203 protein-coding genes, 2 tRNA genes, 1 pseudogene and 1 riboswitch (1 of these 207 cut by a window edge) are annotated in these 227374 nt (G+C 70.8%); of the genes and pseudogenes, 122 read left to right on the top strand and 84 right to left on the bottom strand.

Translation table 11 applies throughout. From position 1 onward, the window contains the following. A protein-coding gene (aspS, locus tag ACIRHA_RS19325) for an aspartate--tRNA ligase (RefSeq protein WP_403846996.1) crosses the window boundary here: on the top strand, window positions 1-628 show its 3' end. The gene continues 1139 nt to the left of window position 1, outside the view; 628 of the gene's 1767 nt are visible here — the last part of the coding sequence; its start codon lies off the left edge, out of view; it ends in the stop codon at window positions 626-628. 270 nt (window positions 629-898) lie between these two features. Here aspS and ACIRHA_RS19320 read toward each other — a convergent pair whose 3' ends face one another. Next, window positions 899-1567: a response regulator gene (locus ACIRHA_RS19320; protein WP_403846994.1), complete on the bottom strand. Its 669-nt coding sequence runs from the start codon at window positions 1565-1567 to the stop codon at window positions 899-901. After that, on the bottom strand, window positions 1564-2724 hold the full coding sequence (locus ACIRHA_RS19315; protein WP_403846992.1) for a sensor histidine kinase: 1161 nt from the start codon (window positions 2722-2724) through the stop codon (window positions 1564-1566). Before ACIRHA_RS19315 ends, ACIRHA_RS19320 begins: the two co-directional genes overlap by 4 nt. Before the next feature lie 121 nt (window positions 2725-2845). Here ACIRHA_RS19315 and ACIRHA_RS19310 point away from each other — a divergent pair, with 121 nt between their 5' ends. The 4 genes from ACIRHA_RS19310 to ACIRHA_RS19295 all read left to right on the top strand — a co-directional run bounded on the left by ACIRHA_RS19310 (window position 2846) and on the right by ACIRHA_RS19295 (window position 6674). Continuing rightward, window positions 2846-3772: an ABC transporter ATP-binding protein gene (locus ACIRHA_RS19310; RefSeq protein ID WP_403846990.1), complete on the top strand. Its 927-nt coding sequence runs from the start codon at window positions 2846-2848 to the stop codon at window positions 3770-3772. After that, the gene (locus ACIRHA_RS19305; RefSeq protein ID WP_403846987.1) at window positions 3769-5205 is read left to right on the top strand and encodes a hypothetical protein; all 1437 of its coding nucleotides are present in this window, start codon (window positions 3769-3771) and stop codon (window positions 5203-5205) included. Before ACIRHA_RS19310 ends, ACIRHA_RS19305 begins: the two co-directional genes overlap by 4 nt. Continuing rightward, window positions 5202-6002, top strand: a complete 801-nt coding sequence (locus ACIRHA_RS19300) for a hypothetical protein (protein WP_403846985.1) — start codon at window positions 5202-5204, stop codon at window positions 6000-6002. The genes ACIRHA_RS19305 and ACIRHA_RS19300 overlap by 4 nt, the downstream gene beginning before the upstream one ends. Before the next feature lie 78 nt (window positions 6003-6080). After that, window positions 6081-6674: a Uma2 family endonuclease gene (locus tag ACIRHA_RS19295; protein WP_403846983.1), complete on the top strand. Its 594-nt coding sequence runs from the start codon at window positions 6081-6083 to the stop codon at window positions 6672-6674. 57 nt (window positions 6675-6731) lie between these two features. On the opposite strand, the gene metG is transcribed toward ACIRHA_RS19295, so the two are convergent. The 3 genes from metG to ACIRHA_RS19280 form a co-directional block, all read right to left on the bottom strand. Next, window positions 6732-8462 carry a methionine--tRNA ligase gene (gene metG, locus ACIRHA_RS19290; protein WP_403846980.1) on the bottom strand — a complete coding sequence of 577 codons (1731 nt, stop codon included), beginning with the start codon at window positions 8460-8462 and terminating at the stop codon, window positions 6732-6734. Window positions 8463-8612: 150 nt separating this feature from the next. Further along, complete coding sequence (locus tag ACIRHA_RS19285; RefSeq protein ID WP_403846978.1) at window positions 8613-10232, bottom strand: VWA domain-containing protein; 1620 nt, start codon at window positions 10230-10232, stop codon at window positions 8613-8615. A gap of 147 nt (window positions 10233-10379) precedes the next feature. Then, on the bottom strand, window positions 10380-11312 hold the full coding sequence (locus tag ACIRHA_RS19280; RefSeq protein ID WP_403846976.1) for a LysR family transcriptional regulator: 933 nt from the start codon (window positions 11310-11312) through the stop codon (window positions 10380-10382). A 125-nt stretch (window positions 11313-11437) separates the two neighbouring features. Between ACIRHA_RS19280 and snpA the strand changes: the two genes are divergently transcribed. Further along, complete coding sequence (gene snpA / locus ACIRHA_RS19275; RefSeq protein ID WP_403847673.1) at window positions 11438-12100, top strand: snapalysin; 663 nt, start codon at window positions 11438-11440, stop codon at window positions 12098-12100. Between the two features lie 174 nt (window positions 12101-12274). Here snpA and ACIRHA_RS19270 read toward each other — a convergent pair whose 3' ends face one another. From ACIRHA_RS19270 to ACIRHA_RS19260, 3 genes are read right to left on the bottom strand one after another with little or no spacing between them, the layout of a single operon-like run. Continuing rightward, on the bottom strand, window positions 12275-13294 hold the full coding sequence (locus ACIRHA_RS19270) for an endonuclease/exonuclease/phosphatase family protein (RefSeq protein WP_403846974.1): 1020 nt from the start codon (window positions 13292-13294) through the stop codon (window positions 12275-12277). 56 nt (window positions 13295-13350) lie between these two features. Further along, on the bottom strand, window positions 13351-13854 hold the full coding sequence (locus ACIRHA_RS19265; RefSeq protein WP_403846971.1) for a hypothetical protein: 504 nt from the start codon (window positions 13852-13854) through the stop codon (window positions 13351-13353). Then, window positions 13784-14755: a hypothetical protein gene (locus ACIRHA_RS19260; protein ID WP_403846969.1), complete on the bottom strand. Its 972-nt coding sequence runs from the start codon at window positions 14753-14755 to the stop codon at window positions 13784-13786. The genes ACIRHA_RS19265 and ACIRHA_RS19260 overlap by 71 nt, the downstream gene beginning before the upstream one ends. A 129-nt stretch (window positions 14756-14884) precedes the next feature. Here ACIRHA_RS19260 and ACIRHA_RS19255 point away from each other — a divergent pair, with 129 nt between their 5' ends. Then, window positions 14885-15337: an SH3 domain-containing protein gene (locus ACIRHA_RS19255; RefSeq protein ID WP_403846966.1), complete on the top strand. Its 453-nt coding sequence runs from the start codon at window positions 14885-14887 to the stop codon at window positions 15335-15337. Here the strand turns inward: ACIRHA_RS19255 and ACIRHA_RS19250 are convergent. Beyond that, a complete protein-coding gene (locus ACIRHA_RS19250) occupies window positions 15327-15788 on the bottom strand; it encodes a hypothetical protein (RefSeq protein WP_403846964.1) in 462 nt (153 codons plus the stop codon). The genes ACIRHA_RS19255 and ACIRHA_RS19250 overlap by 11 nt on opposite strands. Window positions 15789-15911: 123 nt before the next feature. On the opposite strand from ACIRHA_RS19250, the gene ACIRHA_RS19245 reads away from it, so the two are divergent. Beyond that, complete coding sequence (locus tag ACIRHA_RS19245) at window positions 15912-16547, top strand: NAD(P)-dependent oxidoreductase (protein WP_403846962.1); 636 nt, start codon at window positions 15912-15914, stop codon at window positions 16545-16547. Here ACIRHA_RS19245 and ACIRHA_RS19240 read toward each other — a convergent pair. The 5 genes from ACIRHA_RS19240 to ACIRHA_RS19220 all read right to left on the bottom strand — a co-directional run bounded on the left by ACIRHA_RS19240 (window position 16475) and on the right by ACIRHA_RS19220 (window position 22265). Then, on the bottom strand, window positions 16475-17809 hold the full coding sequence (locus ACIRHA_RS19240; protein ID WP_403846960.1) for a PP2C family protein-serine/threonine phosphatase: 1335 nt from the start codon (window positions 17807-17809) through the stop codon (window positions 16475-16477). The two genes, ACIRHA_RS19245 and ACIRHA_RS19240, sit on opposite strands and share 73 nt — an antisense overlap. A gap of 72 nt (window positions 17810-17881) precedes the next feature. After that, on the bottom strand, window positions 17882-19297 hold the full coding sequence (locus ACIRHA_RS19235) for a helix-turn-helix domain-containing protein (RefSeq protein ID WP_403846958.1): 1416 nt from the start codon (window positions 19295-19297) through the stop codon (window positions 17882-17884). 47 nt (window positions 19298-19344) lie between these two features. Beyond that, a complete protein-coding gene (locus tag ACIRHA_RS19230) occupies window positions 19345-20169 on the bottom strand; it encodes a ParB/RepB/Spo0J family partition protein (RefSeq protein ID WP_403846956.1) in 825 nt (274 codons plus the stop codon). Next, window positions 20169-20966, bottom strand: a complete 798-nt coding sequence (locus tag ACIRHA_RS19225; protein ID WP_403846954.1) for a ParA family protein — start codon at window positions 20964-20966, stop codon at window positions 20169-20171. Before ACIRHA_RS19225 ends, ACIRHA_RS19230 begins: the two co-directional genes overlap by 1 nt. Before the next feature lie 60 nt (window positions 20967-21026). Beyond that, entirely contained in the window at window positions 21027-22265 is a 1239-nt protein-coding gene (locus tag ACIRHA_RS19220; RefSeq protein WP_403846952.1) for an MFS transporter, read from the bottom strand. 109 nt (window positions 22266-22374) lie between these two features. Here ACIRHA_RS19220 and ACIRHA_RS19215 point away from each other — a divergent pair, with 109 nt between their 5' ends. Both ACIRHA_RS19215 and ACIRHA_RS19210 read left to right on the top strand, forming a co-directional pair. Further along, window positions 22375-23307: a LysR family transcriptional regulator gene (locus ACIRHA_RS19215; protein WP_403847670.1), complete on the top strand. Its 933-nt coding sequence runs from the start codon at window positions 22375-22377 to the stop codon at window positions 23305-23307. Window positions 23308-23362: 55 nt separating this feature from the next. Further along, window positions 23363-24328: a S8 family serine peptidase gene (locus ACIRHA_RS19210; protein WP_403846950.1), complete on the top strand. Its 966-nt coding sequence runs from the start codon at window positions 23363-23365 to the stop codon at window positions 24326-24328. 11 nt (window positions 24329-24339) lie between these two features. Here ACIRHA_RS19210 and ACIRHA_RS19205 read toward each other — a convergent pair whose 3' ends face one another. Continuing rightward, window positions 24340-26133, bottom strand: coding sequence for a DUF6049 family protein (locus tag ACIRHA_RS19205; protein ID WP_403846948.1), 1794 nt, complete (start codon window positions 26131-26133; stop codon window positions 24340-24342). A gap of 430 nt (window positions 26134-26563) precedes the next feature. On the opposite strand from ACIRHA_RS19205, the gene cbiE reads away from it, so the two are divergent. The 9 genes from cbiE to ACIRHA_RS19160 all read left to right on the top strand — a co-directional run bounded on the left by cbiE (window position 26564) and on the right by ACIRHA_RS19160 (window position 35745). Beyond that, complete coding sequence (cbiE, locus tag ACIRHA_RS19200; protein WP_403846946.1) at window positions 26564-27808, top strand: precorrin-6y C5,15-methyltransferase (decarboxylating) subunit CbiE; 1245 nt, start codon at window positions 26564-26566, stop codon at window positions 27806-27808. Beyond that, a complete protein-coding gene (gene cobM / locus ACIRHA_RS19195) occupies window positions 27805-28560 on the top strand; it encodes a precorrin-4 C(11)-methyltransferase (protein WP_403846944.1) in 756 nt (251 codons plus the stop codon). The genes cbiE and cobM overlap by 4 nt, the downstream gene beginning before the upstream one ends. Window positions 28561-28938: 378 nt before the next feature. Continuing rightward, window positions 28939-29337 carry a hypothetical protein gene (locus ACIRHA_RS19190; RefSeq protein ID WP_403846942.1) on the top strand — a complete coding sequence of 133 codons (399 nt, stop codon included), beginning with the start codon at window positions 28939-28941 and terminating at the stop codon, window positions 29335-29337. A gap of 184 nt (window positions 29338-29521) precedes the next feature. Further along, window positions 29522-30478 carry a hypothetical protein gene (locus ACIRHA_RS19185; RefSeq protein WP_403846940.1) on the top strand — a complete coding sequence of 319 codons (957 nt, stop codon included), beginning with the start codon at window positions 29522-29524 and terminating at the stop codon, window positions 30476-30478. 60 nt (window positions 30479-30538) lie between these two features. Continuing rightward, a complete protein-coding gene (locus ACIRHA_RS19180) occupies window positions 30539-32017 on the top strand; it encodes a peptidoglycan-binding protein (RefSeq protein WP_403846938.1) in 1479 nt (492 codons plus the stop codon). Continuing rightward, window positions 32014-32748: an ABC transporter ATP-binding protein gene (locus ACIRHA_RS19175; RefSeq protein WP_403846935.1), complete on the top strand. Its 735-nt coding sequence runs from the start codon at window positions 32014-32016 to the stop codon at window positions 32746-32748. Before ACIRHA_RS19180 ends, ACIRHA_RS19175 begins: the two co-directional genes overlap by 4 nt. A gap of 20 nt (window positions 32749-32768) precedes the next feature. Further along, window positions 32769-34037, top strand: a complete 1269-nt coding sequence (locus ACIRHA_RS19170; RefSeq protein ID WP_403847667.1) for an ABC transporter permease — start codon at window positions 32769-32771, stop codon at window positions 34035-34037. Between the two features lie 98 nt (window positions 34038-34135). Further along, a complete protein-coding gene (locus ACIRHA_RS19165) occupies window positions 34136-34645 on the top strand; it encodes a SigE family RNA polymerase sigma factor (RefSeq protein WP_403846933.1) in 510 nt (169 codons plus the stop codon). A 20-nt stretch (window positions 34646-34665) separates the two neighbouring features. Next, a complete protein-coding gene (locus ACIRHA_RS19160) occupies window positions 34666-35745 on the top strand; it encodes a hypothetical protein (RefSeq protein ID WP_403846931.1) in 1080 nt (359 codons plus the stop codon). A gap of 16 nt (window positions 35746-35761) precedes the next feature. Here the strand turns inward: ACIRHA_RS19160 and ACIRHA_RS19155 are convergent, their stop codons facing one another. Further along, the gene (locus tag ACIRHA_RS19155; protein WP_403846929.1) at window positions 35762-36964 is read right to left on the bottom strand and encodes a cobalt-precorrin-5B (C(1))-methyltransferase; all 1203 of its coding nucleotides are present in this window, start codon (window positions 36962-36964) and stop codon (window positions 35762-35764) included. Between the two features lie 11 nt (window positions 36965-36975). Here ACIRHA_RS19155 and ACIRHA_RS19150 point away from each other — a divergent pair, with 11 nt between their 5' ends. After that, window positions 36976-37713 carry a cobalt-precorrin-6A reductase gene (locus tag ACIRHA_RS19150; RefSeq protein ID WP_403846927.1) on the top strand — a complete coding sequence of 246 codons (738 nt, stop codon included), beginning with the start codon at window positions 36976-36978 and terminating at the stop codon, window positions 37711-37713. Window positions 37714-37762: 49 nt separating this feature from the next. Here the strand turns inward: ACIRHA_RS19150 and cobJ are convergent, their stop codons facing one another. The 3 genes from cobJ to cobG are packed head-to-tail and all read right to left on the bottom strand — an operon-like array spanning window position 37763 to window position 41246. Then, on the bottom strand, window positions 37763-39298 hold the full coding sequence (gene cobJ, locus ACIRHA_RS19145; RefSeq protein WP_403846925.1) for a precorrin-3B C(17)-methyltransferase: 1536 nt from the start codon (window positions 39296-39298) through the stop codon (window positions 37763-37765). Then, entirely contained in the window at window positions 39295-39945 is a 651-nt protein-coding gene (locus ACIRHA_RS19140; RefSeq protein WP_403846923.1) for a precorrin-8X methylmutase, read from the bottom strand. Before ACIRHA_RS19140 ends, cobJ begins: the two co-directional genes overlap by 4 nt. 8 nt (window positions 39946-39953) lie before the next feature. Beyond that, on the bottom strand, window positions 39954-41246 hold the full coding sequence (gene cobG / locus ACIRHA_RS19135; protein ID WP_403846921.1) for a precorrin-3B synthase: 1293 nt from the start codon (window positions 41244-41246) through the stop codon (window positions 39954-39956). Window positions 41247-41364: 118 nt separating this feature from the next. Beyond that, window positions 41365-41437, top strand: a riboswitch (cobalamin riboswitch). Between the two features lie 53 nt (window positions 41438-41490). On the opposite strand from cobG, the gene cobN reads away from it, so the two are divergent. After that, complete coding sequence (gene cobN, locus ACIRHA_RS19130; protein ID WP_403846919.1) at window positions 41491-45177, top strand: cobaltochelatase subunit CobN; 3687 nt, start codon at window positions 41491-41493, stop codon at window positions 45175-45177. 13 nt (window positions 45178-45190) lie between these two features. Here cobN and ACIRHA_RS19125 read toward each other — a convergent pair whose 3' ends face one another. The 3 genes from ACIRHA_RS19125 to ACIRHA_RS19115 all read right to left on the bottom strand — a co-directional run bounded on the left by ACIRHA_RS19125 (window position 45191) and on the right by ACIRHA_RS19115 (window position 48788). Further along, window positions 45191-47662, bottom strand: a complete 2472-nt coding sequence (locus tag ACIRHA_RS19125) for a polysaccharide lyase family 8 super-sandwich domain-containing protein (RefSeq protein ID WP_403846917.1) — start codon at window positions 47660-47662, stop codon at window positions 45191-45193. 88 nt (window positions 47663-47750) lie between these two features. Then, window positions 47751-48413 (bottom strand): Uma2 family endonuclease, encoded by a 663-nt coding sequence (locus ACIRHA_RS19120; protein ID WP_403846914.1) that lies wholly within the window; start codon window positions 48411-48413, stop codon window positions 47751-47753. 225 nt (window positions 48414-48638) lie between these two features. Beyond that, window positions 48639-48788, bottom strand: a complete 150-nt coding sequence (locus tag ACIRHA_RS19115) for a hypothetical protein (protein ID WP_403846912.1) — start codon at window positions 48786-48788, stop codon at window positions 48639-48641. Window positions 48789-48956: 168 nt separating this feature from the next. Between ACIRHA_RS19115 and ACIRHA_RS19110 the strand changes: the two genes are divergently transcribed. After that, window positions 48957-49208, top strand: a complete 252-nt coding sequence (locus ACIRHA_RS19110; RefSeq protein WP_403846910.1) for a GntR family transcriptional regulator — start codon at window positions 48957-48959, stop codon at window positions 49206-49208. Window positions 49209-49374: 166 nt separating this feature from the next. Beyond that, entirely contained in the window at window positions 49375-54522 is a 5148-nt protein-coding gene (locus tag ACIRHA_RS19105; protein ID WP_403846908.1) for a DUF5979 domain-containing protein, read from the top strand. A 145-nt stretch (window positions 54523-54667) separates the two neighbouring features. On the opposite strand, the gene ACIRHA_RS19100 is transcribed toward ACIRHA_RS19105, so the two are convergent. Both ACIRHA_RS19100 and ACIRHA_RS19095 read right to left on the bottom strand, forming a co-directional pair. Next, a complete protein-coding gene (locus ACIRHA_RS19100; protein ID WP_403846905.1) occupies window positions 54668-54937 on the bottom strand; it encodes a hypothetical protein in 270 nt (89 codons plus the stop codon). Window positions 54938-55329: 392 nt separating this feature from the next. Continuing rightward, window positions 55330-55403 (bottom strand) — tRNA-Gly (locus ACIRHA_RS19095). A 511-nt stretch (window positions 55404-55914) separates the two neighbouring features. Here ACIRHA_RS19095 and dcd point away from each other — a divergent pair. Further along, window positions 55915-56490: a dCTP deaminase gene (gene dcd, locus ACIRHA_RS19090; RefSeq protein WP_267069955.1), complete on the top strand. Its 576-nt coding sequence runs from the start codon at window positions 55915-55917 to the stop codon at window positions 56488-56490. Window positions 56491-56501: 11 nt separating this feature from the next. Next, window positions 56502-57011: a phosphoribosyltransferase gene (locus tag ACIRHA_RS19085; RefSeq protein WP_403846903.1), complete on the top strand. Its 510-nt coding sequence runs from the start codon at window positions 56502-56504 to the stop codon at window positions 57009-57011. Between the two features lie 81 nt (window positions 57012-57092). Here ACIRHA_RS19085 and ACIRHA_RS19080 read toward each other — a convergent pair whose 3' ends face one another. The 7 genes from ACIRHA_RS19080 to ACIRHA_RS19050 form a co-directional block, all read right to left on the bottom strand. Then, window positions 57093-57950 carry a Yip1 family protein gene (locus tag ACIRHA_RS19080; RefSeq protein ID WP_403846900.1) on the bottom strand — a complete coding sequence of 286 codons (858 nt, stop codon included), beginning with the start codon at window positions 57948-57950 and terminating at the stop codon, window positions 57093-57095. A gap of 127 nt (window positions 57951-58077) precedes the next feature. After that, a complete protein-coding gene (locus ACIRHA_RS19075) occupies window positions 58078-59448 on the bottom strand; it encodes an FG-GAP-like repeat-containing protein (protein WP_403846898.1) in 1371 nt (456 codons plus the stop codon). A 119-nt stretch (window positions 59449-59567) separates the two neighbouring features. After that, window positions 59568-61076: an FG-GAP repeat protein gene (locus ACIRHA_RS19070; protein WP_403846896.1), complete on the bottom strand. Its 1509-nt coding sequence runs from the start codon at window positions 61074-61076 to the stop codon at window positions 59568-59570. A 279-nt stretch (window positions 61077-61355) separates the two neighbouring features. Further along, entirely contained in the window at window positions 61356-62588 is a 1233-nt protein-coding gene (locus ACIRHA_RS19065; protein WP_403846893.1) for an FG-GAP repeat domain-containing protein, read from the bottom strand. 97 nt (window positions 62589-62685) lie between these two features. Further along, window positions 62686-64080 carry an FG-GAP repeat protein gene (locus tag ACIRHA_RS19060; protein ID WP_403846891.1) on the bottom strand — a complete coding sequence of 465 codons (1395 nt, stop codon included), beginning with the start codon at window positions 64078-64080 and terminating at the stop codon, window positions 62686-62688. 72 nt (window positions 64081-64152) lie between these two features. Continuing rightward, complete coding sequence (locus tag ACIRHA_RS19055; protein WP_403846889.1) at window positions 64153-65721, bottom strand: esterase; 1569 nt, start codon at window positions 65719-65721, stop codon at window positions 64153-64155. Between the two features lie 191 nt (window positions 65722-65912). After that, the gene (locus ACIRHA_RS19050; RefSeq protein ID WP_403846887.1) at window positions 65913-68204 is read right to left on the bottom strand and encodes a (Fe-S)-binding protein; all 2292 of its coding nucleotides are present in this window, start codon (window positions 68202-68204) and stop codon (window positions 65913-65915) included. Between the two features lie 236 nt (window positions 68205-68440). Here ACIRHA_RS19050 and ACIRHA_RS19045 point away from each other — a divergent pair, with 236 nt between their 5' ends. From ACIRHA_RS19045 to ACIRHA_RS19020, 6 genes are all read left to right on the top strand, one after another. Further along, on the top strand, window positions 68441-69292 hold the full coding sequence (locus ACIRHA_RS19045) for an NAD-dependent epimerase/dehydratase family protein (RefSeq protein ID WP_403846884.1): 852 nt from the start codon (window positions 68441-68443) through the stop codon (window positions 69290-69292). A gap of 2 nt (window positions 69293-69294) precedes the next feature. Beyond that, window positions 69295-70311 carry a glycosyltransferase family 4 protein gene (locus ACIRHA_RS19040; RefSeq protein WP_403846881.1) on the top strand — a complete coding sequence of 339 codons (1017 nt, stop codon included), beginning with the start codon at window positions 69295-69297 and terminating at the stop codon, window positions 70309-70311. Window positions 70312-70492: 181 nt separating this feature from the next. Then, a complete protein-coding gene (gene dnaK / locus ACIRHA_RS19035) occupies window positions 70493-72349 on the top strand; it encodes a molecular chaperone DnaK (RefSeq protein WP_389282150.1) in 1857 nt (618 codons plus the stop codon). Beyond that, on the top strand, window positions 72346-73002 hold the full coding sequence (gene grpE / locus ACIRHA_RS19030; protein WP_403846878.1) for a nucleotide exchange factor GrpE: 657 nt from the start codon (window positions 72346-72348) through the stop codon (window positions 73000-73002). Before dnaK ends, grpE begins: the two co-directional genes overlap by 4 nt. A gap of 36 nt (window positions 73003-73038) precedes the next feature. Further along, window positions 73039-74226: a molecular chaperone DnaJ gene (gene dnaJ, locus ACIRHA_RS19025; protein ID WP_403846875.1), complete on the top strand. Its 1188-nt coding sequence runs from the start codon at window positions 73039-73041 to the stop codon at window positions 74224-74226. 5 nt (window positions 74227-74231) lie between these two features. After that, complete coding sequence (locus ACIRHA_RS19020) at window positions 74232-74699, top strand: heat shock protein transcriptional repressor HspR (protein ID WP_403846872.1); 468 nt, start codon at window positions 74232-74234, stop codon at window positions 74697-74699. Window positions 74700-74764: 65 nt separating this feature from the next. On the opposite strand, the gene ACIRHA_RS19015 is transcribed toward ACIRHA_RS19020, so the two are convergent. Together ACIRHA_RS19015 and ACIRHA_RS19010 are read right to left on the bottom strand one after the other, a co-directional pair. After that, entirely contained in the window at window positions 74765-75013 is a 249-nt protein-coding gene (locus tag ACIRHA_RS19015; RefSeq protein WP_403846870.1) for a hypothetical protein, read from the bottom strand. A gap of 1 nt (window position 75014) precedes the next feature. Beyond that, window positions 75015-76010 (bottom strand): peptidoglycan-binding protein, encoded by a 996-nt coding sequence (locus ACIRHA_RS19010; RefSeq protein WP_403846867.1) that lies wholly within the window; start codon window positions 76008-76010, stop codon window positions 75015-75017. A 790-nt stretch (window positions 76011-76800) separates the two neighbouring features. Between ACIRHA_RS19010 and ACIRHA_RS19005 the strand changes: the two genes are divergently transcribed. Further along, window positions 76801-77040 (top strand): hypothetical protein, encoded by a 240-nt coding sequence (locus tag ACIRHA_RS19005; RefSeq protein WP_403846865.1) that lies wholly within the window; start codon window positions 76801-76803, stop codon window positions 77038-77040. 37 nt (window positions 77041-77077) lie between these two features. Here ACIRHA_RS19005 and ACIRHA_RS19000 read toward each other — a convergent pair whose 3' ends face one another. Then, the gene (locus tag ACIRHA_RS19000; RefSeq protein WP_403846862.1) at window positions 77078-77383 is read right to left on the bottom strand and encodes a hypothetical protein; all 306 of its coding nucleotides are present in this window, start codon (window positions 77381-77383) and stop codon (window positions 77078-77080) included. Window positions 77384-77478: 95 nt separating this feature from the next. Beyond that, window positions 77479-77697: pseudogene (locus ACIRHA_RS18995) on the bottom strand (hypothetical protein); the annotation flags it as partial. Window positions 77698-77786: 89 nt separating this feature from the next. Here ACIRHA_RS18995 and ACIRHA_RS18990 point away from each other — a divergent pair. From ACIRHA_RS18990 to ACIRHA_RS18980, 3 genes are all read left to right on the top strand, one after another. Then, window positions 77787-78149: a hypothetical protein gene (locus tag ACIRHA_RS18990; RefSeq protein ID WP_403847722.1), complete on the top strand. Its 363-nt coding sequence runs from the start codon at window positions 77787-77789 to the stop codon at window positions 78147-78149. Window positions 78150-78200: 51 nt separating this feature from the next. Next, window positions 78201-78722 carry a GNAT family N-acetyltransferase gene (locus tag ACIRHA_RS18985; RefSeq protein ID WP_403846860.1) on the top strand — a complete coding sequence of 174 codons (522 nt, stop codon included), beginning with the start codon at window positions 78201-78203 and terminating at the stop codon, window positions 78720-78722. A 263-nt stretch (window positions 78723-78985) separates the two neighbouring features. After that, entirely contained in the window at window positions 78986-80110 is a 1125-nt protein-coding gene (locus tag ACIRHA_RS18980; RefSeq protein ID WP_403846858.1) for a sugar ABC transporter substrate-binding protein, read from the top strand. A gap of 64 nt (window positions 80111-80174) precedes the next feature. Here ACIRHA_RS18980 and ACIRHA_RS18975 read toward each other — a convergent pair whose 3' ends face one another. After that, complete coding sequence (locus ACIRHA_RS18975; RefSeq protein WP_403847664.1) at window positions 80175-81101, bottom strand: LuxR C-terminal-related transcriptional regulator; 927 nt, start codon at window positions 81099-81101, stop codon at window positions 80175-80177. Window positions 81102-81148: 47 nt separating this feature from the next. Further along, window positions 81149-82120: a helix-turn-helix transcriptional regulator gene (locus ACIRHA_RS18970; RefSeq protein ID WP_403846856.1), complete on the bottom strand. Its 972-nt coding sequence runs from the start codon at window positions 82118-82120 to the stop codon at window positions 81149-81151. Between the two features lie 170 nt (window positions 82121-82290). Here ACIRHA_RS18970 and ACIRHA_RS18965 point away from each other — a divergent pair, with 170 nt between their 5' ends. Together ACIRHA_RS18965 and ACIRHA_RS18960 are read left to right on the top strand one after the other, a co-directional pair. Next, window positions 82291-82497: a 5'-nucleotidase gene (locus ACIRHA_RS18965; protein WP_403846853.1), complete on the top strand. Its 207-nt coding sequence runs from the start codon at window positions 82291-82293 to the stop codon at window positions 82495-82497. Beyond that, window positions 82494-82838, top strand: coding sequence for a hypothetical protein (locus ACIRHA_RS18960; protein WP_403846850.1), 345 nt, complete (start codon window positions 82494-82496; stop codon window positions 82836-82838). The genes ACIRHA_RS18965 and ACIRHA_RS18960 overlap by 4 nt, the downstream gene beginning before the upstream one ends. A gap of 121 nt (window positions 82839-82959) precedes the next feature. Here ACIRHA_RS18960 and ACIRHA_RS18955 read toward each other — a convergent pair whose 3' ends face one another. Next, entirely contained in the window at window positions 82960-83373 is a 414-nt protein-coding gene (locus ACIRHA_RS18955; protein ID WP_403846849.1) for a pyridoxamine 5'-phosphate oxidase family protein, read from the bottom strand. A 128-nt stretch (window positions 83374-83501) separates the two neighbouring features. On the opposite strand from ACIRHA_RS18955, the gene clpB reads away from it, so the two are divergent. Further along, window positions 83502-86099, top strand: a complete 2598-nt coding sequence (clpB, locus tag ACIRHA_RS18950; protein ID WP_403846847.1) for an ATP-dependent chaperone ClpB — start codon at window positions 83502-83504, stop codon at window positions 86097-86099. Window positions 86100-86206: 107 nt separating this feature from the next. Further along, a complete protein-coding gene (locus tag ACIRHA_RS18945; RefSeq protein ID WP_403846845.1) occupies window positions 86207-86743 on the top strand; it encodes a YbjN domain-containing protein in 537 nt (178 codons plus the stop codon). A gap of 69 nt (window positions 86744-86812) precedes the next feature. Here ACIRHA_RS18945 and ACIRHA_RS18940 read toward each other — a convergent pair whose 3' ends face one another. From ACIRHA_RS18940 to ACIRHA_RS18930, 3 genes are read right to left on the bottom strand one after another with little or no spacing between them, the layout of a single operon-like run. Beyond that, complete coding sequence (locus tag ACIRHA_RS18940) at window positions 86813-88189, bottom strand: PQQ-binding-like beta-propeller repeat protein (protein ID WP_403846842.1); 1377 nt, start codon at window positions 88187-88189, stop codon at window positions 86813-86815. Next, a complete protein-coding gene (locus ACIRHA_RS18935; RefSeq protein ID WP_403846839.1) occupies window positions 88186-88758 on the bottom strand; it encodes a SigE family RNA polymerase sigma factor in 573 nt (190 codons plus the stop codon). The genes ACIRHA_RS18940 and ACIRHA_RS18935 overlap by 4 nt, the downstream gene beginning before the upstream one ends. A gap of 59 nt (window positions 88759-88817) precedes the next feature. Beyond that, window positions 88818-90011 (bottom strand): pyridoxal phosphate-dependent aminotransferase, encoded by a 1194-nt coding sequence (locus ACIRHA_RS18930; protein WP_403846837.1) that lies wholly within the window; start codon window positions 90009-90011, stop codon window positions 88818-88820. Between the two features lie 125 nt (window positions 90012-90136). Here ACIRHA_RS18930 and ACIRHA_RS18925 point away from each other — a divergent pair, with 125 nt between their 5' ends. From ACIRHA_RS18925 to fbaA, 7 genes are all read left to right on the top strand, one after another. After that, the gene (locus ACIRHA_RS18925; RefSeq protein ID WP_403846835.1) at window positions 90137-90436 is read left to right on the top strand and encodes a hypothetical protein; all 300 of its coding nucleotides are present in this window, start codon (window positions 90137-90139) and stop codon (window positions 90434-90436) included. 336 nt (window positions 90437-90772) lie between these two features. Beyond that, entirely contained in the window at window positions 90773-91297 is a 525-nt protein-coding gene (locus ACIRHA_RS18920; protein WP_403846832.1) for a DUF2617 family protein, read from the top strand. Window positions 91298-91410: 113 nt separating this feature from the next. Beyond that, complete coding sequence (locus ACIRHA_RS18915) at window positions 91411-92934, top strand: polyamine aminopropyltransferase (protein ID WP_403846830.1); 1524 nt, start codon at window positions 91411-91413, stop codon at window positions 92932-92934. A gap of 651 nt (window positions 92935-93585) precedes the next feature. Continuing rightward, on the top strand, window positions 93586-94524 hold the full coding sequence (locus ACIRHA_RS18910; protein ID WP_403846827.1) for an SRPBCC family protein: 939 nt from the start codon (window positions 93586-93588) through the stop codon (window positions 94522-94524). A 26-nt stretch (window positions 94525-94550) separates the two neighbouring features. Continuing rightward, complete coding sequence (locus ACIRHA_RS18905; protein ID WP_403846824.1) at window positions 94551-95345, top strand: aldose 1-epimerase; 795 nt, start codon at window positions 94551-94553, stop codon at window positions 95343-95345. 36 nt (window positions 95346-95381) lie between these two features. Then, window positions 95382-95942, top strand: a complete 561-nt coding sequence (gene pyrE / locus ACIRHA_RS18900) for an orotate phosphoribosyltransferase (protein ID WP_403846822.1) — start codon at window positions 95382-95384, stop codon at window positions 95940-95942. Window positions 95943-96063: 121 nt separating this feature from the next. Further along, window positions 96064-97095 carry a class II fructose-bisphosphate aldolase gene (fbaA, locus tag ACIRHA_RS18895; RefSeq protein WP_389282181.1) on the top strand — a complete coding sequence of 344 codons (1032 nt, stop codon included), beginning with the start codon at window positions 96064-96066 and terminating at the stop codon, window positions 97093-97095. A gap of 179 nt (window positions 97096-97274) precedes the next feature. Here fbaA and ACIRHA_RS18890 read toward each other — a convergent pair whose 3' ends face one another. Further along, entirely contained in the window at window positions 97275-97694 is a 420-nt protein-coding gene (locus ACIRHA_RS18890; RefSeq protein WP_403846819.1) for a DUF3151 domain-containing protein, read from the bottom strand. Between the two features lie 122 nt (window positions 97695-97816). Here ACIRHA_RS18890 and ACIRHA_RS18885 point away from each other — a divergent pair, with 122 nt between their 5' ends. The 4 genes from ACIRHA_RS18885 (at window position 97817) to ACIRHA_RS18870 (ending at window position 100828) form a co-directional block, all read left to right on the top strand. Further along, a complete protein-coding gene (locus ACIRHA_RS18885; protein WP_403846817.1) occupies window positions 97817-99265 on the top strand; it encodes a recombinase family protein in 1449 nt (482 codons plus the stop codon). A gap of 177 nt (window positions 99266-99442) precedes the next feature. Further along, window positions 99443-99988: a DUF5994 family protein gene (locus ACIRHA_RS18880; RefSeq protein ID WP_403846814.1), complete on the top strand. Its 546-nt coding sequence runs from the start codon at window positions 99443-99445 to the stop codon at window positions 99986-99988. A gap of 5 nt (window positions 99989-99993) precedes the next feature. Further along, the gene (locus ACIRHA_RS18875) at window positions 99994-100275 is read left to right on the top strand and encodes a hypothetical protein (RefSeq protein WP_403847661.1); all 282 of its coding nucleotides are present in this window, start codon (window positions 99994-99996) and stop codon (window positions 100273-100275) included. A gap of 37 nt (window positions 100276-100312) precedes the next feature. Continuing rightward, the gene (locus ACIRHA_RS18870) at window positions 100313-100828 is read left to right on the top strand and encodes a GNAT family N-acetyltransferase (RefSeq protein ID WP_403846812.1); all 516 of its coding nucleotides are present in this window, start codon (window positions 100313-100315) and stop codon (window positions 100826-100828) included. 99 nt (window positions 100829-100927) lie between these two features. Here ACIRHA_RS18870 and ACIRHA_RS18865 read toward each other — a convergent pair whose 3' ends face one another. Then, complete coding sequence (locus tag ACIRHA_RS18865) at window positions 100928-101560, bottom strand: DUF5994 family protein (RefSeq protein ID WP_403846810.1); 633 nt, start codon at window positions 101558-101560, stop codon at window positions 100928-100930. 657 nt (window positions 101561-102217) lie between these two features. Between ACIRHA_RS18865 and ACIRHA_RS18860 the strand changes: the two genes are divergently transcribed. Together ACIRHA_RS18860 and kynU are read left to right on the top strand one after the other, a co-directional pair. Further along, entirely contained in the window at window positions 102218-103060 is an 843-nt protein-coding gene (locus ACIRHA_RS18860; protein ID WP_403846808.1) for a tryptophan 2,3-dioxygenase family protein, read from the top strand. After that, window positions 103053-104252, top strand: a complete 1200-nt coding sequence (gene kynU / locus ACIRHA_RS18855; RefSeq protein WP_403846805.1) for a kynureninase — start codon at window positions 103053-103055, stop codon at window positions 104250-104252. The genes ACIRHA_RS18860 and kynU overlap by 8 nt, the downstream gene beginning before the upstream one ends. Window positions 104253-104432: 180 nt before the next feature. Here kynU and ACIRHA_RS18850 read toward each other — a convergent pair whose 3' ends face one another. Then, a complete protein-coding gene (locus ACIRHA_RS18850; protein WP_403846803.1) occupies window positions 104433-105053 on the bottom strand; it encodes a TetR/AcrR family transcriptional regulator in 621 nt (206 codons plus the stop codon). Between the two features lie 159 nt (window positions 105054-105212). On the opposite strand from ACIRHA_RS18850, the gene ACIRHA_RS18845 reads away from it, so the two are divergent. From ACIRHA_RS18845 to ACIRHA_RS18830, 4 genes are all read left to right on the top strand, one after another. Next, a complete protein-coding gene (locus tag ACIRHA_RS18845; protein ID WP_403846800.1) occupies window positions 105213-106097 on the top strand; it encodes an alpha/beta hydrolase in 885 nt (294 codons plus the stop codon). Window positions 106098-106194: 97 nt separating this feature from the next. Next, window positions 106195-107532, top strand: coding sequence for a sensor histidine kinase (locus tag ACIRHA_RS18840; RefSeq protein WP_403846797.1), 1338 nt, complete (start codon window positions 106195-106197; stop codon window positions 107530-107532). Beyond that, window positions 107529-108194, top strand: a complete 666-nt coding sequence (locus tag ACIRHA_RS18835; RefSeq protein WP_403846795.1) for a response regulator — start codon at window positions 107529-107531, stop codon at window positions 108192-108194. Before ACIRHA_RS18840 ends, ACIRHA_RS18835 begins: the two co-directional genes overlap by 4 nt. Before the next feature lie 19 nt (window positions 108195-108213). Beyond that, window positions 108214-109443: a cytochrome P450 gene (locus tag ACIRHA_RS18830; protein ID WP_403846793.1), complete on the top strand. Its 1230-nt coding sequence runs from the start codon at window positions 108214-108216 to the stop codon at window positions 109441-109443. Between the two features lie 8 nt (window positions 109444-109451). Here the strand turns inward: ACIRHA_RS18830 and ACIRHA_RS18825 are convergent, their stop codons facing one another. Both ACIRHA_RS18825 and ACIRHA_RS18820 read right to left on the bottom strand, forming a co-directional pair. Next, complete coding sequence (locus tag ACIRHA_RS18825; RefSeq protein ID WP_403846790.1) at window positions 109452-111068, bottom strand: ABC transporter permease; 1617 nt, start codon at window positions 111066-111068, stop codon at window positions 109452-109454. Beyond that, a complete protein-coding gene (locus tag ACIRHA_RS18820; RefSeq protein WP_403846787.1) occupies window positions 111065-111985 on the bottom strand; it encodes an ATP-binding cassette domain-containing protein in 921 nt (306 codons plus the stop codon). The genes ACIRHA_RS18825 and ACIRHA_RS18820 overlap by 4 nt, the downstream gene beginning before the upstream one ends. Window positions 111986-112077: 92 nt before the next feature. Here ACIRHA_RS18820 and ACIRHA_RS18815 point away from each other — a divergent pair, with 92 nt between their 5' ends. Further along, window positions 112078-112584 (top strand): GbsR/MarR family transcriptional regulator, encoded by a 507-nt coding sequence (locus tag ACIRHA_RS18815; RefSeq protein WP_403846784.1) that lies wholly within the window; start codon window positions 112078-112080, stop codon window positions 112582-112584. 112 nt (window positions 112585-112696) lie between these two features. Here ACIRHA_RS18815 and ACIRHA_RS18810 read toward each other — a convergent pair whose 3' ends face one another. Next, window positions 112697-113467, bottom strand: a complete 771-nt coding sequence (locus tag ACIRHA_RS18810) for a diacylglycerol kinase (protein ID WP_403847658.1) — start codon at window positions 113465-113467, stop codon at window positions 112697-112699. A 262-nt stretch (window positions 113468-113729) separates the two neighbouring features. On the opposite strand from ACIRHA_RS18810, the gene ACIRHA_RS18805 reads away from it, so the two are divergent. Both ACIRHA_RS18805 and ACIRHA_RS18800 read left to right on the top strand, forming a co-directional pair. Beyond that, complete coding sequence (locus tag ACIRHA_RS18805; protein WP_266711597.1) at window positions 113730-115013, top strand: adenylosuccinate synthase; 1284 nt, start codon at window positions 113730-113732, stop codon at window positions 115011-115013. A 163-nt stretch (window positions 115014-115176) separates the two neighbouring features. After that, a complete protein-coding gene (locus tag ACIRHA_RS18800) occupies window positions 115177-117996 on the top strand; it encodes a hypothetical protein (RefSeq protein ID WP_403846781.1) in 2820 nt (939 codons plus the stop codon). Here ACIRHA_RS18800 and ACIRHA_RS18795 read toward each other — a convergent pair. From ACIRHA_RS18795 to ACIRHA_RS18785, 3 genes are all read right to left on the bottom strand, one after another. Next, entirely contained in the window at window positions 117932-118636 is a 705-nt protein-coding gene (locus ACIRHA_RS18795; protein WP_403846779.1) for a TetR/AcrR family transcriptional regulator, read from the bottom strand. The genes ACIRHA_RS18800 and ACIRHA_RS18795 overlap by 65 nt on opposite strands. Before the next feature lie 111 nt (window positions 118637-118747). Further along, window positions 118748-118960, bottom strand: a complete 213-nt coding sequence (locus tag ACIRHA_RS18790; RefSeq protein ID WP_403846777.1) for a DUF397 domain-containing protein — start codon at window positions 118958-118960, stop codon at window positions 118748-118750. Continuing rightward, entirely contained in the window at window positions 118957-119793 is an 837-nt protein-coding gene (locus tag ACIRHA_RS18785; protein ID WP_403846775.1) for a helix-turn-helix domain-containing protein, read from the bottom strand. Before ACIRHA_RS18785 ends, ACIRHA_RS18790 begins: the two co-directional genes overlap by 4 nt. Window positions 119794-120004: 211 nt before the next feature. On the opposite strand from ACIRHA_RS18785, the gene ACIRHA_RS18780 reads away from it, so the two are divergent. Further along, window positions 120005-120355 (top strand): hypothetical protein, encoded by a 351-nt coding sequence (locus ACIRHA_RS18780; RefSeq protein ID WP_403846773.1) that lies wholly within the window; start codon window positions 120005-120007, stop codon window positions 120353-120355. A gap of 51 nt (window positions 120356-120406) precedes the next feature. On the opposite strand, the gene ACIRHA_RS18775 is transcribed toward ACIRHA_RS18780, so the two are convergent. Continuing rightward, the gene (locus tag ACIRHA_RS18775; protein WP_403846770.1) at window positions 120407-122191 is read right to left on the bottom strand and encodes a serine/threonine-protein kinase; all 1785 of its coding nucleotides are present in this window, start codon (window positions 122189-122191) and stop codon (window positions 120407-120409) included. Between the two features lie 182 nt (window positions 122192-122373). On the opposite strand from ACIRHA_RS18775, the gene ACIRHA_RS18770 reads away from it, so the two are divergent. Continuing rightward, entirely contained in the window at window positions 122374-123069 is a 696-nt protein-coding gene (locus ACIRHA_RS18770) for a DUF4956 domain-containing protein (RefSeq protein ID WP_403846767.1), read from the top strand. After that, window positions 123066-123884: a polyphosphate polymerase domain-containing protein gene (locus tag ACIRHA_RS18765; protein ID WP_403846764.1), complete on the top strand. Its 819-nt coding sequence runs from the start codon at window positions 123066-123068 to the stop codon at window positions 123882-123884. Before ACIRHA_RS18770 ends, ACIRHA_RS18765 begins: the two co-directional genes overlap by 4 nt. Before the next feature lie 175 nt (window positions 123885-124059). On the opposite strand, the gene ACIRHA_RS18760 is transcribed toward ACIRHA_RS18765, so the two are convergent. From ACIRHA_RS18760 to ACIRHA_RS18750, 3 genes are all read right to left on the bottom strand, one after another. Beyond that, window positions 124060-125352: a sensor histidine kinase gene (locus ACIRHA_RS18760; protein ID WP_403846761.1), complete on the bottom strand. Its 1293-nt coding sequence runs from the start codon at window positions 125350-125352 to the stop codon at window positions 124060-124062. After that, the gene (locus ACIRHA_RS18755; RefSeq protein WP_403846758.1) at window positions 125352-126050 is read right to left on the bottom strand and encodes a response regulator transcription factor; all 699 of its coding nucleotides are present in this window, start codon (window positions 126048-126050) and stop codon (window positions 125352-125354) included. Before ACIRHA_RS18755 ends, ACIRHA_RS18760 begins: the two co-directional genes overlap by 1 nt. A gap of 89 nt (window positions 126051-126139) precedes the next feature. Next, entirely contained in the window at window positions 126140-126637 is a 498-nt protein-coding gene (locus ACIRHA_RS18750) for a hypothetical protein (protein WP_403846755.1), read from the bottom strand. Between the two features lie 155 nt (window positions 126638-126792). On the opposite strand from ACIRHA_RS18750, the gene ACIRHA_RS18745 reads away from it, so the two are divergent. The 3 genes from ACIRHA_RS18745 to ACIRHA_RS18735 all read left to right on the top strand — a co-directional run bounded on the left by ACIRHA_RS18745 (window position 126793) and on the right by ACIRHA_RS18735 (window position 129854). Continuing rightward, a complete protein-coding gene (locus tag ACIRHA_RS18745; RefSeq protein WP_403846753.1) occupies window positions 126793-128148 on the top strand; it encodes an aspartate aminotransferase family protein in 1356 nt (451 codons plus the stop codon). Between the two features lie 246 nt (window positions 128149-128394). Continuing rightward, window positions 128395-129078: a GntR family transcriptional regulator gene (locus ACIRHA_RS18740; protein ID WP_403846751.1), complete on the top strand. Its 684-nt coding sequence runs from the start codon at window positions 128395-128397 to the stop codon at window positions 129076-129078. Between the two features lie 125 nt (window positions 129079-129203). Further along, on the top strand, window positions 129204-129854 hold the full coding sequence (locus ACIRHA_RS18735; protein WP_403846748.1) for a hypothetical protein: 651 nt from the start codon (window positions 129204-129206) through the stop codon (window positions 129852-129854). Window positions 129855-130136: 282 nt separating this feature from the next. Here ACIRHA_RS18735 and ACIRHA_RS18730 read toward each other — a convergent pair whose 3' ends face one another. After that, window positions 130137-130895 carry an SLATT domain-containing protein gene (locus tag ACIRHA_RS18730; RefSeq protein WP_403846745.1) on the bottom strand — a complete coding sequence of 253 codons (759 nt, stop codon included), beginning with the start codon at window positions 130893-130895 and terminating at the stop codon, window positions 130137-130139. Between the two features lie 352 nt (window positions 130896-131247). On the opposite strand from ACIRHA_RS18730, the gene ACIRHA_RS18725 reads away from it, so the two are divergent. From ACIRHA_RS18725 to ACIRHA_RS18695, 7 genes are all read left to right on the top strand, one after another. Further along, window positions 131248-131592: a YbaB/EbfC family nucleoid-associated protein gene (locus ACIRHA_RS18725; protein WP_351343780.1), complete on the top strand. Its 345-nt coding sequence runs from the start codon at window positions 131248-131250 to the stop codon at window positions 131590-131592. Window positions 131593-131652: 60 nt separating this feature from the next. After that, window positions 131653-132252 (top strand): recombination mediator RecR, encoded by a 600-nt coding sequence (recR, locus tag ACIRHA_RS18720; protein ID WP_403846742.1) that lies wholly within the window; start codon window positions 131653-131655, stop codon window positions 132250-132252. Then, on the top strand, window positions 132245-133003 hold the full coding sequence (locus ACIRHA_RS18715; protein WP_403846740.1) for a DUF5063 domain-containing protein: 759 nt from the start codon (window positions 132245-132247) through the stop codon (window positions 133001-133003). The genes recR and ACIRHA_RS18715 overlap by 8 nt, the downstream gene beginning before the upstream one ends. A 291-nt stretch (window positions 133004-133294) precedes the next feature. After that, window positions 133295-134584, top strand: a complete 1290-nt coding sequence (locus tag ACIRHA_RS18710) for an aspartate kinase (protein ID WP_403846737.1) — start codon at window positions 133295-133297, stop codon at window positions 134582-134584. After that, the gene (locus tag ACIRHA_RS18705; protein WP_403846735.1) at window positions 134584-135654 is read left to right on the top strand and encodes an aspartate-semialdehyde dehydrogenase; all 1071 of its coding nucleotides are present in this window, start codon (window positions 134584-134586) and stop codon (window positions 135652-135654) included. The genes ACIRHA_RS18710 and ACIRHA_RS18705 overlap by 1 nt, the downstream gene beginning before the upstream one ends. Window positions 135655-135985: 331 nt before the next feature. After that, window positions 135986-136666 (top strand): SigE family RNA polymerase sigma factor, encoded by a 681-nt coding sequence (locus ACIRHA_RS18700; RefSeq protein WP_403846732.1) that lies wholly within the window; start codon window positions 135986-135988, stop codon window positions 136664-136666. Next, on the top strand, window positions 136663-137754 hold the full coding sequence (locus ACIRHA_RS18695) for a hypothetical protein (protein ID WP_403846730.1): 1092 nt from the start codon (window positions 136663-136665) through the stop codon (window positions 137752-137754). Before ACIRHA_RS18700 ends, ACIRHA_RS18695 begins: the two co-directional genes overlap by 4 nt. A gap of 205 nt (window positions 137755-137959) precedes the next feature. Here the strand turns inward: ACIRHA_RS18695 and ACIRHA_RS18690 are convergent, their stop codons facing one another. From ACIRHA_RS18690 to ACIRHA_RS18665, 6 genes are all read right to left on the bottom strand, one after another. Next, window positions 137960-138754: an SURF1 family protein gene (locus ACIRHA_RS18690; RefSeq protein WP_403846727.1), complete on the bottom strand. Its 795-nt coding sequence runs from the start codon at window positions 138752-138754 to the stop codon at window positions 137960-137962. Between the two features lie 106 nt (window positions 138755-138860). Then, window positions 138861-140693, bottom strand: coding sequence for a prolyl oligopeptidase family serine peptidase (locus tag ACIRHA_RS18685; RefSeq protein WP_403846724.1), 1833 nt, complete (start codon window positions 140691-140693; stop codon window positions 138861-138863). 496 nt (window positions 140694-141189) lie between these two features. Continuing rightward, window positions 141190-141990 (bottom strand): SDR family oxidoreductase, encoded by an 801-nt coding sequence (locus ACIRHA_RS18680; RefSeq protein WP_403846721.1) that lies wholly within the window; start codon window positions 141988-141990, stop codon window positions 141190-141192. Further along, the gene (locus tag ACIRHA_RS18675) at window positions 141987-143660 is read right to left on the bottom strand and encodes an FAD-binding dehydrogenase (protein WP_403846719.1); all 1674 of its coding nucleotides are present in this window, start codon (window positions 143658-143660) and stop codon (window positions 141987-141989) included. The genes ACIRHA_RS18680 and ACIRHA_RS18675 overlap by 4 nt, the downstream gene beginning before the upstream one ends. After that, a complete protein-coding gene (locus ACIRHA_RS18670; RefSeq protein WP_403846717.1) occupies window positions 143657-144259 on the bottom strand; it encodes a TetR/AcrR family transcriptional regulator in 603 nt (200 codons plus the stop codon). The genes ACIRHA_RS18675 and ACIRHA_RS18670 overlap by 4 nt, the downstream gene beginning before the upstream one ends. Before the next feature lie 97 nt (window positions 144260-144356). Further along, window positions 144357-144941, bottom strand: coding sequence for a TMEM165/GDT1 family protein (locus tag ACIRHA_RS18665; RefSeq protein ID WP_403846714.1), 585 nt, complete (start codon window positions 144939-144941; stop codon window positions 144357-144359). A 390-nt stretch (window positions 144942-145331) separates the two neighbouring features. Here ACIRHA_RS18665 and ACIRHA_RS18660 point away from each other — a divergent pair, with 390 nt between their 5' ends. The 6 genes from ACIRHA_RS18660 (at window position 145332) to ACIRHA_RS18635 (ending at window position 160143) form a co-directional block, all read left to right on the top strand. Then, on the top strand, window positions 145332-149138 hold the full coding sequence (locus ACIRHA_RS18660; protein ID WP_403846712.1) for a GEVED domain-containing protein: 3807 nt from the start codon (window positions 145332-145334) through the stop codon (window positions 149136-149138). Between the two features lie 266 nt (window positions 149139-149404). After that, a complete protein-coding gene (locus tag ACIRHA_RS18655; RefSeq protein WP_403846710.1) occupies window positions 149405-150457 on the top strand; it encodes a peptidoglycan DD-metalloendopeptidase family protein in 1053 nt (350 codons plus the stop codon). A gap of 161 nt (window positions 150458-150618) precedes the next feature. Continuing rightward, window positions 150619-153198 (top strand): S8 family serine peptidase, encoded by a 2580-nt coding sequence (locus ACIRHA_RS18650; RefSeq protein WP_403846708.1) that lies wholly within the window; start codon window positions 150619-150621, stop codon window positions 153196-153198. Then, complete coding sequence (locus ACIRHA_RS18645) at window positions 153198-156143, top strand: hypothetical protein (protein ID WP_403846706.1); 2946 nt, start codon at window positions 153198-153200, stop codon at window positions 156141-156143. Before ACIRHA_RS18650 ends, ACIRHA_RS18645 begins: the two co-directional genes overlap by 1 nt. 83 nt (window positions 156144-156226) lie before the next feature. After that, window positions 156227-159667, top strand: coding sequence for an ATP-binding protein (locus ACIRHA_RS18640; protein ID WP_403846703.1), 3441 nt, complete (start codon window positions 156227-156229; stop codon window positions 159665-159667). 203 nt (window positions 159668-159870) lie between these two features. Continuing rightward, window positions 159871-160143, top strand: a complete 273-nt coding sequence (locus ACIRHA_RS18635) for a hypothetical protein (RefSeq protein ID WP_403846700.1) — start codon at window positions 159871-159873, stop codon at window positions 160141-160143. 117 nt (window positions 160144-160260) lie between these two features. On the opposite strand, the gene ACIRHA_RS18630 is transcribed toward ACIRHA_RS18635, so the two are convergent. Both ACIRHA_RS18630 and ACIRHA_RS18625 read right to left on the bottom strand, forming a co-directional pair. Then, window positions 160261-160668 carry a rodlin gene (locus ACIRHA_RS18630; RefSeq protein WP_403846698.1) on the bottom strand — a complete coding sequence of 136 codons (408 nt, stop codon included), beginning with the start codon at window positions 160666-160668 and terminating at the stop codon, window positions 160261-160263. A 262-nt stretch (window positions 160669-160930) separates the two neighbouring features. After that, window positions 160931-161341 (bottom strand): rodlin, encoded by a 411-nt coding sequence (locus ACIRHA_RS18625; RefSeq protein ID WP_403846695.1) that lies wholly within the window; start codon window positions 161339-161341, stop codon window positions 160931-160933. Window positions 161342-161621: 280 nt separating this feature from the next. Here ACIRHA_RS18625 and ACIRHA_RS18620 point away from each other — a divergent pair, with 280 nt between their 5' ends. From ACIRHA_RS18620 to ACIRHA_RS18595, 6 genes are all read left to right on the top strand, one after another. Continuing rightward, entirely contained in the window at window positions 161622-162032 is a 411-nt protein-coding gene (locus ACIRHA_RS18620) for a rodlin (protein ID WP_403846692.1), read from the top strand. Window positions 162033-162399: 367 nt separating this feature from the next. Beyond that, entirely contained in the window at window positions 162400-162639 is a 240-nt protein-coding gene (locus ACIRHA_RS18615; RefSeq protein WP_327662713.1) for a chaplin, read from the top strand. Window positions 162640-162790: 151 nt separating this feature from the next. Then, window positions 162791-163078, top strand: coding sequence for a hypothetical protein (locus ACIRHA_RS18610; protein ID WP_403846690.1), 288 nt, complete (start codon window positions 162791-162793; stop codon window positions 163076-163078). 144 nt (window positions 163079-163222) lie between these two features. Beyond that, window positions 163223-163726: a DUF5949 family protein gene (locus ACIRHA_RS18605; RefSeq protein ID WP_403846688.1), complete on the top strand. Its 504-nt coding sequence runs from the start codon at window positions 163223-163225 to the stop codon at window positions 163724-163726. A gap of 172 nt (window positions 163727-163898) precedes the next feature. Continuing rightward, entirely contained in the window at window positions 163899-164150 is a 252-nt protein-coding gene (locus ACIRHA_RS18600) for a chaplin (protein WP_403846686.1), read from the top strand. A 241-nt stretch (window positions 164151-164391) separates the two neighbouring features. After that, window positions 164392-165210, top strand: coding sequence for a hypothetical protein (locus ACIRHA_RS18595; RefSeq protein ID WP_403846684.1), 819 nt, complete (start codon window positions 164392-164394; stop codon window positions 165208-165210). A gap of 161 nt (window positions 165211-165371) precedes the next feature. On the opposite strand, the gene ACIRHA_RS18590 is transcribed toward ACIRHA_RS18595, so the two are convergent. Then, entirely contained in the window at window positions 165372-166193 is an 822-nt protein-coding gene (locus ACIRHA_RS18590; protein ID WP_403846682.1) for a DUF4239 domain-containing protein, read from the bottom strand. Between the two features lie 511 nt (window positions 166194-166704). Here ACIRHA_RS18590 and ACIRHA_RS18585 point away from each other — a divergent pair. From ACIRHA_RS18585 to ACIRHA_RS18565, 5 genes are all read left to right on the top strand, one after another. Further along, window positions 166705-167244, top strand: a complete 540-nt coding sequence (locus ACIRHA_RS18585) for a GNAT family N-acetyltransferase (protein ID WP_403846679.1) — start codon at window positions 166705-166707, stop codon at window positions 167242-167244. A 457-nt stretch (window positions 167245-167701) separates the two neighbouring features. Then, entirely contained in the window at window positions 167702-168604 is a 903-nt protein-coding gene (locus ACIRHA_RS18580) for an Ig-like domain-containing protein (protein WP_403846677.1), read from the top strand. Between the two features lie 254 nt (window positions 168605-168858). Further along, the gene (locus ACIRHA_RS18575) at window positions 168859-169290 is read left to right on the top strand and encodes a GntR family transcriptional regulator (RefSeq protein WP_403846674.1); all 432 of its coding nucleotides are present in this window, start codon (window positions 168859-168861) and stop codon (window positions 169288-169290) included. A 14-nt stretch (window positions 169291-169304) separates the two neighbouring features. Beyond that, window positions 169305-169955 carry a phosphotransferase gene (locus ACIRHA_RS18570; RefSeq protein ID WP_403846671.1) on the top strand — a complete coding sequence of 217 codons (651 nt, stop codon included), beginning with the start codon at window positions 169305-169307 and terminating at the stop codon, window positions 169953-169955. Beyond that, on the top strand, window positions 169841-170206 hold the full coding sequence (locus ACIRHA_RS18565; protein ID WP_403846668.1) for a phosphotransferase: 366 nt from the start codon (window positions 169841-169843) through the stop codon (window positions 170204-170206). The genes ACIRHA_RS18570 and ACIRHA_RS18565 overlap by 115 nt, the downstream gene beginning before the upstream one ends. 78 nt (window positions 170207-170284) lie before the next feature. Here the strand turns inward: ACIRHA_RS18565 and ACIRHA_RS18560 are convergent, their stop codons facing one another. Then, entirely contained in the window at window positions 170285-170602 is a 318-nt protein-coding gene (locus ACIRHA_RS18560) for a hypothetical protein (RefSeq protein ID WP_403846665.1), read from the bottom strand. A 347-nt stretch (window positions 170603-170949) separates the two neighbouring features. Further along, window positions 170950-171885 (bottom strand): regulator, encoded by a 936-nt coding sequence (locus tag ACIRHA_RS18555; RefSeq protein ID WP_403846662.1) that lies wholly within the window; start codon window positions 171883-171885, stop codon window positions 170950-170952. A gap of 95 nt (window positions 171886-171980) precedes the next feature. Here ACIRHA_RS18555 and ACIRHA_RS18550 point away from each other — a divergent pair, with 95 nt between their 5' ends. The 5 genes from ACIRHA_RS18550 (at window position 171981) to ACIRHA_RS18530 (ending at window position 175024) form a co-directional block, all read left to right on the top strand. Further along, window positions 171981-172400 (top strand): hypothetical protein, encoded by a 420-nt coding sequence (locus ACIRHA_RS18550; RefSeq protein ID WP_403846660.1) that lies wholly within the window; start codon window positions 171981-171983, stop codon window positions 172398-172400. Continuing rightward, window positions 172397-172612 carry a helix-turn-helix domain-containing protein gene (locus ACIRHA_RS18545; protein WP_403846657.1) on the top strand — a complete coding sequence of 72 codons (216 nt, stop codon included), beginning with the start codon at window positions 172397-172399 and terminating at the stop codon, window positions 172610-172612. The genes ACIRHA_RS18550 and ACIRHA_RS18545 overlap by 4 nt, the downstream gene beginning before the upstream one ends. Next, on the top strand, window positions 172609-173769 hold the full coding sequence (gene xerC / locus ACIRHA_RS18540; protein WP_403846654.1) for a tyrosine recombinase XerC: 1161 nt from the start codon (window positions 172609-172611) through the stop codon (window positions 173767-173769). Before ACIRHA_RS18545 ends, xerC begins: the two co-directional genes overlap by 4 nt. Window positions 173770-173866: 97 nt before the next feature. Then, window positions 173867-174214 carry a hypothetical protein gene (locus tag ACIRHA_RS18535; RefSeq protein WP_403846652.1) on the top strand — a complete coding sequence of 116 codons (348 nt, stop codon included), beginning with the start codon at window positions 173867-173869 and terminating at the stop codon, window positions 174212-174214. 114 nt (window positions 174215-174328) lie between these two features. Beyond that, window positions 174329-175024 carry an HAD family hydrolase gene (locus tag ACIRHA_RS18530; protein ID WP_403846650.1) on the top strand — a complete coding sequence of 232 codons (696 nt, stop codon included), beginning with the start codon at window positions 174329-174331 and terminating at the stop codon, window positions 175022-175024. 340 nt (window positions 175025-175364) lie between these two features. Here the strand turns inward: ACIRHA_RS18530 and ACIRHA_RS18525 are convergent. Together ACIRHA_RS18525 and ACIRHA_RS18520 are read right to left on the bottom strand one after the other, a co-directional pair. Continuing rightward, a tRNA-Pro gene (locus tag ACIRHA_RS18525) sits at window positions 175365-175438 on the bottom strand. A gap of 100 nt (window positions 175439-175538) precedes the next feature. Next, entirely contained in the window at window positions 175539-176492 is a 954-nt protein-coding gene (locus tag ACIRHA_RS18520) for a metallophosphoesterase (protein WP_403846647.1), read from the bottom strand. Between the two features lie 77 nt (window positions 176493-176569). Between ACIRHA_RS18520 and ACIRHA_RS18515 the strand changes: the two genes are divergently transcribed. Continuing rightward, entirely contained in the window at window positions 176570-177034 is a 465-nt protein-coding gene (locus ACIRHA_RS18515) for a GatB/YqeY domain-containing protein (RefSeq protein ID WP_403846644.1), read from the top strand. A 91-nt stretch (window positions 177035-177125) separates the two neighbouring features. Here the strand turns inward: ACIRHA_RS18515 and ACIRHA_RS18510 are convergent, their stop codons facing one another. Next, window positions 177126-179366 (bottom strand): transglycosylase domain-containing protein, encoded by a 2241-nt coding sequence (locus ACIRHA_RS18510; protein WP_403846641.1) that lies wholly within the window; start codon window positions 179364-179366, stop codon window positions 177126-177128. A gap of 450 nt (window positions 179367-179816) precedes the next feature. Between ACIRHA_RS18510 and ACIRHA_RS18505 the strand changes: the two genes are divergently transcribed. Continuing rightward, complete coding sequence (locus tag ACIRHA_RS18505) at window positions 179817-180161, top strand: WhiB family transcriptional regulator (RefSeq protein ID WP_351334469.1); 345 nt, start codon at window positions 179817-179819, stop codon at window positions 180159-180161. 27 nt (window positions 180162-180188) lie between these two features. Here ACIRHA_RS18505 and ACIRHA_RS18500 read toward each other — a convergent pair whose 3' ends face one another. Together ACIRHA_RS18500 and ACIRHA_RS18495 are read right to left on the bottom strand one after the other, a co-directional pair. After that, window positions 180189-181508: an ArsA family ATPase gene (locus ACIRHA_RS18500; RefSeq protein WP_403846637.1), complete on the bottom strand. Its 1320-nt coding sequence runs from the start codon at window positions 181506-181508 to the stop codon at window positions 180189-180191. After that, the gene (locus tag ACIRHA_RS18495; RefSeq protein ID WP_403846635.1) at window positions 181505-182467 is read right to left on the bottom strand and encodes an ArsA family ATPase; all 963 of its coding nucleotides are present in this window, start codon (window positions 182465-182467) and stop codon (window positions 181505-181507) included. Before ACIRHA_RS18495 ends, ACIRHA_RS18500 begins: the two co-directional genes overlap by 4 nt. Window positions 182468-182552: 85 nt before the next feature. Here ACIRHA_RS18495 and ACIRHA_RS18490 point away from each other — a divergent pair, with 85 nt between their 5' ends. The 4 genes from ACIRHA_RS18490 to ACIRHA_RS18475 all read left to right on the top strand — a co-directional run bounded on the left by ACIRHA_RS18490 (window position 182553) and on the right by ACIRHA_RS18475 (window position 185040). Continuing rightward, a complete protein-coding gene (locus ACIRHA_RS18490; protein WP_073494871.1) occupies window positions 182553-182717 on the top strand; it encodes a DUF4177 domain-containing protein in 165 nt (54 codons plus the stop codon). Then, window positions 182714-183184, top strand: a complete 471-nt coding sequence (locus ACIRHA_RS18485) for a RidA family protein (RefSeq protein WP_403846631.1) — start codon at window positions 182714-182716, stop codon at window positions 183182-183184. The genes ACIRHA_RS18490 and ACIRHA_RS18485 overlap by 4 nt, the downstream gene beginning before the upstream one ends. Window positions 183185-183322: 138 nt before the next feature. Further along, window positions 183323-184213, top strand: a complete 891-nt coding sequence (locus ACIRHA_RS18480) for an NUDIX hydrolase (protein ID WP_403846629.1) — start codon at window positions 183323-183325, stop codon at window positions 184211-184213. Further along, window positions 184210-185040: an MBL fold metallo-hydrolase gene (locus ACIRHA_RS18475; protein WP_403846627.1), complete on the top strand. Its 831-nt coding sequence runs from the start codon at window positions 184210-184212 to the stop codon at window positions 185038-185040. Before ACIRHA_RS18480 ends, ACIRHA_RS18475 begins: the two co-directional genes overlap by 4 nt. A gap of 22 nt (window positions 185041-185062) precedes the next feature. Here the strand turns inward: ACIRHA_RS18475 and ACIRHA_RS18470 are convergent, their stop codons facing one another. Together ACIRHA_RS18470 and ACIRHA_RS18465 are read right to left on the bottom strand one after the other, a co-directional pair. Next, the gene (locus ACIRHA_RS18470; protein WP_403846624.1) at window positions 185063-185989 is read right to left on the bottom strand and encodes a sigma-70 family RNA polymerase sigma factor; all 927 of its coding nucleotides are present in this window, start codon (window positions 185987-185989) and stop codon (window positions 185063-185065) included. Between the two features lie 120 nt (window positions 185990-186109). Next, window positions 186110-186784, bottom strand: a complete 675-nt coding sequence (locus ACIRHA_RS18465; protein WP_164258843.1) for a Crp/Fnr family transcriptional regulator — start codon at window positions 186782-186784, stop codon at window positions 186110-186112. Window positions 186785-187215: 431 nt separating this feature from the next. Here ACIRHA_RS18465 and nth point away from each other — a divergent pair, with 431 nt between their 5' ends. The 3 genes from nth to ACIRHA_RS18450 all read left to right on the top strand — a co-directional run bounded on the left by nth (window position 187216) and on the right by ACIRHA_RS18450 (window position 190175). Then, window positions 187216-188076 (top strand): endonuclease III, encoded by an 861-nt coding sequence (gene nth / locus ACIRHA_RS18460; protein ID WP_403846621.1) that lies wholly within the window; start codon window positions 187216-187218, stop codon window positions 188074-188076. A 113-nt stretch (window positions 188077-188189) separates the two neighbouring features. After that, on the top strand, window positions 188190-188903 hold the full coding sequence (locus ACIRHA_RS18455; RefSeq protein WP_403847654.1) for an NUDIX hydrolase: 714 nt from the start codon (window positions 188190-188192) through the stop codon (window positions 188901-188903). Window positions 188904-188975: 72 nt separating this feature from the next. Next, window positions 188976-190175 (top strand): MarP family serine protease, encoded by a 1200-nt coding sequence (locus ACIRHA_RS18450; protein ID WP_403846618.1) that lies wholly within the window; start codon window positions 188976-188978, stop codon window positions 190173-190175. 33 nt (window positions 190176-190208) lie between these two features. On the opposite strand, the gene ACIRHA_RS18445 is transcribed toward ACIRHA_RS18450, so the two are convergent. From ACIRHA_RS18445 to ACIRHA_RS18420, 6 genes are all read right to left on the bottom strand, one after another. Beyond that, a complete protein-coding gene (locus ACIRHA_RS18445) occupies window positions 190209-190394 on the bottom strand; it encodes a hypothetical protein (RefSeq protein ID WP_403846615.1) in 186 nt (61 codons plus the stop codon). A gap of 127 nt (window positions 190395-190521) precedes the next feature. Then, window positions 190522-191475 carry an alpha/beta fold hydrolase gene (locus tag ACIRHA_RS18440; RefSeq protein WP_403846613.1) on the bottom strand — a complete coding sequence of 318 codons (954 nt, stop codon included), beginning with the start codon at window positions 191473-191475 and terminating at the stop codon, window positions 190522-190524. After that, window positions 191472-191981, bottom strand: coding sequence for a phage holin family protein (locus ACIRHA_RS18435; RefSeq protein WP_403846610.1), 510 nt, complete (start codon window positions 191979-191981; stop codon window positions 191472-191474). Before ACIRHA_RS18435 ends, ACIRHA_RS18440 begins: the two co-directional genes overlap by 4 nt. An 88-nt stretch (window positions 191982-192069) precedes the next feature. Beyond that, on the bottom strand, window positions 192070-193473 hold the full coding sequence (nhaA, locus tag ACIRHA_RS18430) for a Na+/H+ antiporter NhaA (protein WP_403846608.1): 1404 nt from the start codon (window positions 193471-193473) through the stop codon (window positions 192070-192072). Between the two features lie 214 nt (window positions 193474-193687). Beyond that, the gene (acs, locus tag ACIRHA_RS18425) at window positions 193688-195658 is read right to left on the bottom strand and encodes an acetate--CoA ligase (protein ID WP_403846606.1); all 1971 of its coding nucleotides are present in this window, start codon (window positions 195656-195658) and stop codon (window positions 193688-193690) included. Between the two features lie 172 nt (window positions 195659-195830). Continuing rightward, entirely contained in the window at window positions 195831-198209 is a 2379-nt protein-coding gene (locus tag ACIRHA_RS18420) for a bifunctional SulP family inorganic anion transporter/carbonic anhydrase (protein WP_403846603.1), read from the bottom strand. A gap of 338 nt (window positions 198210-198547) precedes the next feature. On the opposite strand from ACIRHA_RS18420, the gene ACIRHA_RS18415 reads away from it, so the two are divergent. Continuing rightward, window positions 198548-199855 (top strand): hypothetical protein, encoded by a 1308-nt coding sequence (locus tag ACIRHA_RS18415; protein ID WP_403846600.1) that lies wholly within the window; start codon window positions 198548-198550, stop codon window positions 199853-199855. A gap of 18 nt (window positions 199856-199873) precedes the next feature. Here ACIRHA_RS18415 and ACIRHA_RS18410 read toward each other — a convergent pair whose 3' ends face one another. Further along, a complete protein-coding gene (locus ACIRHA_RS18410; RefSeq protein ID WP_403846598.1) occupies window positions 199874-200854 on the bottom strand; it encodes an ATP-binding protein in 981 nt (326 codons plus the stop codon). 101 nt (window positions 200855-200955) lie between these two features. Here ACIRHA_RS18410 and ACIRHA_RS18405 point away from each other — a divergent pair, with 101 nt between their 5' ends. Next, window positions 200956-201780 (top strand): oxidoreductase, encoded by an 825-nt coding sequence (locus tag ACIRHA_RS18405; RefSeq protein WP_403846596.1) that lies wholly within the window; start codon window positions 200956-200958, stop codon window positions 201778-201780. Between the two features lie 360 nt (window positions 201781-202140). Here the strand turns inward: ACIRHA_RS18405 and ACIRHA_RS18400 are convergent, their stop codons facing one another. Continuing rightward, window positions 202141-202992 carry an HAD family hydrolase gene (locus tag ACIRHA_RS18400; protein ID WP_403846593.1) on the bottom strand — a complete coding sequence of 284 codons (852 nt, stop codon included), beginning with the start codon at window positions 202990-202992 and terminating at the stop codon, window positions 202141-202143. 570 nt (window positions 202993-203562) lie between these two features. Here ACIRHA_RS18400 and ssd point away from each other — a divergent pair. From ssd to ACIRHA_RS18360, 8 genes are all read left to right on the top strand, one after another. Next, entirely contained in the window at window positions 203563-204639 is a 1077-nt protein-coding gene (gene ssd, locus ACIRHA_RS18395) for a septum site-determining protein Ssd (RefSeq protein WP_403846591.1), read from the top strand. Between the two features lie 50 nt (window positions 204640-204689). Continuing rightward, window positions 204690-204899 carry a hypothetical protein gene (locus ACIRHA_RS18390; RefSeq protein WP_403846589.1) on the top strand — a complete coding sequence of 70 codons (210 nt, stop codon included), beginning with the start codon at window positions 204690-204692 and terminating at the stop codon, window positions 204897-204899. Continuing rightward, the gene (locus ACIRHA_RS18385) at window positions 204896-206059 is read left to right on the top strand and encodes a TadA family conjugal transfer-associated ATPase (RefSeq protein ID WP_403846587.1); all 1164 of its coding nucleotides are present in this window, start codon (window positions 204896-204898) and stop codon (window positions 206057-206059) included. The genes ACIRHA_RS18390 and ACIRHA_RS18385 overlap by 4 nt, the downstream gene beginning before the upstream one ends. Window positions 206060-206489: 430 nt before the next feature. Beyond that, window positions 206490-207347, top strand: a complete 858-nt coding sequence (locus ACIRHA_RS18380) for a type II secretion system F family protein (protein WP_403846584.1) — start codon at window positions 206490-206492, stop codon at window positions 207345-207347. 6 nt (window positions 207348-207353) lie between these two features. Then, window positions 207354-208136, top strand: a complete 783-nt coding sequence (locus ACIRHA_RS18375; RefSeq protein ID WP_403846582.1) for a type II secretion system F family protein — start codon at window positions 207354-207356, stop codon at window positions 208134-208136. 73 nt (window positions 208137-208209) lie between these two features. After that, window positions 208210-208452, top strand: a complete 243-nt coding sequence (locus ACIRHA_RS18370) for a DUF4244 domain-containing protein (protein WP_403846580.1) — start codon at window positions 208210-208212, stop codon at window positions 208450-208452. After that, a complete protein-coding gene (locus ACIRHA_RS18365) occupies window positions 208439-208795 on the top strand; it encodes a TadE family type IV pilus minor pilin (protein WP_403846578.1) in 357 nt (118 codons plus the stop codon). Before ACIRHA_RS18370 ends, ACIRHA_RS18365 begins: the two co-directional genes overlap by 14 nt. Continuing rightward, window positions 208792-209139, top strand: coding sequence for an Rv3654c family TadE-like protein (locus tag ACIRHA_RS18360; protein WP_403846575.1), 348 nt, complete (start codon window positions 208792-208794; stop codon window positions 209137-209139). Before ACIRHA_RS18365 ends, ACIRHA_RS18360 begins: the two co-directional genes overlap by 4 nt. A gap of 176 nt (window positions 209140-209315) precedes the next feature. Here the strand turns inward: ACIRHA_RS18360 and ACIRHA_RS18355 are convergent, their stop codons facing one another. Continuing rightward, window positions 209316-211772 (bottom strand): DEAD/DEAH box helicase, encoded by a 2457-nt coding sequence (locus ACIRHA_RS18355; RefSeq protein WP_403846573.1) that lies wholly within the window; start codon window positions 211770-211772, stop codon window positions 209316-209318. Window positions 211773-211856: 84 nt separating this feature from the next. Between ACIRHA_RS18355 and bldG the strand changes: the two genes are divergently transcribed. From bldG to ACIRHA_RS18325, 6 genes are all read left to right on the top strand, one after another. Next, window positions 211857-212198: an anti-sigma factor antagonist BldG gene (bldG, locus tag ACIRHA_RS18350; RefSeq protein ID WP_125514212.1), complete on the top strand. Its 342-nt coding sequence runs from the start codon at window positions 211857-211859 to the stop codon at window positions 212196-212198. Window positions 212199-212313: 115 nt separating this feature from the next. After that, window positions 212314-212745, top strand: a complete 432-nt coding sequence (locus ACIRHA_RS18345; RefSeq protein ID WP_403846571.1) for an ATP-binding protein — start codon at window positions 212314-212316, stop codon at window positions 212743-212745. Between the two features lie 291 nt (window positions 212746-213036). After that, window positions 213037-215448: a sodium-translocating pyrophosphatase gene (locus ACIRHA_RS18340; protein WP_403846569.1), complete on the top strand. Its 2412-nt coding sequence runs from the start codon at window positions 213037-213039 to the stop codon at window positions 215446-215448. Between the two features lie 261 nt (window positions 215449-215709). Further along, window positions 215710-216291 (top strand): small secreted protein, encoded by a 582-nt coding sequence (locus ACIRHA_RS18335; protein ID WP_403846566.1) that lies wholly within the window; start codon window positions 215710-215712, stop codon window positions 216289-216291. Between the two features lie 193 nt (window positions 216292-216484). Next, window positions 216485-218023, top strand: a complete 1539-nt coding sequence (locus tag ACIRHA_RS18330) for a methyltransferase (RefSeq protein WP_403846563.1) — start codon at window positions 216485-216487, stop codon at window positions 218021-218023. 144 nt (window positions 218024-218167) lie between these two features. After that, window positions 218168-218365 carry a hypothetical protein gene (locus tag ACIRHA_RS18325; RefSeq protein ID WP_403846561.1) on the top strand — a complete coding sequence of 66 codons (198 nt, stop codon included), beginning with the start codon at window positions 218168-218170 and terminating at the stop codon, window positions 218363-218365. Window positions 218366-218421: 56 nt separating this feature from the next. Here the strand turns inward: ACIRHA_RS18325 and ACIRHA_RS18320 are convergent, their stop codons facing one another. Together ACIRHA_RS18320 and ACIRHA_RS18315 are read right to left on the bottom strand one after the other, a co-directional pair. Beyond that, window positions 218422-218838 carry a DUF2752 domain-containing protein gene (locus ACIRHA_RS18320; RefSeq protein ID WP_403846558.1) on the bottom strand — a complete coding sequence of 139 codons (417 nt, stop codon included), beginning with the start codon at window positions 218836-218838 and terminating at the stop codon, window positions 218422-218424. A gap of 4 nt (window positions 218839-218842) precedes the next feature. Further along, the gene (locus ACIRHA_RS18315) at window positions 218843-219460 is read right to left on the bottom strand and encodes a TM2 domain-containing protein (protein WP_403846556.1); all 618 of its coding nucleotides are present in this window, start codon (window positions 219458-219460) and stop codon (window positions 218843-218845) included. Window positions 219461-219847: 387 nt separating this feature from the next. On the opposite strand from ACIRHA_RS18315, the gene topA reads away from it, so the two are divergent. The 3 genes from topA (at window position 219848) to ACIRHA_RS18300 (ending at window position 227271) form a co-directional block, all read left to right on the top strand. After that, window positions 219848-222688, top strand: a complete 2841-nt coding sequence (gene topA / locus ACIRHA_RS18310) for a type I DNA topoisomerase (RefSeq protein ID WP_403846553.1) — start codon at window positions 219848-219850, stop codon at window positions 222686-222688. A gap of 115 nt (window positions 222689-222803) precedes the next feature. Then, window positions 222804-225926 carry a dTMP kinase gene (tmk, locus tag ACIRHA_RS18305; protein WP_403846551.1) on the top strand — a complete coding sequence of 1041 codons (3123 nt, stop codon included), beginning with the start codon at window positions 222804-222806 and terminating at the stop codon, window positions 225924-225926. 139 nt (window positions 225927-226065) lie between these two features. Then, entirely contained in the window at window positions 226066-227271 is a 1206-nt protein-coding gene (locus ACIRHA_RS18300) for a DNA polymerase III subunit delta' (RefSeq protein WP_403846548.1), read from the top strand. The last annotated feature ends 103 nt before the right edge of the window (window positions 227272-227374 follow it).

The following is a 227374-nucleotide window of genomic DNA, read 5'->3' as shown; positions in this document are numbered from 1 at the left end:
CCTCGGCCTCAAGGCCGGCCACGCCGTGTTCTTCGGCGCGGGCGAGTTCGACGAGGTCTCGAAGATCATGGGCGCGGTCCGCGTCGAGGCCGCCAAGCGCGCGGGCCACTTCGAGGAGGGCGTCTTCCGCTTCTGCTGGATCGTCGACTTCCCGATGTACGAGAAGGACGAGGAGACCGGCAAGATCGACTTCTCCCACAACCCGTTCTCCATGCCGCAGGGCGGTATGCAGGACCTGGAGGAGAAGGACCCGCTGGACATCCTGGCGTGGCAGTACGACATCGTCTGCAACGGCATCGAGCTGTCCTCCGGCGCCATCCGTAACCACGAGCCCGACATCATGATCAAGGCGTTCGAGATCGCGGGCTACGACGCGGAGACCGTGGAGGCCGAGTTCGCGGGCATGCTCCGCGCGTTCCGCTTCGGCGCTCCGCCGCACGGCGGGATCGCCCCGGGCGTCGACCGCATCGTCATGCTCCTCGCCGACGAGCCGAACATCCGGGAGACCATCTCGTTCCCGCTGAACGGCAACGCGCAGGACCTGATGATGGGCGCGCCCACCGAGCTGGACGAGACGCGCCTGCGCGAGCTCAACATCCAGCTGCGCAAGCCGGTCGAGAAGAAGTAACCAAGTCACCGGCGCCGTACGGCAGTTCACGTCAGGGCCCCCGCTCCGCACACCGGAGCGGGGGCCCTGACGTTTCTCGGCGTTTCACAGCCCACACCCATACCCCTGACAGCTTCGGGCCCTAGGGCGGACAGGCCCTAGCGTCCACGCCCATGACCGATCCCACTGAGCGTCGTGGCGTCACTGACGATGGGGGTGGCACCGGACGAGACGCACGACTCGACGGACACGATGCCGTCGGCATCGGCGTCGTCCTCCGCCTCGTAGACCTCAGCCCGAGCGCGGTACGACGAGTCCCGACTCGTACGCCGCCACCACCGCCTGCGCCCGGTCGCGGACTCCGAGCTTGGCGAGGACCCGGCTGACGTGGGTCTTCACGGTCTCGCCGCCGACCACGAGGCGCCCGGCGATCTCCTGGTTGGACAGGCCCTCGGCGATCAGCCGCAGCACCTCGCGCTCGCGCGGGGTCAACGCGTCGACGGCGAGGGACTGTTCGGGCACAGCGCGCGGGCGCAGCCGGGTGAACTCGGCGATCAGTCGGCGGGTGACGGTCGGCGCGAGCAGCGCCTCGCCCGCGGCCACCACCCGCACCGCCTCGAAGAGCCGTTCGGCCTGCATGTCCTTGAGGAGGAAGCCGCTGGCCCCTGCGGCGAGCGCGTCGTACACGTACTCGTCGAGGTCGAAGGTCGTCAGCATCACGACGCGGGTCGCGGGCAGGTCGCGCGCGATGCGGCGGGTGGCCTCGATGCCGTCCATGCCGGGCATGCGGACGTCCATCAGGGCCAGATCGGGGCGGACCTCGCGGCAGACGCGGACCGCTTCGACGCCGCCGGGCGCGCTGCCCACGACCATGAAGTCGTCCTGGCTGTCGAGGAGGGCGCCGAAACCGGCCCGTACGACGTCCTGGTCGTCGGCGACGACGATGCGGATGGCGTTCATGCGGCGGGGCCCTTGACCGGCAGGGACGCCTCCACCAGGAAGCCGCCGGCCGGGCCCTGCCCCGCGTGCAGGGTGCCGCCCGCCATCGCGGTGCGTTCGCGCATGCCGAGCAGTCCGTGGCCCGGCTCGCCGGGGCCCGTGCCCGGGCCGCAGTCCCGTACGCGTATCGCCAACTGTCGCTCCCCGTAGTGCAGTTCGACGTCCACGGCGACGCCGGGCGCGTGCCGGCGGGCGTTGGTCAGGGCTTCCTGGACGATGCGGTACGCCGTGAGTTCCAGGCCGGGGTCGAGGGCGCTGACCCGGCCGCGGACGATGAGGCGCACGGCGGTGCCGGTCGCCGCGCGCGCCTCGTCGACGAGGGTGACGAGCTGGTCGAGGCCCGGCTGGGGCGAGCGCGGCGCGGTGGCCGCGGGCTCGGCGGGGGCGTCCTCGCGCAGGACGCCGAGCAGTCGGCGCATCTCGGTGAGGGCGAGGCGGGCCGTGTCGCCGATCGCGAGGAACTTCTCGGCGCCCTGTGACGGCAGGCCGGGGGTCGTGTACCTGGCCGTCTCCGCCTGCACCGAGATCGTCGAGATGTGGTGCGCCACGATGTCGTGCAACTCCCTTGCTATGCGCGCCCGTTCGCCGAGCGCAGCATGGGCGAGGGCCGTGTCCGCGTACGCCCAGTCGGCGGCGGAACGGCGAGCCTCCTCGGCCTTCGCGCGCCGGGCCCCGCCCGCGGTGAGCGCCGCCGCCGCGCCCGCGAGGAGGGCGACGCCGTAGGGCCCGCTGTCGTCCGTGAGCGCGTACGCGGTGAAGGGCACGGCGAACAGGACGGCGGTGCGGCCCGGTTGGCGCCGCCCCACCAGGTACAGGGCGGCGGCGAGCGCCGGGAGGCCCGCGTACAGGGTCTGGCCGTACGCGAGAGGCGCGAGCAGCGCGGCCGCGGCGAGGGCCGTGGCGGTGAGGAGGAGCTGGGAGCGGACGAACGCGAGGGGGGCGCTCGCGCCCAGCGCCAGGGCGAGCAGCCCGGGGAGTTCGGGCTGCGGGTCGTGGCCCTGCCCGGTGACCTCGGAGAGGGCCGCGAGGGCCAGGACCGTGGCGGCGAGCAGCGGCAGGTCACGTGCGGTCGCCGCGCGCTGCGCCCGTGCCCGTGCCGTCGTCCAGGTCCCGGTCATGGCGGTCATTATCGGCTTCTCCCCGCGCGGGCGGCGTCCCCCTGCGGGGGGAGCGGGTCCCCCGGGAGACCACGCCCGGGCGGGACGCCGCCCCGCCGCCCCGTCTCTAACGTCAACAGGCATGACAGACATGACGATCGAGGCCCGCGGGCTGTGCAAGCGGTACGGGGCCACCACGGCCGTGGACGAGCTCAGCTTCACCGTCGAGGCCGGGCGGGTGACCGGGTTCGTCGGGCCCAACGGGGCCGGGAAGTCGACGACGCTGCGGATGATGCTCGGGCTCGACCGGCCCGACAGCGGGGCCGCGCTCATCGGCGGGCAGGACTACACGCGGCTCGCCGACCCGCTGTCCACCGTCGGCGCGCTGCTCGACTGCGAGGCGCTGCACCCGGGCCGCCGGGCCCGCGACCACCTGCTGTGGCTCGCCCACTACAACGGGCTGCCGAGCCGCCGCGTCGACCTCGTCCTGGACCAGGTCGGCCTCGCCTCCGCCGCGAAGAAGCGCGCGGGCGGCTTCTCCCTCGGGATGCGCCAGCGGCTCGGCATAGCCGCCGCCCTGCTCGGCGACCCGCCCGTGCTGATCCTCGACGAGCCGGTCAACGGACTCGACCCCGAGGGCATCCAGTGGATCCGCGGCTTCCTCAAGTCCCTTGCCGCCGAAGGGCGTACGGTCCTCGTCTCGTCGCACCTGATGAGCGAGCTGCAGGACACCGCGGACCACGTCATCGTGATCGGCCGGGGGCGGCTGCTCGCCGACACCGACGTCGCGGCCCTGCTCGACGAGGCGTCCGGCGAACGCGTCGCCCTGCGCACCAGCAGGCGCGCCGAGGCCCTGGCGGTCCTCGCGGGCGCCGACGCCACCGTCGCCGTGACCGGGCCCGACTCGCTCACCGTCACCGGTCTGGACGCCGAGGAGGTCGTCGCCCGGCTCGGCGCGCACCGCATCCCGTTCTCCGAACTGGCCCGGCACCGGGCCACGTTGGAGGAGGCGTACATGGAACTCACCGGTGCCACAACGGAGTTCACCGCACAGGAGGCGTCGTCATGAGGGCGCCGATGGTCCGTGCCGTGCGCGCCGAGTGGACCAAGCTGCGCAGCGTGCGCAGCACCCCTCTCGCGCTGCTTGCGCTGCTCGTCCTCAGCCTGCTGCTGACCGTCGCGTCGGCGAACGGCAGCCAGTTCGGTTACGGCGGCCCGAAGAAGTACGACTCCTTGTCCTTCGTGCACCGCACAGCCGCGGGCGACGGCACCTTCACCGTGCGCGTCGCCGCGCAGAAGAACAGCGCCGACTGGGCGAAGGCGGGCCTACTCCTCAAGGACGGCACCGCGAGCGGATCCTCGTACGCCGCCTTGATGGTGACGCCCGGGCACGGCGTGCGGATGATGGCCGACGGGACCCACGAACTGACCGGGTCCGGCGGCGCGGACGCCCCGCGCTGGCTGCGGCTCGTGCGGGCCGGGGACCGGGTCACCGGCTACGAGTCCGCCGACGGCCGCGCCTGGCACAAGGTCGGCACGCTCACCGTCGCCGGGCTGCCCAAGACCGCCGAGGCGGGCCTCTTCGTCACGTCGCCGATGGACGGCACGGAGGAGCGCACCGGGCCCGGCGATCTGCGCATGCACCCCGTGGCCACGCGCGGCAGGGCCGTCTTCGACCACGTCGCCTTCCCCGCAGCGGTCGGTACCGGCGGCTGGCGGCAGGCCGACATCGCGCAGACCGTGAAGAAGGGGGAGATGGCCGACCCCACCGCCGAACCGAGGCCCTACCGCGAGCACGACGGCACCTTCACGCTCACCGGCAGCGGTGACCTGGGCGGCCTCGGCATGGGCGGCGTCGGACAGCTCGGCGGGCAGCCCGACCTGGTCAAGATGGCGCTCGACGACGGCATCCAGATCGCGACGATCGCGGTCATCGCCCTCGGAGTCCTGTTCATCACGTCCGAGTACAAGACCGGGACCGTGCGCACCACGTTCACCGCGAGTCCGCGGCGCGGCCGGGTGCTCGCCGCGAAGGCGCTCGTCCTCGGCGCGACGGTGTTCGCCGTCGGCCTGGTCGCGAGCGTGGCCGAGTTCCTCGTCGCCCGCCCCGTGCTGCGCGACAACGGCTTCGCCCCGCCGCTCTTCCCCGCACTCTCCCTCACCGACCCGGCCACCGTGCGGGCGATCGTCGGCAGCGCGGCGTTCCTCGCCCTGGCCGCCGTGCTGAGCCTGGGGGTCGGGGCGCTGCTGCGGCGCGCCGTGCCGGCCGTGGTCCTGATGATCGTGACGTTCGTGGTGCTGCCGATCGTCGCGCAGAGCACGTCCATCGGGTTCAGCGACTTCGTCGGCCGGGCCACGCCCACGGCCGGCCTCGCGGTCCAGCAGACCCGCCGGCTCCTCGACACGGTCATGACGCCGTGGGCGGGCTTCGGAGTGCTCTGCCTCTACGTGGCCGTGGTGCTCGGGGCGGCGCGGTGGCGGCTGGCCGGGCGGGACGCATGACGGCCGCGGAAGCGGGGCGCGCGATGCGCGGGGAGTGGACCAAACTCCGTACCGTACCGGGGCAGTTGTGGACGGTGGTGTCCCTCACCGGGGCGATGGTCGCGTTCACCGCGCTGATCGCGGCGAGCGCCGGGAAGGGCCAGTCGGGCGTCCTCGCGCCGACCGCGCTGTCCCTGTCCGGGGTGTATTTGGCGCAGACGGCGGCCGCGCTCGTCGCGGTCGCCGTGGTCTCCTGCGAGTACCCGCGCATGATCCGCACGACCCTCGCGGCGAACCCGCGGCGCACCACGGTGTTCCTGGCGAAGGCGGCGGTGACCGCGGGCGCGGTCCTGGCCGCCGCGCTCCCCGCGGTCCTCGGCTCCTTGGCAGCGGGCCGCACCGTCCTGTCGGGACAGTCGGGACAGTCGGGACAGTCGGGACAGTCGGGCTTCCCCCAACTCCCGCTGTCCTCCCCCACGTTGTGGCGGGCGGCGCTCGGCACGGTCGTCTATCTGCTGCTGGTCGCGCTGCTGAGCGCGGGGGTGGCGCTGGTGGTGCGGCACGCGGCGGCGGCCGTCGGGGCGGTGATGGCCCTGCTGTACGGGCCCTACCTGGCCACGCTGATCATCACGATGCCGGAGCACGTGCTGCACCGGGTCCAGAAGTTCTCCCCGATGACCGCGGGCCTCGCCGTCCAGACGACGACGGGCACGGGCACCGCGCCGCTCGCGCCCTGGACGGGCACCGGAGTGCTCGCGGCGTACGCCGGGGGCGCGCTGATCCTGGGGTGGGCGGCGCTGCGGTGGCGGGACGCGTGATCCGGATATCACTGTCAGTGGCTGTCCGTACTGTGGAACACGTACCTGATCCGCGATGATGGGCAAGGGGAGGCCGTCATGAGTCTCGTAGCAGAGGAGCGGTCCGCTGTGGTGCTGAGCCAGGAGGACTTCGAGGAGCTGGCCCGCCATGCCATACGAACCAACGAGGCGCTTCGGATGGAGTTCATCGGCGGCAAAATGGGGGTCAAGGCTGTGCCGGACGGGGATCACGGACGGATCATCGCGTGGCTGTCGATGCGGTGCATCCAGGCCGACAGCGGCTGGTGGCTCTACACGGACCAGGGCCTGCGTGTCGAGACGTACCGGAACGGCAATGCCCGGCCGGACGGCACGCTGGTCCCCGTCGACAGGTTCGTCGGTGACGGCGAATGGGCCTCCACTGACGGCGTACTCATGGTCGCCGAGGTGACCTCTCGTGACAGCGACACCAATCGGCGTGACCGGGTCGAGAAGCCCCGGGCCTACGCCGAGTCCAAGATTCCCGTGTACCTGCTGATCGACCGGGACACGTGCGAGGTCAAGGTCCATTCGCAGCCGGACGGGGTGCGCTACGAGCAGGTGGTGACGGTGCCGTTCGGGAAGACGGTGACGCTCCCGGAACCGGTCGGCGTCGAGCTGGACACCGAGCCGCTCAAGGACTGGGCGCGCTGAGCAGTGCGAAGGGCCCGGAACCGGGGGATCGGTCTCGGGCCCTTCGTGCTGTCTGCGTTACGCGGCCGGTTCGCCGCCGAAGCGCTCCTTGTAGGAGGCCAGGTCCTCGTCGGTGATCTTGGCGAAGAGGACCGGCGGGACGGTGAACGGGGTGCCGGCCGGGACCGTGGTCAGCGACGTGGCCTCCTCGGCGGTGACCCAGTCGGCGTCGTCGCCCGGCAGGTCGAACGCGGCGCGCATGGCGGCCGCCGATGCCGGGATGAAGGGCTCGGAGACCACCGCGTAGAGGCGGATGAGGTTCATCGCCGTGCGGAGGGTCAGCGCGGCCGCGTCCTTGTCGGTCTTGATCTCCAGCCAGGGGGCCTTCTCCTCCAGGTAGGAGTTGCCCGCCGACCACAGGGCGCGCAGCGCCGCCGCGGCCTTGCGGAACTGGAGGGCCTCCATCTGGTTCTCGTACTCGGCGAGGAGGGTGGAGATTTCCTGGCCGAGCTTCGTCTCCGCCTCGCCCGGCTCGCCGCCCGCCGGGACGTCGTCGCCGAAGCGCTTGCGGGAGAAGGACAGGACGCGGTTGACGAAGTTGCCGAGGGTGTCGGCCAGGTCCTTGTTCACCGTCGCCGTGAAGTGCTCCCAGGTGAACGACGAGTCGTCCGACTCCGGCGCGTTCGCGATGAGGAAGTAGCGCCAGTAGTCGGCCGGGAGGATCTCCAGGGCCTGGTCGGTGAAGACACCGCGCTTCTGCGACGTGGAGAACTTGCCGCCGTAGTACGTCAGCCAGTTGAAGGCCTTGAGGTAGTCGACCTTCTTCCACGGCTCACGGATGCCCATCTCCGTCGCCGGGAACATGACGCTGTGGAACGGGACGTTGTCCTTCGCCATGAACTCCGTGTACCGGACGTCGGAGGCGCCGGCGGGCTCGTACCACCACGACTTCCAGTCGCGCGTCTCACCGTCGGGGGCCTGGTCCGCCCACTCCTTCGTCGCGCCGATGTACTCGATCGGGGCGTCGAACCATACGTAGAAGACCTTGCCGTCGGCCGCCAGCTCCGGCCACGTGTCCGCCGGGACCGGGACGCCCCAGTCCAGGTCGCGGGTGATCGAGCGGTCGTTGAGACCCTCGGTCAGCCACTTGCGGGCGATGGAGGACGCGAGCTGCGGCCACTCGTCGGCGACCTCGTCGATCCACGCCTCGACCTCGACCTGGAGCTTCGACTGGAGGAGGAAGAGGTGCTTGGTCTCGCGGACCTCCAGCTCGGTGGAGCCGGAGATCGCGGAGCGCGGGTCGATGAGGTCGGTGGGGTCGAGCACGCGCGTGCAGTTCTCGCACTGGTCGCCGCGGGCCTTGTCGTAGCCGCAGTGCGGGCAGGTGCCCTCGACGTAACGGTCGGGCAGGAAGCGGCCGTCGGCGGGCGAGTACACCTGCCGGATGGAGCGCTCCTCGATGAACCCGTTCTCGTTCAGCTTGCGGGCGAAGTGCTGGGTGATCTCCGCGTTCTGCTGCGACGAGCTGCGGCCGAAGTGGTCGAACGCGAGACCGAACCCGTCGTAGACCGCCTTCTGCGCGTCGTGCGCCTGCGCGCAGAACTCGGCGACCGGGATACCGCGCTCCTTGGCCGCCAGCTCGGCGGGGGTGCCGTGCTCGTCCGTCGCGCAGATGTAGAGCACGTCGTGGCCGCGCTTGCGCAGGTAACGGGCGTACACATCCGCCGGGAGCATGGACCCCACCATGTTGCCCAGGTGCTTGATCCCGTTGATGTACGGAAGGGCGCTGGTGATGAGGTGTCGAGCCATCGGGGGCTGCTCCCAGGTCGTGACGTGCGTGCGGTTCGGTTGCGGAATCTAGAAATCGTAGCCGACATGGGGCGGCCGCCCGCGCGGTGTTTTGGTGCGCGGACGGCCGTGGGGTGTCGGGGCCCTGCTGAGCGGGGTTACGGGGTGGGGTTACGGGCGCCAGGCCTCCAGGAGGCCCTTGTAGAGCTCCGCGTCCGTGAGTTCCAGCGGGGTCTCGCCCGCGTGGAAGACGGCGGCGTTCTCCGCCTTCAACTTGCGGAGGTAGTCGAAGTTCTTCGAGTCCGGGTCGCCGAACGTCACAAACTGGAAGAAGAGGGGGCGGGCGGCGGCCTTGGCGAGCGCCTCGTTCGCCGGGCGTTGGACGTCTGGGGGGCCGTCCGTCTGGAAGATCACCAGGGCCGGGGCTGTGGGGTCGTCCGACTTCTCGTGGTGCGCCACGATCTCCTCGATGGCGCGGTGGTAGCTGGTGCGGCCCATGCGGCCCGCCTCCGCGTGCCAGGCGTCGACCTTGCCCTCGTACGCGTCCAGGGTGAGGTCGCCGGCGGCGTCGATGTCCGTCGAGAAGATCACCGTGTGGACGGTGGGGGTCTCGCGGGTGTCGAGGTGGGCGGCGAGCGCGACGGTCTGCTCCGCGAGGGCGCTGGTGGAGCCGTTCTTGTAGTACGAGCGCATGGAGCCCGAGCGGTCCAGGACGAGGTAGACCGTGGCGCGGGTGCCGGTGAGGTTCCGCTTGCGGAGTTCGGCGCCGGCGGCTTTGTGCGCGGCCGCGAGGCCGGGTGCGCGGGTCTTGACCTTGGCCGGGGTGTGGGCGGGCTTCCCGGTCTTGTCGGCCTGCGCCGGGGTCTTTGCCGGGGCGGGGTCGACGTCCTCGGTCTTGTTGGCCTGCGCCGGGGTGCTTGCCGCGACGGGGTCGACGTCCTCGATCTCTTCGGCCTGCGCCGGAGTGGGCTCATCCGCCGGGGCGGGGTCGGCCCCCTTGTCCTCTTCGGCCTGCACCGGGGGCTGTGCCCACCCGTCCCGCCCTGCGGGACGCTTGCCCACAGCGGGGGCGGGAGCCGGGAGTTCGGGGTCGTCCTGGGTCTCGGCCGCAGCGGGGGCGGGAGCCGGGAGTTCGGGGTTGTCCTGGGCCTTGGCCGCAGCGGGGGCCGGGGGGTTGTCCTTGGTCTCGGGCTCGGCCGGAGTGGAGGCCTCTGTCTCGGGTTTCTTCTCGGCCGGTGCCGAAGCCGGGTCCGCTGCCTCGGTTGTCTTCGCGGCCGGAGCGGCAGGCTCGGGCTCGGTCTTCGCCTCGGCGGGAGCGGGAGCGGGAGCGGGCGCCTCGGTCGTCTCCTGCGCCGGAGCGGCGAGCTCGGGCTCGGTCTTCGCCCCGGTGGGAGCGGGAGCCTCTGCCTCGGCCGGAGCGGCAGGCTCGGTCGTCTCCTCGACCGGAGTGGCAGCGGCCTCAGCCTCCGCCTCCGCGGGCTGCTCGTCCGAAGCCGAAGCCGAAGTCTCCGCCTCCGTGGGCTGCTCGTCCGAAGCCGCAGCCGAAGCCTCCGCCGACCGGCCCCCCGGATCCCCCGGAGCCCCCGCCCCCGTGCTCAGGCGGTCGCCCGCCACCGGGCTCGACGGCTTGGGGACCGAGATGTTGTCGAAGGCTGCCGAGACCAGGTCGTCGGCCTCGCCCTTGGAGGGGGCGGGGACCGTTGGTGCCTGATCGGTAGCGGCAGCGTCGGCGGGTTGGTCTTTTTTGCCCGAACGCCCGAACGCGTTCCGCAGCCGATCCAGAATGCCCATGTGCGCAACCTTCCGCATGAGTTGTCCCCGACGTCCCTGGAACCCCTGGCCAGGGCGGACACGTAAGGTTAGCCGCCGCGGGCCGTGATCTTGGGCAGGGTCGGGCCGTTCGACCGAGCGGACAACTGCCGCCCTTTCTGTGTGGATTCACTCGATCACGCCCGACTCCGTGAGACGTGTCCGATACGCCGGTGACTGGTCTGCCGACTCCCAATAGGCCTCCCGCAGGGCCGGCAGCACCGCGTCCAGGACGGGTGCGGAGCGGGCCGCGAGGAGGAGGCGTACGGCCACCGGGTCGCCCTCCAGGGGGCGGATCGCCATGTCGGGTCGGGCCAGGGACGTCGGCTGGCAGAGCGTCACCACTTCACCCGTGGCGACGAGGTTGGACGCGGTCAGGTAATCGCCGTGCAGGACACGGGGCTTGAGGCCCGCCGAGCGGAACGCCCTGAGCAGGCCGTCCCATTCGCCGTCCACCGTCGGGTCGATCATCCAGCGGTCCTCCGCCAGGTCCGTCAGGCGTACGACGGGGCTCCCCGCCGCCGGGTGGTCCGCCGGCAGGGAGACGTACTGGGGTTCGCGGGCCAGGAGGACCTTGCAGGTCAGGGACTCCGGTATGTGGAGTGGGCTGCCTTCCACCTCGTGGACGAACGCCACGTCGAGGCCGCCCTCGGCCACCAGGCGGAGCAGCGCGTGCGCCGAGACGTCCATGCGCAGCGACGGTTCGTGCGGTGAACTCGCGCGCAGGCGGCGCAGCCAGCCCGGTATCGCGCGGCTGGCCGTGGAGCCGATGCGCAGGCGGTCACCGGCCGCCTCCTGGGCCATCGAACGCGTCTCGTCGACCAGCGCGCGCAGGTCGTCCACCAGCGGGCGGGCCCGTGTGAGCAGCGTGCGGCCGAGCGGGGTCGCGCGGCAGCCGGTGCGTTCGCGGGTGAACAGGCGGCCGCCGAGGTGGTCCTCGATGCGGCGCAGCTGGGTGCTGAGGGCGGGCTGGGTCATGCCGAGGTGGCGGGCGGCCTTGTGCAGGCTGCCGGTGTCCTCGATCGCACACAGGACGCGCAGGTGCCGCACTTCCAGCTCCATGGGCGTCGAGCGTAGGCCGGTCCCGTGCGCCGCACCAGAGTCAACTGTGTGGTGATAGCGCGGAGTTATCGCGCAGTGGCATCTTTCCCGTGCGTCCCGCCCGCCCCACACTCTCACGCATGGACATGACACCACCCCCCACGGTCATCCGTCTTCTCGCCTGCGCCTTCGGTGCCGGCCTCACTGTCACGGCCCTCGCCGCGAGCCCGGCGGCCGCCCACCCGGCGCCCGTGTCCTCGTACGCGCGTTACGCCGGTTCCGCCGAGGAGGCCGCCGCCAACAAGGCCTTCTTCCAGGCGGTCATGAAGTCCGTCGCCGAGAAGCGGGCCGCCCATCCCGGCGCCGAGTCCGTCACCGTGTCGTACGACGCCTCGCAAGCCCCCACCTTCCAGCAGCAGATAGCCGGCAGCGCGTCGATATGGAACGCGTCGGTGTCGAACGTGAAGCTCCAGGCCTCCTCCGGCGGCGGTGACTTCTCGTACCGGGAAGGCAATGACTCGCGCGGGTCGTACGCGTCCACGGACGGGCACGGCAGCGGCTACGTCTTCCTGGACTACACGCAGAACCAGGAGTACGACTCCACGCGCGTGACCACGCACGAGACGGGCCATGTCCTCGGCCTCCCCGATCACTACGAGGGGCCGTGCAGCGAGCTGATGTCGGGCGGCGGCCCCGGCCCCTCGTGCACCAACGCGAACCCGGACGCGAACGAGAAGGCCCAGGTCGATTCCCTGTGGGCCAACGGGTTCGCCAAGGCCCTGCACAAGGCTGAGGCCGCGCTGCGCTAGGGCCCAGCCTGATCCGTCAGAAGGACCCTAGGCCCGTAGCGGACCCGACGGACGAGGCGTGCGGTCCGGCCCCCCACCTGCGACCTGACCGCAGCGGGCCGCCGCCTCTCGCACGCACCCGGCCGCCGCCCGTCTCTCCACGGGCGGCGGCCCGGTGCGTTCCGGAGCGCGCGCTCAGCCGTGCAGCGTCAGGTCCACAAGGAGTGCACGGTGGTCCGTGTCCGCGAGGTCGATGAAGCGGGACGTGTCCGCCGAGAAGTCGTCGGTCACCAGTACGTGGTCGATCTGCGTGCCCAGCGGTCCCGGCGCCGCCGACGGCCAGCTCGGGGTGCGGGCGTGGCCGGTGCGGCGGGCCGCGTCGTGCAGCGCCCCCGAGTCGAGGATCCGGCGGAACGCCGCGTGGTCCTGCGTCGCGTTGAAGTCCCCCGCCATGATCCCGGGCCCCTCGGCGGCCCGTGCCGCGTCGGCGAGGCGGCCCAGCTCCGTCTCCCACACGCCGACCTGGTCGGGCAACGGCGGCATGGGATGGGCGAGTTGGAGGCGCACCGCGTGCCCCCGTACGTCCGCGACGGCGGCCGGCATGCCCATCGTCCCGGCCACCGTCGGCGCCGCCTTCAGCGGGAACGTACTCAGGATCATCGAGCCCTCCGAACCGTCCGCGGCCACGGCCCGCCGGTGCGGGTAGCGGGTCCGCAGCGACTCCCGGTCCAGCGCGTCCCGGCAGGGTCGGCCGCACTCCTCGACGAACACGATGTCGGGGCGGTGCCGGGCGACCGTGTCGATCAGCGCGTTCGTACCGCGGCTGAACTGCACGTTGGACGCGAGCACCCGGACGCCGGAGACGGGAGCGCCGTCCGGCTCGCCGTCCTTCCCGTACGGCTCCATGTACCAGGCGAGCGCGCCGAGCACGACGACGCCCCAGACCATCCCCGTACGCCAGCGGGACAGCAGCGCGAGGAGCAGGGCGGCGGCCGTGGGGGCGAGCAACCAGGGGAGGAACGCGAGGAGTTGGGGGACGGGCGTGGGTCCGTCACGGCCGGCGGCCCGGAAGCCGACCACCACGCTGACCCCCGCGAGCAGCAGCGCCGCCGTCCACGCCCCCGTCCTGCTGACGCGGCGGCGCCCGGCGTCCCGCGGCTCGTACCGCGGGGCGCCGGGCGCCTCGTCCGTGATGTGCTGCTGCCGCTGGTCCAAGGCCGGCCCCCGTGTCCCCTGTTCGCAGTCCTCCAGGTTAGCCGGGCGCGCGACCGTCAGGCCGGTTTGGCGGCCCCGGGGTTGGAGGTGTTGGGGGCGCGACCGTGGTCCGTGGCGAGGGCCCAGATGACGAAGACGCCGATGCCGATGGAGATCAGCGACCACACGGGCGCGTACGGCAGGAACAGGAAGTACTCGACGACGTAGAGCGCGCCGAAGCCGATGCCCGCGCCGCGTGCCCAGTCCTTGCCCTTGAGCACGCCCCAGCCGGTGACCGCGACGAGCGCGCCGATGACCAGGTGGATCCAGCCCCACGTGGTGAGGTCGAAGGCGTAGACGTAGTCGCCGATCCGGCTGTAGACGTCGTCCTTGGCGATGGCCGCGATCCCGTTGAGGACGCCGAGGCAGCCGCTGACCAGCATCAGGACGCCGGCGAACAGGGTGCCGCCTGCCGCCCAGTCACCGCGCGGGCCCTCGCCGCGCGTGGGGTCAGGGTCGGGCCTGCGGTGGTCCTGGGACCAGGCGGTCGTCGGCTCGGTTTCCGGTGATGTGTGTGTCATGCGGGGGCCTCCTCGTGTCACCGGAATGCTCGCGCCGGAGCGGGGAGGCGGCATTCCGTGCGCGGCTGAACGGGTGTCCGCCGAGCCACACCGCGAGCGCCACCACCGCGCCCACCGCGACGAGCACCCACGAAGCGGTCCGCATGGGCGAGGTCAGGGCGTCGTAGACCGCGGCGGTCGCCGCCTTGTTCGAGGCGTCGGAGATGTCGGAGAGCGTCAGCGCGCGGGCCAGCGGCAGCGCGACGAGCAGCGCCGCCGCGCCCAGGGCGACGCCGAGGGCCGTCCAAGTGAGCGCGCGGCGGCGGCGCGCGGCGAGCGCGAGGCCCGCGACGGCGCACACCACGGCCGCCAACGGCAGCCACAGACCCGCGAGTTGGAACGTGTGGAAGCCCTTCCGCAGCGCCGCCAGGTCGCCGGCGGGCAGCAGCGTGACCTCGGTGTGGGCGACCGGGATCCGCCCGGCGAACGGCACACCGTCCGCCTCCAGCTGCTGCTTGACCTGGCGGGTGACGGGGGCGAGGTCGAGCGTGACGGGCCCCGTGGTGCCCTCGTCGAGGGCCTGCTGCACGGCGTCGTGGGCGGCGCGGTTCGCGGTGTTCCAGGCGCCGCGGAAGGCGTCGGTGTCCGTGAACGAGACGACCGCGTCGTGCAGATAGTCCTGGACGACCGACTCGAGCGCGCCCACGTCGAGGTTCTTCATGACCCCGGTGGTCACCGCGTCGGCGACCGCGTTCTGCACATCCGCGTCGCCGGCCAGCGGCGCCATCGCGGACACGTACCGGTCGCTGTCGCCGATCTCGTACTTCGCCCAGGTGGAGAGCGTGCCGAGCGGGACGAGGAGGCAGGCGACGACGAGCAGCACCGAGGAGAGGGTTGCCTTCACGGGCGCTTTTCGGGTCACGTCTGCCAGGCAAGGCCCAAGCCGCACGGGGCGCGAGCGCTCCGGTGGAGCACTGGGCCGAACGGGTGTTTCCTGGACGTGGGGGCGTGGAGATCGTGGGGATCCAGGGTTCACCCTAGGAGGCCGATCATGCGCCGAACCATGCGCCGAACCACTCCGGCCCTGGCTGCCGCCGGGCTCCTGGCGGGCGGTCTGCTCGCCGTGACAGCCGCGGCACCGGCCAGCGCGAACAGCGCGAACAGCGGGGATGTGGTCTGGGGGACGGTCGTCTCACAGTCCGACCTCAACCTGCGCTCGGGGCCGAGCACCTCGGCATCCGTCGTGTACCGGCTCGCGCCGGGCAGCCAGGACCGCATCGAGTGCGCCACCGACGGCTCGTCCGTGCACGGGACCTCGACCTGGTACTGGTTCACGGGCGCCCGCGGCTGGGCCAGCGCCGCGTACGTCGACACCGGTGGCCGTGGCGTGCCGAGCTGCACGTCCGGGGCGCCGTCCGACGGGCCGCGGCACCATCACGATCAGGACCACGGCCCGAGCAGCTTCTACTACCGCGAGTACCGGGAGTTCGGCGTCACGTTCTAGAGCGCCATGCACTAGAACGTACGTTCTGTACGGGCGCGTACTCGCTCGCCGAGTAGTACCGGTAGTACGTGCCCAGGAACGTGGACGCCCCGATCACCAGGCCGAGCATGATCGACCACAGGATCGCGGGGTCCGAGAGGCTGTGCAGGAAACCGATCGCGATGCCGGCGAACGCGCCCCAGGCCGAGGCCCGCGCGAGGAAGTGCCGGCCCGCCAGCTGCTTGGACCAGTGATGGATACCGAAGCAGAGCGCCGCCACGACGATGCCCGTGACGAAGCCGAGCGCGATGTTGCCTCCGGTGACCTCGCCGCCGAAGCGGTCGATGCTCGCCGCCCAGAAGCCGTACGCGATGCCGGTCACGACGGGGATGACGACGGCCGCGCTCGTCGGGGAGATCGCTGCGCCACCGGTGCTGCCGCGTCCCGGTGCGGGTGCCGCGTGCTGAGCCATGACGGGCTCCTTTCTGCCAGGCCCCCTCGGACGCCCCGAGCTTCGTCCTTCGCTTTCCATTGACCTCTCGTGGCACGCCCTTCGCAACATGCGCGTGGTGGCACACCGTGTTTCGCTGAGCGCATGAACATCCTGCTCCTGGGCGCCACCGGCATGGTCGGCAGCCGCATCGCCGCCGAGGCCCTGGGCCGCGGCCACAGTGTGACCGCCGTCAGCCGCTCGGGCGACGTGCCCGTCGCCGGTGTCACGGCCGCCGCCGCGGACGTCTCCGACGTGCAGCGGCTGTCGGAACTCGCGGGCGGGCACGACGCCGTGGCCTCCGCCCTCGCGCCGCCCCGCGACGGCTCGGACCCGGTTCTGCCGTTCCTGGCACTCAATGAGGCGCTGGTCGCCGGGGTGCGCGGGTCAGGGGTCGCACGGCTCGTGGTGGTCGGCGGGGCGGGCAGCCTGGAGGTCGCGCCGGGCGAGGCGCTGGCGGACCAGCCGGACTTCCCCGACGCGTACCGCGGCGAGGCGCTCGCGCACCGGGACGTGCTCGCGTTTCTGCGCACGGTCGACGACCTGGACTGGACGTACATCTCGCCGGCCGCGGAGATCGGGCCGGGGGAGCGCACCGAGGAGTTCCGGATCGGCGGCGACCGGCTGATGAAGGACGCCGACGGCGAGAGCCGGATCAGCGCCGAGGACTACGCGCTGGCCTTCGTCGACGAGATCGAGCGCGACGCGCACTCCAGGAAGCGCATGTCGGTGGCGTACTGAGTCATGGCTCCCTGAACGGCCGTGTCGGCCGTGTCATCGGGCTCCTTCGGCCGGTACTCGTACAGCTCGCCGTCCGCCTCGTTCTGGTACGGCGCGCGCTCCGCGGTCCTGCGGATCACGGTGATCGCGGCGTCGTCGCTCGGCGGGCCGTACCGGTGTGCGCGCAGGTCCTCCGCCAGGCGGCGCAGCAGCGCCTCGGGCGACTCCTTCGCGCCGCGCGCGGACAGCAGGCGCGGCAGCCGCTCGCGTACGGGGTAGAAGGTGCCGCCCTCGTCGCGGCACTCGGTCACGCCGTCGGTGAAGAGGATCAGGGTGTCCCCGACCCCGAAGGGCAGCCGGGCCACGGTGGGCCCCGCGGCGCCCAGCGTCCCCATGCCGAGGGGGAGTCCGGCCGGGAGCTCGGGGGTGCGCACGCGGCCGTCCGCGGTGACGACCAGCGGCGGCTCGTGCCCGAAGTTGACGATGTCGACGGACTCGGGGGACGTCGGCGGGAAGTGCAGCAGCAGACCGGTGGAGAACGCGTCCGTGAGGCCCTCGTCATTGGTGATCCGGGTCCAGGCGCTGTAGCGCTGCATGGCGATCTCCAGGCGCCGGGCCACCTCCTCGATCCGCTCCTCGTGGTACGCCGCCTCCCGGAACGCGCCGAGCAGCCACGCCGAGGCCGACACCGCGGGCAGACCCTTGCCGCTGACGTCGCCGAGCACGGCGCGCACCCCGTGCGGCGAGGGCTGGAAGTCGTACCAGTCGCCGCCGACGCGGGCCGCGCGGGCGGCGGGCTGGTAGAAGTCGGCGATGCGCAGGTCCTCGAAGCGCTCCGGCAGGCCGCGCATCACCGCGCGCTGCGTGGCCTCGGCGATGTCCGTGAGGGCCTGGACGCGGGCCCGCTGCTCCTCCCTGCGGCGCGCGATCAGCACGCCGAGCAGGCCGCCGATGCCGATCATCAGCGGCCCGAGCACGGCCCAGCTGCCGCCGGTCGGCAGCGGTGACACGGCCTGCAGCCCGATGTAGACGCACATCAGCAGCCCGGTGACGACGGCCGTGACGGTCACGGGCGCGAGCAGCGCCACCATGATCGGCACGAGGCCGAGCAGGGCGCGCGCCCGGAAGTCGTCGGGGGTCGACACGTCGAGGGTGACGATGATGAGCGCCATCACCGCGACGAGCAGCACCACGGCACGCCAGCCGCCCGTGGGGCGGGAGGGCGAAGGCGCCGCGCCACGGACCGAGGACTGGTAGAAGCTGCTGGAGCTGCGGGATGTCATCACTTATGAGAATGCGGGGCATTCGTCGCGAGCAGTAGGGACGAAGGTCCGTACGCCGGTGAGATCCGGGTCTCAGTGCACGGGGACGTTCACGAAGCGTGACGTCACGTGCAGGTCCGCCGCGATCAGCGCCGCGGTGTCCCGCAGCGCTTGCGCCCACGCGTCGTCGTCCCCGCGTCCCTGGTGGGCGGTGACGTCGAGCGCGGAGACGGGCACGCCCGCCCGGTCCCGCACCGGTACGGCCACCGACCGCAGTCCGGCCTCGGGCCCGTCGGCCACGGCCAGCTCGCCCCCGTCGCGCAGCAGCCGCCCGGCGGCCGTGTCCTGCGCGGGCAGCCGGGAGCCGACGCCGATGTCGACGCTCATGACCCGGCGCGGCGCCACGCGCGCGGTGCAGCGTACGGACGTGTCCTCCGGCACGGAGAGCCCTACGGATTCGGCCAGCCGTTCCGACAGGGCCGCCAGGTGTGGCGCGGCGATGCGCGGGAGCGTGGTGCGGGAGAGGGGCGCGCAGCCCAGGGCGAGGACGCGGGGGGTGAGGCGGTACGTGTGGTCTTCGCGGGTGACGTAGCCGAGGTGGTCGTACGTGATGAGGGCGCGGCGGGCCGTCGCGCGGGCCAGGCCCGTGCGGGCGGCGACCTGGGTGAGGGTCAGTTCGGGGTGGGCGGCGTCGAAGGCCGTTAGGACGGCTAGTCCTCGTGCGAGGGACTGGATCGGTGCGGGAGTTGGTTCCCCGGTCGCGGGGCTCCGCCCCGGGCCCCGCTGGCTCTCGTCCACAGGCGGGGCTTGAATGTGATGCTCCAGTGCCGCTTCCATCTTGCGTACGGAACTCTCCAATGCCCCCCGAACCGCCCCCGGCAGCTCCTTCGCCGTGTGGCGGCTCGTGTGGCTGACCACGCTCACCGCGCACACCACCGAACCGTCCGGCCCCCGCACGGGAACCGCCACCGCGACGAGGCCCGGTTCCACCAGTTGGTCGTCCACCGCGACGGGGAGGTCGTCCCGGAACACCAGCCCCGGCGCGCACCCGTCCCCCGGCAGCGCGTCGCCCACCCGGAAGCTGATGGACAGGGCGCGCCTGCGCAGCACTTGGTGGACGAAGCGGATGTCGGTGCCGTCGGGGACCGCGAGGGAGACGGACTCGTCGAGTTCTGCGGCCAGCTCGTCGGCGAGCGGGCCCAGCAACCCCGGCAACCGCAGCGCGTCCAGGCAGGCGTTCGCGACGGCCATCAGGGGCGGGGCGAGCGCGGCGTCGCGCCCGTCGAGGCGTACGAAGCCCAGGTGGGCGAGGGTCGCGCAGATCCGGTCGACCGTGGAGCGGGCCAGGCCCGTGGCCCGGGCGAGGTCGGCGAGGGCCAGCGTGCCGGCCCCGCTCTCGGCGTCTGTGAGGATCCGCAGCACGTCCAGGCCGCGCATCAGCGGGGCGACGGCCTCGGCGGGCGGCTGCGGGGTCACGGGCGGGGACGGCACGGTCGGCACTTCGAGCACGGGGCCACGGTAAGCGACCACGGCGGCCGCATCGACGACACGGGCGACTATCGGCCCAGCAGTTCGATGATCCGGTCGAGGGTGGCCGGGGCGAGATGCCGGCGGAGCGCCTCGACCACATCGTCCGGGGTGCCCCGGCTGTCGATCTTGATTACGCCGTAATCGCGGCCCCGCTTCTCCTTGCGGGCGGCCGGGACGGTCGCGGCGTCCTCCGGCTCGCCGGGGAGCACCTGTTCCTCCTTCGGGAGCCGGGCGATGCGGCGGGCGTCCTCGATGGAGACGCGGCCGTCCGCAAGGGCCTCCTGGATGTCCTCGCGGAGCTTCATCAGTGACAGGCGCTGCGAGATGAAGCCCTGCGTCTTGCCGATCCGGGCCGCGACCTGGCGCTGCGAGTAGCCGTAGGAGGTGATCAGGCCCTGGATGGCCTGGGCCTGCTCCAGTTCCGTGAGGTCGTCGCGCTGCACGTTCTCGATGAGCGCGTCCTCGTCGGAACGCGTCGCATCGTCCCTGACCAGGACCGGAACCTCGTCCAGGCCCGCCATCCTGGCCGCCGCGAGCCGCCGGTGGCCGTGCAGGACGACGTACGGGGCGTTGCCCACGGCCTCCTTGTGGTGCGGGCGGGCGGCGAGGAAGACGGCGGCGGAGACGACGCCGAGGGCCTGCAGGACGCCGCGCTCGCGCACCGTCTCCGCGAGCCCGTCGAGGTCGCGCAGCTCGTGGCGCGGGTTGTCCGGGTTCTCGGTGAGGTCGCCGATCGGGACGGTGAGCGGCTTGGTGTCGGGGCGTCTGCGCTGCGCGGGCGCCGCGGTCTGCTCCTCGGCGGCCGCCTTCTCGGAGGACAGGAGCGAGGACAGGTCGGTACGGCGCCCCATCAGCTGGTCACCTTCTTCTTCGTGGCCTTTGCGGCCTTCGTCGTGCGGGAGGACTGACGGGACTTCTTGCTCCGGGCCGGGGCCGGGATCGCCGCGAGGCCGACCTCGAGGGCGAGCCGGAAGAAGTCCTCGCGGGCCTGGAGTGCGACCCGGTTGGCGCCGTACTGCGTGACGACGAGGCCGTCCGCGCTGGCCCGGGTGTGCAGCTTGTAGTGGCGTACGACGGTGCGCGCGAGCGGCCAGTCCTGCGCCTCGATGAACTTGCGGGTCTGCGCCAGGTCGGCCTTGCCGTCGCGCGGGTCCCAGTTGTTGATGACCACGCGGAAGGGCAGCCCGCGCGGCTTCACGACCCGCTCGACCGTGCGCTGCGTGGGCTGGAAGCCGAGCGGCTCCGGCTCGATGGGGACGATGACGTCGGTGGCGTTGGAGAGCACCGCGCGCAGGGCGTCGGCGGCCGCGCCCTTGCCGAGGGGGTCGTCACCGTCGTCGTCGGCGAGGTCGAGCCAGCCCGGGGTGTCGACGAAGACGTGCTCGGCGGACGGGATCCGGGAGAGCGCGGCGAGCCCCGACAGGTCGTCGTGGGCCTGCACGAAGTCGAAGGGGAGGTCGTCGCCGACCCGCTCCGACCACCACACGGCCGAGCCCTGCGGGTCGATGGAGACGGCGACGACGGGCGGGCGTTCGGCGTCGGGGGCGCCCGCGCCGAGCACATCGGCGGTGACGGCCGCGAGGTTCACGGCGAGCGTGGACTTTCCCACGCCGCCCTTCTGATTGAGGATCACGTGTACGTGTGCCACGAAAACTCCCTTAACCGGGCTGTCTTGGACATCCGGCATATATGGGGCGGTTGTTCGTGGTCACTCTGGCAGCGTGGGCGCCGCGGGGCGGGGTGTACACGCCGGGGAGCGCAGGCCGCGCAGCAGCAGGGGGGTCGCGAGCAGTAGCACTCCGGCGAGCGCGATCGCCCCGCGCGTGCCGATCAGCGCGGCGAAGCCACCCCACACCAGCGTCAGCGCGGCGGTGACGGCCCGCTGGGTGACGTTCCAGGCGGACAGCACCCGCGCCACCCGGTCGTCGTCCGTGAGCCGCAGCCGCTCGACCGCCATGACCGGGGCGAAGACGGCGCTGCACGTGATGAGGCCGAACTCCACGAGGACCACCACGAGCATCCCCGCGACACCGGGCCCCACGAACGCGAGCCCGACCGGCCAGCACGCCCTGGCCGCTCCGCTCACGAGGAGCACCCGACGCTCCCCGTACCGCCGCACCAGCGGCCCGGTGAGCCGGGAGCCTGCGAGCCCGCCCAGGCACGGGATCCCGAAGACCAGGCCGTACTGCCAGGGGGCAAGCCCCAGATCGTCGAGGAGCAGCACCGCCATGAGCGGCGCGCCCACCATGATCAGGGCGTTCACCAGGCTGTTGTTGAGGAACAGGGCGCGCAGCCGGGGCTGCCGCCACAAGTGGCGCCAGCCCTCCGCGATGTCGGCGGCGCTGAACCGGCCGCCGTCCGCGCCACGCGCGGGCTCCGGCTCGGGTGCGCGGATGGCGCGCACGCCCACCGCCGACAGGGCGTAGCTCACGGCGTCCAGGAGGACCGTCGTCAACGGACCGAAGGCGCCGATCAGCGCGCCGCCGAGCGGCGGTCCGACGGCCGTGGCGGCCCACTGCGTCGACTCGAACCGGGCGTTGGCGGTCAGCAGGCCCTCGTCCGGGACGAGCGCCTTGAGGTGGGCGCCGCTCGCCGCGCGGAAAACGATGTCCGCGGCGGCCACGACCACCGAGACCAGGACGAGCTGGATGAAGGTGAGCGCGTCGAGGACGTACGCGAGGGGGAGTGTCAGCAGGGCGCCGCAGCGCACCAGGTCCGCGAGGATCAGCACGGGCCGCTTGCGCCGGAACTCCACCCACGGCCCGAGCGGCACCGCGAGCAGCGCGCCGACCGCGAGCCCGGCCGCCGCCAGGAACGACACCTGCGCGGCGCCGCTGTGCAGCACCAGGACGGCGATCAGCTGGAACGCGTCGAGCGCGAGCCGGGAACCGGCGGTGCTCACCGCGAAGGCGGCCCACAGCCACCCGAAATCCCGCCCGAGCCGCACCGAACCGCCTCCCGTCTCCTGTTGTGACCAGGCGATCCAAGCGGCCGGGGGCGCGCCGCGGCAAACAACCGGCACCCGTATCCGTACAACCAATGGTTGTATGGGTGCTGTGGACCAGGAAACCGTACGCACCTTCGTCGCCGTCGCCGACGAGGGGCAGATCCAGATCGCCGCCGCCGAGCTCGGCATCACGCAGCAGGCCGCCTCCAAGCGCGTCGCCGCCCTGGAACGCGAGCTCGGCGTGCGCCTGTTCACCCGGACCCCGCGCGGGGCGCGGCTCACCCTCGACGGCGAGACCTTCCTGCCGCACGCGCGGGAACTGCTCGCGGCCGCCGAGCGGGCCGCCGACTCCGTGCGCGGCGGCCGGCGCCCGCTGCGCGTGGACGTGCTCGGCGCCAACGTGATCACCAACGGGGTCGTGCAGGACTTCCACCAGGCCCACCAGCACCTCCCGCTCGACGTCGTCGCCCTCGGCCACGGCGGGCGTGCCGCGCTCGCGTCCGTACGGGAAGGGGGCGTCGACGCCGCGTTCTGGACGCGCGCGGTGCCCGAGGACCGACTGCCGCGCGAGGTGCGCAGCGCCCGCGTCATCGACGAGCCGGCCATCCTCGTCACCGGAGCGGCACACCCCCTGGCGGACCGGACCGAGGTCACGCCCGCCGAGCTCGCCGGGCACCGGATCTGGATGCCCGGCATGGTCAAGGGCAGCGAATGGGCCACGTATTACGAGGAGTTGGAGCGCGCCTTCGGCCTCACCATCGACGTCGGCGGCACGACCTTCGGCGGCGGCCACCTGCTGCGGACGGTCGCGGCGGCGGACGACGTGGCCACCATCATGGGCACCCGCACGCCCCTCACTCGGCCCGCCGACATCGAGCTCCGGTTCATCCCCGTACGCCGTCCGACCCCGCTCTACCCGCTGTCGCTGCTGTGGCGGGCCGACAACCGGCACCCCGGACTCGCGGCGCTCCTGACGTATCTGACGGACCGGTACGAGCCGCCGGAGAGCGCTGACTTCTGGAGCCCGGACTGGGCCCGGTAGCCCACACGGCTGGCCACCACATGCGTGCGGCGGCGGGGGCCCGCAGGCTCGGATCATGCGTATCCGTACACCGCTCGTCGCCGCGACCGTCGCCAGTCTCCTGCTCCTGACCGCCGCCTGCGGGGACGACAGCGAGCCGGACCCCATGCGGAAGGACCAGTGGGCCCTCGACGCGATGAAACTGCCGGCCGCCTGGGACACGTCGAAGGGCGACGACACGACCATCGCCGTCGTCGACTCCGGCGTCGCCCTCGACCACCCCGACCTCAAGGGCCGGCTCGTCGACGGATACGACTTCGTCGACGGCGACGACGAGCCCAAGGACCTCAACGGCCACGGCACGCACGTCTCCGGTATCGCCGCCGCCCACACCGACAACGGCGTCGGCGTCGCGGGCGGCGCTCCCGGCGCCAAGATCATGCCGGTGCGGGTGCTCGGTGCGAACGGCAGCGGGTCCAACGGCAACATCACCAAGGGCATCGTCTGGGCCGCCGACCACGGCGCCGACGTCATCAACCTCTCGCTCGGCGAGGGCATCCTGATGACGAAGCTGCTCCAGGGCGGCATCCTCAACCGGGCCATCCAGCACGCCCATGACAAGGGCGCGGTGGTTGTCGCCGCGGCGGGCAACGACGGCGCGGACACCCAGCCGTACAAGGTGGAGACGCCGGTCCTGGTCGTCGGCGCCAGCACCGAGAAGGGCACCGCGGCGAGCTACTCCAACTTCGGTGCGGAGCAGGCGGTGTCGGCGCCCGGCGACAAGATCCTCTCCACGCTCCCGACGTACACGACGAAGGAGACCCTGAAGGACACGTCCGGCTACGGGGAACTCTCCGGTACGTCGATGGCGGCGCCCTACGTCTCCGCGCTCGCGGCGCTCCTGCACCACCAGGGGCTCGACCCCGACGAGATCATCTCCACGATCCGGGAGACGGCCGCCAACCCGAAGAAGAACGCCAAGCTCGGGCTCGGCATCGTGGACGCGCAGGCGGCGGTGAAGAAGGCGGACAAGGACTCGTAATCAGGCGGTGGTCAGTCCTTGCTCGTGCTCTCGTCCTGGCCGTCCCCGTTCCCGTTGCGCCTGCGGACGCGGCGCATGCGGAACACGGCGGCCAGGACGATGAGCCCGACGCCCGTCGTCACCACGGCGATCGACCCGGAGGACACCGACGTCACGTCGACCTCGAAGGTCATCTCGTCGCCCCACGGCTTGCCGTCGCTCGTCGTGTAGAGCTGCGCCGTCAGATGCGCCTTGCCGTTGGCCTTCGCGGTGACGTCGATCTGGGAGGTGTGGCTCGCCGAACCCTCGGCCGACACGGAGATCTTGTCGTCGTTGACCCTGAGGCGCTCGGAGTCGCTGGACGTGAGGCGCAGTTCGAGTCCGGAGACCTCCTGCTGAAGCGCGTTGTCGACCGTGACCGGGATCGAGGCGTCGCCCGACGTGACGGTGACGGTGGTCTTCGGCACCAGGCGCAGCGACGTCACCGACGTCGACAGGAAGGCCGTCGTACGGTCCTGGAACGTCTCCTGCGCGGAATCCTCCTCCACGCGCCAGGCGGTGGCCAGGGCGCGGGCCATCGCCGCGTGCACGGACTCCGTGGTGTCCTTCGGGTCGGCGAGCACCTTGCTGAGGGTCGCGAGCCCGTCCAGGTTGCCCGCGGCGTCGGTCAACCGGTCCTTGCCGAGCTCGCTGTCGCGCAGCCGCGGGGGGTACGCGGACGGGGACCCGGCCTTTCCTTCCACCGGGTCGTCGTCGGCCGCGCGGAGGTCCTGGAGGTCCAGCCAGCCGTCCTTGGTGCCGGAGTCGACGGCGGCGCCGAGCGCGTCCGCCGCCGTGCCCGACAGATTGCGGGGCGGTACGAGGACCGGGCGGGCGTTCGCCTTGAGGAGCGCGGTGATGTGGTCGACGGTGGCCTTGCCCGCGGTGTCGGGGCTCGCGGAGGCCTCCGGGCCGGGGGACGACGCGGAGCCGTCGGGCGACGGTGACATCGACGGCGAGGCGGTCGGAGTGGGCTCGGGCGCCTGGTCCTTGACGCGGCCGAGCGCGGCCGTCAGGTCGGCCTCGTAGGGCAGCGCCGTCATCGCGTCGTCGCCGCTGCCCACGGTCACCGGGTCGGTGTCCGCGGGCGTGAGCCCCTGGCCCGAGGCGAGGACGCGGGTCACGCCGAGCTTGGCGCCGAGCGCGGTCACATCGGAGTCGAGCGCGCCGTCGGCGGGCCAGCCGAGCCCGGAGCGGGTGGAGGTGTCGAGGGCCCGGTCGACCCGCTTCTTCGCGTCGGCCGCGAGCCCGGACACGACCTCCGTGAGGTCCTCGGTGTCGGTGCCGGGGTGGTGGGCCAGCGAGGCGAGGTCCGTGTCGGCGTACGGCAGGAGCCAGACCTCGCGGCCCTTCACGGCCTCCCGCAGCGCCGTGAGCCAGGCGCGGGCCGCGCCCTGGCCCGTGCCCTCGGTGGTGTCCTGCGGGGAGGCGGAGTCGGCGTCCTTCGCGACGCGGTAGCCGGTGGACATCGCTTGTGCGGCGATCACCACGTCCGGGTCGAGCACCCAGCTGACGTCGCGGCCCTTGCCCGCGTCGACGACCTCGCGCAGGCGGCCGCCGGGGGCGAACAGGCCGGCGAGCGAGTCGTCGTCGAAGACGGGCTTCGCGTCCGAACCGGAGCCGAGGGCTGCCGCCGTCATGTGGGGGGTCGCGGTGACCGGCCAGACGACGGTGGTGGGTGCGGGGTCGTCCGCGGCGTTCGCCTCCGGCGTGGTGGCGGGCAGGGCGGAGGCCCCGACCACCATGGCGGTCACGGCCCACGCCCGTGCCGTTCCGTATCCCGCCATGTTCTTCCTGCCTCCCGCCGGTGCCGACCGCTCTGAGGTAACACGGTGCCCGCGACGCTACGGGGGACCGGCACCGCACGCGGCGCGTCGCCCACGCCTCGGGGCTCCGCCCCGCACCCCGCGCCTCAATCGCCGGCGGGGCTTGATATTTCACGCCCTTGCGGCGCTCGAGCCATTCAAGCCCCTGCGGCGCTCGAGCCCTTCAAGCCCCTGCGGTGACCGAGCCATTCAAGCCCCTGCGGCGTTTGAGCAGCGGGGTGCGGGGCGGAGCCCCGATCTTTTGAGCCTCGCACTTTCGACGAGAGCCCGCGGGGGCCGGGGCGGGGCCCCGAGGCGTTACGCACGGTGCCCGCGGTCGAGGCGGATCCGGTGTCGCCCGATAGAGTGCGGCTCCCACGTGTACGTTCTTGACGCCCCGAGGTACCTGTCAGTGACCCCCGCGAACCCGGCCCCACCAAAGGTCACCGTCGTCGGAATCGGCGCGGACGGCTGGCCGGGCCTGCCGGAGACCTCCCGCGAGGCCCTCCGCACCGCGGACGCGGTCATCGGCGGCCCCCGCCAACTCGCCCTGCTCCCACCGGAATGCGCCGGCGAACGCATCCCCTGGCCCTCGCCGCTGCGCCCCGCCGTGCCCGGCCTCCTGGCGCGCCACGAGGGACGCCGTGTCGCCGTCCTGGCGAGCGGCGACCCGATGTTCTACGGCATCGGCCGCACGCTCACCGAAACCGTCGGCCCCGACGCGCTGCGCGTCCTGCCGCACCCGTCCTCCACGTCCTACGCCTGCGCCCGCCTCGGCTGGCCCGTCGAGGAGACCGAGGTGGTCACCCTGGTGGGCCGCCCGGCCGACCGGCTCGCCGCCGCACTGCACCACGGCCGCCGCGTGCTCGTCCTCTCCGCGGGCGCGGACACCCCCGCCGAGGTCGCGGAGCTGCTCACCGAAAGGGGCTTCGGACCGAGCCGCCTGACCGTCCTGGAACGCCTCGGCGCCGTGGAAGAGACGTCGTACGAGGAAGTGGCCGAGGCCTGGACGCACGCGCCCGGCGACCCGCTGAACGTGATCGCCGTCGACTGCCGCCGCGCCCCCGACACCCTGCGCCTCGGCGCCGCACCCGGCCTGCCCGACACCGCGTACGAACACGACGGCCAGCTGACCAAGCGCCACGTCCGCGCCGCGACGCTCGCCGCGCTCGCGCCCGCCCCCGGGGAACTGTTGTGGGACATCGGCGCCGGCTCGGGCTCCATCGGCATCGAGTGGATGCGCACCCACCCGTCCTGCCGCGCGTACGCCGTGGAGCGCGATGCGGAACGCGCGTCCCGCATCGAGCGGAACGCGGCGCGGCTCGGGGTGCCGGGCCTGACCGTCGTCACCGGCCCCGCACCCAAGGCGCTGGCCGAACTCCCGGCCCCCGACGCCGTGTTCATCGGCGGCGGCCTCACCGCCCCCGGCCTGCTCGACGCCTGCTGGGAAGCGCTCGCACCGGGCGGCCGCCTGGTGGCCAACACGGTCACCCTCGAATCCGAGGCGCTGCTCGCCACCTGGTACCGGAGCCACGGCGGCGAACTGGTGAAGCTGTCCGTCGCGCACGCGGTGCCGGTCGGCGGCTTCACGGGCTGGCGGCAGGCGATGCCGGTCACGCAATGGTCCGTAACGAAAACAGGGGTTGAGCAGCAGTGACCGTCTACTTCATCGGGGCGGGCCCCGGCGCCGCCGACCTGATCACGGTCCGCGGCGCGCGCACGCTCGCGAACTGCCAGGTGTGCCTGTACGCGGGTTCGCTGGTCCCGGCCGAACTCCTCGCCGAATGCCCGCGGGACGCGAAGCTGATCGACACGGCGAACCTCGATCTCGACGCCATCGAGCGGGAGTTCGCGGCGGCGCACGAGGCCGGCCACGACGTGGCCCGCCTGCACTCCGGCGACCCGTCGGTGTTCTCCGCGGTGGCGGAGCAGATGCGCCGCCTGGACGCGCTCGGCATCCCGTACGAGATGGTGCCCGGGGTCCCGGCGTTCGCGGCGGCGGCAGCGGCCCTGAAGCGCGAACTGACGGTGCCGACGGTCGGCCAGACGGTGATCCTGACCCGTATCGCCCAGCAGGCCACTCCGATGCCTCCCGGCGAGGACCTGGCGACGCTCGGCGCAAGCGGCGCGCTCCTCGTCCTGCACCTGGGCGCGCGCTACGTGGACCGGATCGTCGCCGAACTGCTTCCGCACTACGGCGCGGACTGCCCCACCGCGGTCGTCGCCTACGCCAGCCGCGAGAACGAACTGGTCCTGCGCGGCACCCTCGCCGACATCGCGGACCAGGTGAAGGCGTCGGGCGTGCTGCGGACCGCCGTGATCATCGTGGGCCGCACGCTGGGCGCCTCCCAGTTCCGGGACAGCCACCTGTACTCCACGGACCGCGACCGCGACTGTTCAGAGGCGTAACTCAGAGGCGTAACTCAGAGGCGTGATTTCAAAGGCACAGCGGGCGTTCAAAACCGGTCAAGATTGCTAAGCGGCCGTTTGGTGGAGGAATTCCCTCCGCTGTGCGATACATGATTATTTAGTCCGCTTCGCGCACATGGGATGTGCGTTCGGCGGCCTTCCAGAATTGGTCTGGACCGAGGCCGTTGACGTGCCCTTTCGTATGCGCGCCGGCCTCGCGGAGTTGCTCAACGCGCGTCCTACAGCCGGTTTCTGGCCACGCGAAAAGTGGATCTCGCTCCCGGGGTGCCGGTGGAGCTAGGTTTCGGGCCGAGCCGCGGCGGGCGACCGCTGTCGGCTGCTCGTTTCGTGCTTTCCAGACACCCTGAAAGGAAGTCCATGCGCCTCAGAAATCTGGCCGTCGCCTCGGCGGTCGCCCTGGCCGGCGTCGGTACCGCCCTCAGCACGTCCGGTACGGCCATGGCGGCGGAGTCCTGCACCAGCGGCTACGCCTGCCTGTACTACAACAGCAACTACTCCGGCGCCTTCTACCGGCAGTACTTCAACATCCCCAACTACTCGGGCTACTACTTCAGCGCGAGTTCCTCGGGCAGCGCCGGCGCCGGACTGCCGGTCAAGAACAACGTCGCCTCCGTCGACAACTGGGACTTCAACAACGGTTTCCGCATGTACTACAACAGCAACTACGCGGGCACGTCCCAGTCGATCGCGGCCGGTGGGGCAGCGAACCTGAACACCTCGCTGAAGAACGAGAACGCGTCGGGCAAGTTCTACTAGGCCGACCCGACGTAGGCCGACCCGACGGCCGGGTCCCTGACCTCGGCCGACCGCTCCTCGCAAGTTGAGCAGGTTGAGCAAGAGGTGCGCTGCCCAATGCAGCTGGGCAGCGCACCTCCGCGGCCGGAATTCTAGCGATACGCCTCTTCGCCGAACACCAATCAGGTCAAGGACGTTCATCATCATGCGCACCAGCAACTTCCGCCTTCCCCTGGCCTTGCTCGGCGCCACGGTCGCCGTCGCGGTGCTGGCCGGATGCAGTGACGAAGCGGACGGGGCGGCGCACGCGTCGTCCGGGGGCGGCGCGGGCACCCCCAAGGTCTCCTCCGTACCGAAACTGACGTCGGTCACGGACAAGTCGCTGCCCATCGACGCGTACCTGATGAGCGACGACCAGCTCGACAAGATGCAGAAGGCCGAGTTCACGCTGCGCGAGAGGTGCATGGAGCGCTTCGGTATCGCGTACCGGGTGCCCGCCGCGGAGCAGGCGTTCCGCCCGAAGAGCCGTACGCAGTTCAGGTACGGCGTGACGGACGCCGACGCCGTCGCCACCCACGGGTACAAGCCGGCCGGTTCGGAGAAGACGGCACAGCGGACCAAGCCGCAGGAGCTGAGCCGGACGGCCAACATGGTGCTGACCGGCACCGACGACCCGAACGTGAAGCCCGGATCCACCGCCGCGAAGGGTGGTCAGGACTACCAGGGCAAGAAGGTCCCGGCCGGTGGCTGCATCGGGGAGGCGCGGGCGAAGCTCGGGGCCTCCGGGGCGCAGTCCTACGGCGGTGACGTGACCGCCAACAAGGTCAACACGGACAGCTGGGCCAAGTCCTACGACGACGAACGCGTCCGCGCCGCCTTCGCGAAGTGGTCGTCCTGCATGAAGAAGCAGGGCTATGTCTACGCCGACCCGATGAAGGCCGGGGACGACCCCGCGTGGCAGAAGGCCACCGTCGCCACCGCCAAGGAGCGCCGGGTCGCGTCGGCGGACGTCGACTGCAAGGTCAAGTACAACGTCGTCGGAACCTGGTACACCGTCGAGGTCGCCTACCAGAACCAGATGATCGAGCAGGACGCGCAGGCCCTCGCCGAGGCGAAGAAGGCCAAGGAGAAGCAGCTCAAGCTGATGGCCGAGGTCTCGTAACGCCGGGGCGCTCCCGAAGCGTCAAGCAGTCGAAGAGCTCGCCCGGCCTGGAGAGGTGCCGTGTCCCAACCAGCACAACACGTACGCCAGTTGACACCCGAGGAACCCCTCGCCGCCGCGGACCGTGGCCTGTCGCGGAAGCGGAAGTGGGTGGCGGTCGTGGCCGCGGCGGCGGTGCTGCTGACCGGGGCGGGGATCGCGGCCTCGTTCGTCGTGAAGTCCCCCGCGCAGGCCGCGGCGGACGCGAAGGCGCCGCCCGAGGCCGTACTGACCGCTCCCGTGGAGAAGCGGGTGCTGAAGGACTCCGTGATCCTGCGGGGCACGGTGGTGGCCGGGCAGACCGTCGACGTGGCGCCGGCCGGCGGCGGCACGGAGGGCACGACCGGCTCCGTGGTCACCAAGGCGCCCAAGCCGGTGGGCACGCGGGTCCAGGCCGGGCAGGTCCTGACCGAGATATCCGGCCGCCCGGTGTTCGCGCTCAAGGGCAAGGTGCCCGTCTACCGCGACCTCAAGCCGGGCTCCACGGGCGCCGATGTGGCCCAACTCCAGCGTGCCCTGGCGGGGTTGGGACACACGACCGGGAGCGACGGCTCGGGCACGTTCGGGGCGGGGACCAAGAGCGCCCTGGCCGCGTTCTACGCGTCGATCGGCTACAGCCCGGTGTCCGCGCAGAGCGACGGCGCCGCGACGGTGCAGTCCGCGCAGGATGCCGTCACCGCGGCCGACCGCGCGTGGGAGGACGCCAAGGACGCACGGGACAAGCACGCCGACGACGAGACGCGCAAGGCCGTGGACCGGGCCGCGGAGGATCTTGAGCGGGCGCGGAGCCGGCTGGACCGCGCGCAGGTGGCGGCCGGGCCCATGCTGCCCGCATCGGAGGTCGTGTACCTGTCCGGCTTCCCCGCCCGGGTCGACAGCGTGAACGCGGTGCTCGGTTCGGCGGCCACCGGCAAGGTGATGACGGTCTCCGCGGGCCGGCTCGCCGTCGACGGTTACCTCCAGGAGTCCCAGAAGGGCCTGGTCAGAGCCGGGCAGAAGGTGCAGATCCGCTCGGAGGCGACGGGGTTCACGACGGCCGCCTCGGTCCGCTCGGTGGCGGACATCATGGCCGCCGCGCAGGACGGTGCGGCGGCGCAGGGGGCCGCGGGGGCCGACGCGGGTTCCGGTGAAGGCGCCGGTTCGGGCTCCGGGGCCGGGTCCGGCGGCGACGGCGCCGCGCAGGGCTATCTGATGGTGGTCACCCCGGACAAGGCGCTGCCCGGCGACACGGTGGGGCAGGACGTCAGGCTGACCGTCGAAGCGGCGTCCACGAAGGGCGAGGCGCTGGTGGTGCCGGTGACGGCGATCTCCTCGGCCGGGGACGGCAGCACGGTGGTGACGGTTCGTCAAAAAGGTGGCACACAGCGCCGGGTGGAGGTACGGACGGGCACGTCGGGAGACGGGTTCGTGGCCGTGACCCCGGCCGCCGGAGCACGGCTCGCCGAGGGCGAAGAGGTCGTCACCGGAGTGAAGTCGGCCGCCACGGGGGCCGGGCGATGACGCCCGCCGAGTGGGCCGACGCCCCTGTCACCGAGTTTAGTGAGGCCGACGCTCCTGTCATCGAGTTCCGTCAGGTGGGTCTCACCTACCCCGGCCCGCCACCGGTTCCGGCCTTCCGGCCCTGCGACATCCGTATCGACGAGGGCGAGTTCGTCACCGTGATCGGCCCGTCCGGATCCGGGAAGTCGACCTTCCTGAACATCGTCGGACTGCTCGACGCCCCCACCGAGGGCACGTACCTGCTGGACGGCATCGACATCGGCACGCTCAGGGACGGCGACCGCACCGCGCTGCGCGGCCGCCGCATCGGGTTCGTCTTCCAGTCCTTCCACCTGCTGCCGCACCGCAGCGCGTCCGAGAACGTGCTGCTCGCCATGGTCTACAACGGCACACCGCGCGCCGAACGCGCGGACCGCGCCCGGCAGGCACTGGAGCGGGTCGGCCTCGGCCACCGCGTCGACTCCCTGCCCACCCGGCTGTCCGGCGGGGAACGCCAGCGTGTCGCGATCGCCCGCGCCCTGGTCTCCCGCCCCTCGCTGCTGCTCTGCGACGAGCCGACCGGCAACCTGGACAGCAAGAACGCGGAATCGGTCCTCGGCCTCCTCGAAGAACTGCACGGAGCGGGGATGACGGTCCTGGTCATCACCCACGACCCCACCGTCGCCGCACGGGGCGCACGCACGGTCGCCATCCGCGACGGGGTCCTCCACGAGCAGGTGGCCGCCACGTGAACCACCGCAGACGACGCGGACTGCCCGCACGGTGGCCGTGGCGGCGCCGATCCGGCGGACGCCGCGAGGGACCCGTCGCCCCCTCCGTCCTCGCCCCGCGCGATCTGCTGGGCGAGTCCGTGGCCGGCATGCTGCAGCGGCCCGCGCGCTCGGCGCTCACCGCGCTCGGCACGGTCCTCGGGGTGGGCACCTTCGTGGCGATCCTCGGGCTGACCGCCACCACGTCCTCCCAGATCGACGCGCGCTTCAACATCCTGACCGCCACCGAGGTCGACATCGAGGACATCGGCATCGAGCAGAACGAGTTCGTGCACCTCGCGTTCCCGCGCGACTCCGACGCCCGCGTCGAGCGGCTGCCCGGTGTCGAACACGCCGGTGTCTACTGGACGGTGGACACCCGCAGCACCGACGCGACGATCCGCGCCTCACCCGTCGGCGACACCGCGTCGGGCGAACGCGCGGACATCGTCGCCGCGTCCCCCGGAGTCCTCAAGGCGGCGGTCCCGCACGTGGCGCAGGGCCGGGTGTACGACGCGTACGCGGAGCGCACGGCGCAGCCCGTCGTCATGATCGGTGCGGGGATGGCCTCGCGGCTCGGCATCACGACCCTCGAGACGCACCCCGCGGTCTTCATCGGGGACCAGCCGTTCACCGTGGTCGGCATCATCGACGACGTGAAACGCAAGGCGGACCTGCTGCTGTCGGTCGTCGTCCCCCGTTCCACCGCGGTGAAACTGTGGGGCGAACCCGGAGCGGGCGGCGCGAAGATGCTCATCGCCACGAAGATCGGCGCGGCGCAGCAGGTGGCGAAGGTGGTGCCGACGGCGCTGCGCCCCGACCACCCCGAGTACTTCAAGGCCGAGCCGCCACCGGACCCCAAGACACTGCGCTCCCATGTCACCTCGGACCTTCAGCAGCTCTTCCTCCTGCTCGCCGCGATCTGTCTGGTCATCGGGGCGGTCGGCATCGCCAACACCACCCTGGTCGCCGTCCTCGAACGGACCGGTGAGATCGGGCTGCGGCGGGCCCTCGGCGCGCGGGGCGGCCACATCACGCTTCAATTCCTCGCGGAATCGGGGGCGTTGGGCGCGCTCGGCGGGCTGATCGGCACCAGCCTCGGCACCCTGACGGTGGTCGGCGTCGCCGTCGCGCGCGACTGGACGCCCGTGGTCCATCCGACGACGGTTGCGGCGGCCCCCGTCATCGGCCTGGTCACCGGCCTCGTGGCCGGGCTCTATCCGGCGTGGCGGGCCTCCCGCATCCAGCCGGCGGAGGCGTTGCGCCGGTAGTTCGGGTACTTCGGCCGGGCGCGTAACGCGACGGCAGGCCCAAGGCGTCATGACGGGTGTGGGAGCGGACACGAGGCCAGGCCGGGAGAGGAAGACCCATGGGTGGATCAGCTCGTAGGGATGCGGAGATCGAGTCCTTCATGCGCGCCGTGAGCCCGCGTCTCTTCCGTGCCGCCCTTCTCGTCTGTGGCGACTGGCATCTGGCAGAGGACCTGGTGCAGACCACATTGGGCAAGGTCTTCGTGTCCTGGGGGAGAGTCCGCAAGGCGGACAGTCCGCAGGCGTACGTGCGCACCATGCTGATGCGCACCTACCTCTCGCATGTCCGGCTGCATCGGACGTACGAGAAGCCTGTGGACCGTCTGCCGGACAACCCCTCGGCGTCCCACGATCCCGCCCTGCGAGTCGCCCTGTCCCGGGCCCTGGCGCAGCTGACGCCGAAGGACCGGGCCGTGGTCGTGCTGCGCTACTGGGAGGACCGGAGCGTCGCCCAGGCCGCCGCGGACCTGGGCATGAGCGCGGGCAGCGTGCGGATCCGCAGCATGCGCGCGCTGGCGCAGCTGCGCGCATCGCTGGGCGGCGAGTACGACGCTCTCGTCAGTCACTGAGGAGAAGGAACCCATCAGTCATGAACTCGTCGACGAACTCGCCCATGGATTCGCCCATGCACGGGGAGGACCAGGAATTCGCGCCCCGTGTGCGGCAGCTCCTCGAGGCATACGGCGGTGAACTCACCCCCTTTGAGGCCGACTTGGTGGCAGGCGGCCTTGCCAGGGGCCGACGGATGAGGCGGCGCAGGCGGGCCCTGTGGGGCTCCGCGGGCTTCACCCTCGCGGCGGGGCTCACCGCGGGCGCGCTGGCAGGCGGGGTCCTGCCGGGTGGCGGAGGTGGCGACGAAACGTCCGTGGCCCGGGGCGCCGACACGGTCGTCACCGTCCCCGACTTCTCACCGGCCGCCGCGCGGATCGCCGCGCCCGCCGGAAAGGAGGCCCTCACGGGGAAGGCGTCCGTGGCCGCACTCAAGTCGCTGCTCCCCGGCGCCCCGGCCACCGGCGGCTACCAGTGGTGGGACGGCCCGGCGGGCAAGGAGCGAGCCGCGAACGCGGGCGGGCGGCTGCTCGTCACCACCGGCGGCGGCCGGGCGGAGGCGACGGTGAGCGTGGAGGGGAACTTCCAGCTCGCCACGGTCGACGCACTGAGCAAGGACGCCGCGCGCAAGAACGCGGAAGGCGGCAAAGCGGAAGGCGGGAAGCAGGACAAGAGCGGCACCACCGCTCCGGACAAGTCGGCGGCGGAGGAAACAGCGGGCGAATCGGGGGAGGGCGCGAAAGACGGCGCCGGAGGAAAGGGCAAGGCACTCCGCCCGGTCACCAAGGCGCAGCTCCAGACCTTCTACTCCTGTGAGGCCCGCCGCGAGAGCGGGGTGCGGCAGACCTCCTGCGACGCGCGCAACCTCGCGGACGGCTCGGTGCGCATCAGCTACGAGGAGAGGTCGGGGAAGCTGGTCCGGCGCACCAGCGACATACTCCGCAAGGACGGCACCCGTGTCGTCGTGACCGTCTCCAACAGCACGGACGGCAAGCACGGCCCGGCGACCCTGGCGGCCCCGCCGCTGAGCGAGGCGCAGGTGGCGGCCGTCGCCACGAGTGCGAAGTGGCAGCCGTGGGTGGACCCGTCCGTGAACGAGAACGCCGAGAGCTTGTCGTGACCCGTGCCCTGGCGGGTCACGCGATGTCGCTGCGCCCCACCACGTTCCCCGCACGGTCGATGCAGATGACGTCGACTGCGACAGGGGCGCCGCGCAGTACCGCGAGGGCCTCGTCGCGGGCCGTCCTCGCCACCAGGTCACCGAGCGGGACACCTGCGGCCGTGCACAGTTGGAGGGCGGCGAGACCCGTGTTGGCCTCGGCGATCTCCTGGGCGAGGGCATCCGACGCCCCGCCCCCGCGCGCCAGTTCCGCCAGGAACCCCTTGTCGACCTGTGACCGCCCCGAGTGCAGATCCAGGTGGCCCGCCGCCAGCTTGGACAGCTTGGCGAAGCCGCCGCAGATGGTCAGGCGGCCGACCGGGTGGCGGCGGATGTACTTCAGGACCGCGCCCGCGAAGTCGCCCATGTCGAGCAACGCGTCCTCGGGCAGGGCGTGTTCACGGACAACCGTCTTCTCGGACGTCGATCCTGTGCAGCCCGCGACATGCGTACGGCCCGCGGCGCGCGCCACGTCGACGCCGCGCCGGATCGAGTCGATCCACGCCGAGCACGAGTAGGGCACGACGATCCCCGTCGTGCCGAGCACCGACAGACCGCCGAGGATCCCGAGCCGGGGGTTCCAGGTCGAGCGGGCGATCTCCTCGCCGTGATCGATGGAGACCGTGACCTCTACGTCTAGGTCTCCGTCTCCGTCTCCGTCTACGGCGCCGGGGGCGCGGTGCGCGGCCGCGACCTCCGCGAGGTGCGTGCGGATCATCTCGCGCGGCACCGGGTTGATGGCGGGCTCGCCGACCGGCAGCGGAAGCCCTGGCCGGGTGATGGTGCCGACGCCGGGCCCCGCCTTGAACACCACTCCCGAACCGGGCGGGAGGCGTCGCACCGTGGACCGGACGAGCGCGCCGTGTGTGACGTCCGGGTCGTCGCCGGCGTCCTTGACCACGCCTGCCGTCGCCGAATCCCCGTCGTGGGACTCGACCGCGAGGGCGAACGACGGTGTCTGCCCCTTCGGCAGCGTGATCGTCACCGGGTCGGGGAACTCGCCGGTCAGCAGCGCCGTGTACGCGGCCGTGGTCGCGGCGGTCGCGCAGGCACCGGTCGTCCAGCCGGGCCGCAGACCGGTGTGCTTGAGTTGGGCGCTGCGCCCCCCTTTCGCCTCTGCCCCTGCCTCTGCCCCCGCCCCTGACTCGGTCCCTGGCTCTGTCCCTGTCTCACTACTCATGGAGTTCCCCGATGCCGCACGTGCTGATTCTCGGCGGGACGACCGAGGCCCGGCACCTGGCCGAGGCCCTGCACCCGCGGGTCCGCGTGACCAGCTCGCTCGCGGGCCGCGTCGCGGCGCCTCGGCTGCCGGCCGGTGAGGTGCGGATCGGCGGGTTCGGCGGGGCGGAGGGCATGGCGGAGTGGATCCGCGAGCAGTCCGTGTCCGCGGTCATCGATGCCACCCATCCCTTCGCCGAGACGATCAGTTTCAACGCGGCGCGGGCCGCCGCCACCGCCCATGTTCCCCTGCTCGCGCTGCGACGGCCCGGCTGGGTGCCGGGTCCGGGGGACGACTGGCGGGAGGTCGGGTCCCTGACGGAGGCGGCCGAGGCGGTACGGGGGGCGGGGCGGGTCTTCCTCACGACCGGGCGGATGGGTTTGGCCGCGTTCGCCCACGTCGACGACGTCGACTTCCTCGTACGGTCCGTGGATGCGCCGGAGCCGCCGTTTCCGCCGCGGATGGAGGTGCTCCTGGACCGGGGCCCGTTCACGCTGCCCGGCGAACGCGCGGTCCTCGCGGACCACGCCATCGACGTCCTGGTGACGAAGGACAGCGGCGGCGCCGCGACGTCCCCGAAGCTGGTCGCCGCGCGCGAGGCGGGCGTGCCGGTGGTGGTGATCCGCCGCCCCCCGGTGCCGACCGGGATCCCGGTGGCCACCACCGTGGAGGAAGCCACGAAGTGGCTTCACGCCGCACCGATCTTTTGAGCCCCGCCGGCGATTGAGGCGCGGGGTCCGGGGCAGCGCCCCGTGGCCGTTACACGGTGCCGGGTTCGGGGTATCGGCGCGGGGTCCACGTCACCGTTCGGCCGTCCGCACGGACGACCGCCCGGGTCTGCGACGACCCGACGATCAGCAACGTACGCATGTCGACGACCTCGGGGTCCAGGTCGGCGAGGCGGACGACCCGCACACTCTCCTCGGCCCCGCCGACGTCCCGTGCCAAAACCACAGGCGTATCCGGCAGCCGCAGCTCAAGGAGCAACTCCCGCGCCTTTCCCACCTGCCAGGTCCGGCTCCGCGACCCGGGGTTGTACAGCGCCAGCACCAGATCCGCCGCGGCAGCCGTCCGCAACCGCTCCGCGATGACCTCCCACGGCTTGAGCCGGTCGGACAGCGAGATCGTCGCGTAGTCGTGCCCGAGCGGCGCCCCCGCCTTCGCCGCCGCCGCGTTGGCCGCGGTCACCCCCGGCAGAACGCGCACGGGAATCCCCGCGTACCGCTCCTCCGAGGCGACTTCGAGCACCGCCGTCGCCATCGCGAAGACACCGGGATCGCCCCCGGAGACGACCGCGACGCGATGCCCGCGCCGCGCCAGGTCGAGGGCGAACTCGGCGCGCTCGGACTCGACCTTGTTGTCCGAGCCGTGCCGCACCTGCCCCGGCCGTCCGGGGACGCGCGCGAGGTACGTGGTGTATCCGACCAGGTCGTCGGCGTTGGCCAGCGCGCCGCGCGACTCCGGCGTCAGCCAGGGCGCACCCGCGGGACCGGTACCGACGACCACGACCTCACCACGAGCCGGATCCAGGCCCAGACCCGAATCCGCCACCGGCTCCGCGTCGACCCGGGAGGGCAGCACGGCGACGGAGAAGTACGGCACGGACTCCGGGTCGATGTCGGCCAGCGCCCCCGTCCGCTCACCGTCCATGAAGGCCCGCTCGACATAACGCGCGTCGTCGAGCCGGCCCGAACCCTCGATCGCCGCCCGCACCTTGGTGAACGTACGCCCCAGCTTCATGACGACAGCGGAGTCCGCGGCGGCGATCCGCGCGGACAACTCGTCCTCCGGGAGCGTGCCGGGGATGACGGTCAGCGTCTCCTTGTCCTCGCACAGCGGCTGCCCGAGCCGCGCGGCGGCGGCGCTGATGGACGTGACACCCGGAATGACGGTCGCCTCGTACCGGTTGGCGAGCCGCTTGTGCATGTGCTGGTACGAGCCGTAGAACATCGGGTCGCCCTCGGCGAGCACGGCGACGGTACGCCCGGCGTCGAGGTGGCCGGCGAGCAGCGCCGCGGCTTCCTCGTAGAAGTCGTCGAGCGCCCCCCGGTACCCGCCGGGATGATCCGTCGTCTCGACCGTGAGCGGATACATCAGCCGCTCCTCGATCTGCTCCGCGCGGATGTGCTCCGCGGCGATCGAGCGGGCGATGGAACGCCCGTGGCGCGCGCAGTGGTACGCGATGACGTCGGCGGAGGCGATCGCCTTCACGGCGGCGACGGTCATCAACTCCGGGTCGCCGGGCCCGAGTCCGACGCCGTACAGCTTTCCCCGCTGGGAAGGGATGGTGCTCATGCCCGGTCCTCCATGATCTCCGCCTCGGTCGCGATGGCGTTCAGTGCGGCGGCGGTGATGGCGCTGCCGCCCCTGCGTCCTCGTACGACGAGGTGGTCGAGGCCCAGTTCGTTCGCGGCGAGCGCGTCCTTCGACTCGGCGGCGCCGACGAAGCCGACGGGTATGCCGATGATCGCGGCGGGCTTCGGCGCGCCCTTCGCGATCATCTCCAGGAGGTGGAAGAGCGCGGTGGGCGCGTTGCCGATCGCGACGACGGCGCCGTCGAGCCGGTCACGCCACAGTTCGAGCGCGGCGGCACTGCGTGTGGTCCCCAACTCGGCTGCCAGCTCCGGCACTTGAGGATCCCTCAGCGTGCAGATCACCTCATTCTCGGCCGGCAGCCGCTTGCGGGTGACGCCGCTGGCGACCATGTGGGCGTCGCACAGGATGGGCGCGCCTGCGCGCAGCGCGGCGCGGGCGTTCGCCACGACGCCGGTCGAGTAGCCGATGTCCTGTACGAGATCCACCTGGCCGCAGGCGTGGATCATGCGGACCGCCACCTGGGCGAGGTCGGCGGGCAGCGCCGCGAGTCCGTCCGCGGCTTCCGCGCGGATCGTGGCAAAGGACTCGCGGTAGATCGCCGCGCCGTCCTTCTCGTAGTCGAACACGGTGGGTCTCAGCTCTCGGTGTGATGGGGGACGGTGGGGACGGTGATGGTGTGGCCGCCGCCGGGCTGCGCGACGACGTCGACGTACGGCTCGGCGGGGTGCCCGCAGCGACGCTCGCAGCCGGACCAGTAGGTGGGGAGTTCGGGGTGCGCGTCCGCGATGCGGGCGGTGGCCTCGGCCCGCACGTCGGCGTGCGACTTGGCGCATCCGGGGCGCCCGATACATGCGGCGACGCGGGTCCAGGGGGAGGTGGGGTCGGCCACGAGCCCGGTGCCGGCGAGCCGCTCGATCTGCTCCGGCGTGGCTCCGGGCACGACGACGCTCCGCCAGGGCGTCAACCGAAGCTCCCGCCCGGCGACCGCGACGAGGGCCTCCCACTGGCGGGGCCCAATAGCCCCGAACGGAACGGTCACCACGGGGCTGAAGCCGTCGTCATCGGCACGCGGCACCGTGGGCCGCCTTGCCCACCCTGCCGCCCCAGGCGGCAGACTGCCCAAGGCGGGGTCGGCGCCATCAGGCCCCTGGGCACCATCAAGCCCCGCCGGCGATTGAGGCGCGGGGTCCGGGGCGGAGCCCCGGGGCGTCAACGCCGGGTGGGCGGCCAGGAGTTCGGTCAGCTCATCCCGGGAGGCGGAAAGTTCACGGACCCGCCAAACCCGCCCACCCGCCCCCCGGGCAACCGCAACAAACACCTCCGCCGCCGCAACGGCAACCTCCGCCGCGCGACCGTACGGAACCCGAACCCCCGCCTCGCCGAGGAAGACCTCCGCCCCACCCGACGAGGTGCCACGAACCAGGACATCCGGAGCGAGCGCCGCGACATCCCCCCGCCCGTCGTCCAACCCGAACAGAAACCGCCCGGACAACTCCGGCGTGACGGAACTCGCACACACCGCCGCGTCAAGACCGGTCAACCACTCCCGTACGTCCACGAAACCGCGACCATCGAGCCCCGACATCGGCGAAGCCACCACGTTGCGGACCCGCTCGTGCGCCGCCGAAGGCAACAGCCCCGCCGCCCCGAGCGCCTCCGCGAGCTCACCCCCGCACCCGTCCCGAAGCCCTCGCAGTTGCACATTCCCCCGCGAGGTGAGGTGCAGCATCCCGTCCCCGAGCCGCCCCGCCACCCCGGCGAGCACCCGCGCCTGGTCCACGCTCAGCACCCCGCCGGGGATCCGCACCCGCGCGAGAAACCCGTCGTCGGCCATGTGCAGCCGCAAAGCGCCCGGGCAGGCGTCACCGGAGCCCGCACCCGGCTCAGGGGCCGGGACGGATATCGGAGGGACGGGGGAGGGGGACATGCCGGGGAGCATACCTATGGGCTCTTTCCACCACCCCGTACCAGGTCGTCGCCCGGCACCGTACGATGCTCGGTGGCTGCCCGTACCCGGTCGGCCATCGCCGGCGACGGCGACAGGGGAGGAAGCCCGGTGCGATTCCGGCGCGGTCCCGCCACTGTGAGCTCTCCGCCCGGAGAGCGAGCCAGGAACTCCCTTCACCACGACCACCCGGGGCGCGGACACCCCGAGGAAGGCCAGACGACGCATGCCTCAGCAGCTCCTGCTCCTGTCGACGTCGGACACCGACCTGCTCAGCGCTCGTGCGGCCAACGCCGCCGGCGCTCCGGTCGCCTACCGCTTCGACAACCCTTCCCGCATCGACGTGGAGACGGACCTGCCGGCCCTCCTCGACGGCGTGGACCTGGTGGTCGTACGCCTCCTCGGCGGCGTCCGCGCCTGGCAGGACGGCATCGACCGGCTGACCGCCGCGGGGATCCCGCTGGTCGTCCTCACCGGTGAACAGGCCCCCGACGCCCAGCTGATGGCGACGTCCACGGTGCCGGTCGGCATCGCGGCCGAGGCGCACAAGTACCTGGCGCACGGCGGCCCGCAGAACCTGGACCAGCTGGCCCGCTTCCTCTCTGACACGGTGCTGCTGACCGGCCACGGCTTCGAGCCGCCGGTGGCCGCGCCGACCTGGGGCGAGCTGGAGCGCGAGCCCTCGACGCAGCACGACGGCGCCCCCACGGTCGCCGTGCTCTACTACCGCGCCCACCACATGAGCGGCAACACGGCGTTCGTGCACGGTCTCTGCGACGAGATCGAGCGTGCGGGTGCCCGGCCCCTGCCGCTGTACGTCGCGTCCCTCCGTGCCCCCGAACCGGAGTTGATCGACGCCCTGCGCCCGGTCGGCGCGATCGTCACGACGGTCCTCGCGGCCGGCGGCACGAAGCCCGCCCAGGCGAGCGCCGGCGGCGACGACGAGTCGTGGGACGCGGGCGCGCTCACGCAGCTCGACGTCCCGATCCTCCAGGCCCTGTGCCTGACCTCCTCCCGCGCCGACTGGGAGGCCAACGACGAGGGCGTCTCGCCGCTGGACGCCGCGAGCCAGATCGCGGTGCCGGAGTTCGACGGCCGCCTCATCACCGTCCCGTTCTCCTTCAAGGAGATCGACGAGGACGGGCTCCCGGCGTACGTCGCCGACGCCGAGCGGGCGGCGCGGGTGGCCGGGATCGCGGTGCGTCACGCGCGCCTCAAGCAGATCCCGGCGGCGGACAAGAAGCTCGCGCTCGTCCTGTCCGCGTACCCGACGAAGCACTCGCGCATCGGCAACGCGGTGGGCCTGGACACCCCGGCCTCCGCGGTGGCGCTGCTGCGCCGGCTCCTCGACGAGGGCTACGACTTCGGGGACAAGGCCGAGATCCCGGGCCTGGCGTCCGGCGACGGCGACGAGCTGATCCGCGCGCTCATCGACGCGGGCGGCCACGACCAGGAGTGGCTGACCGAGGAGCAGCTCGCGAAGAACCCGGTCCGCATTCCGGCCGCCGACTACAAGCGCTGGTACGCGACGCTGCCGCAGGAGCTGCGGGACGGCGTCGAGCGGCACTGGGGTCCGCCGCCCGGCGAGATGTTCGTGGACCGTTCCAGCAACCCCGAGGGCGACATCGTGCTCGCGGCGCTGCGGCGCGGCAATCTGCTCGTCCTCATCCAGCCGCCGCGCGGCTTCGGCGAGAACCCGATCGCGATCTACCACGACCCCGATCTCCCGCCGTCCCACCACTACTTGGCGGCGTACCGCTGGATCGCGGCGTCGGCCGGTGACGGTGGTTTCGGCGCGGACGCGATGATCCACCTCGGCAAGCACGGCAACCTGGAGTGGCTGCCGGGCAAGAACGCGGGGCTCTCGGCGGCGTGCGGGCCGGACGCGGCGCTCGGCGACCTGCCGCTGATCTACCCGTTCCTGGTCAACGACCCCGGCGAGGGCACGCAGGCCAAGCGCCGCGTGCACGCCACGCTCATCGACCACCTGGTGCCGCCGATGGCCCGCGCGGACTCCTACGGAGACATCGCCCGCCTTGAGCAACTCCTCGACGAGCACGCCCAGATCGCCGCCATGGACCCGGCGAAGCTGCCCGCGATCCGCGCCCAGATCTGGACCCTCATCCAGGCCGCGAAGCTCGACCACGACCTGGGGGTCGCGGACCGGCCCGAGGACGAGGGCTTCGACGAGTTCATCATGCATCTCGACGGCTGGCTCTGTGAGATCAAGGACGTCCAGATCCGCGACGGTCTGCACGTCCTGGGCCAGGCGCCGGCCGGCGCCGACCGGGTCAACCTCGTCCTCGCGATCCTGCGGGCCCGTCAGATCTGGGGCGGCAACCAGGCCCTGCCGGGGTTGCGGGAGGCGCTCGGCCTGGACGAATCCGCCGCGACCCGTACGGCCGCCGACGAGACGGAGGCGCTGGCCCGCGCCCTCGTCGAGGCGATGGAAGCGGCGGATTGGGACCCGGCAGCGGTCGGTTCAGCCTTGGGCAATCTGCCGCCTGGGGCGGCAGGGTGGGCAAGGCGGCCCACGGTGCCGCGCACCGATAACGACGGGCCCGACCCCGTTGCCGCCATCCTCGACTTCGCGGCGCGCGAGGTCATCCCGCGGCTGAGCGCGACGACGGACGAGCTCGACAACGCCGTCCGTGCGCTCAACGGCCGGTTCGTCCCGGCAGGGCCGAGCGGCTCACCGCTCCGAGGTCTCGTGAACGTGCTGCCGACCGGGCGGAACTTCTACTCGGTGGACCCGAAGGCCGTCCCGAGCCGGCTCGCCTGGGAGACGGGACAGGCCCTCGCCGAGAGCCTCCTCACCCGCTACAAGGACGACAACGGCGACTACCCCACCTCCGTGGGCCTGTCCCTGTGGGGCACGAGCGCCATGCGCACCGCGGGCGACGACATCGCGGAGGCCCTCGCCCTCCTCGGTGTCCGCCCCGTCTGGGACGACGCCTCGCGCCGTGTCACCGGCCTGGAGCCGATCCCGTACGAGGAGCTGAACCGCCCCCGCATCGACGTCACCCTCCGGATCTCCGGCTTCTTCCGCGACGCGTTCCCGCACACCATCGGCCTCCTCGACGACGCGGTCCGCCTCGCCGCGTCCCTCGACGAGCCCGCCGAGCACAACTACGTACGGGCCCACGCCCAGGCGGACCTCGCGGAACACGGCGACGAGCGCCGCGCCACGACCCGTATCTTCGGCTCCCGCCCGGGTACGTACGGCGCCGGTCTCCTCCAGCTGATCGACTCCAAGGACTGGCGCACGGACGCCGACCTGGCCGAGGTCTACACGGTGTGGGGCGGCTACGCGTACGGCCGTGGACTCGACGGAAGGTCCGCCCGTACGGAGATGGAGACCGCCTACAAGCGCATCGCGGTCGCCGCCAAGAACACCGACACCCGCGAGCACGACATCGCCGACTCGGACGACTACTTCCAGTACCACGGCGGCATGGTCGCCACCGTGCGCGCGCTGCGCGGGACCGCCCCCGAGGCGTACATCGGCGACTCCACCCGCCCCGAGACGGTCAAGACCCGCACGCTCGTCGAGGAGACGTCCCGCGTCTTCCGCGCCCGCGTCGTGAACCCCAAGTGGATCGAGGCGATGCGTCGCCACGGCTACAAGGGCGCCTTCGAACTCGCCGCGACGGTGGACTACTTGTTCGGCTACGACGCCACCACCGGCGTCATCGCCGACTGGATGTACGACAAGTTGACCGAGACGTACGTCCTCGACGAGACGAACCGCCAGTTCCTCACGGAGAACAACCCGTGGGCCCTGCACGGCATCGCCGAGCGCCTCCTCGAAGCCGAGTCCCGCGGGATGTGGGAGAAGCCGGACCCGCAGACGCTGGAGGCCCTCCGCCAGGTGTACCTGGAGACGGAGGGCGACCTGGAGGCGGACGAGTAGTCCGCCCCCGGCCTCACCGGCGCAGTGTCACGGTGAAGCTCCGTCCGTACGCGTGGTGCGTGTCGACGTCGAGCCGGGTGCCACCCGGTACGGCGGTGACGCGCACCGCGTCGTCGCCGTCCGCTGTGCGCAGGCGGTGGCCGCGCAGCACGAGCGTGACGGTGTCCCGTTCGGTCGTCGGATCGGACACCGCCACCGTGACCCCGCCGCCTCGCCCGCGCACGAGTACGGACGCCGGGCCCTCGACGTCGAGCCCCGCCGTGCGGTGGGCGCCGGACGTGAAGGTGTTCACCGCCGTGAGCCCGAGCCCCTCGTGGCCCACGGCCTGCATCCGTGACGTGTTCGCGAGCACGCGCGCACCCTCGTACGCGCGCACCGCCGCCTCCGACGCGTTCGGCAGCAACGCGTAGGCGAAGGAAGCGGACTTGGCCCCGGCCGCCTGCTCGACCGTCAGCGAGAACACCCGCTTCGTCACCGCGGTGTCCGGATTCGAGGTGCGTACGACGCGGCGGCTGCGGGTCACCGTGTCGAGCCGCGCCTTCGCGGCGGGCCCGGCGAGCCGTACGTACCCGACCGCCGCGTCCCGCGACCCGTCCGCCCAGCGCACCCACCCGTCGCCCTCGGCCACGGTCACCGCGTCGCCCGCCGGCGCCACGCGCGCGTCGACGGTCGTCGTCACAGCGCGCCCAGCGGCGTCCCCCACCCCCGCCGCGAGCACCACGACCTCGTCGTCCAGCAGGAACCACGACTTCGTCGCCCGCGCCCCGCGATACGCCACGAAGTCGTCGGGCAGGAGCCCCGCCCGCTTGTCCCGCCACGGCACATCGTCGGACGCGACCCACCCGACGGCGCCGTACACGCCGTCCAGCACCGCCCCGCCCGAGTACGTCTGCGTGGCCGTCGGGAAGTACACGTACTTGTTCTGCGATTCGCTGGACGCGGTGAAGTTCAGGGGGTGGTCCGGGTTGTCGTAGAACAGCTTGCCTTCGTACAACTCCGGGACGGTTCCCCGGTGTTCGACGGGCGCGGTCACGCCCGCGAGCCCGTACGGGGAGACGGTGGTGAAGTAGTCGACGCCGAACGCCTGCGTCTGGTCCTGCCCGGCCAGGTACAGATAGTGGGCCCCGTCCCCCTGGAACCACGGCATCAGGTTCTCGCCGCTCATGTACTCGTACTTGCTGATGCGCGCCGAGCTGCGGGAGAGCGTGAAGGCGAAACCGGGGCGGCGGTGAACGGTCCGGTCCATCGCGTTGAAGGCGACGGAGCGGGCCGGCGGGTTGAGGTCGGCCGGCTGGATATCGGGGTCCGCGAGGATGTCGGCGTACCGGACGATGCTCAGCGGGGAGACGAACGTCGCCGGGTCGAGGGTCGCCTTCGACGCGGCGCGCAGGTGCTTCACGTACGCCTTCAAGTCTCGCGCCGCGTCCCCCTCCGACAGCGACGCGAGGTCGACGACCGCCTCGACGATCGTGGCGGAGTCGGCGTACCCGCTGCCCGTCCGCGACACGGCCCGCCCCTTCACCGCCTCCATCATCCAGCCCTCGAAGATCAGCGGCGCGAACCCGTCGCGCACCCACTTCTGCACGGTCGGGACGAGTTCCTCACCGTATGCGAAGCCCGTCCCTTCCAGCAGCTTCAGCGTCTGGATGACGCGCGTGAGCAGGCCTTTTCCATACGAGCCCGTGTACGCGACGGAGGAGTGCTGAATGAAGGACCCGTCGGCGTAGTGCCCGTCGGTGACGCCGTGCCGGAGCCGGTACGGATCCACCGTCGCGAAGACGGTCAGCTGATCGGTGAGGGCCTTGCGGATGCGGGCCTCGTCACCCGTCAGCGCGCCCTGGAGGATGCGGTTGGTGGTGATGTCGGCGAGGTTGGCGCCGGTGTGGAACCGCGAGTCGAGGTCGACGTCGCCGTCCTTGCCGCTGCGCAGATACGCGTCCATGGAGGCGATGTACGTGGTGGTGAGCTCGGCGGGCGCCGCGTCGCCCAGCAGCACCAGCGTCCGGCTGACGTGCTGCGAGATACCTATCTCCCAGGTGAACCAGTTGCCGTAATAACCCTTGGACTGGTCGCCGTAGTACTTCTCGTGCAGCCACGTCAACGCGTCGACGACGCGGTCACGGGGGATGTCCGAGGCGTCCGACGTCCGAGTGGCCAGCGCGATCTCGTAGACCTTCTGATACGTGGTGTTGAGGTTCGGATCGCTGCTGCCGAGCGGCAGCCCCTTGAACAGCTCACCGTCACCGCTCGCGGCGTCCATCGCCGCGAGATTCGCGCGCGCCGTCTTCTCGATCGCGGCGAGCTTGGCGGCGGTCTCCTTACGGGAGTTGGACGCGGGGGTGCCCGCGAACATGTCCGTCGTGTTGGCCAGCAACCGCGCGGCCCCGTCCGCGAGTTGAGCCGCGCTCGCCCACTGCGTGGGCACGGCGGCCAGCACCCCGCTCGCGGCCAGCACACTCAGCAGACGTCTACGGGTGATCTCCATCGGTCGTCCGTCCCTCCGTCGTTCGCCCACGATCGGCACGCGCGCCGGAGTCAAGCAGACGGGTAGATCGACGACAAGGGTCGGACGTTCAGAACGCCAGGTCCTCCCAGGTGACGCTCAGGGCGAAGGGCTCGGGGAACTCGACACCGGGGCCGTCCGGCTCCCACTCGCCGACGGGTACGTACAGCGCGGGCCGCAACGGCTTGACGGCGAGCCCGGCCCGGTCGAGCGCGGCCAGTCCGTAGGCCCGTACAGCGGTGACATCCCAGGATCCGCCGGAGTCGAGCTCGACCTCCCAGTACCAGGGGATGCCGCCCTCCGCGTACCGGTTCATCTTCCACTGCCTGCGCTTGGGGGTGTCCGAACCGGAGAGCACCTCGCCCACGAGCACGGTGTCGCCGACGAAGGTGTCGGCGCCGCGGGGCAGGCAGCGTCGGACCATGAAGTCGGGTGTGAGGAAGGTGGACTTGTCGGCAGTGAAGAAGACGTTGGTCTCCGTGCCGACCTGCCAGCAGCGCTCATCCTTGCCGCGGGTCTCTTCGCGCATGGCACGGCGGGCGGCGGCCTCGAGGGCGTTGCGCACACGTACGGCGAACTGTTGATGCTCCATCGGGCCGCGCCTGTTCCACACGACCCTGCCCTGCCACAGCTCGATGTCCTTGGCGATGTCGCCCGGAAGCTGCCCGAGCTCCTCCCAGGTCAAGGTCTCGGGCAGGTCGAATCCGGCTGCCTCGGATGCGCTGATCGGCATGCCGCCTCCACGGTTCGTGTTCGGTTCTTCACGCTAGTCGTCCCGGGGCCCGCCCCGCAGTCCCCGGATCGGGTGCTGTTCCCGGGGGAGAGTCGGCGCACTGGGGGCACGCGTACACGTTGAACCCGGGGCCTGTGCCCTGGTGCACCTCGGCGACGAGCACGGGCTCGTTCGTGATCACCTCGCACCACACGCACATGCGGACCGGGCGGTGGATGTGTTCGTTCACGCGACTGCTCCTCGTACGTGCTGGTCGAGATCGATCCCGTAATCGGCGGCGAGCACGAGAGCGAGGCGCCTGCGTCTGGGGCCTTCGGCGGCCGGGAGTACGTGAAGCAGCACCCGGGTGAGGGTGCGGCGGATAAGGTCGGTCATCGTCAGCGCTCCTGCTTAAGCGTTGGCCGTGCCCCCGGACGTTGGCCCGTCGCGGGGGTCTTCTGTGTCCGGGACGCTACCCGCTGTCTAACGCGGTAGAACTCGGTTGAACGCTAGTGACAGATACTGGCAGTGCATGACTCCGGTCGGTCGATTACGGTCGCAGTCGTGAGTGAAAAGATCGACCCGACGGCCGCCGAGTACCACTACGTCCAGCTCGCGGAGATCCTTGAACGACGTATCCGGGCAGGCGAGTTCGCCCCCGGAACCCGGATCCCGGGCGAGATGGTGCTGGCGCAGGAGTACGGCATCGGCAACCAGACGGTGCGCCGCGCCCTGGTGATCCTGCGCGAGCGGGGCATCGTGATCACCGTTCACGCCCGCGGCACCTTCGTCGTCCGCGAACTCCCGCCCACTTAAAGCCCCTGCGGCGATTGAGCAGCGGGGTCCGGGGCGGAGCCCCGAGGCCGCAACCCCGGTGCCGCGGGGTGAAGCAGGCCGCCATACGGGCGAAATATCTGATAGGCCGTCAATCATTCGGCATGGCATAACCAGCGCATAAGGGACGCGTCTTAGCGTCGCGCTCATGTCCAAGGTCAATGTGATGCCCAGGGGAAGACCAACCCGCGCCCACGCCCTGCTCGTGGTCGCGGCGGTGCTCAGCCTGCTCTTCGGCTCGACGGCCCTGACCGCCCCACCGGCGGCAGCCGACGACCCGATGAGCGCGGTCGGCATCACCAAGACCAACAACGCGGACGGGCCGTTGGAACCCGGTGACGAGTTCATCTACACCCTCAGCGGGCAGTGCTCCGGTCTGACGGTGGACTGCGTGGATTTCACGGTCACCGACACCCTTCCGGCAGGCCTCGAAGTCACCAGCCTCCCGAAGTCGACCACCACCCGCGACGTCACGTACGACGAGGCGACCCGGCAGCTGACGGTCGTCTACAAGCAGGACCTGCAGAACCCGGCGGGCAAGACCGGTCTGCGGGCGGGCCAGGCGGGCTCGGTCGAGATCAGCATGCGGGTCCCGACCGACACGACGTACGAGGACGGCGCCACCGTCACCAACACGGCGAAGGTCGACGCCGACAACGCGGACCCGAAGACCGACGACTCGGACATCACCATCTCCATCCCGCGCGTGGTCAAGCCGGTCGTGACCAAGGACTGGGAGGACGGTTCGGCGGTCGCGATGTCCGGCGAAGAGTCCACGATCAAGCTGGACGTGCGCAACAGCTCCTCCTCGTCGACCGAGGTCACCGAGCTGTCGGTGTCCGACGACAGCACGGAGACCTTCGAGTACTTCGACTTCACCTCGGCCACCGTGACCGCGTTCCCGAAGGGCGCCGACCAGGCACACCTGGTGGTCACCACGTCCGACGGCCAGAAGCACACCGGCGGCACCATCACGGAGCCCGGCGAGCTGCCGATGCCCGCCGGGGTGGACCCGAGTGACGTCGTCGGTTTCGAGGTCGTCTTCACCAACAGCAACGGCGACCCGCTGCCGTACGACGAGAACGGCGGCAGCGTCGACGTCGGCATGAAGCTGCGCGACACCAAGCGCTCGGACGGCTCGGACCTTAAGCCCACCGACAAGATCACCGTCAACAACTGCGCGACCCCGGCCGCGAAGGAGAAGACGGACGGCGACGTCGACGGCGAGCAGGCCTGCGACACGTACGACATCCTGCCGGACATCCTGGTCCTGGACTCGACGAAGAAGTACTACGCCGACACCAACGGTGACTTCTCCGAAGGCTCCAACGAGCACGCCGTGATCGGTGAGAACTCGCCGGTCAGCACGGGCGTGGACGTCACGAACAAGTCGCCGTTCAAGGTGAAGTCGATGACGATCACCGAGCCGGACCCGGACGCGACCAGCGAATTCGACAAGCTCGACGTCGACAAGGTGCGGCTGCGCTTCCCCTCGGGCGCGACCGAGGCGGAGCTGACCGTCACTTGCGAGGACGACACCACCCGTGAGGCGACCTACACGGAGAACGCGACCTACACCGTTCCCGAGGGCTGCAAAGTCAAGACGGTCGAGGTCGTCTACACCGGCGTCGACGCGGACGGCAACCCGGCCATCGCCGAGGGCGCCACCGCGGGCCTGGACCTGCACGGCACCCTCACCGACGACGTCGACGAGCAGGACGTGGCCGACGGCGTCAGCAACTGCGCGGGCTACAAGGGCGACGCGGGCCGCAGCGACGGCAGCGGCACCGCCTCCGGAAGCGCGTGCGCGAACCTCATCGTCGAGGACCCGAACGGAGCCGGAAGCGGCGTCAAGACCGTCAGCCAGACCGACGTACCGCCGGGCCAACCCATCGACATGGACCTGAAGTTCACGAACACCGGCAACCTGCCGCTGAGCGATGTGGTCATCACCGACCCGTCCGCCGACCCGGACGGAAAGCCCGGCAGCGCCAGCCCCTTCGACAAGCTGGAGATCACGTCCGTCTCCGTCTCGCCGTCCGACGCACCGGTGACCCTCCAGGTGTACGACCCGGACACGGATGCCTGGGTCGACTACGAGGGCGTGGACGCCGATGTGCTCGCACGGGCCACCGGCGTGCGCGCGCTCTACGACGGTGAGATGGCGCCGGACGACAGCGTCACCATCAAGGTGACCGGCGAGCGCCGCGAGGGCGTCGAGAACGGCGAGACGTTCCAGAACTGCTTCTCGGTCACCGCCAAGGACAGCCAGGGCGGCGACTTCAAGGGCGGTGACTGCAAGACCCTCGAGACCGGTCCTGCCGCCGACGGCGCCTCCCTGAACAAGACCATCGCGCCCGGCGAGCTGCCCGAGTACGTGCCCGGTCTGCCGCGGCAGCACGCGGACATGACACTCACCGTGCGCAACACCGGCAACATGTCGGCCAAGTACCTGAAGATCACCGACCAGGACAAGGACTTCTTCGACGCCGTGGACCTCGTGTCCATCAAGTCGAACCAGATGCCGGCCGGTGCCAACCGCGTACAGATCGACGCGTACGTGGGTGGTGAGTGGGTCAACGGCACTCCGTCCGCCGACGCCGCTCTGCCGTCCGGGGTGAGCGCGGGCGACGTCACCGGCATCCGCGCCACGTATTCGTCGACGAGCACCACGAACGACGGCTACGTGATCAAGCCGGAGTGCGCCGACGACAGTTGCTCCGGCAAGCTGGTCCTCGACGTCAGCCCCCGCCCGGCTCTGCGCAGCAACGGTGACCCGGTCCCCAGCCACCTGGAGGACACGGCCAGCGGCCAGTTCCTCACCAAGGTGGAGGACGAGGACAAGCCCCGGGCGATCGACCCGGTCAACGCCACCCTCGACCTGGTCAAGGGCGCCCCGAAGCTCGCCGTCGACAAGACCCCGGACACCGACCTCGCCCCCGGCGAGGACGCCCCCTTCTATCTGAAGGTCACCAACACCGGTACGGCCAACGTCCCGAACCTGGTCGTCAAGGACGATCTGCCCGAGGGCATCGCGTTCCTCGACACCTTCAAGGGCGACAACGGCGAGCCCTACAAGATCATCGACAAGAAGGAGCCGGACGGCACCGTCGCCATCCCGACCCCGAAGTTCACGCAGACCGCCGACGGCGACCGGGTCTCCGGACTCACCTGGGACTTCTCCAAGGACGACGACGGCAAGGACTGGAACTTCGCGCCGGGCGGCAGCTTCACCATCGAGATCCACGTGACGCTGGAAGCCGGCATCAACGCCGACGAAGTCGTCACCAACACCATGGGCGCCACGTCCTCCGACACCGACATGACCTGCGACGGCGGTACCCCGCAGCAGGACGGCACCATGTTCGGCTCGGGCCTGTACTGCACGGACCCGGCGACGCTCAAGGCCAAGACCGGCGCCGCGTTCACCGCCCGCAAGTGGGTGGCCGGCAACCCGGATCTCGGCTGGTACAACACGAACACCAAGAAGACCGTCGGTCTCAGCGACGACTCGTGCCGGGTGATGACCGACTCGACCGGCCGCAAGTACACCGCCAACCCCTGCATCGCACTGGTCAACCCCGGTGACCAGTACCACTACCTGATGCACCTTCAGAACGCGGGCACCGAGTCCGGCACCAACATGCGGATCATCGACCGGTTCCCCGTCCAGGGAGACAAGGGCGTCATCCTCGACCAGGAGCGCGGCACGGCCTGGGACAAGCGGCCCACGCTCGCCTCCCCGCCCGCGTTCGACGGCGGCGCTCCCGGCACGCTGGACGTCAAGTACGAGAACGACGAGCCGCTGTGCACCGACGACCTCGACATGGGCGGCGCCGGATCGAGCGCCGACCAGTGCGCGTCGAGCACCTGGGACGACGCGTACAGCAGCAAGGCCGTCGGCGCCGAGATGAACATCGGGTTCCCGACCAAGCTGGCTCCGGGCGGCACCGTCGACATCACGTACGCGATGGACACCCCGCTCGACGTCGCCTACAACGGCGACCCGACCATCGCCTGGAACTCCTACGCCCACAACGAGACGACCGAGCGCGGTGGCAGCACCGCATCCGGCAGCACCGCCTCCCGGAGCAAGCGGGCCGCCGCGTCCGAGCCGCGCGTCCTGCAGGCGAGCGAGCCGATCCAGGTCGGAGTCGCCCTCGCCTACGGCGAGTTGAGACTGGTGAAGCGGCTCGGCAAGCACCCCGACGCGGCGACGGGCCTGCTGCGCAAGGTGCCGTACTCGTACCACGTGACCTGCACCATCAACCCGCAGGGGAATCCGCCCCAGGTGGTCCTGAACGAGGATTATCGGGTCTCCGTGGACGATCCGGTTTCCGTCAAGGGGATCCCGGCCGGTGCCAAGTGCAGGATCTGGGAGACCTCGGCCCGCGGCGGCCAGTCCGACCACCCGAGGAGCGACCCGGTCGAGGTCACCATCAAGCCGAACATCGGCACGGAGACCCCGCAGTTCGCACGGATCACCAACACCTACGAGTTCGGCGCGGTGCAGCTCACCAAGGCGCTCGACGGTGACGCCGCCCAGTACGCCGAGGGCCGCACCTTCTCCGTCGACGTCTCCTGCACCCTGCCGGACGCCTCCGGCGCCCCGAGCGACCGCATCCTGCACAAGACGTACGAGGTGAAGGACGGCGAACCCGTCACCATCAAGCCGCTGCCGGTGAACACCCGCTGCTGGGCGGAGGAGGTGGACACCGGGGGCGCGGAGAAGGCGACCGTCGACCACGGTTCCGCCGACAACCCGGTGGTCGTCACCGCGGGCGACTCGCCCGACCAGGCGGCGATCAACATCACGAACACCTTCCCGGCGGCCGAACTGACCGTCACGAAGCACGTGGTGAACGGCGGCGCCGGCCCGTACGACTTCTCGCTCGCCTGCACCACCGACCAGGGCGATGTGGCCCTCTCCGGCGACGACAGCTCCTTCGAGCTGAAGGACGGGGGGTCGCGCACGATCAGCGTCCCGGAAGGCGCCACCTGCACCGTGAAGGAGACGAACGTGCCCACCGGTGACACGGTGACGTACCAGGCCTCCGACGACGGCTCCGACGGGGAGGTCCAGGTGAACGGTTCGGCAACGGTCGACGTCACCAACACCTTCCCGGAGTCCGGCGGCACCGGTGGCAACACCGGTGGCACCGGCGGCCACGACGGCGTCGGCCACCTCGCCGACACCGGCTTCCGCGACTGGACGATCCTGGGCGCCCTCCTCACGGTCCTCGCCCTCGCGGCCGGCTTCACGGTCCGCGCGATGTCGCGCAGGAGCCGCGGCTGATCCTCCGCGGTTTCCGCAACAGCGCGGCGGCCCCCGGCGATACGCATCGCCGGGGGCCGCCGTCTGTTCCCGCGCCGGTGTCACCGCCTGGGCCGACCCCGAAGCCGGATTCGCCGGGCCGGGCGCTGAACGTCCGCTCGCGTGCTCAGCACTTCTTCTTCAGCACGTTGTAGAAATCGTCGGCGAACTCGTCCCTCGACTCCTCTGACGCGTACGTCGGGATGCTGATGGGGCGCTGCGGGTCATGTGCGCGATAGGCCTCGCAGTACTCGTGGCGGTCGGCCGTACTGCTCTCGTACCAGGCCCCTTCCCCGGCCGACCTGGTGGGTCGCAGCTCGGGCTTGTCCTGTGCACAGGCCGAGAGCAGGACGGCGGACAAGACCGCCACCATGGCGAGTACGGGTGCATGTCTCATGGGTCCTCCAAGACAGTGCCCTCGTTGATGTCAGCCGTTGATGTCAGCCGCTGATGTCAGCGGAGCAGGGCTGTCTTGACAGATTCGACCGACACGCTAGGTGCATTGCTTGCGCCTACGTCTCCGTAGCGGTGCTGTCAGCCACATCGTCAGGCCGACAAGGGACAGGACAACTGCTCCCCCGACGACGGTGGGAACGGCCCCTATGAGGAGGAAGTTGACCAGCAGCTCCACCCACGTCGGCTCCTCACCCATCGTGCTTCCACCCTGCGCCATGACCGCTATGACGTAGGCAGGAAGCGATAAGTTCCGTGACTGCACGCGCGCCCGGCGGGCTGTGGCGCGGAAGCGGACAGCAAAAAGGCCCGGGTCGATGACCTGGGCCTTAGCGGTGGAGCGGGTGACGAGAATCGAACTCGCGCTCTAAGCTTGGGAAGCTTATGTTCTACCATTAAACTACACCCGCGCGGTACGGCCGTTGAGGCGATCCGTACTGGCGACACTGTACCCCATGCCGGGCCCCGGGCGCTGAAGCCCCCGGGGCTCGGCTGCGTTGGGCGGGGTGGAAGTGACTGCGGGTGAAGGGAGTTGGGGCGTACGGTGGGGAGTCCGGCCGAGGACGATTCACCTCGGGGTGCCGCCTGGATTGGCGTCCCTTTCATCCCGTAATGTTGCCTTTCGTCGTCGGTCAGGAAACTGGCCCAATGGCTCCGTGGGGAAGGGACTCCGGGACTTGATGGACTCGATGGATCGCACCGTCGTCCGATGTGCCGAAGGGCACGTGTTCAGCACCGCTTCGTTCCCGATGCAGCAGGCGGACCGTCTCGGTCCAAGCCGGCTTATTCGGTGTCCGCGGTGCGCGCGACTTCGGCACGCCGTTCCTGTGGGACCGGACGAGCGGTAAAAGCAGCACCAGCGACAGAGCGCGCGGGCCCGCCGATTGTGGTGGGCACGCGCGCTCTGCGTATCCTCGCTACGTGCTTCTCTCAGACAAGGACATCCGGGCCGAGATCGACGCCGGACGGGTCCGGATCGATCCCTACGACGAATCCATGGTTCAGCCGTCGAGCATCGATGTGCGGCTCGACCGCTACTTCCGGGTGTTCGAGAACCACAAGTACCCCCACATCGACCCGAGCGTCGAGCAGGCGGAGCTGACGCGGATGGTGGTGCCGGAGGGCGACGAGCCCTTCATCCTGCACCCCGGCGAGTTCGTGCTCGCCTCGACGTACGAGGTCATCTCCCTGCCCGAGGACCTCGCCTCGCGGCTCGAGGGCAAGAGCTCGCTCGGGCGGCTCGGTCTCGTCACGCACTCCACCGCCGGGTTCATCGACCCCGGGTTCAGCGGCCACGTGACGCTGGAGCTGTCGAACCTCGCGACGCTCCCCATCAAGCTGTGGCCGGGCATGAAGATCGGGCAGCTGTGCATGTTCCGGTTGTCCTCACCCGCCGAGTTCCCGTACGGCAGCGAGCGCTACGGTTCGCGTTACCAGGGACAGCGCGGCCCGACGGCCTCCCGTTCCTTCCTCAACTTCCATCGGACCCAGGTGTGAGCAGCAGCGACATGAGTGACGGCGTGAACCCCGAGCGCGAGAACCTTACGTACGAGAAGTTCGGGGTCGCCATGCGCGAGCTCGCGCAGACCATCGCCGACGACGGGTACCAGCCCGACATCATCCTCAGCATCGCGCGCGGCGGCGTCTTCGTCGCCGGCGGGCTCGGGTACGCGCTGGACGTGAAGAACATCCACCTGGTGAATGTCGAGTTCTATACCGGCGTCGGGACCACGCTGGAGATGCCGGTCATGCTCGCGCCCGTGCCGAACGCGATCGACTTCAGCGACAAGAAGGTCCTGATCACCGACGACGTCGCGGACACCGGCAAGACGCTGAAGCTCGTCCACGACTTCTGCCTCGACACCGTGGCCGAGGTCCGCTCGGCCGTCGTCTATGAGAAGTCCCACTCGCTCGTGAAGTGCGAGTACGTGTGGAAGCGGACCGATGAGTGGATCAACTTCCCGTGGAGTGTCGAGCCGCCGGTCGTGAAGCGGGACGGGCAGGTTCTCGACGCCTGAGCGGGTGGACGAACGCACGAAATGAGGGGCCCCGCGGGGCCCCTCATTTCGTGTGCCGGAGAGTTCCGGAGCCTGGAACGGCTAGAACGTGCCCAGCTTGATGATCGAGAGCAGTGCGATCAGCTGGATCGCCGAGGCCGCGAGCGCCTTCGGCCAGGGCAGCTCGTGGGACTTGGAGACCATCGTGGTCAGCAGGGCGCCCGCCGCGATCCACGTCGCCCAGCCGATGAGCTGGACGAACATCGCGTCGCCGCCGAGGAACATGCCGAAGACCAGGCGGGGCGTGTCCGTGAGGGAGGCGATCAGCATGGACAGGCCGACCGTGGGCTGCCAGGCGCCGTCGCCGCCGAGCTGGCGGGCCAGGGTGTGGGTGACCACGCCGAGCACGAAGAAGCTGATCGTGATCGCGACGCCGGTCGTCAGGACGTAGGGGATCGCCGAGGACATCGTGGCGTTGATGACGTCCTCGCGGGCGCCGTCGAAGCCGAAGATCGCCAGGAGTCCGTAGAGGAACGTGACGATCAGGGCCGGGCCCCACATCGCGTAGTCGCGCATCTGGAGATACGTCGCCGAGGGGCGCAGCACGACTCCGGACAGCAGCGGCTTCCAGTGCAGGCGGGGGCCGATCGGCCCGGCCGGGGCGGACCCGCCCGCCTGGTAGGTGGCGCCCTGGCTGTACGCGTACGGGGCCCCGTCGTCCGGGTTCACCGTGAACGCCTGGGTGTGACCGGGGTTGTTCGCCGCGTACGGGTCGTGCGCGCGGGGCGCGTTCGGATCGCCGAAGTACTCCGGCTCGCCGTGCCCGCCGTTCGGCTGCGGCCACTGCTGCCGCTGTTGCTGCTGCCCGTACGCGGGTTGCTGCTGAGGGGGCCCGTACGGAGGGTGCCCCTGCGGCGCTTCGCGGTTGTCCCGGCCGCGTCCGTTCCTGAATCCAGCCACGTACTCGAACGTACCTGGTTTCCGGGAAGGGAATGCCGGGCCCGGGGTTCGGGCCCGGCATTGCGGCTGAGCTGTGACATCCCTTACGGGGAGACCCTGAAGGGGCGCGCTCGGGGGCGGGCCCGGTCTACTGGAGGAACGCGTCGATGGGCAGCTGGTCGAACGCCGTCCCGCCCGTCGTCGTGATGCCGCCGGCCGAGCCGGGCAGCCGCAGCGAGCCGTAGCCACCGGACACGTACAGGTCGGCCGTGCCGTCGCCGTTCGTGTCGCGCAGCCGTACCGAGCCGCCGAACTGGTCGTCCGCCGACAACGCGCCCGGCACCCCGGAGCTGTTGCGGGCGAACCACTGTGAGCCGGTGCCGGACAGGCCGCTCGCCCGGCCCTTGAGGACGTGGACGCCGCCCGCGTACTCCTTGCCGTCGATCGCCTCGTTGGGCACGCCGACCGCGAGGTCCTTGTAGCCGTCGCCGTTGACGTCGCCCGCCGAGATCGAGGAGGCGAACTCGTCGTAGTTCTCCGGGGTTCCGGCCATGCCGGTGGAGGACTGCGTGATGCGCGTGCTGTCGGCGGGGCCGGTGGAGGAGCCGGACCAGACGGTGAGGCGGCCCTTGTGCTTGGAGTAGAGGGACGTGCCGATGGCGATGTCGCCGTAGCCGTCCTTGTCGAAGTCGGCGATGACGCCGTCGCCGCCGCGCTCGGTGCTGCCGCCGTCGCCGGTCTGCGACTCCAGGCGCAGCGTCTTGCCCGAAGTGAGCGAGGAACTGCCGCCCTTGATGAACCAGGCGTCCGAGGCGACGTACGAGGAGGTGACGACGTCGCCGATGATCGCCAGGTCGGTCTTGGAGTCGCCGTCGACCTTCCCCGCGATCAGGGCCGTGGAGTAGAACGACGAGGTCTTGTCGAGCTTGGTGACGGCGCCGGTGCCGCCGGAGCGGGTCAGGGGGCCGCGGTAGACGTAGGTGACGGCGCCGTTGACGAGGGCGAGGTCCTGCTTGCCGTCGCCGTTGAAGTCGCCGGTCGCCAGGTCCTTGCCCATGGCGTTGTACGAGTCCGCGTTCTTGTTCGGCAGGGTGGTGCCGGTCGACAGGCCGGTGGGCGAGCCCCACAGGATCGTGACGGCGCCCTGGCCGGTGCCCGCGGAGCCGTTCTCGCCGGTCGCGGCCACGGCGAGGTCGCCGTATCCGTCGCCGTCGAAGTCGGCCGCGGCCCGCACCTCGCCGAACATGTCGTCGGCCTCGTCGGCGCCGGGTACGCCGGTGCTCGCCTGGCTGATGCGCTTGGTCGTGGTGCCGGGGCCGCTCGCGGTGCCGAGGACGACGGCGACGCTGCCGCCGCCGTGGGAGCTGTAGCTTCCGTAGGCGTAGTCGCGGTAGCCGTCGCCGTTGAAGTCGTCGGCGTACTTGGCGGTTGCGGCGGACGCGGAGGTCGCGGTGAGGGGGGTCAGGAGGCCGGCGGCGAGTGCGGCGCCGGCCGCGAGCGTGAGGGTTCTGGTGCGCACAGTGTGATTCCCGCAGGTCGGTCCGTGGAGTCGGCGCCCGGTGGTGGTGCGGGCGCCACCGGTGCCGGGCTCCGTGCGGGGAGGCCGGCACCGGTTGCCGTACTGGCTGGTGCGGAGCGTCAGTTGGCGGCGTTTCCGCCGAACATGGGGGTGCCGTCCGTGCTCACTGCGGCGGCCGACGTGGAGATGGAGCGGGAGCCCGTCGTGGTGATCTTGGTGCCGTTGGACGGGAGGTAGGTCAGCGCGCCGTTGCCGCTGTTCTCGCCGTACGCGCCGACGACCAGGTCCGCCTTGCCGTCCTTGTTGGTGTCGGCGAGCTTCACCTCGCCGCCGAAGTAGTCCTCCTTCTCGTCGGTGCCGGGGACACCGGCCGTGGACTGGGCGAAGAACTGGGCGCCGGAGGTGGCGTTCAGGCCGTCCGGGGAGCCGTAGAGGACCGTCACGGAGCCGGTGTCGACGACGCCGTCCAGGTTCTCGCCGGAGGCGCCGACGGCGACGTCCGCGTAGCCGTCACCGTTGATGTCGCCGAGGGAGAGCTCGCCGCCGAACCAGTCGCCGCGCTCGGAGCCGCCGGGGACGTTGCCGGTGTCCTGGTCGATGTTCGTGGCGTAGGCCGGGCCGGACGCGGAGCCGTACGTGATGTGGACCTGGCCGCCGGTCACGGACTCGGGCACCGAGGGGAAGTCGTCCGTGGGCTTCGCCGGGTCCCAGTCCTGGCCGGTGACGATGTCACCGAAGCCGTCGCCGTTGACGTCGCCGATGCCCGTGATGACGCCGCGCTTGAGCGCCTTGGCCCCGGACATGGTGAGGCCGGAGGCGGAGCCGGGCACGTAGTAGTTGGTGTTCCAGCCGTAGTCGCCGGTCGTCTCGTAGCCGTTGACGACGAGGTCGCTCTTGCCGTCGGCGTTGACGTCGCCCGCGAAGAGGCTGATCGGTCCGGCGTCGCCGCCGCTCATGATGTCCGGCTTCACCGTGTAACGGCCGCCCGCGGTCCCGGACTTGCTCAGGCCGCCCTTGTAGACGTGGATCGTGGCGCCGGACGAGCCGACGGCGAGGTCGTCGAGGCCGTCGCCGTCGAAGTCGCCCGCGGCCAGGGACCGGCCCCAGCGGTCGTGGCCGGACGGCGTGGGGTCGGCCAGCGTGGTGCCGCCGGACAGGCCGCTCGCGGAGCCCCAGAGGATGGCGACGGTGCCGCCGTTGGTGTCGTCGCCGACCTTCTCGGAGGGGGCGGAGACGGCGAGGTCGTCGAAGCCGTCGTCGTTGAAGTCGCCGTGCGCGCTCACCCAGCCGAAGCCGTCGCCCGTCTCCGAGGTGCCCGGGACGCCGGTGGTGTTCTGGCTGATGGTGCTGCGCTTGGTCGACGTGGTGCCGCTCGCCGAGCCGTACAGGGCGACGATGTCGCCTGCGCCCTTCTTGCCGGAGACGGTGGCGTAGCCGGCGGAGAACGCCACGTCGCCGTAGCCGTCGCCGTTGAAGTCGGCCTGCGGGTGGTGCACGGAGTCGGCTGCGCCTGCCGTTCCCGCGGATGCGGCGAACAGGCCACCGGTGAGCGCGGCGGCCGTGGCGGTCGCGGTCGCGAGGCGGAGGCGGGTTCGGGAGGGGGCGGGCGTGCGTCTGTGCTTGGCCATTCGGTTGGCTCCTGCGGGAAGGGGACGCCTGGCGGGTGTCCCGTCAACGGGGTGCCGTTTCACTGGCGTTCGGCGGGAGTTGTGCCCGGCGTAGGCCTGCGGTCGGCTCACAGGAGACTGTTGGTGGGGCGGGAGGGTTGTACGGGGCGCCACCCGAATGTCCTGCCGGACGGGCCTGCTCAATCTCCCCCAGCTAACGCTGGGAGGTGCCCCCTGCAGGGGCTATAAATAGCCCCGCCGGCGATTGAGGCGCGGGGTCCGGGGCGGAGCCCCGTGGTGTTACGGGGTGAACAGGGCTGTGGAGAAGGGGGGTTGGGGGGATGTGCGGGCCCCGGAGAGGAACGTGACCCGGTCCTTGGCGGGGTGCTGGAGGATCAGGTCGTCGTGGCCGTCGCCGTCGTAGTCCGCCACCGCGATCACGTGCCCCCGGGCCGGGACGGCCGGCCCCACCTTCCCGGATCGCACCAGCCGCACACGGTCCGCCGCGTCCGACACGGCCAGGTCATCGCGGCCGTCCCCGTCGAAGTCCCCCGCGTCGACGCGCTCACCCGTGACACGGACCGTGCGCACACCCCCACCCTCGTACAGCCGGAGGCCCCCCGCCCCGAGGACCGCCGCCCCGAAGCGGCCGAAGGCAACATCCGCCCCCGCCGGGTATCTCGCGCCCTTCGTGAAGCCGCCCCGGCCGCCGAGGGCGACGGCGGAGCGTGCCGTGCCCGCGTGGGCGCGGACCAGGACGTCGTCGGCGCCGTCGCCGTTCAGGTCGGCGGCGGGGCCGGTCGGCACGTTCCCGCCGCTCTGCGCGATGCCGGCCGTGCCGCGCGGGGCGCCGCCGCGGGTGAAGGGGCCCGGCAGTACGCTGAGCCGCTCCCCGCTCGCGTGCACGACCAGGTCGTTCCTGCCGTCGCCGTCGAAGTCCCCGCACACCGGCTGGTCGGGCCACTCGTTGCCGAAGCGGGCCCGCGCGGGGATCTTCAGCGTGACGCCCTTGCCGGAGGCTCCCTTGCCTGAGAAGCCGGTGGGTGAGCCGAAGAGGATCTGGAGCGGGACCGGCGGCATGCCCTGGCCGTCGTACGGCGGGTCCGTCGACACCACGAGGTCGGCGTAACCGTCCCGGTCGAGGTCGCAGCTCGCCTCCGACGCGAACGTGGCCGGGGACTGCCCCTTGGTCCGTGCCGCGTACTTCGCCGGGGTCAGCAACTGCCGGGTCCCGGCGACGAGTCCGTGGCCCTTCCTGCCGTAGACGATGCCGATGCCGGGGTCGTCGCCGAGCCCGTCGTGGGCGAGGTCGTCGAGGACGAGGTCGGGGGCGCCGTCCCCGTTGAAGTCGCTCGGGAGCTTGCTGCCCTTGCCGCGCGGGACCGGCTGCGGCGCGCTCCGCTGCTGCTTGCCCGCCACGGCCACGGGGCGGTGGGCATCGCCCCCGCCCTCGCCGCTGCCGCACGCGGTGAGCGCGGCGGCGAGCAGTGCGGCGCACAGCGCCCCGCCGCTTCTTCGTATGTGACCCGGCATCAACAACGCCCCCATCGACATGCCCCCATCGACAATGCCCCCGCCCGTCCCATGAGTTGACAACAGTCACATGATGGCAGGGGCGGGGACGGGGCCGTCAGCGCAGGGACGTACCGAACGAGATGCCCGCGCCGGGCAGGCCGAAGTCCGAGCCGTTGAACGAGGTCGCGCCGCTCGTCGTCAGGTACGGAGACGAGCCCCGGAGCACCGTGACGGCGCCCGCGTCCGCCGCCGACCCGATGTCCTCGCCGGACGCGGCGACGGACAGGTCCGCGCGGCCGCCCCCGTTGATGTCCTTGAGGCGGACCGTGGAGCCGAAGCGGTCGCCGGTCTCGGCGACGCCCGGCACCCCGCTGGTCTCCTGGTGGTACGAACGGCCCCCGCTCACACCGGACGTGCCGCCCTTGAGGACGACCGCCGAGCCCGTGCCCCACACACCGTCGACACTCTCGCCGGGCGCGCCGACCGCGACGTCGTCGCAGCCGTCGCCGTCCACGTCACCGACCGCCACGGACGCGCCGAACCGGTCCCCGGCCTCCGTCGCTCCCGGCACCCCTTCGCTGTCCTGGGTGACCTTGTGCATGCCCTCCATCTCGTCGGTGAAGATGGTGGATCCGCCGGAGAACACCCACACCGAGTTCCCGTCGGCCTGGCCGGTGACGAGGTCCGGGTAGCCGTCGCAGTTCACGTCTCCGGTGGCGGCGGCCCCGGTGGTGGAGCCGGTGAAGTTCCCGTCGATCTGCCCCGAGCGGTAGCCGATGTCGCCGGGCCCGCCGTCGACCCACCCCGTGTAGGGGCTGCCGTCGGCGTGCTTCCCGTAGAGGACGTACGTGTACGTCTTACCGACGCCCTTGCCGTGGAACTGGTCGGCGGTGAGGCCTTCGAGGGTCACGTCGGCCGGTACGAACCCGACCTCCGGCGCGTAGCCGTCCTCGGGCTTGTTGGAGTCCGAGTACCACCAGTACTTCTTGGCGCTGACGACGGCGAGCTGGGCGTGGCCGTCCCCGTCGAGGTCGACGAAGACGGCGCTCTCGCCGAAGCGTTCGTCGTCGGCGGAGGGCGCGTGGTAGACGGTGGCGCCCTCGGTGAAGCCGCCCGCGCCGCCCCACACCACGTTCAGCGAGCCGCTCGCCCAGTCGGTGACCCGCTCGCCGGGGGCGCCGACGATCAGGTCGGCGTACCCGTCGCCGTTGACGTCACCGCTCGTGACGTTCTCCCCGAACTCGTCCTCCTCTTCGGTGGCTCCGGGCACCCCGGAGGTCTCCTGCGTGATCGTCACGGCCTTGCCGGGGCCCACGCCGGACGCGGAACCGAACGTCACCGTCACGGCGTTGGCCTTGGGCGTACCGATGGCGAGGTCGCGGTAGCCGTCCCCGTTGAAGTCGTCCTTGAGGGCCGTCGCCGCGGACGCGGTCCCCGCGAGGGGGAGGGTGAGGCCGCCCGCGGTCAGGGCGGCCACCCCGGCGGCCATGGCGAGTTTCTTGAGACGCACATCAACTCCATTATTGGGTAGGGCAGTTCGCGCCTACGGTCAGTGGTCGATCAGTGGTCGATCAGCGGTGGATCAGTCGTCGATCGCGGCGCCGAACCGTGCGTCCAGGGACGGAGCGGACAGCGCCCCCGCCCCGTACGTCCACGACCCGGCGGCCGTGATCCCGCCGGACCCCGCGGAGAACACCCACACCACGCCGTCGTTGGTGTTCTCGCCGGGCGCCGCCGCGAGGAGGCCGAACCGTCCGTCGTCGTTCGGGTCGGTGAAGGAGACCTGGCCGCCGAACTTGTCGCCCTTCTCGGCCGCTCCGGGGACGTCCGCCGAGTTCTGGTTGAAGTCCCGTACGTCGCTGGTGCGCAGGCCGAGGGTCGTCCCCCGCATCACCGTCACCGCGCCCGCGTCGGCGACCGTCCCGATGTCCTCGCCGGGCGCGCCGATCGCGACGTCGGCGAACCCGTCACCGTTCGTGTCGCCGACGGAGAGGTCGGCGCCCCAGCCGTCGCCCTTCTCGGCGGTGCCGGGCACGCCGTCGGAGTCCTGCGTCCACCACTGCGGTTCCCCGGTGAGGCCCGAACCCGAGCCGTAGTGGACGCCGACCATGCCGCCCGTCGTCCACGGGCCGCCGTCGTCGGGGCTGTTCGGCTCGCCGGTGACGAGGTCGTCCTTGCCGTCGCCGTTGACGTCCCCGGAGGCGGCGACCGGGCCGCCGCGCAGCGTGAGGTTTGGCAGCGGGTCGGCGTCGGATGCCGTGCCGGGGATGACGTACGACCAGCCGTCGCCGGACTCGTCGCCGACCGAGAGGCCGGACACGACGAGGTCGGCGAAGCCGTTGGCGTCGTAGTCGCCGGTGGTCAGGGACTTGGGCTGGATCCCGGTCGGCGCGGCCAGGGTGGCGGCCCGCGCGGTGGCGCTCGGTGCCTTGCCCTTGGGCGCTACGGCCTTCGGTGCCTTGGGCGCGAAGTCGGTCCGTGAGTCGCGGACCAGGTGCTTGCCCGCGGCGGCCGTGCCCGCGGTCGATCTGGCGGCGGGCGCGGCCTCGTAGCGGAAGATCGCGAGGCCGACCGAGTCGAGGACGGCGAGCAGGTCCCCGTCGCCGCCGTCGGTGAACCGGGCGGCGGCGAGCGACTGGCCGAACTTGCCGCCGGTGGCGGGCTCGTCGGCCTCAAGGCCCGTACTGGCGCTGCCGGACAGCCCCCTGGACGTGCCCCACAGGACGACGCCGCCGCCCGAGTCGGTCACGGTCCCGAGGTCCTCGCCGGGTGCGCCGACGATCGCGTCGTCGTAGCCGTCGCCGTCGAGGTCCCCGGTGGCGACGGCCTGCCCGAACGCGTCGCCCTTCTCGGCGGCGCCCGGCACCCCGGTCGTGTTCTGGCTGAGGACGGCGGAGCGGGAGGTCCCCATGCCGCTCGCGGCGCCGTACTGGACGGTGACGAGCCCGGCCCCGGCCTGCCCGCCGACGGTGGCCCCGGGGGCGCCGACGAGCACGTCGTCGTAGCCGTCGCCGTTGAAGTCGGTGTTGCGGTCGTTGGCACGGGTGCCGCCCGGTGTGCCCGCGTACGCGGACGGGGCGGCGGCGATGTACGTACCGGTGAGAAGAAGGAACGAGGCCGCGGCGAGGGCGGCCGTCCGGTTCTTGCGCACGTGCGGCTCCTTGGGTGAAGGAAGACCGGGCAGCGCGGGGGGATGGCCGGAAAGGGCCCGTTCCTTGTCCGGCGCACCGTTTGACACGGGATCGCCGTGAAGGGTTGTACGGGACGCAACAAAAGAAGAGGGCGCCCCGTTCCAGGAGATACCAGGAACGGGGCACCCAAAGTGACGTAAGGGAACGGGAGTTACTTCACCGGCTCCGGCTCCGGAGCATCCTCGGTCTCCGCCTCGCCCGCCGGGGGCGGGTCGTCGGAGGGCGTCCTCACGGAGTCGAGAAGCAGCTGGGCCACGTCGACGACCGTGACGGACTCCTTGGCCTTCCCGTCGTTCTTCTTGCCGTTGACCGAGTCGGTCAGCATGACGAGGCAGAACGGGCAGGCGGTGGAGACGATGTCCGGGTTCAGACTCAGCGCCTCGTCAACACGCTCGTTGTTGATGCGCTTGCCGATCCGCTCCTCCATCCACATCCGCGCACCACCGGCGCCGCAGCAGAAGCCGCGCTCCTTGTGGCGGTGCATCTCTTCGTTGCGGATGCCGGGGACGCTGGCGATGATCTCGCGCGGCGGGGAGTAGATCTTGTTGTGGCGGCCCAGGTAGCACGGGTCGTGGTAGGTGATGATGCCCTCGACCGGCGTGACCGGGGTCAGCTTGCCCTCGTCGACCAGGTGCTGGAGCAGCTGCGTGTGGTGGATTACCTCGTAATCCCCGCCGATCTGCGGGTACTCCTTGCCGATCGTGTTGAGGCAGTGCGGGCAGGTCGCGACGATCTTCTTGGCGGTCCGGGGCTTCTTGGACTCCTCGGTGACCTTGCCGTCGTCGTCGTACTCCTCGCCGAAGGCCATGTTCAGCGACATGACGTTCTCCTGGCCGAGCTGCTGGAACAGCGGCTCGTTGCCGAGGCGGCGGGCGGAGTCACCGGTGCACTTCTCGTCGCCGCCCATGATCGCGAACTTGACGCCCGCGATGTTGAGCAGCTCGGCGAAGGCCTTGGTGGTCTTCTTCGCCCGGTCCTCCAGAGAGCCGGCGCAGCCGACCCAGTAGAGGTACTCGACCTCGGTGAGGTCCTCGATGTCCTTGCCGACGACCGGCACCTCGAAGTCGAGCTCCTTGAGCCACTCCAGGCGCTGCTTCTTCGCCAGGCCCCAGGGGTTGCCCTTCTTCTCCAGGTTCTTGAGCATCGTGCCCGCCTCGGACGGGAACGCGGACTCGATCATCACCTGGTAGCGGCGCATGTCGACGATGTGGTCGATGTGCTCGATGTCGACCGGGCACTGCTCGACGCAGGCGCCGCAGGTGGTGCAGGACCACAGGACGTCCGGGTCGATGACGCCGTTCTCTTCGTGCGTGCCGATCAGCGGGCGCTCGGCCTCCGCGAGGGCGGCGGCCGGAACGTCCTTGAGCTGCTCCTCGGTCGCCTGCTCGTTGCCTTCCATGTCCTTGCCGCCACCGGCGAGCAGGTACGGCGCCTTGGCGTGCGCGTGGTCGCGCAGCGACATGATGAGCAGCTTCGGGGAGAGCGGCTTGCCGGTGTTCCAGGCGGGGCACTGCGACTGGCAGCGGCCGCACTCGGTGCAGGTGGAGAAGTCGAGCAGGCCCTTCCAGGAGAACTGCTCGACCTGGGAGACGCCGAAGGTGTCGTCCTCGCCCGGGTCCTCGAAGTCGATCTCCTTGCCGCCCGAGGTCATCGGCAGCAGCGCGCCGAGCGACACATCGCCCTTGGCGTTCCGCTTGAACCAGATGTTGGGGAAGGCCAGGAAGCGGTGCCAGGCGACACCCATGTCGGTCTTCAGGGCGACCACGATCATCCAGATGAACGAGGTCGCGATCTTCACCCCGGCGAAGAAGTACGTGAGGGTCTGGAGCGTGGAGACGTCCAGGCCCTCCAGCGCCTTCACCACGGGGTACGAGATGAAGAACGACGCCTCGTAGCCGTCGACGTGGTGCTGGGCGCCTTCGAGGGCGTGCAGCATGAAGATGCAGACGCCGACGATGAGGATGACGGCCTCGACGAAGTACGCCTGGCCGAAGTTCGAGCCCGCGAAGCGGGACTTGCGGCCCGCCTTGTTCGGCTTGCTGAGCTGGCGGATCACGATGAGGACGGCGATGCCGAGGACCGTCATCGTGCCGATGAACTCGACGAAGAAGTTGTACGGCGCCCACTCGCCGATGATCGGAAGCAGCCAGTCGGCCTTGAACAGCTGGCCGATGGCGTTGACGATCGTCAGCAGCAGGGACAAGAAGCCCACCGCCACGAACCAGTGCGCGACTCCGACGATGCCCCAGCGATTCATCCTGGTGTGGCCGAGGAATTCCTTGGCCACGGTGACGGTGCGCTGCACGGGCTCGTCGGTGCGAGTACCTGCGGGTACGTTCTGACCGAGCCGCATGAAGTTGTAGATCTGCAGGAGGGCACGGACGAACAGGGCCGCGCCGACCACGATCGTAACCAGCGACACGATGATCGCGGCGAGTTGCATTTGGGGGCTCCTCGGGCCTGCGAGGGAAGTCTTCTCGGGGACGGTTCGGGACGGATACTGATTACTAAGCGGTAACTTAGGTCGTCCGTCTGAGACTACCCACTTACCCGGACGCAATGTAGTCGCCGGGTTGGTGATCTGTGTCGCCCAGGTAACCCTGCGCGGGGCCATGTGGGGCGCCAAAGCGGATCGTGTTATTCACCCCATATTTGGACATAACCGAATAACTTATGGGGATGAGCGCACCGTCGACGACCGCATCCTCCACTTATTTGGTCACCGGAGGCGCGGGCTTCGTCGGCTCGCACCTCACCGATGCGCTGCTCGCCGCAGGACACACCGTCGTCGTCCTCGACGACCTGTCCACGGGCGACCGCGCCAACCTCGCCGCCGCCTGGCCCAGCCCCAGGCTCCGCTTCGTGCGCGGCTCGGCCCTCGACGCCCGGCTCGTCGCCGAACTCGCGGGCCGCTGCGACGTGGTGGTCCACCTGGCGACCGAGGGCGCGGGGCCCGTCGCCGAGGTCGCCCGCCGGCACGGCCGCCGTCTGCTCACCGCCTCCGCGGACGAGCCCTGCGACGGGGACGTGACGGTGGTCCGTCTGTACGACACCGTCGGCCCGCGCCAGTCGTCCGCGTCCGGCGCCGTCGTGCCACGCCTCGCCGAACAGGCGGTCACGGGCCTGCCGCTCACCATCCAGGGGGACGGCACCCGGCGGCTCCGCCTCACACACGTCGCCGACACCGTCGACGCGCTGCTGCGACTGCTCGCCGAGCCGGCCGCGGCCGGGCGTGTCTTCGACATCGGCGGCACACAGGAGACCGCCGTCGCCGACCTGGCGGGCGTCATCGTGGAACGCTCCGGCTCCGCCTCTCCGCTCCGCTTCGTCCCGTACGAGGAGGTGGACGGGGAGGTGGACGAGGAGGCGTGCGGTGAGGCGTGCGGTGAGGTGCACCCTCCGGACTCCGGGCCCCTGCGGGAACTCACCGGATGGGAGCCCGGGTCGGGGCTCCTCGACATCGTGGACGCGGCCCTCGTCGACGCGGGCGGCGCGTTCGGCGTGGTGACGACCGCAGCGGCCGGGGTCTGACCATGAGGATCGCCGTCGTCCACGGTTTCGGTGCTCCGGGCGGCGAGGACGAGGCCGTCCTCGACCAGGTCGCCGCGCTCACCCGCGCCGGGCACGAGGTGCGCCTCGTCTCGGTGAACGGCCGTGGTCGCGGCCCCCTGGCCACCCTGCGCGCGTTCGGCCCGGACGTCGTGCACGTCCACAACCTGTACCCCGCCTTCGGCCGCGCCTGGGTCACCGAGTGGACGGGCCCGGTGGTCGCCACCCTGCGGCACGGCCCCCACCGCGGCTCCCGGTTCGCCGCGCTGCAGTTCCCGTGGGCTCCGCGCGGCGGGCTGCGGCAGGACCCGCTGCTGCGGCGGGCCGACCGCCTCGTGGTCCTCTCGGAGGCGAGCCGGGACGCGTGTGCGCGCGCCGGGCTGCCCCGGGAACGCCTCGACGTGGTGCCCGACTTCGTACCCACCCTCACGGAAGCCGAGGCCGGGCCCGAGGCGGCGGCGGAGGTCGGGCCCGAGCCGGCGGCGGAGGCCGGTGACGCCTGGGTGTGCGCCGCGCCGCTCGCGCCGGAGCGGGGCGTGCTGGAACTGCTGCGCCGCTGGCCCGCGGGTGAGCGGCTCGACGTGGTCGGGGCCGGGCCGCTGGAGGGGCGGTGCCGGGCGGCGGCGCCCGCGTCGGTGCGGATGCGCGGGGCCGTGGGGCGGGGGGAGCTCAGGCGGGCGCTGCCGGGGTACCGGGGGATCGTGCTGCCGGGGCGGGGGGCGCGCGGGGCGGTGCCGCTCGTGTACGCGGAGGCGCTCGCGGCGGGCCTTCCGGTGCTGGCCTTCGAGGGGGCCGTGGCGTCGGCGGTGCCGCGCGCCGTACGGTCCGAGGGCACGGGTACGGTCACCACCCTGGACGCACACCTTCCCGACGCGCTCGACGTGGCCGCCAAGATCTTCCCAACGCTGCGGGAGCACTGCCGCGCGGTATACGCGAAGCGCTACGGGGAAGCCGTGTGGACCGAGCGCACCGAGTGCCTCTACGCCTCGCTCGTAGCGTAATCATCTCCGTACGAGCTCCCGGAACCTTACAAAACCCCAGGTCAGACGCTTGTGCCCAGCGGGCTGCCGGTAAGGACAGGATAAAAGTTGAGTGCCTGCGACTCAGGTCTGTTGACGCGGAGGGGGAGGGTGTTGCAGTCTTGAGTCAGTTCCACTCAAGTAGGTAGCTGGAGGAATCGAAATGGCACGTGCGGTCGGCATCGACCTGGGCACGACTAACTCCGTCGTCAGCGTTCTGGAGGGCGGTGAGCCCACCGTCATCGCGAACGCCGAGGGCGCCAGGACCACGCCGTCCGTCGTCGCTTTCGCGAAGAACGGCGAAGTGCTGGTCGGCGAGGTTGCGAAGCGCCAGGCGGTCACGAACGTGGACCGGACCATCCGCTCGGTGAAGCGCCACATGGGCACCGACTGGAAGATCGACCTGGACGGGAAGGACTTCAACCCGCAGCAGATCTCCGCGTTCATCCTGCAGAAGCTGAAGCGCGACGCGGAGTCCTACCTCGGCGAGAAGGTCACGGACGCGGTCATCACCGTCCCGGCCTACTTCAACGACTCCGAGCGACAGGCGACGAAGGAAGCCGGCGAGATCGCGGGCATGAACGTCCTGCGCATCGTCAACGAGCCGACGTCCGCGGCCCTGGCCTACGGCCTGGACAAGGACGACCAGACCATCCTGGTCTTCGACCTCGGTGGCGGCACCTTCGACGTCTCGCTCCTGGAGATCGGCGACGGCGTCGTCGAGGTGAAGGCCACGAACGGCGACAACCAGCTCGGCGGTGACGACTGGGACCAGCGCGTCGTCGACTACCTGGTCAAGCAGTTCAACAACGGCCACGGCGTGGACCTGGGCAAGGACAAGATGGCGCTGCAGCGCCTGCGCGAGGCCGCCGAGAAGGCGAAGATCGAGCTGTCCTCCTCCACGGAGACCACGATCAACCTGCCGTACATCACGGCGTCCGCCGAGGGCCCGCTGCACCTGGACGAGAAGCTCACGCGCGCCCAGTTCCAGCAGCTCACGTCCGACCTTCTGGAGCGCTGCAAGACGCCGTTCCACAACGTCATCAAGGACGCGGGCATCAACCTCTCCGAGATCGACCACGTCGTTCTCGTCGGTGGTTCGACCCGCATGCCGGCCGTCGCCGAGCTGGTCAAGGAACTGACCGCGGGCAACGAGGCCAACAAGGGCGTCAACCCGGACGAGGTCGTCGCCATCGGCGCCGCGCTCCAGGCCGGTGTCCTCAAGGGCGAGGTCAAGGACGTCCTGCTCCTCGACGTCACCCCGCTGTCCCTGGGTATTGAGACCAAGGGCGGCATCATGACCAAGCTGATCGAGCGCAACACGACGATCCCGACGAAGCGTTCGGAGATCTTCACGACGGCCGAGGACAACCAGCCGTCGGTGCAGATCCAGGTCTACCAGGGCGAGCGCGAGATCGCGGCGTACAACAAGAAGCTCGGAATGTTCGAGCTGACCGGTCTGCCGCCGGCCCCGCGTGGTGTCCCGCAGGTCGAGGTCGCCTTCGACATCGACGCCAACGGAATCATGCACGTCACGGCCAAGGACCTCGGCACGGGCAAGGAGCAGAAGATGACCGTCACCGGTGGCTCCTCGCTGCCGAAGGACGAGGTCAACCGGATGCGCGAAGAGGCCGAGAAGTACGCGGACGAGGACCACGCCCGCCGCGAGGCCGCCGAGTCCCGCAACCAGGGCGAGCAGCTCGTCTACCAGACGGAGAAGTTCCTCAAGGACAACGAGGAGAAGGTTCCCGCCGAGGTGAAGACCGAGGTCGAGGAGGCGCTCACCGAGCTGAAGGAGAAGCTCAAGGGCGAGGACTCGGCCGAGATCCGCACCGCGACCGAGAAGGTCGCCGCCGTCTCGCAGAAGCTGGGCCAGGCCATGTACGCCGACGCCCAGGCCGCCGGTGGCGCCGAGGCCCCCCAGGGTGACGCCCCGCAGGGCGACGCCAAGGCCGACGACGACGTCGTGGACGCCGAGATCGTCGACGAGGACAAGGACCGCAAGGACGGTGCCGCGTGACGGAGGAGACCCCGGGCTTCGAGGAGAACGAGAAGCCTGACGTCCCCTCCGGCGCCACCCCCGACGACGCCGAGCCGCAGGCCGCTCCCTCCGACGAGGAGGGGGCGGCCCCGGCCGGGGACTCAGCTTCCGCAGCGGACGTTGCCCTGACCGCGCAGCTGGACCAGGTGCGTACCGCGCTCAACGAGCGCACCGCGGACCTCCAGCGCCTGCAGGCCGAGTACCAGAACTACCGGCGCCGTGTGGAGCGGGACCGCGTCACGGTCAAGGAGATCGCCGTCGCGAACCTCCTGACCGAGCTGCTTCCCGTTCTCGACGACATCGGCCGTGCCCGTGAGCACGGCGAGCTCGTCGGCGGCTTCAAGTCGGTGGCCGAATCCCTGGAGACGGTCGCCGCGAAGATGGGCCTTCAGCAGTTCGGCAAGGAGGGCGAGCCCTTCGACCCGACCGTGCACGAGGCCCTGATGCACAGCTACGCGCCGGACGTCACGGAGACGACCTGCGTGGCGATCCTGCAGCCGGGTTACCGGATCGGCGAGCGCACCATCCGCCCCGCGCGGGTGGCCGTGGCCGAGCCGCAGCCGGGCGCGAAGGCGGACGAGGCAGCCGACAAGGATGCCGAGAAGGAGAACGGTGGCCCGGAAGAGGGCTGACGTCACACACACGGGTAAGGAGGGACGTCGAGGCCGATGAGCACCAAGGACTTCATCGAGAAGGACTACTACAAGGTCCTCGGCGTCCCCAAGGACGCCACCGACGCCGAGATCAAGAAGGCGTACCGCAAGCTCGCCCGTGAGAACCACCCCGATGCCAACAAGGGCAACGACAAGGCGGAGGAGCGCTTCAAGGAGATCTCCGAGGCGAACGACATCCTCGGTGACCCCAAGAAGCGCAAGGAGTACGACGAGGCGCGCGCCCTGTTCGGCAGCGGCGGGTTCCGTCCGGGACCCGGCGGCGCCGGCGGCAACGGCTCGTTCAACTTCGACCTGGGAGACCTCTTCGGAGGCGGCGCCCAGGGCCAGGCCGGTCAGGGTGGCTTCGGCGGCGGCATCGGCGATGTGTTCGGCGGACTGTTCAACCGGGGCGGTGCGGGCGCGGGTACGCGTACGCAGCCGCGCCGGGGCCAGGACATCGAGTCCGAGGTGACGCTCAGCTTCACCGAGGCGGTGGACGGGGCCACGGTCCCGCTGCGCATGTCGTCGCAGGCCCCCTGCAAGGCGTGTTCGGGCACCGGCGACGCGAACGGCACACCGCGCGTGTGCCCGACCTGCGTCGGCACCGGACAGGTCTCGCGGGGCGGCGGTGGCGGGTTCTCCCTCACCGACCCGTGCGTGGACTGCAAGGGCCGCGGCCTGATCGCCGAGACGCCGTGCGAGGCCTGCAAGGGCAGCGGGCGGGCGAAGTCCTCCCGCACCATGCAGGTCAGGATCCCCGCGGGGGTCTCCGACGGCCAGCGCATCCGGCTCCGCGGCAAGGGCGCACCCGGTGAACGGGGCGGCCCCGCGGGCGATCTGTACGTCGTCGTGCACGTCGACGCCCACCCGGTCTTCGGCCGCAAGGGCGACAACCTCACCGTCACCGTCCCGGTGACGTTCACCGAGGCGGCGCTCGGCGCCGAGGTCAAGGTGCCCACGCTCGGCGGCCCCGCCGTCACCCTGAAGCTGCCCACGGGCACGCCGAACGGGCGGACGATGCGGGCCCGCGGCAAGGGCGCGGTCCGCAAGGACGGCACGCGCGGCGATCTCCTGGTGACGGTCGAGGTGGACGTCCCCAAGGAGCTTTCGGAGGACGCCCGCAGCGCCCTCGAGTCGTACCGCAAGGCGACTGAGGACACCGATGTGCGGGCAGAACTGTTCAAGGCCGCGAAGGGAGCGTGAATGTGATGGACGGGCAGCCCGGCCGTCGGCGCCACAACCCGTACGAACTGACCGACGAGACGCCGGTGTACGTCATTTCGGTGGCGGCACAGCTGTCCGGCCTGCATCCACAGACCCTGCGCCAGTACGACCGCCTCGGCCTGGTCTCGCCCGACCGCACGGCCGGGCGCGGCCGGCGCTACTCCGCCCGCGACATCGAACTGCTGCGTACGGTGCAGCAGTTGTCGCAGGCCGAGGGCATCAACCTGGCCGGCATCAAGCGCATCATCGAGCTGGAGAACCAGGTCGCCGCGTTGCAGTCCCGGGTGGCCGAACTCTCCGCGGCAGTGGAGGGCGCGGCCTCCGCGATCCAGCAGCGCGAGGCGGCGGTGCACGCCTCGTACCGCCGGGACCTGGTCCCGTACCAGGAGGTCCAGCAGACGAGCGCGCTGGTGGTGTGGCGGCCGAAGAACAGGCGGTCGCAGGACCAGTAGTCGTACGTACGTGAAGGGGCCCGGAGGCCGCGAAACCTCCGGGCCCCTTCACGTATGTGCCCGGCTCATCTGCCCGTCGACTGCCACACCGCGATCACCAGTGCGGCGCACGAGGTCAGCGCCGCGAGGGACGGCAGCGGCCAGCGGGAGCGTTCCAGGGCGTCGATGCGGTCCTCGTGCTCGCCCAGTGTCTTGTCCGTCTGGTCGGCGCGCTGGAGCACGAGCGCCAGATTGCCCTGGGTGGCGGCGAAACCCACGTCGACGGAGCGCCGCAGTCGCTCCAACTCCAGGGCCACATCGACCTGTTCACCCATGTCACGCCTCCGGTACCCGCAGCTTGTCCCAGCTGGTGCGGCCCGGAACGCCGTCGGCGTCCGCGCCCGAGTAGCCGAGCTTGCGCTGCCACGCCGCGTACGAGGCCACATCGGCCGCGGTCCACTCCGGTCCGGGGCCGACCCGGTACCGCCCGCAGCCCTCCGCGACGAGACGCTTGCCGACCGCCGTGATCAGTGCGCCGCGGCGACCCGGCACGAAGAAGGAGGCGCCGGGAAACCGCGCGTACGCGGGCGGCGGCGCGGGCACCGGGAGGGTGCCGAGCCGGGTGCCGATACGGGTCCGCATCCCGCTCATCGAGAACGACGGGTCGATCTTGCGGCGGGTCCACTCCTTGTGCCCGATCACACTCGCCGCCGTCCAGCCGTGGGCACGGCACAGGGCCGCCGACAGCCGTTCCACGGCGGCGAGTTGGGCGCTCGGGTAGGGGTCGCGGCCGTTGCCGAGGTTCTCGATCTCGAAGCCGTAGAAATGGGTGTTGCCGTCGACGGCGTCGGGCCCCGGTGGTGAGGGCAGGGCGCGTTCGGCGCGGACGGCCGCGTACACGGCGGACGAGCCCGAGCCCGCGTGGTTAGTGCGGCCGTGGCCGACGAGGTGCACGGTGTCGGTGCCGGATGCGGCGGACCTGCTGCGCAGGGTGCCGCGGAAGGCGGGCAGGGTTTCGCCGGCCCCCACTCCGGTCTCGTGGACGACGCTCTGACCGGGCCGGGCGAGGTCACCGGTACCGCGGTCGGCCCACGCCGAGTACAGGGCGGGCGCCACATCCTGTCCACTGCCGCCGAGTTGGAGCTGAAGCTGGGCCGATGAACTCCCGGAGAACGCGCGCATGGCGGCCGGCAGATCGGTCGCGTACGAACGTTCCAGCCCCCAGGACTGCACCTGCGCGCCGACGTCCTCGCCGCCGAGCCGGGTGGTGTGCGTGGCGGTGCGCTCGCCGGTGCCGAGCGCGGCCTCCGTGGCCGGATCAGCTTGTTGCACGGGACACCTCCACGAGTTCGAGGCTGATGCTGCGGTAGGGCAGCGGGAGGCCGGGGGTATCGGTGTACGTGGTGACGGCGAGCTGCGGGCGACGTCGCCGTGTTTGCTCGCGGCGGAGCTCAGGCGTCCAGCAGAGTCGGCGAGCTGTTTCATGTTCCGAGGGGACGGCAGCGCCCGGGATTTGGTGCTGTAGATGTGTATCTCGCCGTTCAGCTTTCGTACTGCTTCCTTCAGGGCGGTGACTCGGCCTGCCGAGGGGAGCCTCATGTTCTGAGGTTGTTCGGGAACCGCGCGGGTTATTCGGCCGCTGTCTGTCGTCGTGATTTCCCTTCCGCCGAAAGCCCGACGCGAGAGAGCCTGTACGGCTTTCTGTATGTCGAATATCTTGATGCCGATCGAAGAGAGGCCCGCTTTGAGTGCCACGATGCCGAGCACGATGTACGCGGGGCCGCCGCCGGCCTTGAGTACACCCAGTATTTCCTTGAGGACGGGAAGTTCCGCGAGGGCTCCCTTGAGGTCTGTCTTCTTGTCGGCCGGTCCCGCTGCTATTGCCTTCTTGAGGACCTCGACCTTGTCGCTCAGCTCCTTGCTGGTGGCTGCCGGCGATTTTCCACCAGCGGGAGATGTCTTGAGCGAGGATTCAAGCTCGGACACCTTTTCGTAGACGTCATCTGTGGTGTGCTTGCTCATGAGTGATCCTCCGTTCCCATTCTGCGTCTTGACTCCTTGATCTGCCGTGGCCAGGATGGGGCGAAATGGCAGGAAGGACGGCCGAGTGGAGGGTGTGGGCGTGATCCATCTTGCAGAGGCGACCGACATGCAAATCCTGGCGAGGTTAATCGGGGTTGTTATGTCGGCATTGGGTGCCATCCTGCTCATTTTCTTTTTGCTCATGCGTGGTGTGGTTGGCGAAGAGCGGGAGGCAGGGAACTTTGAGGCAGCCGCGAAGGTCAAGAGAAATGTGCTGATCACCTTGGGCTTGGGCCTGCTTCTACTCGGCGGCGGCGCTGCCGTCTATTTCACCGCTTGACGAGTTCGTCGGGGCCGGGTCCACGGCGGACGGCCTTCTAAGCGAAGAACGTGCCGAGGTCTTGAGGCGAGGGGAGCGCGGTCCCGTCGCCCCTCAAGGTGTCCTCTTCGGGTGGCTCTGCCAGTCCTGGGCGCGGAATGGGTCGCGGTGAGTCGAGAGGCTCGCTGTCCTCGTCCCGGTTGACCGTGGCGAACATCCAGTTGGCGTCCTGGAGCAGGTCCACCACGTGGGCCAACAGGTAGTCCGTGACGCCCCATTCGGCCGTGTCTCCGTGCAGCTCCCGCCCGAGCGCGCTGTCGCGCGGCAGGTGCTGGACGAGGACCGCGAGCCGGCGTGACGACAACTGCCCGCGGTGCCAGTCCAGCAGGTCGACGCCGTAGTGGCGCAGGAGATCGGCCTCGATGGCCTCGGCGTGCTCTTCTACGAGCGCGACGAGGCTCAGCCTTCCCCCAGGCCGAGCCCGGTCTCCTTGCCGTACGCCTCCAGGATCGCGGCGATGTCCTGCATGGTGATGTCGTGCTGCTCGAAGCGGGCGAACTGCTTGTCGCCGAGGAGGAGGCGGAAGAGGCCGTCGATGTCGTTGTCGTCGAGATCGCGGAGCTTGCGGGCGGTGGCGCGGCCGAGTTCCGTCGGCAACTCGAAGCTGTCGTCGTCGAGTGCGGGACGAGACGAGGCGGTTTGCTGGGGAGTTGGTCGCCGAACTCGGCCGCAAAATAGGCGAGTTCGGACCAGCGGCCCTGCGGGTCGTGACCGCTGAGGAGGCCGAGCGGGAGCGGGCCGACTGGTTTCGCCTCGGCTGGCAGGAGCACGCACGCCTTGAGGCGGGCGGGAGCGGCCAGGCGCCACCGCCACAGGCCCCGCGGCTGCGCCTCGCGGATCACGAGGGCGCCACGGGCGCGAACGAGCACGACCGTGCCACCGACGCCACGCGGCCCGACCGGGAAGGACGGGTCGAGGGCGGCAACGCGCGCGACGAGGACGGTGCGGGCCACGCCGACGGGGACGGGGGCCGCGACGAGTTCCCTTTACCCGTGGTCGGTGCGGCCGAGGCGGAGGTCCGTGAACTGATGCCGCATCGCCTCAGGGCGCGGGGACGGTACCGGCCGTAGCCGGGGGCCCGGGTGCCCGTCCCGCCCACGGTCATGGCGCAGGATGGACCCATGACCGAGATCCACACCCCCCGCCTCCTCCTGCGCCGCTGGAACCCCGACGACGACCTCGCCCCGCTCGCCGACATCCAGACCGACCCCGCCGTCATGCGCCGCATCGGCGACGGCGCCCCGCGCTCCCTCGACGAGACCGCCGAGGACATCGAACGCTGGGAGGAGGAGTGGGACGACGAGGGCTTCGGGGTCTTCGCCGTGGAACTCCTCGGCTCCGGCGAACTGGCGGGCGCCGTCGGCCTGTATGTGCCGGAGGCCCCGCGGCAGGTGGCGGGCCAGATCGCCATTCAGTGGCGGCTCGGCCGTGTGTTCTGGGGCCAGGGGTACGCCTCGGAGGCGGCGCAGGCCACGCTGGAGTTCGCCGTTCAGGACCGGGGCATCGACCGGGTCGTCGCGGTCACCACCGAGGACGACACGTCCTCGGAGAAGGTTCTCCACAAGCTGGGGATGGCACCGCTGCCCGGCGAGGTGGCGGGCTGCCGGCTGTACGCGATCGACCTGACGGAGTTCGAGGCCTGAGGGGTCTGAGGGGCCTGAGGGGTCTGAGGGGCCTGAGGGGCCTGAGGGGTCTGAGGGGTCTGAGGGGCTTGAGGGTCCTGTGAAGTTTCTGTGGCGTGCCCGCGAAGGTGTCCGGTATTCGCCGTCTTCGGCTTCATGTGAAGAAGTAATGGACCCGTTTTCGTTGCGGTGTGGCTTCACCTCTTGACGGTCCCCGGGCGGGCGAGTTGGCTTCGAGCCACCTCGGCCGCACCGTCGCGGCCACGTCAGGGAGGTATCCGCACATGAACACGCGTATGCGTTGCGCCGCCATGGCCGGCGCCGCATCCGTCCTGGTCGTCTCGCTCTCGGCCTGCGGCGGGGTGCTGCCGGGCGACGACAGCGGGCCCAGCGCTTCCGTCACCAAGGGGAACGACGTCAAGATCGGTCTGCTGCTCCCTGAGAAGGGGGCCACGCGCTACGAGAAGTTCGACCACCCCATATTCGAGCGTCAGGTGGCGAAGCTGACCGGCGGCAAGGGGGAGCTGGTCTACGCCAACGCCAAGCAGAACGCGGCTCTCCAGCGCAAGCAGCTGCAGGAGATGATCGCCGCCAAGGTCGACACGGTCGTCGTCGACGCCGTGGACGCCAAGGGCATCGCCCCGGCCGTGCGCAAGGCGAAGGACGCGGGCATCCACGTCATCGCGTACGACAGGCTCGCGCAGGGGCCCGTGGACGCCTACGTCGGCTTCGACAACGAGCTCGTCGGCCAGACCCAGGGCAAGGCGCTGATCTCCGCGCTCGGCGGGGCCAAGGCCACCAAACGCGACAAGGTCGTGATGATCAACGGCTCGCCCGACGACCCCAACGCCGCGCAGTTCAAGAGCGCCGCCCGCGCCGAACTGGGCAACGCCGTGACCGTCGCGAAGTCGTACGACACCGCGGGCTGGAAGGCGTCCAACGCCAAGGCCAACATGGAGCAGGCCATCAAGGCGCTCGGCGTGGACGACATCGCGGGCGTGTACGTGGCCAACGACGGGATGGCCGGCGGCGTGATCGATGCCCTGAAGGAGGTCGGCGTCCGCGAGCTGCCGCCGATCACCGGGCAGGACGCCGAACTCGCCGCCGTGCAGCGGATCCTGGACGGCGAGCAGTACATGAGCGTCTACAAGCCGTACCCGGACGAGGCGCAGACCGCCGCCGAGATGGCCGTGCGGATCTCGCAGGGGCGCGACATCGAGTTCGAGGCGCTGGCGATGGACCGCACCGACAGCCCGACCGACAAGCAGATCAGGACGGCGAGCGTCAGCGTCGTCGCGCTCACCAAGGACAACATCAAGAGCACCGTCGTCAAGGACAAGATCTTCACGGTGCCGCAGATCTGCACGGCGAAGTACGCACAGGCGTGCGCGGAGGCCGGCCTGAAGTAGCTCCGCCTGAAGTAGCTCCGCCTGAAGTAGCCCCGCCTGAAGTGGCCCCGCCCGCGGCGCCCGGTCAGTCCGCGTCCTCCAGGATGCCCGACTGGCCGATCAGGTAGCCGAGTTGAGCCCTGCTGTCGCTGCCGAGCGTCGCTGCCAGCTTCGCGATGTGCACGCGGACCGTGCGGATGTTCATGCCGAGCCGCTCCGCGATCACCGCGTCGGTGTGGCCCTCGATGAGCAGCGTCGCGATGGTGCGCTGGCGCGTCGTGACGCCGTCCGAGACCGGCTCCTCGACCGCCGCGTGCGGGAACATCGGCGTGGCCAGCCGCCACAGGCGCTCGAACGTGGTCGCCAGGTAGGAGATCAGCGCCGGGTGCCGGAGCTCCAGGGCCACCGTGCGGTCCTGGTTCGCGGGGATGAAGGCGACGGTGCGGTCCAGCATGATGAGGCGCTCGGTCACTTCGTCGAGGGTGCGGACCTGGACGTCACCGGCCAGCTGCTCGAAGTGGGCGAGCACGGCCTGCGAGTGGCGTGACGTGTGCTGGTAGAGGGTCCGCATCCGACAGCCGCGGGCCAGCAGTTCCTGCTCCTTGGGCAGGGCCGAGGCGAGCAGGGGGGCCGGCCGGTGGCCGCCCGGCTGGATGGTGAGCAGCTCGGTCGACGATGTGGACATGGCTTCGCCGATCGCGTCGTTGATGCGCTGGAAGCCGAGCAGGACGGTGATCATGGGGGCGTCCGGGACGGCCGCCCGCTCGGCGTCCAGGGCCATGAGCGGGGCGAAGGTCTCGGCCAGCTTCACCTCCTGGCTGCGGCGCAGGGCGATGTTCTCCTCGACGGTCCGCAACAGCCGGGGCAGCGCGATCGCGGGCGGGACCGGTCGCAGCCACCCGGGGTCCCCGGTGTCCGGGCGGAGCAGTGCGTGCGCTTCGAGGCAGGGAGCCGGCTCGGAGTCCGCGCGCGGTACGCGGCCTTCGCGCAGGGCGCGGGCGTAGAGCCGCATGCCTGCCTCGCACACCTCGCCGACGTCGTGCGAATGAACCCTGAGGGTCACGACTCGCTCCCTCTGCTCGGTGCGGGGGCGTCTGTTCCGAGCACTCCGGACTGCGCGATGAGATAGCCGAGTTGGGCCCGGCTTCCGCTGCCCAGCGCGGCCGCGAGTTTGGCGATGTGGGCGCGGCAGGTGCGTACGTTCATACCGAGCCGGCGTGCTATCGCCTCGTCGACGTGGCCTTCGACGAGGAGTTTGGCTATGGAGCGCTGGACGCCCGTGATGCCGTCGGTCGGTGGTCCGTAGGGGGTTTCGTCGAGCAGCGGGACCGCGCGCTGCCAGAGCTGCTCGAAGACATTGGCCAGATATTCGACCAGACCTGGGTGGCGCAACTCCAGAGCGGCCTGCCGGTCTTCGCGCGCGGGAATGAACGCGACCGAACGGTCGAAGACGATCAGCCGCTCGATGAGCTCTTCAAGGGTGCGTATGTCGACGTTTCCCTGGGCCAGGGCTTCCGCGTAGGCGAGGGTGCCGTGACTGTGCCGTGCCGTGTGCTGGTAGAGCGTGCGCATCGTGATGCCGCGGTCGGTGATCTCCCTGCCCATCTGCAGGGCCTTGGTGAGAGTGTGCTCGTCCCGGCCTCCGCCGGGCTGGACGGTGAGCATCTCGGTCTTGCACTCGGCGAGGGCCAGCTCGATGGCGGCGTTGATCCGCTCCTTGCCCTCGAGCACCGTGATGGAGTGGGTGGTCGGTTGCCGCTGGGCACTGATGGCCAGGAATGGCTCGAAGGCATCGGTGAGTTCGACCGCGAGAGCCCTTCTTTCCTGTATCTCGCGTTCGAGCGGATGCAGTCGTTGCGTGAGCGCCGCTGTCGGCGGAACCGGCCGGAGCCAGGCGGAGTCATCGGGATCGGGATGCAGGAGAGCGAAGTCCAGCAGGCAGGGAGCCGAGGAGATTTCGCTGCGCGCGATGCGTCCCGAGCGCAGGGCGGTCGAGTACAAGTGCCTCCCGGCGTCGCACAGCTCGGTCATGGCGTGTGGATGCGCCTGATTTGAGCTGGTATTTGGCATAGCTCCACCCCCCAGGGTCCTGAACGTGCAGGAACATGATGCATCGACCCTGTGGTGTTTACGTGGCCGAATGAGCCATCGTCATGGAGAGCCGGGGGAGAGAATCCATGGAAGTGAGGACGAGACCCGCTATGCGTAAGGGAATACTTCGCGCCGTTGTTGCCGGCGCTTTCTCCGCCGGGCTGGTCCTCGGCGCGCTCGGACCGATGGACGCCATCTGGAACACCGCACCCGCGGCCCAGGCGGACGCGATCTGGAACGTGGCGCCCACGACGACCGTTCAGGCACTCCCCGGTGACGCGATCTGGAACTCCGCGCCCACGGACGCAGGCGCATGATCACCCCGCCCGACGACCGGTCGTTACGCCGGGAGATGGCGATCGCCTACCGCTCCGGTTGGCACACCATCGACCTCGTGACCGCGATTCCGGGCGACGGTGACTCCCTCATGGTCACCCTCTTCGGAGAGCCCATCATCGTGGTCCGCGAGGGCGACGACATCCGGGCCTACCGGTGCCTGCGCCGACCGCGCGGTGCCCCACAGCCGGTACGCACGGTCGTCCGATACGGAATGATCTTCGTCAACCTCGACCAGCGGGACCATCAACTGGTCGGCGAGGCAGGACCCGAGTCCTCGCAGTCCCACTCACGTTCCACAGCCACCCCCCGCAGTGCCTGACGCGATACCCCCGTCGTTGTAGATCGCGCAGGTGCTTCCCCCCTGCAGCGGCGTCACCGTGTACCTGAAACACGGTGGCGCCGCTGCGGTCGTCCTACGGGGGCGTGTCGCCGCGGTCGTTCTACGGGCCCTTCGGGAGGTTCGCCGTCGCCCGGTCCACCGCGATCTCGATGACCACCCGGTCCGGGTTCGGCCGCGGCTCCCGCGTGTAGCGCTCGGCGTACCGGCGCTCCGCGTCCGCGACCTCCGCCGGCTCCGTGCGCACCGTCGCCGTCCCCTCCAGCGTCGCCCACCACCGGCCGTCGACCTGGCACACCGCGACCCGCCCCGAGCCCTCGACGACGTGCGCCGCCTTCCTGGTGCCCTTGCCCGTGATGACGCGGGCGACCCGCGCCTCGGCGTCGTACGTCACCCCGACCGGGACCACATGGGGCGTGCCGTTGGCGCGCAGCGTCGTCAGGGTGCACAGATGCCGTTCGCGCCAGAAGCTGAGAAAGGCGGATCCGGGGGCGTCGAGGTCGATGCGCTTGGCCATGAACGGGAACCTATCCCCAGAGAGGGCAGGGCCCTCTCCCGGGTCGGCCTTGAGTGGAATAGACTCAACTTTGTGCACGTTGGAAGAGTCAGAGTGGGTTTCCCGAGTACGTGGAGGAGAACAGGCACGTGGACGCCGAGCTGACGAACCGGAGCCGCGACGCGATCAACGCGGCAAGCAGCCGGGCCGTGTCCGGGGGCAACCCGGATCTGACCCCGGCCCACCTCCTCCTGGCCCTGCTGGAGGGCCGGGACAACGAGAACATCACCGACCTCCTCGCCGCGGTCGACGCCGACCAGGCGCAGGTCCGGGCAGGCGCCGAGCGGGCACTCGCCGCACAGCCCAGCGTGACGGGATCCACCGTCGCGCCGCCCCAGCCCAACCGCGAACTGCTCGCCGTCATCGCCGACGCGTCCGAGCGCGCCAAGGAGCTCGGCGACGAGTACCTCTCCACGGAACACCTGCTCATCGGCATCGCGGCCAAGGGCGGCGCCGCCGCCGACGTGCTGACACAGAACGGGGCCGGCGCGAAGAAGCTGGTCGAGGCATTCACCAAGAGCAGGGGAGGGCGCCGGGTGACCACACCCGACCCCGAAGGGTCCTACAAGGCGCTGGAGAAGTTCGGCACGGACTTCACGGCGGCGGCCCGCGAGGGCAAGCTCGACCCGGTCATCGGCCGCGACCAGGAGATCCGCCGCGTCGTCCAGGTCCTGTCACGGCGCACCAAGAACAACCCGGTGCTCATCGGCGAACCCGGCGTCGGCAAGACCGCCGTCGTCGAGGGCCTCGCCCAGCGCATCGTGAAGGGCGACGTACCGGAGTCCCTCAAGGACAAGCGGCTCGTCTCGCTCGACCTCGGCGCGATGGTCGCGGGCGCCAAGTACCGCGGCGAGTTCGAGGAACGCCTCAAGACGGTCCTCTCCGAGATCAAGGAGAGCGACGGCCAGATCATCACGTTCATCGACGAACTGCACACCGTCGTCGGCGCGGGCGCGGGCGGCGACTCCGCCATGGACGCCGGCAACATGCTCAAGCCGATGCTCGCCCGCGGCGAACTGCGCATGGTCGGCGCGACCACGCTCGACGAGTACCGCGAGCGCATCGAGAAGGACCCGGCGCTGGAGCGCCGCTTCCAGCAGGTCCTGGTGTCCGAGCCGTCCGTCGAGGACTCGATCGCGATCCTCCGCGGTCTGAAGGGCCGCTACGAGGCCCACCACAAGGTCCAGATCAACGACAGCGCCCTCGTCGCCGCCGCCACGCTCTCCGACCGCTACATCACCTCCCGCTTCCTCCCCGACAAGGCCATCGACCTCGTCGACGAGGCGGCATCGCGCCTGCGCATGGAGATCGACTCGTCTCCCGTCGAGATCGACGAACTCCAGCGCTCGGTGGACCGGTTGAAGATGGAGGAGATGGCCCTCGCCAAGGAGACCGACCCGGCCTCCCGCGACCGCCTCGACAAGCTCCGCCGCGACCTCGCCGACAAGGAGGAGGAGCTGCGCGGACTCAACGCACGCTGGGAGAAGGAGAAGCAGTCCCTCAACCGCGTAGGTGAGCTGAAGGAGAAGCTCGACGAACTGCGCGGCCAGGCCGAACGCGCCCAGCGCGACGGCGACTTCGACACCGCGAGCAAGCTCCTCTACGGCGAAATCCCCACGCTGGAACGGGACTTGGAGGAAGCCTCCGAGGCCGAGGAAGAGGTCTCCAAGGACACCATGGTCAAGGAGGAGGTCGGCCCCGACGACATCGCCGACGTCGTCGCCTCCTGGACCGGCATCCCGGCAGGCCGCCTCCTGGAGGGCGAGACGCAGAAACTCCTGCGCATGGAGGACGAGCTCGGCAAGCGCCTCATCGGCCAGTCCGAAGCGGTCCGCGCGGTCTCCGACGCGGTCCGCCGCACCCGCGCCGGCATCGCCGACCCGGACCGCCCCACGGGCTCCTTCCTCTTCCTCGGCCCCACGGGCGTAGGAAAGACCGAACTCGCCAAGGCCCTCGCCGACTTCCTCTTCGACGACGAGCGGGCCATGATCCGCATCGACATGTCGGAGTACGGCGAGAAGCACAGCGTCGCCCGCTTGGTCGGCGCCCCGCCCGGCTACGTCGGCTACGAGGAGGGCGGCCAGCTCACCGAGTCGGTCCGCCGCCGCCCGTACTCGGTGGTCCTCCTGGACGAGGTCGAGAAGGCCCACCCCGAGGTCTTCGACATCCTCCTCCAGGTCCTCGACGACGGCCGCCTCACCGACGGCCAGGGCCGCACGGTCGACTTCCGCAACACGATCCTCGTGCTGACGTCGAACCTGGGCAGCCAGTACCTGGTCGAGCCGCTCACCTCGGAGGAGGAGAAGAAGCAACAGGTCCTGGAGGTCGTCCGCGCGTCCTTCAAGCCCGAGTTCCTCAACCGCCTCGACGACCTGGTCGTCTTCTCGGCCCTGGACAAGGACGAGCTGAAGCGCATCGCGAAGCTCCAGCTGAACCGCCTCGCCAAGCGCCTCGCCGACCGCCGCCTCACGCTCGACGTCTCCGACGAGGCCCTGGCCTGGCTCGCCGACGAGGGCAACGACCCGGCCTACGGCGCCCGTCCGCTGCGCCGCCTGATCCAGACGGCGATCGGCGACCGCCTCGCGAAGGAGATCCTCTCCGGCGAGGTGAAGGACGGCGACACGGTCCGTGTGGACGCCTTCGGGGAGGGGCTGATCGTGGGGCCGGCGACGGGGAAGACGCTGTAGCCCCGCCCGCCGCGAAACGCCCGCGTCCCTGCGAAGGGGGCGCGGGCTTGCCCTCGGGGGGCCCCGGTGGGAGAGGATGGCGGCATCCATACGAAGGGACCACGCAAGTGAGCATCGACCCGTCCTCGATTCCCAATTTCGGGGGACAGCCCGAGCCGCAGGAGGGCGCGGGGCCGGCAGGTCCCGTCGTTCCCGACCAGGAGCTGGTCAAGCAGCTTCTGGAGCAGATGGAGCTCAAGTACGTCACCGACGAGGAGGGTGACCTCGCGGCGCCGTGGGAGGAGTTCCGTACGTACTTCATGTTCCGCGGCGAGGACGACCAGCAGGTCTTCTCGGTGCGGACGTTCTACGACCGGCCGCACGGCATCGAGATCAAGCCGCAGCTGCTCGAGTCGATCGACGACTGGAACCGCCGCACCCTGTGGCCGAAGGTCTACAGCCACACCCACGACGACGGCACCGTCCGCCTCATCGGCGAGGCGCAGATGCTGATCGGCACCGGAGTCTCGCTCGAGCACTTCGTGTCGTCCACGGTCAGCTGGGTCCGCGCCGCGATCGAGTTCGACCGGTGGCTCGTGGAGCAGCTCGGCCTGGAGGCCGAGGTCGACTCCGCGGAGAAGCCGGAGGACGGCGACTCCGAGTAGGTCTGCGCGGGAGCCCGGCCGGTTCGCCCCTCGTCATGAGGGTGCGTTCCGGCCGGGCTCCCGTCTTGGCTACGACCGTGTCGGCGCCGGCTTCGGGTCGATGCGGAACAGCTCGCCGTCGATCTGGCCGATGAGGCCGTGGCGGCCCTCGGTCATCAGCTCGGGGGCGACGCCGCCCCGCACCGGGCGCTTCGGCAGGTCCACCTTGCCGCGCCAGCGCACCGCGCCGTTGTCGAGGTCGAGGCCCACCAGGTTCCCGGTCGGATCGAGGAAGTAAGCAACCCGGTCGGTGAGGTTCACGGCGGCGTCGGAGGCCAGTTCGTACATGCCGGGGCCGCTGGGGTCCTTGCGCAGGCGCAGGCCGGACTCGCTCGCCCACAGCTGTTTCCCGTCGGCGGCCGACCACGCGAGGGCCGTGCCGTCCTTGCGGACCACGAGCATGACGCCGTCCGCGACCACCCCGCCGCGCGGCCCGTCGGCGCGGTGCCGCGTCACCTTCCCGCTGCCGGTGTCGACGCGGATCAGGTCGACGGGTCCTGGGTCGCCGAAGAACTTCTGCTTTCCGGCCATGGCCGCGAGGAGCACGGTGTCGCCGTCCCTGCCGACGTAGGTCGTCGGGCCGTCGACCGTCGCGACCGTGTGCGGTCGGCCGGTCGCCGGGTCGAGGCGGACGACGGTGCTGCGCTGCGGCGCCTTCTCGCTGTCGGGCGAGCACATCAGGTGCGGGACGCCGCCGATCGCGGCGGCGGTGCAGTCGGCCCGCTTCCACTTGTGGGTCCACAGGGTGGCGCCCGTCTTCGGGTCGAGGGCCGCCGCGCTCTTGAACGTCGGGGTGTTGGCGAGGATGCCGCCGTCGAAGAGTACGGCGGAGTCCGCGTCGCGGCTGTCGTCGGCCAGCTCGTGCTTCCACAGCACTTTGCGGCTGTCGAGGTCGACGGCGACGACGTCGGTGCCCGTCCGGGAGGTCCCGGGCGCGTGGTCGGCGTAGGTGTACAGGATTCCGTCGCGGACGCCGGGGACCGAACCCGCCGGGGTGCCGCCGTCCTCGGGGCGCGAGGCCTTGCGCTCCCAGACGACCTTTCCGGTACGGGTGTCGACGCCGACGCCGTCGTACCCGGCACCCCTGCAGTAGACGGCGCCGGGCCCCGTGGTGCAGGCGTCCCAGTCGCGGGTGCCGGGCAGCGTGGTCTGCCAGCGCAGCTTGCCCTCCCGGCTGACGTGGTTGGTCGGGGTCGGCGGCCGGTCGTCGCCGCCCGTGCCGGTGACGAGGACGGTGCCGAAGACGACGGCGGTGAGGCCGAGGGCGGCGCCGCTGACGCGCAGTGCGGTGCGGCGCCTGCGGCGGCGTACGAGACGGTCGGCGATGCCCGGGGGCGGCCCCGCGGAGTCGGGCGTCCACGCGTGCAGGACGTCCCGGAGCGTACGGTCCAGCTGGTCGGCGTTCATGCGTGGGCTCCCTTCGGCGCGGTGCCGTTCACGGGGCGGTCGGGATCGGTGGCCGCGGCGGGGTGCCGGGCGTCGAGTTCCGGCGCGAGCGCGCGCAGCCGGGCCAGGGAGCGGTGGGTGGTGCTGCGGACGGTGCCGACCGAGCAGCCCAGGGCGGCCGCCACCTCGGTCTCGGACAGGTCCTCGAAGTAGCGGAGCACCAGCATCGTGCGCTGCCGCGGGGTCAGCAGCGCCAGCGCCCCGGCCACGGTGATCCGCAGATCGGTATCGGCGGTGCCGTCGTCCGTGCCCTCCTCGCGCCACATCGCGCGCGACGCGTCGAACGTCGGCTCGCGGTGCGGGCGGCGCAGCCGCCAGCGGCTGACCTGGTGCCGGTACATCACCTTGCGGACGTACCCCTCGGGGTCGTCGATGTGCCGCCAGCGTCCCAGCGCCTTCAACAGCGCGGTCTGTACGAGGTCTTCGGCCTCGTGCCGGTCGCCGCCGGTGAGCAGGTTCGCCAGGCGGAGCAGGCTGCCCCACCTGGCGTCGACGAAGTCCCGGAATCTCAGCTGATCCTGCGGGTCCATGGGCCCTCCCGTTCTCTGACGCACACAAGGACGCGCGGAGCACGGGATTTCTATGTCTCCTACGACGTACGGAGCTTGGCGAGCCGCGCCGAAGCCTCGCTGAGCACCTCGTCCTGCTTGCAGAACGCGAAGCGGACGAAGGGGGCGCCCGCGGTCCGGTCGTCGTAGAAGACGGCGTTGGGGACGGCGACGACGCCGCAGCGTTCGGGGAGGGCGCGGCAGAAGGCGAAGCCGTCGTCGAAGCCGAGGGGGCGGATGTCGGTGGTGATGAAGTAGGTGCCCTGGGGGCGGAAGACGGTGAAGCCCGCGTCCTCCAGGCCGGTGGCGAGCAGTTCGCGCTTGGCCGTCATGGTGGCGCGGAAGTCGGAGAAGTACGTGTCGGGAAGGGCGAGGGCCTCCGCGACGGCGTACTGGAAGGGGCCCGCGGAGACGTACGTCAGGAACTGCTTCGCCGAGCGGACCGCTGTGACGAGCTCCGGCGTGGACGTCACCCAGCCGACCTTCCAGCCGGTGAACGAGAACGTCTTGCCCGCCGAACCGATGGTGACCGTGCGCTCGCGCATGCCGGGGAGCGTGGCGAGCGGGATGTGCTCGGCGTCGCCGTACGTGAGGTGTTCGTAGACCTCGTCGGTGACGACCAGGAGGTCGCGCTCCACCGCGAGTTCGGCGATGGCGGTGAGCTCGGCGCGGCTGAGGACGGTGCCGGTGGGGTTGTGCGGGGTGTTGATGAGCAGGAGGCGGGTGCGGGGGGTGATCGCGGCGCGCAGTTCGTCGAGGTCGAGGCGGAAGCGGTCGCCGTCGGGGCGCAGGGTGACCGGTACGCGGGTGCCGCCCGCGAGGGCGATGCTCGCCGCGTACGAGTCGTAGTACGGCTCGAAGGCGATGACCTCGTCGCCGGGTTCGACGAGGGCGAGGAGGGAGGCGGCGATGGCCTCCGTGGCGCCGGCGGTGACCAGGACCTCGCGGTCGGGGTCGAACTCCATGCCGTAGCGGCGCCGCTGGTGGTCGGCGATCGCGGTGCGCAGCTCGGGGATACCGGGGCCCGGCGGGTACTGGTTGCCGTGCCCCGCGCGCAGCGCCCGTACCGCGGCCTCGCGCACCTGCTCGGGGCCGTCGGTGTCGGGAAAGCCCTGGCCGAGGTTGATGGCGCCGGTCCGCACGGCGAGCGCGGACATCTCGGCGAAGATCGTCGTCCCGAACTCGGCGAGGCGGCGGTTGAGGAGGGGGCGTGCGCTGGAGGTCATGCCGGTCATCCTGCGCCGAACCTCTGGACTTGCTCAACTCTGCTTTGGCGCGGGGCGGGCCCGGGCATCCCCCTGTCACGCCCGCACGGGGCGGCCCCTCGGGGGATTCGGGGGAAGAGAAAGGAGGGCCGGTGATGACCGTGTTCTTCATCGTGGTCTTCGTGGCGCTGGTGCTCGCCATCGTGCTCGGAACGGCCAAGGCCGGCGGCGGCGGCCGTTCGTCCAGTACCTCGCTCAAGAAGAACCGGGCCGGCCGGGGCAGCTGGTGGGCCGGTGGCGGTGCCGCGAGCGGTGGCGGCACCTATGGATGTTCCTCGTCCGGTGACTCCGGCGGCGGACATCACGGTCACTCGTGCGGTGGCGGCTCCTCCTGTGGTGGGGGCGGCTCGTCGTGCGGAGGTGGCGGTGGCGGATGCGGGGGCGGCGGAAGCTGACGCACCGTGTCCGGGCGTGCGGCCCACGCGGAGACGACTGACACGGGGCAGTCGGTCCGCGTGGGCCGCACGCTTGTCCGGTTGTGCCCTCGCAGGTTGTGCGCCGGGCGCGAAAGGTGCTCGTGGAAGTTGAACAGTTGAGCTGTGCTGCCCTCGGGGGGATGGAAACCCTCCGAAGTTGGGTAAAAATGCTGTGGTGGCGTCGCCCCCCATGATTCCCTTTAACCGTCAACACCGCCCTCGTACTGCGCAGTTATCGCGTCCGCGTGGGCCCACGAGCCGGCCCCTTTGATCCAGCCGGCCCCACTTCCCTTTGCGTGTTAGCGGAGCCGACCCATGCTCACGACCCTGAACACCGCCTATACCGATACGAGTGCGGCCGATCTGGCCTGGGCCCTCGGCCGGGAGCCGTTGCCCGCGCTCGCCACGCTCGACCTCGACATCGACGATGCCAGGCTCCAGTTGAGGCTGCTCGGCGCCTCTCACCAGGTGCTGCTGGAGGAGGAGCGCGGCAGCTGTTCGGAGACCGTGGCGTGCATTCCCGGCAGCAGTACGCCGCTCCCGCTGGGCGTCGCGAAACGCCTGGGCGACTGGGAGTACGAATTCGCGGCCCGCGTCGAACATTTGACGGCGGGCCAATTCGCGGGCCGGGCCCAGGAATTGCTCGCGCTCGTCGCCGACCACCCGAACGGTCTGGCGGGTGTGTTTCCCGGCAGCCCGCACGCCTTCACCGCGATGCTCGCCCAGCGGTACGAGGGGCAGGTGCACTGGCGCACCTGGCACGCCTACCCGCAGGACGGCCAGTTGGTCGCCACCCGTACGCGGGTGGGCGCGCGGATGCCGGTGGCCGCCGCCCTGTAGCGGCGCGAGCCCGGCTCGCGATGGCCGCACAGGTCGCGGGTATGCCTGCGGTACATCGGTTCCACACGTGTGGGTGACTGGACGGAGTCTGGTGGTGACGTAGCGTTCCAGGCGTGATCGAACCGTACCCACCTGCGACGACCCGGGGCCCCAGGCCCGCGGGCGGCCGGGTCCGGTCCCCGCTGCCGGTGAAGCCGGGCACCGCCCGCTCCCTCGTCCTGGTCGGTGTCTTCATCTGCGCGGCCTGCGGACTCGTCTACGAACTCGAACTGGTCGCACTGGCCTCCTACTTGATGGGCGACTCGGTCACCCAGGCCTCCGTCGTGCTCTCCGTCATGGTCTTCGCGATGGGCCTCGGTTCGCTCGCCGCCAAGCGGCTGCGGCTGCGCGCCGCGGTGGGCTTCGGAATGATCGAGGCGCTGCTCGCGCTCGTCGGCGGATGCAGTGCCATGGCGCTGTACGCGGCGTTCGCGTGGACCGGGGGCTGGGGCGGGGCCTGGGCGGACGGGCCGCGCTGGCTGCTCGTCGGGTTCTCCCTCGCGATCGGGGTGCTGATCGGGGCGGAGGTGCCGCTCCTCATGGTGCTGATCCAGCGGATCCGGCGGCAGGACGCGGGCGGGGCCGTGGCCGACCTCTTCGCGGCGGACTACGTGGGCGCGCTGGTCGGCGGACTGGCGTTCCCCTTTCTGCTGCTGCCCCTGCTGGGGCAGTTGACCGGGGCGCTGCTCACCGGGGCGGTCAACGCGGTGGCGGGGGCGGTGCTCGTCCTCGGCCTGTTCCGGCGGGACCTGAGCCGGCGGGCGCGCTGGCTGCTGATCGTCGCGAACGTCACGGTGCTCGGCGTGCTCGCCACGTCCTGGGTCCTCGTCGACGACTTCGAGCGGGCGGCGCGGCATGCCCTGTTCGGGGCGGATGTGCGGGTCGCCGTGCAGGACGGGGCGCAGGAAGTCGTGCTCACGGGTGGCGGGCGGCGCCCCACGTCGCTCTTTCTCGACGGTCGGCTGCGGGCCGACGGGCGCGAACGGGGCCGTGCCTACCGGCAGTTCGTCGGCCCCGCGCTGCACGGTGGGCCGCGCGCGCGGGTCCTGGTCCTCGGCGGGGGCGACGGTCTCGCCGCGCGCGAGGTGCTGCGCGCCCGCGGGGCGCGGCGGGTGGACGTCGTCGACCCCGACCCGGCGGTGGTGCGCCTCGCCCGTACGGATCCGGGGCTGCGCGAGCTGAACGGGCGGGCGCTCGGGGATCCGCGGGTGCGGGTGGTGACGGGGGACGTGTTCGCGTGGCTGCGGGGCGCTCCGCGGGCGCTGCCGTACGACGTGGTGGTGTGCGATCTGCCCGACCCCGGCAGCACGGCGAGCACGAAGCTGTACTCGCAGGAGTTCTACGGGTTGGTGGGGCGGGTGCTCGCGGACCGGGGGCGAGTGGTGGCGCGGGTGCGGGGCGGCGCGGCGCCGCTGGGGACGGCGACCGCGACGGTGCGCTCCGCGGGGTTGCGGGCGGTGGTGTATCGCGGCGGCGGGAGTGTGGGGTTCGTCCTGGCGGGCTGGACCCGTCCGGTGCCTCCGGCGGGCGAGCGGTTGGTGCGACCTGGCCCGGGTTACGTCCCGTCCACACTGGTGCACCCACGCTTCGGCGACTGACGGGGGCGGCGGGGCCGGGGCCGTCGGGTTGTTGCGCGGGGCCGCCGTGGGCCTGGGAGCCGGGGCCACTGTCAGCGGCACCCTCGGCACCCTCGGCGCCACCGGCACCCCGGCTGCGCCGGGCCCGGGTCATCTCCCACCCTCCCGCCCCCTCCGAGGGCTGAGGCCCCCCGTGGTGGGGCTTGTTGCGCGGCACCGTGAGCCCGGGAGCCCGTGGGTCTGGGTGCCGGGGCCGGTGTCAGCGGTGCCATCGGCGTCGCCCGCTCCCCGGCTGCGCCGGGCCCGGGTCGTCTCCCATCCTCCCGCCCCCTTCCGGGGGCTGAGGCCCCCCGTGGTGGTGCCTGTTGCCCGGCGCCGGGGCGCCTCGCCCCCCCGGCGGATTGCCCGAGGTGGGTCGCGGCGCCCGCCTGGGGCCGGTTGTCCGAGTCGGTGGGACGGCAGGCAGATCAAGCCTCAATGGCAATTGCAGCGGAGCCGGGGATGGGCAAATCAAGCCCCTGCGGCGTTTGAGCAGCGGGGTCCGGGGCGGAGCCCCGAGGCGTGGGTGCGGGTGGGCGTCCGTTTCCGGGTGAGGGCCGGTGGAGACGGAAAGTCGGATCCGGGGTGGCGAAGAGGGTTCACGGTTCCGACGGAGTCGCTAGGCTCGGCGGCATGGAGCATGAGGTGTTCGTTCCGGTTCCGGCGGAGTCCCTGCGGGCGGTGCTCTGCGATTCCCAACGCGTCGACCGGGCCCTGCCCGGCTTCCAGCGCGACGCCACCGGTGGCGGAGGCCGCCTGAAGGTACGTATCGGCGGGCACACCATCACGTACCGCGGCAGCGTCACCGTGACGCAGTCGGCGGACGGTTCCTTCGCCATGACGGGTGAAGGCAGCGAGGCCCGCGGCACGGGAGGCGTGAAGTTCGCCCTGACCGCCAGGGTCGCCGCGGCGGCCGGCGGCTCCGCGGTCACCTTCTCCGGCACCGGTTCCGGTGACGGCCGGGTCGCGGAACTGTCGCGCGAGGCTGTGGCATCGGCGGCCCACCGTCTGCTGAACCGTTTCGCGGAAAACCTCGGCGCGACCCGCCAGGAGCCGGGTTCGGACCCCGACGAGGGCATGGACGCGGACACGGGACCCGTCGACGACACGGTCGAGGGCTCGGGCACCAGCTCGGTCGGCGACCCGGCGGACGCCTCCACCGACCCCCGCGACGGTGACGGCGCCGGCGCCGGAGAAGGCGAGCAGGGCGAGACATTCGCGCCCACCGAAAGCCACTCCTCCGTCTTCGACACCGAGATCCCGCCCCCGTCCCTCGACCCCGACGCGGACCTCGCGGCCGCCGCGGGACCCGAGTCCGACTTCCCGGCGGAGCCGCCCGCGGGGCCCGAGGCCGAGCTCCCGGCGGAGCCGGTCGCCGCGCACGCCCGGCGCACGATGATCGGCCGCAGCGCGGAGGAGGTGGACCACGCGCCGCCGCGCGGCCGGTACGCCCCCGTGCCCGCCCCCGAAGGCGTCACGACCAGCGCCACACTGCGCTGGGCCGCCCCCGCGGCCGCCGTCGCGCTCGCCTCGGCGATCGTCGTCGGCCGGGCCCTGCGCAGGCGCCGGTAGCACTACCCCGCATAGGCTCAGTCGTCGTGACGACACAGGAGACGACGCTGACCGCGGGCGACGCGGAAGTGACCGTGGCGCCGGGCAACGGCTGCCGTATCAGCAGCCTGAAGATTTCCGGTACCGAACTGCTGCGGCAGGGCGAGAAGTACGGCTGCTTCCCGATGGTGCCGTGGTGCGGCCGCATCAGGGACGGACAGTTCCGCAACGGCGGCCACGTCCACCAGATGCCGCTGAACTCCGGCCCCCACGCCATCCACGGCTTCGGCCGGGGCGCCGAGTGGACCACCGCGCGCGAAACCCGCACCGAGGCGGCCTTCACGTACGACCTCACCGCCCCCTGGCCGTACAGCGGACGCGTCACGCAGCTCGTCTCGCTCACCGAGAACTCGCTGACCCTGTCGATGGGGATCGAGACGTACGGCGACTCGTTCCCGGCGCAGCTCGGCTGGCACCCCTGGTTCAACCGGACGATCACCGACGGCGGCAGCAGCGTGCAGATCGCCTTCGACCCGGCCTGGCAGGAGGAGCGCGGCGCGGACCACCTGCCGACCGGCAAGCGCGTCGAGGCGACCCCGGGCCCCTGGGACGACTGCTTCGGGATGCCTGAAGGCGTCGACGTCACGCTGTCCTGGCCGGGCGCCCTCCAGGTCGAGGTGAAGAGCCCCGAGCAGTGGGTCGTCGTCTACGACGAGCAGGACGCGGCGGTGTGCGTGGAGCCGCAGACCGGGCCGCCGAACGGGTTGAACACGGCGCCGCGCCTGGTCACCCCGGTGGAGCCGCTGGAGGCGAGCACGACCTGGACCTGGAGCCACCTGTAAAACCCACCCCCGTCGCCCCCCTTTAAGCTCATAGGCATGACGACGAACGACGTGCGCGACGCGCTGCTGACGCAGATCAAGAACAAGGCCGTGGTGCACGGCAAGGTGACGCTCTCCTCCGGCATCGAGGCCGACTACTACGTCGACCTGCGCCGCGTCACCCTCGACGGCGAGGCCGCCCCGCTGGTCGGCCAGGTCCTGCTCGACCTGACCCGTCAGCACGGGCTTGAGTTCGACGCGGTCGGCGGCCTCACCATGGGCGCCGACCCGGTCGCGGGCGCGATGCTGCACGCGGCGGCCGCCCGCGGCGAGCGCCTCGACGCGTTCGTCGTCCGCAAGGCCGCCAAGGCGCACGGCATGCAGAAGCGCGTGGAGGGCCCGGAGATCAAGGGCCGTCGCGTGGTCGTCGTCGAGGACACGTCCACGACCGGCGGCTCGCCGCTGGAGGCCGTCCAGGCGGTGCGCGAGGCCGGGGCCGAGGTCGTCGCCGTCGCGACCATCGTGGACCGGGCCACCGGCGCCGCCGAGAAGATCACCGAGGGCGCCGGGGTGCCGTACCTCTTCGCCTTCTCGAAGGACGAGCTCGGACTGGACTGAGCAACCGAGTACCGGCCGAGTCTGGAAAGATGGGGTCGACGATGATGTCACCCCCTTGGTGAGGGTCACCCAGAACGACAACCCGAACCCGCAACCCGCGCGCTTTACGAGGAGACGGCAGATGGCCATCGCAACCCCGGACCAGTACAACGAGATGCTCGACCGGGCCAAGGCGGGGAAGTTCGCCTACCCGGCCATCAACGTCTCGTCGACGCAGACGCTGAACGCCGCGCTGCAGGGCTTCGCAGAGGCCGAGTCCGACGGCATCATCCAGATCTCCACCGGTGGCGCCGAGTACCTCTCGGGCCAGGGCGTGAAGGACATGGTCGTCGGCGCCGAGGCGCTCGCCGAGTTCGCGCACGTCGCGGCCGCGCGCTACGGCAACAAGATCGCGCTGCACACCGACCACTGCCCCAAGGGCAAGCTGGACGGCTACGTACGCCCGCTGCTCGACATCTCCGCCAAGCGTGTCGAGGCCGGCGGCCTGCCGCTGTTCCAGTCGCACATGTGGGACGGCTCGGCCGAGACGCTCAAGGACAACCTGGAGATCGCCCAGGAGCTGCTCGCCAAGGCCAAGGCCGCGAACATCATCCTCGAGATCGAGATCACCCCGACCGGTGGTGAGGAGGACGGCGTCTCGCACGAGATCAACGACAACCTCTACACCACGGTCGACGACGCGCTGCGCACCGCCGAGGCCCTCGGCCTGGGCGAGAAGGGCCGCTACCTGCTGGCCGCGTCCTTCGGCAACGTGCACGGCGTGTACAAGCCGGGCAACGTCGTGCTCCGCCCCGACCTCCTCAAGGACCTGAACGAGGGCGTCGCCGCGAAGTACGGTCAGCCGGCCGGCTCGAAGCCGTTCGACTTCGTCTTCCACGGCGGCTCCGGCTCCACGGTCGAGGAGATCACCACCGCGCTGGAGAACGGCGTCGTGAAGATGAACCTCGACACCGACACCCAGTACGCCTTCACGCGGCCCATCGCGGGCCACATGTTCGAGAACTACGACGGCGTCCTGAAGGTCGACGGCGAGGTCGGCAACAAGAAGACGTACGACCCGCGTGTGTGGGGCAAGAAGGCCGAGGCGAGCATGACCGCCCGCATCGTCCAGGCCTGCGAGAACCTGCGCTCGACGGGTACGCGCATCAAGTAAGGCGCTTCGCGTGCACGGGCCCGGCACCCCTCGGGGAGCCGGGCCCGTGGCATGTCACGAGGGCGCTCGACGGGCGACCGGAGTCGCGGAAGACGGGATCGTGCACTCGGTGCCGCCGCTCTGTCTCTGTGAAGAGCGGCGGCATTTTTTTGTGCGGTGGAGGCTTGCTGCCGCCGGCGCTACCGCTTCAGCGTCGCGTACGCCTCTTCGCTGCTGTCCTGAAGGAACTGCCAGCACCGCTCGGTCTCGTCCTTCTCCTCGATCGCGCCGGCGGCGCGGGCAAGGGCGGCGAGGCAGCGCAGGAATCCGCGATTGGCCTGGTGGTTCCAAGGGACGGGGCCGTGCCCCTTCCACCCGGCCCGGCGCAGGGAGTCGAGTCCTCGGTGGTAGCCGGTGCGCGCGTACGCGTACGACTCGACCACACGCCCCGCCTCGAAGGCGTCGTCGGCGAGCATCGCCCAGGCGAGCGAGAAGGTCGGGTACTTGGCCGCGACATCGGCCGGTGACTGGGACTCCTCGCCGAGAAGTCGGTACGCCTCCTCGTTCTCGGGCAGGTACGTCGGATCCGGTCCACCCAGCAGGTTCTTGTGCGTCGTCATGACGCCAGTCTGCCACTTGCCGCCTGGTGTTCGGGACGGTCCCGGATGCCTTCGGCCGCGGACCGGAAGGGTGTGAGAAGGGCGGTTGATGTGATCGATCGCGGCGTGCGACGATCCCGCGCATGGCAGCACGGCGGGGGGCCTCCGGGCCCATGCGGGTGGGCATCTATACCCGGATCGGCAGGGACGACGAGGCCGAGGGTCTTGGCGTCGTGCGGCAAGAGGAGGACTGTCGCCTGCGCTGTGCCGCCCGTGGGTGGGAAGTCGCCGAGGTCTACGAGGACAACGACTTGTCCGCCTACCAGCGGAGGACCGTGCGCCCGGAGTTCCGGCGGATGCTGGAAGACCTCAAAGCCGGGCGGATCGACGGCGTCGTCGCCTGGGACATCGACCGCTTCACGCGGCAGCCGCGCGAACTCGAAGCGTGGATCGACGAGTACGAGGACGCGGAGCGCCGCGAACGCCACCTCGCGTTCGACTCCGTTTCGGCGTCGGACATCGACCTGTCCACGGAGAACGGGCGCTTCATCGCGCGCATCAAGGTCACCGTCGCCGACAAGTCCTCGGCGGACACGTCGCGGCGCACGAAGCGCAAGCACTTGGAACTGGCCGCGCAGGGGAGACTGCCGGGCGGCCGGGCGCCGTACGGCTGGAACCGTGCGGACCGCAGGACGCTGGTGCCGGAGGAGGCCGAGAACCTCCGCAAGGCTGTCACGGACTTCCTCGGTGGCGTCCGCTGGGCGTCGATCGCGCGTGAGTGGCGCGACAAGGGCATCCGGTCGCACAGCGGAGGCCACTTCGACGACTCCAAGATCAGGCGCATGCTGCTGAATCCGCGGCTCTGCGGATACCGCATGCACCAGGGGGAGTTGTTCCTGGACGAACACGGGGCTCCGGTCGTCGGTGACTGGGAGCCGGTCGTCACTCCCGACGAGTGGTACCTGCTCGTGGAGAAGGTCCGCAAGGTGTCGGAGGGGCGGGAGGCGCGGGACCACGCCACCAAGTACCTGCTCTCCGGCATCGCCCGCTGTGGGCGCTGCGGGACGAAGATGCGGGCCTTCCCCTCGTACCGGAAGTCGAAGACCTCATCCCGGTTCCGGTACGCGTGCCCCGGCAGGAACGACGGGGGATGCGGGGGAGTGGCCAGGGTCGGCGAGCCGGTCGACCGACTCGTCAGGAACGCCGTCTTCATCAGCTCGGACAAGGCCCTGACGAACGTGCGGGAGCGTCCCCCGGAGTGGGCCGGGGAGGAAGAACTCGCCTCTCTGGAAAGGGACATGGCCGAGTTCAAGCAGGCATGGCAGGCCAAGCGGCTCGCTGCCGCCCGCTACATCGCGCTCACCGAGGACCTGGAGAAGCGGATCGCGGACCTGCGACGGGAGCGGGCTCTGCACAGGGCCGAGGCCGCGACCTTCGCCGCCGGCCCCGTCGACATCCGGGAACGGTGGGAGGAGCTGACGATCGAGCAGCAGCGGGCCGCTGTTCTCAAGGTCTTCCGCGCGGTCGTCATCAAGCCCTCCTCGAACGGGCCGGTCTTCGATCCGGCGGACATCGAGCCGGTACCGAGGTGACGAGCGGACGCCGGACCCTGTGTGCGACAGGGCTCGGCCCTGGGGCCACCGGGTCGCGCAGGAGTACGGTGGACACACCGAGGGCATTTCGTACTCCGGCATCCGCGCGGGTCTCGTCCTCGATGAGAGACGACGTCCGGGACGGCCGCCGCGCCGCCGCGGAGACAGGTCCGCATCATGGCCGCGACCACGACACCTCCCTCCGCCTCTCCGAGAACCGCCCGTATCGCGCTGACGCCCATGGCCGGCACGGGCCTGCTCGACGGGGCCTGGTGGCCCCGCTCCCGGGACCTGACGGCCGAGGTTCCCGCACTTGTCGACGTGCTCGACTCCCTGTGGGGCCGCATCACCCGCATCGCCGTCAATCCGATGCTCTGGCCCGCTGTCCCGCGCAGCGTGCCGGTGCGCGGGCACGTGGTGAAGGTCGGCTGGTTCACCCCCGAACTCGACCCGCACAAGCTGCTGTTGCTGTCCTACGGGCCGGGCCGCTGGGACCTCCTCGTGATCCCGCCGGAGGCCGGTGACGAGGCTGCCGGCCGGCTCATGGCGGCCGCCGTCGTCCCGGACGGGCCGCCGCTCACGGCCACGGCGCTGATGGCCGCCGAGTGGGCACGCCATCACGACATCGCCGTCGGCGACCGGGTCCAGGACCCGGAGGAGTCGTGGGAGTACGAGGGCGGCGCGACGTCCACGCACGCGGGCCGCACCATCGAGGGGCGGTGACCGGCATGGACGCCTTCCTCACCGTCGCTGCCCTCCTGGCCCTGATCGCCGTCGCCGCGTCCGTGATCCACCGCATGAACTCACAGCACGCCGAGAGGATCGCCTTGCACACCTACAGCCGCTTCCTGCCCGGACGCCGGGCACCCACCGACCCCGCCGACCGCCTCGCACACCCGGTTCCCCCGCCGGCCGGGAAAGGCGGGCGGCGCGACCACCGCGACGGCGGCCGGGGGCGCTTTCGGGCACGTCGCCACCGCGACCGCACCACGCACAAGCAGTCCCGCTGAACGGGGCTGCCATGAACGACCTGTGAAGGGGGCACGGATGGCTGCGTATCTGCGCAGGCTGACCAGGTGGCAGGCCGAGCAGCAGCGGGAGTCGGTCGCGGCTCTGCACGCGGCGGCGGCCTGGCACGGCATCGCCGCGCACCACGACCGTCAGGAGTTCCTGTCCCGCTTCGAACGGCACGTGGGGCGCGGCGGGTTCGACATGACCGCGGCCGACGACGCCGGTCTGATCGGCTGTGCGTATGGGTACCACCTGGGCAGCGAAGACGCCTGGTGGTCCGAGGCGATGCCGCAGGCGGAGGAACTCGCCGCGTCGGGCGGTGTGTTCGAGCTGGCCGAACTGATGGTGCTGCCCGCACACCGACGACACAGCATCGCGACGCGCCTCGTCGAGCTTCTGCTCTCCCGGCACGCCACGGACCTGGTGGTGACGCGCGTCGAACGATCCGCGGACGGCTTCCGGGAACTGCTGCGGACGTCCGGCTGGAAAGAACTGCCTTGGGCTGTCGGTGCCGCGGAGCGCGAGGTATGGGCGCGCGACGCGATCCGCTGACCGAAGTCCCGTATCGGCGGCATGGGGCGACTGACCGAGAGGCGGACGGGGGGTGTGGCCGTCACGGACCCAACGGGGCGGCCCACCTGCGGGGGCGCGTCAGGAGTGGGCGTCCGCGGCGGCGGCCATGAGCGGTTCGGCGGCCTCCGCGGTCGTGTCCGGCGGCACGACCAGCAGGTCCCAGCGGCCAAGGCCGGGAGCGAGCAGGACGATGGTGTGCTCGCCTGACGTCGTCTCGCTTCTGTGCAGTCGTACGACTTGATTGGCCACGAGCATCCGGCCGGGTGGCGCCGCCCACACGGACCCGTTCACGGTAGCGCTGGTGATGTTGCCCCACGCGCGGGGCAACCCGGCCAGCAGCCGGGGGAGTTCGGAGAGCAGGTCGTAGGAGCGCGGCCACCACGCCCCGTCGATGGGCCTGGGAATGCCCCCGTGGGGAGCCAGGCGCAGGCGCAGGACAGGGTGGGAGGGAAGCGGGGGTTGCAGCGAGGTCGTCATCTGGGTCTCCTGGTAACGGGCCTGCGCGGGCGGGTGGTTGCGGCGCCAGGCGCGACGGTCGGCAATGCGGTCCGCCGTCGGCCGGCGCACGTCGTATGCCAAGCCGAGTCGTTCGAGGAGGCGGATGACGGCGGCCGACGGGTCGATCCGGCCGCGCAGCTGCGTGCCGTAGCGGTACGGGGAGTGCGGGTCGCCGGGCTGCACCGGAGTGGGCGAGGCGGAACGAGGGGACATACGGGGCTCCTTGACCTCGGTGCGTGTGGCGCGGCCGGGCTCTGGGGCTGCCCCGTGACGGGAAACCGAGGGGTCGAGACCGGTCTGACACCGGTGCACGAAGGGCCCTCGCTCCCTCAACGGTACTCCCGCAGGTTTCGAAGCGATGAGAGCTGCTCGCGTGAGGAAGGCCGGTGCCGGTCCTTGCCATGCCTCAAATCGGGGGGGGCGCGCACCGAAGTCGTCGTCGTACGCCCTGTTACTGCGCGGGCCCGGAGCGTATGGTTCAACACGCGAGGACGCCTTGGGCCAGTGCTGTGAGAGCGCGGGCCTGTCGTCCCCTTCCGGACCCCCAGTCCCGCGGCCCGGCACCAGTAGCGGAATGACCCGCTGGAGCCGTGATGCCGACTCAGGGCACCAGCTTCCGTCTTCTGCGTTCAGCAGCGCAGGCATCCTGCCTGTCGCTCCGCAGGGGGCAACCCGTGCGGGCCCGGGATCGAAGGGGAGTCGATCCCGGGCCCGCTCGGTGATGCGTCCGGTGAGGCCCGCCCGGTCCTTTGTGAACAGGCGGGCCTTGCCGTTTGCGGGCACGATTGCGGAGGATGCAGTCGGGGACCGGGGCCCCGTGTCGGTAACGGCAGGGCGGACCGCTACCCGGAGTACAAACAGGAGACAGCGATGTCCCTCGACGCGGATCACGAGGCGGAAGCACCCGCCACCCCGCATCTCGACTTCGCGGGCACCACGCCCTACGAGGACTACGTCCAGGCCGACGTCCTCACCCACCTCCAGCACCTTCGCTCGGACGACCCCGGCGAGATGGTCTTCCTGGTCACCACCCAGGTCATGGAGCTGTGGTTCACGGTCATCGTGCACGAGTGGGAGACGGCGGCCCGTGCGCTCGGCACGGACGACGTACCGACGGCGGTGGCCGCGCTGAAACGGTCCGTCAGGGAACTGGACGCGCTCAACGCCTCGTGGCGGCCGCTGGCACAGCTCACCCCGGCCCAGTTCAACTCCTACCGCTCCGCGCTCGGCGAGGGCAGCGGCTTCCAGTCGGCGATGTACCGGCGCATGGAATTCCTGCTCGGTGACAAGTCGGCGTCGATGCTGGTGCCGCACCGCGGCGCGCCCCGGGTGCACGCCGAGCTGGCGAAGGCGCTCCAGGAGCCGAGCCTCTACGACGAGGTGCTGCGGCTGCTCGCCCGGCGCGGGCACCCGGTGCCGCGCGCCGTCCTCGACCGTGACGTGTCGAAGAAGTACGAGCCGTCGCCGGAGGTCGAGGCGGTGTGGACGCGCCTGTACGCCGGGGACGAGGGCGACGAGCTCGCGCGTCTCGGTGAGGCGCTGACCGATGTCGCCGAGCTGGTGTGGCGCTGGCGCAACGATCACCTGGTGGCCACCCGGCGTGCCATGGGCGCGAAGACGGGCACGGGTGGCTCCGCCGGTGTGGCGTGGCTGGAGAAGCGGGCGGGCAAGAATGTCTTCCCCGAGCTGTGGACGGCGAGGTCCCATGTTTGATCTGTGCGAGCGGGCCAAGGAACTGGACGCTGCCGACCAACTCGCGGCCGTACACGACGAGTTCGTCCTCGACGACGTTGTGTACCTCGACGGGAACTCGCTGGGCGCGCTGCCCGCGAACGTCCCTGGGCGGGTCGACGACGTCGTGCGCCGGCAGTGGGGCGAGCTGCGGATCCGGTCCTGGAGCGAGTCGGGGTGGTGGACGGCGCCCGAGCGGATCGGCGATCTGATCGCTCCGCTCGTGGGCGCGGGCGCCGGGCAGATGGTCGTCGGCGACTCCACAAGTGTCAATGTCTTCAAGGCACTTGTGGGTGCGGTGCGGCTCGCGGGTGGTCCGGACGCCGGCCGCGACGAGATCCTCGTCGATGCCGCGACGTTCCCCACCGACGGCTATATCGCCGCCTCGGCGGCCCGGATGACGGGCTGTTCGGTGCGTGCGGTGGAGCCGGGGGAGGTGCCGGGCGCGCTCTCGCCGCGTACGGCGGCGGTGCTCCTGAACCACGTCGACTACCGCAGCGGCCGGCTGCACGATCTGCCGTCGCTGACGGCGGCGATCCGTGCGGCGGGGGCGGTCTCGGTGTGGGACCTGTGCCACAGCGCGGGCGCGCTGCCGGTCGGGCTCGACGCGCACGGGGTCGACCTGGCGGTCGGCTGCACGTACAAGTTCCTCAACGGGGGGCCCGGTTCGCCCGCCTACCTGTACGTCCGGCGCGAGCACCAGGCGGCCTTCGACTCGCCGCTGCCGGGCTGGAACTCGCACGCCGAGCCGTTCGGGATGCGTTCCGATTACGAGGCCGCGGACGGGGTCGTACGGGGCCGGGTCGGGACGCCGGACATCCTGTCGATGCTGGCGCTCGAGGCGGCGCTGGAGGTGTGGTCGCGCCCCGATGTCTCGGTCGACGCGGTGCGGGCCAAGTCCCTTGCCCTGACGGACTTCTTCCTTGAGTGCGTCGAGGAGTACGTCCCCGAGGGCCGGGTCGAGGTGGTGACGCCAGCCGCGCACGGGGAACGGGGCAGTCAGGTGGCGTTGCGCTGCGAGGACGCGGGCGAGGTGATGTCCCGCCTCATCACGGCGGGCGTCGTCGGCGACTTCCGCCCCCCGGACATCCTCCGCTTCGGCTTCACGCCGCTGTACCTGTCGTACGGAGAGGTGGAGCGGGCGGCGCGGGTGCTGGCGCAGAGCCTGGCCTGACGCCCACCCGCACGGGGCTCCGCCCCGGACCCCGCGCCTCAATCGCCGGCGGGGCTTGATAAATCAAGCCCCGCCGGCGACTGATAGATCAAGTCCCGCGGGGCTTGATAGATCAAGCCCCTGCGGCGATTGAGCAGCGGGGTCCGGGGCAGAGCCCCGAGGCGTGGGAACGGGTGGCCGTCACATGGCGTACGCCCCCGCCCCCGCCGCCGCCACAACCGCCGCCACCGCGCGCACCGCATCCGCCTCGTCGGGCGCGGTGCCAGAGGTCAGCAGCCGGTAGTACAGCGGCGCGGACACCGCTCGGACGACCTCCGACGGGTCCGTGCCGCGCGGCAGCTCACCGCGGGCCACCGCCTGCTCCACGCAGGGCGCCCACTCGGCCACCCGGACCTCGTAGAAACGGGCGAGGGCGGACGCCGTGCGCGGGTCACAGGCGGCCGCCGCGATCACCGCGTGGAACAGGCGGCCCTGCCGGGGATCCGCCAACGTTTGCTGCACGAGACGCGCGTTGGCGGTCAGGTCCCCGCGCAGGGAACCCGTCTCGGTGCGCGGCAGCGACTCCTGGGCCATCTGGTCGAGAAGGTCGGCGACGAGTCCCGTGGGTGAGCCCCACCGCCGGTACACGGTCGTCTTCCCGACGTCCGCGCGCCGCGCGATGTCACCCAGGTCGAGCCGGTCGAAGCCGTGCTCGGCGAGGACGTCGCCCGCCGCGTCGAGCACCGCCGCGCGGACACGGGCCGTGCGCCCGCCGGGGCGGAGCGTGCCGGGTTCGTGCGCTTCGGTCGGGTTACCGGTCATGACCCACAGGGTAACGGTACGAAGGAACCGTTTGTGTGGTCACTGTACGTGTTGACGCACGTCACGGGCCTGGTAGCGTCCGCATACCGCGAATCATCGGCTGCCCGCCGGGTCGTTCGCGTATTCGTCAAGTTCCGCACGATGTCGAGAGGTTGGAGCATGCCAGACCCCGACCAGTCCGGCGCCACCCGCGAGGAGGCGGAGGAGGCGTCGGCCTTCTCGCATCCTGCCGTGCCGCCGGACGTCAGCGCCGCGTACGGCGATCACCCGGATCAGATCGTCGACTTCTACGCCCCGAGGGACGGCGCGACCGCGGCCCCGCTCGTCGTGGTCCTGCACGGCGGCGCGTGGCGGGCGCCGTACGACCGGCAGTACCTGACCCCGTTCTGCGACTTCCTCGCACGGCGCGGGTTCGCCGTGGCCAACGTCGAGTACCGGCGGGGGAGCGCGGTGCCGCATCAGGGTGCCGAGGGCCCCATGGCGGGGCGCTGGCCCGAGACCTTCGACGACGTGGCGACCGCGCTCGACGCGATGCCCGCGCTCGCCGCCGAGCACCTGCCGTCGGCCGACCCGCGCCGCACCATCGTCACCGGCCACTCGGCGGGCGGCCAGCTCGCGCTGTGGGCCGGCGCCCGGCACGTGCTGCCGGAGGGCGCGCCCTGGCGCACCCCGGACTCCGCGGCGCTGCGCGGCGTCGTCGCCATCGCCCCGCTCGTGGGCTTCGTGCTCGCCGAGGAGCTGGGGGTCTGCGGCGGCGCGTGCGTCCAGTTCCTGGGCGGCATGCGAGAGTTGTTCGACGAGCGCCGTCCGTACGCGGACCCCGTGGAACTGCTGCCGACCGGCGTCGCGACGACCCTGGTCCAGGGCCGTACGGACACGACCGTGCCGTTCGAACTGGCCGAGGCGTACGCGGACGCGGCGGCGAAGGCGGGCGAGGTCGTGGGCGTCACGTTCCTGGAGGAGGTCGGCCACTTTCCGCTGATCGACCCGGCGGCGGACGCCTGCGCGGTGGTCGCGGAGGAGATCGCCCAACTGGCCTGGTGACCGCCCGGTGACCCGGCCGTAGTCCTTGCGACGGACGGCCCCGAACCCTCCTCGGTGCGGACGCGGGGCGGCGCCCCCGCGACCTACCGTTTGTGCCATGACCGACACGACCACCACCCTCCAGGGCCCGCGCGAGCGCAGCCCTGAGATACATCTCGCCAAGTCGGCGCTGCGGGGGCTGCGCGAGGACCTGTTCCGGGGGGTGCTCACGTACCGGCCGCTGCCCCGGGCGGGCACGGACGGGCCGTGGGCCCGGCAGTTCCCCGACCGCTTCCGCAAGCACCTGGGGCTCCTGCCGCACGCCGTCGTGCTCGGCCTGGCCGCGCTCACGCTGATCACGGGCATGGCGAGCTACGGCGCCCTCGACGACGCCTTCTTCGCCCTCGTCGCCGGGCTGATGGCAGCGGTCCCGGTGGCGCTCACCCTGCTCCGCCCGGTCCTCGCCTTCTGGCTCTCGCTGGGGGCCGCCCCGATCCTGGTCTGGGCGACGAGCGACGACCTCTACCCGTGGTCGGGCGGCAGCATCCTGGGCCACACGGTCGTGATGATGGTGGTCGCGGCACGCACCCGGCCGCGTACGGCGGCCTGGATGTGGGCCCTGTCCACGCTGTACTCGCTGCTCTCCGCGGCGGTCTTCGGTGGCGTGAACGCCGGCATCGCGGTCCCGATGACGGTGCTCTCCGGCATCGGGGTCGGGATCGTCGCGCTCGTCCACGTCAACCGCACCGCGCGCCTCCAGGTCGTCCAGGAGCGTACGGTCACCGCCGTCGAGCGGGACCGGCGCACGCTCCTCGAGGAGCGCACGAACATCGCGCGCGAGCTGCACGACGTGGTGGCGCACCACATGTCGGTCGTCGCCATCCAGGCGGAGGCCGCGCCCTACCGTGTCGAGAACCCGCCGCCCGAGCTGGAGCAGGCGTTCGTCACGATCCGGGAGAACGCGGTGGCCGCGCTCACCGAACTGCGCCGGGTTCTGGGGGTCGTACGGGCCGAGGACTACGAGGCGCCCGACGCGCCGCAGCCCACGCTCGCCGACCTCGACAAGCTCCTGGAGAACGTGCGGGAGGCGGGCCTGACCGTCACGCGGACCGTGACGGGTGCGGCCCGTGAACTCCCGCAGGGCGTCGAGCTGTCGGCGTACCGGATCGTGCAGGAGGCGCTGAGCAACGCGCTGCGGCACGCCCCCGGCTCGCAGGCCGCCGTCGAGGTGTCGTACGTCCTCGGGGGCCTCGGCCTCCGGATCGTCAACGGCCCGTCGACCGGCCTGGTGAAGCCGACCCCCGGCGCGGGACACGGTCTCACCGGGATGCGCGAGCGCGTCTCCATGCTGGGCGGCGAGATGACGGCGGACGGGACGGCCGACGGCGGGTACGAGGTCACCGTCTTCATCCCCGTCGCCCGCGCCGCGGCCACCGGGACGGAGGACGAGGCGTGATCAGGGTCCTGGTCGCCGACGACCAGATGATGGTCCGCGAGGGCTTCTCGGTCCTCCTCAACGCGATGCCGGACTTCGAGGTCGTCGGCGAGGCCGTCAACGGCGTGGAGGCGATCGCCAAGGTCCGCGAGCTCCACCCCGACGTTGTCCTGATGGACATCCGCATGCCGGAGCTGAACGGCATCGAGGCGACCCGCGAGATCGTCGCGGCGGACGCGGGCACGAAGGTGCTCGTCCTGACCACCTTCGACCTGGACGAGTACGTGTACCAGGCGCTGCGGGCCGGGGCCTCCGGCTTCCTCCTCAAGGACGCCTCCGCACGCGAACTCGCCGACGGCGTAAGGGTGGTGGCGAGCGGCGAGGCCCTCCTCGCGCCGACCGTGACCCGCCGTCTGATCACCGAGTTCGCCAAGCTGTCCGAGGCGCCGAGCATTGCGGCGGGGCGGCAGACGGGCGCGTACGGGGAGCTGACGGAGCGGGAGACGGAGGTGCTCGTTCTGATCGCGCGGGGCCTGTCGAACATCGAGATCGCGGAGCGGCTCGTGGTCGCCGAGTCGACGATCAAGACGCATGTGAGCCGGATCCTGGTGAAGCTGGGGCTGCGCGACCGGACACAGGCGGCGGTCTTCGCGTACGAGGCACGTCTGGTCACACCGGGGTGAGCGCGGCTAGCGTCCGGCCATGGACGCCCTCGTGGAGAAGTTCGCCCCCTGGTCCCCGGCCTTCGTCGCCGACCCGTACCCCGCCTACGCGGACCTGCGCGAGGCCGGCCGGGTGCACTGGTTCGAGCCGTCGAACCAGTACCTGATCCCGCACCACGCCGACGTATCGGCGCTGCTGCGCGACCGGCGCCTCGGCCGCACCTACCAACACCGCTACGCCCACGAGGACTTCGGCCGCACCGCCCCGCCGCCGGAGCACGAGCCGTTCCACACCCTCAACGACCACGGCATGCTCGACCTGGAGCCCCCGGACCACACCCGCATCCGCCGCCTGGTGTCGAAGGCGTTCACTCCGGGCACGGTGCGTCAACTCCAGCCGTACGTAGAGAAGTTGGCGGGCGAGCTTGTCTCCGGTCTGGTGGCGGACGGCGGCGGCGATCTGCTCACGGCGGTCGCCGAACCGCTCCCGGTGGCCGTCATCGCCGAGATGCTCGGCATCCCCGAGCCGGACCGGGCGCCGCTGCGGCCGTGGTCGGCGGCGATCTGCGGCATGTACGAGCTGAACCCGTCGGAGGAGACGGCGCGGGCGGCGGTCACCGCGTCACTCGAATTCACCGAGTACCTCAGGGAGTTGATCGCCCAACGCCGCGCCCGCCCCGCCGACGACCTGATCTCGGGTCTCATCGCCGCCCACGACGACGAGGACGGCGCGGGGCCCGCCCGCCTCACCGAGCAGGAGCTGATCTCCACCTGCGTCCTGCTCCTCAACGCGGGCCACGAGGCCACCGTCAACTCGACGGTGAACGGCTGGTGGGCCCTGTTCCGCCACCCCGAGCAGCTCGCGGCCCTGCGCGCCGACCACTCCCTGATCCCCACCGCGATCGAGGAGCTGATGCGCTACGACACCCCGCTCCAGCTCTTCGAACGCTGGGTGCTCGACGAGATCGAGGTGGCGGGCACCACGATCCCGGCCGGTTCGGAGGTGGCCCTCCTCTTCGGCTCGGCCAATCATGACCCGGCGGTCTTCACCGACCCGGCCCGCCTGGACCTGACCCGCCGGGACAACCCCCACATCTCCTTCTCCGCGGGCATCCACTACTGCATCGGCGCCCCGCTCGCCCGGATCGAACTCGCCGCGTCCATGCGGGCACTGCTGACACAGGCGCCGACGCTGCGGCTCGCGGCCGAGCCGGAGCGCAAGCCGAACTTCGTCATCCGGGGCCTGGAGGGGCTCGCCGTGGAGCTGTGACGCCGCCGTCAGCCGGCCATGTCCCGCCGCCGCAGACCGACCAGGCCCACGCCCACGAACACCGCCGCGAGCAGCACCTCCACGATCACAGACCCCCACGTCATGTCCCCGCCCGGCAGCTTCGGCAGGTGACCGAACGGCGAGATGTCCATGACCGCCTGCGGCAGTTTGAGCGCCGGGCCGATCCAGCCGATGAGGAGCGCCGCTCCCGCCGCAGCCCACGCTGCGGCGGCCGCCCGTGGCCACACCCCGTACAGCAGTACGGCCACCCCGCCGAGCGACCAGATCGCGGCGAGCTGGACCAGGCAGGCGCCGATGACCGCGCCGAACTCCTGCCCGTGGCCGACCGCGAGCCCGACCCCGCCCAGCAGCATGATCAACGCGGCGCCCGCGAAGGCGATCACCAAGTGGCCGCCGGCCCAGGCGATCCGGCCCACCGCGTTCGCGAGGACGGGTTCGGCGCGCTGCGAGGTCTCCTCGCCGTTCAGCCGGAGCACGGCCTGCACGATGTAGAGCGCGGCGACCATGCCGAGCATGCCGACCATCGTGGCGAGGAAGGCGTCGGTGATGCCGGACTGGCCGCCCATCCGCTCGATGATCTCCTTGGTGTTCTCGCTGTCGCCGACCAGATCGGCCGCCCCCTCGGTCATCCCGCCGAAGACGACACCGGCCGCGAGGAACCCGACCGCCCAGCCGATCACGCTGCCCCGCTGCAACCGCCAGGCCAGCGAACCCGCCGTGCCGAGACGCCCGTTCGCCGGTCCCGGACGCGTCGGCAGGAAGCTCATGCCGATGTCGCGCCGCCCGGCCAGCTCATAGCCCACGGCGCCCTGGACCAGGACGGCCGCGAGCAGCAGCCCGAGCACCCACCACCGCTCGTCGGCGAAGGCGCGGACGTTCTCGACCCAGCCGACCGGCGAGATCCAGGTCAGCGGGGACGAGCCGTCGTTCGTGCCGGAGTCGCCCGCCGCGCGCAGCACGAAGGCCACGCCGAGCACCGCGGAGGTGGCGCCGCGCGCGAGCCGCGCGCTCTCCGTGAACTGGGCGACGATCGCCGCCATCGTCGCGAACACCATCCCGCAGCCGCCGATCGCGAGCCCGAGGGCGAGCGCCCCCGCGCCGCCCTGCGAGGCGAGCCCGCCCGTGACGATCAGCGCGAGCACACCGTTGGCCACGAGGGCCGCGAGCAGCGCGGCGGTCAGCGGCGCGCGCCGCCCCACCATCGCCGAGGACACCAGCTCCTGCCGCCCGCTCTCCTCCTCGTCACGGGTGTGCCGTACGACGACGAGCAGGCTCATGATCGCGGCGAAGACCGCGGCGAACGTGCCCCCGCGCCAGGCCGTGAGCGCGCCGAGCGAGTCCCCGAAGACCGGCCCGTACATGGCGCGCATCGAGCCGTTGGTGTTCATGGACGCCGCGATGTCGGCCCGCTCGGCGACCGTCGGCCAGACGCTCTTCAGCGTGTTCGGCATCGACACGACCATCATGGCGGTGATGGCGATCCATACGGGCATCATCACGCGGTCGCGCCGCAGCGCGAGCCTGAGCAGCGTTCCGGTGCCGGCGAGATGTCGGGCGCCGCCCGACCGCGACACGTAGCGTCCTTCGCCCACGAGGGTGGTCATCGCGACACCGCCGCTTCGGGAGTACGTACGTCCTCCTGGTAGTGCCGCATGAACAGCTCTTCCAGGGTGGGCGGTGTGCTGGTCAGCGAGCGCACGCCGGACCCGGCGAGCGAGCGCAGGACGGCGTCGAGCTTGTCGGTGTCGACCTGAAGCTTGACGCGTTTGCCCTGTACGTCGAGGTCGTGCACCCCGGGAAGGTCGCCCAACCCTCCCGGCTCACCCGCGAGTTCGGCGGTCACGCTGGTCCGGGTCAGATGCCGCAGATCGGCGAGGGACCCGCTCTCGACGGTGACACCCTTCCTGATGATGCTGACCCGGTCACAGAGCTGCTCGACCTCGCTGAGGATGTGCGAGGACAGCAGCACCGTCCGCCCGTGCTCGCGCGCGGCCTCCTCGACGTAGCTCTCGAAGACCCCCTCCATCAGCGGGTCGAGGCCGGAGGTGGGCTCGTCGAGGATGAGGACGTCGATGTCGACCGCGGCGAAGGCGGCGACCAGGGCGACCTTCTGCCGGTTGCCCTTGGAGTACGTGCGGCCCTTTTTGGTCGGGTCGAGTTCGAAGCGCTCTATGAGCTCGGCCTTGCGCTTCTTGTCGAGCCCGCCGCGCAGCCGCCCGTAGAGGTCGATGACCTCGCCACCGCTGAGGTTGCGCCACAGCGTCACGTCACCGGGTACGTACGCGACCTTGCGGTGGAGTTCCACGGCGTCGGCCCAGGGGTCGCGGCCGAGCAGCTGCACCGCGCCGGAGTCGGCGCGCAGCAGGCCGAGCAGGACGCGGATGGTGGTGGACTTCCCCGCTCCGTTCGGGCCGAGGAAGCCGTGCACTTCTCCGGCCTCGACATCCAGGTCGAGACCGTCGAGCGCGTGGGTCCTGCCGAACGACTTGTGCAGTCCGGAGACCGTGATTGCCTTCGTCATGATTCTGAAGCTACGCGCACTTCACAAAGTTGTGAAGTTAAGGAAGCGTATAAACTGGCGTCGCAGACCGGGCAAGGGGAGAGGATCGGGACATGAGCGCGCAGGGCATGGACGAGACGCAGGCACGGGCGGCCGAGGCGGCCCGCTCCCGGTTTGTCGAGCGCTTCGCCGCCCAGTTGCTCGATGCGGGCATGACCCGGATGCCCGCCCGCGTCTTCGCGGCCCTCCTCGCCTCCGACTCCGGCGCCCTCACCTCCGCCGAACTCGGCAAGCAGCTCCAGGTCAGCCCGGCCGCGGTGTCCGGGGCGGTGCGCTATCTGACCCAGCAGCACATGGTCACGCGCGAACGCGACCCCGGCACGCGGCGCGACCTCTTCCGGGTGCACAGCAACCAGTGGTACGAGGCGCTGGGCAGCCGCGACAGCGTCATGAAGCGCTGGGAGGACGCGCTGCGCGAGGGCGTCGAGAGCCTGGGCGCGGACACCCCCGCGGGCCGCCGCATCGCGGAAACCCTCGCCTTCTTCGAATTCGTCCAGGTCGAACTGGCAGCCCTGATGGAACGCTGGCGCGAACACCGCAAGACACTGGGCCTGGACTAGCCAGTTCAAGCCCCTGCGGCGATTGAGCCAAATCAAGCCCCTGCGGCGATTGAGCAGCGGGGCCCGGGGCGGAGCCCCGCAACCTCAGCCCCGGTGCCGGCCGACATACCCGCTACGGAAGCGCCAGCGCCCACGCCCCCACCCGCACGGACCACGTCCGCCTCCGCACCGGCCCCCCGATCGTCACCTGATCCGCCCGATACCGGAAATCGCTCCCGGTCACCGTGACCGTCCTGGCCCGCGCGACCACCACCCCCTCCGCGGCAGCGCCCCGCACCTCCACCCGGGCCAGACCGGTACCGGTGGCCGGCCCCACCGAGACCCCCACCACCGGCCGGTCCAGATCCACGAGCGTCACCCCGTCCGCCTCGACCCGCAGCCGCGCGGGCACCCCGGCATCCGGATCGGCGGAACGGGCGGGCCGCACCGCGAGCCCGCGCACCAGCGACCGGCAGGTGCGCAGCCAGGGCGGCCCGGCCCCCTCCGATTCGGCCCCGCCGGAAACCGGCGGGATCCGCAGGTCCCCGAGCACCACCCCGTCGCTGTCGTCCACCAGGAGATCGAGCCGCCGCTCCGTCCCGTCGAGCGCGGCCCGCGCCGCTTCGACCGTCCCCGCGGGCACCCCGAGCGAGTGCGCGAGCGACACCGCAGCCCCCACCGGCACCATCGAGAACACCGCCCCGGCCAGCTCCCGCTCCCGGTGCAGCAGCGACACCGCACGCAGCAGCGACCGGTCGTCGCCGACCACGACAGGCCGCCGCGCACCCCTCTTGGCCAGCGCTTTCGCGAATTCCGCGGGGCCGTCCGGCAGACACACCTTCGCCGTCGAACCCGCACACAACACGTCCTTGGCGATGCGCACGGACTCCCCGTCGGCACGCATCGCGAGCGGATCGACGATCACCAGAAGCTGCCGCGACAGCCCCCCGCTCGCGTCGTCCGCACGGTCAGATGGATGATCCAAAGCCGCCACCTCGGCCTTGCCTCGCTTCCTCGGGTAGCATCTTTGTGCAAGAGCCCCTTGCGCTATTGCGCCAGGGGCTTGGTCTATTCCGGGGCACCCCAAGGCTTACGAAGGCACGCCGCAAAGGAGCGGCCACGGCCCCTGACCTTGGACATGCCCCGCCCGGAAGGGGTGTACGCCTGTGCCCGCACTTGTGCTGCTCGGTGCTCAGTGGGGTGACGAAGGCAAGGGAAAGGCCACCGACCTGCTCGGTGGATCCGTGGACTATGTAGTGCGCTACCAGGGCGGCAACAACGCCGGCCACACGGTTGTCGTGGGCGACCAGAAGTACGCGCTGCATCTCCTCCCTTCCGGAATCCTCTCGCCGGAGTGCACGCCGGTCATTGGAAACGGTGTCGTCGTCGACCCGTCGGTCCTGCTCTCCGAGCTGAGCGGTCTGAACGAGCGCGGCGTCGACACGTCGAAGCTCCTGCTCAGCGGTAATGCGCACATCATCACGCCGTACAACGTCACGGTCGACAAGGTGACGGAACGCTTCCTCGGGAAGCGGAAGATCGGCACGACAGGCCGCGGTATCGGCCCGACCTACGCGGACAAGATCAACCGCGTCGGCATCCGCGTCCAGGACCTCTACGACGAGTCGATCCTGACCCAGAAGGTCGAGGCGGCCCTCGAGGTCAAGAACCAGCTCCTGACCAAGCTCTACAACCGCCGCGCCATCGAGGCGCAGCAGGTCGTCGAGGAGCTGCTCGGCTACGCCGACAAGATCAAGGGCTACGTCGCCGACACCACCCTGGTGATCAACGACGCGCTCGACGAGGACAAGGTCGTCCTGTTCGAGGGCGGCCAGGGCACGCTCCTGGACATCGACCACGGCACGTACCCCTTCGTCACCTCCTCGAACCCGACCGCGGGCGGCGCCTGCACGGGTGCGGGTGTCGGCCCGACGAAGATCAGCCGCGTCATCGGCATCCTCAAGGCCTACACGACGCGGGTCGGCGCGGGTCCGTTCCCGACGGAGCTCTTCGACCAGGACGGCGAGGACCTGCGCCGCATCGGTGGCGAGCGCGGTGTCACCACCGGCCGCGACCGTCGCTGCGGCTGGTTCGACGCGGTGATCGCCCGGTACGCGACGCGCGTCAACGGCCTCACCGACTTCTTCCTGACGAAGCTCGACGTGCTCACCGGCTGGGAGCAGATCCCGGTCTGCGTCGCGTACGAGATCGACGGCAAGCGCGTCGAGGAGCTCCCGTACTCGCAGACCGACTTCCACCACGCGAAGCCGGTCTACGAGTACCTGCCGGGCTGGTCGGAGGACATCACGAAGGCCAAGACCTTCGCGGACCTCCCCAAGAACGCGCAGGCGTACGTCAAGGCGCTGGAGGAGATGTCCGGCGCCCCGATCTCGGCGATCGGCGTCGGCCCCGGCCGCGACGAGACGATCCAGGTCAACTCGTTCCTGTAGCAAGTGGGTTCGGAGCCCGGCGGTCCGCGTGAGCGGGCAGTCGGGCTCCTGCCTGTTAAGTGTCGAAACTCTTCGGTGCACTTACGGTCAACCACTCTCCAACTCGCCCTGTCCGCCCCATACTTGGCGCCCCAATCAACTGACGGTGCAAAGGGCGACGACGATGGGGTTCCCCAACGACGAGGGCGCGACGGAGTTCCTGCGGGCATTCCGGGCCTCCGTATATCCCCAACGGTGGCAGGCGATGAGGCCGACCGCTCCGCCGCTGCCACCCGTGGTGCTGCGCACCGGCGGGGACGGTCAGCGGGGTGAGGACCGCAGGCAGCAGGTCCTCGACGCCCTGGAGCGGGCGTTGCGCTCCGATGACAGGCGGCTCGTTGGTTACGCGCGTCCGCAGCGTGCGCCCGCCGACCACCCCGGCGAGGAGCTGCTCTCGCTCCGGGTGGGGCGGGAACTGCGCACCCAGCCCCTGCCGCACACCGGCGAACTGCGCCTGCGTGACTTTGAATTCGTCGCACGGATGGTGAAGCACGCACTCCGACTCGCCCGCGATGGAAGTCTCAGCGCGGCCGCCCTGGGCGACAAGCTGCAGGCCAGGGAGCTGCGCGACGAACTGTACGAGCAGCGCGTCACCGAGCCGGCCGGGCTGCCGCACCAGCTGGCGAAGCTGGTCCCCGCGCCGGATGGCGGCAACGTACTGCTCGCCTATCTGTCCCGGCTGCTGTCCCACCCGCTCTTCTACAGCCTGCCCCGCAAGCTGTGGGACCGGCACTGGGGGCGCCGTCTGCTCCGTTCACGCCGCTATGGCTGGTACCGCGCCTGGATGCGGCTTGCCCACCCGGCGCGCTCGGTCTTCGACCAGGTGTCGGACATGATCGTCGCGCAGAGCCTGGCGTTGCGCGGTCCCGAGCACGAGCGGCAGAACGCGCTGCTCGAACTGGAGAAGCTGCTCGTCCGCGCGCTCATGTCGGACCTGAACCGCGCGCACCCCGCACGTTCTTTCGGGCCCTGGAAACGCCGCCGCCGTACCCGGCGGGTGGTCCTGCTCGAACTGCCGCCGCATGACACACCGGAGGGGCAGGACGCCACGCGGTTCCTGCAGGCGTACCGGGAGGCCTATCGGGCGCGGGGCTCCGCCTCGCTGTTCGTGGTCGGGGTGGGCGCCCCGCAGGACTACCCGGAGGTGGCCGGGCAGGGCTGGCGCTGGGAGCACGCCGACAGCCTGGCCGTCGTCGCCCAGCACCTGAACGATCCGCCGGCGGAGCACGCCAATGTGGAGGCGACGCCCTGGGTTGTCGACCGGGGCTTCGAGGACGCCGCCTTCGTCGGCGAGGGCCTGCCAGTGTCCCGGTTGCGGGCACCCACGCACCGCATCGGGCCGCGGACCGAGGCCACGGCCATCGGGGTCGTCGTGGCCGCGGTCATGGGGATCGGGCTCACTTCTCCGTGGGAGACGGACACACCGCACACCACCGCGGACGCCCACTGCCTCGACGGCGCCAAGGTCTCCCACGCGGCGGATTCCGCCCAGCCGATCAGCGGGGCGCCCGCCGCCCGCGACGTACTGTACGACGGCGACCCGGACACCGCGTACCGCAAGGTCATCGCGCAGGTCCAGGAGAACAACCGGCTGGCGACGAAGGACGAGAAGGACACCCGGAGTGCCTCGCGGCCCGAGGACCGCTACGTGGTCCGCAAGGTCGTCTACATCGCCCCCTCCCCCGCCGAAGGCGCGTACAAGGCGCTGGCGGAACTGCGCGGGATCTGGCTGGCGCAGGCCCGGCTCAACTCCGAGGCGCACCGTGACGACAGCCGCAGTCGCGTCGAGCTGATCGTCGACATCCGGGACGCGGGCAAACACTTCGACCGGGCCGAGGGCATCGCGCGCGACGTGGTGAAGCAGGCGGAGAAGGCGCGATCGGACCAGGACCACCGTACGGTCGTGGGTGTCGTCGGGTTCGCGGAGAGCCGCAAGGAGACGAAGGCGGCGGCTCGGATCCTCAGTGACCACCAGATACCGACGATCAGCACGACGGCATCGGCCGATGCCATGCAGAGTGCGGGCTCCTACTACCGCCCCATGGCCCCCAGTGACAACCGGGAGAGTGCCCTCGCCGTCCAACTCGCCCACGAGGGAGCGGTGATCGCGGAGGGCGACACCGAACAGGCCGCCACCGGTTACTGCGACAGCGCGACACAGGCCGTTGTGGTGAGCACCCCGGGCGACCTCTACAGCAACGAGATCGGCGGCGAGTTCGCCACCAAGTTCAACAAGGAGGAGCCCGGAGGTGCCAGGCGCCTCCACTACTCCGGCGCTTCGGGCGAGCTGTTGGAGATCGGCCGGCAGATCTGCGCGTACCGCGAGGAGAACCGCCGCACTGTCGTCTACTGGTCCTCACGCGTCAACAGCTTCCGCAGCTTCCTGGACAGTTACGCGAACACCAAGTGCGCGGGCCGTACTCTGACCGTCATCGCGGGCAACGACGTCACCAACGCCGAGCTCAACGGCGACTTCAAGTACAACGTGCCGTGGCTGCGTCTGTACCACACCGCGCATGTACTGCCCGTCGGATACCGGCTGGCCAGCAGTGAGGCGCGTCGGTACGCGGCCAACTACGCCTACTACGCCGGCGCGAAGGACAAGTGGCGCGATGACGGACACGGCCCGATGGCCTTCGACGCCTTCCGCGTGCTGAGCCTCGCGGCCGACGACGCCAACGGCAGCAACCGCGAGGACGTCACCCCGTCCGCCGTCAAGTCCAAACTGGATGCCCCGATTGAACTCGAAGGGGCGAGCGGCGCCATCCGCTACCCGCAGAGCAACCCCGGTTCGCGGCCGCCTCGTGACAAGGCGATCGTGATCGAACGTGCCACGGAGGGCGCGCCGCGTCTGGTGCTGTTCTGTGGCGCGTTCGGCATCAACGAGAAGACGGTGACGGCGTGGAGCCCCGGAAAGAATCCGTGTCCTGCGGATGTGCGGTGACGGCGGTCGGCCTGTGCGGGTGCCCGGCTGGGGGTGGGGTGCAGTCCGGGCAGGGGGTCGGCAGGCCGAGTACGGCGTGGAGTGCCGAGGCCAATCTGACGTTCGTCGCGGTACGTTCGGCCGCCTCGTCGGTTCCTTCGGTCGGCGGGGTGAGCGCGTAGGGCAGCGCCACCGTGAGGACAAGGAGAGTGGCCGCGTCTTGTGCGTCACCGCGCGGCAGATGGTACGTGACGTGTTCGGTCAGCCAGTGCCAGACCATGCTGTGCCAGGACGTGGTGGGCCGCAGCACCGCGGAATGGACGAGCGCCGGCTCTGTCCGGGCCATCGTCCTGACGACGGGGTGCTCTCTGGCCAGCCGTGCGGCCCGCACCACGGACTGGACCGTGAGGCAGTGCGGTGACGGGGCGGGATCCCGAACGTCGCAGGCCACGGTCAGCACGCGCTTCAGTTCGTGGAGCGTGGCCTGGCGTACCAGGGACTGGGCGTCGCGCCAATTGCGGTAGAGGTACGGGCGGTTGGTGTCGGCGGCACGGGCGATCTGAGTGATGCCGGTGCGTCGTGGGCCGTTCTCCGCCAGCGCTTGTAGCGTCGCGCGGTACACGGCGGAGGTCCCCGGCGACGCGGTGAAAGGGCCGTTCATGCCGGCCAGCATGGCGCCGCCGGGACATGTGTGTATGGGAAATGTGTGACAGATTCCCGGAAAGTGTCACGCTTTCTTGAGGGGGAGGGTCTTCGCGCGTGGCGGGAGGACTCAGGCCTGGCCCGCCACCGTCCCCCGCACGAACCCCTCCCAGACCCACCCGGCCACGGCGAACCCCGCGAGGCCCGTGTCCTTGGAATCCCGGAGGTGGACGCTGCGTTCCCCCGAGCACGGGCACACGGCGACCTCGACGCATTGGCCGCCGCCGCTGTCGCTGTAGCTGGATTTGAACCACCGCAGAGCCGTGGTGTCGGTGTGCGTCATCGGTCATCTCCTGCCAGCCGCTCGATGAGGCCCAGTGATTCGTCGGGGCTCAGGGCCTGCGAGCGGATCTTCGCATAGCGGTGCGCGAGTTGAGCCACGTCTGCCGGATCGCTGATCAGGAGGGACTGGTCCTCGATCTCCAGGTAGACGACGTGCTGGTGCTCCTTGGTCTCGACGAGCTGCATCGGGCCGCGGTCGCCTGCGTACGAGCCGCGCAGCCCGCGCTCCATGGGCAGCACCTGCACGGTCACATTCTCCCTCCGCGCGTCCTCGGCGAGGGAGAGCAATTGCCCCCGAAGTACTTCCCGGCTTCCGAACGGCCTTCGCAGCACGGACTCTTCGAGAATCAGCTCGATCATCGCGACGGGATCACGGTCGAACAGCTGGCGACGGGCGAGCCGCGCCTCCACGAGCTCCCGCTGCTTCTCCTCGGTCGGTGCCGGAAAGCCACCACCGATCAGCGCCTCCGCGTACTCCTTGGTCTGGAACAGCCCGTCGACCACAACCGACTGGTACGAGGAGAGGGTCACGGCCCCCGCCTCCATCAGCGAGAACTTCTTGAATCGGCGCGGGTACTTCTCCATCAACACGTACTTGCGCGCATCCTCGAAAATCCCGAGCCCCGCCCCGATCACAGGCTCCAGTGCCACGAGCATCGCGTCACTCGCGGGCTGCGCACAGGTCTCGACTCCGCTGATGGCCGACGCTGTGAAGCCGATGGCATCAGCCAACTGTGCCTGAGTCAGCCCCTGTTGCTTACGCAATGCCTTCGTCAGCGAGGCGACGAGATGCGCCACGCCCCCTGCCTCGTCCTTGTTCTCGGCCCGCGCCATTGCGGTCACCCCCGGAGCAGATACGAACTCAACCGAACTCAACCGGACCCAACCGGCCGGTGTCCCTGCGCGACCATTCCCAACAGTCGACGCAGAGTCATGGTGGACGGTAGCCACCAGCGCATTTACTCAAACCGTGAACACGCAAAGTGAGCAGAATTGTGGGGCCGCACCACATGTGTGGATCCCACATACCGGATTTCAACTCCGGATGGCCGGCGTCCAATTCGACGCCGTACGCGTAGACGGTGAGCGAGGGCGGCGCGTCGCCGACCGGCTCGCCGGGATGACCGGGGGCGACCCCGGGCCGGTCGTCGAGCAGGCGAACGGGGCTCGCCCTGTGTACTTCCTGGTGCCGGTAGGCAGCACGGCGTACAAGTCATGGCCCGCGGGTGTCACGACGCTCGCGGCAGGGCCGGGCCGCATCGCGTACGTGCCGATTCCGGCGACCAAAGGGGCGACGTGGCCGCTGAGTTGGCGGCATGAGCCGACCGGCCGAGGCGACCGCTTTGTGCACGCCCTGCTGCTCTGCGCCGCCCTTCACTCCCAGGGCTGCCGGTGACACGGGTGCGCAGGGCGACCGTGCCGCCCCCGTGCATCAGCGAGCTCGCGCTCAGCCCGTCCTGTCGTACGTGACCGGCGCCTCGCCGCCCGACATGGCGCGCTTCAGCTCGCCGGCCGGGGTGAGGGTGATGGTGCTCGGTTTGCCCGGTGTGCAGGCGGCGCTGGGCTGGGCGGTGGTCGGGTCGGTGGGGCCGATCCGGAGCGTGGTGGACGTCGCGGACTCCAACTGGCCCTGGAACACGCAGTGGTAGGGGGAGCCGTCCTTCTGGTAGCCGTCCGCCGTCAGGGAGAAGACCGTGTCGCCGGACGCGCCCTGCTGGAGCGTGATGCTGCGCGGGTGGTGGCCGTTGGCGTTGTCGATCGCGCCCTCCCACGTGCCGAGGAACGTGGTCGGTATGTCACCCGCGGCGGACCGCGGGGACTCCTCGGGGGACTCCTCCTGCGGCGAGGACGCCTTCTGGCTCGGGGAGTTCGGAGCGTTCGGGGCGGACGCGGCGGGGGAGACCGGGGCGGAGCTCGCCGACGAGGAGGCGACCTTGTCGTCCGCCCGGTCGGACGGCTTGTCCTTGCCGTTCATCAGGGCGTACACCGAACCGCCCGCCCCGAGCGCCACGATCAGCGCGACCACGACGAGGACCGGGGTGGAGCGGTCGCGGCGCGGAGGAGCGGGAGGCGGCGGGCCGTAGGGCGGTGTCCGGCCCCAACCGCCGGGCGGCTGACCGTAGGCGGGCGGCTGGGGCAGCGGTTGAGGCTGAGAGACGGGCGAATGGCCGTACTGCGGTGCGGGTGCGGGTGCGGGTGCGGGCGGCGGGGGCGCCGGTGCTTCGTGCGAGACCACGGTCGGCAGGTGGTTCAGTGCGGCCGCGTCGGGCGTGCCGGGCGGTGGCGGCGCCGGGGTGCGGGCCGTGTGCTCCGGGTTCTCCGTGTCGAGCAACTTCACGGCGTGCCGCCCGAGCTGGGCGACGAGGGCGCCCGGCAGCCACGGGTCGCGGGTGCGGCCGCCGTCCCCCAGTGTGTCGTCGGCGCCGGTGAGTTCCAGGATCTCGTCGAGCGTGGGACGGTCGCCGGGCCGCTTGTGCAGACAGTCGCGGACGAGGTCCTGGAGGCCCTCGGGCAGCTCCGTCAGCTCGGGCGGCTCCTCCGCGATCCGGTACATCACGGCGTGCGCCCCGCTGTCGGACGTACGGAACGGCAGCCGCCCCGACGCCGCGTACGCGAGCACCGAGCCCAGGCAGAACACGTCGCACGCCGGGGTGATCCGGTCGCCGCGCACCTGCTCCGGCGCCATGAAACCGGGCGAGCCGACAAGGGCCCCGGTGCGGGTGAGCCCGCCGTCGGCCACCGTCTCCAGGGCGCGCGCTATGCCGAAGTCGATGACGCGCGGGCCGTCGATGGTGATCAGCACGTTCGAGGGCTTCAGGTCGCGGTGGACGATGCCCGCCGCGTGGATGTCCTTGAGCGCGTGCGCGAGGCCGCCGGCGAGGATGCGCACCGAGCGCTCGGGCAGCGCGCCGTAGTCGTGCGAGACGACCTGCTGGAGGCTGGGGCCCGCCACGTACCCGGTCGCCACCCAGGGAACGTCCGCGTCCGTGTCCGCGTCGAGCACCGGAGCCGTCCACGCGCCGCCCACCCGCCGCGCGGCCGCCACTTCCTGCCGGAACCGGTTCCTGAACTCCTCCTGCTCGGCGAGCTCTTCGCGCACGACCTTCACGGCCACCGTGCGCCCCCGCTCCGAGCGCGCCAGATACACCTCGCCCATGCCGCCCGCGCCGAGCCGGCCGAGCAGTCGGTACGGGCCGATGCTCTGCATCCCCTTGCCGTGCATACCCTCCATGTCGCGCCACCCTCCCCCGGTATGTGTGCAACGAACTGAGAATAGTGCGGACATACGACAGAGAGGGGCCGCGCGGGCCCAACGGTTCCGTTCGTCGACGTACGTTGACGCGGCCACGTTGACGCGGATCGTTAACCGTCGCCAAGCGCGGCGTTAACCCGGCTGTTCGTAGCGTCGGGGCCATGGACAACCTCCCACCGGTGGCGGAGCTCGGCGCCCATCTCGGCCTCGATCTGCTCGCCGTGACCCTGCTGACCTTCGGCATCTTCTATCCGCGGCATCGCAGGCGCGAGCTCGTGCCCGCGTATCTCGCGCTGAACGTCGCCCTGTTCGCGGTCGTCGCCGCGCTCGGCGAGGTCGGCAAGGGCGGTGGGCTCGCCCTGGGGTTCGGTCTGTTCGGAGTCCTGTCGATCGTGCGGCTGCGCTCGGACGCGCTGCGGCACCAGGAAGTGGCGTACTACTTCGTGACGCTGGTCCTCGGGCTGCTGTGCGGGCTGCGCGCCCTCGGCCTCGGAGTGACCGCCGCGCTCGCCGCGCTGCTGCTCGTGGTCGTCTACGTGGCCGACCATCCGCGCCTGTACGCCCGTGACCGCCGGGCCGTCGTCACCCTCGACGCCGTGCACGTCGACGAGGACGCGCTGCGGGCCGAACTGGCGAGGCGCGTGGGGCTGCCTCATGGTTGGACCGTGCAGGAGATCGACTACGTACGCGACCTGATGGTGGTGGAAGTTCGATTCCGGCAGCCGGAGGCAAGGGAACGATCGGAGGAGCCCATACGTACCTCTCGTACCCACAGTGGCGTTCATGACCGTCATGCGCCTCATGGGCCTCGTAGTACGACGAAGACCGCAGCCGCCTATCACCAGGAGACCGTGTGATCCCCGCCGTACGCGCCATCGGGCGCGCCGCACTTGCCGCCAAGCCGTTGTCGCTCGATGAACTGAACAACAGGGCAGAGCTGTTGGCCCGCTACGACAACAGCTATCTGGTGCCGGTGGAGGTCTTCGAGGACTTCGCGGCACTGCTGACCGACCCGCGGCGTCCGGAGGGCCCCTTCCGCTCGCTCTCGGTGAACGGCCGGCGCTGGTTCTCGTACAGATCGACCTATTACGACACCAACGACCTGCGTACGTACCACGACCACCGGCAGGGCCGCCGGCTCCGCTACAAGATCCGGGAGCGGCTCTACCAGGACACGGGGGAGCGGCAGTTCGAGGTCAAGCTCAAGAACGGGCGCGGCGAGACCGTCAAGCACCGTCGCCGGCTGGAGGGCGAGGAGCGTCCGCTCGACGCCGCGCAGCAGGGCTTTCTCGCGGGTGTGCTCGGCGGGGCGTATGGGATCGAGGCGCCGGAGGGCCTGGCCCCCTCGCTGGTCACGGACTACCAGCGCGCCACGTTCGTCGCCGACGGGCAGCGGATCACGTGTGACGCGGGGCTCGTGGTCCGGGATCTCTCCGACGGCCGCACGGTCCGGGCGGACGGTGGGCTTGTCCTCGTGGAGACGAAGACACGCGGGTCGCTGACCGAGGCGGATCGGATGCTGCACCGGTTCGGGGTGCGGGCGGCCGAGTTCACGAAGTACTGCGGAGGGTTCGCGGCGCTGCGGCCGGAGCTGGGCGTCAACCGGTGGTCGCGGTCGGTCCGCGAGGCGTTCCCCACATCCAGCCCTATTTCAAGCCCCTGCGGCGTTTGAGCAGGCCTTTCAAGCCCCGCTGGCGATTGAGGCGAGGGCAAATCAAGCCCCTGCGGCGATTGAGCAGCGGGGTCTGGGGCGGAGTCCCAGGGCGGGAGCCGGTGCCGGTGGTTGCGGCCTCGGGGCTCTGCCCCGGACCCCGCGGGCTCTCGTCACAAGTGCGGGGCTTGAAAGGTCAATCCACGGCGGGGCTTGAACTGCCCCACCGGAGGGTGACCACGCCGCCCGGGCCCCCGTTGCCGAAGGAAACGTCACCCCCGGTCTCCTCGGCCGTGCGCCGCACGATCGAGAGGCCGAGCCCCGTGGAGCCGCCGCCGCTGGAACCGCGGGTCTCCGCCTCCGCCGGCAACCCGGGGCCCTCGTCCGCGACCACCAGCTCCGCGGCGGAGCCGTCCGCCCGGACGGAGATCCGGAAGGAGACACCCTGCGGCGTGTGGTCCAGCACGTTCCCGATCAACGCGTCGAGCGCCGCGACGAGCTCGTCCTCCGGCACGGGAGCCGGAACCGGCGTGTCCGGCACGGAGACGCCCAGGTCCCGCCCCTGGTCCGTGGCGAGCGGCTCCCAGAACGCGGCCCGGTCACGGGCGACCGCCGCAAGGTCCGCCCCGGCCACCCCGCGGAGCGGCTTGCGGGCCTTGCGGATCACGTCGTCCACGCCCAGTTCGAGCGCCGCGACCCCCGCCGCGATCCGCTCGGCCTCCTCCGCGTCCCGCAGCCCCTCCGCGTCCAGGCGGAGCGCCGCGACGGGGGTGCGCAGCCGGTGCGCGAGGTCGGCCGCGTTCTCCCGCTCGGCGGTGAGCAGCTCGTCGATGCGGGCGGCGAGGTGGTTCAGCTCGCCGGCCACGGAGCGCAGTTCGGGCGGCCCCTGGGGCTCGGCGCGTGCGGTCAGGTCGCCGCCCGCGAGCCGGTCCGCCGTCCCGGCAAGGGCTCGCGTCGCCCCGACGAGCCGCGCCCCGAGCCGGTCCGCGAGCAGCAGCCCGATGAGCACGAGGCCGAGCCCGATCCCGGCCAGCGTCAGCCACGACGAGAGCACCCCGTCGTACAGCTGTCGGCTGGTCAGGCTCACCTGGACGACGGCCGTGCCGCCTTCCGCGCCCTGCACCGGCACCAGAACCTGGCGCCCCCCGCTCGGCGGCTCGTACGTGAACGCGCGCCCCGCCCGCGCGAGGCGTACGGCGTCGGTGACGGCGGTCGGGGCGCCGATGACCCTGCCGTCGGCGAAGATGAGGGAAGTGTCCGGCTGGGAGGGCGAGTTGACGCTCTCCACCGCCTGCTCCGCGCCCGCCCGCTCGTCCGGGCTGTGCAGCGAGGGGCCCATCGCGGCGGCCACCCACTGGGCGCGGGCCGTCGCCTCCGCGGTCGTCCGGTCCGCGGCGTGGCTGCGGGTGAGCAGGGTCAGCGGGACGAGCAGCGCCGTCAGGACGAGGGCGGTGGTGGCGGCGGTGAGCAGCAGCAGCGTACGGCGCACTACGACGCCGCCTGGTCGTCGGGGGCCATCAGCTTCACACCCACGGTACGTACGGTGTACAGATAGCGCGGCGCCTGCGCGGACTCGCCCAACTTCCGTCTCAGCCACGACAGATGGACGTCCACCGTCTTGTCGGCGCCGCCCAGCGGCTGCTGCCACACCTCGGCGAGCAGCTCGCGGCGCGAGACGACCTGGCCGGGGCGCTGGGCGAGATGGGCGAGCAGGTCGAACTCGCGGGGCGTCAGGTCGAGCGGCCGCCCGTCGAGCGTGACCTCGCGGGACGCGGGTGTGATCACGAGCCCGCCGACCGTGAGCGGCTCGTCGGCGTCGCCGGGCAGCCCGAGGCGGCGCAGCACCGCCTTGATCCGGGCGTCCAGCTGGGCCGCGCCGAACGGTTTCACGATGTAGTCGTCGGCCCCGTCCCCGAGCACCGCGACCATCTCGCCCTCCTCGTCGCGGGCCGTCGCCACGATCACCGGTACGTCGCTCACCGCGCGCAGCATCCGCAGTATTCGGGCGCCGTCGACATCGGGCAGGCCCAGGTCGAGCACGACCAGATCGGGCCGGTCGGTGACGGCGGCGTCGAGGCCGGCCATGCCGGTGGCCGCGGTGGCGACGGCGTGACCCCGGTCGCGCAGGGCGCGGACCAAGGCGTTCCGCAGGGCGGGATCATCTTCGACGACGAGGAGATGTGGCATTTGGTCACTTAATCAAGCCTGCTGTTGGACCAGAGCCAGCGGGGTCCGGGGCAGCGCCCCGGGAGCGCAACGCCGGGGCGCTGCAACTGTCAGTCGTCGTCTTCGTCGGGGACCAGCAGGGCCCGGGGCGTGCCCGAGCCCGCCGCGCACCGGATCTCGTAGTGCCGGTCGGGGCCGTCATCGTCGTCGTTGGGCTCCGCCTCGAGCCGGGCCACGCGCCCTGGCCCGCGTACGACGTCGTCATCGATCTCGTAGCCGTCGGACGGGCTCCACGACACCAGGTAGACACTGCCGTCCGCCCCGCACTCGACGGTCGCCGAGCCGCCCGTGAAGCGGAGTGTGCGGCGCTGGTCGGCGGGGGCCGGGGCGGCGGACGAGGTGTCGGCGCGGGGCGTCGACGCCTGCGCCGACGCCAGGGCGCGGTGCACCGCCGCGTCGTCGAGCGGGTGGCCGTGCGTGCCGGTCCCGGCGTTCGCGTCGGTGCCCGCCAACTGCCAGGCGCCGAGGGCGCCCGCGGCCGTTCCCACCGCGACCCAGGCCGCGGTCACGGCAACGTTGCGCCAGCGGTGCGTGCTCGGCTGTCTCATGCCGACCAGCCTGCCCGACGGTTTCCTAACGCCACGCTAAAAGCAGCTCAGGAGCTCGCGCGAGGGGGCGGGGCGACAGGTTGTCGGGTTCGGCGGCGTCCCACGGACAGGACGCCGATGGTGTGCCGGTGCATCGCCCATTTACCCTCGGCCCCATGACCCCTCAGCCGAATCCCCAGGTCGGCGCCGCCGTGAAGGCCGCGGACCGCAAGCACGTCTTCCACTCCTGGTCGGCACAGGAGCTGATCGACCCGCTGGCCGTCGCCGGCGCCGAAGGCTCCTACTTCTGGGACTACGAAGGAAACCGCTACCTCGACTTCACCTCGGGCCTCGTCTACACGAACATCGGGTACCAGCACCCGAAGGTCGTCGCGGCGATCCAGGAGCAGGCGGGGAAGATGACGACCTTCGCCCCGGCCTTCGCCATCGAGTCGCGCTCCGAGGCCGCACGCCTCATCGCCGAGCGCACTCCCGGCGACCTCGACAAGATCTTCTTCACCAACGCGGGCGCCGACGCCGTCGAGCACGCCCTGCGGATGGCCCGCCTGCACACGGGCCGCCCGAAGGTGCTCTCCGCGTACCGCTCGTACCACGGCGGAACCCAGCAGGCCATCAACGCGACGGGTGACCCGCGGCGCTGGGCCAGTGACACCGGCACCGCCGGTGTGGTCCGCTTCTGGGCCCCGTTCCTGTACCGCTCCCGCTTCTACGCGGAGACGGAGGAGCAGGAGTGCGCCCGCGCGCTGGAGCACCTGGAATCCACGATCCAGTTCGAGGGCCCGCAGACGATTGCGGCGATCATCCTGGAGACGGTGCCGGGTACGGCGGGCATCATGCTCCCGCCGAAGGGCTACCTGGCGGGCGTCCGCGAACTCTGCGACCGCTACGGCATCGTCTTCATCCTGGACGAGGTCATGGCGGGCTTCGGGCGTACGGGCAAGTGGTTCGCCGCCGACCTCTACGACGTGACGCCGGACCTCCTGACCTTCGCGAAGGGCGTGAACTCGGGCTACGTCCCGCTGGGCGGCGTCGCGATCTCGGGCGCGATCGCCGAGACGTTCGCGAAGCGTCCCTACCCGGGTGGCCTGACCTACTCGGGTCACCCGCTGGCCTGCGCGGCCGCGGTCGCCACCATCAACGTGATGGAGGAGGAGGGCATCGTCGAGCACGCGGCGAAGCTGGGCTCCGAGGTCATCGAGCCGGCCCTGCGGGATCTGGCCGAGCGGCACCCGTCGGTGGGCGAGGTGCGCGGCGTCGGCATGTTCTGGGCGCTCGAACTGGTCCGTGACCGGGCCACGCGCGAGCCGCTCGTCCCGTACAACGCGGCTGGTGAGGCGAACGCCCCGATGGCCGCGTTCGGCGCCGCCGCCAAGGCGAACGGCCTGTGGCCCTTCATCAACATGAACCGCACCCACGTGGTCCCGGCCCTCAACATCACGGAGTCCGAGGCCAAGGAGGGCCTCTCCGCGCTGGACGCTGCGCTGGCGGTGGCGGACGAACACGTGGCGTGACGCGGGGTGTGGCCGGGGGCCGGGCTCCGGGTCGTGGGTCGGAGGGTGACCGGGGTCCGGTGTCGGGGTGTGACCGGTGTCGGGGTGTGACCGGGCGCCCGCGGCTTGGCCCGGTCCCCGGCCACCTCCCACCCACCCGCCCCCTCCGGGGGCTCCGGCCCCGGGCGGGGCGCCGCCCCGCAGGCGTAACCTGGCCAGCCACACCAGACCGTACGACCACGCCAGCCGAACCGGGGGACCCGACCCGTGCCCGCTCCAGACGGCCCCGCCGTCACCCGTTCCACCCTGCGGCAGCAGATCGCGGACGCGCTGCGCGACGAGATCCTGGCGGGACGCCTCAGTCCCGGCCAGGAGTTCACCGTCAAGGAGATCGCCGAGGGGTACGGGGTGTCGGCCACCCCCGTCCGCGAGGCCCTCGTCGACCTGAGCGCCCAGGGCCTCCTGGACTCCGCGCAGCACCGCGGCTTCCGCGTCCACGAGTACTCGTTCGCCGACTACCGGGCGATGATCGAGGCCCGCAGCCTCGTCGCGGACGGAATCTTCCGCGGCCTCGCCGAGGACCCGTCCCGCGCCCCGCGGACCGCCGCCGACCTCGCGGGGGTCCGCCGCCGCGGCGAGGAGGCGGCCCGCGCGGCGGGAGCCGGTGACCTGAACGTCCTCATCGGCTACGACCTGCGCTTCTGGCGCGAGCTCTCCGCCCTCTTCGGCAACCCGTATCTCTCCGACTTCTTCCACCGCCTGCGCGTCCAGTCCTGGATGTGCGCGGTCCCGCACCTGCGCACCGCGGGCGACCTCAGGGGCCGGCTGTGGTCGGGCCACTGCGATCTGGTCGACGCGCTCGTGAACCGCGACCCCGCCGCCGCGCACGCGCTCATCGCCTCGTACAACGACGACTCGCTCTCCTTGATCGAGGCTCTGACAGGCAAGTAAGCGGGTAGAGCGGGGACAACGGGTAGGCGCAAGACAGGGCAACCCTGCCCCGCATCGCACTACCCTGGCTACGACGCCGATACCGTCCACCGCGCCGGAGCACTCCGGAGCACTGAGGAGCCCCCTTGGCCTGTGACCTGTGGCTCGTCCCCCTGGTCGACGTGCTGTGCCACAGCCCCGACAATCCGTTCGCCGACGAACTCGCGCTCTACGACAAAGCGTTGAACGAGGCAGGACTGCCACCGGTGCCGGTCCACGCGTACATGCCGGGTCTGTCCGGGGATGTGGCCCCGATCGCGGGCTTCGACTACGACGCGCTGCACTTCCTGCGGCGGGCGTACCTTCTGCAGATCTGTGGCCTCGCCGTGACGCCGGTCGATGAACTGGGCGGTGACTACGAGCAGTTGCTGGAAATGTTCGAGTCGACGGCTCAGAGTTCCCATCTGGTCTGGCATTACGACCACGCGGGCGCGTACGTTCCCGTGGACTTTCCCGAGCCGTTGTCCAATGACGAACTCCTGGCGGGGGGTGGGCCGTTGGGGTCGTCGCACGCGTTGTTGCGGGAGTTGGAGTTCGTGGCTCCGGCGATTGGTATCGACCCGGCGAATCCGCCGGCGCCGCCTGCGCCGCCGGTTGCGCCGACGTCGTTGGAGGAGCCGGCTGCGGCGGTGCCGCTGAGGGACGGGCCGTTCGGTCGGGAGCGGCATGTCTGGCTGGGCCTGCATCAGGCGGCTACCCGGAGTCTCGCCCAGAGCTCCATGCTCATCTTCAGCTGACCGGAACCGTTGCGCCCACCCGCCCCCACGCCACGGGGCTCCGCCCCGGACCCCGCGCCTCAAACGCCGGCGGGGCTGAAAGATCGGGGCTCCGCCCCGGACCCCGCGCCTCAAACGCCGGCGGGGCTGGAAAGGCCTGCTCAATCGCCGCAGGGGCTTGAATGGGCCGTCGGCAGGGCTTGATGGTGACGCCGTCGCCTTGGGCAATCTGCCGCCCTGGGCGGCAGGGTGGGCAAGGCGGCCCCCGGTGCCGCGCAGACGGGCGGCGGGGCTCAGGCCCGGCTACCGGGGCTCCGGCGGGCGCTGGCGTGGCATGTTCGGGCGGGTGCCGGGCGGCAGCGGAAAGCGGCTGCTCGGCTGGTCCGCCGGGCGGGCGGCCGGGACGGATGCCTGCATGGTCAAGGGCGCGGGGCCGGACTTGAACTCGACCATCCAGTCCGCCGTCTCGGCCCGCACCAACTCCGTCACGTCGTCGGAGAACCTCCGCAGCACCCCGAGGCACCGCTCGGCCGCCTCACTGGCGGTGCCCTCGGTCGGCCCGAGCACCTCTCGTACGTTCTCCGAGGCCCAGTCGAACTGCAGCACCTGCAAGCGCCGCTGCACGGCCTGCGCCGTGGCCACATCCCGTATCCAGCCGGACGTCAGCCCGAAGTAGCGGTCGCACCCGACGCACGCCACCGCGAGCAGCAGCGACAGATATCCCCAGGGGGCCGCGCCGCCAAGGACGCCCGTCAGGTCGAGCAGCGGCAGCACCCCGCCGCAGACCGCGCCGAGCACCGTGCCGGTACGCAGCGCCCGCGCGCCCCTGCGCTTCCACACGCGGTCCGAGAGGTACCAGTCCGCCGTGCGCAGGGCGCCCTGCTCGACCCAGCGGTACAGCTCGTCGAGCCGCTCGGCGGGCTCGGCCCAGTCGCCGAGCGGGAGCGTCCGGCCGGTGAGATCGCCCTGCCGGGGAATTCTCTTGCCGCGGCTGTCCCGGTCGCCGTCCTCGCCCGACCCCTCCTGGGGTGCACCTTCGGGCTGCATCTCCGGCTGACTCACCCGGAACTCCCTCGACAGATCACGTCATGGCTGGGGTCAGGCCCCCGCACGCGTCGCCAGGGCCTGATGTGCAGCATCTTCCTACCGCCCAATGGGTGGCCGAACCCCAGTTTTCACCGGATCTCCGCCCGGACGTGGTCCCGCATCAGGTATAGAAAGCAACCCATCTCACTCGAAAGAGTGCAGACCGGAAATGCGACCGCGCATGCCCCGGGAGGCTTCAGGTCACCGGGGCGGGCGGCCCACCGACCACGTAGGCTCGGATCCAGGGGCACCGGCGGACAACCGCAGACATACGCCCCGCCCTGACGACGTGCAACGGACCGGAAGCGGACCGGAACAGGAGCTGATCGTGATCCCCGGTGGTGGCCAGCCCAATATGCAGCAGCTGCTCGAGCAGGCCCAGAAGATGCAGCAGGACCTCGCGAAGGCTCAGGAAGAGCTGGCGCAGACCGAGGTCGACGGCCAGGCGGGCGGCGGTCTCGTCAAGGCGACGGTGACCGGCGGCGGTGAACTGCGGGGCCTCGTGATCGACCCGAAGGCGGTCGACCCGGAGGACACAGAGACCCTCGCCGACCTGGTGGTCGCGGCGGTGGCCGCGGCCAACGAGAACGCGCAGACGCTCCAGCAGCAGAAGCTCGGCCCGCTCGCCCAGGGACTCGGCGGCGGTGGCGGCATTCCGGGTCTCCCCTTCTGACCCCGCCGCCAACTACCGTACGTACCAAGCGACAACCGTAAGCAGCAGGAAAGGCAATCCGTGTACGAAGGCGTGGTCCAGGACCTCATCGACGAGCTGGGCAGGCTGCCCGGCGTCGGTCCCAAGAGCGCGCAGCGGATCGCCTTCCACATCCTGCAGGCGGAGCCCACCGACGTACGGCGCCTCGCGCAGGCCCTGATGGAGGTCAAGGCGAAGGTCCGCTTCTGTGCGACGTGTGGCAACGTCGCGCAGGAGGAGCTGTGCAACATCTGCCGCGACCAGCGGCGGGACCCGTCCGTCATCTGTGTGGTCGAGGAGCCGAAGGACGTCGTCGCGATCGAGCGGACCCGTGAGTTCCGGGGGCGGTATCACGTCCTCGGCGGCGCGATCAGTCCGATCGAGGGCGTGGGCCCCGACGATCTGCGGATACGGGAGCTTCTCGCCCGCCTCGCGGACGGCACGGTCACCGAGCTCATCCTCGCCACCGACCCGAACCTCGAGGGCGAGGCCACAGCGACGTACCTCGCCCGCATGATCAAGCCCATGGGCCTGAAGGTCACCCGCCTGGCCAGCGGCCTCCCCGTCGGGGGCGACCTGGAGTACGCGGACGAGGTGACCCTCGGCCGCGCCTTCGAGGGGAGAAGACTCCTAGATGTCTAAGACGCCACAGCAGTCGCCGACGCAGCAGAAGTCCTCGGTGGCAGAGCAGCCGCCGAGGGCTCAGCAGCCGTCGACGCCCGACGCGGTCACGCTGCACTCGACCACCCAGGACCCCGACGACTTCGCCGTCCAGATCTCGGACCAGGTCGAGTCGTTCATCGTGGCCGTGACCGAGATCGCCAAGGGCGACGAGCCGGACTCGGCCGTGCCCTTCCTGCTGCTCGAGGTCTCCCAACTGCTGCTCGCCGGCGGCCGGTTGGGCGCGCACGAGGACATCCTCCCGGACGAGCGCTACGAGCCGGACCTTGGTGCCGAGCAGGACGCCATGGACGCGGACGACCTGCGCGAGCGGCTCGCGGCGATGCTCGACCCGGTCGACGTGTACTCCGAGGTCTTCGACCCGTACGAGCCGCGCAAGGCACCGGTCGCCGCGCGGATCTCGGACGACCTGGCGGACGTCGTCTCCGATCTGCGGCACGGCATGGCGCACTACCGCGCGGGCCGGATCACCGAGGCGCTGTGGTGGTGGCAGTTCTCGTACTTCTCCAACTGGGGCTCGACCGCCTCGGCGACGCTCCGCGCCCTGCAGTCGCTGGTCGCCCACGTCCGCCTGAACCAGCCGCTCGAGGACCTCGACGGCCTGGACACGGACGAGGACCTGGCGACGGCCGAGGGCACGCTGGAGGAGGAGGCGGGCCAGGTCATGGCGGAGGAGATCGCAGGCCCCTTGGGCCTCCGCCCGGTCAAGTAACAGGGGCGCGGGGATCTGCTTTCAGGGGCGCGGGGAACTGCGCAGCCCCAGCCACGGCTGACCGCCACATCGATGTGACCCGCCCCACTTCCCCGGTTACCCCGGCCAGGGTCGGGCATGCGACTGTCCGGGCGGCCGGAGATCGGCAAACAGAAACCCGGTGATCACCACGTGGGCGGGACATCTCGCGGAGTGATACGGCCGGGGCGGATCTCGGCCGCTCGTTAAACTGAGCCGACCGCAGTGCGCATACGTACATGCGGTGACAGACGGACTGAGCGAGGAGCGCACGTGGGCCTTGTCGTGCAGAAGTACGGAGGCTCCTCCGTAGCCGATGCCGAGGGCATCAAGCGGGTCGCCAAGAGGATCGTCGACGCCAAGAAGAACGGCAACAAGGTTGTCGTTGTGGTGTCCGCGATGGGTGACACGACGGATGAGTTGATCGATCTCGCCGGGCAGGTATCTCCGATTCCTGCAGGGCGCGAATTCGACATGCTGCTGACCGCCGGAGAGCGGATCTCCATGGCCTTGCTGGCGATGGCGATCAAAAACCTGGGCCACGAGGCCCAGTCGTTCACGGGCAGTCAGGCCGGTGTCATCACCGACTCGGTCCACAACAAAGCACGGATCATCGACGTCACTCCGGGGCGCATCCGGACCTCCATCGACGAGGGCAACATCGCCATCGTCGCGGGGTTCCAGGGCGTCAGCCAGGAGGGCAAGAACATCACGACCCTGGGTCGTGGTGGGTCCGACACCACCGCCGTCGCCCTCGCCGCCGCGCTCGACGCGGAGGTCTGCGAGATCTACACGGATGTCGACGGCGTGTTCACCGCCGACCCGCGCGTCGTGAAGAAGGCGCGGAAGATCGACTGGATCTCCTTCGAGGACATGCTGGAGCTCGCGAGCTCCGGGTCGAAGGTGCTGCTCCACCGCTGCGTGGAGTACGCCCGTCGGTACAACATCCCGATCCACGTCCGCTCCAGCTTCAGTGGGCTGCAGGGCACGTGGGTCAGCAACGAGCCGATCGAGAAGAAGAACCAGCAAGGGGAAAAGGGCGTGGAGCAGGCCATCATCTCCGGTGTCGCGCACGACACCTCCGAGGCGAAGATCACCGTCGTCGGGGTTCCGGACAAGCCGGGCGAGGCCGCGAAGCTCTTCCGGGCCGTCGCGGACGCCCAGATCAACCTCGACATGATCGTGCAGAACGTGTCGGCGGCGTCGACCGGTCTGACCGACATCTCCTTCACGCTTCCCAAGACCGAGGGCCGCAAGGCCATCGACGCCCTGGAGAAGCAGAAGGCCAACGTCGGCTTCGACTCGCTGCGCTACGACGACCAGATCGCCAAGATCTCCCTCGTCGGCGCTGGCATGAAGACGAACCCGGGTGTCACGGCCGGCTTCTTCGAGGCGCTCACCGACGCGGGCGTGAACATCGAGCTGATCTCGACCTCCGAGATCCGCATCTCGGTCGTCACGCGCGCCGACGATGTGAACGAGGCCGTGCGCGCCGTGCACTCCGCCTTCGGGCTCGACTCGGACTCCGACGAGGCCGTGGTCTACGGAGGCACCGGCCGCTGATGGCCGAAGCACCTGTGCGGCGTCCGACGCTCGCGGTCGTGGGAGCGACCGGGAGCGTCGGCGCCGTTCTGCTGCAGATTCTGTCGCAGCACGCGGACATCTGGGGTGAGATCCGGCTCGTGGCCTCCCCGCGCTCGGCGGGGCGCAAGCTCACGCTGCGCGGCGAGGAGGTCGAGGTCGTCGCCCTCACGGAGTCCGTCTTCGACGGGGTCGACGTCGCGATGTTCGACGTACCCACCGAGGTGTCCGCGCAGTGGGCGCCCATCGCCGCCGCCAAGGGCGTTGTGGTGGTGGACAATTCGCCGGCCTTCCGGATGGACCCGGATGTGCCGCTCGTCGTGCCCGAGGTGAATCCGCACGCCGCGCGCGTGCGGCCGCGCGGCATCATCGCCAACCCCAACTGCACGACGCTGTCGATGATCGTGGCGATCGGGGCGCTGCACGCCGAGTTCGGGCTCCGTGAGCTGGTCGCGTCCAGCTATCAGGCGGTGAGCGGGGCGGGCCGCGCCGGGGTCGAGACGCTGCGGGCGCAGCTGTCCCTCGTGTCCGGCTCCGAACTCGGGACCGCACCCGGTGACCTGCGGCGGGCCGTGGGTGACCGGACGGGTCCCTTCCCCGAGCCCGTGGCGCTCAATGTCGTGCCCTGGTCGGGCACGTTGTGCGAGGACGGCTGGTCGTCGGAGGAGATGAAGGTGCGGGACGAGTCCCGCAAGATCCTCGGCCTGCCGGACCTGAAGGTCGCGGTCACCTGTGTGCAGGTGCCCGTCGTGACCACGCACTCCCTCACCGTGCACGCCCGCTTCCAGAGCGAGGTCACCGTCGACCGGGCGCGCGAGATCATCGCGACCGCACCGGGCGTCGTGCTCTTCGACAATCCGGCCGCCGGCGAATTCCCCACGCCGGCCGACGCGGTGGGCACTGATCCGACATGGGTGGGCCGCGTGCGGCGGTCGCTCGACGATCCGGCCGGCCTCGAACTCTTCGTATGCGGGGACAATCTGCGCAAGGGTGCGGCTCTGAACACCGCGCAGATCGCGGAGCTGGTGGCGGCCGAGCTCGCCACTATGTGAGCTTCGTGCCCCTCTCCGTGTGACCTGCGGCTCTTTCGGTGCCCGCGATGCGGGCAGGCCCTTCCCAAGCGTGGATCCGCTCATAAGATTCTGTGTGAGTTTTGTGTAAGCGGATTTTCCTCCCCGCCCTGCAACCGTGCGCAGGGCGGGGAGCGTCTTTGCGGTCGCCCTGGTGAAGCGTCGACCGACATCGGGCATACGGGGCATAGGGGGAGAGTGTGGTGCGCATGTCGGCATTCGAGGCGGTGTCATCGGTGGGGATGACGAGGCCCGTCGCAAATGGGGCGCCTGACGCGTACAACCTTGACGGGGGGAAGCTTGTCCAACAGGCGTGGCAGAAGTACTGGACTTCACAGCGGTACGGGCGACGGGCGCGGCCCTTCGTCCGCCCCTCGCACCCCTTGGCACCCGGCGCGCCCGCGCGCCCGGCGGCATGCCGGTGATCGCCCCCATGCCAGCGGCGGGGCCGGCGCGCATTCCGGCACAGGCACAGGGTGCTGACGAGTCGATGACGCAGGCCGGTACCTCCGTCGACCATCTCACCGAGACCTATCGCGCCCATTACCGCTCCTTGCTGGGGCTCGCGGCGCTGCTTCTCGACGACACCGCCTCCTGCGAGGACGTCGTGCAGGAGGCGTTCATCCGCGTGCACTCGGCGCGGGGGCGCGTCAGGGACCCGTCGAAGACGCTCGCGTATCTGCGGCAGACCGTCGTCAACCTCTCGCGGTCCACGCTGCGCCGCCGCATCCTCGGCCTGAAGCTGCTCACCAAGCCGATGCCGGACATGGCGAGCGCGGAGGAGGGCGCGTACGACCTCCTGGAGCGGGACGCCCTGAAGAAGGCGCTGCGCGGGCTGCAGCGCCGCCAGCGCGAGGTTCTCGTCCTGCGGTACTTCGCGGACATGACGGAGGCGCAGGTGGCCGAGTCGCTCGGGATATCGCTCGGCTCGGTCAAGGCATACGGATCGCGCGGGATCGCGGCGCTGCGCGTCGCCATGGAGGAGCCAGCATGAACCCCCATCTCGACGGCGGCCCGGACCCCGCTGCCGACGAAGTGAGTGAGGCAGACCGGCGTGCTCCGGACTCCGCCGGTGCCGCCGGGTTCGGTGACGACGAGCTCGCGGTGCGGCGGATGATGCGGCAGGCCGTCGCGGATCTCGAACCCTCGGAGCAGGCGCTCGACGAGCTGCACCGGGCGGTCCCCGCCCGCCGTGCGCGCAAGCGGCAGGCGGCCGTGGGCGCGATCGCCATGGGTGTGTTCGCGGCGATGGCGGTGCCCGCGGTGCTGCACGTGACGAATCCCGACCCCTCCGGCGAGCGGCCGGCCATCGCGGGCAACAGCGAGGCCACGCACCACGGGGCGAGCGCGGGCACGGCGTCCGGCGGCGCGGGACAGGGTGACGCGGGCAAGCCCTCGCACGCCAAGGGCAAGGACAAGGGCGCCAAGAAGGAGAAGAAGGGCGACGGGCGCAGGGCCACGGGCGGCGCGAGCGCGGGGGCCGACCCCGCGTCCACGGCGGCGGCCACCTCGCCCACCTGCGAGGCGGGCGAGCTGGGCAGGCCGCAGGCCACCGTCGGCGCGCCCGAAGGGGACGGCAAGGTCTACGGCACGTTCCGCGTCTCGAACGTCTCGGGCTCCAACTGCACGGTGGACAGCGCCGGATCCGTGGTCACCGTCGCGCAGGGCGCGGCCGATCCGGCCAAGGTGAGCGTCGTCGACCACACCTCGGGCGACGGCTCCGGGCTGCCCGACCCCTCGACCGAGCCGAGCCAGGTGATCCTCGAACCGGGCAAGGCGTACGAGGTGCGGTTCGCGTGGGTGCCCTCGGCGTCCTGCTCCGCGACGGGGGGCGACAGTGGTGGCAGCGGCGGCGGTGACCCGTCGCCCTCGCCGACGCCGACCGGCGACGGGTCGGACGGCGGTGACGCCACGACCGGCACGGATCCGCAGACGACGACGCAGCTGGGGTCCGACGGCGGGACGGAAGGCAGCGTCGCGGTGTCCCACACGCCCGAACCGGGCGCCCCGACAGCCGCCACGACCATCTCGAACGCCTGCGAAGGCACGGTCTACCGCACGGGCCTCCTCCCCGCGTCCTAGCCCGAACCCCCGGGGCTCCGCCCCGGACCCCGCGCCTCAAACGCCGGCGGGGCTGGAAAGATCGCCTCAAACGCCGGCGGGGCTTGGAGGATCGCCTCAAGCGCCGGCGGAGCTGGATTTGCCGGCGGGGCTTGAGTTATTAAGCCCCTGCGGCGATTGAGCAGCGGGGTCCGGGGCGGAGCCCCGTGAGCGGCGGACGGTCCCGCTAGACGGTCGCTCCGGTTTCCGCCGAGAGCTCCGGTTCCGCGATCCCCAGTTCCGCATCCCGGAGGGCCTCCGCCTCGCGGCGTACAAGCCGGAACCACATGAACACCACGAACCCGGCGAAGACGAACCACTCGCCCGTGTACCCGAGGTTCTGGAACGCCTTGAGGTCGAGCCCGCTGCCCTCGGGCGCCGTGGCCGGCACCGCCGTCATCCCGGAGTCCGCCTTGTCGAGCGTGATCCACCCGTCGTAGACGTCGTACGGGACCAGGTTCACCAGCGACGCCGCGCTGATCACACCGACCTGCCCGGAGGGCAGCCCACCCGAGGCGGACACCCCGCTCGAGGTCGCGGACTCCGAGGCCTGGAGCGCCCCGACGACCGTGACCTCCCCCTTCGGCGCGGCCGGCGCCTTCGCGGCGGACGCCTTGCCCGGCACCCAGCCCCGCACCACCGGAAGCGCCTTCCCGGAACCCTCGACCCTGAGGAGCGTCACGACGTAGAAGCCGCTGCGCTCGCCGAGGTCCCGCTGGGGCACGAGGAGCTGCTTGCCGTAGTGGCCGGTCGCGGTGGTCCGCTTCCCGGAGGTCTTCTGGTCCACGGGCAGCACGGAGGCGAGCGGCTCGGGTGCAGCCGTCTCGTTCGCCTTCGTCTGCTCGGACGCGGTCTTGTGGTCCTGCACCCGGTCCTCGAAACGACTGAGCTGCCACGAGCCCATGAAGATGCACACGGGGATCGCGAGCAGGACGAAGATGTTGATCCCCCACCAGCGCGGGGTCAGGAGGAACCGGTACACACCCCCACGGTACGGCTCCGCCTCATGGAACCGGCCACCGGCCCCGGCCGTGAGGGTGTGGTCACCGTTTCCCCACGTCACGGGGCTCCGCCCCGGACCCCGCGCCTCAAACGCCGGCGGGGCTGGATTTGCCGACGGGGCTTGAATTGGGCAAGTGGCGCCTCGCGAAGTCCAGTTCGAGTGCGACCTGCTTGATGCGCTCCTCGACGACGAGCGAGCCGTGCCCCGCCTCGTACCGGTACACCTCGTGGGTCGCGTCGCGCGCCGCGAGCCGGTCCACGTAGTTGTCGATCTGCTGGAGCGGGCAGCGCGGGTCGTTGACCCCCGCCGAGATGTAGACCGGCGCCTTCACGTCGTCGACGTACGTCAGCGGGGACGACACCTCGAACCGCTCGGGCACCTCCTCGGGGGAGCCGCCGAACAGCGTGCGGTCCAGGGCCTTGAGCGCCTCCATCTCGTCCTCGTACGCCGTCACGTAGTCGGCGACCGGCACCGCGGCGAGCCCCACGGCCCAGGCGCCCGGCTGCGTGCCGACGCCGAGGAGCGTCAGATAGCCGCCCCAGGAGCCGCCCGCGAGGACGAGCCGTTCCGGGTCGGCGAGCCCGGAGGAGACGGCCCACTCGCGCACGGCCGCGATGTCCTCCAGCTCGATCAGGCCGACGCGGTGCTTGAGCGCGTCCGTCCACTCCCGCCCGTATCCGGTCGAGCCCCGGTAGTTGACCCGGACCACCGCGTACCCGTGGTCGACCCAGGCCGCCGGGCCCGCCGCGAACGCGTCGGAGTCGTGCCAGGTCGGTCCGCCGTGGATCTCGAACACGGTGGGCAGCGGCCCGCTCGCGCCCGCCGGCTTCTGTACGAGGGCGTGGATCCGGCCGCCGGGGCCCTCCACCCACACGTCCTCCACCGGCACCGACGCCGGGGCCTTCATACCGGGTGGGTCGAGGACGACCTCACCCGTGGTGGAGCGCACGACCGAGGGCTCGGCCGCCGACGACCACAGGTACTCGACGCTGCCGTCGGGCCGCGCGGAAGCACCGGACACCGAGCCGACGGGGGTGTCCACCTTCGTCAGCGCACCCGTCGCGAACTCGTAGCGCCACAGGTCACCCCGCGCCTCGAATTCGTGCACGACGAGGAGCGCCGAGCCGTCCGGGTACCACTCGGCCGACACGTCGCCCGGCAGGTCGAGCGCCAGGTCGGTCTCCTCACCGGTGGCGACGTCCCACACCATGGGCTCCCAGCGGCCGCGCCGCTGGTGCCCGACGAGCAGCCGGGTGTCGCCTGCCACGGGCGCGAAGCCGAGCACTTCGAGGCCGAGGTCCTCGGTGCCGCCCTTGGAGTCGTCGAGCTCCGCGAGTGTCGAACCGTCGAGCCGGAGCACGCGCAGGGCTCCGTGCATCGCGTCGCCGTGCTCGGTGTGCTCGATCGCGATCAGCGTCCCGTCGTACGACAGGTCGCCGACGCCCGCCGACTCGCGGTGCCGGTAGATCTCGGCGGGGGAGTCGGAGCCGGGTCGTACGACGTGGATCGTCGTGCCGTCGTCGTCGGTGGAGCAGCCGATCACGGCGGTGTGCCCGTCGCGGCCGAGGGCGAGTCCCGCCGGGTACGAGGCCGCGAGTCCGGGCACCGCCTCGACGTCCTCGCCGCCCTCGAAGGGCTGGCGCAGCCAGGTCCCGAACTCGTCCCCGTCCGTGTCGTTGAACCACCAGATCCACGCGCCGTCGGGGGTGAGCACGCCGTCCGTCGTCCCGTTCGCCCGGTCCGTGGCGCGGCGCTGCTCGCCCGTGGCCCGGTCCCAGGTGTACAGCTCGTACGTCCCCGTCGCGTTCGACACGAACAGGGAGCGGTCCGGCGCGTCCTCGGCCCAGTCGGGCAGCGAAACCCGCGCCGCCCGAAACCGCTTCTCCCAGTCGGCCATGCCCTCATCGAACTCAGTCATGCCCCCATACTGCCTGCAGCCCGGACCGCTCAAGCCCCGCGCCTCAAACGCCACCGGGACTCAAAAGACCGGGGCTCCGCCCCGCACCCCGCTGCTCAATCGCCGCAGGGGCTTGAAAAGCCTGCTCAATCGCCGCAGGGGCTTGATGGTTCAAGCCCCGCCGGCGTTTGAGGCGATCTTTTCAGCCCCGCCGGCGATTGAGGCGCGGGGTCCGGGGCAGAGCCCCGCGACCGCAACCCCGTCACCCGCCCCGAGAGGAGCAGCCGTACCCGGCCCGTAATCCGAGGGGAGCGGCCGGGCACGGCCTTCGCAGGTGCTCCCGCTGTACCGCGCCTGCTCCCCGCCTCCACCACCACGAGCGCTGGATGAACAGCACCGACGCAATTCATCCGTGCGACCGTGCGTGCCGCGACGGTGAAGCGAATGTACGCCCGCGGGCTCCGCCCCGGTATAGCCCGAGCGCATATCTGTACGAGCGATTCCGGCGGCGGAACCTCTATTTCAGCCCGTGCCTCCTGGCCACCATGCGTTCGGCCGCGGAGCGTGGCAGCACCCGGCGCAGCGCGAACACGAGGGGCGCGCTGCTGCCCACCGCGTACAGCGGCCTCGGCCGCCCCGCCTCGATGGCCGAGACGACCTTCGCGGCGACCTTCTCGGCCGAGATCCCGTGCGCCTCATTGGAGTTGAGGGCGGCGAGCATCGTGTCGTAGGCGGCGCGGAAGGGCGAGTCCTTCGCCACGTACTGGGTGCGCCGCTCACTGATCCCCGTCGCGATCGACCCCGGCTCGACCGTCGTGATCCCGACCCCGTACGGGGCGTACTCGCGCCGCGCCGCGTGCGCGAAGCCCTTGATCGCGGCCTTGGACGAGACGTACGAGGACCGGTACGCGAGCGGGAAGCTGGCCAGCATGGACCCCACCATCACCACGCGCCCCCGCCGCCGCTCCCGCATCCCCGGCAGCAGCAGCTGGCTGAGCCGCACCGCCCCGAACACGTTCAGCTGGAACAGCCGCCGCACCGCGTCCATCGGCAGCTCCTCGAACGGGCCGCTCTGCGATTCCCCGGCGTTGTTGACGAGCACGTCGACCTCGCCGACCGACCGCGCGAGGGTCTCGATGCTCTCCTCGTCGGCGAGGTCGAGCGGCAGATACTCCACGCCCGGCACCGGCGCGGCGACCTTCCGGGGGTCCCGGCTGGTCCCGTACACCTTGTAGCCGCGCTTCACGAGCGCCGCCGCGACCGCGGAGCCGATGCCCGAAGAGGCCCCTGTCACGAGGGCCGTGCCCCGCGTACTCACGCGAGGCTCCGGGCGAGCGCGCGCCCGGCGGCGCGTCCGGAGAAGATGCAGCCGCCGAGGAAGGTCCCTTCGAGCGCGTTGTACCCGTGCACGCCGCCACCGCCGAACCCGGCGACCTCCCCGGCAGCGTAGAGCCCTTCGAAGACGGACTTGTCGGGCCGCACGACCTGCGAGTCGAGGTTCGTCTCCAGACCGCCCAGGGTCTTCCTCGTCAGCACGTGCAGCCGTACGGCGATCAGCGGACCCTGCGCCGGATCGAGCAGCCGGTGCGGCTTGGCGACGCGGGTGAGCCGGTCGAACAGGTACGAGCGGGCGTTCTTCACCGCCATCAGCTGGAGGTCCTTGGAGTACCCGTTGTCGACCTCCCGGTCGCGTGCGACGATCTCGCGCTCAACCTGCTCGTACGTAACGGGAGTTGACGGTGTCAGCTTGTTCATCCCGGCGACGAGGTCCTTCAGGTTCCGCCGTACGACGAAGTCCTCGCCCTGGTCGAGGAAGGCCTGGATCGGTCCGGGGGCGCCCTTCTTCACGCGTTGCAGGACCAGCTTCAGGTCCTTGCCGGTGATGTCGGGGTTCTGCTCGGATCCGGAGAGCGCGAACTCCTTCTCGACGATGGCGCGGGTCAGGATGAACCACGTGTGGTCGTGGCCGGTCCCGGTGATGTGCTTGAGCGTCGCGAGGGTGTCGTGGCCGGGGAAGAGCGGCGCGGGCAGCCGCTTGCCCTCGGCGTCCAGCCACAGCGAGGAGGGGCCCGGAATGATCCGGATGCCGTGGTCCGGCCAGATCGGGTCCCAGTTCTTCAGGCCCTCGGTGTAGTGCCACATGCGGTCGCGGTTCACGAGGGAGGCACCGGCGTTCTCGGTGATCTCCAGCATGCGCCCGTCGACGTACGCGGGGACGCCGGTCACCATGGACTCGGGCGGGGTCCCCATGCGCTCAACAGGCCAGTTCTTCCTGACCAGTTCGTGGTTCGCGCCGATGCCGCCGGAGGTCACGATCACGGCCTTCGCGCGCAGCTCGAAGTCGCCGACGGTTTCGCGGGACGAGGCGACACCGCGCGCGGCGTCGGAGGGTTCGAGCAGTGACCCGCGCACGCCGACGGCGGCGCCGTCCTCCACGATCAACTCGTCTACCTGGTGCCGGTACTTGAAGTCGACGAGCCCGCGCTCGGCGGCCGCCAGGACCGGTTCGCGGAAGACCCGCACGACCTCGGGGCCCGTCCCCCACGTGATGTGGAAGCGCGGCACGGAGTTCCCGTGCCCGGTCGCGGTCCCGGCGCCGCGCTCGGCCCAGCCCACGTTCGGGGTGACCTTCAGCCCGAGCCCGTACAGGTAGTCCCGCTTCTCCTCGGCCGCGAACCGCACATACGCCTCGGCCCACTTGCGCGGCCAGTGGTCCTCGTCCTCGCGGTCGAATCCGGCGGAGCCGAGCCAGTCGGCGAGGGCCAGTTCGTAGGAGTCCTTGATGCCCATCCGCCGCTGCTCGGGGCTGTCGACGAGGAAGAGCCCGCCGAGCGACCAGAACGCCTGGCCCCCGAGGTTCGCCGCGTTCTCCTGGTCGACCAGCACGACTCGCTTGCCCGCGCGGGTGAGTTCATACGTCGCGACGAGCCCGGCGAGCCCGGCCCCTACGACGATGACATCGGCGACATCGGCTTTGGTGTCACTCATGCGCTCTCCAACGGTGTGCTGTAGGCGTCCAGTACGTTCATGAAGAGAGCCTCGCGACGGGCCCGTACGGCCGCGTCGTCCGGCTGCAGCAGGACCTGCACGGAGGTCCCGTCGTGCACGGCCACCAGGGCGTCGCCCAGGGCCCGTTCGTCGGTGACCCGGCGGCCGAGCCGGCCGAGCGCGGCCACGAACACCGGCAGGATCGTGTCGCGGATGGTCTCCTCGCGGGCGGCCATCACGCGGCGCAGGCCCGGATTGCGCAGCGCGTGCGCGGTGAACTCGGCGGTGATCCGGAACCAGGCGTCGTCGACGGGGGTGGCGTCGATGGCGGCCCGCACGGCGGCCTCGGGATCATCCGGGTCGATACCGGCGAGAGCGGTCCGCACGTCATCGAGCATCCGCGCGGACCGCTCCTCCCACAAGGCGAGAAACAGCTCGTCGAGCGAGGAGAAATTCGAGTAGAAAGCGCCGCGGGTGAATCCCGCGCGCTCACAGACCTGTTCGACCGTGGAGCGCCCGAAGCCCTCCTCGGCGAACACGTCGAGCGCGGCGTCCAGCAGCCGCTGCCGCGTCCGCGCACGCCGCTTGGTGACGGGCATCCTCGCCTCCCCGGTTGGATACGCGAACGTATTCGATACGTTCGTGTATCCACAAGGGGGTGCGCGGGGTGTGCGCGGGCGCTGCGCGGCCGGTACGTCAGCCGGTGAACACCTCGACGAACGACCAGACGGCAAGCGCGAGCATGCAGAAACCGCCCACCCGCTGCACGGTCTTCAGCGGCACCCGCTTGGCGATGAAGCGCCCGGCGACCAGGGCGAGCGCGGACACGGACATCAGGGCCGCCCACGAGCCGATCGCGGTCGACCACGTGCCGTTCGTGGCGGCCAGGTTGGCGGTGGTGATCTGCGTGAGGTCGCCCCACTCGCCGATGAACACGGCCATGAACGCCGTGCCGAAGACCGGCCAGAAACCGGTGACGGTCTTGGCGCCCGCCTCGTCCTCGCCGTCCTCGTCTCCGCCGCGCAGCAGCATGAACGCGCCGAACAGGAACATCAGGCCGGAGACGACCTTCACGATCCAGCCGGGGAGGAGGCCGAGCAGCGAGCCCGCGCCGACCGCGATCGCGACGTGCACGAGGAACGCGGCCGACGCGCCGAACCACACGTACAGGGGCTTCATCCGGGTGCCCATGGCCAGTGAGGCGAACATGGTCTTGTCCGGGAGTTCGGCGAGGAAGATCAGCCCGAAGGCGGTGACGATCGCCAGGGGATCGAGGTCCATGGGGACGCTTTCTGTACGGGCCGGGTCCACGCGGCCCCCGCCCGCTGCGTAGGGAGGACCACTCGACCCGGCAGCGGACACACGTATGCGTGGATGCGTACGTGTGCTGTGTTCTGCCTGGTCGAAGGTCTCGCCCACCCGGCCCGCCGCGGCGGTCCGGGCCCGGCCACCGGGAACCCGGGGGTTCCAGTGTGTCGACGACCGGTTCGCGGGGCTACTCCCCTTCGCTTGCACGTCAAGGGTACACGGGATCGATGCGGATGCCCGTTCGATCTTTCTTGGGCCGCCCGAGTGGAATCGACCCACTGGCCGGTGATATGCCGTTCGTCACATAAACGGTGTGTGAGCTTGCTGTCATTCCTGGTTACTTTCCGTGACAGAGGTGGAGTGATGGACGGCCCGAGGCAGTGGTTCCGGCGCTTGTGGATGCCGCGGCGCGCATCCGCGGCGGGTGTTGTACTCGGCGCCGTACTCGCGATCGTGGCGGCGCCGCTGCCCGCGACGGCGGCGAGCGCCGCGCAGGGAGCGGCGCCCGAGCGTGCGGTGAGAGCCGCGGCGCCGGCCGATCCGACCGTCGTCTACAAGGAGGATTTCGAGAACCTGACCGGTGATCCGGCCCTCCTGGACGACTACACCGGCGCCCCACCGCGGAACATGACGTACACGGCGCACCCGGGCTGGCTCAAGGGCTGCAACGGGTGGGTGCTGAACAAGGCCGACTCGGCCGGCTACGCGCCCGGTGAAGCCGACTGCGGCTCGTTCTGGGACTCGACCCGTGATCTGTCCAACGCGCTGGGGCAGTTGAACGGGTCGGCGGATCCCGACGCCAACCACGCGGTCGCGGCCTTCACCGTCACCGCCCCCGCGGCGAACTCGGTGCAGTTCGAGACCGAGCGGCCCGTCCCCGTCACCCCCGGCCGCTTCTACACGTTCGCGGCCTCCTCGGCGGCGTTCAACTGCCAGGTCTCCGGGCCCCAGTTGAAGTTCTTCCTGATGGACGGGGCGACGGCGATCCCCGCGTCGGCCAAGCCGGTCAACCCGTGCACCGACCGCGCCGCGCGGACCATCACGGTCGGCGGCAAGAGCGCGAAGGCGGTGCACACGACCAGCGACGCCCCCGTGCTGTTCAACGGCGACTCGCTGGGCGTGCGCATGGTGAACGGCAACGGCAGCAACGCCGGTAACGACGCGGCGTTCGACGACATCCAGGTCGTGGACGTCACCCCGCGGGTGGAGAAGGCGTTCTCCCCGGCTCACGCCCCCTCGGGCGGCACGTCGACGCTGACGTTCACCGTCACGAACACCTCGGACCTGCGGGCGAAGAAGGGCTGGTCGTTCTCGGACGACCTGCCCGCGGGGCTGACCGTCGCCAACCCCAAGAACACCAGGACGACCTGCACCAACGGCTCGGTCACCGCGGACGCGGGCGGCGGCTCCGTCGGGCTGAAGGGCGACCTCGGCGAGGGGCAGGAGTCCTGCACGCTGAGCGTGGACGTGACCGCGGCGCCGGGCGAGTACAAGAACTGCCCGGAGAACGTCGGTGACCTGTCGGGGATGAAGCCGCCCACCGAGTGCGCCACCGTGCGGTTCTCGGACCCCAGCTACAAGATCACCAAGACCTCGTCGCCGGCCTCCGGCGGTGAGGCGCAGCCGGGCGACAAGGTCACGTACAAGGTGGTCGTGGAGAACACGGGTCCTTCGTCCATGGAGACACCCGTCACCGACGACCTGACGGGTGTGCTCGACGACGCGACGTACAACGATGACGCGGAGAGCACCGTCGGCGACCCCGCCTACAGATCCCCGCGCCTCACCTGGTCACCGACGCTCGGCGCGGGCGAGAAGGCGACACTCACCTACTCGGTGACGATGAAGGATCCCGCCACCGGGGACGGCGTCGCGAAGAACGTCGTCAAGGGGTCGAGCGATTCGAACTGCGTCACCGGCGCGGAGGACGGCTGCACGACAGAGGTCACCGTCCCCCGGCTCGACATCGACAAGTCCTCCGACAAGGCGGACGCCAAGCCGGGCGACAAGGTCACGTACACCGTGACCGTCAGGAATTCGGGAAAGACGGCGTACAAGGGCGCGACCGTCACGGACGACCTCACCGGCGTCCTCGACGACGCGAGGTACAACAAGGACGCGGACGCCACCTCGGGTTCCGTCTCCTACGAGGCGCCGAAGCTGTCCTGGAAGGGCGATGTCGCGGCCGGGAAGACGGTGAAGATCACGTACTCGGTCACCGTCGACGAGCCGGTCACCGGCGACAAGGTGCTCGGCAACGTCGTGACGGGGCCGCCCGGCTCCAACTGCCCCGACGGCTGCACGACCGAGACTCCGGTCGCGACGCTCCACATCAAGAAGACCTCGGACGCGGCCTCGGCCAGGGCAGGCGACAAGGTGACCTACACGGTCACCGTCACCAACACCGGCAAGGCCGCCTACAGGGACGCGAAGACCGAGGACGACCTCACCGGGGTCCTCGACGACGCGGCGTACAACGAGGACGCGGACGCCACCTCCGGCACCGTCTCCTACAAGGAGCCGAAGCTGGCCTGGAAGGGCGATGTCGCGGCCGGGGACACGGTGCGGATCACGTACTCCGTCACCGTCGGCACCCCGCCCGCAGGTGACAAGAAGCTGACCAACACCGTCGTCTCGCAGGGGCCCGGCAGCAACTGCCAGGAGGGGTCCGGCGATCCGGACTGCACCACGGACGTCGGCATCCCCTCGCTGAAGATCAAGAAGACGGCCTCGCCGAGGAACCCGCAGGAGGGGGACACCCTCAGCTACAAGGTCGTCGTCACGAACGACGGCCAGGCCGACTACCCCGACGCCACGTTCACCGACGACCTCACCAAGGTCCTCGACGACGCGACGTACAACGGTGACGCGGACGCCGACTCCGGCCGCGTCTCCTACGCCTCCCCGAAGCTGACCTGGACCGGTGACCTGGCCAAGGGTGAGACGGCGACCGTGACGTACACGTTCACCGTCACCGACGCGGGTGACGGCAAGTTCGTGAACGGCGTCGTCGGCCCGCGCGACTCCAACTGCCCGCAGGACAGCACGGATCCGGACTGCACGACGGTGCTCCCGGCTCCCGATTACGACTTCGGCGACGCCCCGGACACGTACAAGACGCGGCGGGCCAGCGGCGGTGCGTTCCACGAGATGGTGGACGGGCTGCGGATCGGACGGACCGTCGAGCCGGAGCGGGACGGTGACCCGCACAGCCGGGCCGGTGACGACACCGACGACGACGGCATCGGGGCCGTGTCGCTCCACCGGCACCAGGGGAGCTACACGGCGAAGGTCCCGGTCACCAACACCACCGGCAGGGACGCCACGCTGGCGGGCTGGATCGACGTCAATGAGAACGGCACCTTCGACCGGGACGAGATGGTCTCCGCCGATGTACCGGACGGCGCCACCGAGGCCACGCTCACCTGGCACGGGCTGCAGAGCATGAAGCCCGGCGAGACCTTCGCCCGGCTCCGGCTGTTCGGCGACGAGGAGGTGTCCGCGGCCAGGAGGGCCGGTACCCGCGCCGCCACGCACGCCGTCGCGGCAACCGGCTTCGGCGGGCCCGGCGAGGTCGAGGACCACATGGTCCGCGTCGAACCGGCCCACCTGGAGCTCGCCAAGTCGGCCTCGACCAGCGAGCCGAAGCCGGGGGAGACCGTCACCTACACGGTGACGGTCGGCAGCAGCAGCGCCGCCGAGTACATGGGCGCCGCGTTCACCGACGACCTCACGGAGGTGCTCGACGACGCCACGTACAACCGCGACGCCGAGGCCAGTGCCGGTGACGTCTCCTACGACGAGCCGAAGCTGAGCTGGTCAGGGACCGTCCCGGCCGGGGAGAAGGTGACCGTCACGTACTCGGTCACCGTCGACGACCCGGTCAAGGGCGACAGGACGCTGACCAACGCCGTCACGGGCCCGCCCGACTCCACCTGCGCGTCCGACTGCACCACGACGGCCAAGGTGCCGCCGCCGGGACCCGGCCCGAGTCCGGAGCCCCCGGCTCCCGGGAACCCCGACAACCCGCCGGGCGAGCCCAGCGGAGGCCACCTGCCGGACACCGGCTTCGACGACGTGACCGTCTTCCTGGCCGCGGCCGCCGCGCTGGCCCTCACGCTCGGCGCCCTGGTCATGGTCGCGGCCCGCAGGAGCCGCAGGAGGTCCTGACGCCCGATCAACCACCGCACAACAGGAAACGGCCGTGGGGCCGGTCCACCAGGGCCGGCTCCACGGCCGTTTCTGTATCCCCTTCTGTATCCCCTTCTGTATCCCCTTCCGTATCCCCGGGTAACGCCGCCGCGTGTAGTGCGTCCGATGGACTCCGAGTGGGCGACACGGCGACGCACAGCCGTCCGGCTTGTCTTTTTTGCGACATTCGGTCGATGCGATGTGTACGACGGAAGGCAACGAGGCTCACGGGGACGGCCGCATGCGTGGCCGCGGTGATCGCCGTGCTCCTCGTCTCCGGTACCGGTACCGGCACCGGTCGGGCAGCCGCGGCCGACGGGCCCGGCATCGGACGGCTCTCGGCCCGCGCCGACCAGCTGATGCGGGAGGCATCGAACGCCGTCGCCGCGCACGAGGAGGCGCAGGCCGCCGTGCGCAAGGGCGAGCGCCGGCTCGCCGTCGTCAGCCGGCGGCAGGCCACCGAGCAGCGCCGCCTCGACAGGCTCAGGGCCACCCTCGGCCGCCAGGCGCGCAGCGAGTACCAAGGGGCCTCGGGCCTCGGCACGATGCTGCCGCTGCTCACCTCGTCCTCCCCGCAGCGGGCCCTCGACGCCTCCGTCCGCGCGGGCCGCGGCGACCGCGCCGCCCGGCAGCTCACCGACCGCGTCACCGAGTCCAGGGACCGGGTCGCCGACCGGCGCGCCGAGTCCGCCCGCCTGGTGAACGGGCTCAAGGCGCAGGAGCGGCGCCGCTCGGCCGCCCGTGACGACATCGAGGCGAAACTGGCGAAGGCCGAGGAGGAGGTGCGGCGGGCCCGGGCGCGGGTCCTCGCGGCCGGGCCGATGCCGATGCCGACGGGCGGCGGGGGCTGCGCGCGCGGTGACGTGGGCGAGCACAAGCGGGCCGGCAAGGGCCGGACCTGGGTGAAGCCCGTGAGCCCGGCGACGCTGTCGGCGGGCTTCGGCTCGGGCGGCCGGCTGTGGGCGCACACGCACACCGGGCAGGACTTCGCCGTGCCGACCGGGACGCCGGTGCGCGCGGTCGGCGCGGGGACCGTCGTCTTCACGGGCTGCGGCGACGGCTTCGGGAACCAGGTCGTCCTCCGGCACGCCGACGGCTACTACACGCAGTACGCCCACCTGTCCCGCATCGGCGTGCAGGTCGGCTCCCGCCTCGACGCGGGCGAGGTCCTCGGCCTCTCCGGCGCGACCGGCAATGTCAGCGGCCCGCACCTGCACTTCGAGGTGCGCATCACGCCGCAGTTCGGCTCGGGCATCGACCCGCTGCCGTGGCTGCGGTCGCGCGGGCTGAAGCTGTGACGGTGGGGATCAGTGACGGCTGGGCTCTGTGACGGTAGGGCTCTGCGACGGTAGGGCTCTGCGACGGCGGGCCACACCCCGGGCCACCGGGGCAGTAATGGCGCAGTAACGGCCGCTTCCTAGGTTTCGGGCACCCCCGTACCCTCCCCGAGGAGTGCCCGATGCCCCTGCCCCGACCGCCGAGGCGCAGACGTGCCGCATGGGCGGCGGCCTCGATGACCGCGGCCGCCGCCCTGCTGGCCGGCGCGATACCCGCCGTCGCCGCTCCCGCCCCCGCGTCGGCCCCGGTCGACTCCGCGCTCGCGAAGGCCGTCTCCCGGGGCGGCGACGCCACCTTCTTCGTCGTCCTCAAGGACACGGCCGACCTGACCACGGCGAAGAAGCAGCGCACGCACGCGAAGGCCGCCACGGCCGCGTACAAGGCGCTGAAGGGAAATGCCGCCGACAGCCAGAAGTCGCTCACCGCGTTCCTCGACAAGGAGAAGGTCGGGCACCGGGACTTCTGGATCGCCAACGCCGTCAAGGTGACGGGCGACCAGGACCTGGTGAACGAGCTCGCCAAGCGCTCCGACGTCAAGGAGATCGTCAAGTCGCGGACGTACAAGCTCGACGACATCGAGACGTCCGACGCCAAGGTCACCGGCTCGCGTACGACCGCCTCGGGCGACACCGTCAGCGACACCACCCCGGACTGGGGCGTCTCCGACATCAAGGCCGACCAGGTCTGGGACCAGTACCAGGACCGCGGCGAGGGCATCGTCGTCGCCAGTGTCGACTCCGGTGTGGAGCGCGAGCACCCGGATCTCGTCGCCAACTACCGCGGCAACAACGGCGACGGCACGTTCACGGACGACTACAACTTCTACGACGCGACCGGTACCTGCGCCACCAGCAGCACGCCGTGCGACGACAACGGTCACGGCACCCACACCATGGGCACGATCGCCGGCAAGAACGGCATCGGTGTCGCGCCGAACGCCAAGTGGATGGCCGCCAAGGCCTGCGCGGGACCGCGAGGCGAGTGCCTCGACGAGGACACGCTCGCCGCCGGCCAGTGGATCCTCGCGCCGACCGACCACAACGGGCAGAACCCGCGCCCGGACCTCGCCCCGAACATCGTCAACAACTCGTGGGGCGGCGGCGACACGACGTTCTACCAGGACATCGTCGAGGCGTGGAACTCCGCGGGCATCTTCGAGGCGTTCGCCGCCGGCAACGACGGTGACGGCGCGACCTGCTCCACCACGGCCGCGCCCGGCGCGCAGGCACCGACCTACGGAGTCGGCGCCTACGACTCCACCGGCACGATCGCCGACTTCTCCGGCTTCGGCCCCTCCCCGGTGGACGGCTCGGCCAAGCCGAACATCTCGGCGCCGGGCGTCGACGTCACCTCGGCGTGGCCCGGTTCCTCGTACAACACCATCAGCGGTACGTCGATGGCGACGCCGCACGTCGCCGGCGCGGTGGCCCTGCTGTGGTCGGCCGCCCCGTCGCTGATCAGCAACATCGACGAGACGCGCAGGCTCCTCGACGAGGGCGCCCGCGACGTGGACGACACGCACTGCGGCGGCACCGCCGGCATGAACAACGTCTGGGGCGAGGGCAAGCTCGACATTCTCGCCTCCGTCGCCGAGGCCCCGACCACCGCGGTCTCCGTGACCGGCAAGGTCACCGACAAGGCCACAGGGGCTGCCCTGCCCGGCGTCACCGTCGCGGCCACGGACCCCGCCTCCGGCACCCGTTCGGTCTCCACCGGCGACGACGGCTCGTACCGGCTGAAGCTGCTCCCGGGCACGTACGACTTCACGTTCGACAAGTTCGGGTACGCGCGGCAGACCGTCGCCGGGGTCACGCCGACCACCGGCCAGGCGCTCACCCAGGACGTCGCACTGACCGCCGTCCCCGCGCACGCCGTCACTGGCACCGTCCTCGACGTCACCGGCAAGCCGCTCGCGAAGGCCACCGTCTCCGTCCCCGGGACCCCGTTGGACGCGGTGACGACCGGCGCCGACGGTACGTACACGCTACCGAAGGTCGCCGAGGGCTCGTACACGCTCAGCGTCTCGCCGCCCGCGCCCACGCGGTGCAACGGCACGTACCGCGGCGCACTCAAGGTCGACGGCGCCGAGACGGCCGATGTGAAGCTCCCCAACCGGACCGACGCGGGCGGCACTTACTCCTGCGCGCCCGTCGCCTCCTCCTGGGTCAAGGGCACCACGGCCACCGGCCTCACCGGTGACGAGGACGCCAAGACGATCAGCCTGCCGTTCCCGGTGAAGTACTACGGCGTGACCTACACCAGCACGTCCGTCACCACCAACGGGCTGGTCAACTTCCTCCAGCCGCGGCTCGGCGACTTCAAGAACACGGCGCTGCCCGCCGCCGCGCAGCCCAACGGCGTCGTCGCCGCGTTCTGGGACGACCTGGTGCTCGACAAGAAGTCCAGCGTCCGGACCGCCGTCAGCGGCAGCAGCGGCGCACGGAAGTTCGCCGTCGTCTGGAACAACGCCTCCCTCGCCGCCGACACCTCGGTGCGGATCTCCTTCGAGGCCGTCTTCGACGAGGCCACCGGCGCGATCACCCTCCAGTACCAGGGCATCGGCACCAACGCGTTGCAGCGCGGCGGCTCCGCGACCACCGGCATCGAGAACCAGGCCGGCACCGACGGTCTCGGCCACTCGTACAACGAGACCGTCCTCGGCGACGCCACCGCCGTCCGCTTCACCCCGAAGGGCGCCTGATGAGACACCTGAAACGACCGGGCCTGAAACTGGCCTCCGCCCTGATCGCCTCCGGGCTCGCCTTCGGCGTCGCGCCCGCCGTGCACGCCGACGACGGCGGCGCCATGGTGCTCTCCGAGGACCAGACGGCCAAGCTCGCCGAGCACGTCCAGCCCGACCTGAACGGTGACGGCACCAAGCCCGGCACCGACCAGCGGGACGTCGCCGAGCAGGCCGTGAAGGACGCCCCGACCGAGGCCGAGTCCCAGGGGTACGAGCAGGGAGGCGACAGCGGCACCACGGCCGGCACATCGGCCGTCGAGCCCGGCTCGCTCAAGCTGACCAGGCACTCGGCCGTCGAGGGCGCCCAGGGCGCGGCCGCGACCGCGCCGGTCGGCGGCACGAGCGGCGACTACTTCACCGTCCACAGCCTGGGGATGGTCCAGCGCATCGGCGCCGGCGGGAAGACGCTGTGGAAGCGGGACTCGCTCTCGCTGCACGACGACTGGCAGGACAAGCCGCTGCGGGCCTACCAGAAGGAGCCCTACCCGGCCGCCGTCGCGATGGGCTTCAACGCGGTCAGCCCGTTCGCCGCCACGTCCGACAACGGCTGGACGACCGGCGACCTGACCGGCGACGGCGTCGACGACTTCGTGTTCACCGCCAAGGTCGGCGTGCTGCCCTACCGCCCGTTCAGCTCGCCGGGCTCCTCGCTGCCCAACGGCACCTTCGTCACGGTGCTCGACGGCGCCAGCGGCAAGACGCTGTGGAACAAGCTGTACGCGGCGGCCTACAACATCAAGATCGTCGACAAGACGCTCGTCGTCGCGGACTCGGCGTACTACAACCTCAACTCCCCGGCCGGCTCCAAGGCCACCCTCAACGGCACCCGCTTCTCCTACGCGAACGGCAAGCTGACGCCCACCGACACGTGGACGTACGACGCGGACGCCTACACCGGCGTCGCCTGGGGCTCGCTCGAACCGCTCGGCCACGGACTGCTCGCGGCCTCCTGGAACCAGGCCCGCCAGTACACCTCCGACCGGACGCCCAGCGGCCACACCCTGGTGATCGACACCAAGGACGGCGGCGTCAAGTGGAAGCAGACGAACCGGCTCTACTCGCGCCAACTGCACCTCGACGCCGCGCGTGGCCGGATCGTCGCCCTGGAGCAGTCCGACACGACGGAGGGCGTCTCGTACGCGATCGCCTCGTACGGGCTCGCCGACGGCAAGCGCACCGTGCTCGACACCCGGATCAACGCGGTGCCCACCGCCCTTGAGGTCGGTGACGTGCAGGGCGGCAGCAAGCCCGAGTACACGGTCGCCGAGTCCACCGTCGACGCCGACCTGAGCGTCACCTCGACCACCGTGCGCGCCCTGAACGGCGGCGACACGGCGGCCCCACTGTGGTCGCGGACGATCAAGGACTCCGACAGCGCCGATGCCGGCACCGTCTGGGGCCTGCGCGCCGTCGACGGCCGGATCGTCGCCAACTACGTCGAGACCAAGGACACCGCCACCGCCGCCAACGCCGGCGCGAACCACTACGCCCGGCTCGCCGTCCTCGACGGCGGCAGCGGCGCGGTGAAGTGGGAGAAGACCGGCGTCGTCGCCTCGCAGCTGTACTCCCAGCCGTTCCGGGCGAGCGGCCACTCGTGGCTGCGCACCGTCGACACCAACCAGAACGTCCGCGTCTACAACCTCGGCAACGGCAAGCAGCAGAGCCTGACGCCGATCCAGGGCGTCACGTACGCCGCCAAGTCCATGGACCTCAACGGCGACAAGAAGAAGGACCTCGTCGTCGGCGGCTCCTCCAACGGCCTGTTCGCCTACGACGGCCCGTCGCTGGTCGCGGGCAAGCCCAAGCTGCTGTGGACGGCGGTCCTGCCGGGCCGCGTCGTACAGCTCACCAAGGCCGACACCACCGGCGACGGCCGCGACGAGTTCGTCGTCGCCGCCGACTCGGGCGCCGCGGTCGTCGACGCCGCCACCGGCAAGGTGCTCACCACCATCGACGGCGGCGGCCAGTACGTACGCAACGTCGTTGCCTCCGACCTCGACGGCGACGGCGCCGCCGAGATCGCCATCGGCACCGACAAGCTCCGCGCCTACCAGGGCGACGGCTCCCCGATGTGGACGTACTCGGTCCCGTCGGAGATCGGCACCCCGGCGTTCGCGGACCTGTCGGCGGGCGACGGCAAGGTCTACGCCCAGTTCCAGACCCGCGGCGGCGACCCGAGCGCGGCCCGCGCCACCGGCCAGGTCGCCGTCAACGGCAAGGACGGCTCGGTCGCCTGGGAGCTCACCCCGAAGGCGGCTGCCGACACCAACGGCTCCGTCCTCGGCATCCCGCTGCGGGCCGGCACCTACGCCTCGCCCGGCATCCCGTACGCCGACGGGCACGCCGTGGTCTACACGTACGTCTCCCGGAACCGCGCCGACCAGCCGTATCCCGGGGCGCTCGGCAACTGGGTGCAGATCCGCGACGGCCGCACCGGCAAGCTGCTGCACGAGTCCAAGGCGGGGGGCTACGCCACCCTCGCCAACTGGTACACCGGCTCCGAGGGCCTGATCGGCAGCAGCTACCCGCTGCTGACCACGTACGCGGGCGGCGACCAGCCCGCCAGGGTCTACCTCGGCTGGGACACCTGGACCTCGGCCCCCGCGACGGGCCCGGACGGCGAGCAACTCATCGCGGCGGGGGGCCAGACGTACGGGATCCTCTACGACCGGTCCATCCTCACCGGCGGCACGGACGACCCGCCCGCGGTCACCGGCTACGACAAGCTGGGCACCCGGGAGCTGTTCACCGGCGACCTGAACGGTGACGGCGCCGACGAGGTCGTCCTGCTGAACTACGACGAGTACGGCGTCGACCGGACCGCCTCGCTCGTCGGCAACACGGAGTCCCTGCCGTACACGGCCATCCGCTCGATGATCACGCTGACCATCGACAAGGCCTGACGGAAGGACAGGGCCTGGGCTCCATTGGCCCCCTGGGTACGCGCCCAGGGGGCCTTCAGCGTGTTCGATTACAGTGCGCCTTCATGAACGCGCGCCGTACGGACGAGGATCAGGACGTCGTCGTCCCGCAGCTGCGCCTGCACCTTCTCGGCGGATTCAGGGCAACCCGTGACGGCGGCCCCGAGCCCGCCGAACGCTGGCCGCGGCCCAGCGCCAGGACCCTGGTGAAGCTCCTCGCCGTCACCCCCGGCCACCGCCTCCACCGCGAACAGGCCATGGACATCTGCTGGCCCGACGCCGACCCGTCCGCCGCCACGGGCAGCCTGCGCGTCGCCCTGCACGCGGCCCGGCACGCCCTGGAACCCGAACTCGCCCCGCGCGCCGCCTCGTCGTACCTCCTGTCCGACGGCGGCATGCTCTCCCTCGACCCGGCGACCGTGCGGATCGACGCCGACGCGGCGCAGGCAGCGGCGGAGGCCGCGCTCGCCGGCGGGGGAGCGGCCGAACTGGCCCGCGCCCTCGGCCTGTTCACCGGCGAGCTGCTCCCCGAGGACCGGTACGCGGGCTGGGCCGAGGAGCGCCGCGGACGGCTCGCCCTGCTGCGCGAGCGGCTGCTGCTCGGCCTCGCCGAGGCGCACCTCGCGGCGGGCGCGGCGGCGGACGCGGCCGCCGCCGCGGAGCAGGTCCTGGCCACCAGCCCCGCCGAGGAGCTGGCCCACCGCGTCCTCATCGACGCCTCCCTGCGCCAGGGCCTGCGCCGCCGCGCGCTGCACCAGTACCACGCGTGCCGCGAGACCCTCGACACCGAACTGGGTGTGCGTCCGGGCCCGGAGACGGAGCGCCTGCACCGTGCCGCACTCGCGGCGGAGCCGGCCCCCGTCCCGGTCACGACAACGTTGCCTTCACCGCTGCGGACCGCCCCCGCCACCCCGCTGCACGGCCGCGACGCGGTCCTCGGCCGGCTCCTCGCGGCGGGCGGGCCACCGGTGGTGCTGCTCACCGGCGAGCCGGGCGTCGGCAAGACCCGCCTGGTCGGCGAGGCCGCGCGGCGGGCCGCCGGGTCCGGCACGGCCGTGCTGTGGGGCGGCGGTCAGGACGCGGAGGGGCACACGCCGTACGGGGTGTTCGCGGAGGCGCTCGACGGGTGGCTGGCCGAGCACGACGCGGCGGAGCGGGCCCGGGTCGGCGCGGAGTACCCCGAACTGGCGGTGTTCCTGCCGTCCTTGGGCCAGATCCGCACATCCGGCGAACGCAGCCCGGAGGAGGAGCGGGACCGGCTGTTCCGGGCGAGCGCCGCGCTGCTCGGCGACCTGGCCGGCGCGCGTCCGGTGCTCGTGGTCCTCGACGACCTGCACGCCGCCGACACCGGTTCGTACCAGCTCATGAGCCATCTGGCCCGCCGCACCGCGGACCGCGGGATCCGGCTGCGCTTCCTGGCGACGTACCGCGAGGAGGAGCTGCCGGAGGACGACACGCGGCGCTCGATCCTGACTTTTCTGTCGCGTCAACGACTGGCTGTGCGTGAGGAGTTGGGCCCCCTGGACCGGGCGGCGTGCCTCGCGGTGGCACGGGACGCGGCGACGCGGGCGGAGGGGGCGGGACGCGCAGGGGGGCCCGCGGTGGCGGGCGACACTGCGGCGCGTGCCACGGCGGCGCGTGCGGGGCAGGCCGAGCGGGTCTGGGAACTCTCCCTCGGCAACCCGCTGTTCGCCCTCGAACTCGCCCGCGACCTGGCCGCGGGGCCGACCGGCGCGGTGGCACCCCAGGGCGTGCGGGAGCTGGTCGCGGACCGGCTCGTACGCCTCGACCCGGACGCGCGCCGCCTGGTCGAGGCGCTGTCCGTGGCCGGGGGAGAGGCGGCCCTGTCCGAACTCCTCGACGTCGCCGAGCACGGACTGCGCCCGCCGGTGACCGGCGCCGCGGCCGCCGACGGGGTCGAGCGGGCCATCGGGGCATCGCTGGTGGAGGAGCGGCAGGTCGTGGTGGCCGGGCGGCCCGAACCGGGGCTCGCCTTCCGGCACCCGCTGGTCCGCCTCACCTGCTACGAGCGGCTGACCGCGGTCCGCCGCAGGCAGCTGCACGGCGCGTTCGCGCAGGCCGTCCTCGCCCGCCGCCCCGACGCGGTCGACGCGCTCGCCTCGCACTTCGCCCGCGCCGACGACCCGCGCGCCGCCGAGTACCTGCGCCGCGCCGCCGAACGCGCCGCCGCCCTCTACGCCAACGACACCGCCGACCGCTACTACCGCGACCTCGTCGCCCGCCTCGACGTCGACGCGGCCCGCGCCCGCCTGGCCCACAGCCAGGTCCTCGCCAGAATGGGCCACTTCGAGGAGGCGGCCGAGGCGCTGCGCCAGGCCCTCGCCGAGTTCGTCCGGCGCGGCGCCCACGACGACGCGGTGCTCACGGCCGCTCGGCTCGCCGAATCCCTCGTCCGCACCGGCGCCCTCGACGCCGCCGCCGACGCGCTCCGCGCCCACCCGGCCGCCCCGGCCACCGCCCCCGAACCCCTCGCTGTGCACCACCTGTCCCACGCCATGCTGCACAGCGTCAGGGGCGGCTACGACGACGGGCACGCGGCCGCCCGCCGGGCCCTGGACGCCGCGCGCCGGGTGCCCGGAGTGCGCGGCCAGGGCCTCCTCGCCCGCTCCTACGCCCTCCAGGCCACCAACCTGGGCCTCTCGGGCCGGCTCACCGAGGCCCGCGAGGCCGGCGACCGCGCCCTCGCACCGGCCGAGGCGTACGGCGACCCGACGCTGCTCGGCACGGTCCTCTCCACTCTGCGGGAGAACGCGCGCCGCCACGGCCGGCTGCGCGAAGCGGTCGAGAGCGGCGAACGCGCCCTCGACCTCGCCGACCGTTCGGGAAACCCGACGGCGGCGTCCTTCGAACGCCTGAACCTGGCCGAACTCCACCTCTTGCTGGAAGAGTTCGAGGAGGCCACCGCACTCGCCGAGGCATCCGTGACGCTCGCGGAGGGCGACGGCGCCTGGTGCCTGCCGTACGCGCTCGCGACGCTGGCGCTGGTCCGGCTCCGTACCGGGGACACGTCGGCTGCCGCGGAGCTCCTGGACCGCGCCGCCCCCGCCGCCGACCACCTGGGCGACCGCCAGGCCCGCTCCGAGGTCGGCGCCGCCCGCGCCGAACTGTCCCTGCTCACCGGCCACCCGGAAGCCGCCCTGCGCACCCTGTCCGCCTGCCCCGACGAGGCCCCGACGCTCACGGCCTGGGCCGAGCTCGGCGCGGGCCGCCCCGAGGCGGCCCTGGAGCTCGCGACGGCGGAGGCCACCCGGGCCGCACGCACCGGTGAACGCCTCGCCGAGGTGGAGGCCCACCTGGCCCACGCGGCAGCCCTGTCCCACCTCTCATCCCCCACAGCCGCCACCCACGCCCTGACCCGCGCGATGACCCTGGCCCAGTCACTGCCGTACCCCGCGGGCCTGCGAAGGGCGAGGGAGGTCCACACCCTCCTCACGGGCTCTACCCCTCATTCAAGCCGCTGCAATTCAAGCCCCTGCGGCGATTGAGCAGCGGAGCCCGGGGCAGAGCCCGGAGACGTAGGCACCCAATCAAGCCCCTGCGGCGATTGAGCAGCGGGGTCCGGGGCAGAGCCCCGAGACGTAGGCACCCGACGACCGCGCCGAAACGACACCCCTCGAACGATTGGCCCTCACGGGTGGGCCCCCCACCCCACCCGTATCCGCCCCGGCAAAGCCACCGTTAGCCCTACATGATCTCAACCCGACGTGCCCTCACCGCTGTCCTCCTCACCATCGGTGCCGCCGCGGCCGCCACCCCCGCCGCCCAGGCCGCCGAACCCATCTCCCCCACCGGCACCATCGACTCGCTCTCCACGATGGCGCTCCCGGCGGACGAGCAGGCGCAGCTGCCCAGCACCGCTGAGCAGCTCTCCGGGCTCAACGACCTCAACAAGCTGAACGAGCTGCACCAGGTCACCGACCTCGTCGCGCCGGTCACCGGCCTGATCCCCGCGGTCCAGTAGCGCGAGAACGCAAGCAAAGGCGGTGGACCGGATCGGTCCACCGCCTTTGTCGTGCCTGGCGTACGGGATGCCGTACGGAGAAGGGCGGCCGCGCTCAGCGACCGCCCTTCAGTCCGTTCAGTGGTTCCCGGTGCCGTTCCCGGCGAGAACCGGGATGTCGCTGAGGATGTGCGACAGCGGCTCGTCACCCTTGGCCTGGGTGGAGTTCTCGGTGCACTGCTGGTTCTGCGGGGCCGACAGGACGGGGATGTCCTGGACGGAGACCGGCACGACACCGACGAGCGAGCCGACGTTGGCCTTGGCCGGCAGGCCGATGCAGGGCTTGTTCAGGGAGCCCTGGACGAGGCCGAGCTGCGGGCTCATGTCACCGGCGGTGGCGGAGTTGCCGTACGTCTGCGACGAGCCGTTGCCGCTGGTGGACGTCGTGCCCTGGTCGTCGCCGATGGCGAGCGCCGACGGGGCGGCCACGGCCGAGAGGCCGGCGACGGAAACAGCGATCGTGGCGGCTGCGAAGAGCTTCTTCATGGGGTGGTTCCCTTTCGATACGCGCGCTCCGGATACGGAGCTACGTTTGGTCAACTGGATTGCATTCCGGGCAGTTGCGGACCGAAACCCGTTCGGACCATTCCCGCGCGAGCCAATCGCAGGGAATTCGGCACTGTGCGCGACCTCCCGAACATCCGGACGCAGCGGATCAAAAGGCTCGTACAGCTACCTGAATTCCCGGCCGGGGCCGGAACAGCGGACCGGGCCGCCGGGATGGCGGCCCGATTCACACAACGGGTCCTCAGTTGTTGCCGGCGCCGTTGCCGGAGAGGACCGGGATGTCGTCCAGCACGTGCGACAGCGGCTCGTCACCCTTGGCCTGGGTGGAGTTCTCGGTGCACTGCTGGTTCTGCGGGGCCGACAGGACCGGGATGTCCTGGACGGAGACCGGCACGACACCGACGAGCGAGCCGACGTTGGCCTTGGCCGGCAGGCCGATGCAGGGCTTGTTCAGGGAGCCCTGGATCAGCGCCATCTGCGGGCTCATGTTGCCGTACGTGGCGGAGTTGCCGTACGTCTGCGAGGCGTTGTTGCCGCTCTCGGACGTGGTCCCACCGTCGTTGCCGACGGCCAGGGCCTGCGGGGCGGCGGCGGCCGCGATACCGACGAGGGAAGCGGTGGCCGCCGCGGCAGCCATGGCCTTCTTCAGCATGAGGAAATTCCCCTTCATTTTCCGTCTGGAAGCACTTGTATCAACTCCGTATCCCGCCATCGGTTGCTCACGTTCACTCGGACGGGGATCCGATCGATTCCGGGTCGGGGTCGGGTTCGATGAAATGAAAATCTCGCCAGTGCGGGCTGTATGGCGGGGCACGGGTGATCGAGCGCGCGTCGATGCCTGTCCGAACGGGTGGATATGCGGAACCATTTCCGCTCTTGGCAGTTGCGCTCAGTGCAGTAACCGGTGCCCGTCAGAAAAAGGAAACAGAACCATGCTCAAGAAGGCCATGGCCGCCGCAGCGGTCGCCGTCTCCGTCGTCGGTGTCTCCGCCGCAGCCGCTCCGCAGGCGCTCGCCATCGGCGACGACCACGGCACGACCTCGACCAGCGGTAACGGCTCGTCGCAGACGTACGGCAACTCCGCCACCGCGGGCGACCTGAGCCCGCAGCTCGGCCTCGTTCAGGGCTCCCTGAACAAGCCCTGCGTCGCGCTGCCCGTCAAGGGCAACGTCGGCTCGCTCGTCGGCCTCGTGCCGGTCGCGGTCCAGGACGTGCCGATCCTCTCGGCGCCGCAGAACCAGCAGTGCACCGAGAACTCCACCCAGGCCAAGGGTGACGAGCCGCTGTCGCACGTGCTGGACGACATCCCGGTCCTCGCCGGCAACGGTGTGCAGAACGGCTGATCTGCCGCACGCGCACAGAGCTCGGGCCGCCGGCTTCCTCATTCGCCGGCGGCCCGAGCTCTGTCATGGGGCGCCGGGCCGGAGGAGTACACGGGGCGCCCGGGGCGGGGGCCGCCCTCCCAACGGCGTGGAGCCGACGGCTGACAGGAAGGCGGCGCGGCCGATCTCATGACGGCCCTCAGTGGACCATCGGCCCCTGGCCCCGGAAGAACCGGTTCACCCGTTCGCTCACGACGTCACCCCAAAGGGGCCGCTGCGACGGCCAGTCACCCATTCGGAGCCGCAACCCCTGGTGCGGCCGCCCCGTTGCACCACGTGCCAGGCACCCGCGCTGGCCGAACAGAACGACCTCCAAGGAGCATGCTTCATGTCGCGTACCGCGAAGGCAGTCGTCTTTTCCGCAATGGCCGCCGCTGCCATGGCCGGCTCGGCCGGCGTCGCCGCCGCCGACTCCGGCGCGCAGGGCGCTGCCACCAACTCCCCCGGCGTGATCTCGGGCAACACCATTCAGGTTCCGGTGCACGTGCCGGTCAACGCCTGCGGCAACACCGTCGACGTCATCGGTCTGCTGAACCCGGCGTTCGGCAACACCTGCGCCAACGACTGACGGGCCAAGCCCGGCTCTTCCGCAGCCGCCCCTCTCCGAGGGGCGGCTGTTCCGTTGTACGGCCGTTTCCCCCCGGTCGAGACGCTCGTTGAGCAAACAGAAGCGAATTTTCCAAACCGATGACGCGAGTTGTCGAGGGAAGGCATAAACAATGAAGGTTCTGAAGACCGCTGCCGTTGTCGCCGGATCGATGGCGATTGTCGGTGCCGCAGCTCCGGCATTTGCCTCGGACCTGACTCCGATGAGCCTGAACGGCGCGGTGAACACGATCACCAGCCAGCCGACGCTGGACGTCTCGCCGGTGGACAGCAACCTGCTCGACCCGAAGAACGACGGGGGCGCGGTCAGTGCCGTCTCGGGCGCCGTCGACGGGCTGAACAAGAGCGGCTCCGGCTCCGGCGGCGGCAGCATGCTCGGCGGTCTCCCCGTCGGCCAGTAGGTTCGTACGGCGGGCCACGCGTCGAAGGCCGGTTCGGGACCCCGGGTTCCCGAACCGGCCTTCGGTATTTCCTCCACGGAATGCGTTCCGCCATATGAGTGAACCGTGGCCGGACCGCCGACCGCCTCTGGCTAGGCTTCTTCGATGACTTCAACAGTGAGCAGTGGCCCCGCATTTCGAGCAGCCGATCTGGGAACGCTGGCGGTCATCGCCTGGAGTGGAGAACACGCCGACGGGAAAGGCGACATCCCCTTTCTCCTCGCCTACTCCATGGGGGATTCCCCGGCAGGACCCGAGGCCGCGGAAGCGGCCGTGCGGGGCCTCCTGGAGACCAACGGCCTCACGGTGGGCAACACCGTCCACGACGCGACGGGCCGGCCCCGGTTCCCCGTGTCCCTGCTGGTCGAGGCGGGCCAGGCCGTCGTCACCATGCCGCTCCTGAACGCCCAGTGCCCCGTGCCGCCCGAGTGGCTGGCGGCGGCGGAGGCCCGCAAGAGCGCGTACTTCCTGTTCACCACGCGCGTCTGGCCCACCGCTACCCCCGGGGCCCCGGTCACGGAGAAGGAGCTGGAGGAGTTCGCGGGCGACGAGGAGACCCTCATGGCCGCCGCGCACTGCCTGCTGCCCATCCGGCGCGTGCGCGCGTGACCCGCTGGTGGGATTTCTGGACGAGCTGACGGACTGACGGACTGACGGACTGACGAGCTGACGGACTGACGGGCTGATTGACACGCCCCCCATTGGCTCAATTGTCCCGGTTTGAGGCGGCTTGGCGGTCTGATTGACGCGTCATATTCCCTCACCTCTCAAGGGAGCAACGATGCGTCTTCGTACCTTCGCGGCCGCGGCCGTGCTGGCCGGGACCGCTGTTATGGGATCCGCTGCCATGGCCTCTGCGGTGGACGGCCCCGACGGCGCCAGCGCCACCGGTGTGGCCCAGAACAGCCCCGGCGTGCTGTCCGGGAACGTCATCCAGGTCCCGATCGACGTCCCGATCAACGCCTGTGGCAACTCGCTCAACCTGATCGCCGCGCTCAACCCGGCGGCGGGCAACGCCTGCGCCAACAGCTAGTCAGCCGGACACAGTTCGGACGAAACAGTGCCCGGGACGGCTTCGGCCGTTCCGGGCACTGTTCTTGTTCACCGGGCTGCTCGCCGGCTGCCCACCACCGCTTTCTGGGTGGGAAGCCTGTCGCTCGATCGAGGGGCAGTGAGGTGTTCCGCTGTACGCGGAGCGCGCCGACGGTCAGGACAAGAATGCGGCGCTGCATGACAGGGAGCACCGCTTTCCTGTCCTCTGGAGGTACTCAGTCGTGGCCATCGCCATCGTCGTCGCCGCGCTCGCCCTGATCGCGGGGCTCGCGGCCAACCGATTCCTGCGGCCGAGGCTGCTGACCGAGGACGACGACAGCGGCATGGCGGTCAAGGACCTCGTCGCCCCCTTGCTCACCCTGACCGTCCTGCTGCTGGCCTTCGTCCTGGTGACCGCCAACGGTTCGTACGGCAAGGCCGAGGTGGCCTCGCGCGGTGAGGCCCGCGCCCTGGACCAGATCGCCGAGACCGCCGAGTACGCCCAGGGCAAGCAGCGGGCGGCCATCCAGTCCGACGCCGTCTGTTACGCCCGTGCCGTCCGCGTCCAGGAATGGCCCGCCATGTCCGACGGGAACGGGGACGGCTCCAAGGGGCCCAGCGTGTGGTCCACCGGCATGCGCCACAACTTCCGCCCTCTGGAGGGCGAACCTGCCTTCGGCATGCTGGTCAGCGCCGACACCAAGCGTTCCGAGGAGCGCTCGGAGCGCCTCACGCAGGCGACCGCCAGCATCCCCAGCGCCATCTTCTGGTTCCTGCTGGCCACCCTCGCCCTCACGGTGGTGTCGCTCGGTATCTGCCTGCCGCGCAAGAACAACCGCGGGCAGCTGATCGCGCTCACCCTGATCACGGCGCTGCTGACGGCCACCCTGTGCATCATCCGGGACGTCGACCGCCCCTTCGGCGGCATCGTCGACGTAAAGCCCACGGCCATCGCCGACGTGGAGAAGCAGGCCACCCGCGATCTCCGCGCCCACGACAAGAACGCGGAGCTGCCCTGCGACGAGGACGGCAAGCGCATCACCCGCCTGGCCAAGGGCTGATCCCCACCCCCGTCGTGATCGTCGGGGACTCGATCAGCCCCGGCAGCCGTGATCGGCACCGTACTGGCTCGGCGTGCCCTACCCGCGGCCCTACCCGGTCCTCGACCTGGTCGATCCGGGCGCCAAGATCCCCGTCGACGGGCCGGGGGCCGGGTGACGGCTCATGGCCAGAACTGGGCGAGCACCCCTTCCCGGAACGGCGCCGGAGAGACCGACACGGCGCCGGAGAAGGGGTGGTCCAGGGTGAGGACGAGCAGCAGACTCACCCCGATGAGGGCGGCCACCGACGTGACGAACGTCAGCTGGGCGCGCAGCCCCTCGATGCCGTAGAGGAAGGTCAGCGGCAGCATCACGAGCGCGCCGCCGTACACAAGGACGGTCAGCAGCACCGGGAGTTCCTGCTGGGCGTCGGAGAGCCGGGTGCGCCGGGCGCTCGCGATGTCGGCGAGGGTGGCGACGGACTGGCTGTAGTACGTCTTCTCGACCTCGGTCTTCGGCTCGTAGTCCTGGTAGGCCCTGTAGAGGGCGGTGATCTCGGGGTTGGTGAGGTTCGGGTCCGCCCTGCCCTCACGCATCAGGGGCCACTGCTTGTCGACGACGGCGTGGACGTACGCGTCCATGGCCTCGGTCACCTCGCGCCGCTGCCCGGGCGGGAACGCGTCGGCCTCGCGCAGCACCTCGGCGGTCTGGCTGGCCTCGGCGGCGACGTTCGTCTGGGCCTCGCCGAGCCCCTCCCACTCGGCGACGACGACGAAGGCGAGGATGATGCCGTAGATCGCCGCGTACATGCCGAGCACGACACCGATCATGTCGTTGTACTTCCCCTGGGCCACGACCGGCACCTTGCGTCTGACCAGCAGACAGCCGGTCACGGCGACGATTACGGCGCCGCCGCAGATCAGCAGGAACAGGGCCAGGGTGCTGAGGTTGTTGAGCAGCCAGATCTCCACCCCCGGCCAACGTCTCGCGCCGACCCAGGTCACGGCGGTGCCCCATGCGATCGACCGAGCGACCAGTGGCTCCCCCATCGGCCCCCAAACGCAGATCAGGCCCGGTACTGATCTCTCAGTACCGGGCCTGACCTGCTGTTTCAGCTGTCGGGGTGGCGGGATTTGAACCCACGACCTCTTCGTCCCGAAGCAATTCGATCACCGGTCTGGCCTTGCGTCGGTACGGCGTTGACCTGGTCCTACGGTCCCTGAACGTCCGTGGTTGTTCGCGTCGGTACGCCGTCGTTGTAGCGCAGTTAGACACTCGGCTGCGCACGGGCCATCAGGGGTGGGCAGTCGTCTCATGCTCCGCGAGGGGCTTGCCCCAGGCCCGGCCTGTCAGCTCGTCCCACACTCCTGGCGCGATGGTTCTCGGGTCCACTCCTTCGCTCGGAGCCCCGGTCTTGTACCGACCCGGTCCGCGATTGAGGTCGCGGCGGGATCGGGTAGTTCGGGCTGAGATGCCCATGCCTGGTCGGGGCAGGCGGACTGAGATACTCCGACCATGGATGCTGGGGTGATGGGGAGCGGTACGCGATCGGACATGGCAGTGTCTGCGCGGACCACGTCGGCGCTCGCCGCGGGCTGGGTGCTGCGTTCTGCGGTGGCAGCGGACATCGAGGTGATCGCCGAGTTGCGGGCCACGGTCATGCGTGCGGACTTGGAACGCCTCGGGCGCTACGACGAGCACAGGGTGCGGCAGCGGCTGCGGGACTCCTTCTCCTCGCAGCACACGTCGATCATCATGATCGACGGTGAACCTGCAGGTTGCGTCACGGTCCGGCCCGCCGAAAGTAGGCAGTGGTTGGAGCACTTTTACCTTGCTCCGCACTGCCAGGGCCGAGGGCTCGGATCGGCTGTGTTGCGCACGGTACTGGAGCGGACGGACGCACAGGGCGTGACCGTGGCCCTGAACGTCTTGCAGGGCAGTGCCGCCCGTCGACTGTACGAGCGCCACGGGTTCGTCGTGGAAGCCCAGGACCCGATCGACGTATTTATGATGCGCCCGCCGGGGTCGATGGCGAGCACGCCTGTGAATGGCTGACCCGCAATGGTGGGGCAAGGCATATAGGCATATCGGAGGCGCCTACGGCGCCACGACCACTCGGAGTCGGCTTCACCGACGGGCTGCAACACCCGGGGTGTTGCAGCCGCTTGGGTCCTGCTTGGAGCTTGCCGCAGCCGTGGGCGGACGACGCCCGTGAGCTCCTTCTGGCCGGACACCCCGGACAGCGCCGTTTCCGGCTGTCCGGGGTATCTGTGCAGGTCATCGAGCTAACCGGACACTCGGACAGCTAGGACACCCCCTCTCCGAGGTCGAGCTGGGCCGCGCTCGGCGACGAGAGGGGCGGACGCTAGTCCGCTACTGCGGCAGATCGCCAAGGTGCTACGCGAACCGGGACGGATGACCCCTGGACGTGGGACCTTCGCCCCGCAATTCCACCTCGATCCCGCCTCTACCGTTGTCGGTACGCCCCGTACTCCCGTTCCCGAGGATCCCTATGCCCGCCGACAGTGCCCCGCAGTGGCAGTCCAACAACTCGCACTGGCAGCGCCACAACCGCAGGCTCAGCAAGCGCGCCAAGGCCGGCATTGGCGGTAGTGCACTCGCAGGCATCATTGCCTTCGGTATCGCCGCGGGTTCCGCGGCAGAGGGCGTAGGTCTCGATCACACGACTGCCACGCACGACGGCATCGAGCAGCAGGCGGATGCGCAGCGGTCGGCCGTGGACAAGCGGGTCGTGGCTGAGAAGGCGGCTGCCGCGAAGGCGGCGGCTCAGAAGAAGGCCGAAGCTGAGCGCAAGGCCGAGGTTGCACGCGAGAAGACCGCTGCGGAGAAGAAGGCCGCCAAGGATAAGGCGGAGGCCGAGCGCAAGGCCGAGGCCGCACGCATGAAGGCCGCTGCGGAGAAGAAGGCCGAAGCCAAGCGGAAGGCTGAGGCGAAGAAGAAGGCAGAGGCCAAGCGTAAGGCGGAGCTGGCCAAGTACAAGCTGGTCACGAACGATTGGCGCATCTTCGCTGACCGGGGAAAGTCCGAGGCGTCGCCTGTCTCCGAGGCCGACATCGAGACGGACACATGGGTCAAGGACAAGCCGCATTCGTGGTGGAAGGACCTCGACGAGGATCCGAAGCTGGTCAAGGTCGGCACCCCGGACCACGGGTCTGCTCGTATGAAAGGCGACACTGTCGTCTACACCCCGAACGCCGGTTTCCTGGGCGACGACAGCTTCACATACACGGTGAAGTGGAAGGGGCACACCGAGACCGGGACGGTCATCGCCACGGTCGATAAGCCGTACGACTACAGCGACGACTCCGGCTCCGGTTCATCGTCCTCGTCGGGTGGCGGCGGTGGCCACGTCAGCGCATGCGCTGGCAGCAAGCACTTCAAGCTCTGCCTGTAACCCGGCCCGACGGGTGTTGCGGGAAGCCGGGCCCCAGCGGCGGCACCCTCGGGTCGTAGCCGAGGTTTGAGCTATCAGACCGGACACCCCGGACAGTCATCGTTATGGCTGTCCGGGGTGTTTGTGCAGGTCAGCACGCTAACCGGACAGCTGGGACAGTTCATGAACCCTGTATGTCGACGGTGCCTGTCGTGGGACGCTGGGGATGCAGGACAGTAGATCGACGCCACGTGAATCCGTCGAAGGGGAGCTAGGTGCCGCAGGACAATCCGCGGGACACGTACTTGCAGGTCGCCGGGTCGCTGCGCCAGAAGATCCAGGTGGGTGAGATCAAGGATGATCTGCCGTCGCAAACGCAGTTGATCAGCGCCCACGGTGCGAGTCGAAGCACGATCGAGCGGGCCCTGAAGGTACTCAAGGCTGAAGGCCTGGTCGAGTCTGTCCAAGGTGCCGGCTGGTACGTGGCAGGAACAGGCGACCGCCGACCGGTGGTCGAGAAGATGATCGATCTACTCGGAGCCGACGGAGTCAAGGTCGGTGACCCCTTCCCGACAGAGAAGGACCTGTGCGAGATGTTCAAGGCGTCGCGGACCGCGGTCCGCACCGCCATCGCGCAGATGGAGGGGCAAGGACTGATCGCCAAGGTGAAGCGTGGGCGGGAGATCCGCGCTCTGCCCGTGAACTAGGGGGGCCCGACGGAATGACCACGAGCGAGCGCACTGAGTTCGATGCGGAAGCAGCCGAGGAGATCCTGAAGCGGGCTTGTGTCGCGGCCCGCGTGGCCCCGGAGGGCATCGACATGCTCAGGTTCGGTGACCACGCCGTCTTCCGCATCGACGGTGGGCGGATTGTGTCCCGTGTTGGTCGGAGCCCTGACCGACTTCCGTCCGTTCGGCGGGAAGTCGCTGTGGCGGCATGGCTCGCGACGGAGGAGTACCCGGCGGCTCGGCTCGTCACGGAGGCTGAGCAACCCGTAGTCGTCGACGGCCACCCGGTGACTTTCTGGGAAGGGCTAGCCGACGGGGACACGTACGCGAGTACGCGCGAAATGGGCGAACTGCTGCGTCAGCTCCACGACTTGGAGGCGCCTTCTGTTTCGCTGCCGTCGCTGAGTCCGTTCGGCAAGGTCGCGCAGCGCCTGGAGCAGGCCGTGATCCCGGATGAGACGCGCGCATACCTAGTGCACTCGCCGAGAAGCTGGAAGCCGCGTACGCCCGACTGTCGTTCGTGCTGCCGATGGGGCACCTGCACGGAGACTTCAACGTCGGCAATGTTCTGCGTGACGCGGACGGCCGCCCGAAGGTCATCGACCTGGACGGCTTTGTCACTGGACCGCGCGAGTGGGACCTGATGCAGACGGCGATGTATTACGACAGCTTCGGTTGGCACACCCAAGCTGAGTACGCCGAATTCGTCACGGGCTATGGCTTCGACGTGCGGGAGTGGGCAGGGTATCCCGTGCTCCGCAGCGTCCGAGAAGTCCTCATGGTCACGTGGCTTTCCCAAAACGTGGGTACGAATCCACGTGCTGCCGAGGAATTGCAGAAACGCGTGGACTCGCTTCGCTCTGGCGGCACCCGCCAGGGATGGGAGCCGTTGTAAAAGCCGTCCTGCACGATTCGCGATCGACTGACTAGGGGGAGCGCGAATTTGGGCGTGGGTCGTCGAGGAGGGGCACGGTCACCAATATTCGGCGATAGCGTCTTCCAGGCCGTCGTCGGCCCCTGCCATGCCAGCCTCAGTGAGGCCGCCAGAAAGAACTGCTGCGCCGCGAATGTTGCCTACGTTGTTTCTTGCTGCCTCCGGGCTTCCGGCAGCGCTTGCCTCTTCATAAGCCGTCCAGTACCAATCCTGGTAATCAGGGTCGTCCGAGTAATCGGGTGCAGAGCTTTCCTGCGAGATGGAACTCTCTTGTCCAGTCTCGGCTTCACTCTGGGTTGCTGTAACCCCCGTCAGGATCGCTCCGGTGACCAATGCTCCGGGGACTGCGACTGTCACCCACCGTTTGGTGCGACTCATTCGCCGCCACCGTGCGGTTGCACCGGCTCGATTGAGCCGGCTCGGTTGCCAGTCCTGCCCTAGTGTCGATCCGCCCGTCTGTGTACCTTCAGTGTTTTCCACTTCGCCTCCCATGGATTGCTTCACGCTTCCTCACTTCAGTATGCTGAGTGGCGGATCGCAATCAAGGGGCTTAGGTCACCGTGTGACAGGACCTTCTTCAGTATGTGCGGAAACGTGGTCTGGGGGAAGTGAGGTTTTGGGGCGAGAGTAACTGGTGGGCTCCGAATTCGAAGTTGCAACCACAGGAATTGATATTGGCTTGTGGGGGTGAACGAGAGGAAGTTTCACGGCTGAGTATTGACGGCTTCCCAGATTCGGAGTTCGCGTGCCTGTTCAGAGAATTCGTGAAACTCAGAGGACCGTCGCATGCCACTCGTTACGCGACCTTGGAACTCCCGTACATATTGCACGCAGCGTGCAGACCTAAGCCCCTCGCCGAGACGCAGGCCGTCCAGGGCTATTTCGAATGCGCGGCCGGCCTCGCCCTGGCTGATGTACGCATCCGCCTGCACCATGGTCACGAAGAAGTCGCTTCGGTTATTCAGGCCGTCGCCGAAGATGCCGCTCGCGCCACGCTCGGTGGCCTGCACAGAACGTTCGAGATCACGGAAGCAGTGTCCGAACTCTGCCGCCAACTCCACTTCGTCGAAGTACGAGATGTAGGCGGGATCGCTGCCCTCCGTGCGTTTGCTGAGCTGTCGCTCGGCTTCGGCCAGAGCGAGGTCACACCCTCGCGCATCGCCGAGCCGAGCAAGGGCGCGAGCCTCCATTGCGCGGTACTGCGCGGCTGTTGTGGGCGTGAGGCTTCCGGAGGGCCCCGTGAACGCCGCGCGCGCCAACGTCGCGGCCTCGCGGTATCGGCCAACGAAGGTGGCCTGGTGGCTCATTGCAGAGAGCACGCTTCCGCCGAGTAGCCGGTCACCGGCCGCTTGAGCCATGCGTAGGGCCTGGATGAAATACCGCTGTGCGACGCCGTGTAGGCCGCTGTCGTACGACATCCACGCAGCGAGCCGGAGCGCTTCGGCCACGGCCGCGTAGGCCCGTTTGCCCACGTCGGCCGAGTACGTGCCGTCGAGCATGGGGCGCACGTCCGTGTGGAGGTACTGGATCAGGGCGCGCCGTGCGTGGCCGCCACCGAACTTGCCGTCGAGCATGTCGAACGCGTCCGTGGTCGAGCGCACCATGTCGACGTCGACGGCGCCGATGGACCTACTGCCCACCCGCGTCAGTTCGCCATCCGGCGGCCGACGCCACGCTCGTACTCAAGCGTGCCCGCGGGCAGGCTGACGGCATCCTGCACGTGACGGGGCGCGACGTGAGCGAAGCCGAGTACGCGCTCTCGTTCCAAGAGGCTTCCGGTGCCTGGCACTTGCTGGACGGGCCCGCCTCCGACCACACCGTGAGCGACACCCGTGCCGCGATCCTGCGGTACGTCCGGGCCAACCCCGGAGCGCGGCCGAAGGACATTGCGGAGGCACTTCCGGACGCGGACGCCGACACGGTTCGTCGTACCTGCTCGCGCATGGCCTCTGACGGCCAGCTCGCGAAGGACGGTGGCGGCCGGTACTACCCGGACACCGAGACCCGGACACAGGGGGTACCGGAGGTGTCCCAGTTGTCCGACTGTCCGGTTACCCCACCTGACCAGCAGGAACTACCCGGACAGCTCGAACAGGAGCTGTCCGGCCTGTCCGGCTCTGACGTTGCGTCGCCCGACACCAGGAGGACTTCGTGACCCTCGCCGTACCGGAAGTGCTTGCCGAGCCGCTGCTCTACCGGGTCAGGGACGCGATGCGTGTCCTGAGCATGAGCCGGACTGTCATCTACGACCAGATCCGCATGGGCCGTCTGCGGACGGTCAAGCAGGGACGGACGCGGCTCGTCCCCGCATCAGCCATCAACGAGTACGTCGCGCTGCTTGAGCGCGAGGCAGGGGATCAGCAGTGACCAAGCGGCGTAGCAGGGGAGACGGCGGCCTCTACTGGAGCGAGTCGCGGCAACGCTGGATTGCCGCCGCCAGTCTCGGTTTCGACGCGAGCGGCAAGCGGATCATGCGGCGGGCGAGTGGCAAGACCGCGGCCAAGGACAAGTTGAAGGAGGTTCTGCGCGACCACGAGGACGGCCTTGCCATCGCACCCACGGGCTGCACGGTGGAGAACGCCGTGAACGACTGGCTGATGTACGGGCTTGTTGGCCAGGACGAAGAGACCTTGAAAGCCTGCACCAGCCTCAGCCGCAAGCACGTGATCCCGTCGCTTGGGGCCCGAAAGCTCCGCGACCTCAGCGCGGAGGACGTGGACAAGTGGCTTGCCTCCAAGGCGAATTCGCTCAGTACCCGCACCCTTCAGGGAATCCACTCGTGCCTGAATCGCGCGGTCAAGCGAGCGATGGCGCGGGACAAGGTGAAGCGCAACGTGGTGGAACTGTGCTCCATCCCGAGGGGCCGCCCAGGACGCCCGTCGAAGGCGCTGACGTTCGCCCAAGCCGAAGCCGTGCTCAAGGCGTCCGAGAGCGCGACCATGCACGCGTACATCGTGCTGGCGCTGCTCACGGGCGCGCGTACCGAGGAGCTGCGGGCACTCACCTGGGATCACGTCTTCCTGAAGGGTGATCCTGTCGTCAATCCTCCGGTACCGCCGTACATCGCGGTGTGGCGATCGGTCCGTGCCGGCGGGGACACCAAGACCCGGAAGTCCCGTCGGACGCTTGCGCTTCCCGCCCGCTGTGTGGCGGCGCTCTGGCGGCACTGGGAAGAGCAGGGCTGGGATCGGCTCGCTGCCGGTGACGACTGGGAGGAGAACGGGCTTGTCTTCCCCTCCGCTGTCGGCAAGGAGCTGGATTCCACGAACGTACGTCGCGCCTTCCGCGCCGCAATCAAGGAGGCGGAGGACGTCACAGCGAAGGAGTGGACGCCACGCGAGCTGCGGCACAGCTTCGTCTCGCTGCTGTCTGACAGGAGCATCCGATTGGAAGTGATCTCGCGGCTCGTCGAGCACTCCGGAACCGCCGTCACGGAGGAGGTCTACCGCAAGCAGATCCGACCGGTCGTCCAGGACGGCGCGGTCGCGATGGACGACATCTTCAAGGCCGATCCGGAGCAATGACCCCCTCTGCCCGTGAGGCGCCTTTGCCGGAGGGCGGCCCACGGGCAGAGATCCTAGAAGCCCCGCACGCAGGTTTGGTCATGGCTACGTTGTTGCCATGACCTTGTCATTCACTGAACTGAAGCACATCGACGACTACGAGGAGAGGTACGGACGAACGTGGCCGAGAGATGACAACGAGTGGAGCAAGATGACCGCTGCCTATCTGACGGTGGAGGTCGACGGTTGGGCTCCAGAAGGGTGGGTGCACTTTCTCCCCGGAGGCCTTGATGGGGCCCCTGAGGAGGTGGGGCACGTAGTACTGGTTCGGGGGAACTCTGGGGCCCGGCTCCCAGCCCGCGTTTGCCGGGAGGACATCACACGAGCGGAGCTGCGATCCATGAACCCGGACACGGAGTTGTTCCTGGACTTCGATCAGTTCATGACATGGCTCAACAAGGGCTGAGAGAGCCTGTTTTCGATCCCCGAGTCGGCCGTGGGGTCGTGATACTCGACAGTGAGCTGTCGCTAGGGTCCCGATCTTGACGCTCTGCAATGTGCTGTGACTAGGGTCGCGGTCATGACAATCAAGGGTGTGCTGTTCGACGCGTCCGGGACCCTGCTGCGGATCGAGTCGGCGCAAAGCTGGCTGCGCGGGGTGCTCGACGACCGTGGCATCGAGGCTTCCGACGAGGAGGTTCGCCTGTACGGGGAACGGCTCGATGTAGCGGGGGCCGTACCCGGTGGCACACCGCCACGGACAGTGCCGGATCAGCTGGCCGCAGTGTGGCAGGCGCGTGACGGCAGTGAGGAGGCGCACCGCGCCGCGTTTACCGGTCTGGCGCGGCAGGCGGAGCTGCCCTGGGAGGGCCTGTACGACGCCCTGTACGAGCGGACCTTCCAGCCCGCCGCGTGGCGGCTCTACCCGGACGCCCTCGACGTGCTGCGGGAACTGCGCGAACGGGGGGTGCGCATCGGGGTCGTGAGCAACGTCGGCTGGGACTGGCGGCCTGTCTTCGACGCGCTCGGCCTCACGCCGTACATCGACGCGAACGTATTCTCGTACGAGGTGGGGGTGGACAAGCCCGATCCACGGATCTTCCGGCTCGCCTGCGATCAGCTGGGCGTCGACCCCACCGAAACGCTGATGGTCGGTGACGAACGGCAGAAGGACGGCGGGGCTGAGGCGGTCGGGTGCCGCTACCTGCCGGTGGAGCACCTTCCGGTAGAGAGCCGGCCGGACGGGCTCCAGGCTGTGCTTGGAATGGTGGCGTGAGGTTACCGCTCCGTTCGGCAATGGTTGTTTCTTGAGCAGTTTCGACTCGGCCACGAGTTGGGTGTAACGCTCCTGCGTCACCTTGCCGACCATGATGGGCATGTGATCACCACCTGCCACGGGTCCCGGGGGCGGCGCAACGCCGGCGACATGGCCGGGCCCGCGATCCCGCTCAGCGTCGACCTGCCACAAGATCGAACGCCAGCGCCGACCGAAACTGACCGGATGGACATTGCCGTCCGTCATGAGTCCAGAACGATAGACACTCAGTTAGGCACTCAACGCAAATCAGGCCCGACACTGATCTCTCAGTACCGGGCCTGACCTGGTGTTTCAGCTGTCGGGGTGGCGGGATTTGAACCCACGACCTCTTCGTCCCGAACGAAGCGCGCTGCCAAGCTGCGCCACACCCCGATGTCGTTGTTCCGTTCTCTGCAGTCCTGCAGGTCGCGGCGACGTCGTTTACTTTAGCGGACTGTCGGCCTGAGACGAAATCCGGTTTACGGCAGCGCCCTCACGCCGCCCGCGGGGCCAGCGTCAGCAGAGTCGCCTCGGGCGGGCAGGCGAAGCGGACCGGGGTGTAGCGGTTGGTGCCGCAGCCCGCCGAGACGTGGAGGTAGGACGTGTTGCCCTCCGCCTCGTGCGTGGACAGGCCCTTCACGCGGTCCGTGTCCAGGTCACAGTTGGTGACGAGGGCCCCGTAGAAGGGGATGCAGAGCTGGCCGCCGTGGGTGTGGCCCGCGAGGACCAGCGGGTAGCCGTCCGCGGTGAAGGCGTCGAGCGTGCGGAGGTACGGGGCGTGCACCACGCCCATGGAGAAGTCCGGGCCGGACAGGGGGCCGCCGGCCACCTCGGCGTACCGGTCGCGCTTGATGTGCGGGTCGTCCAGGCCGGTGAGGCCGATCTCCACGCCCGCCACCTTCAGCGAGCCCCGCGTGTTCGTGAGGTTCAGCCAGCCGGCCGCGTCGAAGCCCTCGCGCAGGTCCTCCCACGGGTTGTGGATGGCGCCGACGACGGGGGCGTTGCCGTTGAGCCCGTGCTTGCCCGAGATCTGCTGCTTCAGGTAGCGGGCCGGGTTGAGGAGCTTGGGGCCGTAGTAGTCGTTGGACCCGAAGACGTACGCGCCGGGGAACTCCATCAGCGGGCCGAGGGCGTCGAGGACTTCGGGGACGCCCTCCGTGTCGGACAGGTTGTCGCCCGTGTTGATGACGAAGTCGGGGCGGAGGCCCGCGAGGGACTGCAGCCAGCGGCGCTTCTTGTTCTGCCCGCTCACCATGTGGATGTCGGAGACCTGGAGGACCCGCATCGGGCGCATACCGGCGGGCAGGACCGGGATCGTGACCCGTCGCAGACGGAAGGAGCGGGCCTCGAAGCCCGCGGAGTAGGCCAGTCCGGCGGCGCCCACCGCCGCGATGCCGGCCGTCACCTTCAGGGAGGTCTTCAGGGGAGTCCCGTATCGAGCGCGCATGAGTCCCATCGTGTCAGACCGGCACCGCGGCGGAAATCGGCGGGCGTTGGTCCTCGGGCACCTGCGACAATCACGTCATGACCACGCTCAAGTCGAAGCTGCAGGACGACCTCAACGCCGCGATCAGGGAGCGCAACGAGCTGCGCTCCTCGACGCTCCGGCTGACCCTCTCCGCGATCACCAACCAGGAAGTCGCGGGCACGGAGAAGCGTGAGCTGTCGGACGACGAGGTGCAGAAGGTGATCGCCAAGGAGGCGAAGAAGCGCCGCGAGGCGGCCGAGGCCTTCGAGAAGGCGGGCCGCGCCGAGTCCGCGAGCCGCGAGGAGGCGGAGGGCGTGGTGCTCGCCGAGTACCTGCCGCAGCAGCTGTCCGACGCCGAGCTCGAGCAGATCGTCGCGCAGGCGGTCGAGGAAGCGAAGGCGGCCGGCGCCGAGGGGCCGAGGGCCATGGGCCAGGTCATGAAGATCGTGAAGCCGAAGGTCGCGGACCGCGCCGAGGGCGGCCGGGTGGCCTCCACGGTCAAGCGCCTCCTGGCGGGCTGACCGCCACCCACGCTACGTACGACGGAGAGGGCGCACCCCGCACGGGGTGCGCCCTCTCCGTCGTCCGTACTCTCCGTCGTACGCAGGGGGTTCAGTGGCGGCCCCAGCCGCCCCCGTGCCCGTTCCCGTTGCCGCCGCCGATCAGGTCCGGCGGGATCGAGATGTCGGGCAGCGGGTCGGCGTCGCCGTTGCCCCCGTCTGCCTCGTCGCCCCCGGGCTCGGGCTTCTTGCCCTTGCTCTTTTCCTTCTTCTTGTCCGGGTCCGGGATGTTCACCTTGTTGAAGGTGGGCGCGTCCCTGCCGGACAGCGCGCCGTTCATCGCGTCCCGCCAGATCGGACCCGGCGTATCGGCGCCGAAGACCTTGTCGTGGTACTGGCCACCGATGGTGATGTCGGTCATCGGGACGGCCTGCGAGGCGCTGCCGACCCAGACGGCGCCGGACAGGTTCGGCGTGTAGCCGGCGAACCAGGCGTTCTTACGGCCGTCGGTGGTACCGGTCTTACCCGCGTTGTCCCGGCCGGTGAGGCCGGCCGTCTTGCCCGTACCGGAGTCGACCACGCCGCTGAGCAGCGTATTGATCTTGTCGGCGGTCGACTTCGACATCGCCCGCGAGCACTTCGACTTCGGTACGTCGAGCGCCTTGCCGTTGGGGTCGGTGATCGCGTCGATGGCGACGGGCGTGCAGTACGTGCCGCGGTTGGCGAACGCCGCGTACGCGGTGGCCATCGTCAGCGGCGAGAGGCCGGTCGAGCCGAGGGTCATCGACGAGGGCACCTCGTCGACCTTCTTGCCGTTGCCCTGCACCACGCCCAGCTTGTCGGTCATCTTCACGACCGGGCACATGCCGATGTCGCCGATCATCTGCACGAAGTACGTGTTGATGGACTTGGCCATCGCCTCCTTGAGGCGATACGGGCCGACCTCCGACTCGTTCTCGTTCTCCAGCTTGTAGCCGCCGTCGTTGACCCACGGCTTGCCGCTGCACGTCTGGACGCGGCTCGGGTACGGCATCTGGTACGGCGCCGGGTACTGCTTCGTCACCGGCGTGCCCTTCTCCAGGGCCGCGGCCGCCACGAACGGCTTGAACGTCGAACCGGTCGGGAAGCCGAGGTTGGAGCCGCCGTCCCGGTAGTTGACGGAGTAGTTCATCTCCGCCTCGTTCTTGGAGGCGTCGGAGCCGTACGGCTTCGACTGGCCCATGCCGAGGACCTTGCCCGTGCCCGGCTCGACGAACGTGCCCGCCGCGTCGACCTTGTCCGACTGGTAGACGTGCCGCTTGACCGACTCCTCCACGGAGTCCTGCGTCTGCGGGTCGAGCGTCGTCTTCACCGTCAGGCCGCCGCGGTTCCAGACCTTGGCGCGGTCCTCGGACGTCTTGCCGAAGGCCGGGTCGTTGAGGAAGACGTTCCTGACGTAGTTGCAGAAGAAGGCCGCGCCGCGCGTCGCGGTGATGCAGCCGTTCTGCGGCCTGCTGACCTTCAGGTCGATCGGCGTCTTCTTGGCCTCGGCGGCCTCGGCCTGCGTGATGTCGTGCGTCTCCGCCATCCGCTGCAGCACGGTGTTGCGCCGCTTCTTCGCCTCGGCCTCGTCGTTGACGGGGTCGTAGCGGCTGGGCGACTGCACGATGCCGGCGAGCATCGCCGACTCCTGGATGTTCAGGTCCTTGGCCGACTTGGAGAAGTAGCGCTGGGCCGCGGCCTCGACGCCGTACGCCTGCTGCCCGAAGTACGTGATGTTCAGGTAGTTGTTGAGGATCTTCTTCTTGCCGACCTCGTTCTCCACCTGGATCGCGTACTTCAGCTCCTTGACCTTGCGGCCGATGGTCTGCTGAGTCGCCTGCGCCAGCTTGGTCGGGTCGTCGCCCGCCTCTTCCATGAAGACGTTCTTCACGTACTGCTGGGTGAGGGTGGAGGCGCCCTGCGAGACGCCGCCGTTCTGCGCGTTGGCGTTGATCGCGCGCAGGATGCCCTTGGCGTCGACGGCGCCGTGCTCGTAGAACCGCGAGTCCTCGATCGCGACGATCGCCTTCTGCATGTACGGCGAGATGTCGTCGAGCTTCACGACCGTGCGGTCGCGCGAGTAGACGGTCGCGATCTTGCCGCCCTCGTTGTCCAGGATCGTGGTGCGCTGGCTCAGCGGCGGGGTCTTCAACGTCGCCGGGATCTCGTCGAATCCCTCGACCGAGCCCTTGGCCGCGAGGCCGAGTGCGCCTGCCGCGGGCAGGGCGATCCCCGCCAGCACGGCTCCGGCGAGCACACTGACTCCGAGGAACTTGGCGGCCTGTTGGGCCGGCGACAGACCGCCGCCACCGCCTGAGCGCTTCTTTCCCATGCGGGGCAGCCTACGTGTCGATTCTCCGGACAGCCGTATATGCCTTGGCCTAAGCTGCACTCAACTGTCACAGCAGTGCGGTCTCGTATCAAGATGCGGGACGACCCCGAATCGTTCCCGGTACGTATGAAGTGCCTCTTGTAGTCATTCCCGGACCCTTTCGCGGAGCTTCGCGTAGGGCTCAGGGGGTGTCCGACTTGGCCTTGTGTGTCACTCGACGCCCGTTGTGACTCAAGTGAACTGTCCCGATTTGCCGGGGTTATTACGCATGTCCTCCGGTCACTCCGTCGGGTGATCTGCCGCTTACGCATAGTCCGTTCGGACCATTCAAGATTGGGCCCGAAGGGGGTGTTGCGCTGTGCCCACCTTCCGTAACGTCCTCAACTGGCGGCGGTGAATATGCCGCTGCCGCCGTGGGGGAGCCTCGATTCGGGAGAGGACGGCGCCGGTATGGGCTGGGTAGTCGACTGGAGTGCGCAGGCGGCCTGCCGCACTACCGATCCGGACGAACTGTTCGTTCAAGGAGCAGCGCAGAACCGGGCGAAGGCGGTGTGCACGGGATGCCCCGTGCGGACCGAGTGCCTGGCGGACGCGCTGGACAATCGCGTCGAGTTCGGCGTGTGGGGTGGCATGACGGAGCGGGAGCGCCGCGCGTTGCTGCGCAGGCGTCCGACGGTCACCTCGTGGCGCCATCTCCTTGAGACGGCGCGTACGGAGTACGAGCGCGGCGCGGGCCTGCTGCCCGTGGAGCTGGAGAACGACGAGACGTACGAGAGGTACGCGGCCGTCGGATAGCCGACGTCCCGTCAACCGCTGTACGGCTCACACGACTCCGGCCGGAGTGCCACCGGCCGCGAGCCGTTCCCCGATGTCCCTGAGGCCTGTCAGGTCGTGTACGTCACCGGGCAGGGCCGCGACCTCGGTCACGGCGACCTCGGGATGCAGCGCGGTGAAGCGGTCACGCGTGCGCTGTTCGCGCGCGACCAACCGCATGCGCTCCGCGTGCAACCGCAGCAGTCCCGCGGTCAGTTGCTCAATGCTGGGCTCGGCCGTGGGGGCGGCGCCGGATGTCTCGGGTGATGCCTCGGATGCCTCAAGGGGCGCTTCGGAAGGCGCCTCGGGGAGTGTCTCTGGGAGTGCCTCGGGAGTGGCACGATCCTCTTCCTTCCCGCCCCCCTGATCCACAATGCGGCGCTCGTCAAGATTTTCTGCGGCGGCGAGCGCCCGCTCGGCCGAAAGCCGGCCCGCACCGCTGCCGTGCACCCGGTTCAGCACGAGACCGGCCAGCGGCATCTTCTCCGCGGCCAGGCGCTCCACGAAGTACGCGGCCTCGCGCAGCGCGTCCCGCTCGGGCGCGGCGACCACGAGGAACGCCGTGCCGGGCGCCTGCAGCAGCTTGTACGTGGCGTCCGCGCGCGTACGGAAGCCGCCGAACGTCGTGTCCATCGCGGCCACGAACGTCTGCACGTCACGCAGCAGTTGACCGCCGAGCAGCTTGCCGAGCGTGCCGGTCATCAGCGACATCCCGACGTTCAGGAACTTCATGCCCGCGCGGCCGCCGACCTTCGCGGGTGCCATGAGCAACCGGATCAGCTTTCCGTCGAGGAAGGAGCCGAGCCGGGTGGGCGCGTCCAGGAAGTCGAGCGCGGAGCGCGAGGGCGGCGTGTCGACGACGATCAGGTCCCACTCGTCGCGCGAGCGCAGCTGGCCCAGCTTCTCCATCGCCATGTACTCCTGCGTGCCCGCGAAGCCCGCCGAAAGCGACTGGTAGAAGGGGTTGCCCAGGATCGCCTTCGCGCGCTCCTCGTCCGCGTGCGCCTCGACGATCTCGTCGAAGGTGCGCTTCATGTCGAGCATCATCGCGTGCAGTTCGCCGCCCTCCGCTCCTTCGGCGGTGGCGATGTCCTTCACCCGGCGCGGCGTGTTGTCCAGCGAGTCGATGCCCATGGACTGGGCGAGCCTGCGGGCCGGGTCGATGGTGAGCACGACGACCTTGCGGCCGCGCTCGGCGGCGCGCAGCCCGAGAGCGGCGGCCGTGGTGGTCTTGCCGACGCCGCCGCTGCCGCAGCACACCACGATGCGGGTCTGCGGGTCGTCGAGCAGCGGGTCCACGTCGAGCGTGCCCGAAGGATTCAGTGTCATGAAATCCCTTGCTGTCGCAGTTCCTCGGCGAGCGTGTAGAGCCCGGAGAGGTCGAGGCCCTCGGTGAGCAGCGGCAGTTCGTGCAGGGGCAGGTCCGCCCCGGCGAGCTGATCGCGCTGGGCGCGCTCCAGGGCGTAGCGCTCGGCGTACTCCCCGGCCTGCGCGAGCAGCGGGCCGACGAGCCGCTTGGCGCTGCCGAGCCCGGCGGCCGTCAGGGCCTCGGTGACCGCCGGGCGGACCTCGCCGTCGGAGGTCAGTGCCAGGGCGGGTTCCCCGAGGAGCGCGGGTCGCACCATGTTCACCATGATCCGGCCGACGGGCAGCTTCGCGGCGCGCAGCTCGGCGACCCCGTCGAGGGTCTCCTGCACCGGCATCTCCTCGAGGAGCGTCACCAAGTGCACCGCGGTCTCACGGGACTTGAGGACCCGCATCACCGCCTGCGCCTGATTGTGTATCGGGCCCATCTTGGCGAGCCCCGCCACCTCGTCGTTCACGTTGAGGAACCGGGTGATGCGGCCGGTGGGCGGCGCGTCCATCACCACGTAGTCGTAGATGTAGCGCCCCTGCTTGTCTTTTCTGCGCACGGCCTCGCAGGCCTTGCCCGTCAGGAGTACGTCCCGCAGGCCCGGCGCGATGGTGGTCGCGAAGTCGATCGCGCCCAGCTTCTTGAGGGCGCGGCCGGCGCCGCCCAGCTTGTAGAACATCTGGAGGTAGTCCAGAAGCGCCAGTTCGGGATCGATGGCGAGCGCGTGCACCTCCCCTCGCCCAGGCGCGACGGCGATCTTCCGCTCTTCGTAGGGGAGCGCCTCCGTCTCGAAGAGCTGCGCGATGCCCTGTCTGCCCTCCACCTCCACGAGGAGAGTGCGCTTGCCCTCGGTCGCGAGGGCGAGCGCGAGTGCAGCGGCGACCGTGGTCTTTCCGGTCCCGCCCTTGCCACTGACGACCTGGAGCCTGCTCACGTATTCGAGCCTAACCAGTAGGTCGGACATCCACGCAGCAGCCTCCGGAACGCTTCGGCCATGCACGGCGGATACAGTCGGCCCCATGGCAAAGAAGTGGGAATACGCGACCGTGCCGCTCCTCGTGCACGCGACGAAGCAGATCCTGGACACGTGGGGCGAGGACGGCTGGGAGCTGGTCCAGGTCGTGCCGGGACCGAACAACCCCGAGCAGCTGGTGGCCTATCTGAAGCGCGAGAAGCAGGCGTGAGCGGCGTCGTCGACGCACGGCTCGCCGAGCTCGGCCTGACCCTGCCGCCCGTCGTCCCTCCGGTCGCCGCGTATCAGCCGGCCGTGCGGTCCGGCGTGTATGTGTACACGGCCGGGCAGCTGCCCATGGTCGACGGCAAGCTGCCGCTGACCGGCAAGGTCGGCGACGAGGTCACCGACGAGCAGGCCAAGGACCTGGCCCGCACCTGCGCGCTGAACGCGCTGGCGGCCGTGAAGTCCGTCACCGGTGATCTGGACCGCATCGCGCGCGTGGTGAAGGTCGTCGGCTTCGTGGCCTCCGCCACCGATTTCACCGGCCAGCCCGGCGTCATCAACGGCGCGAGCGAGCTGCTCGGCGAGGTCCTCGGCGACAAGGGCGTGCACGCGCGCAGCGCCGTGGGCGTGGCCGTGCTGCCGCTGGACGCGCCGGTCGAGGTCGAGATCCAGGTGGAGCTCACCGAGGCGTGAGCCGCTGACGTACGCGTATGTGTGCGCGTACGCGTAGGCGTACGGGTTTGTGTTTCGAGTTTGTGTTTCGAGAGGCCGTCCGATCTTGGTTTCGGGCGGCCTCTCGAACATCCGGCCGCCAGCAGTTAGCCTCCGGCCATGGCAAATGGGCAGTGGTATCCCCCCGAGTGGCCGGAACGCATCCGCGCCCTCGCCGCCGGCACGCTCACGCCCGCGACGCCGCGCAGGGCGGCGACGGTGATGCTGCTCAGAGACGCCTCGCCCGGTGGCCCCGAGGTGCACATGCTCCGCAGACGTACGTCGATGAAGTTCGCGGCCGGTGCCTACGCGTATCCGGGCGGCGGCGTCGACCCGCGCGACGACGACCGGCTGGTGCGCTGGGCGGGCCCCACGCGCGCGGAGTGGGCCGAGCGGCTCGGCGTGCCCGAGCTGGAGGCCCAGGCGATCGTCTGCGCCGCCGTGCGGGAGACGTTCGAGGAGGCGGGCGTGCTGCTCGCCGGGCCGACCCCGGACACCGTCGTCGACGACACGACGGGCGAGCGGTGGCAGGCCGACCGGCAGGCGCTGATCGACCGGGACCTGTCCTTCGCCGAGTTCCTGGAGAACCGCGGCCTGGTGCTGCGCTCCGACCTGCTCGGCGCGTGGGCCCGCTGGATCACCCCCGAGTTCGAACCGCGCCGCTACGACACGTGGTTCTTCGTGGCCGCGCTCCCGGCGGGCCAGCGCACCAGCGACGACACCTCCGAGGCCGACCGCACGGTGTGGATCATGCCGGGGCGGGCCGCGGCGGAGTACGACCGGGGCGAGCTGACGATGATGCCGCCGACGATCGCGACGCTGCGCACCCTGGAGGCGTACGACGAGGTGCGGGGCGCCCTCGCGGGGGCGGCGGGGCGCGATCTCACTCCCGTACTCGCACAGGCGCGCATGGAGGCGGACGAACTGGTGCTGTCCTGGCCGGGACACGACGAGTTCACCAAGCACATCCCGACCGGGAAGAGCGAAAGCAACGGGGGAGCATCCTCATGACCGAAGCCGCGGCCCTGCCCGGCCAGCCGCGCGGCGGGGTCCTCGCGGGCCCCGCCACCGCCCGCGCGGTCAACGTCCTGGCGCCCAACCCGTCCGCGATGACCCTCGACGGCACCAACACCTGGATCGTCGCCGAACCGGACAGCGACCTCGCCGTCGTCATCGACCCCGGCCCGCTGGACGACGAGCACCTGCACGCCGTGCTGGACATCGCCGAGAAGGCGGGCAAGCGGGTCGCGCTCACCCTCCTCACGCACGGGCACCCGGACCACGCCGAAGGGGCGGGCCGGTTCGCCGAGTTGACCGGGACGAAGGTGCGGGCACTCGACCCGGCGCTGCGGCTCGGCGACGAGGGGCTCGCCGCCGGTGACGTGATCACGACGGGCGGCCTGGAGCTGCGCGTCGTGCCGACCCCGGGGCACACCGCGGACTCGCTGTGCTTCCATCTCCCGGCCGATCAGGCCGTGTTGACGGGTGACACCATCCTCGGGCGCGGCACGACCGTGGTCGCCCACCCGGACGGCCGCCTCGGCGACTACCTGGACTCGCTGCGCCGGCTGCGTTCCCTGACGGTCGACGACGGGGTGCACACGGTGCTGCCGGGCCACGGCCCGGTCCTCGAGGACGCCCAGGGCGCCGTCGAGTTCTACCTGGCGCACCGGGCGAACCGGCTCGCGCAGGTGGAGACGGCCGTCGAGGAGGGATACACGGCGGCCTCCGAGGTCGTGGCGCACGTGTACGCGGACGTGGACCGGTCGCTGTGGCCCGCGGCCGAGCTGAGCGTGCGGGCTCAGCTCGACTATCTGCGGGAACACGGGCTGATCTAGGGCCTGTCGTTCGGGTCAGGCTCTACGCCCTGTCGTTCGGATCGGGCACGGCCTGGGCGTCGTTGGCCTCCTGCGGCCACCTGATGTCCAGCGCGGCGAGACGCGGCGGGTCCGCGATGATGTCGACGCCGACGATCTTGCCGCCCTGGAACGTGAAGGCGAGCACCGCGACGACCTGGCCACGGGGCGCCTGCACGATGCCGAGGCCGTCGCCGACGAACGCCGGGTAGGCGGCCTGCGCCAGCTTCCCGTAGAACGCGGCCTGCTTGGCCACCGCCAGGCTGCCGCGCAGCAGCCCGGAGGCGGTGCCGCCGCCCGCGTCCACCCGCAGCAGGACGTCCGGGTCGAGGAGTTCGAGCAGCGCCTCGAAGTCACCCACGCGCGTGGCGGCGAGCCAGGCGTCGACGACCTCGCGCTGCCGCGCCAGTGAGGCGCCCGGCGGCACCGTCGAGCCCTGCACGCGGCGGCGCGCCCTGCTCGCCATCTGCCGGGTCGCCGCGGGGGTGCGCTCCACGATCGGGGCGAGCTCCTCGAACGGCACCGCGAACATGTCGTGCAGCACGAAGGCGAGGCGTTCGGCGGGCGCCAGGGTGTCCAGGACGACGAGCAGCGCGAGCCCGACGGAGTCCGCGAGTTCGGCCTCGTGGACGGGGTCGGCGGGGCGGACCACCGGGTCGGGGACGTGGGTCTCGGCGGCCCCGTCCTCCAGGGGGTCCTCACGCCGCGCTGTACGGGCCCGCAGCATGTCCAGGCAGATCCGTCCGACGACGGTGGTCAGCCAGCCGCTCAGGTTCCGTACGTCGCCGCTCTCGGCCCGCTGGAGCCGCAGCCACCCCTCCTGCACGGCATCCTCGGCCTCGCTCAGCGAACCGAGCATCCGATACGCCACGGAGCGCAGCCGCCCGCGCTCCGCCTCGAAACGGGTGACGAGATCGGACGGCTGTGTCATGAGTGGCTCCCCTTTGTGTCTCTACGTGTCTCTACGTGGACGGGTACCGCTTTTTGTGCCGCTACGTAGACGGGCCCCGCCACGAGGTGTGGCGGGACCCGTCTACGTAGGCGTGTGGTGTCAGCGCGAGCGCTTCGCGAGGCGCTCCACGTCCAGGAGGATCACGGCGCGGGCCTCCAGGCGGAGCCAGCCGCGGCCCGCGAAGTCCGCGAGCGCCTTGTTGACCGTCTCGCGGGAGGCACCGACCAGCTGGGCCAGCTCTTCCTGCGTCAGGTCGTGCACGACGTGGATGCCTTCCTCGGACTGCACACCGAAGCGGCGCGACAGGTCGAGGAGCGCGCGGGCCACGCGGCCGGGCACGTCGGAGAAGACCAGGTCGGACATCTGGTCGTTGGTCTTGCGCAGGCGCCGGGCGACGGCGCGCAGCAGCGCCGTGGCGACCTCGGGCCTGACGTTCAGCCAGGGCTGCAGGTCGCCGTGGCCCAGGCCGAGGAGCTTGACCTCGGTGAGGGCGCTGGCGGTGGCGGTGCGCGGTCCCGGGTCGAACAGCGACAGCTCGCCGATCAGCTCGCCGGGGCCGAGGACGGCGAGCATGTTCTCTCGCCCGTCGGGGGAAGTGCGGTGGAGCTTCACCTTGCCCTCGGTGACCACGTACAGGCGGTCTCCGGGGTCGCCCTCGTGGAACAGGGCGTCGCCGCGTGCGAGGGTCACCTCACTCATGGAGGCGCGGAGCTCCGCGGCCTGCTCGTCATCGAGCGCCGCGAAGAGCGGGGCGCGCCGCAGAACGTCGTCCACGAGTTTCTCTCCTATGTCGCCTGCATCGGGAGTGGGCCCGATCGAATCGACCGGATCGCCCCGGTTGTCGATCATTTCCACTGCCCATTTTGCCGGACGGTCCAAACAGTGTGATCAGTCACTCGTACACAAGTCTGCCGCACCCGCGCCACAACCCGAGGGGGAGGGGGCCAATCGTGGAGCGATCCAGTGGCTTCGGGGCGGATGTCAGTGCCGGGCTTTAGGCTGGCCGAGTGTTCAAAATGCCGGTGAGAGCGCAGGCGAAGGGGGTCGTGACGGTGGCGGACGATCTCGTTTCTGCTGTGGGCGAACAGGCGCAGAAAGGTGCCCCCGAGGCCGTGACCAGGGGGCTGACGGCGTCCCCGGTGAGTGTGATCGGGGCCGAGCCCGTACTCAAGTCCGTGTCCGCACAGGGGAAGGCCGCCTAGTCGATGTCCGCGCCCGCGAAGAAGACCGCAACGAAGAAGACGGCCGCTCCGACGGCAGCCGCCGCGAAGAAGACGGCCGCACGTCCCGAGACGCACACGGCGCTCGTCCGTCGTGCCCGGAAGATCAACCGGGAGCTCGCGGAGGTGTACCCGTACGCCCACCCGGAGCTGGACTTCGAGAACCCCTTCCAGCTCCTGGTGGCCACGGTCATGTCGGCCCAGACCACGGACCTGCGGGTCAACCAGACGACGCCGGCCCTGTTCGTGAAGTACCCGACCCCGGAGGACCTGGCCGCGGCCAACCCGGAGGAGGTCGAGGAGCTGATCCGCCCGACCGGCTTCTTCCGCGCCAAGACGCGCTCGATCATGGGCCTGGCCAAGGCGCTGAGCGAGGACTTCGGCGGCGAGGTGCCCGGCCGCCTCGAAGACCTGGTCAAGCTGCCCGGCGTGGGCCGCAAGACGGCCTTCGTGGTGCTCGGGAACGCGTTCGGGAGGCCCGGCATCACCGTCGACACACACTTCGGCCGCCTGGTCCGCCGCTGGAAGTGGACCGACGAGACGGACCCCGACAAGGTCGAGGCGGCCGTCGGCGCGCTCTTCCCGAAGAGCGAGTGGACCCAGCTCAGTCACAACGTGATCTTCCATGGCCGCCGCATCTGCCACTCCCGCAAGCCGGCCTGCGGCGCCTGCCCGATCGCCCCGCTCTGCCCGGCGTACGGGGAGGGCGAGACGGACCCGCAGAAGGCGGAGAAGCTGCTCAAGTACGAGAAAGGCGGCTTCCCCGGCCAGCGTCTCAAGCCCCCGCAGTCCTACCTGGACGCGGGCGGTCTCCCGGCGCCGCCCCTGTCCGGCCGGGAGGCATGACGGACCGCATCGGAGGGCATTCGGGGCTTGGCCCGGGCCCAGCACACCGCGAGGGGGCGGCGATGAAGCACGTGAGCGAGATCGGCGGGATGAGCGGCGGGGCGCAGGGGTCGATGGGAGGGCACGGACCGGTTGCGGCGCACGGTGGTCCGCCGCCCTTTGATGTGACCCTTCGTACCGAGGGGCTGCCCGACTGGCTCGACCCCGTGGCACGGGCCGCCGCCACGGTCCGCGGTGAGCAGCTCAGCCGCTTCCTGCCGCCGGAGAGCGGGGCCGGTCGGCAGTCCGCCGTGCTGGTCCTGTTCGGCGAGGGGGAGCGCGGGCCCGAGCTGTTGCTCATGGAGCGTTCGGGCTCGCTCAGATCCCATGCGGGCCAGCCCTCGTTCCCCGGCGGCGCCCTCGACCCGCAGGACGGCGACCCGCTCGCCGCAGGGCCGCTGCACGCCGCCCTGCGGGAGGCGTGGGAGGAGACAGGGCTCGACCCGGGCGGCGTCCAGCTCTTCGGCGTGCTGCCGAAGCTGTACATCCCGGTGAGCAGCTTCGTCGTCACGCCCGTACTGGGTTGGTGGCGGGTGCCCTCACCCGTCGCGGCGGTCGACCCTGCGGAGACGGCGCGGGTCTTCACGGTCCCCGTGGCAGACCTCACGGACCCGGAGAACCGGGCGACGACGGTCCACCCGAGCGGTCACAGGGGCCCCGCCTTCCTGGTGGAATCGGCACTGGTCTGGGGGTTCACCGCAGGCGTGATCGACCGGCTGCTGCACTACGCGGGGTGGGAGCGCCCCTGGGACCGATCAAAGACGGTCCCACTCGATTGGCGGTCGTGACAGGGTGGGCGCCGTGAATCACGAGCACAGGCCGACTGGGACGAGGCGAGATGCAAGGCGGGGCGTGAATCGGTGAACGTGCTGGACTTCCTGCTGCTCGCCGCGGTCGTGTGGTTCGCGATCGTCGGCTACCGCCAGGGCTTCGTCGTCGGCATCCTGTCGGTGATCGGCTTCCTCGGCGGCGGCCTCGTCGCGGTCTACGCGCTGCCTCTTCTGTGGGACGCGATCACCAGTGACGCGGAGGTCACCACGACCGCCGCGGTCGTCGCCGTGGTCGTCGTGATCGTCTGCGCCTCCGTCGGTCAGGCCTTCACCACGCACTTGGGCAACAAGCTGCGCAGGTACATCACTTGGTCCCCGGCCCGCGCGCTCGACGCGACGGGCGGCGCGGTGGTCAACGTGGCGGCGATGCTCCTGGTCGCCTGGCTCATAGGCTCCGCGCTGGCCGGCACGACGCTGCCCACGCTCGGCAAGGAAGTACGCAACTCGAAGGTGCTGCTCGGCGTCTCGCAGGCGCTGCCCACGCAGGCGGACACCTGGTTCGCGGACTTCTCCTCGACCCTCGCGCAGAACGGGTTCCCGCAGGTCTTCAGCCCGTTCGCGAACGAGCCGATCGCCGACGTGAAGCCGCCGGACCCGGCGCTCGCGGGCAGCCAGGTGGCGCTCGATGCGAAGCGATCCATCGTCAAGGTCGTGGGCCAGGCGCCCAGTTGCGGCAAGGTCCTCGAAGGCACCGGCTTCGTGTTCTCCGACCGCCGCGTGATGACGAACGCGCACGTGGTCGGCGGTGTCGACGAACCCACCGTCCAGATAGGCGGCGAGGGCGTGAAGTACGACGCGAAGGTCGTGCTCTACGACTGGAAGCGCGATATCGCGGTCCTGGACGTGCCGGCCCTGAAGGCGCCCCCGCTCCAGTTCACGGAGACCGACGCGCAGCGCGGCGGCGGCGCGATCGTCGCGGGCTTCCCGGAGAACGGCGCGTACGACGTCCGCCCCGCGCGCGTACGAGGCCGCATCACGGCGAACGGCCCGGACATCTACCATCGCGGCACCGTGCGCCGCGATGTGTACTCGCTGTTCGCGACGGTCCGTCAGGGCAACTCCGGCGGACCGCTGCTCACCCCGGACGGCCGGGTCTACGGCGTGGTGTTCGCCAAGTCGCTCGACGACTCGGAGACGGGCTACGCGTTGTCGGGCGACGAGATCCGGACCGACATCACGCGCGGCCGCGCGGCCAACCAGCAGGTCGACACGGACGCCTGCGCGCTGTAGTCAGCGGGTGTGGAACGGGTGTGGAAGGGGCGTTCAGCCCCGACTGCCGTGCCGGATCCGCGCGGACACCCACCGGGCGCGGCGCCGCAGAATACGAGGAATGCCCAGCCGGGGATCGTGCGCCGACCAGCCGTCCGGCGCCCCTCTCCGGGGAGAGCCCAGCGTCATCGCTGGGCGGCGATTGCGTGCTGCGTCACTGTAGTCGTGCGTCCAGCCCATACCCCGACGTGTGCCCCTGCCCCATGGTCGGTAACCGCCCTCACACTCCCCAAATTGGGTTATGCGCCGGGCAATTGGCCGTTCGAAGCACAGGTGTTCCCCCTGTCGTAACCGCAACAAACAGGGCTCACCGGTCCGGTTCGGGATCCTTCAGCCAGTTCACCAGTTCCTTCGAGAACGCCGCCGGGTCCTCCTCGTGCGGGAAGTGTCCGAGGCCGTCGAAGAGGCGCCAGCGGTACGGGGCCTCCACGTACTCGCCCGAGCCCGCCGCGCTGCGCGTGCGCATCACCGGGTCGAGGGAGCCGTGGACATGGAGCGTCGGCACCCGCACGGGGCGCTTCATCCGCCGGTTGAACTGGATCCCGTCGGGGCGCGCGAGGGAGCGCACCATCCACCGGTACGGCTCGATCGAGCAGTGCGCGGTCGACGGGATGCACATGGCCTGCCGGTATGTCCGCACGGTGTCGTCGTCGGGCTGGTGCGGACCCGACCAGTCCCGGACGAGCTTGCCCACCAACTCGCCGTCGTTCGCGAGCAGCTGACGCTCGGGCAGCCACGGGCGCTGGAAGCCCCAGACGTACGAGCCCGAGCGCGACTGCCGGTAGTCCGCGAGCATCGCCGAGCGCCACCGGCGCGGATGCGGCATCGAGGAGACCACGAGCCGGCGCACCAGCTTGGGCCGCATCACGGCCGCGGTCCAGGCGAGATACCCGCCGAGGTCATGGCCGACCAGCGCCGCGTCGGGCTCGCCGAGGGAGCGGATCACGCCCGTGACGTCGAGCGCGAGGTTCGCAGGGTCGTAACCCCGCGGCGTGCGGTCGCTGCCGCCTACGCCGCGCAGGTCCATCGCGACGGCCCGGAAGCCCGCGTCGGCGAGCGCGGCGAGCTGGTGCCGCCACGTCCACCAGAACTGCGGGAAGCCGTGCAGCAGCAGGACCAGCGGCCCGTCCCCCATCTCGGCGATGTGGAAGCGCGCGCCGTTGGCCGCGACGTCCCGGTGGGTCACCTTGTGCCCGCCGGGGACGTCGAGGAGTACGAAGGATGCGGGCGGCTGGGCCGAAGGAGTGGCAGGGTCCGTCATGCAGACGAGCGTGCCACAGCTTCGATGGCCTTCGTGTCATGGCCGTCCGCGGTCACCTCTCGGGGGTGCGGCTTGGCGTTCTGCAGTACGCCTGCCGTCTCCTTGAACGAGGCGGCGGTCTTCTGCGGGCCCTTGCCCTTCGCGGCCTTCTTGGCGAACGCGATGCCGACGAGCGCGAGCAGCCCGGCGAGGACACAGCTCGCGGCGAACGACAGCAGGAAGCACCAGGCGAGGTTCCAGCCGCCCTCGCCGTTGTGACCGCCGGTCCACGAGTTGATCCCGTACGCGAGCGCGAAGCTCAGCATCGGCAGCGAGAAGGTGAGGACCACCCCCGCCGCCGCGAGCGCGCCGCCGCTGACGGCGCCCCGCTTCACATCCCGCTTCAGCTGCGCCTTGGCCAGCGCGATCTCGTCGTGCACCAGCGCGGACATCTCGGCCGTCGCCGATGCGAACAGCTGGCCGACGCTGCGTTCGGCGCCGACCGGGTTGTCGTCGGGTGCGCTCATCGCGTACTCCCCTGTTCTTCTGTAGAAGCTCTTCTTGGGAACCTTGCAGCTGCTCCGTATGCGCGTACTGCGCGGATTCTCCGTCAGATCATGCCGGACGCTCGTCCTCGCCGCCTGCCCCGGCCGCCACTTCCGCAAGCCTGCGGTGTTCCGCGGCCTTCCGCTCGTAGATCTCGGCCATCCGACGGTGGTACTCCGGATCGCCCACCTCGTAGATGTCCGGGACCCCGGAGAGATCCTCGTCGCGCTCCTCGGCCTCCCACAGGGCCCGGTACTTGGCGTTCCGGATCTTCAGCAGCACGCTCGAGATCACCGCCGCGATCAGCGAGCCCATCAGCACGGACGCCTTGATCTCGTCCGTCAGCAACGGATCGTCGGTGAAGGCGAGTTCCCCGATGAGCAGCGAGACCGTGAAGCCGATGCCGGCGAGCGAGGCCACCGCGAACACGTCGGGCCAGGCCAGTTCGTCGGAGAGCGAGGCCTTGGTGAACCGGGCGGTCAGCCACGTACCGCCGAAGATCCCGAGGGCCTTGCCGACGACGAGGCCCAGCACCACGCCCAACGTCTCGGGCTTGGTGAATACGTCGCCCAGGGCCCCGCCCGACACCGCGACACCGGCACTGAACAGCGCGAACAGCGGCACCGCGAGCCCCGCGGAGAGCGGCCGCACCAGGTGCTCGACGTGCTCGCCGGGCGACTGCTCCTCGCCCTCCTCGCGGTGGCAGCGCAGCATCAGGCCCATGGCGACACCGGCGATGGTGGCGTGCACGCCGCTGTTGTACATCAGCCCCCAGATGACCAGGGCGAGCGGAACGTAGACGTACCAGCCGCGCACCCGCTTCCTCAGCAGCAGCCAGAAGACGGCGAGGCCGAGGAACGCGCCGCCGAGCGCGGCGAAGTTCAGGTCGTCGGTGAAGAAGATCGCGATGATCAGGATCGCGAAGAGGTCGTCGACGACGGCGAGGGTCAGCAGGAACGCGCGCAGGGCACTCGGCAGCGAGGTGCCGATGACGGCGAGGACGGCGAGCGCGAAGGCGATGTCGGTGGCCGTCGGCACGGCCCAGCCGGACAGCGAGCCGCCGCCGGTCGCGTTGACGATCACGTACACGATCGCGGGCATGGCCATGCCGCAGAGGGCGGCGACGACCGGCAGCGCGGCGGCCTTGGGATCGCGCAGGTCACCCGCGACGAGCTCGCGCTTGAGTTCGATGCCGGCGACGAAGAAGAAGACGGCGAGCAGTCCGTCGGCGGCCCAGTGCTCGATGGAGAGGTCGAGGCCGAGCGCCCCGGGCCCCAGGTGGAAGTCGCTGACGGCCTCGTAGCTGTGGTGCAGGGCCGGGATGTTGGACCAGACGAGCGCGGCGACCGCGGCGACGAGGAGCAGGACACCGCCGACGGTCTCGGTGCGCAGCGCGTCGGCCACGAAGGTCCGCTCGGGCAGCGAGAGCCGGCCGAGTGCCTTGCGGTCCTGCTTGTTCTTGGGCGCGCTCACGGGTGGACCTCCGGTCGGGTACGGCTGACTGCGTTGCCGACCAGACTTCCCGGCGCACCTGTTGGATCCTGTCGGATCTCTGTCGCGTCGTTGACGCGACTTTTACCCTACAGGGTGCCCCGGCCTCGTTGGTGATCATCACCTTACGTACGAAACGGGCACCCGGCGCGCTCGCCGGATGCCCGTCCCGTCGGCCGCGCGGGCCGAACGCGCATCAGTCCTCGCTGGACGCCGACGGCAGCTCCGCCTGGATCAGGTCCATCACGGAGGAGTCGGCGAGCGTCGTGACGTCGCCCACCGCCCGGTTCTCCGCGACATCGCGCAGCAGGCGGCGCATGATCTTGCCGGAGCGCGTCTTGGGCAGCTCGGCGACCGGCAGCACCCGCTTGGGCTTGGCGATCGGGCCGAGTGCGGTGCCCACGTGGTTACGCAGGTCCGCCACCAGCGACTCGTCCTCCGCGTCCGCGCTGCCGCGCAGGATCACGAAGGCGACGATCGATTGACCGGTCGTCTCGTCGGCGGCGCCGACCACGGCGGCCTCGGCGACGGACGGGTGCGAGACGAGCGCCGACTCGACCTCGGTGGTCGAGATGTTGTGCCCGGAGACGAGCATGACGTCGTCCACGCGCCCGAGGAGCCAGATGTCGCCGTCCTCGTCCTTCTTGGCGCCGTCACCGGCGAAGTACTTGCCCTCGAAGCGGGACCAGTACGTGTCGATGAACCGCTGGTCGTCGCCCCAGATGGTGCGCAGCATCGAGGGCCACGGCTCGGTGAGGGCGAGATAGCCGCCACCGCCGTCCGGCACCTCGTTCGCCTCGTCGTCGAGGACGGTCGCCGAGATGCCCGGCAGCGCGCGCTGGGCGGAGCCCGGCTTGGTCTCGGTGACGCCCGGCAGCGGCGAGATCATGATCGCGCCGGTCTCGGTCTGCCACCAGGTGTCCACGACGGGGCACTTGTCGGCGCCGAAGTGCTTGCGGTACCAGACCCACGCCTCAGGGTTGATCGGCTCGCCCACGGAGCCGAGCACGCGCAGGCTGCTCAGGTCGAACTTCGCGGGGATCTCGTCGCCCCACTTCATGAACGTACGGATCAGCGTCGGCGCCGTGTAGAGGATCGTGACGCCGTACTTCTGCACGATCTCGGGGATCCGGCCCTGGTGCGGGGTGTCCGGGGTGCCCTCGTAGATGACCTGCGTCGCGCCGTTCGAGAGCGGGCCGTACGTGATGTACGAGTGTCCGGTGACCCAGCCGATGTCGGCGGTGCACCAGTAGACGTCCGTCTCCGGCTTGAGGTCGAAGACCGCGTGGTGGGTGTACGAAGCCTGCGTCAGGTAGCCGCCGGAGGTGTGCAGGATGCCCTTCGGCTTACCCGTCGTGCCCGACGTGTACAGGATGAAGAGCGGCTGCTCGGCGTCGAAGGCCTGCGGCGTGTGCTCCGCGGACTGGCGGCCCACAAGGTCGTGCCACCAGATGTCGCGGCCCTCGGTCCATGCCACGTCCTGCTTGGTGCGCTGGACGACGAGGACCTTCTCGACTCCCTGCACGCTGCTGACGGCCTCGTCGACCGCGGGCTTGAGCGCGGACGGCTTGCCGCGCCGGTAGCCGCCGTCGGAGGTGATGACGACCTTGGCGTCGGCGTCCTCGATGCGCTTGGCGATGGCGTCGGCCGAGAAGCCGCCGAAGACGACGGAGTGCGCGGCGCCGATGCGCGCGCAGGCGAGCATCGAGATGACGGCTTCCGGGATCATCGGCAGATAGACGGCGACCCGGTCACCGGTCTGAACTCCCAGCTCGGTCAGGGCGTTCGCGGCGCGGCTGACCTCGTCCTTGAGCTCGGCGTAGGTGATCGCGCGGCTGTCGCCGGGCTCGCCCTCGAAGTGGATGGCGACGCGGTCGCCGTTCCCGGCCTCGACGTGGCGGTCGACGCAGTTGTACGCGACGTTGAGTTTGCCGTCCTTGAACCACTTGGCGAACGGCGGGTTCGACCAGTCGAGGGTCTCGGTCGGCTCGGTGGCCCAGGTGAGGCGGCGGGCCTGTTCGGCCCAGAAACCGAGCCGGTCAGCCGTGGCCTGCTCGTACGCCTCGGCCGTGACGTTGGCGTTTGCGGCCAGGTCAGCGGGCGGCGCGAAGCGTCGCTCCTCCTTAAGAAGGTTGGCCAGGCTTTCGTTGCTCACGACATCTCCCATGCAGTGTTTGTGCCGGAGGCGACCGTTGTGTCCCAGGCCACAGCTCATCAGACCGCGACCCCTGGTGACAAGGGGGGTCCGCGAATTGGTTTAGACCTGTACGCGTAGGGCTCCCGACCAGGTCGGGAGCCCTACGGTCTCATCTGTTGCACGCAGGCGGGGCCGAGTTGGTTCAGGCTCGCGTGGCGCTGCCTTCGTCGAGGCTGCCGTCGAGGGCGGTGGCCTCGACCTGTCCGAAGACCGGATCGGCCTCCGCGAGCAGATACGCCTGCGCCTCGCCGACGTGGAAGTACATGCCGTGCAGTTCGAGCGCGCCCCGCTCCAGGGCGCGCGCCACGCACTCGTGCTGCCGCAAGTGCTCCAACTGCTGGACGACATTGGTCAGGCAGAGCTGCTCGGCCGCGTCGGCGGGCGCCCGCCCCGAGAGCCGCGCCCAGGGCAGCCCCGCGTCGGACATCCGCGCCAGGCTCGGCATCCCGTGCCGCAGCCAGCGCTTGAGCGGGGTGAGCGCCCCGTGGCCGCTCGGCGGGCTGCTCAACAGCGCCTGCATCGCCCCGCATCCGGAGTGCCCGCACACGGTGATCGACTGCACCTTGAGCACGTCCACGGCGTACTCGATGGCGGCCGCCACCGAGTCGTCCCCGCTCTCGGCACCGGGCAGCGGCACGAGGTTGCCCACATTCCGTACGACGAAGAGATCGCCGGGGCCGCTCGACGTGATCATCGACGTGACGAGCCGGGAGTCGGCGCACGTCAGGAACAGCTGCGTGGGCTGCTGCCCCTCGCGTGCGAGCCGCGCCAGCTCCGCACGCACCAGCGGCGCCGTATTGCGCTGGAACGCGCTGATCCCACTGTGGAGTTGATGACCGCCGGCGCGCCGCGGCTCGGTGGCCTCGGGCTTCGCAGCCCGGTCGTGCGAGGGCCGGTCGCAGTGGTGGTTGCGCCAGGGTGTCCAGGGCCGGCAGCAGGTGTGGCTCGCGCGCGCGGGTTCGGCGATCCTGGCTCCTCCCCGCCCGGCGATCTCGACCTTGCCGCCCTGCGTGGTGTGCGACTTCTGCCAGTCCTGCAGCGCCTCGTAGGCGGCGTGGTCCATGAAGGACCCGTCCAGCTCCACGACACAGTCCGCTCCGTGCGGCACCTGGTGCAGGGTCCGGCTGAGCCGGGGCACCGCGAGGAACGTCAACTGTCCCCGTACGCGCACGTGGTGGACGCCGCGGGAGTCCGTCTCGTGCGTGATGCGGGTGCGCGCGAGGCGGTGCAGGGCGACGCCGACGGCGACCGCGACCCCGAGCCCGACACCTTCGAGCACGCCGAAGACGACGACGCCGAGGGTGGTGACCGCGTACACCAGGACCTCACGGTGGCGGGTGACCGTGCGGATGTGGTTCAGCGACACCATCTGGATGCCGACCGCCATCACCAGGGCGGCGAGGGCGGCGAGCGGGATCAGCTCCAGGACGGGGACCAGGAGCAGCGTGGCTGCTACTACCCAAACGCCGTGCAGCATCGAGGAGTTCCCGCTCACGGCGCCCGCGTTGACGTTCGCCGTGCTGCGCACCGCGACCCCGGCGACGGGCAGCCCGCCGAGCGAGCCGGAGACGATGTTCGACGCGCCCTGGGCGAGCAGCTCCCGGTCCAGGTTCGAGCGGCGCATCGCGGGCGGCAGGTCCGAGCGCTTGGCGGTCATCTTGTCCACGGCGACCGCCCCGAGCAGCGACTGCACGCTGCACACGAGGGTGGTCGTCAGGACCGCGGCGACGATGCCGAGCACGGGCCCGTCCGGCAGGCCGGCGAGCGCATGGCTGCTCCAGGAGGGCAGATCGACCTCGGGCAGGCTGAGCCCGAGGAACGCGGCGGTCACGCTCGCGGCGGTCACGGCGATGAGCGCGGCCGGCACCTTGCGCGCGAAGCGGCCGATCCGTCCCGGGATGCGCGGCCAGGCGAGCAGCACGGTCAGCGTGAGCGCGCTGACACCCAGGGCGGCGGGCTGGGCATTCGCCAACTGGTGGGGCAGAGAGGCCACGTTGGCGAGTACGGAGCTGTCGGGGGTGCCGCCGAGCACGATGTGCAGCTGGGCGACGGCGATGGTGACACCGATGCCGGCGAGCATGCCGTGCACGACGGCGGGGCTGACGGCGAGAGCGGTGCGGGCCACCCGGAGGCAGCCGAGGCCGAGTTGGGCGATACCCGCGAGAACGGTGATGGCGCAGGTGGTCCGCCATCCGTAGCGCTGGATCAGCTCGGCGGTGACGACGGTGAGGCCCGCGGCGGGCCCGCTGACCTGGAGCGGCGCTCCGCCGACGCAGCCGGCGACGATGCCGCCGACGGCGGCTGCGACGAGCCCCGACTCCAGGGGCGCGCCGGTCGCGAGGGCGATGCCCAGGGACAGCGGCAGGGCGATGAGGAAGACCGCGACGGACGCGGAGAGGTCGGCTCCCGCGATGCGGAAGCGGCGGGGCGTGGGCGGTGGACTGTGGGCGGTACGGGCGGCGCCCGAGGGCTCGCCCGTCCGGTCGGCGTCACTGGTGCGGGTGGGTACGCAGGCAGACATGGTTCCCGTCTCCTCCGGGGTGCAGCGCGGTCGCGGAATGTGGGGGTGACCCCTGAGCGGTGGGTGGGGTCGATCGCGGCCGTGGTTCACGGCGTGCAGCGGCGGGATGAAATCAACGCTCGGTAAACGAATCGTAATGCAAAGTAAAGGTTGTGGACGGATCAAAGGGGCAAATGGGGCAGTAGTTCACGCTCAGTAGTGAATAAGAATCCTGGTCGGCTTGTCGGACTAATTCCGTTCGGCTCTCGTGCCACGGTGGCGGCGATGTCCGTACATAACGGGCGTTTCTCTCATTTCACCGCCACACAAGCCGACTCCAGGAAGAAGGTGGGCGGAAGATGGCCGCCACCCACAGGACTGCCGCCAAGCGGCTCGCCGCGGGCATCACCGCCGTCGCGGCGTGCGCCGCGGCACTCGCCGGATGCGCCACCGGGCAAACCGGCGGATCCGGCGAGCACCGCTCCGAGAAGACCAAGCACCAGCAGGGCGCCCCCGGCCCGAAGAAGGCCAAGCCGGGCAGCGCGATCCGGCTCATCGGCGACGGCTCGACCGCGTACACCGGGCGGCAGCCGAACCTGCCACGGGCCGAGCGCCTCAGACCGGGACAGAAGCCACCGCAGTTCGTGGTCTTCTCCTGGGACGGCGCGGGCGAGGACAGCCAGAAGCTGTTCTCGCACTTCCGTAAGGTCGCGAAGGCGAACAACGCGACCATGACGTACTTCCTGAGCGGGGTGTACCTGCTCCCGGAGGGCAAGGCGGACAAGTACCACGCGCCGCAGCACTCGGCCGGCCGCTCGGACATCGGCTTCAACGACGCCAAGGGAATCAGGGACACCGTCGAGCAACTGCGCGGCGCCTGGCTCGAGGGCAACGAGATCGGCACCCACTTCAACGGCCACTTCTGCGGCAAGGGCGGCGGGGTCGGCCAGTGGTCGGTGGCCGAGTGGAAGAGCGAGATCCGGCAGGCCAAGTCGTTCGTGAAGGGCTGGAAGAGCAACTCGGGCCTGAACCGGTCCGCTCCGCTGCCCTTCGACTACGACAAGGAGCTCATCGGCGCCCGCACCCCCTGCCTCGAGGGCAAGGACAACTTCACGCGCGCCGCGAGCGAGCTCGGCTTCCGCTACGACACCAGCGGCGTCAACAACCAGGTCTGGCCCAAGAAGAAGAACGGCCTGTGGGACCTCTCCATGCAGCTCGTCCCGTTCAAGGGCCACTCCTACGAGCAGCTGACCATGGACTACAACTTCATGGTCAACCAGTCCGGCACGGCGACCCAGGGTGACCCCGCGAAGCGCGAGTACTGGGGCGACCAGATGCGCGACAGCCTGCTCGCGGGCTTCGACCGCGCCTACAAGGGCAACCGCGCGCCGCTCGTCATCGGCAACCACTTCGAGTCCTGGAACGGCGGCACCTACATGCGTGCCGTCGAGGAGACGGTCGAGCGGGTCTGCAAGAAGCCCGATGTCCGCTGCGTCTCCTTCCGGCAGCTCACCGACTGGCTCGACGCCCAGGACCCGAAGACCCTGAAGAAGCTCGGAGGTCTCGGGGTGGGCGAGGAGCCGAAGAAGGGCTGGGACTCCTACCTCGGCGACAAGCGGGCCCCGGCCCCGAAGGGGGTCCCGGGAGCACCGGCCGCCAAGTCGTAGATCCGGCACGCCACTTGCTCACGCGGTGGTCGTGACGCTTTCCTGTAGGACGAAGCTGGGGTCGATCTGGGAAGCCAGGTCGGCCCCCGTTTTCTCGTTGCCCCAGCTCTGGGCGTTCTTCAGGTGGAAGTGGACCATCTGGCGCGTGTAGCGCTCCCAGTCGCGGGCCTCGTACGTGGCGTCGGCCGCGTCCTGAAGTGCCTGCAGGGAAGCCTTGTTGGTCTCCTCCAGGAGCTCGAAGCGCGGCGGGCGGCCCTTCTCCATGGCGCGCACCCAGTCCGAGTGCCCGACGGTGACGAGCAGGTCGTCGCCGACCTCGGAGCGCAGGAACTCCAGGTCGTCCGCATCCCGCACCTTGTTGCCCACCACCTTCAGGTCGATCCCGAAGTCCCGCGCGTACTCCTTGTACTGGCGGTACACCGAGACACCCTTGCGGGTCGGTTCGGCGACCAGGAACGTCATGTCGAAGCGGGTGAACATGCCCGAGGCGAAGGAGTCGGAGCCCGCGGTCATGTCGACCACCACGTACTCACCACGGCCGTCGACGAGGTGGTTCAGGCACAGCTCCACCGCTCCGGTCTTGGAGTGGTAGCAGGCGACGCCGAGGTCGGCCTCGGTGAAGGGCCCGGTGACCATCAAACGCACGGCGTGGCCGTCGAGTTCCACGTCGCGGGCGCAGGCGTCGTACACCGGGTTGTTCTCGCGCACCCGGAGCAGCCGCGAGCCCTCGCCGGGCGGCGTGGTCTTGATCATCGTGTCGGCCGAGGCGATCCGTGGATTCGAGCCGCGCAGATAGTCCTTGATCAGGGGCAGCCGGGCCCCCAGCGCGGGCAGCTCGCCCGCGACGCCCTCGTCGAGCCCGAGCGCGGCCCCGAGGTGCTGGTTGATGTCGGCGTCGACGGCGACGACCGGGGAACCGGTGCCGGCGAGGTGGCGGATGAACAGTGAGGACAGCGTGGTCTTGCCACTGCCGCCCTTCCCCACGAAAGCGATCTTCATGTTCACGAAGGGTATCGGCATGGTCGCTGTCCGTGTCCATGCGGCGTGAAGAAGACCACTCCTTCGTGGGGCGGTGCCGGGTGGCCCGTAGGGTCGCACTCATGAGTACGACAGCCGACCCCCTCGCCGCCCTGGCCGATCTGCCGGGCGTGGCCGATTCCGTTGACTCCGTGCGCAAGGCTGTGGACCGGGTCTACGGGCACCGGGTCATGCGGCGTCGCAGCAACGAGATCACGTCCGAGGCGGCGCTGCGCGGGGCACGCGGCAGCGCGGCGCTCTGCGGTGCCGACTGGCCGCTCGAAGAGGTGCGCAGGCGTACCGACTTCAGTGGCGGCGACGGCGACAAGGAGGCGCCCACGGTCGGCGCGGCCCTGCGGCTGACCGCCGAGGCCGGTCAACTTCTCTCCATCTGGCGGCAGTCGCCCCTGCGGGTGCTCGCGCGCCTCCACCTGGTCGCGGCGGCCGACAAGAGTGACGCGGTGGGACGGCCGCGGCTCGCGGGCGAGCCGGTCGACGAGCCGCTCGTCGAACTCCCGGTGCCGGACGCCGAGGAGGTCGCCGGCCGCCTGGAGGGGCTCTCGCAGCTGATCATCGCGGAGAGCGCGGCACCGGCCCTGGTGAACGCCGCCATCGTGCACGGCGAGCTGCTCGCCCTGCGCCCCTTCGGCTCGCACAACGGCCTGGTGGCGCGGGCCGCCGAGCGCATCGTTCTGGTGGGCAGCGGCCTCGACCCGAAGTCCGTCTGCCCTGCGGAGCTGGGCCACGCCGAACTCGGCCGGGCGGCCTACGCGGCCGCACTCGACGGCTATGTCTCCGGTACGCCGGAGGGGATGGCGGCCTGGATCACCCACTGCGGCAAGGCGATCGAACTGGGTGCCAGGGAGTCGACGGCTGTCTGTGAGGCGCTGCAGCGCGGCGCCGCATAGCGGAAAAGAGCCCGGAAAAAGTTCGGGAAAAAGGGGTGCGGCGGTACGAATGCTCGTACCGCCGCTGGCATGTCCACTGGGTTACCAAGCGTCCTCGAGATATTGCCCATCAGGTCGGGAACTTTGCCCGTCGCCTGGTGCGGCTGGCCCGTAATCGACGGGTCGACGTCGCGTGGGTGCCCGGTGTTCATGCATCGGTCCGTGGGGCCTGATTGCGGTTGAAGGTGTTCCTCTCGGATGTCCTTGGTCTCGCGGGCCGTTGAATCCTTTGTACTCCTCCCCTGGGGGAAGCGGAAGCCCTGGTCACACTTCTTTACTTTTAGGTTCAAATAGGGCGAACCGGCGGCGCCGCCGACGGTACTAATGGGCGTCTGACATCGCGCGCCGTCGGCTCGCGTACCAGACCAGGCCGGCCGTGACCGCCGCCGCGCCGACCCCGGCCGCGGCAAGCAGCGCGGGCCGCGAGGGCGCGGACAGGCGGGGCAGGCGCTGCTTGAGCCGGACCGGCTTGTGGAAGTCGAGGATCGGCCACCCGCGCGCGAGAGCCTCGCGGCGCAGCGCCCGGTCCGGATTGACGGCATGGGGATGCCCGACCGAGCTGAGCATCGGCAGATCCGTCGCCGAGTCGCTGTACGCGTGGCAGCGCGCGAGGTCGTACCCCTCGGAGCGCGCCAGCTCCTTGATGGCCTCCGCCTTCGTGGGGCCGTACGCGTAGTACTCCACCTCGCCCGTGAAGCAGCCGTCGTCGCCCACGACCATGCGCGTGGCGATCACCCGGTCCGCGCCGAGGAGCTCGCCGATCGGCTCGACCACCTCGGCCCCCGATGTGGAGACGATGACCACATCACGTCCGGCGGTGTGGTGTTCCTCGATGAGGGACGCCGCCTCGTCGTAGATGATCGGGTCGATCAGGTCGTGCAGGGTCTCGGCGACGATCTCCTTCACCTGCCGCACGTTCCAGCCGCGGCAGAGCGCCGAGAGGTACTCGCGCATCCGCTCCATCTGATCGTGGTCGGCGCCGCCGGCGAGGAAGACGAACTGGGCGTACGCGGTGCGCAGTACGGCCCTGCGGTTGATCAGACCGCCTTGGTAGAACGACTTGCTGAAGGTGAGTGTGCTCGACTTAGCGATGACCGTCTTGTCCAGGTCAAAGAACGCCGCTGTACGGGGCGTGGAGTGAGGCAAGGAGTGGTTTTCCACGGGGCCGAGCATAGGCGCCAACCATTCGGCGTAAGCTGTGGCGCGTGGGTTTGCTTGAGAAGGCTCTCGGGTACACCATGGAAGTCACGGATCGTTCGCGACCGTGCTAACCCGGTCTGGCTCCTCCCCCCCCCGAGTCGGACCGTGGGGACGACCCCCGCTCTCCCCCCCGGCGGGGGTCGTCGCATGTCCGGACCTGTTTTCGGGTCCTTTTTTCATGCCTGCGCGAGGGGTTTTGATGGCTCGCGCGCTTCGGTCCGCGCACCGAAGGGTCATCACGCTGTGTAACCGTCGGGCTGCTCTGCGGACCGTCCCATGCCTAGTTCACAGTGTCACCGGTATGGGTGACGGGGATATTCACAAGCCTTCTCGCGTCCACAGTTATTGACCAAGATCCCCACGTTTTCCGGGATCGCTGCACGGTGATTCCACACGCGAAGTTCGGGTCCGTGTTCATGGCCGGTTTGTTATGGCCGGGCTGTGGCGGATGGGCGGTATTCGGCGCCTGGGACACCGCCGACTTCACGTGTGGAACGGATCGTCCGCATGGGCGGGCGAGCGCGGCGAGAGGGGGACCGGACCATGGCGGAAGTCATCGAGTGCGACGGGCGGGACGTGCGACGCGCCCCGTTGATCGTGACGGAGGACGTGGAGCTGCTGGACGACCTGTTGCGGCTGTGCGCGGCGGCGGGCGTGCGGCCCGAGGTCGGGCACGGGGCGCCGGTGGGCGCAGAGGGCTGGGGCGGCTGGGAATCGGCGCCGCTCGTGCTGGTCGGGGACGATGCGGCGCGGCGGTTGCGCGGGGTGTCCCGACGGCGTGGCGTGATCTTGGTTGGGCGTGATCAGGACGATTCCGGGGTGTGGCGGCGGGCCGTGGAGATCGGAGCCGACCACGTGCTTGTCCTGCCCGACGGTGAGCAGTGGCTGATGGACCGGATCGCCGATGTCGTCGAGGGGGTGGGGCGGCCCGCTCTGACCGTCGGGGTGCTCGGCGGACGCGGCGGGGCCGGGGCCTCCACGCTCGCCTGCGCGTTGGCCGTGGCGTCCGCGCGGTCGGGCCGACGCACCCTCCTGGTCGACGCGGACCCGCTCGGCGGCGGGCTCGATGTGCTGCTCGGCGGCGAGGCGGTGGACGGACTGCGCTGGCCGGCCTTCGCCGAGTCGCGGGGCCGGGTCGGGAGCACGGCCCTGGAGGAGTCGCTGCCCCGGCTGCACGATCTGCGGGTGCTCAGTTGGGACCGCGGAGATCTCGCGACGGTGCCCTCGGAGGCGGTGCGGGCGGTGCTCGCGGCCGGGCGGCGCAGGGGCGGGGTCGTCGTGGTGGACCTGCCGCGCCGGGTCGACGCCGGATCCGTCGAGGCCCTGGCTCAGCTAGACCTGGGGCTGCTCGTGGTGCCACCGGAGCTGCGGGCGGTGGCGGCGGCGCGCCGGATGGCGGGGGCGGCGGGGATGGTGCTGCGGGACCTGCGGGTGGTGACGGCGCCTGCGGGCGGCGCGGGAGGCCTCGCTGCGGACGAGGTGGCGCGGCTCGTCGGGCTACCGCTCGCCGGCGAACTGCCCGCGGACACCGAGGTGTTGAAGGGCGGCCCGCTGGGGCGGTTCTGCGGGGCGTTCTGGGAGCGGATGCCGGTGGCGACGGTGGAGGGGGAAGCGGCGTGAATCGGGAGGGCGGGTGGTTGGGCGCGGGTGGGTGGTCTGTGGAGAGCGTGATGGCGGTCGGCGCTGGGGAGGCGGGGCGGTCGGGTCTGGACGGGCGGCCGGTGGACGGTGTGGTCGGCGATCGGGAGGGCCGGCGGCCGGGCGCGGGCGGGATGCCTGTGGAGGGCGTGGAGGGCGTGGAGGGCGTGGAGGGCGTGGTGGCGGCAGGGGCCGGTGGCGAGTGGGCGGTCGAGCAGTGGGTGCGGGGAGGGGTGTCATGAGTGCGGTGGTCGGGGCGCGCATGTTGGACGGCGTACGGCAGTGGCTCGCCGAGACCGGGTCCGAGGCGACGCCCGCGCGCGTGGCCGAAGCGCTGCGGGCGCAGGGGAGGATCCTGGGCGACGCCGAAGTGCTGGGCGCGGCGGGCAGGTTGAGGTCGGAGCTGGTGGGCGCGGGGCCGTTGGAGCCGCTGCTCGCCGACCCTTCGGTGACGGATGTCCTGGTGTCGGCGCCGGACACGGTGTGGGTCGACAGGGGAGGCGGCCTGGAACGGGCCGACGTGGCCTTCGAGAGCGCCGCCGACGTACGGCGGCTTGCGCAGCGGCTCGCGGCCGTCGTGGGGCGCCGGCTGGACGACGCGCGGCCGTGGGTGGACGCCCGGCTGCCCGACGGGACGCGGCTGCACGCGGTGTTGCCACCGATCGCGGCGGGCTGCACCTGTCTGTCCCTGCGGGTCGTGCGGCCCCGGGCGTTCACGCTGGAGGAGCTGACGGCGGCGGGGACGGTGCCGCCTGGCGGCGACCGGGTGCTGCGGGCGTTGCTCGACGCGCGTCTGTCCTTCCTGATCAGCGGCGGTACGGGCACGGGCAAGACGACGCTGCTGAGCGCGCTGCTCGGCCTGGTGGGGCCCGGGGAGCGGATCGTCCTGGCCGAGGACTCCGCCGAGCTGAGGCCGGACCACCCTCATGTCGTCCGGCTCGAATCGCGCCCCGCCAACCAGGAGGGCGCGGGGGCTGTCGGCCTCGACGACCTGGTCCGGCAGGCGCTGCGGATGCGGCCCGACCGGCTCGTGGTGGGCGAGGTGCGCGGCGCCGAAGTGGTCTCGCTCCTGGCCGCCCTCAATACGGGCCACGAAGGCGGTTCAGGCACGGTGCACGCCAACGCGGCGAGCGATGTCCCGGTGCGACTCGAGGCGCTGGGGACGGCGGCCGGGCTCGACCGGGCGGCGCTGCACAGCCAGTTGGCCGCGGCGGTGTCCGTGGTGCTGCATCTCGTACGGGACCGGGGCGGGCGGCGCCGTATCGCCCAGGTCCAGGTGCTGGAGCGGGACGCGGAGGGGTGGGTGCGGGCGGTACCGGCGCTGGAGTGGGGTGATCGGGGGTTCGCCGAAGGGACGGGGTGGGAGCGGCTCGGCGGGTTGCTGGGGGTGCGGTTGGGGTGAGGGGGCCGGTTGTGGGGGACCGGTTGTGGCGCGAGGTCGGACGTGGGGCTTGGGGTGGTGGGCGTCTGCGGGGCCGAGGTGAGGGGGGCGTGGGGCGTGGTTGTGGGATGGCGGTCAGAGGGTGTGTGGGGCGGTGGGGTCGCTGGGGTCGGCGGAGGGGCGTGTGTCGGCAGCTGGGGAAGACCGGGGCGTGCGTCGTGGGGTCGGCGGGGCTGGTGGAGAGAGGGGGCGTGGGTCGGTGGGACCGGCGGAAAGGGGGCGTGGCTGTGAGGTGGAGGTCAGCGGGCGCGTGGGTCGGCGGGGCTGTGGTGAGGAGGGGCGTGGGGCGATGGAGAGGGGGGTGCTTCGGCGGGGCTGGTGGAGAGAGGCGTTGGTCGGTGGAGGCGGCGGGGCTGGTGGAGAGGGGTGCGTGGGTGTGAGTGGTGGGGGCTTGGGTGGTGGGCCCGGTGTGGCGGTGGCCGCGTTGGGGGCTGTGGTCGCGGTGCGGGCGGTGCGGGTGCGGGAGTTGGAGGTGCGGCGGGCGCGGCGGGTGTTGGGAGTCGGGGCGGACCTCGGGGCGCGGTCCCGGTGGCTGGGCCTGGGGGAGCGGTGGTGGGCGTGGGTGCGGGCGCGGCCCGAGTGGTGGTGCGCGGTCGCCGGGGCCGTGGTCGGGCTCGCCGGCGCCTCGGTGCTGCCGGTCGTGCTCGGGCTGGGTGTCGTACCGGGAGTGGGGCGGCTGGGCAGGGCCCGGGCGGCGCGGCAGGGAAAGGAGCGGCGTGGGGAGGCGGTGATCCGGTTCTGCGGGCTGTTGGCGGGTGAGGTGCGGGCCGGGCGGCAGCCGGGGGACGCGCTGGTGGTGGCGGTGCGGGGGTCGGGGGCGTTGACCGGCGCGGGGAGTGCGGCCGTGGTGGCGGCGGCCAGGTTCGGCGGGGATGTGCCCGGGGCCCTACGGGCGGCGGCGCGAGAACCGGGGGCCGAGGGGCTCAACGGGCTGGCAGCGTGCTGGCGGGTGGCGGTGGACCGGGGCGCGGGGCTCGCGTCCGGCCTCGAACGGCTCGCGGATGCGCTGCGTGCGGAGCGGGACCAACGGGCCGATTTCAGAGCCCAGTTGGCGGGCCCCTCGTCGACCACGGTGATGCTCGCCGGGCTGCCCGTGTTCGCGCTGCTGCTCGGGGCGGGCATGGGGGCGCGGCCCCTGCGAGTGCTGCTGCACACGTGGCCGGGGATCGGCTGTCTGGTGGTGGGAGGGGCGTTGGAGGCCGCCGGGTTGTGGTGGGCGATGCGGATCGTGCGAGGGGCGGAGGGGTGAGAGGCGATGGACGTTGCCCACAGGCTGGGGGCGGTGCTGTGCGCCGCGGTGATGGTGATGTGGCTGGTGCGGGAGGTCGCGGCCCGGCGGGCCGAGCGGTCGTTGCGGCGGCGGGTGCGGCTCGTGCTCGAGGTGGCCGCGGCGGAGTCGGCGCGGCGGAACGTGGGGCTGTCGCCCGCGGTGCGGCGGTGGGTGCCGGTCGCGGGGGCGGTGTGTGCCGGGTTCGTGCTGGTGGGCGGGGTGGCCGGGGTCGTGGTCGGGGCGGCCTGCGGGGTGGGGGTGTGGAGTTGGTGGCGCGGCAGGGAGGAGGGCGCGAGAGCAGGGGTGGGGGCGAGCGTGAGGGGAGACGCGGTACGGCAACTTCCCTTGGCCTCCGACCTGTTGGCGTCGTGTCTTGCGGCGGGTGCCGGGCCGGTGGAGGCGGCGCGGGCCGTCGGTGAGGCGTTGGGCGGACCTGTCGGGCGGGGGCTCGAGAGAGGCGCCGCGCAGGTGCGGCTCGGTGGCGAACTTGGTGTGGCGTGGCGGGAGTTGTCGGCCGTGCCGGGCGCCGATGAGCTGGTCCGGCTGTTGGAGCGGGCGGGCGAATCGGGAGCTCCGGCGGCGGCACCGGTGGCGCGGTTCGCCGGGGAGTGCCGGGCCGAGCGGGGGCGTCGGGCGACGACGGTGGCACGCCGGGCCGCGGTGGCGATCACGGCGCCCGTGGGCCTGTGCTTCCTGCCCGCGTTCTTGGTGGTCGGAGTGGTGCCGGTGGTGATCGGACTGGGAGGCGGAGTGCTGGGAGGGAGATGAGTGGCGGGCTCCGGAAGGCAGAACAGGGCGAGTTCCGCAAGACAGAACAGGATGACGGGTCAAGGGAGTTGGCATGAACGGAATGCGAGCAGGTCGGGCGTACGGGTGGCTGCGCGGAGGCGTTCTTCGAAGGGCGCGGTCGTTGCGGGCGGTGCGGTCGGCGCGGCCGGACGCCGGGATGGTCAGTGCCGAGTACGCGGTGGGGCTGATCGCCGCGGTGGGCTTCGCCGGGGTGTTGTACCAGGTGGTGACGAGCGACGTGGTGCAGTCGGCGCTGCAGTCCTTGGTGGCGAAGGCGCTCCATGGGTCGTTCTGAGCCCCGGCGCGGCGACCGGGGATTCGTGACGGCGGAGGCGGCCGTGGCGCTGCCGGTGCTCGTGGCGTTCACGATGGCGCTGGTCTGGGTGGTGCTCGCGGCGTCGGCGCAGATCAGGTGCGTGGATGCCGCGCGTGCCGGGGCCAGGGCCGTGGCACGGCAGGAGGCCAGGGGCGCCGCGGTGGCGGCGGCGCGGGAGGCCGCGCCGCCGGGCGCGCGGGTCGCGGTGGGCCGGGAGGGCGATCTGGTGCGGGTGACGGTGCGGGCGAGGTCCGTGGGGCCGGGAGCGCTCGGCGTGGAACTGAGCGCGCAGGCCGTGGCGGCGGCGGAGGAGGCGACGTGACGGGGCCGCGCGACCGCGGGTCGGCGACCGTGTGGGTCGTGCTGGCGATGGCCGTGGTGGGGGCGGTGTTCGGGGCGGTGCTGGCCATGGGGCAGGCGGTGGAGGCGCGGCACCGTGCGGGCTCGGCGGCCGACCTCGCGGCGCTTGCCGCGGCGGACCACTGGACGGAGGGCAGAGCGAAGGCGTGCGCGCTGGCGACACGGGTGGCGCGGGCGCAGGCGGCGGGTGTGGTGCGGTGCGCGGTGCGCGGGGAGGTGTCGGATGTGACCGCGGTGGCGGGGAAGCGGATGTTCCGGGCGGAGGTGAGGGCGCGGGCGGGTCCCGCGGGGCCGGGGCAGCCCTGAGGGTTGCGCGGCACCGTGGCGCCGCCTTGCCCACCCTGCCGCCCAAGGCGGCAGATTGCCCAAGGCGAGGTAATTCAAGCCCCGCCGGCGTTTGAGGCGCGGGGTCCGGGGCGGAGCCCCGAGGCGTAGGGGCGGTCGACCGCAGCGGGCCGGGTGAGCGTGCCCGACGTGCCCACCTACCCCGCCGCCGACCCCAACAGCACCGACAGCAGCCGCACCGCCCCCCGCTTGTGCAACGGCTCGTTGCCATTGCCGCACTTGGGCGACTGGATACAGGAGGGGCACCCGGCTTCGCACTCGCAGGACGCGATGGCCTCACGGGTGGCGGCCAGCCACTCAGGGGCGGTGTGGAAGGCGCGTTCGGCGAAGCCCGCGCCGCCGGGATGACCGTCGTAGACGAAGACCGTGGGAAGGAGCGTGTCCGGGTGGAGCGGGATCGAGACGCCACCGATGTCCCAGCGGTCGCACGTGGCGAAGAGGGGGAGCAGCCCGATGGAGGCGTGTTCGGCGGCGTGCAGGGCGCCGCCGAGGATCTCGGGGTTCACACGGGCCGCGTCCAGCTGGTCCTCCGTGACCGTCCACCACACCGCGCGGGTGCGCAGCGTACGAGGAGGGAGGTCGAGCTTGGTCTCGCCGAGGACCTCGCCGGTGATCAGGCGGCGGCGGAGGTAGCCGACGACCTGGTTCGTGACCTCGACCGAGCCGTAGCACAACCTGCCGTCGCCCCAAGGGACTTCGACGTCGGTCTCCAGGATGGAGATGGCCGTGGTGTCGCGGGCGGTGGTCGAGTAGGTGGGGTTCGCCGTTTCGACCAGGGCGACGTTGTCGTCGAGGTCCAGCTTCTTCACCACGTACGTGCGGCCCTGGTGGAGGTGGACCGCGCCGTCGTGGACCGAGGTGTGGGCGGAGCCCGCGTCGACGGTGCCGAGCAGCCGCCCCGTGCCGGCCTCGACGACCTGTACGGGCGAGCCGCCCTCGCCGCGGATGTCGGCAAGGTCCGCGGCGGACTCGCGGCGCGTCCAGTGCCAGGCCTTCGTGGCGGGGCGGCGGCGCAGCAGCTTCGCCGCCTCCAGCTGCGGAAGCAGTTCCCCGGTCGCCGGGCCGAACAGGTCCAGGTCCGGTTCGGTCAGGGGGATTTCCGCCGCCGCCGCGCACAGGTGCGGAGCCAGGACGTACGGGTTGTCGGGGTCGAGGACCGTCGACTCGACCGGCTGGTCGAAGAGGGCCTCGGGGTGGTGGACCAGGTAGGTGTCCAGGGGGTCGTCACGGGCCACCAGGACCGCCAGCGCCCCCTGGCCCGAGCGCCCGGCCCGTCCCGCCTGCTGCCACAGCGACGCGCGCGTACCGGGATAGCCCGCGATCAGCACCGCGTCCAACCCCGAGACGTCGATGCCGAGTTCGAGGGCGGTGGTGGCGGCGAGGCCGAGGAGTTCGCCGGAGTGCAGGGCGGCTTCGAGGGCGCGGCGTTCCTCGGAGAGATAGCCGCCGCGGTAGGCCGCGACCCGCCGGGCGAGCGAGCGGTCGACCTCGGCGAGCCGCTCCTGAGCGATCACCGAGATCAGCTCGGCGCCACGCCGGGAGCGTACGAAGGCGACCGAGCGCACGCCCTGGACCGCGAGGTCGGTCAGGAGGTCCGCCGTCTCGGCGGTCGCCGTGCGCCGCACCGGCGCGCCCTTCTCGCCCTGCATCTCCGTCAACGGAGGTTCCCAGAGCGCGAAGACAAGTTCGCCGCGCGGGGAGGCGTCGTCCGCGACCTCGACGACCGGCAGGCCCGTCAACCGCTGGGCGGAGACGGCCGGTTCGGCGGAGGTGGCCGAGGCCAGCAGGAAGACGGGGTCGGATCCGTAGCGGGCACATATGCGGCGCAGTCTTCGCAGCACCTGCGCCACGTGCGAGCCGAAGACACCGCGATAGGTGTGGCACTCGTCGATCACGACGTACTTGAGCGCCTTGAAGAAGGAGGACCAGCGCGGGTGCGAGGGCAGGATGCCCCGGTGCAGCATGTCCGGGTTGGTGAGGACGTAGTTTCCGTACTGGCGTACCCACTCGCGTTCCTCGAACGGGGTGTCGCCGTCGTAGACCGCGGGACGAATCGCCGTACCCAGCGGTTGTGAAAGTTCCTTCACCGATCGGCACTGGTCCGCCGCGAGTGCTTTCGTCGGGGCGAGGTAGAGCGTGGTCGCGCCGCGCCCGTTCGGCGCCTCGGATCCGTCGAGCAGAGTCGACAGGACCGGGACCAGATAGGCGAGCGATTTTCCGGAGGCCGTGCCGGTGGCGACGACCACCGAATCGCCGTCCAGGGCGTGCTCCGCCGCGAGTGCCTGGTGGGCCCAGGGGTGCGCGATTCCGGCGGTCTGCACGGCTGCGATGACCTCGGCCCGGATCCGATCGGGCCAGACGGCATGACGGCCGGGACGAGGGGGCAAGTGCTCCGTATGGGTGATGCGCGCAGCCCTGCTCGGACCCGAGGCGAGCCGGTCCAGGACCGCACCGGGAGAGGGGCGCTCTGGGGCGGATGCCGAGGGTCGTTCGGATCGGAGATTCTTGGCCATCGGCACCGAGTGTGTCACTGGCGTGACGGACAATGCTTCCAAGGCGTCGTGCACGCCTGCCGGTAAGTGATTGAATGCCATCGCGGCTGGCGAACCGTCCCGGGGGATCATGCCGAGGTGTCCCCGAGGGGCGACCGCTCGATTTAGCAAGGTGCTGGAGGATCCGTGGACCTGTCCCTGTCGACCCGTACCGTCGGCGATCGTACGGTCGTCGAGGTCGGTGGCGAAATCGATGTGTATACCGCGCCCAAGCTGCGCGAGCAGCTGGTCGAGCTGGTGAACGACGGCAGTTTCCACCTTGTCGTCGACATGGAGGGCGTGGACTTCCTCGACTCCACCGGGCTCGGCGTTCTGGTCGGCGGCCTGAAGCGCGTGCGTGCCCATGAGGGCTCGCTGCGCCTGGTGTGCAACCAGGAGCGCATTCTCAAGATTTTCCGTATCACCGGACTGACCAAGGTGTTCCCGATCCACACCTCGGTCGAGGAAGCCGTCTCGGCGACCGACTGATCCGGTTGATGCCGGTGGCGACACCGGCGGAGACAAGGGGATCGGGCGGCCGAGGCCGGCCGATCCCCGGGAGCACGCTCGTACAACCGTGGGCCCGTCTGTCCGAGGGGGATGCATGGCCACTGTCGAACTCCGCTTCAGCCCTCTGCCCGAGCACGTCAGGACGGCCCGCCTGGTGGCGGCCGCCGTGGCGCGCAGGGCGGGCGTGGACGAGGCCGTGCTCGACGAGGTCAGGCTCGCCGTCGGTGAGGCCTGCAGCCGAGCGGTCGGGCTGCACCAGAGCAGCGGTATCTCGGCGCCGGTGCTGGTGGCCCTGATCGAGGAGGAGAAGCAGTTCTCCATCGAGGTCGGGGACGAGGCGCCGCGCACGGTACCCCCGTCGGCCGCGGCCGGTGCGGGCTCCGCAGACGATCTGGAGGCGGAGGGTGAGGACGAGATGGGTCTCGCCGTCATCAGCGGCCTCGTGGACGATGTGGAGGTCACGGCGGATACGGACGGCGGACTCATTCGGATGAGTTGGCCGACCCTGCCGGCGACGCTTCCGTAGCGCGCGGAACGCTCCGCGCGGTACCCGGAGATCTTTCGAAGAGGCCCGGTTCACCTGACGGTGAACCGGGCCTCTTCGGTGTTTCCTGAGGTCGATCAGCCAATCGGCCAATAAAGGATCTTCGCTAATGCCTTCAGGGGATTAGCAATTCCGTCTCGTTCCGCGGGGCGAGGTTCACCGAACATTTGCGGGGTAGGAAACAATTCCGTTTGCCGCGCCCTGTTTTGATCAGGGCCCGCTCCCTACAATCCGTCCACATCTTGAGCTCAGTCCAAGCGTCAAGGAGGACGAATGGCGGAGCCCTCTACCCCTGCTACGTTCGCAGCCGCAGTTCTGACCGACGGCAACAGATTGATCGTCGTCGTCATCGCCGTCGTCGCGCTCGCGGCGCTCGCCGTCGCCGGAGTCCTGGTGCGCCAGGTACTCGCGGCCGGCGAGGGCACGGACTCGATGAAGGAGATCGCGGGCGCGGTCCAGGAAGGCGCGAACGCCTATCTGGGCCGACAGCTGCGGACCCTCGGCGTATTCGCCGTCGTGGTGTTCTTCCTGCTCCTGCTGCTTCCGGCGGACGACTGGAATCAGCGAGCGGGCCGGTCGATCTTCTTCTTGATCGGCGCGTTGTTCTCGGCCGGCACCGGCTATATCGGAATGTGGCTCGCGGTGCGCAGCAATGTGCGCGTCGCCGCCGCCGCAAGAGAAGCGACCCCGGCGGAAGGCGAGCCGGAAAAGGATCTCACCACCGTTTCGCACCACGCCATGAAGATCGCTTTCCGTACGGGCGGCGTCGTCGGCATGTTCACGGTGGGACTCGGCCTGCTCGGCGCTTCCTGCGTCGTGCTCGTCTACGCGGCCGACGCGCCCAAGGTCCTGGAGGGCTTCGGGCTCGGCGCCGCGCTGATCGCGATGTTCATGCGTGTCGGAGGCGGCATCTTCACCAAGGCCGCCGACGTCGGCGCCGACCTGGTCGGCAAGGTCGAGAAGGGCATTCCGGAGGACGATCCGCGCAATGCCGCGACCATCGCCGACAACGTGGGCGACAACGTCGGAGACTGCGCGGGCATGGCCGCCGATCTCTTCGAGTCGTACGCCGTCACGCTGGTCGCCGCGCTGATCCTCGGCAAGGTGGCCTTCGGCGACGCCGGCCTGGCGTTCCCGCTGATCGTGCCCGCGATCGGGGTCGTCACGGCGATGATCGGCATCTTCGCCGTCGCGCCGCGCCGCTCCGACCGCTCCGGGATGAGCGCCATCAACCGCGGGTTCTTCATCTCCGCGGTGATCTCGATCGTGCTCGTCGCCATCGCCGTCTTCACGTATCTGCCGGGGACGTACGCCGACCTGGACGGGATCACGGACACGGCGATCAGCGGCAAGGACGGCGATCCGCGGATCCTCGCGGTCGTCGCCGTGGCGATCGGTATCGTGCTCGCGGCCCTCATCCAGCAGCTCACCGGCTACTTCACCGAGACGACCCGGCGTCCGGTCCGCGACATCGGCAAGACGTCGCTGACAGGCCCCGCGACGGTCGTGCTCGCCGGCATCTCCATCGGTCTCGAGTCCGCCGTCTACACGGCGATGCTGATCGGGCTCGGCGTGTACGGGGCGTTCCTGCTCGGCGGCACGTCGATCATGCTCGCCCTGTTCGCGGTCGCCCTGGCCGGTACGGGGCTGCTCACCACGGTCGGCGTCATCGTCGCCATGGACACCTTCGGCCCTGTCTCCGACAACGCGCAGGGCATCGCCGAGATGTCCGGTGACGTCGAGGGCGCGGGCGCGCAGGTGCTCACCGACCTGGACGCCGTCGGCAACACGACGAAGGCGATCACGAAGGGCATCGCCATCGCGACCGCCGTGCTCGCGGCGGCCGCGCTGTTCGGCTCGTACCGGGACGCGATCGTCACGGCGGCGGACGATGTCGGCGAGAAGGTCGGCGAGGGCGGGCCGATGAACCTGGTCATGGACATCTCGCAGCCCAACAACCTGGTCGGGCTCATCGTCGGCGCCGCGGTCGTGTTCCTCTTCTCCGGGCTCGCCATCAACGCCGTCTCGCGGTCGGCGGGTTCGGTGGTCTACGAGGTGCGCAGGCAGTTCCGCGAGCACCCAGGGATCATGGACTACACGGAGAAACCGGAGTACGGGCGTGTGGTCGACATCTGCACGAAGGACGCGCTGCGGGAGCTCGCCACGCCCGGGCTGCTCGCCGTCATGGCGCCGATCGCGGTCGGCTTCACGCTCGGCGTCGGCGCGCTCGGGGCGTATCTCGCGGGCGCGATCGGTACGGGCACGCTGATGGCCGTATTCCTCGCCAACTCCGGCGGCGCGTGGGACAACGCCAAGAAGCTCGTCGAGGACGGGCACCACGGCGGCAAGGGCAGCCAGGCGCACGAGGCGACGATCATCGGCGACACGGTCGGCGACCCCTTCAAGGACACCGCGGGCCCCGCCATCAACCCGCTGCTGAAGGTGATGAACCTCGTGGCGCTGCTCATCGCGCCCGCGATCGTCAAGTTCAGCTACGGGGACGACGCGAACGTGGGGGTGCGGGTCGCGGCCGCCGTCGTCTCGATCGCCGTCATCGTCGGTGCCGTGTACATGTCCAAGCGGCGCGGCATCGCGGTCGGCGGGGACGAGGACGGCGACGGCGATGGGGCCGGACGGGTGCCGGAACAGTCGGATCCTGCCGTGGTCTCCACGACACGTACGTGAGGAACGTATGGAACGTGCGTACGTGACCTGAGTGCACGTCAGTACGGCAACAGGTGGGCGGGCAGCGTCTTTTGACGGACTGTCCGCCCATCGGTCCGTTCTGGCGTATTTTTCTTACGTCTGCGGTGCGGGGCCTTCCGGTTCCAGTGAGCCTTATCTCTCCTGGTGCAAATGGCTGCTAAAGGTCAATAAAGTGGTCGTATGGGACACTCGGCGTGCGATTGTCGTGTGCGTGGCGTGTAAGTTCCGGGGCCGAGAGCCATGGAAGGGACCAATCCGGTGAACAAGAAGCTTGCTGCCGCACTGTCCGGCGGTGCGGTACTGGTACTGGCGTTGTCGGGCTGCAGCGACGACAGCAACGAGAAGCTCGACTCCTGGGCCAAGCAGGTCTGCGACAAGGTCCAGCCGCAGGCCAAGAAGATCGAGGCCGCGAACACCGCGATCCAGAAGGAGACCTCGGACAACAGCGAACCCGGGCAGGTCCAGAAGACCGACTCGCAGGCGTTCCAGGACATGTCCGACGCGTACAAGGCGATCGGTGACGCGGTCGACAAGGCCGGGGCTCCGCCGGTCGACGGCGGTGACAAGAAGCAGCAGAACGCCGTCAAGGAACTGGACAAGATCTCGACGTCGTACGCCGACCTGAAGAAGAAGGTCGACAAGCTCGACACCGGCGACCAGGCGAAGTTCGCCGACGGGCTCAAGGACATCGCCGGCCAGCTGGACACGCTGAGCCAGGACGGCAGCGATGCGCTCAAGAACCTTGAGGAGGGGGACGTGGGCAAGGCGATGGCGAAGCAGGAGAGCTGCAAGAGCGCTTCCGCTACGCCTTCGGGGTCCTAGGCCTCACGTTTTCTTCCGCGCCCCCGGTGTTGCGCCATTGCCGCGCTGCGCCGGGGGCGCTGTCGTGTTTTCGGCACCCTGCACCGGGGGCTGTGCCCACCCTTCCCCAAGCTCTCGGCTGCGCTCGAGCAGGGGAGGCCCCATTCGCCGTGCGGAACGCCTGCCCACAGCAGGGGCGGGTCACAATAGGGGGGTGAGTTCTTCCGCCTTTGTATCGCTGCCCTCCGTTGATCGAAACGACGTCGCTCAGTCCCTGCGGGACGCGTTGGTTTCCGCTGAGTTCACTGCCGATGGGCTGCTGGAGCTGCTCGGGGCGTCCGCCTACGCGGCGCTCGCGCGCAGCGAGACCGTGCCCGCCCTGCGGGCCACCCGGGGCGAGCGGCCCCTGGAGACGCTCGTCCGGCTCTTCCTGTTGCAGCAGCCCGCGCCGCGCGAGCGCGTGGCCGAGGTGCTGCCGCTCGACGCGTGCCTGGAGAGCGGGTGGCTGCGGGCCGTCGGGGGCGACGAGGTCGCGGCGAGCGTCGACGTACGCCCGTATGGCGGCCCCGAGGGCGAGGACTGGTTCATCGTGTCCGACCTCGGGTGCGCGGTCGGGGGCGCCGGAGGCATCGGCAGCAGCGCGGAAGGCGTCGTGCTCGGGGTCGGCGGGGCGTCCACCACGCTCGCCGGGATCACCGTGCGGGCGCCCGTCGGCTCGGCCCTCGACCTCGGCACCGGATCCGGGATCCAGGCACTGCACGCGGCGCGCCACGCCACGCGGGTCACCGCGACCGACCTCAACCCGCGCGCGCTGCACATGACCGCGCTGACGCTCGCGCTGTCGGGCGCGCAGGACGCCGAGCTGCGGGAGGGCTCGCTGTACGAGCCCGTGGGCGACGCCACGTACGACCTGGTTGTGTCCAATCCGCCCTTCGTGATCTCGCCCCTCCTTCCCGAAGGGTCTCGCCTCACGTACCGCGACGGCGGCATGAGCGGGGACGATCTGTGCCGCTCGGTCGTTCAGGGGGCAGGGGAGCACCTGAACGACGGGGGGTACGCGCAGTTCCTGGCCAACTGGCAGCACGTGGAGGGGGAGGAGTGGACCGAGCGGCTGCGCTCCTGGGTGCCGCGCGGCTGTGACGCCTGGATCGTGCAGCGCGAGGTGCAGGACGTCGCGCAGTACGCCGAGTTGTGGCTGCGGGACGCCGGTGACCACCGCGGCGACCCGGCCGAGTACGCGGCGCGGTACGACGCCTGGCTCGACGAGTTCGAGGCGCGCAAGGTGCGGGCCGTCGGCTTCGGCTGGATCACGCTGAGGAAGACCGGGTCCGAAGAGCCCTCGATCGTCGTCGAGGAGTGGCCGCACCCCGTCGAGCAGCCGCTCGGCGACACCGTACGCGGGCACTTCGAGCGGGTCGACTGGCTGCGGGAGCACGACGACGCGGCGCTGCTCGGCGCGCACTTCAAGCTGGCCGGGGAGGTCGTGCAGGAGCAGGTCGGGCTGCCGGGCGCCGAGGACCCGGAGCACGTCGTGCTGCGGCAGGGCCGGGGGATGCGCCGCGCGACGAAGGTGGACACGGTCGGCGCCGGTTTCGCGGGCGTGTGCGACGGGTCGCTGAGCGCGGGGACGATCCTGGACGCCATCGCCCAACTCATGGGCGAGGACCCGGTGTCGCTGCGCGACCGCACGCCCGCGCAGATCCGCACGCTGGTCGAGCAGGGGTTCCTGGAACCGTTCACGCCCGTCGACTGAAATCGGCCGGCTGAACCGGCCGACTGAACCGGTCGACCGCTCTTCGCCTTGTGGCGCCCGGGAGTTCACCCTGGGTTCCGCTGCCCGTGTCAGCGTCGCCCGCCTGAGTACCGGAATCGGTCCGTAGGTGGGGGAGGCAAGGCGATGGAGAGTGTTCCCGCGGTGTTCGCAGGCACGGTGTTCGGATTGTTCGGGGCGGGTCTGTTGGCGTGGACCGGGGCGCGCGCGGCGCACCGTGAGCCGGTGGCGTACGGGGCGAGCCCTGTGACGTCGGTGCTGCTCGCGGGGGCGGCCGGGGCAGGGGCCCTGGCACTCGCCGTGTGGTGCTTCGGCCAGGTCTGAACAGTCCGGTCAGTGACCGGCCCGACCCGGTCCGATCCGGCCTACCTGGACGCCGCTCAGAGCGTGTTGCGCAGTACCGCCCAGGCCAACGCCCCGATCAGGATCGCGGCCGCGCCGCGACCCCCGATCGGCGGCGACCAGCGGCGGCCGCGCAGCCCCTCGTACGCCCAACGCCCCAGCAGGGCAAGGGCGAAGGGAGCGGCGAGCAGCAGCGCGCCGTTGTCGTGCCAGGCCATGGCGTACTGACCGTGCATCAGGTCGTAGACCATCCGTGTTCCGCCGCACGCCGGGCAGAGCAGCCCCGTGGCGAATCGGAAGGGGCAGCCCGGCAGGAAGTGGCCCGGCTCGTGCGGGTCCGTGCCGTACAGATGGAGCGCGGCGAAGGACCCCGCCGCGAGCACCCCGAGCGGGGCCGCCGCAGGGGCGCTCAGCGCGCTCCTGAGGCGAGCCGTGGGGGACGCGGCGCGGGGCACTGGGTCAGTTGTCCCGCAGCAGGCGGCCCTGGGAGTCGGTGGCGTTGCCGCCGGCGAGCATCATGATGCCGTCGATCAGGCCCCAGATGCCGCCGAGTCCGCAGGTCACCACGGACACGATGAGCATCGTGACGGCCATCCCGGTGTGCCCGGTGTAGAAGCGGCCCGCACCGAACGAGCCGAGGAAGATGCCGAGGAGGCCCGCGGCGAGCTTCGTCTTGTCCGAGTACGGACGGCCGTACGGGTCGTAGCCGTAGGGCGCGGCCGGGTCGTAGGGCATGCCGCCCATGCCGGGGCCCATGTTCGGGGCGCCCATGCCGGGTCCGGGCGGGGGCGGGTACGCGCCGCCACCGGCCGGGGCGGAGCCGGGGTAGGGGTAGCCGTAGCTGGGCTGACCGGGCTGGCCCTGCGGCGGCTGGCCGGGCTGACCGGGAGGGGGCGGCGGCGTGCCGTAGCCGGGCTGGCCCTGGGGCTGGCCGGGAGGCGGCGTGCCGTAGCCGGGCTGCGAGCCCTGCTGCGGGTACCCGTACTGCGGGCCCGGCTGGTCGGCCGGGGGCTGGTTGTACGGGTTCCCGCCCGACTGGTCCTTGGGGGGCTGGCCGTACGGATTGCTGTCGGACATGTCGGGAAGCTCCTGGATAGTGATGCCTTGGGGACGAGCCGGAGGCTCCCCGCGGGCTCCCCCAGCCATCCGCCATCTTGTCAGGAAGGGATAAACGGGGGAGTCCGAGGGCACGGGACCGCTACGCAATGGGGACGTTCACCACAGGAACTCGGGCCGCGAGCCGTGTCCACGGTCACCCGGAGCCCAGGCGTCCGCTCACCGGTCCGGGGGCAGGATCACGAGGAGTCGGGTTACCGTTCCGAGTGGCTGCTGCGTGCTTTTCCCGTTTGACACACCGGCGGGAGGTACCGTCACACTCCGCAGCAGTGCCGCAGAAACGGCACGATCCCGCGGGAGAAAGCCATCGACACGGCCCCGAACCGCCGACCGGAGAGAAGAGCGAAGTTGTCCCCGACCAGCGAGACCGCACAGGGCGGCCGCCGACTCGTCATCGTCGAGTCGCCCGCCAAGGCGAAGACGATCAAGGGCTATCTCGGCCCCGGATACGTCGTCGAAGCGAGCGTCGGGCACATCCGCGACCTCCCGAACGGCGCGGCCGAAGTGCCGGACAAGTACACCGGTGAGGTGCGCCGCCTCGGTGTGGACGTCGAGCACGACTTCCAGCCCATCTATGTCGTGAACAGCGACAAGAAGGCGCAGGTCAAGAAGCTCAAGGACCTGATGAAGGATTCCGACGAGCTCTTCCTCGCCACCGATGAGGACCGCGAGGGCGAAGCCATCGCGTGGCACCTCCAGGAAGTCCTCAAGCCGAAGATCCCGGTCCACCGGATGGTCTTCCACGAGATCACCAAGGACGCGATCCGGGCCGCCGTCGCGAACCCGCGCGAGCTGAACAAGAAGCTGGTCGACGCCCAGGAGACCCGCCGCATCCTCGACCGCCTCTACGGCTACGAGGTCTCGCCGGTCCTGTGGAAGAAGGTCATGCCGAAGCTGTCGGCGGGCCGTGTCCAGTCCGTCGCCACCCGCCTCGTCGTCGAGCGCGAGCGCGACCGCATCGCCTTCCGCTCGGCCGAGTACTGGGACCTGACGGGCACGTTCGCGACGGGCCGCGCCGGTGACTCCTCCGACCCGTCGTCGCTGGTCGCCCGCCTCAGCGCGGTCGACGGAAAGCGCATCGCGCAGGGCCGTGACTTCGACTCGCTCGGTCAGCTGAAGGCCGGTTCGGCGAACACACTGCAGCTGGACGAGGCGAACGCCCGTGCGCTCGCCGCCGCCCTGGAGCAGACGCGGTTCTCCGTACGCTCCGTCGAGTCCAAGCCGTACCGCCGCTCGCCGTACGCCCCGTTCCGTACGACGACGCTGCAGCAGGAGGCCTCGCGCAAGCTGGGCTTCGGCGCGAAGGCGACCATGCAGGTCGCCCAGAAGCTGTACGAGAACGGCTTCATCACCTACATGCGTACGGACTCCACGACCCTGTCGGACACGGCCGTCGCGGCCGCCCGTTCGCAGGTCACGCAGCTGTACGGCAGCGACTACCTGCCGGACAAGCCGCGTACGTACGCCGGCAAGGTCAAGAACGCGCAGGAGGCGCACGAGGCGATCCGCCCCTCCGGCGACCGCTTCCGTACGCCCGCCGAGACCGGCCTGACCGGCGACCAGTTCAAGCTGTACGAGCTGATCTGGAAGCGCACCGTCGCCTCCCAGATGAAGGACGCGGTCGGCAACAGCGTCACGGTCAAGATCGGTGGCACGTCCGCCGACGGCCGCGACGCCGAGTTCAGCGCGTCCGGCAAGACGATCACCTTCCACGGCTTCCTGAAGGCCTACGTGGAGGGCGCCGACGACCCGAACGCGGAGCTGGACGACCGTGAGCGCCGGCTGCCGCAGGTCGCCGAGGGCGACGGCCTGTCCGCCGAGGAGCTCTCGGTCGACGGACACGCCACCAAGCCGCCCGCGCGCTACACCGAGGCCTCGCTCGTCAAGGAGCTCGAAGAGCGCGAGATCGGACGCCCGTCTACGTATGCGTCCATCATCGGGACCATTCTGGATCGCGGTTACGTGTTCAAGAAGGGGACGGCGCTCGTGCCCTCCTTCTTGTCGTTCGCTGTCGTCAACCTGCTGGAGAAGCACTTCGGCCGACTGGTCGACTACAGCTTCACGGCGTCCATGGAGGACGACCTCGACCGCATCGCGCGTGGCGAGGCGCAGGCCGTGCCGTGGCTGCGGCGCTTCTACTTCGGTGCGGTCGACGAGAGCGGGGCCGGCCAGGGCGGCGCCGCGGACGCCGGGAACGGCGACGGGGACCACCTCGGCGGCCTCAAGGAGCTCGTGACCGACCTGGGCGCGATCGACGCCCGCGAGGTCTCGTCCTTCCCCGTGGGCAACGACATCGTGCTCCGTGTCGGCCGCTACGGCCCGTACATCGAGCGCGGCGAGCGCGACTCCGAGAACCACCAGCGCGCCGACGTACCCGAGGACCTCGCGCCCGACGAGCTGTCGGTGGAGTACGCCGAGGAGCTGCTCGCCAAGCCGAGCGGCGACTTCGAGCTGGGCGCCGACCCGCAGACCGGGCGTCAGATCATCGCCAAGGACGGCCGCTACGGCCCGTACGTCACCGAGGTGCTCCCCGAGGGCACCCCGAAGACGGGCAAGAACGCGGTGAAGCCGCGGACCGCCTCGCTCTTCAAGTCCATGGCGCTGGACACGGTGACCCTGGCCGACGCCCTGAAGCTGATGTCGCTGCCGCGCGTCGTCGGCCAGGACGCCGAGGGCGTCGACATCACCGCGCAGAACGGCCGGTACGGCCCGTACCTGAAGAAGGGCACGGACTCGCGTTCCCTGGAGGCCGAGGAGCAGCTCTTCAACATCACGCTGGAAGAGGCGCTGGAGATCTACTCCAAGCCGAAGCAGCGCGGCCGCGCGGCCGCCAAGCCGCCGCTGAAGGAGCTCGGCACCGACCCGGTCAGCGAGAAGCCCGTCGTGGTGAAGGACGGCCGCTTCGGCCCGTACGTCACCGATGGCGAGACCAACGCGACGCTGCGCTCGGCGGACTCCGTGGAGGAGATCACGGCGGAGCGCGGGTTCGAACTGCTCGCCGAGAAGCGGGCGAAGGGCCCGGTCAAGAAGAAGACCGCGGCCAAGAAGGCGCCCGCCAAGAAGACCGCCGCGAAGAAGACGGCGGCGAAGAAGACGGCCGCCAAGAAGACGACCACGGCGAAGAAGACCGCGGCCAAGAAGACGACGACCGCGAAGACGGCCGCCAAGAAGACGGCTCCGGCAGAGTAGTCGGCGGCTCATCGGCGGCTCAGCGGAACGAGTGCCTCCCCGTGATCAGTGCGGGGAGGCGTTCACACGGGGAACACACCTTCGGTGTGTCAGCGGGTCCCTATAGGCTGGACGAATGACCCGTGCCGAGCAGCCAACGGACCCCAACACGGCCCCAGACGACGCCCTGGTCGCGGACTCCCGAGAGCGTGCGGTGCGCGCACTGTTGCGCGTACCTCAGTTGAAGCGACTGTGGTCCGCGCAACTCGTCGGCGGAGTCGGCGACGTGATCGGGCTGCTCGTACTTGTGGTGCTCGCGGTCCAGACAGCCATTCCCGAGGAGTCGTTCGGCGGCGGATACCGGGGCGTGGCCTTCGCCGTCGCCGCGGTGTTCGGGGCGCGGATCCTCTCGACCCTGCTGTTCGGCGCCGTCCTGCTCGGGCCGCTCACCTCGCTGACGACGCCCGGCGGGCCGCTCGACCGGCGCTGGACCATGGTCGGCGCCGACGGAGTGCGGGCCGCGCTGCTCATCGTCGCCCCCCTGTGGATCGACTGGGTGCCGGACAACGCGCTGGCGATGCTCCTCGTGACGGCGTTCGTCGGCGGGGTCGCCGAGCGGTTCTGGACCGTCGCCAAGGCGAGCGCGGCGCCCGCACTGCTGCCCCCGCCGCCGCTGGAGGGCGCGGCCGTCCGGCCGTTGCCCGACCACACGGACGCGCTGCGGCGGCTCTCGCTGCGCACCGGATTCGTCGCCGTGCCGCTGGGCGCGGCCGGCCTCGTCGTCGTGACGCTGGTGCAGAACCTGATCGGCGCGGGCGTGGACTGGTTCGCCGCGCACCAGGTGGCGCTGTCGTCCTACGTAGGAGCGGGTCTTTTCGCCGCTTCCCTGTCGGTCGTGTTCTTCCTTGAGCTGCCCGACACGCAGACCCCGCGCGCGCGGTCGCCGCTGGAGGGGCTGCGCAGGCCCAGCACCGGCACCGGCGTGGACAAGGGCCGCACGGGCGCGATCCGGCTGCTCGTGCTCGCGTGCTCCTGCGTCGCCGGGGCGATCGCGGCGGCCGTCGCCGTGTCCGTGCTGCACGCCAAGGACCTGGGCGGTGGCCCGGTCACGTTCGGCCTGTTCGTGCTCGGCCTGACCGGTGGCACCGTCGTCGGCATCCGCTCGGCGCCCAAGGTGCTGCAGACGCTCTCGCGGCGCCGCCTCTTCGCCCTCGCCATCGCGTTCACGGGCATCGGACTTCTCGCGGCGGGCCTGGTGCCCGACGTGACGAGCGTGATCTTCCTCGTGACGCTCTCCGGGGTCACCGCGGGCATCGCGGCGAACACCGGGCACGCGCTGCTCGACCAGGAGACCGAGGACGGCCGGCGGGCGCGCACGACCGAGCACCTGCAGGCCGTCGTACGCGTGTCCGTCGCGCTCGGCGCGCTGCTCGCGCCGGTCCTTGCCGCGCTGATCGGACCGCACCACCTGGAGAGCGGAAAGTTCGTCTTCGCGCACGGGGGCGCCGCGTTCACGCTGATGCTCGTGGGCGCGCTGCTGCTGCCCGTCGCCGCGCTGGTGCTCGCCAAGGCCGACGACCGCAGCGGGGTGCCGCTGCGGCACGATCTGCGGGACGCGCTGCGCGGCGGGAACGACCCGGTGCAGGCCCCGGCGGCGACCGGCTTCTTCATCGCCCTGGAGGGCGGGGACGGCGCCGGAAAGTCGACGCAAGCCGAGGCGCTCGCGGAGTGGATCCGCGGCAAGGGCCACGAGGTCGTCATCACGCGCGAGCCGGGCGCGACGCCGGTCGGCAAGCGGCTCCGGTCGATCCTGCTGGACGTGTCGTCCGCCGGTCTCTCGCACCGTGCCGAGGCGCTGCTCTACGCCGCCGACCGCGCGGAGCACGTCGACACGGTCGTCCGGCCCGCCCTGGAGCGCGGCGCCGTCGTCGTCTCCGACCGGTACATCGACTCGTCCGTCGCCTACCAGGGCGCCGGCCGTGACCTGTCGCCGACCGAGGTCGCCCGCATCAACCGGTGGGCCACGAGCGGCCTCGTCCCGAACCTGACCGTGCTGCTCGACGTCGACCCGGAGGCCGCGCGCGAGCGGTTCACCGAGGCGCCCGACCGGCTCGAATCGGAGCCGATGGAGTTCCACACGCGCGTGCGCTCCGGTTTCCTCACGCTGGCGGCGGGCGACCCCGGTCGCTACCTGGTGGTCGACGCCGGCCAGGAGCCGGAGTCCGTCACGACCGTCATCCGGCACCGGCTCGACGTACTCCTTCCGCTCTCCGAGGCCGAGATCAAGGCGCAGGAGGAGGCCCGCAAGGCCGCCGAGGAAGAGGCACGCCGCAAGGCCGAGGAAGAAGCCGCCCGCAAGGCGGAGGAGGAGCGCCTGGAGGCCGAGCGCCAGGAGCAGCTCGCCAAGCTGCGCGCCGAGGAGGAGGAGCGCAAGCGCCGCGAGCTGGAGGAGGCGCAGCGCCTGGAGGCCGAGCGGCAGGCCGAAGAGGCCCGGCAGCGCGCCGAGGAGGAGCGCCGCAAGGCCGAGGAGGAGCGGGCCCGCCTGAAGGCCGAGGAAGAGGCCCGCGCCGCCGAGCAGGAGCGCCTTCGTAAGCAGGCGGAGGACGAGGCGCGGCTGCGGGCCGAGGCCGAGGAGCGGCGCCTGGAGAAGCAGCGCAAGGCCGAAGAGGCCCTGCTGCGCGCGGAGGAGGCACGGCGGCTCGCCGCGCAGGCCGCGGAGCAGGCGCAGCGCAGTGCGGGCGCGCCGACCGCGAACTTCCGCAAGGTCGAGCTGCGGAGCGAGGCGCCGGAGGACGGGGCGCCGGACGCTCCGGTGCCGGACAACGAGACGACGGTGCCGACGCCGATCGTGCGGCCCGACGCCGAAGAGACCACGGTGCTGCCGCAGGTTCGGGACGCCGAGGACGAGACCACGGTGCTGCCGCAGGTTCGGGACGAGCGGGACGCCGAGGAGACGACGCAGCTGCCGCAGCCGCCCGCGCCCGGTGCGGCGGACGAGACGGCGGTCCTGCCGCAGGTGTCCGAGCCGGCGGACCGGGTGCCGAGTGGTTACTTCCGCGACGAGCGTCCCGCCGGTTCCGGCCCGGACAGCCCCAACGAGCGCACGGCGGAGCTGCCTCAGGTCGACGAGAGCGGCAGGCCGCGGCGGCCCCGGCCCGACTGGGCGGAGGAGACGCCGCTGGACGACCTGCCGTCGCTCGCGGACGAGCTGCTCGGTGAACGTGAGGACGAGGACGACCGGGGTGGTCGGCGCCGGTAGAACAAGCCCCTGCGGCGTTTGAGCAGCGGGGTCCGGGGCGGAGCCCCGTGGCGTAGGCCGGTCGGCCGCAACGGGATGTCAGTGGGGCCCGGCACAATGGCTGGAGTCGGGTTCGGGTGGCGAAAGGGACGGTGACCGCATGGCCGTGTGGGACGACCTGGTCGGTCAGGAGCGGGTGATCGCGGAGCTGGTCGCGGCCGCGCGGGACGCGGACGCCCTGGTGACGGCGGCGACCGCCCAGACCCCGCCGCCGGCCGCGTCGAAGATGACCCATGCCTGGCTGTTCACCGGTCCTCCGGGGGCCGGCAGGGAGACCGCGGCCCGCGCGTTCGCCGCGGCCCTCCAGTGCGTCAGCCCGGACCGCGCCCTCGGCGGCGCCCCGGGCTGCGGGTTCTGCGACGGCTGCCACACCGCGCTGCTCGGCACACACGCGGACGTGTCGACGGTGGCAGCCGTCGGCTCGGAGATCCTCGTCAGGGACATGCGTGACACGGTCCGCAAGTCGTACACGGCACCGGCCGTCGGCCGCTGGCAGGTGATCCTCGTGGAGGACGCCGAGCGGCTCAACGAGAAGTCGGCGAACGCGGTCCTGAAGGCCGTGGAGGAGCCGGCCCCGCGCACCGTGTGGCTGCTGTGCGCACCTTCGGTGGAGGACGTACTGCCGACGATCCGCTCCCGCTGCCGCCTGCTCACCCTGAGCACGCCCGCCGTCTCCGCGGTCGCCGACATGCTCGTACGGCGTGACGGCATCGAGCCGGATGTCGCGGCCGCCGTCTCCCGTGCCACGCAGGGCCACATCGACCGGGCCCGCCGCCTGGCCACGGACCCGCGCGCGCGGGAGCGCCGGGCTGCCGTCCTGAAGGTGCCGCTGCGGGTCGAGGAGATCGGCGGCTGCCTCAAGTCGGCGCAGGAGCTGGTGGACGCGGCCGCCGAGGACTCCAAGCAGCTCGCGGAAGAGGTCGACACCAAGGAGACGGAAGAGCTGAAGGCTGCGCTCGGTGCGCAGAGCGGCGGGCGGATGCCGCGCGGCACCGCCGGCGCCATGAAGGACCTCGAGGACATGCAGAAGCGGCGCCGCACGCGCTCGCAGCGGGACAGCCTCGACCTGGCGCTCACCGAGCTGACGGTCGTCTACCGGGACGTGCTCGCGATGCAGCTCGGCTCGCGCGTGGACCTGGCCAACGTCGAGATCCAGGACACCTTGGAGCGGGTCGCCCGCAGCACGTCGCCGGAGTCGACGCTGCGGCGGATCGAGGCGATCGGGGCGTGCAGGGTGGCGTTGGACGGGAATGTGGCGCCGCTCCTGGCGGTGGAGGCGATGACGGTCGCCCTGCGTGCGGGTTAGGCATTTCAAGCCCCGCCGGCGTTTGAGGCGCGGGGTCCGGGGCGGAGCCCCGATCTTTTGAGCCCCGGGGCGCACCCCACCCACCCGTGAACCCGCGGAGCGC

It is taken from the genome of Streptomyces sp. NPDC102360, assembly GCF_044766085.1.
Classification (GTDB): Bacteria; Actinomycetota; Actinomycetes; order Streptomycetales; family Streptomycetaceae; genus Streptomyces.
This window is presented reverse-complemented; position numbering and strand designations above follow the sequence as displayed.

Excerpts from the sequence above, each read along its gene's own strand:
- ACIRHA_RS19320 (WP_403846994.1), bottom strand. The coding sequence starts at position 1,567 with ATGAACGCCATCCGCATCGTCGTCGCCGACGACCAGGACGTCGTACGG.
- ACIRHA_RS19315 (WP_403846992.1), bottom strand. The coding sequence starts at position 2,724 with ATGACCGGGACCTGGACGACGGCACGGGCACGGGCGCAGCGCGCGGCG.
- ACIRHA_RS19310 (WP_403846990.1), top strand. The coding sequence starts at position 2,846 with ATGACAGACATGACGATCGAGGCCCGCGGGCTGTGCAAGCGGTACGGG.
- ACIRHA_RS19305 (WP_403846987.1), top strand. The coding sequence starts at position 3,769 with ATGAGGGCGCCGATGGTCCGTGCCGTGCGCGCCGAGTGGACCAAGCTG.
- ACIRHA_RS19300 (WP_403846985.1), top strand. The coding sequence starts at position 5,202 with ATGACGGCCGCGGAAGCGGGGCGCGCGATGCGCGGGGAGTGGACCAAA.
- ACIRHA_RS19295 (WP_403846983.1), top strand. The coding sequence starts at position 6,081 with ATGAGTCTCGTAGCAGAGGAGCGGTCCGCTGTGGTGCTGAGCCAGGAG.
- metG (WP_403846980.1), bottom strand. The coding sequence starts at position 8,462 with ATGGCTCGACACCTCATCACCAGCGCCCTTCCGTACATCAACGGGATC.
- ACIRHA_RS19285 (WP_403846978.1), bottom strand. The coding sequence starts at position 10,232 with ATGGGCATTCTGGATCGGCTGCGGAACGCGTTCGGGCGTTCGGGCAAA.
- ACIRHA_RS19280 (WP_403846976.1), bottom strand. The coding sequence starts at position 11,312 with ATGGAGCTGGAAGTGCGGCACCTGCGCGTCCTGTGTGCGATCGAGGAC.
- snpA (WP_403847673.1), top strand. The coding sequence starts at position 11,438 with ATGACACCACCCCCCACGGTCATCCGTCTTCTCGCCTGCGCCTTCGGT.
- ACIRHA_RS19265 (WP_403846971.1), bottom strand. The coding sequence starts at position 13,854 with ATGACACACACATCACCGGAAACCGAGCCGACGACCGCCTGGTCCCAG.
- ACIRHA_RS19255 (WP_403846966.1), top strand. The coding sequence starts at position 14,885 with ATGCGCCGAACCATGCGCCGAACCACTCCGGCCCTGGCTGCCGCCGGG.
- ACIRHA_RS19250 (WP_403846964.1), bottom strand. The coding sequence starts at position 15,788 with ATGGCTCAGCACGCGGCACCCGCACCGGGACGCGGCAGCACCGGTGGC.
- ACIRHA_RS19245 (WP_403846962.1), top strand. The coding sequence starts at position 15,912 with ATGAACATCCTGCTCCTGGGCGCCACCGGCATGGTCGGCAGCCGCATC.
- ACIRHA_RS19240 (WP_403846960.1), bottom strand. The coding sequence starts at position 17,809 with ATGACATCCCGCAGCTCCAGCAGCTTCTACCAGTCCTCGGTCCGTGGC.
- ACIRHA_RS19230 (WP_403846956.1), bottom strand. The coding sequence starts at position 20,169 with ATGGGGCGCCGTACCGACCTGTCCTCGCTCCTGTCCTCCGAGAAGGCG.
- ACIRHA_RS19210 (WP_403846950.1), top strand. The coding sequence starts at position 23,363 with ATGCGTATCCGTACACCGCTCGTCGCCGCGACCGTCGCCAGTCTCCTG.
- ACIRHA_RS19205 (WP_403846948.1), bottom strand. The coding sequence starts at position 26,133 with ATGGCGGGATACGGAACGGCACGGGCGTGGGCCGTGACCGCCATGGTG.
- ACIRHA_RS19190 (WP_403846942.1), top strand. The coding sequence starts at position 28,939 with ATGCGCCTCAGAAATCTGGCCGTCGCCTCGGCGGTCGCCCTGGCCGGC.
- ACIRHA_RS19185 (WP_403846940.1), top strand. The coding sequence starts at position 29,522 with ATGCGCACCAGCAACTTCCGCCTTCCCCTGGCCTTGCTCGGCGCCACG.
- ACIRHA_RS19175 (WP_403846935.1), top strand. The coding sequence starts at position 32,014 with ATGACGCCCGCCGAGTGGGCCGACGCCCCTGTCACCGAGTTTAGTGAG.
- ACIRHA_RS19165 (WP_403846933.1), top strand. The coding sequence starts at position 34,136 with ATGGGTGGATCAGCTCGTAGGGATGCGGAGATCGAGTCCTTCATGCGC.
- ACIRHA_RS19160 (WP_403846931.1), top strand. The coding sequence starts at position 34,666 with ATGAACTCGTCGACGAACTCGCCCATGGATTCGCCCATGCACGGGGAG.
- ACIRHA_RS19155 (WP_403846929.1), bottom strand. The coding sequence starts at position 36,964 with ATGAGTAGTGAGACAGGGACAGAGCCAGGGACCGAGTCAGGGGCGGGG.
- ACIRHA_RS19150 (WP_403846927.1), top strand. The coding sequence starts at position 36,976 with ATGCCGCACGTGCTGATTCTCGGCGGGACGACCGAGGCCCGGCACCTG.
- cobJ (WP_403846925.1), bottom strand. The coding sequence starts at position 39,298 with ATGAGCACCATCCCTTCCCAGCGGGGAAAGCTGTACGGCGTCGGACTC.
- cobG (WP_403846921.1), bottom strand. The coding sequence starts at position 41,246 with ATGTCCCCCTCCCCCGTCCCTCCGATATCCGTCCCGGCCCCTGAGCCG.
- cobN (WP_403846919.1), top strand. The coding sequence starts at position 41,491 with ATGCCTCAGCAGCTCCTGCTCCTGTCGACGTCGGACACCGACCTGCTC.
- ACIRHA_RS19125 (WP_403846917.1), bottom strand. The coding sequence starts at position 47,662 with ATGGAGATCACCCGTAGACGTCTGCTGAGTGTGCTGGCCGCGAGCGGG.
- ACIRHA_RS19120 (WP_403846914.1), bottom strand. The coding sequence starts at position 48,413 with ATGCCGATCAGCGCATCCGAGGCAGCCGGATTCGACCTGCCCGAGACC.
- ACIRHA_RS19115 (WP_403846912.1), bottom strand. The coding sequence starts at position 48,788 with ATGACCGACCTTATCCGCCGCACCCTCACCCGGGTGCTGCTTCACGTA.
- ACIRHA_RS19105 (WP_403846908.1), top strand. The coding sequence starts at position 49,375 with ATGTCCAAGGTCAATGTGATGCCCAGGGGAAGACCAACCCGCGCCCAC.
- ACIRHA_RS19100 (WP_403846905.1), bottom strand. The coding sequence starts at position 54,937 with ATGAGACATGCACCCGTACTCGCCATGGTGGCGGTCTTGTCCGCCGTC.
- ACIRHA_RS19085 (WP_403846903.1), top strand. The coding sequence starts at position 56,502 with ATGAGTGACGGCGTGAACCCCGAGCGCGAGAACCTTACGTACGAGAAG.
- ACIRHA_RS19070 (WP_403846896.1), bottom strand. The coding sequence starts at position 61,076 with ATGGCCAAGCACAGACGCACGCCCGCCCCCTCCCGAACCCGCCTCCGC.
- ACIRHA_RS19065 (WP_403846893.1), bottom strand. The coding sequence starts at position 62,588 with ATGCCGGGTCACATACGAAGAAGCGGCGGGGCGCTGTGCGCCGCACTG.
- ACIRHA_RS19050 (WP_403846887.1), bottom strand. The coding sequence starts at position 68,204 with ATGCAACTCGCCGCGATCATCGTGTCGCTGGTTACGATCGTGGTCGGC.
- ACIRHA_RS19045 (WP_403846884.1), top strand. The coding sequence starts at position 68,441 with ATGAGCGCACCGTCGACGACCGCATCCTCCACTTATTTGGTCACCGGA.
- ACIRHA_RS19040 (WP_403846881.1), top strand. The coding sequence starts at position 69,295 with ATGAGGATCGCCGTCGTCCACGGTTTCGGTGCTCCGGGCGGCGAGGAC.
- dnaK (WP_389282150.1), top strand. The coding sequence starts at position 70,493 with ATGGCACGTGCGGTCGGCATCGACCTGGGCACGACTAACTCCGTCGTC.
- dnaJ (WP_403846875.1), top strand. The coding sequence starts at position 73,039 with ATGAGCACCAAGGACTTCATCGAGAAGGACTACTACAAGGTCCTCGGC.
- ACIRHA_RS19020 (WP_403846872.1), top strand. The coding sequence starts at position 74,232 with ATGGACGGGCAGCCCGGCCGTCGGCGCCACAACCCGTACGAACTGACC.
- ACIRHA_RS19015 (WP_403846870.1), bottom strand. The coding sequence starts at position 75,013 with ATGGGTGAACAGGTCGATGTGGCCCTGGAGTTGGAGCGACTGCGGCGC.
- ACIRHA_RS18985 (WP_403846860.1), top strand. The coding sequence starts at position 78,201 with ATGACCGAGATCCACACCCCCCGCCTCCTCCTGCGCCGCTGGAACCCC.
- ACIRHA_RS18980 (WP_403846858.1), top strand. The coding sequence starts at position 78,986 with ATGAACACGCGTATGCGTTGCGCCGCCATGGCCGGCGCCGCATCCGTC.
- ACIRHA_RS18975 (WP_403847664.1), bottom strand. The coding sequence starts at position 81,101 with ATGCGGCTCTACGCCCGCGCCCTGCGCGAAGGCCGCGTACCGCGCGCG.
- ACIRHA_RS18970 (WP_403846856.1), bottom strand. The coding sequence starts at position 82,120 with ATGACCGAGCTGTGCGACGCCGGGAGGCACTTGTACTCGACCGCCCTG.
- ACIRHA_RS18965 (WP_403846853.1), top strand. The coding sequence starts at position 82,291 with ATGCGTAAGGGAATACTTCGCGCCGTTGTTGCCGGCGCTTTCTCCGCC.
- ACIRHA_RS18960 (WP_403846850.1), top strand. The coding sequence starts at position 82,494 with ATGATCACCCCGCCCGACGACCGGTCGTTACGCCGGGAGATGGCGATC.
- ACIRHA_RS18955 (WP_403846849.1), bottom strand. The coding sequence starts at position 83,373 with ATGGCCAAGCGCATCGACCTCGACGCCCCCGGATCCGCCTTTCTCAGC.
- ACIRHA_RS18940 (WP_403846842.1), bottom strand. The coding sequence starts at position 88,189 with ATGAACGCCGACCAGCTGGACCGTACGCTCCGGGACGTCCTGCACGCG.
- ACIRHA_RS18935 (WP_403846839.1), bottom strand. The coding sequence starts at position 88,758 with ATGGACCCGCAGGATCAGCTGAGATTCCGGGACTTCGTCGACGCCAGG.
- ACIRHA_RS18930 (WP_403846837.1), bottom strand. The coding sequence starts at position 90,011 with ATGACCGGCATGACCTCCAGCGCACGCCCCCTCCTCAACCGCCGCCTC.
- ACIRHA_RS18925 (WP_403846835.1), top strand. The coding sequence starts at position 90,137 with ATGACCGTGTTCTTCATCGTGGTCTTCGTGGCGCTGGTGCTCGCCATC.
- ACIRHA_RS18920 (WP_403846832.1), top strand. The coding sequence starts at position 90,773 with ATGCTCACGACCCTGAACACCGCCTATACCGATACGAGTGCGGCCGAT.
- ACIRHA_RS18910 (WP_403846827.1), top strand. The coding sequence starts at position 93,586 with ATGGAGCATGAGGTGTTCGTTCCGGTTCCGGCGGAGTCCCTGCGGGCG.
- pyrE (WP_403846822.1), top strand. The coding sequence starts at position 95,382 with ATGACGACGAACGACGTGCGCGACGCGCTGCTGACGCAGATCAAGAAC.
- fbaA (WP_389282181.1), top strand. The coding sequence starts at position 96,064 with ATGGCCATCGCAACCCCGGACCAGTACAACGAGATGCTCGACCGGGCC.
- ACIRHA_RS18890 (WP_403846819.1), bottom strand. The coding sequence starts at position 97,694 with ATGACGACGCACAAGAACCTGCTGGGTGGACCGGATCCGACGTACCTG.
- ACIRHA_RS18885 (WP_403846817.1), top strand. The coding sequence starts at position 97,817 with ATGGCAGCACGGCGGGGGGCCTCCGGGCCCATGCGGGTGGGCATCTAT.
- ACIRHA_RS18880 (WP_403846814.1), top strand. The coding sequence starts at position 99,443 with ATGGCCGCGACCACGACACCTCCCTCCGCCTCTCCGAGAACCGCCCGT.
- ACIRHA_RS18875 (WP_403847661.1), top strand. The coding sequence starts at position 99,994 with ATGGACGCCTTCCTCACCGTCGCTGCCCTCCTGGCCCTGATCGCCGTC.
- ACIRHA_RS18870 (WP_403846812.1), top strand. The coding sequence starts at position 100,313 with ATGGCTGCGTATCTGCGCAGGCTGACCAGGTGGCAGGCCGAGCAGCAG.
- ACIRHA_RS18865 (WP_403846810.1), bottom strand. The coding sequence starts at position 101,560 with ATGTCCCCTCGTTCCGCCTCGCCCACTCCGGTGCAGCCCGGCGACCCG.
- ACIRHA_RS18860 (WP_403846808.1), top strand. The coding sequence starts at position 102,218 with ATGTCCCTCGACGCGGATCACGAGGCGGAAGCACCCGCCACCCCGCAT.
- kynU (WP_403846805.1), top strand. The coding sequence starts at position 103,053 with ATGTTTGATCTGTGCGAGCGGGCCAAGGAACTGGACGCTGCCGACCAA.
- ACIRHA_RS18850 (WP_403846803.1), bottom strand. The coding sequence starts at position 105,053 with ATGACCGGTAACCCGACCGAAGCGCACGAACCCGGCACGCTCCGCCCC.
- ACIRHA_RS18845 (WP_403846800.1), top strand. The coding sequence starts at position 105,213 with ATGCCAGACCCCGACCAGTCCGGCGCCACCCGCGAGGAGGCGGAGGAG.
- ACIRHA_RS18840 (WP_403846797.1), top strand. The coding sequence starts at position 106,195 with ATGACCGACACGACCACCACCCTCCAGGGCCCGCGCGAGCGCAGCCCT.
- ACIRHA_RS18830 (WP_403846793.1), top strand. The coding sequence starts at position 108,214 with ATGGACGCCCTCGTGGAGAAGTTCGCCCCCTGGTCCCCGGCCTTCGTC.
- ACIRHA_RS18825 (WP_403846790.1), bottom strand. The coding sequence starts at position 111,068 with ATGACCACCCTCGTGGGCGAAGGACGCTACGTGTCGCGGTCGGGCGGC.
- ACIRHA_RS18820 (WP_403846787.1), bottom strand. The coding sequence starts at position 111,985 with ATGACGAAGGCAATCACGGTCTCCGGACTGCACAAGTCGTTCGGCAGG.
- ACIRHA_RS18815 (WP_403846784.1), top strand. The coding sequence starts at position 112,078 with ATGAGCGCGCAGGGCATGGACGAGACGCAGGCACGGGCGGCCGAGGCG.
- ACIRHA_RS18810 (WP_403847658.1), bottom strand. The coding sequence starts at position 113,467 with ATGCGTGCCGACGGGGAGTCCGTGCGCATCGCCAAGGACGTGTTGTGT.
- ACIRHA_RS18800 (WP_403846781.1), top strand. The coding sequence starts at position 115,177 with ATGGGGTTCCCCAACGACGAGGGCGCGACGGAGTTCCTGCGGGCATTC.
- ACIRHA_RS18795 (WP_403846779.1), bottom strand. The coding sequence starts at position 118,636 with ATGAACGGCCCTTTCACCGCGTCGCCGGGGACCTCCGCCGTGTACCGC.
- ACIRHA_RS18790 (WP_403846777.1), bottom strand. The coding sequence starts at position 118,960 with ATGACGCACACCGACACCACGGCTCTGCGGTGGTTCAAATCCAGCTAC.
- ACIRHA_RS18785 (WP_403846775.1), bottom strand. The coding sequence starts at position 119,793 with ATGGCGCGGGCCGAGAACAAGGACGAGGCAGGGGGCGTGGCGCATCTC.
- ACIRHA_RS18780 (WP_403846773.1), top strand. The coding sequence starts at position 120,005 with ATGGCCGGCGTCCAATTCGACGCCGTACGCGTAGACGGTGAGCGAGGG.
- ACIRHA_RS18775 (WP_403846770.1), bottom strand. The coding sequence starts at position 122,191 with ATGGAGGGTATGCACGGCAAGGGGATGCAGAGCATCGGCCCGTACCGA.
- ACIRHA_RS18770 (WP_403846767.1), top strand. The coding sequence starts at position 122,374 with ATGGACAACCTCCCACCGGTGGCGGAGCTCGGCGCCCATCTCGGCCTC.
- ACIRHA_RS18755 (WP_403846758.1), bottom strand. The coding sequence starts at position 126,050 with ATGCCACATCTCCTCGTCGTCGAAGATGATCCCGCCCTGCGGAACGCC.
- ACIRHA_RS18750 (WP_403846755.1), bottom strand. The coding sequence starts at position 126,637 with ATGAGACAGCCGAGCACGCACCGCTGGCGCAACGTTGCCGTGACCGCG.
- ACIRHA_RS18745 (WP_403846753.1), top strand. The coding sequence starts at position 126,793 with ATGACCCCTCAGCCGAATCCCCAGGTCGGCGCCGCCGTGAAGGCCGCG.
- ACIRHA_RS18715 (WP_403846740.1), top strand. The coding sequence starts at position 132,245 with ATGTCTAAGACGCCACAGCAGTCGCCGACGCAGCAGAAGTCCTCGGTG.
- ACIRHA_RS18705 (WP_403846735.1), top strand. The coding sequence starts at position 134,584 with ATGGCCGAAGCACCTGTGCGGCGTCCGACGCTCGCGGTCGTGGGAGCG.
- ACIRHA_RS18695 (WP_403846730.1), top strand. The coding sequence starts at position 136,663 with ATGAACCCCCATCTCGACGGCGGCCCGGACCCCGCTGCCGACGAAGTG.
- ACIRHA_RS18685 (WP_403846724.1), bottom strand. The coding sequence starts at position 140,693 with ATGACTGAGTTCGATGAGGGCATGGCCGACTGGGAGAAGCGGTTTCGG.
- ACIRHA_RS18675 (WP_403846719.1), bottom strand. The coding sequence starts at position 143,660 with ATGAGTGACACCAAAGCCGATGTCGCCGATGTCATCGTCGTAGGGGCC.
- ACIRHA_RS18670 (WP_403846717.1), bottom strand. The coding sequence starts at position 144,259 with ATGCCCGTCACCAAGCGGCGTGCGCGGACGCGGCAGCGGCTGCTGGAC.
- ACIRHA_RS18665 (WP_403846714.1), bottom strand. The coding sequence starts at position 144,941 with ATGGACCTCGATCCCCTGGCGATCGTCACCGCCTTCGGGCTGATCTTC.
- ACIRHA_RS18660 (WP_403846712.1), top strand. The coding sequence starts at position 145,332 with ATGGACGGCCCGAGGCAGTGGTTCCGGCGCTTGTGGATGCCGCGGCGC.
- ACIRHA_RS18650 (WP_403846708.1), top strand. The coding sequence starts at position 150,619 with ATGCCCCTGCCCCGACCGCCGAGGCGCAGACGTGCCGCATGGGCGGCG.
- ACIRHA_RS18645 (WP_403846706.1), top strand. The coding sequence starts at position 153,198 with ATGAGACACCTGAAACGACCGGGCCTGAAACTGGCCTCCGCCCTGATC.
- ACIRHA_RS18640 (WP_403846703.1), top strand. The coding sequence starts at position 156,227 with ATGAACGCGCGCCGTACGGACGAGGATCAGGACGTCGTCGTCCCGCAG.
- ACIRHA_RS18635 (WP_403846700.1), top strand. The coding sequence starts at position 159,871 with ATGATCTCAACCCGACGTGCCCTCACCGCTGTCCTCCTCACCATCGGT.
- ACIRHA_RS18630 (WP_403846698.1), bottom strand. The coding sequence starts at position 160,668 with ATGAAGAAGCTCTTCGCAGCCGCCACGATCGCTGTTTCCGTCGCCGGC.
- ACIRHA_RS18625 (WP_403846695.1), bottom strand. The coding sequence starts at position 161,341 with ATGCTGAAGAAGGCCATGGCTGCCGCGGCGGCCACCGCTTCCCTCGTC.
- ACIRHA_RS18620 (WP_403846692.1), top strand. The coding sequence starts at position 161,622 with ATGCTCAAGAAGGCCATGGCCGCCGCAGCGGTCGCCGTCTCCGTCGTC.
- ACIRHA_RS18615 (WP_327662713.1), top strand. The coding sequence starts at position 162,400 with ATGTCGCGTACCGCGAAGGCAGTCGTCTTTTCCGCAATGGCCGCCGCT.
- ACIRHA_RS18610 (WP_403846690.1), top strand. The coding sequence starts at position 162,791 with ATGAAGGTTCTGAAGACCGCTGCCGTTGTCGCCGGATCGATGGCGATT.
- ACIRHA_RS18605 (WP_403846688.1), top strand. The coding sequence starts at position 163,223 with ATGACTTCAACAGTGAGCAGTGGCCCCGCATTTCGAGCAGCCGATCTG.
- ACIRHA_RS18600 (WP_403846686.1), top strand. The coding sequence starts at position 163,899 with ATGCGTCTTCGTACCTTCGCGGCCGCGGCCGTGCTGGCCGGGACCGCT.
- ACIRHA_RS18585 (WP_403846679.1), top strand. The coding sequence starts at position 166,705 with ATGGATGCTGGGGTGATGGGGAGCGGTACGCGATCGGACATGGCAGTG.
- ACIRHA_RS18580 (WP_403846677.1), top strand. The coding sequence starts at position 167,702 with ATGCCCGCCGACAGTGCCCCGCAGTGGCAGTCCAACAACTCGCACTGG.
- ACIRHA_RS18570 (WP_403846671.1), top strand. The coding sequence starts at position 169,305 with ATGACCACGAGCGAGCGCACTGAGTTCGATGCGGAAGCAGCCGAGGAG.
- ACIRHA_RS18565 (WP_403846668.1), top strand. The coding sequence starts at position 169,841 with ATGGGGCACCTGCACGGAGACTTCAACGTCGGCAATGTTCTGCGTGAC.
- ACIRHA_RS18535 (WP_403846652.1), top strand. The coding sequence starts at position 173,867 with ATGACCTTGTCATTCACTGAACTGAAGCACATCGACGACTACGAGGAG.
- ACIRHA_RS18530 (WP_403846650.1), top strand. The coding sequence starts at position 174,329 with ATGACAATCAAGGGTGTGCTGTTCGACGCGTCCGGGACCCTGCTGCGG.
- ACIRHA_RS18520 (WP_403846647.1), bottom strand. The coding sequence starts at position 176,492 with ATGCGCGCTCGATACGGGACTCCCCTGAAGACCTCCCTGAAGGTGACG.
- ACIRHA_RS18515 (WP_403846644.1), top strand. The coding sequence starts at position 176,570 with ATGACCACGCTCAAGTCGAAGCTGCAGGACGACCTCAACGCCGCGATC.
- ACIRHA_RS18510 (WP_403846641.1), bottom strand. The coding sequence starts at position 179,366 with ATGGGAAAGAAGCGCTCAGGCGGTGGCGGCGGTCTGTCGCCGGCCCAA.
- ACIRHA_RS18505 (WP_351334469.1), top strand. The coding sequence starts at position 179,817 with ATGGGCTGGGTAGTCGACTGGAGTGCGCAGGCGGCCTGCCGCACTACC.
- ACIRHA_RS18500 (WP_403846637.1), bottom strand. The coding sequence starts at position 181,508 with ATGACACTGAATCCTTCGGGCACGCTCGACGTGGACCCGCTGCTCGAC.
- ACIRHA_RS18490 (WP_073494871.1), top strand. The coding sequence starts at position 182,553 with ATGGCAAAGAAGTGGGAATACGCGACCGTGCCGCTCCTCGTGCACGCG.
- ACIRHA_RS18480 (WP_403846629.1), top strand. The coding sequence starts at position 183,323 with ATGGCAAATGGGCAGTGGTATCCCCCCGAGTGGCCGGAACGCATCCGC.
- ACIRHA_RS18475 (WP_403846627.1), top strand. The coding sequence starts at position 184,210 with ATGACCGAAGCCGCGGCCCTGCCCGGCCAGCCGCGCGGCGGGGTCCTC.
- ACIRHA_RS18470 (WP_403846624.1), bottom strand. The coding sequence starts at position 185,989 with ATGACACAGCCGTCCGATCTCGTCACCCGTTTCGAGGCGGAGCGCGGG.
- nth (WP_403846621.1), top strand. The coding sequence starts at position 187,216 with ATGTCCGCGCCCGCGAAGAAGACCGCAACGAAGAAGACGGCCGCTCCG.
- ACIRHA_RS18455 (WP_403847654.1), top strand. The coding sequence starts at position 188,190 with ATGGGAGGGCACGGACCGGTTGCGGCGCACGGTGGTCCGCCGCCCTTT.
- ACIRHA_RS18445 (WP_403846615.1), bottom strand. The coding sequence starts at position 190,394 with ATGGGCTGGACGCACGACTACAGTGACGCAGCACGCAATCGCCGCCCA.
- ACIRHA_RS18440 (WP_403846613.1), bottom strand. The coding sequence starts at position 191,475 with ATGACGGACCCTGCCACTCCTTCGGCCCAGCCGCCCGCATCCTTCGTA.
- ACIRHA_RS18435 (WP_403846610.1), bottom strand. The coding sequence starts at position 191,981 with ATGAGCGCACCCGACGACAACCCGGTCGGCGCCGAACGCAGCGTCGGC.
- acs (WP_403846606.1), bottom strand. The coding sequence starts at position 195,658 with ATGGGAGATGTCGTGAGCAACGAAAGCCTGGCCAACCTTCTTAAGGAG.
- ACIRHA_RS18420 (WP_403846603.1), bottom strand. The coding sequence starts at position 198,209 with ATGTCTGCCTGCGTACCCACCCGCACCAGTGACGCCGACCGGACGGGC.
- ACIRHA_RS18415 (WP_403846600.1), top strand. The coding sequence starts at position 198,548 with ATGGCCGCCACCCACAGGACTGCCGCCAAGCGGCTCGCCGCGGGCATC.
- ACIRHA_RS18410 (WP_403846598.1), bottom strand. The coding sequence starts at position 200,854 with ATGAAGATCGCTTTCGTGGGGAAGGGCGGCAGTGGCAAGACCACGCTG.
- ACIRHA_RS18405 (WP_403846596.1), top strand. The coding sequence starts at position 200,956 with ATGAGTACGACAGCCGACCCCCTCGCCGCCCTGGCCGATCTGCCGGGC.
- ACIRHA_RS18400 (WP_403846593.1), bottom strand. The coding sequence starts at position 202,992 with ATGCTCGGCCCCGTGGAAAACCACTCCTTGCCTCACTCCACGCCCCGT.
- ssd (WP_403846591.1), top strand. The coding sequence starts at position 203,563 with ATGGCGGAAGTCATCGAGTGCGACGGGCGGGACGTGCGACGCGCCCCG.
- ACIRHA_RS18390 (WP_403846589.1), top strand. The coding sequence starts at position 204,690 with ATGGCGGTCGGCGCTGGGGAGGCGGGGCGGTCGGGTCTGGACGGGCGG.
- ACIRHA_RS18385 (WP_403846587.1), top strand. The coding sequence starts at position 204,896 with ATGAGTGCGGTGGTCGGGGCGCGCATGTTGGACGGCGTACGGCAGTGG.
- ACIRHA_RS18375 (WP_403846582.1), top strand. The coding sequence starts at position 207,354 with ATGGACGTTGCCCACAGGCTGGGGGCGGTGCTGTGCGCCGCGGTGATG.
- ACIRHA_RS18370 (WP_403846580.1), top strand. The coding sequence starts at position 208,210 with ATGAACGGAATGCGAGCAGGTCGGGCGTACGGGTGGCTGCGCGGAGGC.
- ACIRHA_RS18365 (WP_403846578.1), top strand. The coding sequence starts at position 208,439 with ATGGGTCGTTCTGAGCCCCGGCGCGGCGACCGGGGATTCGTGACGGCG.
- ACIRHA_RS18355 (WP_403846573.1), bottom strand. The coding sequence starts at position 211,772 with ATGGCATTCAATCACTTACCGGCAGGCGTGCACGACGCCTTGGAAGCA.
- ACIRHA_RS18345 (WP_403846571.1), top strand. The coding sequence starts at position 212,314 with ATGGCCACTGTCGAACTCCGCTTCAGCCCTCTGCCCGAGCACGTCAGG.
- ACIRHA_RS18340 (WP_403846569.1), top strand. The coding sequence starts at position 213,037 with ATGGCGGAGCCCTCTACCCCTGCTACGTTCGCAGCCGCAGTTCTGACC.
- ACIRHA_RS18335 (WP_403846566.1), top strand. The coding sequence starts at position 215,710 with ATGGAAGGGACCAATCCGGTGAACAAGAAGCTTGCTGCCGCACTGTCC.
- ACIRHA_RS18325 (WP_403846561.1), top strand. The coding sequence starts at position 218,168 with ATGGAGAGTGTTCCCGCGGTGTTCGCAGGCACGGTGTTCGGATTGTTC.
- ACIRHA_RS18315 (WP_403846556.1), bottom strand. The coding sequence starts at position 219,460 with ATGTCCGACAGCAATCCGTACGGCCAGCCCCCCAAGGACCAGTCGGGC.
- tmk (WP_403846551.1), top strand. The coding sequence starts at position 222,804 with ATGACCCGTGCCGAGCAGCCAACGGACCCCAACACGGCCCCAGACGAC.
- ACIRHA_RS18300 (WP_403846548.1), top strand. The coding sequence starts at position 226,066 with ATGGCCGTGTGGGACGACCTGGTCGGTCAGGAGCGGGTGATCGCGGAG.